The sequence below is a fragment of the Achromobacter sp. MFA1 R4 genome (assembly GCF_900156745.1).
Taxonomy (GTDB): Bacteria; Pseudomonadota; Gammaproteobacteria; order Burkholderiales; family Burkholderiaceae_B; genus Achromobacter.
The window spans coordinates 1877767-2102015 of the sequence record NZ_LT707065.1 but is presented as its reverse complement, the minus strand read 5'-3'; the positions used below and the strand labels follow the sequence as shown (position 1 = coordinate 2102015).

Annotated in this window: 215 protein-coding genes, 2 tRNA genes, 1 pseudogene and 1 riboswitch (2 of these 219 only partly in view); of the genes and pseudogenes, 93 read left to right on the top strand and 125 right to left on the bottom strand. The window is 65.4% G+C overall.

Annotated features, from left to right (window positions below):
* On the top strand, positions 1–713 hold the 3' portion of the coding sequence (locus BXA00_RS09480; RefSeq protein WP_076518295.1) for a ClcB-like voltage-gated chloride channel protein. Its footprint begins 667 nt before the window's first position; the window shows 713 of its 1380 coding nt (coding positions 668–1380); its start codon lies off the left edge, out of view; the stop codon is at positions 711–713.
* A gap of 58 nt (positions 714–771) precedes the next feature.
* Here the strand turns inward: BXA00_RS09480 and BXA00_RS09475 are convergent, their stop codons facing one another.
* Positions 772–1191 (bottom strand): N-acetyltransferase, encoded by a 420-nt coding sequence (locus BXA00_RS09475; RefSeq protein ID WP_083714420.1) that lies wholly within the window; start codon positions 1189–1191, stop codon positions 772–774.
* Between the two features lie 211 nt (positions 1192–1402).
* Between BXA00_RS09475 and BXA00_RS09470 the strand changes: the two genes are divergently transcribed.
* From BXA00_RS09470 to brxL, 15 genes are all read left to right on the top strand, one after another.
* Positions 1403–2452, top strand: a complete 1050-nt coding sequence (locus tag BXA00_RS09470; RefSeq protein WP_076518294.1) for a Fic family protein — start codon at positions 1403–1405, stop codon at positions 2450–2452.
* A 454-nt stretch (positions 2453–2906) separates the two neighbouring features.
* Positions 2907–4085 carry an STY4528 family pathogenicity island replication protein gene (locus tag BXA00_RS09465; RefSeq protein WP_076518293.1) on the top strand — a complete coding sequence of 393 codons (1179 nt, stop codon included), beginning with the start codon at positions 2907–2909 and terminating at the stop codon, positions 4083–4085.
* A gap of 584 nt (positions 4086–4669) precedes the next feature.
* The gene (locus BXA00_RS09460; protein ID WP_076518292.1) at positions 4670–5530 is read left to right on the top strand and encodes a phage integrase N-terminal domain-containing protein; all 861 of its coding nucleotides are present in this window, start codon (positions 4670–4672) and stop codon (positions 5528–5530) included.
* Positions 5531–5608: 78 nt separating this feature from the next.
* Entirely contained in the window at positions 5609–5818 is a 210-nt protein-coding gene (locus BXA00_RS09455) for a helix-turn-helix domain-containing protein (RefSeq protein ID WP_076518291.1), read from the top strand.
* Positions 5811–6422, top strand: a complete 612-nt coding sequence (locus BXA00_RS09450) for a DUF1819 family protein (protein WP_083714227.1) — start codon at positions 5811–5813, stop codon at positions 6420–6422. Before BXA00_RS09455 ends, BXA00_RS09450 begins: the two co-directional genes overlap by 8 nt.
* The gene (locus BXA00_RS09445) at positions 6419–7075 is read left to right on the top strand and encodes a DUF1788 domain-containing protein (RefSeq protein WP_076518289.1); all 657 of its coding nucleotides are present in this window, start codon (positions 6419–6421) and stop codon (positions 7073–7075) included. Before BXA00_RS09450 ends, BXA00_RS09445 begins: the two co-directional genes overlap by 4 nt.
* Before the next feature lie 11 nt (positions 7076–7086).
* The gene (brxC, locus tag BXA00_RS09440) at positions 7087–10632 is read left to right on the top strand and encodes a BREX system P-loop protein BrxC (RefSeq protein WP_076518288.1); all 3546 of its coding nucleotides are present in this window, start codon (positions 7087–7089) and stop codon (positions 10630–10632) included.
* A 19-nt stretch (positions 10633–10651) separates the two neighbouring features.
* The gene (gene dinD / locus BXA00_RS09435) at positions 10652–11512 is read left to right on the top strand and encodes a DNA damage-inducible protein D (RefSeq protein ID WP_076518287.1); all 861 of its coding nucleotides are present in this window, start codon (positions 10652–10654) and stop codon (positions 11510–11512) included.
* A complete protein-coding gene (pglX, locus tag BXA00_RS09430; protein ID WP_076518286.1) occupies positions 11512–13323 on the top strand; it encodes a BREX-1 system adenine-specific DNA-methyltransferase PglX in 1812 nt (603 codons plus the stop codon). The genes dinD and pglX (BXA00_RS09430) overlap by 1 nt, the downstream gene beginning before the upstream one ends.
* The gene (locus BXA00_RS09425) at positions 13320–14465 is read left to right on the top strand and encodes an ATP/GTP-binding protein (protein ID WP_076518285.1); all 1146 of its coding nucleotides are present in this window, start codon (positions 13320–13322) and stop codon (positions 14463–14465) included. The genes pglX (BXA00_RS09430) and BXA00_RS09425 overlap by 4 nt, the downstream gene beginning before the upstream one ends.
* Positions 14462–15016: a hypothetical protein gene (locus tag BXA00_RS09420; RefSeq protein WP_076518284.1), complete on the top strand. Its 555-nt coding sequence runs from the start codon at positions 14462–14464 to the stop codon at positions 15014–15016. The genes BXA00_RS09425 and BXA00_RS09420 overlap by 4 nt, the downstream gene beginning before the upstream one ends.
* On the top strand, positions 15009–15233 hold the full coding sequence (locus BXA00_RS09415) for a hypothetical protein (protein ID WP_076518282.1): 225 nt from the start codon (positions 15009–15011) through the stop codon (positions 15231–15233). The genes BXA00_RS09420 and BXA00_RS09415 overlap by 8 nt, the downstream gene beginning before the upstream one ends.
* A complete protein-coding gene (pglX, locus tag BXA00_RS28820; RefSeq protein ID WP_156902779.1) occupies positions 15230–16999 on the top strand; it encodes a BREX-1 system adenine-specific DNA-methyltransferase PglX in 1770 nt (589 codons plus the stop codon). Before BXA00_RS09415 ends, pglX (BXA00_RS28820) begins: the two co-directional genes overlap by 4 nt.
* A gap of 1 nt (position 17000) precedes the next feature.
* Positions 17001–19508 (top strand): BREX-1 system phosphatase PglZ type A, encoded by a 2508-nt coding sequence (gene pglZ, locus BXA00_RS09405; protein ID WP_076518279.1) that lies wholly within the window; start codon positions 17001–17003, stop codon positions 19506–19508.
* A gap of 12 nt (positions 19509–19520) precedes the next feature.
* The gene (brxL, locus tag BXA00_RS09400) at positions 19521–21599 is read left to right on the top strand and encodes a BREX system Lon protease-like protein BrxL (protein WP_076518277.1); all 2079 of its coding nucleotides are present in this window, start codon (positions 19521–19523) and stop codon (positions 21597–21599) included.
* Between the two features lie 178 nt (positions 21600–21777).
* On the opposite strand, the gene BXA00_RS09395 is transcribed toward brxL, so the two are convergent.
* Complete coding sequence (locus tag BXA00_RS09395; RefSeq protein WP_076518275.1) at positions 21778–22983, bottom strand: integrase arm-type DNA-binding domain-containing protein; 1206 nt, start codon at positions 22981–22983, stop codon at positions 21778–21780.
* Positions 22984–23166: 183 nt separating this feature from the next.
* Positions 23167–24519, bottom strand: a complete 1353-nt coding sequence (gene mnmE / locus BXA00_RS09390) for a tRNA uridine-5-carboxymethylaminomethyl(34) synthesis GTPase MnmE (RefSeq protein WP_076518274.1) — start codon at positions 24517–24519, stop codon at positions 23167–23169.
* A 116-nt stretch (positions 24520–24635) separates the two neighbouring features.
* Here mnmE and BXA00_RS09385 point away from each other — a divergent pair, with 116 nt between their 5' ends.
* The 7 genes from BXA00_RS09385 (at position 24636) to BXA00_RS28815 (ending at position 31998) form a co-directional block, all read left to right on the top strand.
* Entirely contained in the window at positions 24636–26222 is a 1587-nt protein-coding gene (locus tag BXA00_RS09385; protein WP_076518272.1) for an ABC transporter substrate-binding protein, read from the top strand.
* A gap of 21 nt (positions 26223–26243) precedes the next feature.
* A complete protein-coding gene (locus BXA00_RS09380; protein ID WP_076518271.1) occupies positions 26244–27218 on the top strand; it encodes an ABC transporter permease in 975 nt (324 codons plus the stop codon).
* Positions 27215–28141 (top strand): ABC transporter permease, encoded by a 927-nt coding sequence (locus BXA00_RS09375; RefSeq protein WP_076518269.1) that lies wholly within the window; start codon positions 27215–27217, stop codon positions 28139–28141. The genes BXA00_RS09380 and BXA00_RS09375 overlap by 4 nt, the downstream gene beginning before the upstream one ends.
* Positions 28142–28162: 21 nt before the next feature.
* Positions 28163–29158 carry an ABC transporter ATP-binding protein gene (locus BXA00_RS09370; RefSeq protein ID WP_369825602.1) on the top strand — a complete coding sequence of 332 codons (996 nt, stop codon included), beginning with the start codon at positions 28163–28165 and terminating at the stop codon, positions 29156–29158.
* Positions 29155–30171, top strand: coding sequence for an ABC transporter ATP-binding protein (locus BXA00_RS09365; protein WP_083714226.1), 1017 nt, complete (start codon positions 29155–29157; stop codon positions 30169–30171). The genes BXA00_RS09370 and BXA00_RS09365 overlap by 4 nt, the downstream gene beginning before the upstream one ends.
* A 111-nt stretch (positions 30172–30282) precedes the next feature.
* Positions 30283–31482, top strand: a complete 1200-nt coding sequence (locus tag BXA00_RS09360) for a M20 aminoacylase family protein (protein ID WP_076518265.1) — start codon at positions 30283–30285, stop codon at positions 31480–31482.
* Positions 31483–31809: 327 nt separating this feature from the next.
* On the top strand, positions 31810–31998 hold the full coding sequence (locus tag BXA00_RS28815; RefSeq protein WP_231952238.1) for a hypothetical protein: 189 nt from the start codon (positions 31810–31812) through the stop codon (positions 31996–31998).
* Positions 31999–32266: 268 nt separating this feature from the next.
* Here the strand turns inward: BXA00_RS28815 and BXA00_RS09350 are convergent, their stop codons facing one another.
* The 5 genes from BXA00_RS09350 to rpmH all read right to left on the bottom strand — a co-directional run bounded on the left by BXA00_RS09350 (position 32267) and on the right by rpmH (position 36609).
* A complete protein-coding gene (locus tag BXA00_RS09350; RefSeq protein ID WP_076518261.1) occupies positions 32267–33712 on the bottom strand; it encodes a catalase in 1446 nt (481 codons plus the stop codon).
* Between the two features lie 282 nt (positions 33713–33994).
* Positions 33995–35677 (bottom strand): membrane protein insertase YidC, encoded by a 1683-nt coding sequence (yidC, locus tag BXA00_RS09345; RefSeq protein ID WP_076518259.1) that lies wholly within the window; start codon positions 35675–35677, stop codon positions 33995–33997.
* Positions 35678–35725: 48 nt separating this feature from the next.
* Positions 35726–35998 carry a membrane protein insertion efficiency factor YidD gene (yidD, locus tag BXA00_RS09340; RefSeq protein WP_076518257.1) on the bottom strand — a complete coding sequence of 91 codons (273 nt, stop codon included), beginning with the start codon at positions 35996–35998 and terminating at the stop codon, positions 35726–35728.
* Positions 35995–36366 carry a ribonuclease P protein component gene (locus BXA00_RS09335; RefSeq protein WP_076518254.1) on the bottom strand — a complete coding sequence of 124 codons (372 nt, stop codon included), beginning with the start codon at positions 36364–36366 and terminating at the stop codon, positions 35995–35997. Before BXA00_RS09335 ends, yidD begins: the two co-directional genes overlap by 4 nt.
* A 108-nt stretch (positions 36367–36474) precedes the next feature.
* Positions 36475–36609, bottom strand: coding sequence for a 50S ribosomal protein L34 (gene rpmH, locus BXA00_RS09330; protein ID WP_006228069.1), 135 nt, complete (start codon positions 36607–36609; stop codon positions 36475–36477).
* Between the two features lie 391 nt (positions 36610–37000).
* Between rpmH and dnaA the strand changes: the two genes are divergently transcribed.
* The 3 genes from dnaA (at position 37001) to gyrB (ending at position 42115) form a co-directional block, all read left to right on the top strand.
* Complete coding sequence (gene dnaA, locus BXA00_RS09325) at positions 37001–38458, top strand: chromosomal replication initiator protein DnaA (protein ID WP_076518251.1); 1458 nt, start codon at positions 37001–37003, stop codon at positions 38456–38458.
* A gap of 2 nt (positions 38459–38460) precedes the next feature.
* Positions 38461–39570: a DNA polymerase III subunit beta gene (dnaN, locus tag BXA00_RS09320; protein ID WP_056327779.1), complete on the top strand. Its 1110-nt coding sequence runs from the start codon at positions 38461–38463 to the stop codon at positions 39568–39570.
* 97 nt (positions 39571–39667) lie between these two features.
* Positions 39668–42115, top strand: a complete 2448-nt coding sequence (gene gyrB / locus BXA00_RS09315; protein ID WP_076518248.1) for a DNA topoisomerase (ATP-hydrolyzing) subunit B — start codon at positions 39668–39670, stop codon at positions 42113–42115.
* Between the two features lie 73 nt (positions 42116–42188).
* On the opposite strand, the gene BXA00_RS09310 is transcribed toward gyrB, so the two are convergent.
* On the bottom strand, positions 42189–43121 hold the full coding sequence (locus BXA00_RS09310; RefSeq protein WP_076518246.1) for a LysR substrate-binding domain-containing protein: 933 nt from the start codon (positions 43119–43121) through the stop codon (positions 42189–42191).
* A 171-nt stretch (positions 43122–43292) separates the two neighbouring features.
* On the opposite strand from BXA00_RS09310, the gene BXA00_RS09305 reads away from it, so the two are divergent.
* The 6 genes from BXA00_RS09305 to BXA00_RS09280 all read left to right on the top strand — a co-directional run bounded on the left by BXA00_RS09305 (position 43293) and on the right by BXA00_RS09280 (position 48565).
* Positions 43293–44204 carry an amino acid ABC transporter substrate-binding protein gene (locus tag BXA00_RS09305; protein ID WP_076518243.1) on the top strand — a complete coding sequence of 304 codons (912 nt, stop codon included), beginning with the start codon at positions 43293–43295 and terminating at the stop codon, positions 44202–44204.
* A 90-nt stretch (positions 44205–44294) separates the two neighbouring features.
* Positions 44295–45062: an amino acid ABC transporter permease gene (locus BXA00_RS09300; RefSeq protein WP_076518240.1), complete on the top strand. Its 768-nt coding sequence runs from the start codon at positions 44295–44297 to the stop codon at positions 45060–45062.
* 1 nt (position 45063) lies between these two features.
* Positions 45064–45753, top strand: a complete 690-nt coding sequence (locus tag BXA00_RS09295) for an amino acid ABC transporter permease (protein ID WP_076518237.1) — start codon at positions 45064–45066, stop codon at positions 45751–45753.
* Positions 45754–45817: 64 nt separating this feature from the next.
* Positions 45818–46552: an amino acid ABC transporter ATP-binding protein gene (locus BXA00_RS09290; RefSeq protein ID WP_076518234.1), complete on the top strand. Its 735-nt coding sequence runs from the start codon at positions 45818–45820 to the stop codon at positions 46550–46552.
* 5 nt (positions 46553–46557) lie between these two features.
* Positions 46558–47619, top strand: coding sequence for a low specificity L-threonine aldolase (locus BXA00_RS09285; RefSeq protein ID WP_076518231.1), 1062 nt, complete (start codon positions 46558–46560; stop codon positions 47617–47619).
* A 40-nt stretch (positions 47620–47659) separates the two neighbouring features.
* On the top strand, positions 47660–48565 hold the full coding sequence (locus tag BXA00_RS09280; protein WP_076518229.1) for an EamA family transporter: 906 nt from the start codon (positions 47660–47662) through the stop codon (positions 48563–48565).
* Between the two features lie 71 nt (positions 48566–48636).
* On the opposite strand, the gene BXA00_RS09275 is transcribed toward BXA00_RS09280, so the two are convergent.
* Entirely contained in the window at positions 48637–48933 is a 297-nt protein-coding gene (locus BXA00_RS09275) for an acylphosphatase (RefSeq protein WP_076518226.1), read from the bottom strand.
* Between the two features lie 165 nt (positions 48934–49098).
* Here BXA00_RS09275 and BXA00_RS09270 point away from each other — a divergent pair, with 165 nt between their 5' ends.
* A complete protein-coding gene (locus BXA00_RS09270; protein WP_076518224.1) occupies positions 49099–49995 on the top strand; it encodes a phytanoyl-CoA dioxygenase family protein in 897 nt (298 codons plus the stop codon).
* Positions 49996–50199: 204 nt separating this feature from the next.
* Positions 50200–51363 carry an alpha-hydroxy acid oxidase gene (locus BXA00_RS09265; RefSeq protein ID WP_076521877.1) on the top strand — a complete coding sequence of 388 codons (1164 nt, stop codon included), beginning with the start codon at positions 50200–50202 and terminating at the stop codon, positions 51361–51363.
* A gap of 90 nt (positions 51364–51453) precedes the next feature.
* Here the strand turns inward: BXA00_RS09265 and BXA00_RS09260 are convergent, their stop codons facing one another.
* Positions 51454–52296 carry an IclR family transcriptional regulator gene (locus tag BXA00_RS09260; RefSeq protein ID WP_076518222.1) on the bottom strand — a complete coding sequence of 281 codons (843 nt, stop codon included), beginning with the start codon at positions 52294–52296 and terminating at the stop codon, positions 51454–51456.
* A gap of 211 nt (positions 52297–52507) precedes the next feature.
* Between BXA00_RS09260 and BXA00_RS09255 the strand changes: the two genes are divergently transcribed.
* The 9 genes from BXA00_RS09255 (at position 52508) to BXA00_RS09215 (ending at position 61591) form a co-directional block, all read left to right on the top strand.
* Positions 52508–53578, top strand: coding sequence for an ABC transporter ATP-binding protein (locus BXA00_RS09255; RefSeq protein ID WP_076518220.1), 1071 nt, complete (start codon positions 52508–52510; stop codon positions 53576–53578).
* A gap of 1 nt (position 53579) precedes the next feature.
* The gene (locus BXA00_RS09250) at positions 53580–54470 is read left to right on the top strand and encodes an ABC transporter permease (protein ID WP_076518219.1); all 891 of its coding nucleotides are present in this window, start codon (positions 53580–53582) and stop codon (positions 54468–54470) included.
* Positions 54471–54488: 18 nt separating this feature from the next.
* Complete coding sequence (locus BXA00_RS09245) at positions 54489–55283, top strand: ABC transporter permease (protein WP_076518217.1); 795 nt, start codon at positions 54489–54491, stop codon at positions 55281–55283.
* A gap of 37 nt (positions 55284–55320) precedes the next feature.
* The gene (locus BXA00_RS09240; protein ID WP_076518215.1) at positions 55321–55662 is read left to right on the top strand and encodes a (2Fe-2S)-binding protein; all 342 of its coding nucleotides are present in this window, start codon (positions 55321–55323) and stop codon (positions 55660–55662) included.
* Positions 55659–57044 (top strand): NAD(P)/FAD-dependent oxidoreductase, encoded by a 1386-nt coding sequence (locus BXA00_RS09235; protein ID WP_076518213.1) that lies wholly within the window; start codon positions 55659–55661, stop codon positions 57042–57044. Before BXA00_RS09240 ends, BXA00_RS09235 begins: the two co-directional genes overlap by 4 nt.
* Positions 57041–58213 (top strand): FAD-binding oxidoreductase, encoded by a 1173-nt coding sequence (locus tag BXA00_RS09230; RefSeq protein ID WP_076518211.1) that lies wholly within the window; start codon positions 57041–57043, stop codon positions 58211–58213. Before BXA00_RS09235 ends, BXA00_RS09230 begins: the two co-directional genes overlap by 4 nt.
* Positions 58210–59280: an ABC transporter substrate-binding protein gene (locus tag BXA00_RS09225; RefSeq protein ID WP_172805868.1), complete on the top strand. Its 1071-nt coding sequence runs from the start codon at positions 58210–58212 to the stop codon at positions 59278–59280. The genes BXA00_RS09230 and BXA00_RS09225 overlap by 4 nt, the downstream gene beginning before the upstream one ends.
* Before the next feature lie 94 nt (positions 59281–59374).
* A complete protein-coding gene (locus BXA00_RS09220) occupies positions 59375–60310 on the top strand; it encodes a glyoxylate/hydroxypyruvate reductase A (RefSeq protein ID WP_076518209.1) in 936 nt (311 codons plus the stop codon).
* A 447-nt stretch (positions 60311–60757) separates the two neighbouring features.
* Positions 60758–61591 (top strand): GyrI-like domain-containing protein, encoded by an 834-nt coding sequence (locus BXA00_RS09215; protein ID WP_076518207.1) that lies wholly within the window; start codon positions 60758–60760, stop codon positions 61589–61591.
* A gap of 36 nt (positions 61592–61627) precedes the next feature.
* Here BXA00_RS09215 and BXA00_RS09210 read toward each other — a convergent pair whose 3' ends face one another.
* Positions 61628–62431 (bottom strand): GntR family transcriptional regulator, encoded by an 804-nt coding sequence (locus BXA00_RS09210; RefSeq protein WP_076518205.1) that lies wholly within the window; start codon positions 62429–62431, stop codon positions 61628–61630.
* Positions 62432–62615: 184 nt separating this feature from the next.
* Here BXA00_RS09210 and BXA00_RS09205 point away from each other — a divergent pair, with 184 nt between their 5' ends.
* The 9 genes from BXA00_RS09205 to BXA00_RS09165 are packed head-to-tail and all read left to right on the top strand — an operon-like array spanning position 62616 to position 70873.
* On the top strand, positions 62616–63647 hold the full coding sequence (locus tag BXA00_RS09205; protein WP_076518203.1) for an ABC transporter substrate-binding protein: 1032 nt from the start codon (positions 62616–62618) through the stop codon (positions 63645–63647).
* A 46-nt stretch (positions 63648–63693) separates the two neighbouring features.
* A complete protein-coding gene (locus tag BXA00_RS09200; RefSeq protein ID WP_076518201.1) occupies positions 63694–64761 on the top strand; it encodes an ABC transporter ATP-binding protein in 1068 nt (355 codons plus the stop codon).
* Positions 64758–65624 (top strand): ABC transporter permease, encoded by an 867-nt coding sequence (locus BXA00_RS09195; protein ID WP_076518199.1) that lies wholly within the window; start codon positions 64758–64760, stop codon positions 65622–65624. Before BXA00_RS09200 ends, BXA00_RS09195 begins: the two co-directional genes overlap by 4 nt.
* Position 65625: 1 nt before the next feature.
* The gene (locus BXA00_RS09190) at positions 65626–66426 is read left to right on the top strand and encodes an ABC transporter permease (RefSeq protein ID WP_076518197.1); all 801 of its coding nucleotides are present in this window, start codon (positions 65626–65628) and stop codon (positions 66424–66426) included.
* Positions 66426–67583, top strand: coding sequence for an FAD-binding oxidoreductase (locus tag BXA00_RS09185; protein WP_076518195.1), 1158 nt, complete (start codon positions 66426–66428; stop codon positions 67581–67583). Before BXA00_RS09190 ends, BXA00_RS09185 begins: the two co-directional genes overlap by 1 nt.
* Positions 67567–67875, top strand: a complete 309-nt coding sequence (locus BXA00_RS09180) for a (2Fe-2S)-binding protein (RefSeq protein ID WP_076518193.1) — start codon at positions 67567–67569, stop codon at positions 67873–67875. The genes BXA00_RS09185 and BXA00_RS09180 overlap by 17 nt, the downstream gene beginning before the upstream one ends.
* Entirely contained in the window at positions 67872–69314 is a 1443-nt protein-coding gene (locus BXA00_RS09175) for an NAD(P)/FAD-dependent oxidoreductase (RefSeq protein WP_076518191.1), read from the top strand. Before BXA00_RS09180 ends, BXA00_RS09175 begins: the two co-directional genes overlap by 4 nt.
* Before the next feature lie 12 nt (positions 69315–69326).
* Complete coding sequence (locus BXA00_RS09170; protein ID WP_076521875.1) at positions 69327–70490, top strand: FAD-binding oxidoreductase; 1164 nt, start codon at positions 69327–69329, stop codon at positions 70488–70490.
* Positions 70487–70873, top strand: a complete 387-nt coding sequence (locus tag BXA00_RS09165; RefSeq protein WP_076518189.1) for a RidA family protein — start codon at positions 70487–70489, stop codon at positions 70871–70873. The genes BXA00_RS09170 and BXA00_RS09165 overlap by 4 nt, the downstream gene beginning before the upstream one ends.
* Here BXA00_RS09165 and BXA00_RS09160 read toward each other — a convergent pair.
* The 5 genes from BXA00_RS09160 to BXA00_RS09140 form a co-directional block, all read right to left on the bottom strand.
* Positions 70848–72128, bottom strand: a complete 1281-nt coding sequence (locus BXA00_RS09160) for an amidohydrolase family protein (protein ID WP_076518187.1) — start codon at positions 72126–72128, stop codon at positions 70848–70850. The genes BXA00_RS09165 and BXA00_RS09160 overlap by 26 nt on opposite strands.
* 138 nt (positions 72129–72266) lie before the next feature.
* The gene (locus BXA00_RS09155; RefSeq protein WP_076518185.1) at positions 72267–73217 is read right to left on the bottom strand and encodes an ABC transporter permease; all 951 of its coding nucleotides are present in this window, start codon (positions 73215–73217) and stop codon (positions 72267–72269) included.
* Positions 73218–73227: 10 nt separating this feature from the next.
* The gene (locus BXA00_RS09150; protein ID WP_076518183.1) at positions 73228–74301 is read right to left on the bottom strand and encodes an ABC transporter permease; all 1074 of its coding nucleotides are present in this window, start codon (positions 74299–74301) and stop codon (positions 73228–73230) included.
* Positions 74302–74350: 49 nt separating this feature from the next.
* On the bottom strand, positions 74351–75880 hold the full coding sequence (locus BXA00_RS09145) for an ABC transporter ATP-binding protein (RefSeq protein WP_076518181.1): 1530 nt from the start codon (positions 75878–75880) through the stop codon (positions 74351–74353).
* The gene (locus BXA00_RS09140; RefSeq protein WP_083714225.1) at positions 75877–76908 is read right to left on the bottom strand and encodes a BMP family protein; all 1032 of its coding nucleotides are present in this window, start codon (positions 76906–76908) and stop codon (positions 75877–75879) included. The genes BXA00_RS09145 and BXA00_RS09140 overlap by 4 nt, the downstream gene beginning before the upstream one ends.
* 464 nt (positions 76909–77372) lie before the next feature.
* Between BXA00_RS09140 and BXA00_RS09135 the strand changes: the two genes are divergently transcribed.
* From BXA00_RS09135 to BXA00_RS09110, 6 genes are all read left to right on the top strand, one after another.
* A complete protein-coding gene (locus BXA00_RS09135) occupies positions 77373–78287 on the top strand; it encodes a DedA family protein/thiosulfate sulfurtransferase GlpE (RefSeq protein ID WP_076518179.1) in 915 nt (304 codons plus the stop codon).
* A gap of 102 nt (positions 78288–78389) precedes the next feature.
* The gene (gene panE / locus BXA00_RS09130) at positions 78390–79316 is read left to right on the top strand and encodes a 2-dehydropantoate 2-reductase (protein ID WP_076518178.1); all 927 of its coding nucleotides are present in this window, start codon (positions 78390–78392) and stop codon (positions 79314–79316) included.
* A 256-nt stretch (positions 79317–79572) separates the two neighbouring features.
* Positions 79573–80184 carry an NAD(P)-dependent oxidoreductase gene (locus tag BXA00_RS09125; RefSeq protein WP_076518176.1) on the top strand — a complete coding sequence of 204 codons (612 nt, stop codon included), beginning with the start codon at positions 79573–79575 and terminating at the stop codon, positions 80182–80184.
* Between the two features lie 63 nt (positions 80185–80247).
* On the top strand, positions 80248–80706 hold the full coding sequence (locus tag BXA00_RS09120) for a nuclear transport factor 2 family protein (protein ID WP_076518175.1): 459 nt from the start codon (positions 80248–80250) through the stop codon (positions 80704–80706).
* Between the two features lie 7 nt (positions 80707–80713).
* On the top strand, positions 80714–81277 hold the full coding sequence (locus BXA00_RS09115; protein WP_076518173.1) for a flavin reductase family protein: 564 nt from the start codon (positions 80714–80716) through the stop codon (positions 81275–81277).
* Between the two features lie 5 nt (positions 81278–81282).
* Complete coding sequence (locus tag BXA00_RS09110; RefSeq protein ID WP_076518172.1) at positions 81283–81789, top strand: nucleoside 2-deoxyribosyltransferase; 507 nt, start codon at positions 81283–81285, stop codon at positions 81787–81789.
* Between the two features lie 9 nt (positions 81790–81798).
* Here the strand turns inward: BXA00_RS09110 and BXA00_RS09105 are convergent, their stop codons facing one another.
* Positions 81799–82491 carry a TetR/AcrR family transcriptional regulator gene (locus BXA00_RS09105; RefSeq protein ID WP_076518170.1) on the bottom strand — a complete coding sequence of 231 codons (693 nt, stop codon included), beginning with the start codon at positions 82489–82491 and terminating at the stop codon, positions 81799–81801.
* A 154-nt stretch (positions 82492–82645) separates the two neighbouring features.
* On the opposite strand from BXA00_RS09105, the gene BXA00_RS09100 reads away from it, so the two are divergent.
* The gene (locus BXA00_RS09100) at positions 82646–83845 is read left to right on the top strand and encodes an arabinose transporter (protein WP_076518168.1); all 1200 of its coding nucleotides are present in this window, start codon (positions 82646–82648) and stop codon (positions 83843–83845) included.
* 45 nt (positions 83846–83890) lie between these two features.
* Here the strand turns inward: BXA00_RS09100 and ribB are convergent, their stop codons facing one another.
* Both ribB and BXA00_RS09090 read right to left on the bottom strand, forming a co-directional pair.
* Complete coding sequence (gene ribB / locus BXA00_RS09095; protein WP_076518162.1) at positions 83891–84610, bottom strand: 3,4-dihydroxy-2-butanone-4-phosphate synthase; 720 nt, start codon at positions 84608–84610, stop codon at positions 83891–83893.
* Between the two features lie 113 nt (positions 84611–84723).
* Positions 84724–84877: riboswitch (FMN riboswitch) on the bottom strand.
* A gap of 111 nt (positions 84878–84988) precedes the next feature.
* Positions 84989–85600, bottom strand: coding sequence for an SET domain-containing protein (locus BXA00_RS09090; RefSeq protein ID WP_076518160.1), 612 nt, complete (start codon positions 85598–85600; stop codon positions 84989–84991).
* A gap of 107 nt (positions 85601–85707) precedes the next feature.
* Here BXA00_RS09090 and BXA00_RS09085 point away from each other — a divergent pair, with 107 nt between their 5' ends.
* Positions 85708–86628, top strand: coding sequence for a bestrophin family protein (locus BXA00_RS09085; RefSeq protein ID WP_076518158.1), 921 nt, complete (start codon positions 85708–85710; stop codon positions 86626–86628).
* Between the two features lie 23 nt (positions 86629–86651).
* Here the strand turns inward: BXA00_RS09085 and BXA00_RS09080 are convergent, their stop codons facing one another.
* A complete protein-coding gene (locus BXA00_RS09080) occupies positions 86652–87122 on the bottom strand; it encodes an Lrp/AsnC family transcriptional regulator (RefSeq protein ID WP_076518156.1) in 471 nt (156 codons plus the stop codon).
* A gap of 93 nt (positions 87123–87215) precedes the next feature.
* Here BXA00_RS09080 and ilvB point away from each other — a divergent pair, with 93 nt between their 5' ends.
* Positions 87216–89039, top strand: a complete 1824-nt coding sequence (ilvB, locus tag BXA00_RS09075) for a biosynthetic-type acetolactate synthase large subunit (protein ID WP_156902778.1) — start codon at positions 87216–87218, stop codon at positions 89037–89039.
* Positions 89040–89063: 24 nt separating this feature from the next.
* Here ilvB and BXA00_RS09070 read toward each other — a convergent pair whose 3' ends face one another.
* The 5 genes from BXA00_RS09070 to BXA00_RS09050 all read right to left on the bottom strand — a co-directional run bounded on the left by BXA00_RS09070 (position 89064) and on the right by BXA00_RS09050 (position 95377).
* Positions 89064–89843 (bottom strand): SDR family oxidoreductase, encoded by a 780-nt coding sequence (locus tag BXA00_RS09070; protein WP_076521872.1) that lies wholly within the window; start codon positions 89841–89843, stop codon positions 89064–89066.
* Between the two features lie 14 nt (positions 89844–89857).
* Positions 89858–90712: an ABC transporter permease gene (locus BXA00_RS09065; protein WP_076518154.1), complete on the bottom strand. Its 855-nt coding sequence runs from the start codon at positions 90710–90712 to the stop codon at positions 89858–89860.
* 45 nt (positions 90713–90757) lie between these two features.
* Positions 90758–91528, bottom strand: a complete 771-nt coding sequence (locus BXA00_RS09060) for an ABC transporter ATP-binding protein (protein WP_076518152.1) — start codon at positions 91526–91528, stop codon at positions 90758–90760.
* The gene (locus BXA00_RS09055) at positions 91528–92586 is read right to left on the bottom strand and encodes an ABC transporter substrate-binding protein (protein WP_076518150.1); all 1059 of its coding nucleotides are present in this window, start codon (positions 92584–92586) and stop codon (positions 91528–91530) included. Before BXA00_RS09055 ends, BXA00_RS09060 begins: the two co-directional genes overlap by 1 nt.
* 130 nt (positions 92587–92716) lie before the next feature.
* A complete protein-coding gene (locus tag BXA00_RS09050) occupies positions 92717–95377 on the bottom strand; it encodes a DNA topoisomerase III (protein WP_076518148.1) in 2661 nt (886 codons plus the stop codon).
* A gap of 62 nt (positions 95378–95439) precedes the next feature.
* Here BXA00_RS09050 and BXA00_RS09045 point away from each other — a divergent pair, with 62 nt between their 5' ends.
* Positions 95440–98064 (top strand): GDYXXLXY domain-containing protein, encoded by a 2625-nt coding sequence (locus BXA00_RS09045; protein ID WP_076518146.1) that lies wholly within the window; start codon positions 95440–95442, stop codon positions 98062–98064.
* Between the two features lie 63 nt (positions 98065–98127).
* Here the strand turns inward: BXA00_RS09045 and gluQRS are convergent, their stop codons facing one another.
* The 4 genes from gluQRS to BXA00_RS09025 form a co-directional block, all read right to left on the bottom strand.
* Positions 98128–99006, bottom strand: coding sequence for a tRNA glutamyl-Q(34) synthetase GluQRS (gene gluQRS, locus BXA00_RS09040; protein WP_076518144.1), 879 nt, complete (start codon positions 99004–99006; stop codon positions 98128–98130).
* A gap of 84 nt (positions 99007–99090) precedes the next feature.
* Positions 99091–99549 carry a DUF494 family protein gene (locus tag BXA00_RS09035; RefSeq protein ID WP_076518142.1) on the bottom strand — a complete coding sequence of 153 codons (459 nt, stop codon included), beginning with the start codon at positions 99547–99549 and terminating at the stop codon, positions 99091–99093.
* 247 nt (positions 99550–99796) lie between these two features.
* On the bottom strand, positions 99797–101821 hold the full coding sequence (locus BXA00_RS09030; RefSeq protein ID WP_076518140.1) for a TRAP transporter permease: 2025 nt from the start codon (positions 101819–101821) through the stop codon (positions 99797–99799).
* A 234-nt stretch (positions 101822–102055) separates the two neighbouring features.
* Positions 102056–103018 carry a TAXI family TRAP transporter solute-binding subunit gene (locus BXA00_RS09025; RefSeq protein ID WP_076518139.1) on the bottom strand — a complete coding sequence of 321 codons (963 nt, stop codon included), beginning with the start codon at positions 103016–103018 and terminating at the stop codon, positions 102056–102058.
* A 264-nt stretch (positions 103019–103282) separates the two neighbouring features.
* On the opposite strand from BXA00_RS09025, the gene BXA00_RS09020 reads away from it, so the two are divergent.
* Positions 103283–104422: a DSD1 family PLP-dependent enzyme gene (locus tag BXA00_RS09020; protein WP_076518137.1), complete on the top strand. Its 1140-nt coding sequence runs from the start codon at positions 103283–103285 to the stop codon at positions 104420–104422.
* Between the two features lie 80 nt (positions 104423–104502).
* Here BXA00_RS09020 and BXA00_RS09015 read toward each other — a convergent pair whose 3' ends face one another.
* The 10 genes from BXA00_RS09015 to BXA00_RS08970 form a co-directional block, all read right to left on the bottom strand.
* A complete protein-coding gene (locus BXA00_RS09015) occupies positions 104503–104631 on the bottom strand; it encodes an entericidin A/B family lipoprotein (RefSeq protein WP_076518136.1) in 129 nt (42 codons plus the stop codon).
* Between the two features lie 58 nt (positions 104632–104689).
* Positions 104690–104872 (bottom strand): CsbD family protein, encoded by a 183-nt coding sequence (locus tag BXA00_RS09010; protein WP_076518134.1) that lies wholly within the window; start codon positions 104870–104872, stop codon positions 104690–104692.
* Between the two features lie 146 nt (positions 104873–105018).
* Positions 105019–105750, bottom strand: a complete 732-nt coding sequence (locus BXA00_RS09005; RefSeq protein WP_076518132.1) for an amino acid ABC transporter ATP-binding protein — start codon at positions 105748–105750, stop codon at positions 105019–105021.
* A complete protein-coding gene (locus BXA00_RS09000; protein WP_076518131.1) occupies positions 105731–106387 on the bottom strand; it encodes an amino acid ABC transporter permease in 657 nt (218 codons plus the stop codon). Before BXA00_RS09000 ends, BXA00_RS09005 begins: the two co-directional genes overlap by 20 nt.
* Positions 106384–107052 carry an amino acid ABC transporter permease gene (locus BXA00_RS08995; RefSeq protein WP_076518129.1) on the bottom strand — a complete coding sequence of 223 codons (669 nt, stop codon included), beginning with the start codon at positions 107050–107052 and terminating at the stop codon, positions 106384–106386. The genes BXA00_RS09000 and BXA00_RS08995 overlap by 4 nt, the downstream gene beginning before the upstream one ends.
* Positions 107053–107068: 16 nt before the next feature.
* The gene (locus BXA00_RS08990) at positions 107069–107851 is read right to left on the bottom strand and encodes a transporter substrate-binding domain-containing protein (protein WP_076518128.1); all 783 of its coding nucleotides are present in this window, start codon (positions 107849–107851) and stop codon (positions 107069–107071) included.
* 210 nt (positions 107852–108061) lie between these two features.
* On the bottom strand, positions 108062–108970 hold the full coding sequence (locus tag BXA00_RS08985; protein ID WP_076521871.1) for a LysR family transcriptional regulator: 909 nt from the start codon (positions 108968–108970) through the stop codon (positions 108062–108064).
* A gap of 100 nt (positions 108971–109070) precedes the next feature.
* Positions 109071–109334 carry a hypothetical protein gene (locus tag BXA00_RS08980; RefSeq protein WP_076518126.1) on the bottom strand — a complete coding sequence of 88 codons (264 nt, stop codon included), beginning with the start codon at positions 109332–109334 and terminating at the stop codon, positions 109071–109073.
* 25 nt (positions 109335–109359) lie between these two features.
* Positions 109360–110133 carry an SDR family oxidoreductase gene (locus BXA00_RS08975; protein ID WP_076521870.1) on the bottom strand — a complete coding sequence of 258 codons (774 nt, stop codon included), beginning with the start codon at positions 110131–110133 and terminating at the stop codon, positions 109360–109362.
* A 207-nt stretch (positions 110134–110340) separates the two neighbouring features.
* Complete coding sequence (locus BXA00_RS08970) at positions 110341–111306, bottom strand: tripartite tricarboxylate transporter substrate binding protein (RefSeq protein ID WP_076518124.1); 966 nt, start codon at positions 111304–111306, stop codon at positions 110341–110343.
* A 228-nt stretch (positions 111307–111534) separates the two neighbouring features.
* Between BXA00_RS08970 and BXA00_RS08965 the strand changes: the two genes are divergently transcribed.
* The 6 genes from BXA00_RS08965 (at position 111535) to BXA00_RS08945 (ending at position 116296) form a co-directional block, all read left to right on the top strand.
* Positions 111535–112728, top strand: a complete 1194-nt coding sequence (locus BXA00_RS08965; protein WP_076518123.1) for an acetylornithine transaminase — start codon at positions 111535–111537, stop codon at positions 112726–112728.
* Positions 112729–112850: 122 nt separating this feature from the next.
* Positions 112851–113177: a hypothetical protein gene (locus tag BXA00_RS08960; RefSeq protein WP_076518121.1), complete on the top strand. Its 327-nt coding sequence runs from the start codon at positions 112851–112853 to the stop codon at positions 113175–113177.
* Between the two features lie 51 nt (positions 113178–113228).
* Positions 113229–113840 (top strand): class I SAM-dependent methyltransferase, encoded by a 612-nt coding sequence (locus BXA00_RS08955; RefSeq protein ID WP_076518120.1) that lies wholly within the window; start codon positions 113229–113231, stop codon positions 113838–113840.
* Between the two features lie 374 nt (positions 113841–114214).
* On the top strand, positions 114215–114403 hold the full coding sequence (locus BXA00_RS28810; RefSeq protein WP_156902775.1) for a hypothetical protein: 189 nt from the start codon (positions 114215–114217) through the stop codon (positions 114401–114403).
* 233 nt (positions 114404–114636) lie between these two features.
* A complete protein-coding gene (locus BXA00_RS28805; RefSeq protein ID WP_156902774.1) occupies positions 114637–115317 on the top strand; it encodes a hypothetical protein in 681 nt (226 codons plus the stop codon).
* A gap of 244 nt (positions 115318–115561) precedes the next feature.
* On the top strand, positions 115562–116296 hold the full coding sequence (locus BXA00_RS08945; protein WP_076518117.1) for a toll/interleukin-1 receptor domain-containing protein: 735 nt from the start codon (positions 115562–115564) through the stop codon (positions 116294–116296).
* A 291-nt stretch (positions 116297–116587) separates the two neighbouring features.
* Here the strand turns inward: BXA00_RS08945 and BXA00_RS08940 are convergent, their stop codons facing one another.
* On the bottom strand, positions 116588–118261 hold the full coding sequence (locus BXA00_RS08940) for an RNA-directed DNA polymerase (RefSeq protein WP_076518115.1): 1674 nt from the start codon (positions 118259–118261) through the stop codon (positions 116588–116590).
* 39 nt (positions 118262–118300) lie between these two features.
* A complete protein-coding gene (locus BXA00_RS08935; protein WP_076518114.1) occupies positions 118301–122218 on the bottom strand; it encodes an ATP-binding protein in 3918 nt (1305 codons plus the stop codon).
* 436 nt (positions 122219–122654) lie between these two features.
* On the opposite strand from BXA00_RS08935, the gene BXA00_RS08930 reads away from it, so the two are divergent.
* On the top strand, positions 122655–122987 hold the full coding sequence (locus tag BXA00_RS08930; protein WP_076518112.1) for a hypothetical protein: 333 nt from the start codon (positions 122655–122657) through the stop codon (positions 122985–122987).
* A gap of 100 nt (positions 122988–123087) precedes the next feature.
* Here BXA00_RS08930 and BXA00_RS08925 read toward each other — a convergent pair whose 3' ends face one another.
* Positions 123088–123825 carry an anti-sigma factor gene (locus tag BXA00_RS08925; RefSeq protein ID WP_076518110.1) on the bottom strand — a complete coding sequence of 246 codons (738 nt, stop codon included), beginning with the start codon at positions 123823–123825 and terminating at the stop codon, positions 123088–123090.
* Positions 123822–124337, bottom strand: coding sequence for a sigma-70 family RNA polymerase sigma factor (locus BXA00_RS08920; protein ID WP_076521869.1), 516 nt, complete (start codon positions 124335–124337; stop codon positions 123822–123824). Before BXA00_RS08920 ends, BXA00_RS08925 begins: the two co-directional genes overlap by 4 nt.
* 169 nt (positions 124338–124506) lie before the next feature.
* Here BXA00_RS08920 and BXA00_RS08915 point away from each other — a divergent pair, with 169 nt between their 5' ends.
* The gene (locus tag BXA00_RS08915) at positions 124507–125760 is read left to right on the top strand and encodes a catalase family peroxidase (protein ID WP_231952237.1); all 1254 of its coding nucleotides are present in this window, start codon (positions 124507–124509) and stop codon (positions 125758–125760) included.
* The gene (locus BXA00_RS08910; RefSeq protein WP_076518109.1) at positions 125757–126341 is read left to right on the top strand and encodes a cytochrome b; all 585 of its coding nucleotides are present in this window, start codon (positions 125757–125759) and stop codon (positions 126339–126341) included. The genes BXA00_RS08915 and BXA00_RS08910 overlap by 4 nt, the downstream gene beginning before the upstream one ends.
* A gap of 65 nt (positions 126342–126406) precedes the next feature.
* Here the strand turns inward: BXA00_RS08910 and BXA00_RS08905 are convergent, their stop codons facing one another.
* The 5 genes and pseudogenes from BXA00_RS08905 to BXA00_RS08885 all read right to left on the bottom strand — a co-directional run bounded on the left by BXA00_RS08905 (position 126407) and on the right by BXA00_RS08885 (position 129799).
* Positions 126407–127900, bottom strand: a complete 1494-nt coding sequence (locus BXA00_RS08905; protein ID WP_156902773.1) for a carotenoid oxygenase family protein — start codon at positions 127898–127900, stop codon at positions 126407–126409.
* A 148-nt stretch (positions 127901–128048) separates the two neighbouring features.
* Positions 128049–128291, bottom strand: a pseudogene (locus BXA00_RS08900) (transposase); the annotation flags it as partial.
* 107 nt (positions 128292–128398) lie between these two features.
* Entirely contained in the window at positions 128399–128872 is a 474-nt protein-coding gene (locus tag BXA00_RS08895) for a hypothetical protein (RefSeq protein WP_076518104.1), read from the bottom strand.
* Positions 128873–128989: 117 nt separating this feature from the next.
* Positions 128990–129409, bottom strand: a complete 420-nt coding sequence (locus BXA00_RS08890) for a hypothetical protein (protein WP_076518103.1) — start codon at positions 129407–129409, stop codon at positions 128990–128992.
* 15 nt (positions 129410–129424) lie between these two features.
* Positions 129425–129799: a glutaredoxin gene (locus BXA00_RS08885; protein ID WP_076518101.1), complete on the bottom strand. Its 375-nt coding sequence runs from the start codon at positions 129797–129799 to the stop codon at positions 129425–129427.
* 215 nt (positions 129800–130014) lie between these two features.
* On the opposite strand from BXA00_RS08885, the gene BXA00_RS08880 reads away from it, so the two are divergent.
* Together BXA00_RS08880 and BXA00_RS08875 are read left to right on the top strand one after the other, a co-directional pair.
* A complete protein-coding gene (locus tag BXA00_RS08880) occupies positions 130015–131076 on the top strand; it encodes a hypothetical protein (RefSeq protein ID WP_076518100.1) in 1062 nt (353 codons plus the stop codon).
* A gap of 358 nt (positions 131077–131434) precedes the next feature.
* The gene (locus BXA00_RS08875) at positions 131435–131716 is read left to right on the top strand and encodes a BrnA antitoxin family protein (protein ID WP_083714222.1); all 282 of its coding nucleotides are present in this window, start codon (positions 131435–131437) and stop codon (positions 131714–131716) included.
* A 63-nt stretch (positions 131717–131779) separates the two neighbouring features.
* Here BXA00_RS08875 and BXA00_RS08870 read toward each other — a convergent pair whose 3' ends face one another.
* Complete coding sequence (locus BXA00_RS08870) at positions 131780–132160, bottom strand: lysozyme inhibitor LprI family protein (protein ID WP_231952236.1); 381 nt, start codon at positions 132158–132160, stop codon at positions 131780–131782.
* 149 nt (positions 132161–132309) lie between these two features.
* A complete protein-coding gene (locus tag BXA00_RS08865) occupies positions 132310–133185 on the bottom strand; it encodes a LysR family transcriptional regulator (protein ID WP_076518096.1) in 876 nt (291 codons plus the stop codon).
* A gap of 76 nt (positions 133186–133261) precedes the next feature.
* On the opposite strand from BXA00_RS08865, the gene BXA00_RS08860 reads away from it, so the two are divergent.
* On the top strand, positions 133262–134233 hold the full coding sequence (locus BXA00_RS08860) for a DMT family transporter (protein WP_083714221.1): 972 nt from the start codon (positions 133262–133264) through the stop codon (positions 134231–134233).
* Between the two features lie 39 nt (positions 134234–134272).
* On the opposite strand, the gene BXA00_RS08855 is transcribed toward BXA00_RS08860, so the two are convergent.
* From BXA00_RS08855 to BXA00_RS08820, 8 genes are all read right to left on the bottom strand, one after another.
* Positions 134273–135508 carry an MFS transporter gene (locus BXA00_RS08855; protein ID WP_076518095.1) on the bottom strand — a complete coding sequence of 412 codons (1236 nt, stop codon included), beginning with the start codon at positions 135506–135508 and terminating at the stop codon, positions 134273–134275.
* A gap of 150 nt (positions 135509–135658) precedes the next feature.
* Complete coding sequence (locus BXA00_RS08850) at positions 135659–137683, bottom strand: acetyl/propionyl/methylcrotonyl-CoA carboxylase subunit alpha (protein ID WP_076518093.1); 2025 nt, start codon at positions 137681–137683, stop codon at positions 135659–135661.
* Between the two features lie 60 nt (positions 137684–137743).
* Entirely contained in the window at positions 137744–139351 is a 1608-nt protein-coding gene (locus tag BXA00_RS08845) for a carboxyl transferase domain-containing protein (protein ID WP_076518091.1), read from the bottom strand.
* A 228-nt stretch (positions 139352–139579) separates the two neighbouring features.
* Complete coding sequence (locus tag BXA00_RS08840) at positions 139580–140761, bottom strand: acetyl-CoA C-acetyltransferase (protein ID WP_076518089.1); 1182 nt, start codon at positions 140759–140761, stop codon at positions 139580–139582.
* A gap of 35 nt (positions 140762–140796) precedes the next feature.
* Positions 140797–142686: a bifunctional isocitrate dehydrogenase kinase/phosphatase gene (aceK, locus tag BXA00_RS08835; RefSeq protein WP_076518087.1), complete on the bottom strand. Its 1890-nt coding sequence runs from the start codon at positions 142684–142686 to the stop codon at positions 140797–140799.
* 26 nt (positions 142687–142712) lie between these two features.
* Positions 142713–143891 carry an isovaleryl-CoA dehydrogenase gene (locus BXA00_RS08830; RefSeq protein WP_076518085.1) on the bottom strand — a complete coding sequence of 393 codons (1179 nt, stop codon included), beginning with the start codon at positions 143889–143891 and terminating at the stop codon, positions 142713–142715.
* A gap of 281 nt (positions 143892–144172) precedes the next feature.
* Positions 144173–144505 (bottom strand): YnfA family protein, encoded by a 333-nt coding sequence (locus tag BXA00_RS08825; RefSeq protein WP_076518083.1) that lies wholly within the window; start codon positions 144503–144505, stop codon positions 144173–144175.
* A gap of 6 nt (positions 144506–144511) precedes the next feature.
* Positions 144512–144895, bottom strand: a complete 384-nt coding sequence (locus tag BXA00_RS08820) for a MerR family DNA-binding transcriptional regulator (RefSeq protein WP_076518081.1) — start codon at positions 144893–144895, stop codon at positions 144512–144514.
* 73 nt (positions 144896–144968) lie between these two features.
* Between BXA00_RS08820 and BXA00_RS08815 the strand changes: the two genes are divergently transcribed.
* Complete coding sequence (locus tag BXA00_RS08815) at positions 144969–146036, top strand: MBL fold metallo-hydrolase (protein ID WP_076518079.1); 1068 nt, start codon at positions 144969–144971, stop codon at positions 146034–146036.
* Positions 146037–146095: 59 nt separating this feature from the next.
* Here BXA00_RS08815 and BXA00_RS08810 read toward each other — a convergent pair whose 3' ends face one another.
* Positions 146096–146722, bottom strand: coding sequence for a LysE family translocator (locus BXA00_RS08810; protein WP_076518077.1), 627 nt, complete (start codon positions 146720–146722; stop codon positions 146096–146098).
* Positions 146723–146852: 130 nt separating this feature from the next.
* Here BXA00_RS08810 and BXA00_RS08805 point away from each other — a divergent pair, with 130 nt between their 5' ends.
* Together BXA00_RS08805 and metC are read left to right on the top strand one after the other, a co-directional pair.
* On the top strand, positions 146853–147560 hold the full coding sequence (locus tag BXA00_RS08805) for a nitroreductase (protein ID WP_076518075.1): 708 nt from the start codon (positions 146853–146855) through the stop codon (positions 147558–147560).
* Positions 147561–147617: 57 nt separating this feature from the next.
* On the top strand, positions 147618–148835 hold the full coding sequence (gene metC / locus BXA00_RS08800) for a cystathionine beta-lyase (RefSeq protein WP_076518073.1): 1218 nt from the start codon (positions 147618–147620) through the stop codon (positions 148833–148835).
* A 22-nt stretch (positions 148836–148857) separates the two neighbouring features.
* Here the strand turns inward: metC and BXA00_RS08795 are convergent, their stop codons facing one another.
* From BXA00_RS08795 to argS, 5 genes are all read right to left on the bottom strand, one after another.
* Complete coding sequence (locus tag BXA00_RS08795; protein WP_076518071.1) at positions 148858–149835, bottom strand: hypothetical protein; 978 nt, start codon at positions 149833–149835, stop codon at positions 148858–148860.
* Complete coding sequence (locus tag BXA00_RS08790) at positions 149814–151025, bottom strand: ABC transporter substrate-binding protein (protein ID WP_076518069.1); 1212 nt, start codon at positions 151023–151025, stop codon at positions 149814–149816. The genes BXA00_RS08795 and BXA00_RS08790 overlap by 22 nt, the downstream gene beginning before the upstream one ends.
* A 149-nt stretch (positions 151026–151174) precedes the next feature.
* Complete coding sequence (locus BXA00_RS08785; protein WP_076518067.1) at positions 151175–151807, bottom strand: thiol:disulfide interchange protein DsbA/DsbL; 633 nt, start codon at positions 151805–151807, stop codon at positions 151175–151177.
* 79 nt (positions 151808–151886) lie between these two features.
* A complete protein-coding gene (locus tag BXA00_RS08780) occupies positions 151887–152603 on the bottom strand; it encodes an SPOR domain-containing protein (protein WP_076518065.1) in 717 nt (238 codons plus the stop codon).
* 9 nt (positions 152604–152612) lie between these two features.
* A complete protein-coding gene (gene argS, locus BXA00_RS08775; protein ID WP_076518063.1) occupies positions 152613–154298 on the bottom strand; it encodes an arginine--tRNA ligase in 1686 nt (561 codons plus the stop codon).
* Positions 154299–154566: 268 nt separating this feature from the next.
* Between argS and BXA00_RS08770 the strand changes: the two genes are divergently transcribed.
* Together BXA00_RS08770 and BXA00_RS08765 are read left to right on the top strand one after the other, a co-directional pair.
* Positions 154567–154914 (top strand): DUF1840 domain-containing protein, encoded by a 348-nt coding sequence (locus BXA00_RS08770; RefSeq protein ID WP_076518062.1) that lies wholly within the window; start codon positions 154567–154569, stop codon positions 154912–154914.
* 79 nt (positions 154915–154993) lie between these two features.
* On the top strand, positions 154994–155311 hold the full coding sequence (locus BXA00_RS08765; RefSeq protein WP_076518057.1) for a hypothetical protein: 318 nt from the start codon (positions 154994–154996) through the stop codon (positions 155309–155311).
* Positions 155312–155390: 79 nt separating this feature from the next.
* Here BXA00_RS08765 and BXA00_RS08760 read toward each other — a convergent pair whose 3' ends face one another.
* From BXA00_RS08760 to BXA00_RS08735, 6 genes are all read right to left on the bottom strand, one after another.
* Entirely contained in the window at positions 155391–156191 is an 801-nt protein-coding gene (locus tag BXA00_RS08760) for a carbohydrate ABC transporter permease (RefSeq protein WP_076518055.1), read from the bottom strand.
* The gene (locus tag BXA00_RS08755) at positions 156188–157063 is read right to left on the bottom strand and encodes a carbohydrate ABC transporter permease (protein WP_076518053.1); all 876 of its coding nucleotides are present in this window, start codon (positions 157061–157063) and stop codon (positions 156188–156190) included. Before BXA00_RS08755 ends, BXA00_RS08760 begins: the two co-directional genes overlap by 4 nt.
* A gap of 16 nt (positions 157064–157079) precedes the next feature.
* Positions 157080–158375 (bottom strand): ABC transporter substrate-binding protein, encoded by a 1296-nt coding sequence (locus BXA00_RS08750; RefSeq protein WP_076518051.1) that lies wholly within the window; start codon positions 158373–158375, stop codon positions 157080–157082.
* 112 nt (positions 158376–158487) lie between these two features.
* A complete protein-coding gene (locus BXA00_RS08745; RefSeq protein WP_076518049.1) occupies positions 158488–159543 on the bottom strand; it encodes an ABC transporter ATP-binding protein in 1056 nt (351 codons plus the stop codon).
* Between the two features lie 115 nt (positions 159544–159658).
* Positions 159659–160456: a phosphodiesterase gene (locus tag BXA00_RS08740; protein ID WP_076518048.1), complete on the bottom strand. Its 798-nt coding sequence runs from the start codon at positions 160454–160456 to the stop codon at positions 159659–159661.
* A gap of 45 nt (positions 160457–160501) precedes the next feature.
* Positions 160502–161515, bottom strand: coding sequence for a LacI family DNA-binding transcriptional regulator (locus BXA00_RS08735; RefSeq protein ID WP_076518046.1), 1014 nt, complete (start codon positions 161513–161515; stop codon positions 160502–160504).
* A gap of 315 nt (positions 161516–161830) precedes the next feature.
* Between BXA00_RS08735 and BXA00_RS08730 the strand changes: the two genes are divergently transcribed.
* The gene (locus tag BXA00_RS08730) at positions 161831–163159 is read left to right on the top strand and encodes an amidase (protein ID WP_076521865.1); all 1329 of its coding nucleotides are present in this window, start codon (positions 161831–161833) and stop codon (positions 163157–163159) included.
* 89 nt (positions 163160–163248) lie between these two features.
* On the opposite strand, the gene leuA is transcribed toward BXA00_RS08730, so the two are convergent.
* Both leuA and BXA00_RS08720 read right to left on the bottom strand, forming a co-directional pair.
* Complete coding sequence (leuA, locus tag BXA00_RS08725; protein ID WP_076518043.1) at positions 163249–164961, bottom strand: 2-isopropylmalate synthase; 1713 nt, start codon at positions 164959–164961, stop codon at positions 163249–163251.
* Between the two features lie 489 nt (positions 164962–165450).
* Positions 165451–166071, bottom strand: a complete 621-nt coding sequence (locus BXA00_RS08720; RefSeq protein ID WP_076518041.1) for a hypothetical protein — start codon at positions 166069–166071, stop codon at positions 165451–165453.
* Here BXA00_RS08720 and rpoN point away from each other — a divergent pair.
* The gene (gene rpoN / locus BXA00_RS08715; protein ID WP_076518039.1) at positions 166070–167515 is read left to right on the top strand and encodes an RNA polymerase factor sigma-54; all 1446 of its coding nucleotides are present in this window, start codon (positions 166070–166072) and stop codon (positions 167513–167515) included. The genes BXA00_RS08720 and rpoN overlap by 2 nt on opposite strands.
* A 122-nt stretch (positions 167516–167637) precedes the next feature.
* Positions 167638–167919, top strand: a complete 282-nt coding sequence (locus BXA00_RS08710; RefSeq protein ID WP_076518037.1) for a bacterioferritin-associated ferredoxin — start codon at positions 167638–167640, stop codon at positions 167917–167919.
* A gap of 46 nt (positions 167920–167965) precedes the next feature.
* Here the strand turns inward: BXA00_RS08710 and BXA00_RS08705 are convergent, their stop codons facing one another.
* Positions 167966–168829, bottom strand: a complete 864-nt coding sequence (locus BXA00_RS08705; RefSeq protein ID WP_076521864.1) for a LysR family transcriptional regulator — start codon at positions 168827–168829, stop codon at positions 167966–167968.
* 130 nt (positions 168830–168959) lie between these two features.
* Here BXA00_RS08705 and BXA00_RS08700 point away from each other — a divergent pair, with 130 nt between their 5' ends.
* Both BXA00_RS08700 and bfr read left to right on the top strand, forming a co-directional pair.
* Complete coding sequence (locus BXA00_RS08700) at positions 168960–169871, top strand: DMT family transporter (protein WP_156902771.1); 912 nt, start codon at positions 168960–168962, stop codon at positions 169869–169871.
* A gap of 414 nt (positions 169872–170285) precedes the next feature.
* A complete protein-coding gene (gene bfr / locus BXA00_RS08695) occupies positions 170286–170762 on the top strand; it encodes a bacterioferritin (RefSeq protein WP_057286114.1) in 477 nt (158 codons plus the stop codon).
* An 86-nt stretch (positions 170763–170848) separates the two neighbouring features.
* On the opposite strand, the gene BXA00_RS08690 is transcribed toward bfr, so the two are convergent.
* The 4 genes from BXA00_RS08690 to BXA00_RS08675 all read right to left on the bottom strand — a co-directional run bounded on the left by BXA00_RS08690 (position 170849) and on the right by BXA00_RS08675 (position 175509).
* Positions 170849–171523 (bottom strand): hypothetical protein, encoded by a 675-nt coding sequence (locus BXA00_RS08690; protein ID WP_076518035.1) that lies wholly within the window; start codon positions 171521–171523, stop codon positions 170849–170851.
* 37 nt (positions 171524–171560) lie between these two features.
* Entirely contained in the window at positions 171561–173168 is a 1608-nt protein-coding gene (locus tag BXA00_RS08685) for a peptide chain release factor 3 (protein WP_076518033.1), read from the bottom strand.
* Between the two features lie 110 nt (positions 173169–173278).
* Positions 173279–173908 (bottom strand): LysE family translocator, encoded by a 630-nt coding sequence (locus BXA00_RS08680; RefSeq protein WP_076518031.1) that lies wholly within the window; start codon positions 173906–173908, stop codon positions 173279–173281.
* 59 nt (positions 173909–173967) lie between these two features.
* Entirely contained in the window at positions 173968–175509 is a 1542-nt protein-coding gene (locus BXA00_RS08675; protein WP_172805866.1) for a DEAD/DEAH box helicase, read from the bottom strand.
* Between the two features lie 300 nt (positions 175510–175809).
* On the opposite strand from BXA00_RS08675, the gene BXA00_RS08670 reads away from it, so the two are divergent.
* Positions 175810–177282 carry a YdgA family protein gene (locus tag BXA00_RS08670; protein WP_076518027.1) on the top strand — a complete coding sequence of 491 codons (1473 nt, stop codon included), beginning with the start codon at positions 175810–175812 and terminating at the stop codon, positions 177280–177282.
* A 92-nt stretch (positions 177283–177374) separates the two neighbouring features.
* On the opposite strand, the gene BXA00_RS08665 is transcribed toward BXA00_RS08670, so the two are convergent.
* From BXA00_RS08665 to BXA00_RS08630, 8 genes are all read right to left on the bottom strand, one after another.
* On the bottom strand, positions 177375–178583 hold the full coding sequence (locus BXA00_RS08665) for an amidohydrolase family protein (RefSeq protein ID WP_076518025.1): 1209 nt from the start codon (positions 178581–178583) through the stop codon (positions 177375–177377).
* A gap of 28 nt (positions 178584–178611) precedes the next feature.
* On the bottom strand, positions 178612–180339 hold the full coding sequence (locus tag BXA00_RS08660) for an ABC transporter ATP-binding protein (protein ID WP_076518023.1): 1728 nt from the start codon (positions 180337–180339) through the stop codon (positions 178612–178614).
* A gap of 7 nt (positions 180340–180346) precedes the next feature.
* A complete protein-coding gene (locus BXA00_RS08655; RefSeq protein ID WP_076518021.1) occupies positions 180347–181273 on the bottom strand; it encodes an ABC transporter permease in 927 nt (308 codons plus the stop codon).
* Positions 181274–181296: 23 nt separating this feature from the next.
* Positions 181297–182268, bottom strand: a complete 972-nt coding sequence (locus BXA00_RS08650) for an ABC transporter permease (protein WP_076518019.1) — start codon at positions 182266–182268, stop codon at positions 181297–181299.
* A 120-nt stretch (positions 182269–182388) separates the two neighbouring features.
* Positions 182389–183996: an ABC transporter substrate-binding protein gene (locus BXA00_RS08645; RefSeq protein WP_076518017.1), complete on the bottom strand. Its 1608-nt coding sequence runs from the start codon at positions 183994–183996 to the stop codon at positions 182389–182391.
* 261 nt (positions 183997–184257) lie between these two features.
* Positions 184258–185646, bottom strand: coding sequence for a GTPase/DUF3482 domain-containing protein (locus BXA00_RS08640; RefSeq protein ID WP_076518015.1), 1389 nt, complete (start codon positions 185644–185646; stop codon positions 184258–184260).
* Positions 185639–187072: a DUF2868 domain-containing protein gene (locus BXA00_RS08635; protein ID WP_076518013.1), complete on the bottom strand. Its 1434-nt coding sequence runs from the start codon at positions 187070–187072 to the stop codon at positions 185639–185641. The genes BXA00_RS08640 and BXA00_RS08635 overlap by 8 nt, the downstream gene beginning before the upstream one ends.
* Before the next feature lie 97 nt (positions 187073–187169).
* The gene (locus BXA00_RS08630; protein WP_076518011.1) at positions 187170–188060 is read right to left on the bottom strand and encodes a helix-turn-helix domain-containing protein; all 891 of its coding nucleotides are present in this window, start codon (positions 188058–188060) and stop codon (positions 187170–187172) included.
* Positions 188061–188231: 171 nt separating this feature from the next.
* On the opposite strand from BXA00_RS08630, the gene BXA00_RS08625 reads away from it, so the two are divergent.
* Positions 188232–189137, top strand: a complete 906-nt coding sequence (locus BXA00_RS08625; RefSeq protein ID WP_076521862.1) for a DMT family transporter — start codon at positions 188232–188234, stop codon at positions 189135–189137.
* Here the strand turns inward: BXA00_RS08625 and BXA00_RS08620 are convergent.
* The 5 genes from BXA00_RS08620 to BXA00_RS08600 form a co-directional block, all read right to left on the bottom strand.
* Positions 189134–190360: an aminotransferase class V-fold PLP-dependent enzyme gene (locus BXA00_RS08620; RefSeq protein ID WP_076518009.1), complete on the bottom strand. Its 1227-nt coding sequence runs from the start codon at positions 190358–190360 to the stop codon at positions 189134–189136. The genes BXA00_RS08625 and BXA00_RS08620 overlap by 4 nt on opposite strands.
* Positions 190361–190385: 25 nt before the next feature.
* On the bottom strand, positions 190386–190859 hold the full coding sequence (locus BXA00_RS08615) for a RidA family protein (RefSeq protein ID WP_076518007.1): 474 nt from the start codon (positions 190857–190859) through the stop codon (positions 190386–190388).
* Between the two features lie 117 nt (positions 190860–190976).
* The gene (locus BXA00_RS08610) at positions 190977–191915 is read right to left on the bottom strand and encodes a LysR substrate-binding domain-containing protein (RefSeq protein WP_076521861.1); all 939 of its coding nucleotides are present in this window, start codon (positions 191913–191915) and stop codon (positions 190977–190979) included.
* A 137-nt stretch (positions 191916–192052) separates the two neighbouring features.
* Positions 192053–192128: transfer RNA gene (locus tag BXA00_RS08605), tRNA-Asn, on the bottom strand.
* Between the two features lie 68 nt (positions 192129–192196).
* Entirely contained in the window at positions 192197–193009 is an 813-nt protein-coding gene (locus BXA00_RS08600; RefSeq protein WP_076518005.1) for an IclR family transcriptional regulator, read from the bottom strand.
* Positions 193010–193146: 137 nt separating this feature from the next.
* Between BXA00_RS08600 and BXA00_RS08595 the strand changes: the two genes are divergently transcribed.
* From BXA00_RS08595 to BXA00_RS08580, 4 genes are all read left to right on the top strand, one after another.
* Entirely contained in the window at positions 193147–194589 is a 1443-nt protein-coding gene (locus BXA00_RS08595; RefSeq protein ID WP_076518003.1) for an amidase, read from the top strand.
* Between the two features lie 31 nt (positions 194590–194620).
* Positions 194621–195586: a tripartite tricarboxylate transporter substrate binding protein gene (locus BXA00_RS08590; RefSeq protein ID WP_076518001.1), complete on the top strand. Its 966-nt coding sequence runs from the start codon at positions 194621–194623 to the stop codon at positions 195584–195586.
* A 205-nt stretch (positions 195587–195791) separates the two neighbouring features.
* Positions 195792–197180 (top strand): GntP family permease, encoded by a 1389-nt coding sequence (locus tag BXA00_RS08585; RefSeq protein ID WP_076517998.1) that lies wholly within the window; start codon positions 195792–195794, stop codon positions 197178–197180.
* 343 nt (positions 197181–197523) lie between these two features.
* On the top strand, positions 197524–197889 hold the full coding sequence (locus BXA00_RS08580; RefSeq protein ID WP_076517996.1) for a hypothetical protein: 366 nt from the start codon (positions 197524–197526) through the stop codon (positions 197887–197889).
* A gap of 203 nt (positions 197890–198092) precedes the next feature.
* On the opposite strand, the gene BXA00_RS08575 is transcribed toward BXA00_RS08580, so the two are convergent.
* The 8 genes from BXA00_RS08575 to petA form a co-directional block, all read right to left on the bottom strand.
* The gene (locus BXA00_RS08575; protein ID WP_076517994.1) at positions 198093–198305 is read right to left on the bottom strand and encodes a sulfatase; all 213 of its coding nucleotides are present in this window, start codon (positions 198303–198305) and stop codon (positions 198093–198095) included.
* A gap of 1 nt (position 198306) precedes the next feature.
* Positions 198307–199065 (bottom strand): GAF domain-containing protein, encoded by a 759-nt coding sequence (locus BXA00_RS08570; RefSeq protein ID WP_231952235.1) that lies wholly within the window; start codon positions 199063–199065, stop codon positions 198307–198309.
* Between the two features lie 204 nt (positions 199066–199269).
* Positions 199270–199345, bottom strand: a tRNA-Thr gene (locus BXA00_RS08565).
* 68 nt (positions 199346–199413) lie between these two features.
* Positions 199414–199866: a ClpXP protease specificity-enhancing factor gene (locus BXA00_RS08560; RefSeq protein WP_076517992.1), complete on the bottom strand. Its 453-nt coding sequence runs from the start codon at positions 199864–199866 to the stop codon at positions 199414–199416.
* A gap of 13 nt (positions 199867–199879) precedes the next feature.
* On the bottom strand, positions 199880–200491 hold the full coding sequence (locus tag BXA00_RS08555) for a glutathione S-transferase N-terminal domain-containing protein (protein ID WP_006388039.1): 612 nt from the start codon (positions 200489–200491) through the stop codon (positions 199880–199882).
* A gap of 155 nt (positions 200492–200646) precedes the next feature.
* On the bottom strand, positions 200647–201498 hold the full coding sequence (locus BXA00_RS08550; protein ID WP_076517990.1) for a cytochrome c1: 852 nt from the start codon (positions 201496–201498) through the stop codon (positions 200647–200649).
* 24 nt (positions 201499–201522) lie between these two features.
* Positions 201523–202911, bottom strand: a complete 1389-nt coding sequence (locus tag BXA00_RS08545) for a cytochrome bc complex cytochrome b subunit (RefSeq protein WP_076517988.1) — start codon at positions 202909–202911, stop codon at positions 201523–201525.
* A 74-nt stretch (positions 202912–202985) separates the two neighbouring features.
* Positions 202986–203627 (bottom strand): ubiquinol-cytochrome c reductase iron-sulfur subunit, encoded by a 642-nt coding sequence (gene petA / locus BXA00_RS08540; protein ID WP_076517986.1) that lies wholly within the window; start codon positions 203625–203627, stop codon positions 202986–202988.
* A gap of 139 nt (positions 203628–203766) precedes the next feature.
* Here petA and mscL point away from each other — a divergent pair, with 139 nt between their 5' ends.
* Entirely contained in the window at positions 203767–204219 is a 453-nt protein-coding gene (mscL, locus tag BXA00_RS08535) for a large conductance mechanosensitive channel protein MscL (protein WP_076517984.1), read from the top strand.
* Positions 204220–204288: 69 nt separating this feature from the next.
* Here mscL and BXA00_RS08530 read toward each other — a convergent pair whose 3' ends face one another.
* The gene (locus BXA00_RS08530) at positions 204289–205065 is read right to left on the bottom strand and encodes a Nif3-like dinuclear metal center hexameric protein (RefSeq protein WP_076517982.1); all 777 of its coding nucleotides are present in this window, start codon (positions 205063–205065) and stop codon (positions 204289–204291) included.
* 19 nt (positions 205066–205084) lie between these two features.
* On the opposite strand from BXA00_RS08530, the gene BXA00_RS08525 reads away from it, so the two are divergent.
* Positions 205085–206242, top strand: a complete 1158-nt coding sequence (locus BXA00_RS08525) for a trypsin-like peptidase domain-containing protein (RefSeq protein WP_076517980.1) — start codon at positions 205085–205087, stop codon at positions 206240–206242.
* Here BXA00_RS08525 and BXA00_RS08520 read toward each other — a convergent pair.
* From BXA00_RS08520 to BXA00_RS08400, 25 genes are all read right to left on the bottom strand, one after another.
* Positions 206239–206649 carry a helix-turn-helix domain-containing protein gene (locus BXA00_RS08520; protein ID WP_076517977.1) on the bottom strand — a complete coding sequence of 137 codons (411 nt, stop codon included), beginning with the start codon at positions 206647–206649 and terminating at the stop codon, positions 206239–206241. The two genes, BXA00_RS08525 and BXA00_RS08520, sit on opposite strands and share 4 nt — an antisense overlap.
* A gap of 96 nt (positions 206650–206745) precedes the next feature.
* Positions 206746–207540 (bottom strand): twin-arginine translocase subunit TatC, encoded by a 795-nt coding sequence (tatC, locus tag BXA00_RS08515; RefSeq protein ID WP_076517975.1) that lies wholly within the window; start codon positions 207538–207540, stop codon positions 206746–206748.
* Complete coding sequence (gene tatB, locus BXA00_RS08510) at positions 207537–208070, bottom strand: Sec-independent protein translocase protein TatB (RefSeq protein ID WP_076517972.1); 534 nt, start codon at positions 208068–208070, stop codon at positions 207537–207539. Before tatB ends, tatC begins: the two co-directional genes overlap by 4 nt.
* A 75-nt stretch (positions 208071–208145) precedes the next feature.
* Positions 208146–208373, bottom strand: coding sequence for a Sec-independent protein translocase subunit TatA (gene tatA, locus BXA00_RS08505; protein WP_076517970.1), 228 nt, complete (start codon positions 208371–208373; stop codon positions 208146–208148).
* A gap of 14 nt (positions 208374–208387) precedes the next feature.
* A complete protein-coding gene (locus tag BXA00_RS08500; protein ID WP_056320402.1) occupies positions 208388–208756 on the bottom strand; it encodes a histidine triad nucleotide-binding protein in 369 nt (122 codons plus the stop codon).
* A 17-nt stretch (positions 208757–208773) separates the two neighbouring features.
* On the bottom strand, positions 208774–209124 hold the full coding sequence (locus tag BXA00_RS08495) for a phosphoribosyl-ATP diphosphatase (protein WP_076517967.1): 351 nt from the start codon (positions 209122–209124) through the stop codon (positions 208774–208776).
* Positions 209121–209525, bottom strand: coding sequence for a phosphoribosyl-AMP cyclohydrolase (hisI, locus tag BXA00_RS08490; RefSeq protein WP_076517966.1), 405 nt, complete (start codon positions 209523–209525; stop codon positions 209121–209123). The genes BXA00_RS08495 and hisI overlap by 4 nt, the downstream gene beginning before the upstream one ends.
* Positions 209526–209527: 2 nt before the next feature.
* Entirely contained in the window at positions 209528–210349 is an 822-nt protein-coding gene (hisF, locus tag BXA00_RS08485) for an imidazole glycerol phosphate synthase subunit HisF (RefSeq protein WP_076517963.1), read from the bottom strand.
* Positions 210346–211086, bottom strand: coding sequence for a 1-(5-phosphoribosyl)-5-[(5-phosphoribosylamino)methylideneamino]imidazole-4-carboxamide isomerase (gene hisA, locus BXA00_RS08480; protein WP_076517960.1), 741 nt, complete (start codon positions 211084–211086; stop codon positions 210346–210348). The genes hisF and hisA overlap by 4 nt, the downstream gene beginning before the upstream one ends.
* 57 nt (positions 211087–211143) lie before the next feature.
* Positions 211144–211842, bottom strand: coding sequence for an imidazole glycerol phosphate synthase subunit HisH (gene hisH, locus BXA00_RS08475; protein WP_076517957.1), 699 nt, complete (start codon positions 211840–211842; stop codon positions 211144–211146).
* A 52-nt stretch (positions 211843–211894) separates the two neighbouring features.
* Entirely contained in the window at positions 211895–212482 is a 588-nt protein-coding gene (gene hisB, locus BXA00_RS08470; protein ID WP_076517955.1) for an imidazoleglycerol-phosphate dehydratase HisB, read from the bottom strand.
* Position 212483: 1 nt separating this feature from the next.
* Complete coding sequence (gene hisC, locus BXA00_RS08465) at positions 212484–213590, bottom strand: histidinol-phosphate transaminase (RefSeq protein WP_076521859.1); 1107 nt, start codon at positions 213588–213590, stop codon at positions 212484–212486.
* Positions 213591–213646: 56 nt separating this feature from the next.
* The gene (hisD, locus tag BXA00_RS08460; RefSeq protein WP_076517953.1) at positions 213647–214951 is read right to left on the bottom strand and encodes a histidinol dehydrogenase; all 1305 of its coding nucleotides are present in this window, start codon (positions 214949–214951) and stop codon (positions 213647–213649) included.
* 68 nt (positions 214952–215019) lie between these two features.
* Positions 215020–215694: an ATP phosphoribosyltransferase gene (gene hisG, locus BXA00_RS08455; protein ID WP_076517951.1), complete on the bottom strand. Its 675-nt coding sequence runs from the start codon at positions 215692–215694 to the stop codon at positions 215020–215022.
* Entirely contained in the window at positions 215691–216962 is a 1272-nt protein-coding gene (gene murA, locus BXA00_RS08450; protein WP_076521858.1) for a UDP-N-acetylglucosamine 1-carboxyvinyltransferase, read from the bottom strand. Before murA ends, hisG begins: the two co-directional genes overlap by 4 nt.
* The gene (locus BXA00_RS08445; RefSeq protein ID WP_076517949.1) at positions 216962–217207 is read right to left on the bottom strand and encodes a BolA family protein; all 246 of its coding nucleotides are present in this window, start codon (positions 217205–217207) and stop codon (positions 216962–216964) included. Before BXA00_RS08445 ends, murA begins: the two co-directional genes overlap by 1 nt.
* Positions 217208–217212: 5 nt before the next feature.
* Positions 217213–218025: an ABC transporter permease gene (locus tag BXA00_RS08440; RefSeq protein ID WP_076517947.1), complete on the bottom strand. Its 813-nt coding sequence runs from the start codon at positions 218023–218025 to the stop codon at positions 217213–217215.
* Positions 218022–218834: an ABC transporter ATP-binding protein gene (locus tag BXA00_RS08435; protein WP_076517945.1), complete on the bottom strand. Its 813-nt coding sequence runs from the start codon at positions 218832–218834 to the stop codon at positions 218022–218024. The genes BXA00_RS08440 and BXA00_RS08435 overlap by 4 nt, the downstream gene beginning before the upstream one ends.
* Before the next feature lie 174 nt (positions 218835–219008).
* The gene (locus BXA00_RS08430) at positions 219009–219638 is read right to left on the bottom strand and encodes a phospholipid-binding protein MlaC (protein WP_076517942.1); all 630 of its coding nucleotides are present in this window, start codon (positions 219636–219638) and stop codon (positions 219009–219011) included.
* A gap of 37 nt (positions 219639–219675) precedes the next feature.
* Positions 219676–220473, bottom strand: a complete 798-nt coding sequence (locus BXA00_RS08425; protein WP_076517939.1) for a VacJ family lipoprotein — start codon at positions 220471–220473, stop codon at positions 219676–219678.
* A gap of 102 nt (positions 220474–220575) precedes the next feature.
* Positions 220576–221076 carry an outer membrane lipid asymmetry maintenance protein MlaD gene (gene mlaD / locus BXA00_RS08420; protein ID WP_076517936.1) on the bottom strand — a complete coding sequence of 167 codons (501 nt, stop codon included), beginning with the start codon at positions 221074–221076 and terminating at the stop codon, positions 220576–220578.
* A 12-nt stretch (positions 221077–221088) separates the two neighbouring features.
* Entirely contained in the window at positions 221089–221877 is a 789-nt protein-coding gene (gene mlaE / locus BXA00_RS08415) for a lipid asymmetry maintenance ABC transporter permease subunit MlaE (RefSeq protein ID WP_076517933.1), read from the bottom strand.
* Positions 221874–222710: an ABC transporter ATP-binding protein gene (locus tag BXA00_RS08410; RefSeq protein WP_076517931.1), complete on the bottom strand. Its 837-nt coding sequence runs from the start codon at positions 222708–222710 to the stop codon at positions 221874–221876. The genes mlaE and BXA00_RS08410 overlap by 4 nt, the downstream gene beginning before the upstream one ends.
* Before the next feature lie 342 nt (positions 222711–223052).
* A complete protein-coding gene (locus BXA00_RS08405) occupies positions 223053–224117 on the bottom strand; it encodes a nitronate monooxygenase family protein (RefSeq protein WP_076517928.1) in 1065 nt (354 codons plus the stop codon).
* An 18-nt stretch (positions 224118–224135) separates the two neighbouring features.
* A protein-coding gene (locus BXA00_RS08400; RefSeq protein ID WP_076517925.1) for a tripartite tricarboxylate transporter substrate binding protein crosses the window boundary here: on the bottom strand, positions 224136–224249 show its 3' end. Its footprint extends 864 nt past the window's final position; only the last 114 of its 978 coding nucleotides appear in the window; its start codon lies off the right edge, out of view; its stop codon occupies positions 224136–224138.

The following is a 224249-nucleotide window of genomic DNA, read 5'->3' as shown; positions in this document are numbered from 1 at the left end:
GCCAGGTGCTGCATTACGACGCCGTCTTCCACATGCCCCATTTTGAATTCGTGTCGGGCTGGGAAGTATTCAACTATCTGGGGCTCGGCGTGATTGCGGGTCTGGCGGCCCCGCAGTTTCTGCGTTTCCTGGACGTGTCGCGGGCAGCGTTCCGCCGCCTGCCGTTTCCGCTCTGGGGGCGGATGGCGGCGGGCGGACTGGTCGTCGGGGCCCTATCCGTGCTGAACCCGGCGGTCTGGGGCAATGGCTACAGCGTCGTGAACAGCATGCTGCATACGCAATGGGCCTGGCAGGCGGTGGCCGCCATCCTGTTGCTCAAGACGCTCGCCACCGCGGCGAGCGTGGGTTCGGGGGCGCTGGGCGGGGTGTTCACGCCGACGCTGTTTGTGGGCGCCGCGCTGGGCGCCTTGTACGGGACGGCGCTGCATGGCGTGTTTCCGGCAGGCAGCCTGTCGGCGGAGTCCAGTTATGCCATCGTCGGGATGGGGGCGCTGCTGGCGGCCACCACGCATGCGCCGTTGATGTCGGTCCTGATGATTTTCGAGATGACGCTGAGCTACGAGGTCATGCTGCCCCTGATGCTTGCGTGCATGACCGGCTTTGTCATCGCGCAGCGGATACGGCCGGAGTCGGTCTATGCGAAGTCTTTGGCGCGCAATCGGATTGCGTCGTACGCCGTTGCAAAACACCGCGGCGGGGATAAATACGAGTAAAAGCTCGTATTTTTATCTGCGCTTGATGTCTGGTTTGAATTGATGAAAAAGCTATTTCTTATAGGGGTTTTTGCATGAAAATTCGATTCAATCCGATCTGCGTGGCACGGTGGGTTTCTACATAACCGCGCCGGGTGTAGATAGCGATGTTTTCTGTCATCACTTCCTGCGTATACAAACGGATGCGCGAAAAGCCACCATCCCGCGCGGCCGCTTCAGCCCATTCCAGCAGCGCGCGGCCATAGCCCATGCCTTGCGCACAGGGTGACACGGCGATGTTGTCCAGCAGCAGGCTGCCGGCGTCCGGTTCCGGTATCAGCACGATCAGGCCTTGTACGCGGCCGGCCGCTACCAGCACATGGACCACGCCCTGCGCCACGCGCGCCGGATAATCATCCAGCATGGGGCCAGGCGTGGCGCCATTGCGGGCGATGTAATGGGTGTACGCCGCCTGGATGATGCGTTCGATGGCGGGCACGTCGTCGGACGTCGCCGGGCGGATGCGACAGGGATTGGAATTTGTGGGCACGGCGATGCGCCTGGGTTGATTTCCGATGCAGCAGGGCTGAGTGAATTTACCGGCTCGTTCCTGTCATTGGCTTAGCGGAAATGGGTGTAAATGGGTCTGCAAATGGAAGAAGGACTAGAAGAACGCCTTATTGGGTGTAAATGGGCGTATTATTGGTTGCATGATTCGCTCTGACGCTCTCCAGATTACCCCCGAAATCCTCGGACTGGTCGCAGGGATCGACGAGTTCAAAGGCGCTTGGCGCGCCTTGGGAACACTCGCGCCTGACCGGCTGTCGGCATTGCGGCGGGTTGCCACCATCGAGAGCATCGGGTCTTCGACACGGATCGAGGGCAGCAGATTGTCGGACCGTGAAGTCGAACGACTACTTTCCAACTTGCAGATTGGGTCGTTCGAGACCCGCGACGAACAGGAAGTGGCTGGCTATGCCGACGTCATGGAATTGGTGTTCTCGTCTTGGCAAGACATCACACTGACCGAGAACCACATCCGGCAACTCCATCGCGATCTGCTGACCCACAGCGACAAGGACGCCTGGCATCGCGGCAATTACAAAACCACGACTAACAGCGTCGCGGCATTCGATCAGGATGGCAAGCCATTGGGCGTGGTGTTTGAGACTGCGACGCCTTTTGATACACCGCGGCTGATGGCTGAGCTCGTGGCTTGGTTCGACGAGGAGCGCAGCGCTGGGCGTCTGCATCCCCTGCTGTTGATCGGCATCTGGGTGGTGGTCTTCCTGGAAATCCATCCCTTTCAGGACGGTAACGGCCGCCTGAGTCGGGTGTTGACCACGTTGTTGCTGCTGCAGGCCGGTTATGCCTACGTGCCCTATAGCTCACTGGAAAGTGTGATCGAGCAGAACAAGGAGGCTTACTATCTGGCGCTGCGCCAGACACAAGGCAGCATCCGCACCGAAGCGCCGAACTGGCAGCCTTGGCTGGTGTTCTTCCTGCGTGCCCTATCCCAGCAAGTCCGTCGGCTGGAACGCAAAGTCGAGCGCGAGAAACTCGTGCTGGGCAAGCTTCCCGATTTGGCATTGCAGATCGTGGATTTCACGCGCGAGCATGGCAGGATCACGATGGCGCAAGCCATGCGCCTGACGGGCAGCAATCGCAACACGCTCAAACAGCACTTCCGTGCGCTGGTGGAACGGGGACACCTGGCGCAGCAGGGCGGCGGGCGTGGTACCTGGTACGAATTGAGCTAGTGGTGGGAAACTGGGGTGAGTGGCGTCGGCACCGCCTTCACTTCCCAATACAGAAGCGGAATTTTCTGCCGCAGGTTGTTGATTTTCAATGATTTTATTGAAAACAATCAACGCGCTTGGACCTATTCTTGGACCCAAAAACCAAGCGTGTCCCTTGGAAGCGGTGGATGGACCTCCTTGGACGCTCCCGACTCTTCCGTTATCGGTGCGACGCATCAGCGGACGACCCGATCAGAGGCAGCGAACTCGGCCATCGACGTTCAGTAACGTCCAACGCACTGCAGCGGACCTATTTTCCCACCTCCTGATCCGGAACACCAAGGATGTTGTGCCCTGCTTCAGCTCGAAAAAACGGGAAGCGCGCAGTTCGGATTGATGGCTGCGACAGCGGGAATATCAGGGTGAGATGACGGCTTCTTTGGCCAGTTGGCCAATACCGATAGGAGCCCTCACCATGTCACACCAAGCTTCAGACATCATCACCCCGAAAGCCCTGCTGCTCGATGAGCGGCTGACGCCGCTGGAACGCAACGCCTGGCTGACCTTCCGTTCGCTGGCCAACACTGACGGCACCGTGGTCCTCAGCTACGACGCGCTGCGCCAGTACCTGCCCAGCGCACCTGGCAGCAAGCGGGCGGCCCTTGAAACCGTGTCCAGGGCCGTGCTGTGCCTGCGGCTGTCCACGTGGATTGCGCTGGTCGAGTACCGCCGCAATCCGATGACCGGCTTCTCGATGGCCAGCCGCTACGCAGTGCGCAACCAGCCACTTGCGTTCGACGAAGCTTGCCTGGAGGACGAGGACTACCTGCCCCTGCTGGAACGGGCGCTCGGTCATGCCAGTGAGACGATTCGTCAACTGGCGCAATCCATTTTTGATGAGGCCGTGCGTCATCCGGACCGGTTGGCTAAGCTGCCTGCAACGATGCAGGAGCGGATCAAGCACTTGCAGCACTGTGACGATGACCATGATCCGGACGGTCCTGGTGATCCGACTCCGCCCGATTCTCGCGTGCCCGAAGCCAGCAGCGACATTCCGAAACCCGTACCGGCGTCTGCGACAGCAGTACGTACTGTACAAAAAGAAGTATTAAAAGAAGTACATACGTACTGCTCACCAACCGAAGTGCAGGCATCACGGTCGGATGTGCCCATCCGCTTTCGGCAGCTACCGCCGGACCAGCAGCAGATCCTCGCCGCGCGTCTCAGGAGTTTGCCTCCGGAGCAACGCTTGGCGGTGCTGGCCGAGTGGAATGTACGTTGCGAATCAGGTGGCGTGCGCAACGCCATCGCTTACCTCTACGGGCTGATCAAGAAGGCCGTGGAAGGTGTATTCAAGCTCTGGGCGGCACGCAAACAGGCTCCGCTGCAGACCGCACCCGCACGGGTCGTCAGCAATAGCCCACATGGCTCATCGGCTGTCTCTTCATCGCCACCCAGCAGCCCGCCTGCATCATCTGGGATCAGCGAGATCGGGCGGTGGCACCTGCAACAGCTCCGGCAGAAGCTGAACCTGCCACCCCGGCCCATCGGGATCGGGCAGGTCATTGCGAGCATGGCTGACAGCGGGTTGCTGCCAACGCCCCCCAAAAACATGCCCTCTGCTGCAACGCTCGGACCACTGGGCGCAACATGAAGGCGATGGGGCCGTCACTGTCTACCGCAGTGACGGCCCGGCAAACTGCAGCAGGAATGCGGGTTGGCGCAGCATCGCATTGATGGCTGCGCACATGACGATGCCCCGGCACACTGGTCCTGCAATGACCTGCCGGTGGGTATGAACACCGGAACCCAGGCGCAGGTTCCTGCAAGCGCCGACCCGGTTCACCGGACGGAACCAACCCAGGCACACCCAGGCTCGCTCTGTGTGCCGCCCTACCCATGGGCAGAGCTTTTCTCATCCTCGGCGTGGTTCGTCCCGCCATCGTCGCAACACACATCCCCGTTCCGGGCGCTCGTCGCTGCTCGCTTGAGCTTGCGCGGCCCGTCGACACCTTTTCCACACTGCACCACAGGAGGTACCCATCCCAGCACATTGCGTTGTCGTCTCTTGCCATTCCTCCGCCTGGCCTTCCCGCAGGAAGCAAGGCGGACGCCTCATTCGAGGCCACAGGTGAACTGAGCGCCTGGCCCTTGCCCTTCGGGGATCTCGCCTTGGCGAGTTGGCAAAAACACTGACCCTTGTATCTCAGACTCAATAACCGATGGAGAGATGCTCCAATGGACGACCTGACCTATACCCTGCGTCAGCTTTGCCTGCGTAACCGCGACGGCAGCCACGCCACCCAGGCAGATCGGCAACGGTCGCTGAGCCTGGCCGCCCGTCAACTACGCGAAGCAGGTTTCCGCCAGATGCGGGCCATCTCGCTCAAGGGCAAGCATGTCGAAGCTCTGTTGCAGCGTTGGCAAGCCGAAGGTCTGTCGGCTGGCACGATCAAGAACCGCATGGCGCATCTGCGCTGGTGGGCAGAGAAGATTGGCAAGGCGGGCATCCTGCCAGCGGACAACACCAAGCTAGGCATCCCTGAGTGCCGCTATGTGACTAACGAGAGCAAGGCCAAGGAACTGGGCGACGGACTGGGCAGGATCACCGATCCACACGTTCGCATGAGCCTGCGCCTGCAAGCGGCCTTCGGCCTGCGCCGCGAGGAATCCATCAAGTTCCAGCCCCGCTATGCCGATCGTAGCGATCACATCGCCATCAAAGGGTCATGGGCCAAGGGTGGGCGGGACCGGACGGTGCCGATCATGACACCGGAACAGCGTGCGGTCCTGAACGAAGCTCACCGGCTGTCAGGCTCTGGCTCGCTAATTCCAGCTCACAAGACCTACATCCAGCAGCGGCATGTCTACGATGGGCAATGCAAGGCAGCGGGTCTCAGAAACATGCACGGACTGCGGCATCGGTACGCACAGATGCGGTATGAGGCGCTTACGGGGTGGAAGGCACCTGCGGCGGGCGGACCAACTGCAGGCCAGTTGGCTCCAACTGAGCGCCATAGAGACAAATATGCACGTCTCATGATCAGCCAAGAGCTGGGCCATGATCGATTGGCGATCGTGGCCGTCTACCTCGGCTGAAGATCATGGCAAATCCTGCAAAACCAGGCTAAATCCAGTAAAATTGGCTCTTGTACAAATTGCTGCGAATCCATTGCCATGACCGACCGCTGGCTGAGCGTTGAAGAAATCACCGAACACCTGGGGGTCAGCAAGGACACTGTCTATGCCTGGATCGCTAAGCGCAACATGCCCGCTCACAAAGTGGGCAGACTCTGGAAATTCCAGAGGACGGAAGTCGATGACTGGGTGAAGGCCGGCGGAGCCAGCGACAGTGACGATGCCCGGCAGGAGCGCGATGATGGCTGAGCGCTACCGTCTATCTTTCACCACTGGCGGCCTGTTCCTGCTCGAAGCCCCGGCGATTGCCGAGCACTACCTGACCACACAGGACTGGGAGCAAACACGTTCGCATGTGCGTAGCGGGAACGTATTGCAAGTCAGGACGGCTGCCGCGTCCACCCGCATCAGCAAAGAGTTGATCGCGCGTCTTGAACTACTCGACTTTGAAGAGCTGGAAGTCCTGATCGACTCCAACTTGCGGGATCGAGCCTATCTGCTCTGGGTCGCTGCCTGCCGACGCTACGCCTTTGTCCGTGACTTTGCCAGGGAAGTGCTGCGCGAGAATTTTCTCGTTCTGCGACGGCAGTTGAGCGCGGCCGACTACGAGGCTTTCGTCAGCGCCAAAGCACTCTGGCATGACGAACTGGACGAATTGGCACCGTCCACCCAACGCAAGCTTCGGCAGAACTTGTTCCGCATGTTGCGCGAGGCTGAATTGCTCTCCGAGCAATTGCTGATCCAGCCAACGGTACTGACCCCGCAGCTCGCCCTGCTGCTGGCTCGGCGGGGTGTCGATGAGCTTCTGGTGTTCCCAGCAAGCGACCAAGAGATCAAGAGGTGGCTGAAATGAGCCAGAAGATCAGCCAACAGCCGCTGGCAAAACGCTTCGACCATTTGCGCGAGGTCATTGCCAGTTCTCGATTCCTGCAGATGCGGGGGTTGAACAACGACCTGCCCTTTTACATCTGCGAGTTCAAGGCATCAGAGGCCTTCGAGATCCAGCGCATGCGCCGCCAGTTGGTCAACACATTGGCAGGCCTGCAAGTGGAATGCCTGCAGGGCCGGGGCGTCAAGGTGCTGGAGATCAACCTCTACGACCTGACCATCGACATGCTCAAGGCGCGCGAAGGCAGCAGTGAGGGCAGCAATCTGTGGGATGAGATTCTCGCTGCCGAGCCGGAGGTCGAGAAAGAAGCCTTGCAAGAGCTGTTGCAAAACGTCCTGGACATCAAGGGGCATCTGATCCCGGAGATCGGCGAGCGGCTGGCGCAAAGTGACTACGACGTGCTGTTCCTCAGCGGGGTTGGTGAAGTGTTCCCCTATATCCGCTCGCACAACGTGCTGAACAACCTGCAGAGCACCGCCAAGGACAAGCCCACCGTGATGTTCTTTCCGGGAGAGTACCGCCACTCGCTGGAACAGGGGGCATCCCTGGAGTTATTCGGGCTGCTGCACGACGACAAGTACTACCGCGCATTCAATATTTCCGACATCCAGGCGTGAGGGAGCACCCTATGGAACTCAAAGGCATTTTCAAGCGCCCGGTCAGCCGTCCGATCGAAGGCGTCATCAAGGCAGACGATGAGGCCAGCCTGCACACGGAGCTCAGCGAGTACGTGCTGACCGACGAAGTCGCCAAGCGCCTTGAGCAATTCCTGGAAGCCTATACCGACTATCAGGTCGCCAACGGCGTGTGGGTGTCGGGCTTCTTCGGCTCGGGCAAGTCGCATTTGTTGAAGATGCTGGCCCTGCTGCTGGAAAACAGGGAAGTCGACGGCAGTACTGCGCTGGATGTTTTCTTGCCCAAGATCCATCCCGACGACGAGCTGCTGCGCGCCAAGCTGAAGCAGGCCGTTGCCATCCCATCCAAGAGCATTCTGTTCAACATTGACCAGAAGGCCGACATCATCAGCAAGACACAGGTCGACGCGCTGCTGTCGGTATTCGTCAAGGTGTTCAATGAAACCTGCGGCTACTACGGCAAGCAGGGCTATATCGCGCAGTTTGAGCGCGACCTGGACGGGCGCGGCCAGTTTCAGGCCTTCAAGGCAACCTACCAGGCCCTGGCCAACAAACCGTGGGAACGGGGCCGAGAACAAGCCCTGCTTGAATCGAGCAACATCGCCAAGGCTTACGCCGAGGTCACCGGCGAAGACGCCGCGCATGCCAAGGGCATCCTGGACAAATACCGCAGCCAGTACAGTGTGTCCATCGAAGATTTCGGCAATCAGGTCAAAGCCTGGCTGGACCAGCAACCGGCCAACTTCCGTCTGAACTTCTTCGTTGACGAAGTCGGGCAGTACATCGCCGACAACACCAAGCTCATGACCAACCTGCAGACAGTGGCCGAAAGCTTGGCCACCAAATGCCAGGGCCGCGCCTGGATCATCGTTACCGCCCAGGAGGACATGACCGACGTGCTGGGCGACATGAGCAAGCAGCAAAGCAACGACTTTTCCAAGATCCAGGCCCGCTTTGCTAACCGGCTCAAACTCACCAGTGCCGATGTGGCCGAGGTGATCCAGAAGCGCTTGCTGGCTAAAAACGATGACGGTCGCCAGTTGCTGCAGGGCGTGTATGCGCAGCAGGTCAACAACTTCAAGACCCTGTTCGAGTTTGCCGATGGCGGCCAGCGCTATCAGAACTTCCGCGATGAAGAGCACTTCATCTACGCCTATCCCTTCGTTCCCTACCAATTTCCGTTGTTCCAGGCCGCCATTCGCGGGCTGTCGCTGCACAACGGCTTCGAAGGCAAGGCCAACTCGGTCGGCGAGCGCTCCATGCTTGGGGTGTTTCGCGATGTCGCCATGGCAATCGAGAGCGAATCGGTCGGTCAGTTGGCCACTTTCGACCGCATGTTCGAAGGCATCCGCAGTGCACTGAAAGGCGGCATCCAGAGCGCCATCAACGTGGCCGAACGTAACCTCAACGATGAATACGCCGTGCGCGTGCTCAAGGCGCTGTTCCTGGTCAAGTACGTCAAGGAGTTCAAAGCCACACCACGCAACCTGAGCGTGCTGATGCTGGAGCGCTTTGGCGAGGACATTCCCGCCCAGCACAAGAAGCTCGAAGCGGCGCTCAATCTGCTGGAGCAGCAGACCTACATTCAGCGCAATGGTGATGTCTATGAATACCTGACCGACGAAGAAAAAGACGTCGAACAGGAAATCAAGAACACCGACATCGAAAACGCCGATCTGGCCAAGGAGCTTGAAAAGCTGCTGTTCGACGGTGTCATCAAACAACGCAAGATCCGCTACGGCACCGGTCAGGACTACCCCTACACCCGCAAGCTCGACGATCGGGTGCTCAGCCGCGAGCACGAACTGGCCATCCATGTCATCTCGCCGCTGACCGATGGCTTTGACGATTCCGAAGGATTCCTCACGCAGCAGCGCATGCAAAGCATGGGGCGCGATGAGTTGCGGGTGGTCCTGCCGGCCGATGTGCGCTTTATGCAAGACCTGGCCATGCATAAACGCACCGAGAAATACATCCGCCAGAACAGCAATACCCAGCAAGAAACCGTCAAACGTATTCTCGATGCCAAGGGTTCCCAGAACACCGAGCGCCTGAACGATCTACAGGTTCGCGCGCGTGCACTGCTGGGCAAGGCCAGGCTTATCATCAACGCGTCAGACGTGGACGTTGGTGGCGAAGATGGCCAGACCCGCGTGCTCAAGGGATTCGAGCAACTGGTGCAGACCGCCTACCCCAACCTGCGCATGTTGCGCGACGACGTGGTGTTTGCCGAAGCCGATATCGGCAAACACCTGCGCATGGCTAAGGACGGCTTGCTGGCCAACGACGCCGCCAGTCTGACCGAGCCGGAGCAGGAGCTGTTGGCCTTCATCCAGAGCAATGCCCGTGGCGGCGTGCGCACTACGGTCAAGAGCTTGCTTGAGCGCTTCGAGCGGAAGAACTACGGCTGGTATCACGCCGCCATCCTGTGCAACCTGGCCCTGCTGTGCGCACGCGGCAAGGTCGAGGTTCGGCAGGACAGCAATCCGCTTGAAGACGATGCGCTGGAGCGCGGCTTGCTCAATACCCATGCCCATCCCTCGCTGGTGCTGGAGCCGCAGATCGAGTTCAGCGCCTCGCAGGTGCGCACGCTCAAGGAGTTCTACGCCGAGTTCTTCGACCAGCCCGCCGCCGGCAACGAAGCCCGGGCACTGGCCCGTGAAACCGTCGATGCGCTGAAAACGCTGGAAACCGAATTGAGCGCCCTGCACGGGCAAAAAGCGCAATACCCCTTCCTGAGCGCATTGGCGCCGGTGCTGACCACCTTGAAGGACATAGCCAGCAAAAACCCGAACTGGTTCCTGACGGATCTGGCCCGGGCTGAAGATGCACTGCTGGACACCAAGGAAAACACCATCGACCCGCTGCGGCGCTTCATGTACAGCCCGCAGAAGGCCATCTTCGACCAGGCGCGTCAGTTGGTTGCCGAGCAGGAAGACAACTTCGCCTACGTAGGCGCTGCCGAAGTCGAGGCGGTGCGTGCCCTGCTTACCGACAGCCGTCCCTGGCAAGGCAACCGCCTGCAACAGCTCAAGCCGCAGTTGGACGCCCTGCAGCACGCCATTGAGCAGCATCTCGCGCAGGAAAAGGGACAAGCCAATGATCGCCTTGTGGAGCTGGAACAGCGCCTGCAAGACGCGACGGAATTTGGCCAACTGAACCCGACTGACCGCAAGCGGCTCATTCAGCCCTTCGGCGACGCTCGGCAAAGCATCCAGGCCCACAAGCGCATCGCCATGATCCGCGATCAGTTGCGCCGATTTGAAGACGAGGACTACCCTCGGCTCCTGCTGCAACTGGAACAACTTGCCCGGCCTGCACCGCCCGATCCTGCGCCACATCCCGTATCACCTGGCCCCGGTGGTGCGACGCCTCCATCCACGCCAACCCCTGAGCCCAAGCTGGTAGCCGCACGCACCATCAAGGTCAGCTATGCCAAGCCGTGGCTGGCGTCGGAGGCCGAGCTGGACGACTACCTGCGAAAGCAGCGTGAAGCCTGGCTGAAGGAAATCCAGGCCGGCAATCGGGTACAGATCTGAGGCAAAGGGAGACAGCAACATGGCCAATGAAGTCACCCAGCGCATGCAAAACCATCTCGATGCATTGGCGCAGGGGATCCCCGGTGAAAACATCGAGTTCTGGTACGCCCGCGACCTGCAGGAACCCCTCGGCTATGCCCGCTGGGAGAACTTCATGACCGCCATTCGGCGGGCTATGGAGGCTTGTGAATCAACGGGTTACAGCGTGGACGACCATTTTCGTGGCGTCACGAAAATGGTCCCTCTTGGCAGCGGTGCCGAGCGCCCGGTCGACGATTTCATGCTCACCCGCTACGCCTGCTACCTCGTGGCGATGAACGGCGACCCCCGCAAGGAAGCCATCGCGTTCGCCCAGAGTTACTTCGCCACCCAGACCCGCAAGCAGGAACTGATCGAGGAACGCATGCGTCTGCAGGCTCGCCTGGATGCACGCGACCGCCTGCGCGAATCGGAAAAAGCCCTGTCCCAGAACATCTATGAACGGGGCGTGGACGACGCTGGCTTCGGTCGCATTCGCTCCAGGGGCGATACCGCCCTGTTCGGCGGCAACAGCACTCAGGAGATGAAAGACCGTCTGGGAGTTGCCCCGGCCCGGCCGCTGGCGGACTTCCTGCCAACCCTCACCATCGCGGCCAAGAACCTGGCCACGGAGATGACCAACCACAATGTGCAACAGGCGAATCTGCACGGCGAAACCCGCATCACCGACGAACACGTGCAGAACAACCTCAGCGTGCGCGGCATGCTCGGGCAGCGCGGCATCCAACCGGAGCACCTGCCGGCGGAAGAGGACATCAAGAAGCTGGAGCGACGGGTGAAGTCTGACGAAAAGAAACTCGAAAAACGCTCGGGCAAGCTGCCGGGTAAGAAGGCCGATTGATGGACACCAGCAAACTCAAGAAATTCGCCCAGTTTGCCCGCCGCACGCTGCGTGAGCAGGTCAGCGCCAAGTTGACCCTAGTGCTGTCGCTCAACAGCGCGGCCCGGCGCGAAAGCCCGCAAGCTGTGAAGAAGTTGGAAGAAGCTATTGCGCAAAGCGGTGGCCAGGATCCGGTCATCGAGCGCGTGGCCTACACATGGTTCAACCGCTTCTGCGCCCTGCGTTTCATGGATGTGAACCGCTACACGCGCATTGGCGTGGTGTCGCCCGCCGAAGGCCAGTTCCAGCCGGAGATTCTGCTCGAAGCCAAGATGGGCCATATCGACGAAGACATGGTGCCACCCAAGGCGCGGCAGAAAATCGCCGATCTGCTGGCAGGCCGCGCCCCCAGCCATGACGGCCAGGGCGAGGCCTACCGCCTGCTGGTGGTCGCCGCCTGCAATGCCTGGCATCAGGCCATGCCCTTCCTGTTTCAGCGCATCGACGATTACACCGAGCTGCTGATGCCTGACGACCTGCTCTCGGGCAACGCCATCCTGGCCTACACCCGCGAGGCCATGACGCCCGATGCCTGCGAAAGCGTGGAAGTCATCGGTTGGCTGTACCAGTTCTACATCTCAGAAAAGAAGGACGCCGTCTTCGAAGGGCTGAAGAAGAACCAGAAGATCACACCGGAAAACATTCCCGCTGCCACCCAGCTGTTCACCCCGCACTGGATCGTGCGCTATCTGGTGGAAAACTCGCTGGGCCGACTGTGGCTGCTCAATCGCCCCGCATCCAAGCTTGCCGGGCAGATGGCCTACTACATCCCGCCGGAAAAGCCCGAGACCGATTTCCTCAAGATCAACAGCCCGCAGGACATCAAGGTGTGCGATCCGGCCTGTGGCTCCGGTCACATGCTCACTTACGCCTTCGACCTGCTCTATGCCATGTACGAAGAGGAAGGTTTCGATCCGGCTCAGATCCCGGAGCTCATCCTCACCCACAACCTGTACGGCATCGAGTTGGACGAGCGCGCTGGTGAACTGGCGGCCTTCGCGCTGAGCATGAAAGCCCGCACCCGCCAGCGCCGCTTCTTCAACAAACGGGTCAAGCCCAATATCTGCGTGCTGGAGAACGTCAGCTTTAGCAGCGAAGAGCTGGATGAGTACATGGATGCCGTGGGCCGTGACCTGTTCACCCGCGAGCTGCGTAGCACCTTGGAGCAGTTTGGCGAGGCCGACAACTTCGGATCATTGATCCAGCCCAAGCTGACCAGCGTGACCGACACATTGGTCACGCTGGAAGCAAAGGACATGGGCGGGAGCCTGTTCCTGGCCGAAACCCACCGCAAGGTACTGGCGGTGCTGCGCATGGCTGATTACCTGAGTCCGCGTTATCACGTGGTCGTTGCCAACCCACCGTACATGGGTGGCAAGGGCATGAATGGACGTTTGGGGGCTTGGGCAAAGGCGAACTACCCGAACAGCAAGTCCGACCTGTTTGCGATGTTCATCGAACGCAACCTGGACATGGCCTTGTCCGGTGGTGCGGTGGCGATGATTACCATGCAGAGTTGGATGTTCCTGTCGTCGTTCGAGGCACTGCGTAGTCGCATCCTCAATCAGCACACCATTCTTTCCATGGCACACCTGGGGGCGCGGGCCTTCGATAGCATTGGCGGCGAAGTCGTTTCCACCACGGCCTTTGTGCTGGAGAACGCACACAAGCCGGACTATCGAGGCGCGTATCTGCGACTGGTGGATGGCAACTCGGAAGCGGAGAAGATGGAAATGCTGACCAAGGCTATCGAACAAGGCAGGGTGAAATGATCAGCAAGCTGCACCTCAAAAATTTCATCGCCTTCACCGACCTGAGCATTGACTTCTCGCGAGGCATCAACATCGTCATCGGCGAAAACGGTACGGGCAAGACTCAGTTGCTCAAAGCCATACTGGCCCTGAATGGCGCGGAAGCCCATGGCGCACAGGCCGATGAGCAACTGGCCCGCAAGCTGTGCCGCCTCTACCACCCGCTCAGCGGGCAGGTAGGCGGGCTGCGCCGCGCTGGGACAAGAGGGAAGTCAGTTCTCAAAGGCACCTTTGCATCAGGGCAAGTGATCACAGCAAAGTTCTATGGCAAGGACACCGCAGCCAAGGTCACCGCTACCAGCGGTGATGTGCCGGCACCCGCCATCTTCATTCCGACCAAAGAGGTGTTGTCACTGGTGCGCGGCCTTACGGCTGAGCAGCCAGACCTGCCCACCATCGAACGCATCTTTGACGACGGCTATCTGGATCTGGCCAAACAGTTGGCCAAAGAAGGCACATCCGACCAAGACGCTAAAGTTCAACTCAATCCACGCTTTTCCAGCATCGTGCCTGGCCTGACCAATCTGATTGACGGGCAATACCTGCTGGAAAACGGCCGCTTCGTCTTCGAGGCTGGCCGCTACGTGGAGAAGGATCCTGCCACGCGCAGCAAAGCCCAGCACGCGCAGATGTACCAGGACAGCACCGAATGGAAATTCGTGCCAAGCAGCAAACAGCACCTGTCCAGCGGCATGACGGCCGAGGGATTCCGCAAAATTGGCGTGCTTCAGCGCCTCCTCAGCAATGGCAGTCTTAACCCCGGCAGCACTGGTCCACTGCTGTGGGATGAGCCCGAATCCAACCTCAATCCCAAGCTGATGAAGGATCTGGTGCAGGTGTTGTTGGAACTGGCCCGAAACGGCCAGCAGATCATCCTTGCTACCCATGACTATGTGCTGCTCAAGTGGTTTGACCTGTTGATGGACAAGGGCAAAGAGGATCAAGTGAGATTCTTCAGCCTTTATCGCGATTCATCAACAAGAAACGTAAAAATATCGACGACTGACGATTATCTTCACATTGCTCCCAACCCCATTGATGACGCTTTTGGCTATCTCATCAATCAAGAAATCGAGAATGACATGGGGGGGCTTGGGAAATGAAAGTCGTTGTTGCCGATGGCTTCGAATTTCGCTTTTCTGATGCGATAGATGCCTATGTATTCGATGAGAGGGATAGCAGCAAGCCAACATTCCACGGCGCACCGATGAAGGGTGTCGATATCGTCGCAGAATTCGATGCAGCGTATGTTTACGTCGAAATAAAGGACTATGACGATCCGTCTGCGTATGACGTGGTGAAGGCCACGAATAATGATGAACGCCAGGCGCGCCAGGATAGTTTTAAGTGGCTTAAAGGCTACCTGAAATACAAATTCAGGGATTCGCATCTTTACCGTTATGCGGAGGGGAAAGTCGATAAGCCGGTCCATTACGTCTGCTTTCTGACATTCGACAATGCCCTAAATAGCAGGATGCTCAATGAGCTAAAGCGCGAGCTGCCCGTCGGGAAGAAACCTAGGCGCTGGACTCAAGCGCTGGCGAAAAGTTGTCAAGTGGTGAATCTGGAAAAATGGAACGAAGTATTCCCAAGGTGGCCTGCAAGTCGCGTCATGCCAGCCGCACCTATACCAGCGGAAGCGGAACATGCTTAATTACATCGGTGGTTTGTCCAGGGGTAGTTGGATGCGCGATGCGATGAGCATCAAGGGTGGCGTTACCGACTATTGCGTGATCGGCCAGATCTACGTTCGGGCGCTGTGCCAGTTCCAGAGTAACCACCGCTCGCCGGACAAGTCATTTAGGCCGGTGCCGGATGGATTTGAGATTGATGTTGGCTGCAAGGTGTTGCCGGCGGGAGAAGCAGAATGAGTGAGAATGAAAACATCAGCCGCAACCCGGGAATTGAGAGATATTTTTTTCGAGCCTCCACAACAGATTTTAATAAAATCCCCGGGAGTCCAATAACCTATTCATTAGGGGTAAATATCAGAAACTCATTTTCTCAAGGAGAATTGATATCTCGTAGAATAAGTTTTCGCTCTGGACTTCTCACTGGTGATAACGATAGGTTTCAACGATACTGGCACGAGATTGGCAATCAAAAATTCGCGAAGCCCCAAGACTCATTCGTCAAAAGTGGGGGGAAGTGGTTCCCATGCCATAGCGGCGGGACTTTTAGGAAGTGGTACGGAAACCATGAAGTAGTCGTTAACTGGGAAAATGATGGCTCAGAAATAAAGGAATTTAAGGATGCCGGTGGCAGATTAAAATCACGCCCTCAAAACACACAATTTTATTTCAGGGAAGGTTTAACTTACCCAAAAATCAGCTCTGGGCTATTTAATGCTCGATATCGACCAAAGGGATTTGTATTTGACGACACTGGGCGATCCGCTTTTGGAAAGACACGCCAAGAAGAGAGGGTGGCGCTTTCTTTTTTGTGCTCAAAGGTTGCAACCAACCTGCTGGAAGTTTTGTGCCCCACGCTAAGTTTTAATACTTACGAGCTTGAGAAATTGCCATTTGATTATTCGAAATTCATCAATTCCAAATTCCCAACGGAGGACTTGATAAAGCACTCTAAGTTGGATTGGGATTCCTACGAAACTTCCTGGGACTTCACCACTCTCCCTCTGCTACACCCCGACCACTGCCAACCCACGCTCAAGGCCCGCTACCAGAAGCTGCGCACCCGCTGGCGCGAGATGTCGCAGGAAATGCAGCGCCTGGAGGAAGAGAACAACCGCATCTTCATCGACGCCTACGGCCTGCAGGACGAGCTGACGCCCGAAGTGCCGCTGGAAGAGATCACGCTCACCTGCAACCCGTACTACCGCTATGGCGGCGACAAGAGCGAGGAAGAGCTGGAAGCCCTGCTGCTGGCCGACACCATGCGCGAGCTGGTGAGCTATGCCGTGGGCTGCATGGTCGGTCGCTACAGCCTGGACAAGCCGGGGCTGATTCTGGCCAACCAAGGTGAGGCGCTGGCCGACTATCTGGCGCAGGTGCCTGACCCCAGCTTCCCGGTGGATGACGACAACGTGGTCCCGATGCTGGATGGCGACTGGTTTGCCGATGACATCACCTTGCGCGTGCGCCAGTTCCTGCGCGTGGCGTTTGGCAATCCGCATTACGAAGACAATCTGGCCTTCATCGAGCAGGCGCTGAATGTGAAGGGCAAGCGCAACTACAGCCTGCGCGACTACCTGTTGGGCGAGTTCTATGCCGATCATTTGAAGCGTTATAAGAAGCGCCCGATCTACTGGCTGTTCTCCAGCCCCAAGGGCAGCTTCAACGCACTGATCTACATGCATCGCTATCGCTCGGACACCGTGAGCGTGGTGTTGCGTTATCTGCAGGACTACCGTGAAAAGCTCACTTCTGAACGCAATCGTCAGACCGCCATCAGCATCAACCCCGACAGCAGCCAGGGCGACAAGACCCGCGCCCTGAAGGAAGCTGACCGCCTGGGCAAGGTGTTGGCCGAGCTGGAGGATTACGAGCGCGACGTGCTGTACCCGCTGGCCACCGAGCAGGTGCAGATCGACTTGGATGATGGGGTGAAGGTGAATTACCTGAAGTTCGGTACCGCGTTGAAGAAGATTCCGGGGCTGGCGGCCAAGGACGAGGACTGATATGAGTAACAGCCGAATCCACGAGGCGCTGACCAACCTGTTCGACAAGCAGCGCATCGTGTTCTGGTACGACACGCACCGTGAGTTCCGGGGCGAGTTCGAAACGCTGACACTGCCCGAGGTGGAAAAGATCGAACTGGCCAACAACGAGTTCGGCGTGAAGTACCGCGTGCTGCGTGAGCAGGCGCAGCAGAAGTTCCTGTTGTACCGGGAGGGGCCCGAGCCTGCCCATCTGGACAACTGGCTGCTGGACGTGCAGTTGGCGAGCGGCCGTACCTTCCAGACCGATCAAGTGGCCCTGTGGTTGGCGGAGTTGGGCCTGGGGCCGAACGATTATGTGCTGCTGGAGGAACACAAGGCTTTCTTCGAGTCCACCAGGCGGCGCGAAGCCCTGCTGAAGCTGTTGCAACGCGGCGATTCGCAGCCGCAGTTGCAGCGCAAGATGCTGGCCGTGTGCGCGGGCTGCGAGCCCCGCCTGGACGTTATCCTGGAAACCCTGCTGGCTGAGTTGGCGCAGGAGGGCGATGCACGCATCAAGCTGGTCGAACGTTCCAGCCTGAAGGGCTACCTCTGGGAGCAGATGAAGCGCGCCTATGGTTACGACTCGCAGCAGCCGGGCCTGCAGGATTTTGTCATCGAGCTGTTCAAGAACAGTTTCCTGACCGGGATTAATGCTTCCTACACCAGTACCTTGTCCGCCGAGTCGCTGGTGTTCCTGCGCCGCTGGAAAGACAGCCGCTCGCACAAAGCCAGTTTCGAGGCACTGTCTGAGCGATGCGCCGAGATCCTGCAAATCAACGAGAAACTGCAGGCGCTGGACTATCGCCAGTTGGCAGATCTGGATTACTTCGAGCTGATCGATCGCAAGATCCTCAGCGAGCTGGTGCATGCGGTGGTGGCGCGTACCATCACGGCCGCCGAAGTGGAGCAATGGGTGCGCCAGCGCCGGCAGAGCCATTGGTTCGAGAATTTCGAACAGGTGTATCTGGCACTGGAACACGCCGCCCAGTTCATGCATCTGCTGGACACGACGCCGCTGGAGATGAGCTCGCTGGATGACGGTGTGCGCAAGTACGCAGCCCACTGGTTTCGGCTGGATCAGCGCTATCGCAAGTTCATCTATCACTTGCGCGAATCTGGGCAGGCGTCGCTGCTTGGGCAATTGGCAACCAGCATCGAGAACCTGTACAGTACCAACTACCTGGCTCGCCTCAACAACCAGTGGCAGCAGCATGTGGACGCCGCGCAGCATTGGAAGGTGGAGTCAGCACCGCTGCAGCGTGACTTTGCCAAACGCTGTGTCCAGCCTTTTCTGGAGCGCAAGGCCAAGGTGTGCGTGCTGATTTCCGATGCCTTCCGTTACGAGGTGGGTGAAGAGCTGCAGAGTCTGATCCGGCAGGAAGACAAGTACGAGGCCAGCCTGGAGCCGATGCTGTCGATGTTGCCCAGCTACACGCAATTGGGCATGGCGGCGCTGCTGCCGAACACGCGCCTTGCACTGGCCGACGGCGACAGTGGTGACGCGCTGGTCGATGGCCAGAGCGCACAGGGTTCGGCCAACCGGCGCAGGATACTGGCCGCTGCGGCACCGGCCTCAACGGTAGCGCTGGCTAAGGACGTGCTGGCCATGGGCAAGGAAGATTCCCGCGCCTTGGTACGCGATCATGATGTCGTTTATGTCTATCACAACCTGATCGACAAGACCGGCGATACTCGGGATACCGAAGAGCGCGTGTTCGCCGCCGCGCAGGAGACGCTGGAAGAGCTGATCCGGGTGATCAAGAAGCTGTTCAACGCCAATGCCAGCAATCTGCTGCTGACGGCAGACCATGGCTTTATCTATCAGCATCACCCGCTGCAGGAAAGCGACTTCCTCAGCAGCGAACCAGAGGGTGAACAGATTCTCTATCGCGACCGGCGCTTCGTGCTGGGCAAGGGCCTGCGCGAAGGGGCAGGCTTCAAGACCTTCCAGCCCGCGCAACTGGGGCTGGACGGCAACCTGGAAGTGCAGATCCCGAAATCCGTCAACCGCTTGCGGCTCAAGGGTTCCGGTAGCCGGTTCGTGCATGGCGGAGCCACCTTGCAGGAGGTGGTGATCCCTCTGCTGCACATCAACAAGAAGCGCCAGAGCGACGTAGGCCGCGTGGAGGTGGATTTCATTGGCGATGGCGGTAAGACCATCACCACGGGGCAATTGGCCGCGGTGCTGTACCAGCGTGAAGCCATCACGGAGAAACGTCAGCCTCGGCATTTGCGAGCAGGTCTGTACACGCTCGCGGGTGAGTTGATCTCTGACCAGCATGAGCTGCGGTTCGATTTCACCTCGGACAACCCGCGCGAGCGCGAATTGCCGCTGCGCCTACTGCTCAGCCGCAAGGCCGACGAAGCGAACAATCAGCAGGTGGAGTTGCGGCTTGAGGAGCCCGTCGAGGGTACTTCGCATTACACCAAGTACAAGGCGGTGCGCTACACCATCCGCCGATCCTTTACCAGCGAATTCGATTTCTAGGCGAGACCGGCCATGACCCAGCTTGATGACAAGATCAACCAGCATTTCGCCGGCCTGGTGGTGCGCAAGGATTTGGTGAAAGCCGTCAAGGGCAACGCCATCGTGCCCACGTATGTGCTGGAGTACTTGCTGGGGCAGTACTGCGCGACCAATGACGAGGCCACCATCCAGACCGGCATTGATACGGTCCGGGAGATCCTGCGCAAGCACTATGTGCACCGCAACGAAGCGGGCTTGGTGCGCTCGACGATCAAGGAAAACGGTCGACACAAAGTGATCGACCGCATCAGTGTGTCGCTCAACGAAAAAGATGACGTCTATGAGGCCGAGTTCGCCAACCTGGGCATCAAAAAGGTATTGATCGACTCCGGCACGGTGAAATCGCATCAGAAATTGCTGGTGGGTGGCGTCTGGTGTATTGCCGATCTGGAATACGAATACACCGAAGACAAGTCAGCCTCGCCCTGGATACTGGCCTCGCTCAAGCCGATCCAGATCTCCCGTTTCGACCTGGACGGCTACCTGGAAGCCCGCCGACAGTTCAGCACCGACGAGTGGATCGACCTGCTGATCCAGAGCATCGGCTTCAACCCGCAGATGTTCGGCAAGCGCAACAAGCTGCTGCAACTGATTCGCCTGATTCCGTTCTGCGAACGCAACTACAACCTGATCGAACTGGGGCCCAAAGGCACGGGCAAGTCGCATGTGTACTCGGAATTTTCGCCGCACGGCATCTTGATCTCTGGCGGTGAAGTCACGGTTCCCAAGTTGTTCGTTCACAACGGCACCGGCAAGCTTGGGCTGGTGGGTTACTGGGACGTGGTGGCCTTCGACGAGTTCGCCGGCAAGCAAAAGCGCGTAGACAAGGCGCTGGTGGACATCATGAAGAACTACATGGCCAACAAGTCGTTTTCGCGTGGTGTGGAAACGCTCGGGGCCGAAGCGAGCATGGTGTTTGTTGGCAACACCGACCATACCGTGCCCTACATGCTCAAGCACAGTGACCTGTTCGATCCGTTGCCGGAGAAATTCCACGATTCCGCCTTCCTCGATCGTATCCACAGCTATATCCCGGGCTGGGAGGTAGACGTGATTCGTGCAGAGATGTTCTCTGCGGGCTATGGGTTCGTGGTCGACTATCTGGCCGAGATCCTGCGCTCGCTGCGCAGCCACGATTACTCGGACCGCTACAAAGCGCTATTCACGCTGGGTGACGATATCTCCACGCGAGACCGCGACGGCATCAACAAAACCTTCTCAGGGTTGATGAAGCTCTTGTTCCCTGACGGGCAGGCGAGCGATGCTGAGATCGAAGAGGTCTTGCGTTGTGCCATCGAAGGGCGAAAGCGGGTCAAGGACCAATTGCTGCGCATTGATGCGACCTATCCAGAAGTGCGTTTTGCCTATTCGGATGCGGCTGGGCAGCAACGCCTGGTGCATACGTTAGAGGAAGACGAGTACCCAAACCAGTATCACCGCCGTGTGGCGGTCGATGATTCGGCCGAGACAATAACCGGCGCACAGGACGCTTCAGCAGCGGTCGAGCCATCTCAAGGCGTGCCGGCAGTCGAGCAGCCACCTCACTCAAAGACCACTGACAACCCCCTGAAAGAGCAGCACCTGGTTTTTCAGGAGAACCAGCGTGGCGTGAGCTTTGACAGCTTGTTCGGCGCGTATCTGGCTGGAGCCAAGCGGATCGTCGTGACCGACCCTTACTTACGCATGTTCCACCAGCTTCGCAACCTGATGGAGCTGATGGAAACCGTCAGCAAACTTCATGGCCCCGAGGATGAAGTCGCTGTGCATGTCGTTACCGTCGAAGACGAATTCAACGGGGATCGCCAGACGGAAAATTTGCAGAAAATCGCGGATGCCTGTGCGACTGTCGGCATTCAGTTCACCTGGGCCTACGATACCAGCGGCACCAAACATGACCGGGACATCACCACGGACCATGGGTGGAAAATCGTTCTCAGCCGCGGCCTGGATGTATTCCAGCGCTTCGAACTCAATGATGCGTTCAACTTCGCCAACCGTTTACAGCAGCAGCGGCAATGCAAGGAATTCAACGTTACCTACGTTCGGTTATAGGGCCTCAGGTCGGACTCTCTCGGTTAGCCGTTTTCCCCTGCAAACCTTAGGAATCTGAAGTAGTTGTCAACCATTGGTTGACAACTGCCCCGACGGAAACGCTTCAAAACGCAAAGTAAAAGGCAAGGGAACGGCGTATAAGGGGCAACGGTCTTACCCAGAAAAGGAAAAGGCCCTCTCAAGCTGAAGCGGCACCGATCACTAGATTCCCCGATGGTGCCAGCCCATCGATGTAGTCCGACCACGCCTGCAACATCTCCCGCCGCTGCTCTGCGTATTCCGCCCGGTTGTAGACACCACGTACGCCGCCGATGGTGTGGTTCAGCGCCTTTTCCACCACATCCGAAGGCCAGCCCTGTTCGTGCAGCAATGTCGATGCGGTGCGTCGCAGATCGTGGATGGTGAAGGCCGGGATCTCCTGCCCCTGCAATGACACCTTCAGCGCCTGGTTCAGCGCGTTGTTGGCGAAGGGCTTGGCCAGGGTGCCACGGCCGGGCAATACCCAGACGCTGCTGGTGGCCAGCGGCTTGAGTTCCTTGAACAGCGTCTGCGCCTGCGTGGACAGGTAGACGATGTGCGGCTTGCCGGTTTTGGAGTTTTCCATCGGGATGTGCCATTCGCCTTCGTCCAGATGCACGTCCTTCCACTGCGCCAGCATCAGCTCGGACTTGCGCACCAGGGTCATCAGGATCAACTGGAAGGCGATCTTGAACTGGCGGCGGATGTTGGAGGTCTGCATCGCGCGCAGGAACTGCCGAATTTCGTCTGGCGTCAACGCACGTTCGCGGGCAGCGGCGCGGTAGACATGCCGCATCGGCAGGGCCATGACCGGGTTGGCTTGGAGCAGGCCGCAGGTCAGCGCGTAGTCAAGCATACGCTTGAGCAGACCGCGCACTTGGCCAGCGGCGGCGTCAAAACCTTGTTCCTTCTTGCGCCAGATGACGCTGCGCACGTCCTCGGCGGTGATGTCTCTGACCGGCTTGCTGCCGATGTGCGGCAGGATGTCTTTTTCCAGGTAGCGGCGGGGCATAGTTACGTCCTTGCGGTCGCGTGACTGGATGTCTTTGAAGAAGCGCTCGGCGAAGTCGGCCACGGTGGCGTCTTCTGCTCCGGCCACTTTTTCCTGCTGTTTCCTTTTTGCCGGCGACTGACCCATCGCCACTTGGTGAGCAGCCTCATCCCGCTTCAGGCGGGCGTTCTTCAGGGTAAGGGCCGGGTACTTACCGAGTGTGAGCTTTTCCCGTTTGCCATCCAGCCGATAGCGATAACGCCAGACGATGCTGCCACTCGGCAGCACTTCTACGTACAGCCCGCGATCATCGCTGACGATGTACGAGGCATCCTTTGGTTTGAGCGCCTTGAGTGCGGTATCTGTGAGAGACATGGGCCCTCCTTTGGGTCCATGAATGTCAATAGTCAGGCTATTCGGTGAATTTGGACCCATATATGGACCCGAATAGCGATGGCTTTGACTGTATCACCGAATCGCTCAGTAGACAAAAATCCCTTTATTTATAAGGATTAAAGCCACATCGGCAGACATCAGTGGATGCCCTTGGACCATATCTCACTTCCCAATACAAAAACTAGAAAAAATCTCCCCCAGCAAATCATCGCTGGTGAATTTCCCCGTGATGCTGGACAGGCTGTCATGCGCCAGCCGCAGTTCTTCCGCGAACAGGTCCAGCACCCGGTCGTCCTGGCTGGCGTGCGCCGCGGCCAGTTCCAGGTGTTCGGCCGCATCCTGCAGCGCATGAAGATGACGCTCGCGCGCGAGCCACGGGGATTCCGCCCCGGGGTTCCAGCCCGCGATCTGCAGGAGTTCCGCGCGCAACTGGTCCAGGCCGGCGCCGCGCTTGGCGGAGATGCCCAGTTCGCCGGGGCCGGCGGCAAAGGGCTCGGGCAGCAGGTCCACCTTGTTGAATACCTTCAGTACGGGCGTGCGTGCCGGCAGGCGCGCCGTGATCTGGGCGTCGAGCTCGTCGCCCGGCTGGGTGGCATCCTGCAAATGGAGGATGACGTCGGCGCGCTCGATTTCCTGCCAGGTGCGGGCGATGCCGATGCTCTCGACGGTGTCTTCGGTTTCACGCAGGCCGGCCGTGTCGACAATATGCAGGGGAACGCCGTCGATATGGATTTCCTGCACCACTTTGTCGCGCGTCGTGCCGGCGATGGGCGTGACGATGGCGATGTCGTCGCCCGCCAGGGCGTTGAGCAGGCTGGACTTGCCGACGTTGGGTTGGCCCGCCAGCACGACGTGCAGCCCCTCGCGCAGGATGACGCCCTGGCGTGCCTGGGCGATGAGCGCGGACAGGTCTGCCGCCAGCGCATCGAGGGTGGGACGCGCCTGATACTTTTCCAGGAAGTCGATTTCTTCTTCGGGAAAATCCAACGTCGCTTCGACCAGCATGCGCAGATGAATGATGCGATCCGACAGGTCGTTCACGCGTGCCGAGAATTCGCCCGACAGTGAGGCCATGGCGCCGCGCGCGGCCGCCACGGACGAGGCTTCGATCAGGTCGGCCACCGCTTCGGCCTGCGCCAGGTCCATGCGGTCGTTCAGGAAAGCGCGGCGCGTGAATTCGCCGGGCTCGGCCAATCGCAGGCCCTGTTCGCGGCCGGCGGCAAGGCAACTGTCCAGCACGCGGCGCAGCACAGCGGGACCGCCGTGGCCCTGCAGTTCCAGCACGTCTTCGCCGGTGTAGGAATGCGGCGCGCGAAAGTAGATGGCGATGCCTTCGTCGAGCAGTTCGCCTTCCACGGTTTTGAAGGGCAGATAGTGCGCGTGGCGCGGCGTGAGGTCGCGCTGGAACAGGCGACGCACCAATCCGGACAGGTCCGCACCAGAAATGCGCACGACGCCGATGCCGCCTCTTCCGGGAGCGGTGGCGATGGCGGCGATGGGGGCGTAGGCGGACATATCTGAAGGGATGGCGGTGCTAGGACAATAGGGGAATATAACTGTTGCGCGGCGCGTTGTTTGCTGGTTACTGTGGCCCCGAGGTTCAAAACCCGAAACAACTCTGGGAGATCACGATGGCATCTCGGTTTTCGCGTGTGTTGGCCTGCGGCGCAGCCGCGGTAGCGTTGGCCTTTGGCACTTTCAGTTCGGCCATGGCGCGCGATCTGGTGATCGGCTTGAAGACCGAGCCCTCATCGATGGATCCGCAGTATCACGCCCTGACGCCCAACACGCAGATTTCCCAGACCATCTTCGACACGCTGGTCGCCACGGATGCGCAGCTCAAGCCGCAGCCGTCGCTGGCGGAGTCCTGGACCGTGGACGGCAACGTATGGACCTTCAAGCTGCGGCCGAACGTCAAGTTCTCGGACGGCACGCCGTTCACCGCCGAAGACGTGGTGTTCACCTATGACCGCGTGCCGAAGGTGCCCAACAGCCCGTCGCCATTCACGCTCTACCTGGGCGCCGTCGCCAAGACCGAGGCGGTCGATCCGATGACCGTGCGCATCACCACCAAGAGCGTCGCGCCCAATCTGCTCGTCAACCTGGCGCAGTTGCCCATCATGTCCAAGAAAGCGGCGTCCGGACCCGCCGCCGAAGGCAAGACGACGACCGAACTCAACAGCGGCGACGGTCTCATCGGCACCGGCCCCTACAAGTTCGTGTCCTGGAAGCGCGGCGCCGAATTCGTGCTGGCGCGCAACGACAACTATTGGGGCAAGAAGCCCGTATGGGACCGCGTGGTCTATCGCCCCATCAGCAATGCGGCCGCGCGCGTGGCCGCGCTGCTCGCGGGCGACGTGGACATGATCGAGGATCCCCCCACCGACGACCTGCCCAAGCTCAAGTCCGACAAGAAGCTCTTTGTCGAGGAAACGCCGTCCGTCCGCGTGGTCTACGTGGCGCTGGACCAGTACGCGGAGCCTTCGCCCGGCGTGCAGGGCACCGACAAGAATCCGATGAAGGACAAGCGCGTGCGCGAGGCCCTGTCGCTGGCGATCAATCGCGATGCGCTGGTCGAGCGCGTGATGGGCGGCGTCGCGTTGCCCGCGGGCAACCTGCTGCCCTACCCCATGTTCGGGTCCAGCAAGGAACATTCGAAGGCGCCCAAGGCTGACGTCGAAAAGGCCAAGGCACTGCTCAAGGAAGCCGGTTACCCCAACGGGTTCTCGATCACGCTGGGCTCGCCTTCCGGCCGTTATGTGAATGATTCGAAGGTGGCGCAGGCCATCGCTTCGATGTGGACGCGCATCGGCGTGAAGACCAGCGTGGACGCGATGGCGCCCCCGGTGTTCTTCAAGAACCGCGACAGTTACGCGTTCTCGGCGTATCTGGCGGGCTGGTCGGTGACCAGCGGCGAAATGTCCAATGCGCTGACGTCGTTGCTGATGACCCGCAATCCCGAAGCCGGCCAGGGCACCACCAACCGCAGCCGCTATTCCAATCCCAAGATGGACGAACTGGTGAAGCAGGCCTCGTCCACGATGGACGACGCCAAGCGCGCCGAGCTGCTGGCGACGGCCAGCAATATCGCCATGGACGACTTTGCGATGCTGCCGGTGCATTTCGAACTGTCGGTGTGGGCCATGAAGAACGACATCCGTTACCAGGGCCGTCCGGACCAGGTCACGCTGGCGCAGAACGCAACGCTGAAAAAGTAAGCGCGCAGCGGGCGATATCTCGTGCTTGCAACTATCGTCAGAAGGCTGCTGCAGACCATCGTCGTCATGCTCGTCATGTCGGCGCTGGTCTTTGCCGGCATCTACATGGTGGGCGATCCGGTCTCGATGCTGGCCAGCCCGGAAGCCACCGAGGCGCAGCGCGCCGCGATCAGCGCGTCGCTGGGGCTGGACCAGCCCTTGTGGCGGCAATACCTGATCTTCATGAGCCAGGCGGTGCGCGGCGATTTTGGCAACAGCTTCCTGACCGGCGAGCCGGCCATGCACCTCATCCTGGAGCGCATGCCGGCCACGGTGGAGCTGGCCTGCGTGGCGATGCTGCTGTCGGTGCTGATCGGCGTGCCGCTGGGCATCCTGGCGGGCCTCAAGCCCGCGGCGGTGGGGTCGCGCGCGATCATGACCGGTTCCGTACTGGGGTTCTCGCTGCCTAATTTCTGGGTCGGCCTGATGCTCATCATGGTGTTTGCGGTCATGCTGGGCTGGGTGCCGGCGGGGGGGCGCGGCGACACCGTCAGCATCGGTTCGCTGCAGCTGAGCGTGCTGACGTTCGACGGCTGGCTGAGCTTGGCCCTGCCTGCCGCCACCATCGCCTTCGCCAAGTGCGCGATGATCATCCGGGTGACGCGCGCGGCCACGCGCGAAGCCCTGCCCATGGACTACATCAAGTTCGCGCGGGCCAAGGGCCTGTCCGAAAAAAGGGTGCTGGGCGTGCACCTGCTCAAGAACATCCTGATTCCGGTGGTGACGGTGGCGGGCCTGGAATTCGGCCAGGTGATGGCGTTCGCCGTCGTGACGGAAACCGTGTTTTCGTGGCCGGGCATGGGCAAGCTGCTGATCGATTCCATCATCAACCTGGATCGCCCGGTGGTGGTGGCGTACCTGCTGCTGATTGTTTTTTTCCTGGTCATGTTGAATCTGGTGGTGGACATCATCTACACGGTGCTGGACCCCCGCGTACGCCTGGATAGCCGCCGATGAATACGCCCGCCGCCGTCGCCCCGACGCCCTCCCCGACCCCCACCAAGGAGCAATCGCCCTGGCGGCGGTTCGTCGCGGATTTCTTTGCCAGCAAACTGGCCACGCTGGGCCTGGTGATGCTGGTCGTGATCGTGGGGGCGGCGGTGCTGGCGCCCTGGATCGCGCCGCAGAATCCCTATGACCTGGCCAGCCTGGACATCATGGATTCGAAGCTCAAGCCGGGCAGCGAAAGCGGCGACGGTTCGATGCGCTACTTACTGGGAACCGACGGGCAGGCGCGCGACCTCTTTTCCGCGATTCTCTACGGCATGCGCACCAGCCTCATGGTGGCGACCGTGTCGGTGCTGGCGGCCTTCGGCATCGGCGCCACCGTCGGGCTGATCGCCGCGTATTTCGGCGGGCGAATCGACGCCCTGCTGATGCGGGTTGTGGATATCCAGTTGTCGTTCCCGGCGATCCTGGTGGCGCTGATGCTGCTGGCCATCCTGGGCAAGGGTGTGGATAAGGTGATCATCGCGCTCATCGTCGTGCAGTGGGCCTATTTCGCGCGCGCGGCGCGGGGCGCCGCGCTGGTCGAGCGCGGCAAGGAATATGTCGAGGCGGCACGCTGCATGTCGCTGTCGTGGTCGCGCGTGCTGTTTCGCCATGTGCTGCCCAACTGCATGCCGCCGCTCATCGTGATCGCCACCATCGACCTGGCGCACGCGATCGCGCTGGAAGCGACCCTGTCGTTTCTGGGCGTCGGCGTGCCGGTGACCGAGCCGTCCTTGGGCATGCTGATCTATAACGGCTTCGAGTATCTGTTGTCCGGCCAGTACTGGATTTCGTTCTTTCCCGGCATCGCGCTGGCGCTGGCGATCGTGGCCATCAACCTGGTGGGCGATCACCTGCGCGATGTGCTCAATCCGCGGCACGCGAACTGAGGACGAGCGATGCAGGCACAGATGGCACAACACCCGCAGACCGCTGCCCGGCCTATCCTAGAAGTGCATGGGCTGAAGACGCATTTCTTCACGCGCAACGGCGTGGTGAAGGCCGTCGATGGCGTGGACCTGACGCTGGCCGAAGGCGAAATCCTGGGCCTGGTGGGCGAGTCCGGGTCGGGCAAAAGCATCACGGGCTTTTCATTGATGGGCTTGCTGGACGAGCCGGGGCGCATTGTCGAGGGCCAGTTGCTGCTCAATGGCGAGGACCTGCGCGCGGCGTCGCCCGCGCGCTGGCGCCAGTTGCGGGGGCAGGAGATCGCGATGATCTTCCAGGACCCGATGATGACGCTCAATCCCGTGCTGCGCGTGGATACCCAGATGATCGAAGCGGTGCAGGCGCATGGCAAGGCAACGCGCGAACAGGCGCGCCAGCGCGCGCTGCAGACGCTGGCCATGGTGGGGATTCCGTCGCCCGAGGAGCGCCTGCGGACCTATCCGCATCAGTTGTCGGGCGGCATGCGCCAGCGTGTGGCGATCGCCATCGCGCTGCTGAATTCGCCGCGTCTCATCGTGGCCGATGAGCCCACGACCGCGCTGGACGTCACGATACAGGGCCAGATCCTGTTCGAGGTGCAAAAGCTCTGCCGCGAGACCGGCACTGGCCTGATCTGGATCACGCACGACCTGGCGGTCGTCGCGGGCCTGGCTGACCGCGTGTCGGTGATGTACGCGGGACGCATCGTGGAGACGGGAAGCACCGAGGCCGTCATCAGCCATCCGATGCATCCCTATACGCACGGGCTGATCGCTTCCATTCCCACGCCGCAGTCCCGCGGCAAGCCGCTCGTGCCGATTCCGGGCATGACGCCGTCGCTGCTGAACCTGCCGCAAGGCTGTGCATTTCGCGGACGCTGTCCGCGCGCGACGGACGCCTGTCTGGTCGAGCCGCAGCCGGTGGAAGTCCGCCCGGCGCAATGGGTGCGCTGCTGGCATGCAGGACCGGACACGATATGAACGTCGCACAGCGCAACGCCACTCCCATCCTCGACTTGCGCGAGGTCGAACTTCGCTTCGTACAGCCGGTGGATCTGGCGGGCCGCATCGCGAACCTGCTGGGCGCGGGCCTGAAGACGCAGGTCGTGCATGCCGTGGCCGGCGTGGACCTGGCGGTCAGGCCCGGCGAAGTGATCGGCATCGTCGGCGAGTCGGGCTGTGGAAAATCCACGCTGGGCCGCGTCGTGTCGGGCATCCTGCCGCCCACCTCGGGGGAGGTGCACTACCAGGGCGCGCCCGTGCACGCCATGAAGGGCCCCGCGCGACGCGCCTACGAACTGGGCGTGCAGATGATCTTTCAGGATCCGTATGCGTCGCTGAACCCGCGCATGCGTGTGCGCGACATCATCGGTGAAGCGCCCGCGGCGCACGGTCTGATCCGTTCACGCGACAAGACCGAGTACGTGGCCGGCCTGATGCGCCAGGTCGGGCTGGATCCGAGTTTTGCACAGCGTTATCCGCATCAATTCTCGGGGGGCCAACGCCAGCGCATCGGCATTGCGCGGGCCCTGGCGCTCAGGCCCTCGGTGATCGTCTGCGACGAGGCCGTGGCGGCGCTGGACGTGTCGATCCAGGCGCAGGTGCTGAACCTGTTTGAGCGCCTGCGCGCAGACCTGGACCTGACCTATCTGTTCATCAGCCATAACCTGAGCGTGGTGAGCCACATTTCGGATCGCGTGGCGATCATGTATCTGGGGCGCATCGTGGAGCTGGCCGACACCGACACGGTATTCACGCGCGCCAATCATCCCTACACCCAGGCGCTGCTCAAGGAGCTGCCCACGCTGGTCCCGGGACGCCGCACGTACCAGCCCATCAAGGGCGAGCTGCCCTCGCCGCTGGATCCGCCCACGGGGTGCGCGTTTCACCCCAGATGTCCCCACGCGATGCCGCGCTGCAAGACGGAACGCCCGCTGCTGCGGGAGGTCGCGCCAGACCAGTACAGCGCCTGCCATCTGAACGATGCCGCCTGACCTGCGCCGAAAAAGGGCTGGACGCGGCACGCCGGGCGGCGCGAGAATTCCCGCAGCAGCAAGCCGTTTGCGCGTGCGCCATCCCTCAACCCACACCGCTTATCCACAGCCATGAAAACCATTGCCGAAATCGAACGCGTGCACGGGGACCTGACCGCCCTGCGACGCGATATCCATGCGCATCCGGAACTGGCGTTCCAGGAGACGCGCACGTCCAACCTGGTGGCCGAGCGCCTGCGCAGTTGGGGACTGGAAGTCCACACGGGGCTGGGGAAAACCGGTGTGGTGGGTATTTTGCGCGCCGGCAGCGGCGGCAAGACCATCGGCCTGCGTGCGGACATGGATGCGCTGCCCATGCCGGAGCACAATCGGTTTGCCCACAAGTCCACCATCAGCGGCCGCATGCACGGCTGCGGCCACGATGGGCATACGACGATGTTGCTGGGCGCGGCGCAGTACCTGTCCACGCATCGCAATTTCGACGGCACGATCGTGTTCATCTTCCAGCCCGCTGAAGAAGGCGGCAACGCCGGCGCGCGCGCCATGATGCAGGACGGACTGTTCGATAAATTTCCGTGCGATGCCGTGTTCGGCATCCACAACATGCCTGGCATGCCGGTCAACCAGTTCGGGTTCCGGTCCGGTCCGACCATGGCCTCGAGCAATCGCTGGGACATCGTGATCAAGGGCGTCGGCGGCCACGCGGCGCAGCCGCATGCGTCGGTGGACCCGATCATCGTCGCCGCGGACATGGTGCACGCGCTGCAGACGGTTATTTCGCGCAGCAAGAATCCGCTGGAGCAGGCGGTGCTGTCCATCACGCAGATCCACGCGGGCGACGCCTACAACGTGATACCTGGCGAAGCCGTGCTGCGCGGCACGGTGCGCACCTATTCGGTCGAGACGCTGGACAAGATCGAGGCCGACATGCGGCGCATCGCCACCACCTTGCCGCAGGTGTATGGCGGTACGGGCGAGCTGGATTTCGTGCGCGCGTATCCGCCGCTGGTGAACTGGGAAAAAGAAACGGCCTTCGCGGCCAAGGTGGCCGAAGACACGTTCGGCGCCGAGAACGTGCTGCGCGACATGCCGCCCTTCATGGGCGCCGAGGACTTTTCGTTCTTCCTGGAAGCCATTCCGGGCGCGTACCTGTTCCTGGGCAACGGCGACGGGGACCATCGCATGGAGACCTATCACGGCATGGGTCCGTGCCAGCTCCACAATCCCAACTACGACTTCAACGATGCGCTGCTGCCGGTGGGGGCGACGTACTGGGTGAAGCTGGTGGAAGCGTTCATGCCGGCCCGGTAAGGACCGATACGCTATTTGCTTATATGCGGTTCAACCTGAAGCCGCGGGCGCGTCCCGCGGCTTTTTGCCATATGACGTGAAGCTCTGATCAAACACCCATAACTTCGTTTGAGATACCGGACGCGCTTTCCATAATCGACTATCCCTGCGATGCCGCACGGCGAATTGGAGCGATCGATGTCCCAGAGCAATGCCTCGCGGCGCGCAACGTACGCCGCCCCACGAATCCAGGCGGTGGCGCACCCGCAGCGCGAGACCGGCCCCGGCGCATTGATCGAATTGCCTGCTGGCCCATCGCGCCCCGTCCACTTATCCACAAGGAGCGCCATGCGTTTGTCCTCCACGCGACGGGATCGGCTGGTCCAGACCGCGACGGGCGCCGGCCTGGCGCTGATACTTGCTGTGCTTGCACTGGCCTCACCCACTCCTGCCATGGCGGACGGGCACGTTCCCATCGCGCAGCAGCCCGGCATCGTCGATGGCTTTGACGGCGCCGCCGCGTCGCGCGGCGGTTGAAACGCCTGTGCGCCGCCAGCCCTGTGGATAACGGCGATAGCGCCCCGTTTTGGCGGGCTGTGGATAAGGTGCTGATCGCATCCAAGGCCGGTGAATGACGGGAATTCGCGGCCCATCAGGGCTGTGTTGACGTTCGCAATGCCGAGCGCGGCGGCCCGCCTGTGGAAAACCGGGGATTCGATACGCGGGAACGGCTGAGGGTCCGGCGCTGTGGATAAAAAAGGGGAGGCATCCATGCCTCCCCTTGTTCATGCCTGCCTGCCGACGATTACAGCTTCAGGCCCAGCGCCTTGGCGACGCCTTCGGCATAAGCCGGATCGGCTTTGCGGAAGTGTTCCAGCTGACGGCGCTGGATCGCTTCGGGCACGCCGGCCATGTGGCGGCCGATGTTGCCGAACAGCTGCTCCTGCTGGGCCGGCGTCATCAGTCGGAACAGGTCGCCCGGTTGCGAGTAGTAGTCATCGTCGACGCGATGGTTCCAGCGCGCGGCGGCCTGGCCGTCCAGCGCGAGCGGCGGTTCGGCCGCCGAGGGCGTTTCCTTCCACTCGCCCGCGCTGTTGGGCTCGTAGTTGATCGTGGCGCCGGCATTGCCGTCCACCCGGCCCGCCCCATCGCGATGGAAACTGTGGAACGGGCATTTGGGCGCGTTCACGGGAATCTGGTGGTGGTTGATGCCCAGGCGATAGCGATGCGTGTCGCCGTAGGAAAAGAGGCGGCCCTGCAGCATCTTGTCGGGAGAAAAGCCGATGCCGGGCACCACGTTCGCCGGCGTGAAGGCTGCCTGCTCGACCTCCGCGAAGTAGTTCTCGGGATTGCGGTTCAGCTCCAGCACGCCGACCTCGATCAGCGGATAGTCGCCATGGGGCCATACCTTGGTCAGGTCGAACGGGTTGATGTGGTAGGTGGCGGCTTCGGCCTCGGGCATGATCTGCACCTTCAGCGTCCACTTCGGGAAGTTGCCCTGCTCGATATTGTCGAACAGGTCGCGCTGCGAGCTTTCGCGGTCGTGCGCCACCACCTGCGCGGCTTCCTCGTCCGTCAGACAGGCGATGCCCTGCTGCGACTTGAAGTGGAATTTCACGTAGAAGCGTTCGTTGCTGGCGTTGATGAAGCTGAACGTGTGCGACCCGAACCCGTGCTGCTGGCGCAGGTTGGCGGGGATGCCGCGATCGCTCATCAGCGTGGTGACCTGATGCAGCGATTCCGGGTTGAGGGACCAGAAATCCCACGCCGCGGTGGCGTTGCGCAGATTGGTCTTGGGATCGCGCTTCTGGGTGTGGATGAAGTCGGGGAACTTCAGCGGGTCGCGGATGAAGAAGACGGGCGTGTTGTTGCCCACCAGATCCCAGTTCCCTTCCTCGGTGTAGAACTTGATGGCAAAGCCGCGCACGTCGCGTTCGGCGTCCGCCGCGCCGCGCTCGCCGGCCACGGTCGAAAAGCGCAGGAAGAGCGGCGTCTGTTTGCCGACCTGGGAAAACAGGTTGGCGCGGGTGTAGCGGGTGATGTCGTGCGTGACGGTAAAGGTGCCATAGGCGCCGGAGCCCTTGGCATGGACGACGCGTTCGGGGATGCGTTCGCGGTCGAAATGGGCAAGCTTTTCAATCAGCCAGAAGTCTTCCAGCAACGCGGGGCCACGGGGACCCGCGGTCAGCGTGTTGTTGTTGTCTGGCACCGGCGCGCCCGAGGCGGTGGTCAGAGGCTTCTTGTCGGTCATGGCTCACTCCCTAAGTCAATCTGGATGGCGCGGGCCGCTGGAGGGCCACGCGGCGTTGCAGCAAAAGCCGGGCGACAGGGCCGCCAGACGGCAAACTCGAACCCATCATAGGGGGCCAGGGCGACTGTGGGAAGTTGATTGATCTTGGTTTAGCGATTGATAATTTCTATGGGATGTGGGCCCAGGTATGAAAAATGCTGAGTCGCCCCTTCGCCTTGTTTGTTGCGCAGGCAAAAAAAACCGGCCCTGAGGCCGGTTTTTTCGGTGCGAGACGCGGCGCGATCAGCGATTGGCCGCGGCTTGCGCCTTGCGTTCGATGGCGCGGGTGATGGACCACTGCTGTGCGATCGACAGGATGTTGTTGACGCACCAGTACAGCACCAGGCCGGCCGGGAAGAAGAACATCATCCCGCCGAACACCAGCGGCATGATCATCATGACCTTGGCCTGGATGGGATCCGGCGGCGTCGGGTTCAGTTTGATCTGCAGGAACATGGTCGCCATCATGATGGCGGGCAGGATGAAGAACGGATCGCGGACCGACAGGTCATGGACCCACAGGATCCAGGGCGCGCCGCGCATTTCGACGCTGGCCAGCAGCACCCAGTACAGCGAGATGAACACCGGGATCTGCACCACCATGGGCAGGCAGCCGCCCAGCGGATTGATCTTCTCGGTGCGGTACATCTCCATCATGGCCGCGTTGAGCTTCTGCTTGTCGTCGCCGTACTTTTCCTTCAGGGCCTGCAGGCGCGGAGCGACCTGCTTCATGCGGGCCATGGAGCGGTAGCTGGCGGCGGCCAGGGGGTAGAACACGGCCTTGATCAGCACGGTCAGCGCCACGATCGTCCAACCCCAGTTGCCCAGGATGGAATGCAGCCAGGTCATCAGGGTGAACAGCGGCTTGGCGATGATGGTCAGCCAGCCGTAGTCGACCACCAGCTCCAGGCCGGGGGCGAGTGCCGCCATGGCCTTCTGGTCCTGCGGGCCGACCCACAGGTGGGAATCGACGCGCGCGGCGGAGCCCGGAGCGATCTCGCCGACGGCTTCGATGCTGCGGCCGGCGTACAGGTTCTTCTGCACTTCGAGCAGTTCGTTGGTGCGCGGCTTGCCTTGCGGGGGCACCCAGGCCGTGGCGAAGTAGTGCTGGACCACGGCGATCCAGCCGTTGTCCGCCTGCTTGACGTAGGTGGCCTTGTGCTTTTCGATGTCGCTGAACGTGCTCTTCTGGAACTTGTCCTGTTCCGAGTAGACGGCAAAGCCGGTGAACGTGTGATAGAAGCTCGACGTGTCGGCCGGGTCGTTGCCGTCGCGTTCGATCTGCAGGTACAGCGACGGCGACACCGGGGCGGCGCCGACGTTGGTCAGGTCATGGCGAACGTCGATGTCATAGCGGCCGCGGTGCAGGGTGAAGGTCTTGGTGACCTTGACGCCGCCCGATTCGCCTTCGAACGTGACGACCAGGTTGTCGCCGGTCAGTTCGCGTTCTTGCGACACCAGGCGGAACGGCGTCTGGTGCGTCGGGAAGCTCTGGCCGCTGGGCGCGCCGACCACGCCGGTCTGCACCACGTAGTTCAGGCCGGCCGAGCGGTCCAGCAGGACCGTGGGTTTGTCGGGCTGGCCGGTGGCGGGATACTTCAGCAGCTCGGCGCGCACGAGCTGCGCGCCCATCGTGTCGAAGGTCAGGCGCAGCACGTCGGTCGTGATGACGACTTCCTCGGAGCGCGCGGGCACGGGCGTCGCGGCGCCTGGCACCGTGGAGGCCGGGGCAGCGGCGGCAGACGGGGCGCTGGGCACCGAGGGCGTCGCGTTGTTGTTTGCGCCAGCCGGCGTTTCGCTCGTGCTGGCCGTGGGCGTGGGCGCCCCGAACAGCGACGGCTTGCCGTTATGGATTTGCCAGTTGTTCCAAAGGAGCAACAGCGAAAAGGAAAAAATCATCCAGAGGACGGTTCGTCGGATATCCATGGTGCCTACTGAAGTGAATACGGGCCAGCAAAGCCCGCCAGTTTAGCGTCAATCGTGCTCGATGCGGTGGCTGTGGGAGCAGCACCGGGCGTCATTGGTTCCCTTGGCCGGCGGAACCGGATCCCACCCGCCGGGCGACCACGGATGACAGCGGCCGATACGCCGGACCCCCATCCAGAAGCCGCGCCATGCACCGTGGCGCTCGATCGCTTCGATCGCGTACGCCGAGCAGGTCGGAGTAAAGCGGCACTGCCGGCCGATCCAGGGACTCAGGAAAAACCTGTAGAACCGGATCGGGGCAATGAGGAGCGTCTTGATCATCGCGCGATCCGCTCAAAGTGAGCGTCCACTTCGGCTCTGGCCGCGCGTTTCAGCGCGGTGAGCGTGGCGGGAGCGACCTTGCTATGCAGGCGCACGACGTAATCTCTTGCCGGCAGCGCCAGGCGCCGATGGCGGAAAGCTTCGCGTATGACCCGCTTCAAGGCGTTGCGCGTACTGGCATGGGCGGCGAACCGCTTGGCGATCACCAGTCCGAGGCGGGCACAGGCATCCTGGCCGACAGGCAGATCATTGGGAGCCGAGCTCACAATGAAGAATGCCCCTCGGGCCAGACGCCGGCCTTTGAGGGCGGCGGCAAACTCGGAGGGGCGATGCAGCCGCGCCTCCGGCGGAAGCGTGGAGCGCGGCATGGACTGCGGGTCAGGCGGTTGCCCGGAACCGGAACAGGATTGCGAGAGGTCTTGCAATATGGCCGGTCCGTGCAGGGGTCAGGTTTCCGGAAAACCGGAAAACAGGCCTTAGACGGCCAGACGCTTGCGGCCCTTGGCGCGACGGGCGCTCAGGATGGCGCGGCCAGCGCGGGTTTTCATGCGCACGCGAAAGCCATGGGTGCGCTTGCGGCGGGTAACGGAAGGTTGGTAGGTACGTTTCATGGACGATCCACAAAAAGAACAAAGTCAGAAGGGACCTGCCCGGAGGGTTCCAGGTCGCACCAAGCAGAAGCGGGTATCTGGCAAGCATTTTTGCAACGGGTTTTGCAACCAGTGCGAAAACAACTTGTAGACGGGGCTCTGTACCGGAGATTTCTCACCGGGCGACCTATTCAGCAAAGCTAAAAACCGGACAGATTGCTCGTGTAGGAGCGGGTCCGGGTCAGCTTTCTGCGAAACCTTCTGACAGACAGAATTCGGAAAAGCCCACCATTTCAGCAAGTTTTCCCTGTCTTGTCAAACAGTTAAGCCCGGGCCTCGTAGACACTCATGGCCCTCCCTGTGGATAACCCCAGCCCAGGCAAGGTAGAATCGAGGTTTGAATAAGAGCGACATGAAAGAATTCTGGCAGACCTGCGTCAGTCGTCTTGAGCAGGAACTCCCCCCCCAACAAATCAGCGCGTGGATACGACCGCTGGTCCCGCTTGCGTACGACGAAACGCAGGCGGTGCTGCGTGTTGCCGCGCCCAACCGCTTCAAGCTGGACTGGGTGCGCAAGAACTTTTCCCACCAGATCGAAGCGTTGGCCGCGGAGTGGTTCAAGCGTCCGGTCCAGGTGCTGTTCGAGCTGCCCTCCCACGGCGCCGCGCCCCGCATGCCGGTCGCGCCCGTGCGATCGCAGCAGCCCCAGCCCACGCACCTGTCCGCCGCACCGCCCTCGGGCGCAGCGCCGCCCGTGAACGTCACGGTGACGACCGCTCCGCCCCCGCCGGCGACGACCGTCGCGGCGCAGGCCGTGAATGCGGATGCCGCCAACATCGTGTACGAGCGTTCGCGCCTGAATACCGACCTCACGTTCGAGAACTTCGTGACCGGCAAGGCCAACCAGCTCGCGCGCGCCGCGGCGCTGCAGGTGGCCGAGAACCCGGGCACCTCGTACAACCCGTTGTTCCTGTACGGGGGCGTGGGCCTGGGCAAGACCCACCTGATTCACGCCATCGGCAACGCCATGGTCGCGGCGGGCACCGGGGTGCGCGTGCGTTACGTGCATGCCGACCAATACGTGTCCGACGTGGTCAAGGCGTACCAGCGCAAGGCATTCGACGATTTCAAGCGCTACTACCATTCGCTGGACCTGCTGCTGATCGACGACATCCAGTTCTTCTCCGGCAAGAACCGCACGCAGGAAGAATTCTTCTATGCGTTCGAGGCGATGGTCGCGCAGCGCAAGCAGATCATCATCACCAGCGATACGTACCCGAAGGAACTGTCGGGCATCGACAGCCGCCTGATCTCGCGTTTCGACTCCGGCCTGACGGTGGCCATCGAGCCGCCGGAGCTGGAGATGCGTGTGGCGATCCTGCTGCGCAAGGCCGAATCCGAAGGCGTGCCCATGCCCGAGGAAGTGGCGTTCTTCATCGCCAAGCACCTGCGCAGCAACGTGCGCGAACTGGAAGGCGCGCTGCGCAAGGTCCTGGCCTACGCGCGCTTCCATGGCCGCGACGTGCTGACGGTGGATGTCTGCAAGGAAGCGCTGAAGGACCTCTTGTCGGTGTCCAACGGACAGATCACCGTGGAAAACATCCAGAAGACGGTCGCGGACTTCTACAAGATCAAGGTCGCGGACATGTATTCGAAACGCCGGCCGGCCAATATCGCCTTGCCGCGCCAGGTCGCGATGTACCTGGCCAAGGAGCTGACCCAGAAAAGCCTGCCGGAAATCGGCGATTTATTCGGCGGCCGTGATCACACCACGGTGCTGCACGCCGTTCGCAAGATTTCCGATGCCCGCGCCAAGCAAGCGGAGCTCAACCATACCCTGCACGTGTTGGAACAAACTCTAAAAGGATGAACATGCAACTCGTACAAACCACACGCGATGCATTGCTGAAACCGCTGTCGACTGTGGCGGGCATCGTCGAAAGACGCCATACCCTGCCCATTCTTGCGAACATCCTGATGCGCAAGGAAGGCAACAAGGTTGCCTTCATTGCGACCGACCTGGAAGTGCAGATCACCACGCACGCCGACTTTGGCGTCGGCCAGGACAACGAGTCCACCACGGTGGCCGCGCGCAAGCTGCTGGACATCCTGAAGGCGCTGCCTGACACGGGCGACGTGCGCCTGGCCCTGGCAAGCAACAAGCTGTCGGTGCAATCCGCCAAGAGCCGCTTTGCGCTGCAGACGCTGGCCGCCAGCGAGTTCCCCACCGTCGCTCAGCCCGAGCAGTGGGACGTCTCGCTGACCATGCCGCAGCGCACCCTGCGTCACCTCTTCAACATGGTGCATTTCGCCATGGCCCAGCAGGACATCCGCTACTACCTGAACGGCATGCTGCTGGTGTTCGAACCGGGCCGCGTGCGCGCCGTCGCCACCGATGGCCACCGTCTGGCGCACTGCTCCACCGAAGCCGACGGCATCGCCGAGCGCCACGAAGTCATCGTGCCGCGCAAGACCGTGCTGGAAATGCAGCGCCTGCTGGAAGACTCCGACGAGACCGTCTCCATCGACGTGGCGCCGGGCCAGATCCGTTTCCGTTTCGGCGACGTCGAGCTGGTGTCCAAGCTGGTCGAAGGCAAGTTCCCCGATTTCACGCGCGTGATTCCCACGAACTACACGCGCCACTTCCTGGTCGGCCGCGAAGCGCTCCAGGGCAGCCTGCAGCGCGCCGCCATCCTGACCACTGACAAGTTCAAGGGCGTGCGCCTGCAACTGGCGCAGAACCAGATGAAGATCTCGTCTTCCAACGCCGAGCAGGAAGAGGCGCAGGAAGAAATCGACATCGACTACAGCCATGAAGCGCTGGACGTGGGCTTTAACGTCGGCTACCTGCTCGACGTGCTGTCCAACGTGAAGGTCGACAACATCCAGTGGTCGGTGATGCCCGACGCCAATGCGTCGGCGCTCATCACGCTGCCCGAAGACGACCAGTTCAAGTACGTCGTCATGCCCATGCGGATCTGATCCGCTCCCCACTCGTGGGTTTGTGCCGCTTGCGGACCGGACGGTTCGCGGGCGGTCCGGCCGCAAGGCCGTTCTTTAAAGCGTTATCGATACAGACATGTCAGATCAGCAGAACACCACTCCCGAGACCAGCGGCTACGGCGCTGACTCGATCAAGATGCTCAAGGGGCTGGAGGCCGTGCGCAAGCGCCCCGGCATGTACATCGGCGACACGTCCGACGGCACGGGTTTGCACCACATGGTGTTCGAAGTTGTCGATAACGCCATCGACGAAGCCCTGGCCGGCTACTGCGACGACATCGTCGTCACCATCCACACCGACAATTCCATTTCGGTCACGGACAACGGCCGCGGTATCCCCACCGATATCCACAAGGACGACGAATTCCACCGCAGCGCGGCGGAAATCGTCATGACCGAACTGCATGCGGGCGGCAAGTTCGACCAGAACTCGTACAAGGTGTCCGGCGGCCTGCACGGCGTGGGCGTGTCCTGCGTGAACGCGCTGTCCGAATGGCTGCGGCTGACCATCCGCCGCAACGGCCAGGTGCACCAGATGGAATTCCGCCAGGGCGAGCGCGTCGCGCCCCTGGCCGTGACCGGCACGACCGACAAGCGCGGCACCGAAGTGCGCTTCCTGGCCGACCCGATCATCTTCAACAACATCGAATACCACTACGAGATCCTCTCCAAGCGCCTGCGCGAGCTCTCGTTCCTGAACAACGGCGTCAAGATCCGCCTGATCGACCAGCGCCAGGGCAAGGAAGAGAACTTTGCCTTCTCGGGCGGCGTGAAGGGCTTTGTCGAATACATCAACCGCGCCAAGACCGTGCTGCACCCGAACGTGTTCTCGGTGTCCACCGAGTCCTCGGCCGGCGGCGTGTCGGTGGGCGTGGAAGTGGCGATGCAGTGGAACGACAGCTACAGCGAAAGCGTGCTGTGCTTCACCAACAACATCCCGCAGCGTGACGGCGGTTCGCACCTGACCGGCCTGCGCGCCGCGATGACGCGCATCATCAACAAGTACATCACGGACAACGAACTGGCCAAGAAGGCCAAGGTCGAGACGTCCGGCGACGACATGCGCGAAGGCCTGGCCTGCGTGCTGTCGGTGAAGGTGCCCGAGCCCAAGTTCAGCAGCCAGACCAAGGACAAGCTGGTGTCCAGCGAAGTGCGTCCGGCCGTCGAAGAGGCCGTGGCCCGCACGCTGGAAACCTGGCTGCTCGAACATCCCAACGACGCCAAGGCCCTGTGCAACAAGATCGTCGAAGCCGCCCGTGCCCGCGAAGCCGCGCGCAAGGCGCGCGAAATGACGCGCCGCAAGAGCGTGCTGGAAGGCGCCGGCCTGCCCGGCAAGCTGGCGGACTGCCAGGAAAAGGATCCGGCCCTGTGCGAGCTGTACATCGTCGAGGGCGACTCGGCAGGCGGCTCGGCCAAGCAGGGCCGCGACCGCAAGTTCCAGGCCATTCTGCCGCTGCGCGGCAAGGTGCTGAACGTCGAGAAGGCGCGCTTTGACCGCCTGATCGCCAGCGAGCAGATCGCCACGCTGATCACGGCGCTGGGCACCAGCATCGGCCCGGATTTCAACGTGGAAAAGCTGCGCTACCACCGCCTCATCATCATGACCGACGCGGACGTCGACGGCGCGCACATCCGCACCCTGCTGCTGACGCTGCTGTACCGCCAGATGCCCGAGCTGGTGCAGCGCGGCTACGTGTACATCGCCCAGCCGCCGCTCTACAAGGTCAAGGTCGGCCGCGAAGAGCGCTACCTGAAGGATGACCAGGAAGAAGCGCAGTTCATGCTGTCGCTGGCCCTGAAAGACGCCGAGATCATCTCGGGCGGCAACATCATCCGCGGCGAAGAACTCAACGACCTGGCCCGCCAGTACGTGGCGGCTGATGGCGTGATTGCCCGCCTGTCGCGCGTGTTCGACGTGGCTGCCCTGTCGGCCATGGCCGAAGGCGTCGAGATCAACCTGGAAACGGCCGAGACCGCCGCCGAGTCCGCGCGCCGCCTCACCGACGCCATGCGCGATCCGATCAGCGGCAACGGCGTCGAAGTCGTTCCGCAGTTCGACGAGACCACCGAGCGCCATCGCCTGTCCGTGCAGCGCATGCACCATGGCAACGTGCGCGTCAGCATCATCGACGCGGACTTCGTGAATGGCTCGGACTACGCCATCCTGGCCAAGGCGGCCAAGAGCTTCTCGGGCAAGGTCGGCTCGGGGTCGCTGGTGGCCCGCGGCGAAGGCGACAAGCGCAAGGAACAGCCGGTGTCCGACTTCCGCGAGGCCATGCAATGGCTGCGCAGCGAAGCCGAACGCAGCATTTCCAAGCAGCGCTACAAGGGCCTGGGCGAAATGAACCCGGACCAGCTGTGGGAAACCACGATGGACCCGAAGGTGCGCCGCCTGCTGCGCGTGCAGATCGAGGACGCCATCGCGGCCGACGAGGTCTTCACGACGCTGATGGGCGACGACGTGGAACCGCGCCGCAACTTCATCGAAACGCACGCGCTGTCGGCAGGCAATATCGACGCTTGATCGCAAGCCGTGTGCACCGCAAAGGCCAGCCCATCGGGCTGGCCTTTTGTTTTGCGAAGCGCGCCGCGGCGGTCTACCGCGGCGGGCGCGCCTTCAAATCCCCCATCTCTTCCAGCATGAGCTGGTGCGCGTAGCGCGAGAAGACGCTGACCAGGCGCGTACGCGTGTGGTACGGCGGATACAGCAGCGCCACCGTGACCGGCACCGCCGGGCTGAACGGCCGGACCTCGACGCCGTTGGCCTCGTATTCCTCGCGCGCGGCCAGCGGGTTGATCAGCGCCACGCCCAGGCCCGCGCCCACCAGCCCGCAGACTGACGAACCCAGCCCGGCTTCGGCCACGGTGCGGCGCTCGACCTTGGCGGACTTGAAGACGGCGTCGATGCGCTCGCGCAGCGGCGTGCCGCTGGGAAAGTCCACGAAGGGCTCGCCCGCGAAGTCGGCCGGCTTGAGCTTTCTCAGTTTGGTCAGGCGGTGTCCGCGCGGCAGCACCGCCACGCAGCTCATCGTGAGGACGGGTTCGACCTGGATGCCGGGGGTCTCCCCCGAGAGCATCGCCAGCCCGGTGTCGCAGAATCCCGAGCTGATCCAGTGGTGGACCGTGCTGGCGTTGCCGGAGTGGATCGCCACCATGACGTCCGGGTACTCCGTCTTGAAGGCCGCGACGATGCGCGCCAGCAGGCCCCCGGCCAGCCGGGGCATGGCCGCCACGCTCAGGCGGCTGGCGCTGAACGAGCGGATGCTGGCGGCGGCCGATTCCAGTCCGGCCAGCCCGATGAAGGCCTTTTCCACCTCCTGGAAGAAGCGCGATCCGTCCTGCGTGGGGCTCAGGCGGCTGCCATTGCGGTCGAACAAGGGAAACTGGGTGATGGCTTCCAATTGCGCAATTAAGCGGCTAACGTGCGGCTGCGAGGTGTGCACTCGCCGGGCCGCTGCCGTCATGGAACCGGTCATCATGACGGCGCGGAACGCCTCAATGTGCCGCAAGCCCATCCGGGGAATAGCCATATCAAATCCGTATAGAGGAATTCCTGATTGGAACTGGATAAAACCATACTGCTAGTTGATACTTTTTGCCAGCCGCGGGGCTCATCGCGGGACGCGGCGGGTTTCAGCCAGGCTGGATCCGCCGATCGTGAACATAATCATGCGCCGCATGCACGGCGCCAAGGGAATCAGATGAAAGCACTTGCCGCGATCTCCGTCGCCACCGCCCTCCTGGGCGGCGCCGCGACGGCTCATGCCGAAGCCCCCAGCCGCCTGGACAAGATCCGGGAGACCGGCGTCATCACGCTTGGCCACCCCGAGACGTCGGTGCCGTTTGCGTACCTGGACGGCAACCAGAAGCCGATCGGCTACACGGTGGAGATCTGCCAGGAAGTCGCCAAGTACGTGCAGCAGGCGCTGAAGCTGCCCAAGCTCGAGGTCCGCTACAACCCGACGACGTCGGCCACGCGCATCCCGCTGCTGGCCAACGGCACCATCGACCTGGAATGCGGCAACACCACCAACAACGAAGCGCGCCACAAGCTGGTGTCTTTCGCGCCCACGACCTTCGTGGCGCAGGTGGTGCTGGTGGCGCGCAAGGACGGCGGCGTGAACCCCAACGACCTGACCTCGTTCCGCGGCAAGACCATCGCGGCGCAGGCGGGCGGCCAGACGTTCAAGCTGATCTCGCAGCTCAATGCGCAGGGCAACCTGGGCATTTCCATGGCGCCCACCAAGGACACCGCCGAGACCATCCTGATGGTGGAATCGGGCCGCGCCGCGGGCTCGGCCAACGATGACGGCATCGCCTACGGCGCCGTGGCGTCGTCCAAGAACCCGGATGCCTTCGTGATCGGCACCAAGGGCCTGGAAATGGCGCCCTACGGCATCATGCAGCCCAAGGACGACCCGAAGTTCAAGAAGGTCATCGATGACGCGGTGCTGGACCTCATCAAGACCGGCAAGGTCGCCGCGCTGTACGACAAGTACTTCAACTCGCCGATCCCGCCCAAGCAGATCAACCTGAAGTACCCCATGAGCGACGCCCTGAAGCGCGCCCTGGCCAATCCGACCGACTCGGGCGATCCCAAGGCCTACGAGTAAGCAGTCGAGCGCGGGACGCAGCGCGTCCCGCGCCGCGAAACGCGGGCAAGGACGCTGGCTTCGGCCGGCGTCGCGATCAAGGGCGAGGGCATGAATTACAACTGGAGCTGGAGCGTATTCCTGGAGATGTCGCCAGACGGCGTGCATACCTTCCTGGAGACGATCCTGATCGGCGTGGGCTGGACGCTCGCGCTGGCACTGACGGCATGGGTCTTCTCGCTGTTGCTGGGGTCTTGCCTGGGCGTGATGCGCACGGCGAGTTCGCGCGTCATGAACATCGTCGGCACGAGCTATGTGGAGCTCTTTCGCAACATCCCGCTGCTGGTGCAGATGTTTCTCTGGTACTTCGTCCTGCCGGAGCTGCTGCCGCATGCCTGGGGCCTGGCGATGAAGCAGATGCCGCAGCCGTGGGGGCAGTTCCTGCCCGCCGTGCTGTGCCTGGGTTTCTATGGATCGGCGCGCGTGGCCGAGCAATTGCGGGCGGGCATCCAGTCGCTGCCGCGCGGCCAGTTCCAGGCCGGCACCGCGCTCGGGCTGACCGAGGCGCAGGTTTACCGCTACGTCATCCTGCCCGAGGCCTACCGCATCGTCCTGCCGCCGCTGACGTCGGAGTTCATGGGCACGATCAAGTATTCGTCGGTGGCGCTCACCATCGGCCTGCTGGAACTGACCGGACAGGCGCGATCCATGGCGGAATTCAGCTTCCACATCTTCGAGGCCTTTTCCGCCGCGACGGTGATCTACCTCATCATCAACGGCATCGTCGTGCTGGGCATGCGCACGCTGGAACGCCGCGTCGCGGTGCCGGGCCTGATCGGATCGGCGTCGCGTAGCGCCCCTGCCGGATCGGGGCGCTGACATGGGCCAATTCGATTTCGACGTCATCCGCGGCGCGCTGCCGTATCTGTTCCAGACCGGCATGACGTTCACGCTGACGCTGACCGTGCTGGCGGCGGTGATGGGGCTGGCGCTGGGCACGCTGCTGGCAATGATGCGGCTGTCGCGGTTCAAGTTGCTGTCGGTGCCGGCGGGCATCTACGTGAACGTGATGCGGTCGATCCCGCTGCTGCTGGTGATCTTCTGGTTCTACTTCCTGATGCCCTACATCGCCGCGTGGATCGTGGGGTCGCCCACGCCCTTGCGCGTGGGCGCGTTCAACTCGGCGGTGATCACCTTCACGCTGTTCGAGGCCGCGTACTTCTGCGAGATCATGCGCGCCGGCATCCAGTCGATCGCGCGCGGCCAGGTATCGGCCAGCATGGCGCTGGGGCTGAATCATTGGCAGGGCATGCGCTACGTGGTGCTGCCGCAGGCGCTGCGCAACATGGTGCCGGCGCTGCTGACGCGCGTCATCATCCTGTTCCAGGACACCTCGCTGGTCTACGTGCTGTCGCTGACCGACTTCCTGGGCGCGGCGTCCAAGATCGGCCAGCGCGACGGACGGCTGGTGGAACTTTATCTCTTCGTGGCGGTGGTGTATTTCGTGATTTGCTTCACGGCATCGCGTCTGGTCAAGCAGCTCGAAAAGCGCACGCGGGTGCTGCGCTGATCCGCGCGTGGCGACTCACACGTTATCCACAGGTTCAATGATGCAACGTTCTTCCAATCCCCCGATGATCGAGATCCGGCAGGTCAGCAAGTGGTATGGCGATTTCCAGGTGCTGGACGATTGCAGCACCACGGTGGGCCGCGGCGAGGTCGTGGTGGTGTGCGGTCCGTCCGGGTCCGGCAAGTCGACGCTGATCAAGACGGTGAATGCCCTGGAGCCCTTCCAGAAAGGCGAGATCGTGGTCAATGGCGTGTCGGTGGGCGATCCGCGCACCGACCTGCCCAAGCTGCGCGCGGTGGCCGGCATGGTGTTCCAGCACTTCGAGCTGTTCCCGCACCTGTCGGTGACCGAGAATCTGTGCCTGGGCCAGGTCAAGGTGCTCAAGCGCGGCAAGGACGAAGCGCGCCAGCGCGCCCTTGCCCTGCTCGAACGCGTGGGCCTGTCGGCGCACAAGGACAAGCACCCCGGCGAACTGTCCGGCGGCCAGCAGCAGCGCGTGGCGATTGCCCGCGCGCTGTCGATGGATCCGGTGGTGATGCTGTTCGATGAGCCCACGTCGGCCCTGGACCCCGAGATGGTCAACGAGGTGCTGGACGTGATGACGGACCTGGCCGGCGAAGGCATGACGATGATGGTGGTGACCCACGAGATGGGGTTTGCGCGCCGCGTCGCCGACCGTGTGATCTTCATGGACGGCGGCAAGATCGTCGAGGACTGCCAGAAGGAGCAGTTCTTCGGCAACGTCGAGGAGCGTGCCCCGCGCACGCGCCAGTTTCTTTCCAAAATTCTGCAGCATTGATAGCCATGACCCAGCGGAACCCCGCCGACCCTCCCCCTCCCTCCGTCGTCGACCTGCGCAGCGATACGGTCACCCATCCCACCGCGGCGATGTACGAGCGCATGCGCACGGCCCCGATCGGCGACGACGGGCTGGATGGCGACCCCACGGTGCGCGAGCTGGAAGCCTGCGTGGCGGCCAGCCTGGGCAAAGAGGCGGGCCTGTTCGTGCCGAGCTGCACGATGGCCAACCTGCTGGCCGTGCTGGCGCAGACGCAGCGCAGCGAGCAGGTGGTGCTGGAATCGACCGCGCACATGTACACGTCCGAACGGGGGGCGGCCACGTTCACGGGCCTGTTCTACCAGGGCGTGTCCGGCAGCGCCGGCGCGATGGACCTGAATCGTCTCGAAGAGGCGCTGCTGGCCGGCGGGCACCGGCTCAAGACGTCGCTGGTTGCGATGGAGACGTCGCACAACAACGCGGGCGGCACGGTGCTGCCGCTGGATCACATGCAGGCCGTGCATGGCATGGCGCAGGCGGCCGGGGTGCCGGTGCACCTGGACGGCGCGCGCCTGTTCAACGCGGCCGTGGCCCTGGGCGTGCCGGCCGCCGACATCACCCGCCATGCGGACACCGTGGCGCTGTGCCTGTCCAAGGGCCTGAGCGCGCCGGTGGGGGCGGTGCTGGCGGGCAGCCAGCCGGTGGTGGTCAAGGCGCGCACGCTGCGCCGCATGCTGGGCGGCACGCAGCGGCAGTCGGGCATCATGGCGGCCGCCGGCCTGGAAGGCGTGCAGCATATGGCGGCGCGCCTGGGCGAGGACCACGTGCGGGCGCGGCGCCTGAGCGACGGCGTCAACGGTCTGGCGCCGGCGTTGTCGGCGACGGTGCCGCAAACCAACATCGTGCAGGTCGAAACCGGCGAGACCGGCATGACCAACGCACAGTGGGTCGCGGCCCTGCAGGCCCGGGGCGTGCTGACGCGTCCGTGGGGTCGCACGCGGCTGCGCTGCGTGACGCATCGTCATATCGGCGACCAGGACATCGACGCCGCGATCGCGGCGTTTGCAGGGGTGCTGGACGCGCGCTGATTTCAGCCGGTTTTGAGGTGGGCGATGCGATAATCGCGCGATGTCCACCACCCAACTTTCCCGAAAAGACTATTTCTGCGCCCTGGCGGTGGTGGTCATCTGGGGCCTGAATTTCGTCGTCATGAAGGTCGGCATGCGGGGCTTGTCCCCCATGATGCTGGGCGCGCTGCGATTCGCGCTGGCGGCCTTCCCGCTCATTCTCTTCGTGCGCATGCCGCGATTGCCGTGGCAGTGGGTCGCGGCCTATGGCCTGGTCCAGGGACTGGGGCAGTTCGGCCTGCTCTTTACCGCGCTCAAGTTCGGCATGCCGGCGGGCATGGCTTCGCTGGTCATCCAGACGCAGGCTTTCTTCACGCTGTTGCTGGCGGCGCCGGTCCTGCACGAGCGTGCGCGCCGCCACCACTGGCTCGGCCTGGGCGTGGCCGCGGTGGGGCTGGCGGTCATTGCCGGGGGGCGCGGCGACGGGCCTGGGCAGATGGCGATGCTGGGCTTTGTCCTGACCCTGGGCGCCGCCCTCATGTGGGCGGTGTCGAATCTGATCGTGCGGCTGGCCAGCCGCAAGGCGCCCGGCTACGACCCGTTCGCGTTCATCGCCTGGAGCAGCGCCGCCCCGGTGCTGCCCTTCCTGGCGCTGGCCATCCTGATCGACGGCTGGGAGCCGGTGGTGGGCATGGTGACCGGCATGGGCTGGGGCGAGGCGCTGTCGGTGCTCTACCTGGCGGTGCTGGCGACGCTGCTTGCCTATACCCTGTGGACGCGGCTGCTGTCGCGCCACCCCGCGGCCAAGGTCGCGCCGTTCTCGCTGCTGGTTCCGGTGGTGGGATTGTGGGCCGCGTCGATGGCGTTCGGCGAACGGCTGCAGCCCCTGCAATGGCTGGGCGCCGCGTGCGTCCTGTCGGGGCTGGTCATCAACCAGGTCGGCGGACGCTGGGTGCGCTCGAACTAGGTCCGGCCAACCGATCGTAGGCGGCGTCCTCGTCCTGTCGGATTACGTCAAGCCGCCTAGGGCCGACGGCGTCAAAGCTGCTCGAAGCGGATGTAACGCTTATCGGTGTACTCCCGGCGCGTGATGATCTCCTGGACGGATGCGCCGGGCGGTCCGCGCCGCAACCATTCCAGCATGTGATCGACCTGGTCGGGCGTGCCCTGCACCAGCGCCTGCACCGTGCCGTCGAGCATGTTTTGCACCCAACCCGTCGCGCCCAGCATGTGCGCGCGCCGCACCGTGGCATGACGGTATCCCACGCCCTGCACCGTGCCGCTGACGGTGACGTGGACGGTTTCGATATGGGTATCGGCCTTAGGGTCTTGCATGGGTTTTTCCTTCGGATGATGCGCCGCCATGCGCGGGAAGCGTAGGCGTAAACGGCTACAGCGGATGGTCTATAGGCCCGTGGGGCTTCGAAGCGATACGTTAGAGCACATGTCAAAACGTGCCAGCCAAGAAATACCCATTATCAAGAGCTTGGAGAAGCCATTATGGAAGAGACCAGTTTGTTGTCGGAAGCCGAGACAGCGCTCTACAGGGAGCAGGGTTACCTCGCCCTGAAGGACGTGTGCCCGCAGGATGAGGTCGGCTACATCCGCCGGACGCTGCTGGACTTGTTCGCGAACAAGACGGGTTACAACGAGGGCGCGCAGTACGACTTTGTGAGCCGTGACGACCCCACCAAGCCCGCCAAGTTTCCGAGCCTGCATGATCCGCGCCATTATGCCCCGGGCCTGCTCAAGACGGTTTACCACGAACGCACGCTCGAGCTCGCGCGTCAGCTTCTTGGACCGCAGGCCGCCCTGTATGGCGAACACGCGCTGCTCAAGCCCGGCCCGCACGGACCCGAAACGCCCTGGCACCAGGACGAGGCGTTCCGCTCGCCGGATTTCGTCTACAACGAGCTGAGCATCTGGCTGGCGCTGCAGCCCGCCACGGTGGAGAACGGCTGCATGCAGTTCCTGCCGGGCTCGAACAAGTGGGACGTGCTGGAGCACCGCTCGCCGGGCGGCGACAAGAGCCTGCACCCGCTGGAATGCTGCGGTGACTTTCCGCGCGAGCAGGCGGTGGCCGAGCCCCTGGATCCGGGCGGCATCACGGTGCACGACGCGCGCACGCTGCACTTCACCGGGCCGAACACGTCGCAGTCGCCGCGGCTGGCGTACATCCTCATCTACAACACGCCGCCGGTGTACAAGCCCGGACGCCGGGAATTCCCGTGGCTGGAAGGCCGCTGGACCGACAGCCAGACGCGCAAGAAGCAATGGCACAAGCGCGGCGGACTGGCGGTGGACGTGATGCGCCGACTGCCGGGCGCGCGTTTGACCAGCCCGCGCTGGGTGGCGTGGGCGACCATACGCGCGGTCAGCAAAGTGTGGCCGCGCTAGGGCTGGGCGTGCAGGGGCCGTAGAGCCTTTGCGCAGGGGGGCGAACGGGGCCGGCAAGCGACGCTTGCCGGCCTCGGCGCGTATACTGGGCGGCGCCGCGCGGGGATGAACCTGGCGCGACGGCCCGGCAGCCCAAGGCTGGCGGCCAGCAGCAAGAAAAACGAGTCGCAGCTGGCGCACCCCTATCACTCCACAGACCTCTCCATGACCGCTAACCTTTCTACGATCACCTGCATCGAAGATTTGCGCGTTGTTGCGCAGAAGCGCGTGCCGCGCATGTTCTATGACTACGCCGATTCCGGCGCCTGGACCGAAGGCACCTATCGCGCGAACGAAAGCGACTTCCAGAAGATCAAGCTGCGCCAGCGCGTGGCGGTGAACATGGAAGGCCGGTCGCTGCGCACCACCATGGTGGGGCAGGACGTGGTCATGCCGCTGGCGATTTCGCCCACGGGCCTGACCGGCATGCAGCACGCCGACGGCGAGATCCTCGCGGCCAAGGCGGCGGCCGACTTCGGCGTGCCGTTCACGCTGTCCACCATGAGCATCTGCTCGCTGGAAGACGTGGCCCAGGCCACGAAGAAGCCCTTCTGGTTCCAGCTCTACGTGATGCGCGACCGCGAATTCGTGGCCAACCTGATCGACCGCGCCAAGGCGGCCGGCTGCTCGGCGCTGGTCCTGACGCTGGATTTGCAAATCCTCGGCCAGCGCCACAAGGACATCAAGAACGGGCTGTCCACCCCGCCCAAGCCCACGCTGCGCAACCTGATCAACCTGGCGACCAAGCCGCGCTGGTGCATGGGCATGCTGGGCACCAAGCGCCGCACCTTCGGCAACATCGTTGGCCACGCCAAGGGCGTGAGCGACCTGTCGTCGCTGTCGTCCTGGACCGCCGAACAGTTCGATCCCCGCCTGAGCTGGGACGACGTGGAATGGATCAAGCAGCGCTGGGGCGGCAAGCTCATCATCAAGGGCATTCTTGACGTCGAAGACGCGCAGCTTGCGGCCAACAGCGGCGCGGACGCGCTCATCGTCAGCAACCACGGCGGACGCCAGCTCGACGGCGCCATGTCCTCGATCGCGGCCCTGCCCGGCATTGCGGATGCGGTGGGCTCCAAGATCGAAGTGTGGATGGACGGCGGCATCCGCTCCGGCCAGGACATCCTGAAGGCGGTGGCGCTGGGCGCGCGCGGAACCATGATCGGCCGTGCCTTCCTGTACGGCCTGGGCGCCTACGGCCAGGCCGGCGTGACCCGCGTGCTGGAGATCCTGTACAAGGAAATGGACACGACCATGGCGCTGTGCGGCCGTCGCTCGATCGAGCCCGGCGACCGCAGCATCCTGCTGCCGGGCACGTATCCGACCTGAGCGCCCGCGCGCAGGCACGAAGGGAACAAGGCACGAAGGCCCGGGCAAGCGCTGCCCGGGCCTTTTCGTTTCTACGGGCGACGTGCCGGTCTATGCCCCGTTGCCGGTGCCCAGGAACTGGCTGGGCCGGCGCAGGGCCGGGTCGAAGGGGTTGATCTGCGCGCCCACCGCATCGGCCTCGCGCCGCAGCATTTCCAGGATCAGCGGCAGCCGCTCGTCGCTGATGCGTTCGATGGGCGCCGCCACGCTCAGCGCCGCCACCGTGACGCCGTTGGGGTCGTAGACCGGCACCGCCAGCCCCGCGATGTTGGGAAACACGCCCTGGCCCTGGCTGCGCGCATAGCGGCGTTCCAGGCATTCCTTGATGCGCACGCGCATCGAGATCTCGTCCACGAAGCCCAGATGATGCAGGCGCGGGATGTTGAAGCGGATGACCTCTTCGCGCTCGGCTTCCGGCAGGCTGGCCAGCAGCACCAGGCCGCCCTGCCCCATGCCCAGCGGCACGCGGCCGCCGATGTCGCCTGTGTGCGAGCGCACCGGGAATGCGCCATCCACGCGATCGACGCAGACGGCGTCAAAGCCGCTGCGGACCAGCAGGAAGATGGTGTCGTTGAGCATGCCCGACAGGCGCAGCATGGCCGGCCGGTACAGGCTGCGCAGGCTGGACTGGTGATTGCCGGCGGCGGCGGCCAGCGAGAAAAAGGCGACGCTCAACTGGTATCCCTTGCTTTGCGCCGGCTGCTCCACCACGCCTTCCTGCATCAGGCCCTGCAGCACCCGGTGCACCGTGGCCTGCGCCTGTCCCGTGCGGGCGGCGATATCGGTCAGGCGCAGTTTTTCTCCCTTGGCGTCGGCCAGCACGCGCAGCACGGCGAACGCCCGCTGCAACACCCCCTGGCCTGCGGAATCGTCCGGCGTTTCTGATTTCTTCATTTTGATATTCCGGCAAATAAAATAGTCAGACGTATTTTTATCAAAAAATTCAGTCTAACGGAAATAACAGATAGAAAATTCGATTCTTCGGAAAACCCTAATTGCCCTGTGTTTTGGCGCCTCCTAGACTGCGTCATCAGATAAGCAGCCTGGGCGGTCATTGAAGCCCGCCGGGCGGCGCAAGGCCCGAAGGGGCCACGGGGTTTGAAAAATGGCATTTCTGCGGCTGGACAACGTCTCCAAGAACTACGGCAATCTTCGGGTCGTCTCGGACCTGAGCCTGGCGGTCGAAAAGGGCGAGTTCGTCTCCCTGCTCGGCCCCTCGGGCTGCGGCAAGACCACCACGCTGCAGATGATCGCGGGCTTTGCCGAGGTGACCTGCGGGTCCATCACGCTGGACGGACGCGACATCACGCACGCCAAACCGAACACGCGTGGCCTGGGCATCGTGTTCCAGAGCTATGCGCTGTTTCCGCACCTGACCGTGGCGGACAACGTCGCCTTCGGCCTGAAGATGCGCAAGGTCGAGCGCGCGGAGCGCCAGGACCGCGTGCGCGAGGCGCTGGCGCTGGTCAAGCTGGACAAGCACGCCGACCGCTTCCCGCGGGAGCTGTCGGGCGGCCAGCGGCAGCGCGTGGCGCTGGCCCGCGCGCTGGTGATCCGCCCGCCCGTGCTGCTGCTGGACGAGCCGCTGTCCAACCTGGACGCCAAGCTGCGCGAAGAAATGCAGTTTGAGCTGCGCAGCATCCAGCGCAAGATCGGCACCACCACGGTCATGGTCACGCACGACCAGGCCGAGGCCCTGTCCATCAGCGACCGCGTCGTCGTCATGCAGGACGGCCGGGCCACGCAGGTGGATCCGCCCTATCGCATGTACGAGCATCCGCAGACCGAGTTCATCTCGCGCTTCGTGGGCAAGACCAACCTGATGGCGGGCCGCGTCACGCGCTGCGGCGAGCGGGCCGAAGTCCAGGCCGGCGCGCTGCACTTGCTGGTTGACGGCGAAGGCCTGCGCCACGGCGACGACGTGCAGTTGTCGCTGCGGCCGGAAAAACTGGTGCCCGTGCCGGCCGGCCAGGGCAAGCTTGCCTGTGTCGTCAACACGCGCTATTTCCTGGGCAGCCAGTGGATGTACGACCTGGATTCGCCCGTGGGGGCGCTGACCGTCCTCACGCCCAACGACGGCCGCCGCCCGCACGACGACGGCGAGCAGATCGGGCTGGACTGGGCGGACGGCGTGCTGCGCGTCCTGCGCGCGCCCGCTGCGGCCACGGCGGGCTGACATGGCGACCCTGACGCAACGCGGCGCCGCCGCCAGCCTGCCCAAGCCGCGCAACGACGGCCTGCTCGCCATCCTGGGGTCGATCCCCCTGGCCATCGTGTTCCTCACGCTGGTGCTGACCCCGCTGGCGCTCACGTTCGTGCTGTCGTTCCGGCCGTTCGATTACGCCACGGGCATCCTGCCCGGCCACACGTTCGAGCATTACCTGGCGGTGGTCACCGACAGCTACTTCATCGAAATCTTCTGGCGCACCTTCTGGATCGCCGGCGTCACCACGCTGATCTGCGTGCTGATCGGCGCACCGGAAGCCTACATCCTGTCGCGCATGGGCAAACCCTGGCGCTCGATCTTCCTTCTGGTGGTGCTGTCGCCGCTGCTGATTTCGCTGGTGGTGCGCGCGTTCGGGTGGAGCATGCTGCTGGGTCCGGCCGGGCCGATCGGCAAGGCGGCCGCGGCGCTGGGGCTGGGATCGCTGCTGTATACGCCCACCGCCGTCATCATCGGGCTCGTCCACGTCATGTTGCCCTTCATGGTGATTCCCGTGTGGACCTCGCTGCAGAAGCTGGACCCCACCGTCGAACATGCCGCGCTGTCGCTCAACGCCTCGCGCTTCCAGACGCTGACGCGCATCGTCCTGCCGCAGGCCATGCCGGGCATCCTGTCCGGCAGCCTCATCGTGTTCGGCCTGTCGGCCAGTTCCTTCGCCATCCCCGCGCTGCTGGGCGGGCGGCGCCTGAAGATGGTGGCCACGGTCGTGTACGACGAGTTCCTCACGGAGCTCAACTGGCCGCTGGGCGCGGCCATCGCGATCGTGCTGCTGATCGTGAACGTGATCATCATGATGGCGTACAACCGCGTCGTCGAACGTTCTTACCGTCGCAGCCTCGGCTGACCCGCGCAAGGAATCGAAATGCAGAAAAACGGTCCTTTCGCGCTGGCGTTCAACTTCCTGGTGGTGGCGTTCGTGCTGGCGCCGCTGGTCATCGTGTGCCTGGTGGCGTTCACGCCCGAATCGACGCTCACCATGCCCACCACAAGCTTTTCGCTGCGTTGGTTCTACGCGGTGTTCGAGCATCCCAACTTCATGCAGGCGTTCAAGAACAGCCTGTGGCTCGCCTTCCTGTCGGCCAGCATCGCCGTGTGCCTGGCGGTGCCCGCCGCCATCGCCATCACGCGCTATCGCTTCCCCGGCCGCGATGTGCTGAACGGCCTGTTCCTGTCGCCCCTGATGATTCCGCATCTGGTGCTGGGCGTGGCGCTGCTGCGCTTCTTCGCGCTGATGGGCATGGCCGGCAGCTTCCCCTGGCTGGTGGCCAGCCACGTGGTCGTCATCACGCCTTACGTGATGCGTCTGGTGATCGGCGCGCTCGTCGGCTTTGACCGGTCCATCGAGCACGCGGCGCTGTCGCTGGGCGCCAGCCGCGCCAAGGTGTTCTTCCTGGTCACCCTGCCGCTCATCATTCCCGGCGTGTCGGGCGGCTGGCTGCTGGCCTTCATCAACAGCTTCGACGAACTGACCATGTCGGTATTCATCACCGCGCCGTCCACGATCACCCTGCCGGTGCGGATGTACATGTACGCCACGGAATCCATCGACCCGATGATGGCCGCCGTGTCCGCGCTGGTCATCGCGCTGACGGCCGTGACCATGCTGCTGCTGGATCGCGTGTATGGACTGGACCGCGTCCTGGTGGGACAGAAATGAAGTCGCTGCCGACAGCCGTAAAGGAGACGCGGGCAACATGGAAATCCTGAAACGCCTGGCCGAAACCGGCCGCCCCGCCTTGACGTTCACCTTCGACGGACAGGCCTGCACGGCGCTGGCCGGCGACACGGTGCTGACCGCCGTGCTGACGCAGGCCGAGCGCCTGCGCGTGTCGGAATTCGGGGGCGGCCCGCGCGCGGGCTTCTGCATGATGGGCGCCTGCCAGGACTGCTGGGTGCAGCGCGAGGACGGCGAGCGCGTGCGCGCCTGCTCCACCTACATCGAACCCGGCATGCGGCTGCAAAGCGTGGCGGTGGCGCCCGCCGCGGCGCCCGGCGCCCTGTCGTCCGCGGCCTGGCCCGAGGACGACGCGCCATGAGCATCGTGATGCCTGTGATCGTCGGCGCCGGCCCGGCCGGCATCCGCGCGGCCCAGACGCTGGCCGCGCAGGGCCTGCGCCCCGTCATCCTGGACGAAGGGCTGCGGCCCGGCGGCCAGATCTACCGGCATCCGCCGCCAGGCTTCAAGCGGCCCAAATCCGCGCTCTACGGTTTCGAGCACCGCAAGGCCGACGCCGTGCACCGGGTCATGGACGCGCTGCAGGCCCAGGTGGAATGCCGCCCCGGGTGCCTGGTGTGGAACGCCGAAGGCAAGACGCTGGACGTGCTGCGCGATGGGGTCAGCACCTCGGTGCCCTACACCCACCTGATTCTTGCCACCGGCGCCACGGACCGCGTGCTGCCGTTTCCCGGCTGGCTGACGCCGGGCGTCTACACGCTGGGCGGATCGCAGGTCGCGCTCAAGCACCAGGGCTGCGCCATCGGCGAGCGCGTCGCGTTCATGGGCACCGGGCCGCTGCTTTACCTGGTGGCGTACCAGTACGCCAAGGCAGGCGCGAAGGTCGCGGCGGTGCTGGACACGTCGCGCCTTGCCGACCGCGCGGCTGCGTTGCCGGGCATGCTGCGCGCGCCCGCGCTGCTGGCCAAGGGCCTCTACTACATGGCATGGCTGCGCGCGCACGGCGTGCCCCTGCGCAGCGGCGTGCGCCCCGTCGCGGTGACAGGCAAGGACCGCGTTTCGGGCCTTGCGTATCGCCAGGGCGGTCGCACGCACACGGTGGAATGCGACGCGGTCGGCTTCGGCCTGTCGCTGCGATCCGAAACGCAGCTCGCCAGTCTGGTCGGCTGCGAATTCGCCTACGACGAGCGCGACCGCAACTGGGTGCCGCGCCGCGACGCCGCCGGCCGCAGCAGCGTGGCCGGCGTCTATGTGGCCGGAGACGGCGCGGCCATCGGCGGCGCCGACGCGGCCGAACTCGCGGGCGAACGCGCGGCCCTTGCGCTGCTGGAAGACACGGGGCATCCGCACGACACGCGGCGCGCGCGGGCGCTGGAAGCCCGCCTTGCGGCGAACGGCCGCGTGCGCGACGCGCTGGAACGCGCCTTCCCGTTTCCGCAGGACTGGGCCGCGGCCATCGCCGACGACACGGTCGTCTGCCGTTGCGAGGAAGTCACCGCCGGCACCATCCGCCAAGCCGTGCGGGAGAACGGCGTGCGCGAAGTGAACCGCCTGAAGGCGCTGACGCGCGTGGGCATGGGCCGTTGCCAGGGCCGCATGTGCGGCGTCGCGGGGGCCGAGGTCCTGGCGCATGCCGCGGGCTGCGCGCCGCAGGCGGTCGGCCGCCTGCGCAACCAGCCGCCGGTCAAGCCCATCCCCGTCAGCGTGGTGTGCCTGGAACGACCCGGGAAGAAGGCGGCATGATGCAGCGCATCGATACCGAAGTGACCATCATCGGCGGCGGCATCGTCGGCGGCAGTGCCGCGCTCTTCCTGCGGCGCCAGGGCGTGCCCGTGGTGCTGCTGGAGGCCGCGCTGTGCGGCGCCAAGGCCAGCGGCGTGAACTACGGCGGCGTGCGCCGCCAGGGCCGCGGACTGGAACAGATGCCGCTGGCGCGGCGCGCCCACGAATTGTGGGGCAAGCTGCCCGAACTGATCGGCAGCGACGGCGAGTACGTGCGCTCCGGCCACCTCAAGCTGGCCTGCTCCGAATCGGACCTGGCGCTGCTGCACGCGTATCGCGACAGCACGCGCGGCTTCGGGATGGACCTTGAACTCCTGGACCGCCGCGCGCTGGCGCGGCGCTTCGGCTGGCTGGGGCAGGACGTGGTGGGCGGATCATTCTGTCCCGAAGACGGCCACGCCAATCCGCGCCTCGTATCGCCGGCCTTCGCGCGCGCGGCCCGCGCGCTGGGCGCCGACGTGCGCGAAGGCGTGCGCGTCACCTCTGCCGTGCACGACGGTTCGCGCTTCATCGTGCGGGCCGGCGACGCGCTCGAAGTGCGCTCGCGCTTCCTGCTCAATTGCGCGGGGGCCTGGGCCGGCCGCTTTGCCGAAGGCTTTGGCGAGGCCGTCCCCGAGACCGCCATCCACCCCTTGATGATGGTGACCGAGCCCCTGCCGGTATTCATGGACGTGAGCCTGGGCATGCAGGGCGGCGGCATCTACGCGCGCCAGGTCGCGCGCGGCAACTGCGTCATCGGCGGCGGGCGCGGGGTCTCGGTGGGCCCCGACTACGCCCGCCCGGGGCGCGCCAACCTGGGCGCGCTGATGGCCAACGCCGCCAAGCTGCTGCCGGCGCTGCGCGGCGCCCAGGTCATCCGCTTCTGGACCGGCGTCGAAGGCAACATGCCCGACCACAATCCCGTACTGGGCCCGAGCGCCACCGTGCCGGGCCTCTTCCATGCCTTCGGCCTGTCCGGCGCGGGCTTTCAGATCGGCCCCGCCGTGGGCGAAGTGCTGTCCGAGCTGGTCGTGCACGGCCGATCCTCCATTCCTATCGATGCCTTCCGCATTGAACGGTACGCGTCCGCCGCTCACGGCGCCGCGGCCCGGCCTGAGAGTGTTCGTGAGCAAACGCTGGAGTCACCATGATGCACAAGAAACAGGGCGCGCTGCGCCTGACCAAGGGGAAGCGGCTGTTGGGCGCGGCGGTGCTGGCATTGCTGTCTGCCGGGGCCATGGCGCAACAGAAGACGCTGTACGTTGGCATGAACGGCGGCGACATGGAACGCGCCTTCACGCAGCACGTGTTCCCGGACTTCGAAAAAGCCAACAACGTGAAGATCGTCGTGGTGCCCGGCACCTCGACCGACGTGCTGGCCAAGGCGCAGGCCTACAAGGACAACCCGCAGATGCACGTCATGTTCCTGGACGACGGCATCATGGCCCGCGCGATCTCCATGGGCCTGTGCGCGCAGCTCAATGACGACCCCGTCCTCAAAGAGCTGTACCCCACCGCCCTGATGAAAGACCGCATGGCCGCCGGCATCGACATCGGCATGACCGGCCTGGGCTACAACACGCGCCTCTTCCAGAAGAACGGCTGGGCGCCGCCCATCTCGTGGCTGGACCTGGCGGACCCCAAGTACAAGGGCAAGGTCGTGTTCCAGTCCGCGTCGGGCAGCACCTTCGGCCTGCACGGCTTCCTGATGTTCAACCGCATCGAAGGCGGCAACGACCAGAACTACGATCCCGGCTTCAAGAAGTGGCCCTCCACCATCGGCCCCAACGTGCTGGAATACATTCCCAACTCGGCCAAGCTCGCGGAAATGATCCAGTCCGACGAAGCCGCGATCTTCCCGCTCACGCCCACCGCCATCGCGCGCCTCAAGAAGCGCGACATCCCGGTGGAATACGCCCAGCCCAAGGAAGGCTCCGTCATCCTGATGGTCGGCGAATGCGTCATCGCCAAGAACAGCGAGCCGGAGCTGGCGCAGAAACTCGCGCTGTACCTGCTGTCCGCCAAGGCCCAGGCCAAGGCCCTGGAAATGGGCGGACACTTCCCGTCCAACAAGAACGTCCAGGCGCCCGCCAACAACGCCGACGCCCTCAAGCGTTTCCAAGGCTACATGGCGAACGCCAAGATCCTGGATTGGGACCAGATCAACGCGGCCCGGCCGGCCTTCAACGCCCGCTGGAACCGCACGGTCGAACGTTGACGACATTGCGGGCGGCGCACCTGTGGACAACCCGCAGGCGCGCCGCCCGCGTCACTGCCAGGGCGAACGCGCCCGTACCCCTGCAAGGACCCGCATGCGGCTCATCATCAACTCCGGCGGCCCCCACGCGATCGACGAATGGCGCGCGCAGTTCCGCGCCTTTGCGCCGGAACTGGAGGTCGTGGGCTGGCACGAAGACACCGACCCCGCCAGCATCGACTACGCCCTCGTCTGGGCGCCCGACGCAGGCCGCCTGGCCACCTTCCAGAACCTCAAGCTCATCATCAGCGCCGGCGCCGGCGTTGACCACATCCTCGCCGACCCCGCGCTGCCCCGGCACCTGCCCATCGCGCGCATGGTCACCGCCCGCACGCAGACGGAAATGGCGGAGTTCGTGCTGACCAGCGCCCTCATGATCACGCGCAACGTCAAGACCATCGTCCACAACCAGTCGCGCAGCCACTGGGAAACCTTCGACTCCCTGCGCGTTGCCGCCGACGTGCGCGTCGGCATCATGGGCCTGGGCCACCTGGGCGTCGCATCAGCCCAACTGCTGTCGCGCGTGGGCTTTCCCGTGAGCGGCTGGTCCCGCGGCGCCAGCACGCTGCCGGGCATGCCGTCGTACGCGGGCCAGGAACAGTTCGGGGACTTTCTCGCCAACACCGACCTCCTGGTCTGCCTGCTCCCCGCCACGGACGCCACCCGCGGCATCCTCAACCGCGCCACGCTGTCCCAACTGCCCAAGGGCGCCAGCCTCATCAACGCCGGCCGCGGTTCGCACATGGTCACGCAGGACATCCTGGACGCGCTGGACAGCGGCCACCTGGACCAGGCCGTCCTGGACGTCTTCGAGCAAGAACCGCTGCCCAAAGACTTCCCGCTGTGGACGCACCCCCGCATCACCATCACCCCCCACTGCGCCGCGATCCCCGACCGCAAGGAACGCGCGCGTCACACCGCCCTGCTGATCGCCGCCAATGAGCGCGGAGAACCCCTCCCCAACATCTACGACGCGCAACGCGGCTACTGACACCCCCGCAAGCGCGAAGCGTCATCGCCAGACGCAAGACACCGCGTAAGCTTCACCAGGCCGCCCGCGCGGCCGCCGTGAAGCGGCCCCCGCAAGACCTTCCCCCTTCCCCCACCGCCTGCAAAAACGCCAAGCACCCCGCCCCCCCCAGCAATGCAGAAACCCGGACCACCAGAGCACGGCGTGGCGGCGGCCTCGGGGCGCGGGGCGTGTAGATGCGCCCGAGGGAATCGGAAGGCAGGCGCCGAAGGGCGCCAACGACGATGACGACGGGGCAGTCCGGAGCGAAGGCTCCGGACCGCAATCGTAGCCCCGCGCCCCGAGGCCGCCGCCGCGCCGTGCGCCTAAAGAACCCAATCCCCCAAGCAAGGAAAAACCCCACCCACCCAACAAAAACCGCAAAATCTGCAAACGAACAAAAGCTACATTGCCCTCCAAGGAGCAAGCATGAAGCCCGCAACGCGATCCCTCTACGCCCAACGCCTGGACCCGGTCCTGCGCTGGCTCGCCGCCAACCCCGACGCCGATCCCGACCTGCACCGGCTCGCCGACCTGGCCTGCCTGTCGCCGTACCACTTCCATCGCGTCTACCGCGCCATGATGGGAGAAACGGTCAACGCCACCGTCCAGCGCATCCGCATGCATCGCGCGGCCGTGGCCCTGGCCGGCACGCAGACGGCACTACGGGACGTTGCGCAACGCGCCGGCTATGAATCCGATGCCGCGTTCAACCGGGCTTTCGGCGCAGTGTTCGGCATCTCGCCAGGCCGGTATCGCGCCGCCCGCTCCCAACCTTCCACCACCAAGGAGTCAGCCATGTACCCTGTTGTCATCGAAAACTTCCCCGGCGCCACCCTCGCCGTCCTGACGCATCGCGGCAGCTACCAGGACATCGGCCCCGTCTTCTCAAGAGCCTTCATGCTCGCCATCGGCCGAGGCATCGCCACACCCGACACCACCGGTTTCGGCATCTATTTCGACGATCCCGAGCAGGTCCCGGAAAGCCAGCTGCGGTCCCTCGCCGGCATGCCCGTCGCGCCCGACGCCGACCTCGGCCAGGAGCTCGAACGCTTCGAAATCCCCGCCGGCCGCTGCGCCATCCTCACCTACACCGGCCCCTACAACGAGATGAAAAAGCCCTACGACTGGCTCTTCTCCGAATGGCTGCCCGCCAGCGGCCAGGCCCCCGCCGATTTCCCCATGTTCGAGCAATACCTGAACGACCCGCGCACTACGCCGCCCGCCCAGCTGCAGACCCGCATCTGCCTGCCGCTCAGATAGCGGCCGCGACGCTCCCCGCGCGGGCCGTCGCGCGCATCAACTCACGTTGAGCGTCATCGAGTACTTCATCTTGTCGTGCGGGAACGTGGTGATGGTGGCAAGCAGCAGCACGCCGCCGTCGCCGTAGTACCGGCGCGTGATGACAAAGCCCGCGGTGCCGGCGTCGACCTGGAGTTGCCTTGCCATGGCCGCACCGATGGGCGTGGCCGAGAACTCCTGGTTCACCTCCGTGATGCGGTCGCCGAAATGGTCTTCGATCAGCCGCAACAGCGATATCCGCGACTTCACTTCCACCCGCACGTCCGAATGCGCCGGATCCGCATAGATCAGCGTGCAGGCCGCGGCCGTGTCGGGATCGTCGAGGGTCTTGATGGAGTTGATGTGCAGCCAGGGCTGGCCGGCCTCGCAGCCCAGCGTTTCCGCGAGCCGCTTGGTGAGCTTGACGGTGCGCACGTCCTGCACCAGCAGCGCCGCATTGCGCGCGTACTGCAGCAGGTCGGGAAACTGCGAGATGCGCTGCGTGAAACGCGTGGTCGCGCGCGCCGTTTCCACGCGCGTGCCCACGCCGGGGCGGCGCGACACCACGCCCGCCACCGTCAGCATGCGGATGGCTTCGCGGATGGTGTGGCGGCTGGCGCCGAACTGTTCGCACAGCTCGTGCTCGGTGGGAAGCAGGGTCATGACGGGATAGCGCCCGGCGCTGATGTCCTGGGAAAGCGTCTGATAAATGCTCTTGTAGCGCGGGCCGCCCGCGTCGGCTGCAGGGCGCGCCGCGCCGGGCCGGCCGCGCGCTTCCCGCTCCCCGCCTGGGCTGGCGGCGCGCTCGGAGGATCGGGTCATGAGGTTGGCTCCTAGATTGGTTTTATAGGGTTTGTCCGGACAATAACCGATTGACAAGGCAGTCTCGCTGGATCCATTATTTGTCCGGACATTCATGTACGGACAAATTGTACGGCGGACATGAGGTTGCCGGGCAACAAATCAGGTAGTTCTTGCAGTTCTCTTCCAATATTCGGGGGTTCTCATGAGCAAGGTATTTGCAGTGCTCGCAGCGGCGGCGGTGGCCGTCGGGCTGGGCGCCAATGCACAGGCGCAGCAGAAACTGGTGGTGGCCGGCTACGGCGGCTCGTTCGAAGACATCATGCGCAAGGAAATCTTCCCGCCCTTCGCCAAGCAGCATGGCGTCGAGCTGGACTACGTGGCCGGCAATTCCACCAACACGGTGGCGCGCCTGCAGGCGCAAAAGAGCAACCAGCAGATCGACGTCGCCATCATCGACGACGGTCCCATGTACCAGGCCATTGCGCTGGGCTTTTGCGAGCCCATCAAGAACCTGCCCGCCGACGACATCTACACTACGGCGCGCTACAAGGACGACAAGGCCGTCGCCATCGGCATCGTCGCCACGGGCATCATGTACAACAAGAAGGCCTTCGAAGAAAAGAAGTGGGCGCCGCCCACCTCGTGGAAGGACCTGAAGGACCCCAAGTACAAAAAGCAGCTCGTCATTCCGCCCCTGAACAACACCTACGGCCTGCACACGCTGGTGGAATACGCCCGTGAAGGCGGCGGCGGCGAAAAGAAGATCGACCCGGGTTTCGCCACGTTCAAGAACGAGGTCGGCCCCAACGTGCTGGTCTATGAACCGTCGCCCGGCAAGATGACCGAACTGTTCTCCAGCGGCCAGGCCACCATCGCGGTCTGGGGCAGCGGCCGCGTCAAGGCCTTTGCCGACACCGGCTTCCCGGTGGGCTTCGTGTATCCGCAGGAAGGCGCCTATGCGCTGCTGTCGTCGGTGTGTCCCGTCGCCAAGCCCAACGCCAATCCCAAGGCCCAGGCCTTCGTCGAATACCTGGTGTCGCCCGAGGTCCAGGAAAAGCTGGCGTCCGCGTACGGCTACGGCCCGGTCAACAAGAAGGCCAAGGTCACGGACGATCCGCGCGTGCCGCTGCCTATCGGCAAGCGCGCTGCCGACCTCATCGTGATCGACTGGGACACCGTCAACCAGAACCGGGACGACTGGAACAAGCGCTGGACGCGGGAAATCGAGCGCTGACCGCCTGCGCATACGGGCGGCGCGCGCGCCGCCACCGGGAGCATTCATGACTTATCTTGTGCTGGACCGCCTGAGCAAGCGCTACGGCGAGACCACCGCCGTCGAGAACCTGAGCCTGTCGGTCAGGCAGGGCGAGTTCATTTCCCTGCTGGGGCCCTCGGGCTGCGGCAAGACCACCACCCTGCAGATGATCGCGGGGTTTGTCGAACCCAGCGGCGGCCGCATCGTGCTGAACGGCAAGGACGTCAGCAAGGTGCCCGCCAACAAGCGCGGGCTGGGCATGGTGTTCCAGAACTATGCGCTGTTTCCGCACATGACGGCGGCCGAGAACGTGTCCTTCGGCCTGGAAATGCAGCGGGTGAAAAAGGACGAGCGCGAGGCCCGCGTGGCGGATGCGCTCAAGCTCGTGGGCCTGTCGCACCTGGCCGACCGGCATCCCGCTCGCATGTCCGGCGGACAGCAGCAGCGCGTGGCGCTGGCCCGCGCGCTGGTCATCCGGCCCAGCGTGCTGCTGCTGGACGAACCGCTCTCAAACCTGGACGCCAAGCTGCGCGAGGAAATGCAGCTTGAACTGCGCAGCATCCAGCGCACCGTCGGCACCACCACCATCCTGGTCACGCACGACCAGTCCGAGGCGCTGGCGCTGTCGGACCGCATCGTGGTGATGAACCAGGGCCGCGTCGAGCAGGTGGCTGAACCCTTCGCGGCATACGAAGGCCCGGCCAGCCATTTCGTGGGCGGCTTTCTGGGCAAGGCCAATGTGTTCACGCCGCAGGCCGAGCAATACGAAGGACAGACCCGGGCGCGCATCGGCGAGGCCCATGTCGCCATGGAGGGCGCGCCCGTGCCGCAGGGCGCGGTCATCGTGCGGCCCGAGAAGATCCTGTTCTCGGAGCCGGCCGCCTGTGCCCTGCCCGGCCGCATGAAGACGCGCGTGTTCCAGGGCAACCACTGGCTGTGCCAGGTGGAAACGTCCGTGGGCGAGGTCATGGTGATTCGCCAGAACGACGGCGTGCCGGTGCCCGCCGAAGGCGAGCCGGTGCATCTGCGCTGGCGCGCGCAGGACATGTGCGAAGTCAACCCGGCCGGCGCGCCGCAAGGCCGCGCGTCATGACCGCCCGCACCAATCCGTGGGTGCTGAGCGCCCCGGCGCTGGCGGTGTATGCCACGTTCCTCGTGGTGCCGATGGCGCTGGTGTTCCTGATCAGCTTCTTCGACTTCCAGTTCTACGGCGGCATGCAGGCCACCTTCACCTGGAAGAACTACATCGAGATTTTCTCGGACGGCTACTACTACGAGATCTACGCGCGCACCTTCGGCGTGGCGGCGGCCGTGACACTGGCCTGCCTGGTGCTGGGCACGGCCGAAGCCTATGTGCTGTCGCGCATGGCCAATCCCTGGAAGGGGCTTTTCCTGATGGTCGTGCTGGGCCCGCTGCTGATCTCGGTGGTGGTGCGCACGCTGGGATGGGCGCTGCTGTTCGGGTCCACGGGCCTCATCAACAAGGCGCTGATGGGCATCGGGATCATCTCCACGCCGATCGACCTGATGTACAGCAATCTGGGCGTGGCCATCGCGCTGACGCACGTGCTGGTGCCCTTCATGGTGATCTCGGTGTGGGCCTCGCTGCAGCGGATCAATCCGGCCACCGAGGCGGCGGCGCTGTCGCTGGGCGCCAGTCAGTTCACCGTGATCCGTCGCGTGATCGTGCCGCAGGTGATGCCGGGCATCCTGTCCGGCGCGATCATGGTGTTCGCGATGGCGGCCAGTTCGTTCGCCACGCCCGCCATCATCGGCGGACGGCGCCTGAAGAACGTGGCCACGGCCGCCTACGACGAGTTCCTGAACACGCTGAACTGGCCGCTGGGCGCGGCGCTGGCGGTGGTGTTGCTGGTGGCGACCGTGGTGGTGCTGCTGTCCGCCAACCGCATCATCGAGCGCCGTTATGGCGCGGTGTTCAACCAGGCCGGAGGCTGACATGCAATTTCGCAACGGCCCCATCGGCCTCGTGTTCCACACGCTTTTCATTCTCTTCATCCTGGCGCCCATCGTGATGGTGTGCGCGGTGGCGTTCACGTCCGAAGGCTTCATCTCGCTGCCCTCGGGCGGGCTGTCGCTGCGCTGGTTCCGCGCCATCCTGGACAATCCGCGCTTCGTGGACGCGTTCTGGTTCAGCCTGGGCCTGGGTACGCTATCGGCCACGCTGGCGATCGGGCTTGCCGTTCCCAGCGCGCTGGCCATCGCGCGCAACCGCTTTCGCGGCCGCGAGGCCCTCGTGGCGTTTTTTCTGTCGCCGCTGATGATTCCGCACGTCGTGCTGGGCCTGGCCTTCCTGAAGTTCTTCACGACCGTGGACCTGGCGGGCACGTACTTCGGCCTGGTGGTGGCGCACGTAATCCTGGTCATGCCTTACGCGCTGCGGCTGGTGCTGGCGTCGGCGGCGGGCATCGATCCGGCGCTGGAGCGCGCCGCGCAATCGCTGGGCGCGTCCAACTGGACGGCGTTTCGCCGGGTGGTGCTGCCGCTGCTGCTTCCCGGCGTGGTGAGCGGTTGGGTGATCGCGTTCATCACCAGCTTCGATGAACTGACGATGTCGATCTTCATCGCCTCGCCGTCCACGACGACCCTGCCAGTGCGCATCTTCCTGCACATCGAAGACACCATCGACCCGCTGGTGACGGCGGTGTCGGCGGTGCTGATCTACGTGACGATCATTGCCATTTTCATCCTGGACCGCGTCGTCGGCCTGGAAAAGCTGTTTGTAGGAAAGGGACGCTAATGACCGACGAGAAAGAACTGGCGCCGCGCGCGCCCGCGCACCGCGGCATCTACGATGCGGTGGTGATCGGGGGCGGCCTGGTCGGATCGGCCGTGGCCTACGGGCTGCGGCGCGAACTGGACCACGTGGCCGTGCTGGACGAGGGCGACGTGGCCTATCGCGCCTCGCGCGGGAATTTCGGGCTGGTGTGGGTGCAGAGCAAGGGCATGGGCCTGCCGCGCTACGGGGTGTGGACCATGACGTCCGCGCAGGGCTGGCCGACGCTGGCGGCGCAGCTGCTTGCGGAAACCGGCGTGGACGTGCACCTGGAGCAGCGCGGCGGACTGCATGCGCTCTTGAGCGACGAAGAGGTCGAGGCGCGCACGCGCTTCATGAGCACGCTGCTGGCGCAGCCCGGCATGGCGCAGTACGAATGGAAGATGCTGGACCGCGCCGAAGTCGCGGACCTGGTGCCCGGCATCGGTCCCGAGGTGCGCGGCGCGACGTGGACGCCGGTGGACGGCATCGCCAATCCGCTGAAGCTGCTGCGCGCGCTGCACACGAGTTTTGCACAGCGGGTTGTGGATTACCTGCCGCGCCGTCCGGCGCAGGCCATCAAGCGGCGCGACGGCGTGTTCGAGATCGCCACGCCCGGCGGCACGGTGCGTGCGCACAAGGTGGTGCTGGCCTCGGGGCTGTCGAACAAGCAGTTGGGGGAACAGGTCGGCCTGGACGTGCCGGTGCGGCCGCAGCGCGGTCAGATCGTGGTGCTGGAGCGCACGCGCCGCATGCTGGAGATCCCGTTGTCCACGCTGCGCCAGACCGATGAAGGCACCTGGCTGATCGGCGATTCGCAGGAAGAGGCCGGTTATGTGGACAACCTGGTGGGGTTGCCCATCCTGGGCACGCTGGCCGATCGCGCCGTGCGCACGCTGCCCGCGCTGCGCGAGGTGCGCGTGGTGCGTAGCTGGGCGGCGCTGCGCGTCATGTCGCAGGACGGCTTTCCGATCTACCAGCAATCCGAAACGTGTCCGGGGGCGTTCGTCGCCACCTGTCACAGCGGCGTGACGCTTGCCGCCGCGCATGCGCTCAATCTGGCGCCCATGATCGCCGCCGGCCAGCTGGCCGACGACATGGCGCCTTTCTCGACCCGGAGGTTTCATGTTCAAGCGGCTTGACGAGGCGCAGCGGCAGGCGCAGGGCGCGCCGGTGCGGATCACGGTCAATGGCGCCGAAATGCTGTGCCGTCAGGGCGACAGCGTGGCGGCGGCGCTCTTTGCGGGCGGCGTGCAGGCCTGTCGCGATACGGCGGTCAACGAGGTGCCGCGCGGGCCGTACTGCATGATGGGCGTCTGCTACGACTGCCTGGTCACCATCGATGGGCAAGCGAACCAGCAGGGCTGCATGACGCCCGTGCGGGAAGGTATGAAGATCGAGCGCCAGTTGGGCGCGCGCAAGGTGCAGGCATGATCGACACGACGCAATGCGATTTGCTGGTGGTGGGCGCGGGCCCGGCCGGCCTGGCGGCCGCGACCCTGGCGGCGAACCTGGGCGTGGACACGGTGCTGCTCGATGAACAGCCCGCGCCGGGCGGGCAGATCTATCGGGCCATCACCACCACGCCGGTCACCGACCGCGGCATCCTGGGCGAGGACTACTGGCATGGCGCGACGCTGGTGCCGCCGTTCCAGCAGTCCGGCGCGCGCTACGTGCCGGGCGCGACCGTGTGGGCGGTGGCCCAGCGCACGGCGCCGCAGCCGGCGGAGGGCTTCGAGGTGGCGTACTCGGTGAACGGCGAGGCGCGCATCGTGCATGCGCGCCGCCTGCTGCTGGCCACGGGCGCGCAGGAGCGGCCTTTCCCGATCCCGGGTTGGACGCTGCCCGGCGTCATCACCGCGGGGGCGGCGCAGATCCTGCTGAAGTCTTCCGGCGTGGTGCCGTCCGACCGCACGGTGCTGGCCGGCTGCGGTCCGCTGCTGTATCTGGTGGCCTGGCAATACCTGAACGCCGGGGTCAAGGTCGACGCGCTGCTGGAGACCACGCCGCCCGGACGCATGGGGCAGGCGCTGCCCAAGGTGTGGGGCTTCCTGCGCTCGCCGTACCTGGGCAAAGGCCTCAAGCTGCTGCGCGCGGTCAAGGCCGCCGTGCCCATCGTCAAGGGCGTGACGGCGCTGGAGGCGCTGGGCGACGGCAAGCTGCAAAGCGTGCGCTACACCGCTGGCGGCATCACCAAGACGCTGCCCGCCGACCAGCTCATGCTGCACCAGGGCGTGGTGCCGAACGTGAACCTGTCGCGCGCGGTGGGCGCGGCGCATCGCTGGAACGAGGCGCTGGACTGTTGGGAGCCGCAGGTCGACGACTGGGGCACGACCTCCGTGGACGGCATCGGCATGGCCGGGGACGGCGCGGGCATCGCCGGCGCGTTGGCAGCCGAACACCGCGGACGGCTGGCCGCCCTGCAGGCCGCGCATCTGCTGGGCCGCATCGACGCCCGCCAGCGCGACAGCGAAGCCGCGGCGCCGCGCGAGGCGCTGGCGCGGGCCGTGCGCGGCCGCGAGTTCTTCGACACGCTGTACAAGGCGCCCGAGGCCTTCCGGCGGCCCACTGGCGACACCATCGTCTGCCGCTGCGAGGAAGTGACCGCCGCGCAGGTGCGCGAGACGGTCAAGCTGGGCTGCAGCGGCCCGAACCAGATGAAGGCCTTCCTGCGCTGCGGCATGGGACCGTGCCAGGGCCGCTTCTGCGGGCTGACGGTATCGGAGATCATCGCCGAAGAGCGCGGCGTGCCGACACAGGAAGTGGGCTATTACCGGCTGCGCTTCCCGACCAAGCCGCTGACGCTGGGCGAGCTGGCGTCATTGCCGCAGACCGACGAATCGCGCCAGGCCGTGGTCCGCCTGAAGAAATGACGGATGGACACCATGACCGTTCAAGGGCGGGCGGCTGAAGTCATCATCATCGGCGGCGGGCTGCACGGCAGTTCCGCCGCGCTGCACCTGGCGCGCGCCGGCGTGCGCGCGCTGGTCATCGAGAAGAACTACGTCGGACGCCACGCGTCGGGCGTGAATGCGGGCGGCGTGCGCACGCTGTCCCGCCATCTGGCCGAGGTGCCGCTGGCGCTGGCCTCGCGCGAGCTCTGGTATCGCATCGGCGAGCTGGTGGACGACGACTGCGGCTTCGAGCAGCACGGGCAGGTGCGCGTGGCCGAGAATGCCGCCGACGTGCAGACGCTGCGCGCACGGCTCCAGACCATGACAGACCACGGCTACACGCACGAGCAGTGGATAAGCCGCGAAGACCTGCTGGACCTGATCCCGGCCATCGCGCCCACGGTGCAGGGCGGCCTGATCGCGCGCGAGGACGCCGCCGCCGACCCCTACCGCACGACCCTCGCCTTTCGCACGAAGGCCGCGAGCCTTGGCGCGCGCTTTATCGAAGGCGTGCGCGTGCAGGGCGTGGCGTGGCGGGACGGACAGTGGCGCGTGGACACCGATGCGGGCGTGTACACGGCGCCGCAGGTGCTCAATTGCGCGGGCGCCTGGGCCGACCGCATCGCCGCGCAGTGGGGCGAGCCGGTGCCGCTGTTGCCCATCAGTCCCATGATGCTGGTGACGCTGCGCATGGACCACTTCCTGGATCCCGTGGTGCTGGGCACCGGCCGCGCGCTGTCGTTCAAGCAGCGCGCGAACGGTACCGTGCTGATCGGCGGCGGCCGGCGCGCGTGGGTGGACCGCGACGCCGAATGGACCGAGCTGGATTTCCGTTCCCTGGCCGAAGGCGCGCGCACGGTGGTCGACCTGTTTCCGCACATGCGCGATGCGATCGTGAATCGCGGCTGGGCGGGCATCGAAGGGGCCATGCCCGACGAGATACCCGTTATCGGCCGCAGCAGCCGGCATGAGACGGCCTTTCACGCTTTCGGCTTTTCGGCGCACGGCTTTGAGCTGGGCCCCATCGTCGGCCGCATCATGGCCGACCTGATCACCACGGGCGCGACGGACCTGCCGATCGCGCCATTCCGGATCGACCGCTTTCCGGCTGCCGCGCAGGCGCGCAGCCCATCCGCCAAGGAGCAAGACGAATGAACGACATCGTGCGCATGGATTCCAACGAACGCCTGTCCCGCATCGTGATCCACGGGGACACCGTGTATGTGGCCGGCGTGACCTCGACGGCAGCGGGCGGCATCGCCGCGCAGACGCGCGACGTGCTGGACAAGATCGACGGCTATCTGGCGCGGGCCAATACCGACAAGTCCCGGCTGCTGTCCGTGCAGATCTGGCTCAAGGACATCGAGCGCGATTTTGCCGGCATGAACGAGGTGTGGGCGCAATGGGCGCCGCCCCGCGCGATGCCCACCCGCGCCACCTGCGAGGCCAGGCTGGCCGGGCCGGAGATGCTGGTGGAGATCATCGTGACCGCCGCCGCGCGGCCCGGGTACGTCAGCGGGCCGGTGTCTGAAAGCTGACTTCGCCAGGGCGGCCCGGCAGGTGCAGCGTGGCGGTGGCAGGCGGCGTGGTCGCCACCACCTTGCCCGCGCGCAGCACCATCAGGCGCGTGGCGCGCAGGCGCAGCGCCTCGACCGCGTCGCGCGCCTGCAGCAGCACCAGGTCGGCGCGCTTGCCCACCGCCAGGCCCGTCTCGTCCAGGCCCAGGATTTTTGCGGGCGTGGTGGTGACGGCCTCGAAACAGGCGCGCATGGCGTCCTGGCCGGTCATCTGGCCCACATGCAGGCCCATGTGCGCGACTTCCAGCATGTCGCCGGAACCCAGGCTGTACCAGGGGTCCATCACGCAGTCGTGGCCGAAGGCGACGGGCACGCCGGCCGCCATCAGCTCGGGCACGCGCGTCATGCCGCGGCGCTTGGGATAGGTGTCGTGGCGGCCCTGCAGCGTGATGTTGATCAGCGGGTTCGCAATGGCCGACACGCCGGCCTCGCGGATCAGGGGGATCAGCTTGGACACGTAGTAGTTGTCCATCGAATGCATGGACGTCAGGTGCGAACCCGTCACGCGGCCCTGCAGTCCGAGGCGCTGCGTGTGATAGGCCAGCGTCTCGATGTGGCGTGACAGCGGGTCGTCGCTTTCGTCGCAGTGCATGTCCACGCGCAGGCCGCGTTCGGCGGCCAGCTCGCACAGGATGCGCACGGACTCGGCGCCGTCCTGCATGGTGCGCTCGAAGTGCGGAATGCCGCCCACCACGTCCACGCCCATGTCCAGCGCGCGCTTCAGGTTGTCCAGCGCACCGGGGGCGCGCAGCACGCCGTCCTGCGGGAAGGCGACGAGCTGCAGGTCCAGGTAGGGTTTGACCTTTTCGCGCACGTGCAGCAGCGCTTCGGTGGCCAGCAGGCGCGGATCGCACACGTCCACGTGCGAGCGGATGGCCAGCAGGCCGCGCGCCACGGCCCAGTCGCAATAGGCCAGCGCGCGTTCGACCAGCGCTTCCTGCGTCAGCAGCGGCTTCAATTCGCCCCACAGCGCGATGCCTTCGAGCAGCGTGCCCGACTGGTTCACGCGCGGCAGTCCGAAGGACAGCGTGGAGTCCATGTGGAAGTGCGCGTCGACGAAGGGCGAGGTCACCAGTTGCCCGGCGGCATCCACGGTCTGCGCGGCCTCGGCTTTCAGCGCGGGTTCCATGGCCACGATGCGGCCGTCGGCCACGCCGATGTCGATATTCTTGCGGCCGTCGGGCAGCGTGCAGTTCTTCAGAATCAGGTCGAACATGCGAATTCCTTGCAAAAATTTCAGTTGCCGCATCCCTGCCCCGTTGCATGAGCCGCCGCCGCCGCGTCGGGTCGCACGGAGCCGGCTCTGCCGGTCCGTCGCGACGCCCCTGGGGGAAGCGCGTAGCGCTCGGGGGGGCTACCTTTCGCCTTTGCGATACGGTTTCATCAGGGCTTGCGGGTAGGCGGCGCGGCGCGCCATGAACACCAGGGCCAGGATGGACAGGATATAGGGCAGCATCAGGTACACCTGGTACGGCAGTTCCGGCAGGCCCGGCAGCGCCGCCCCGCCCTGCTGCAGGCGCAGCTGCAGCGCGTCGAAGAAGGCGAAGATCAGCGCGCCCAAGAGCGCCTTGCCGGGCCGCCACGACGCAAACACCACCAGCGCCACGCAGACCCAGCCGCGGCCGTTGACCATATTGAAGAAGAACGCGTTGAACGCCGCCAGCGTAAGGAAGCTGCCTGCCACGCCCATCAGCGCCGATCCGGCCACGATAGCGCCAATGCGCAGGCGCGTCACGGACAGGCCCTGGCCTTCGGCGGCGGCGGGGTTTTCGCCCACCATGCGGATCGCCAGGCCGACCGGCGTGCGGTTCAGCACCCACGCAAGCACGGGCACCGCGGCCAGCGCGATCAGTGTCATGGGCGTCTGTCCGGCCAGCACGGGTCCGATGAGCGGAATGCCGTCCAGGAACTTCATTTCGGCGAACGGCGTGATCGTGGGCGGCGTGTTGACGCTGGGGAAGGTGACGCGGTACGCAAAATAGCTCAGGCTGGTGGCCAGCATGGTCACGCCCAGTCCCGAGACGTGCTGCGACAGCCCCAGCGGCACGGTCAGCACCGCGTGCAGCAGGCCGAACGCGGCGCCGGCCAGCGCCGCCGCCAGCACGCCCACGTAGAGCGGCGCGCCCAGGTAGACGACCAGCCAGCCCGTGAAGGCCCCGGCGACCATGATGCCTTCGATGCCCAGGTTCAGCACGCCGGCGCGTTCGCACAGCAGCACACCCAGCGTGCCCAGGATCAGCGGCGTGGCCAGGCGCAGCACGGCGACCCAGAAGGCCGCGGAACTCATCAAATCCATCCATTCCATGGCGTGCTCCTCAAGCCTTGTTGCGGCGCAGGCGGTACTGCGCGAATAGCGTCGCGACCAGCATGGCGAGCAACGAGGTGGCGACGATGACGTCGGCGATGTAGTTGGGCACGGCGATGGCGCGGCTCATGCTGTCGGCGCCCACCAGCATGCCGGCCACGAAGATGCTGGCCAGGATCACGCCCAGCGGATGCAGGCCGGCCAGCATGGCGACCACCACGCCCGTGTAGCCATAGCCCGGCGACATGTCGAGCGTGACGTAGCTGGTGCGCCCCGCCACTTCGATGGCGCCGGCCAGGCCCGCCAGTGCGCCCGACAGCATGGCGGTGCCCAGCATCACGCGGTTCACCGGCAGGCCCAGGAAGCGCGAGGCGTGGGCGTTGGCGCCCACCGCGCGCATCTGGAAGCCGAACACCGTGTAGCGGTTGAGCAGCCACAGGCCCAGCGCCAGGCCCGCGGCCCAGAGCAGGCCGGTGTGGGCGCGCGTGCGTTCGATCAGCTTGCCCAGCTCCAGGTCGCCGTTCAGCGCCACGGACTGCGGCCAGCCCATGGCCATGGGATCCTTCATCGGGCCGTCCAGCATCATGGACACGAACAGCAGCACGATGAAGTTGCCCAGCAGCGTGGTCACCACTTCGTCCACGCCCAGGCGTGTCTTCAGCACGGCCGGGATCAGCAGCAGCAAGGCGCCGGCCAGCGCGGCCGCCAGCATCATGCCGGCAAACAGCACGGGCACGGGCAGGTCGAAGCCGGTGCCGCCATGCAGGCCGCCCACCGCCACGGCCGCCAGCGCGCCCAGATAGAGCTGGCCTTCGGCGCCGATGTTGTAGAAACGGGCCCGGAAGGCCACGGCGCAGGCCAGGCCGGTCAGCATCAGCGGCGTGGCGCGCGTCAGCGTTTCGGACAGCGCGAAGCGCGTGCCGAACGCGCCTTCGAACAACAGCGCATAGGCGCGGCCGACGGGGGCGCCGGCCCAGGCCACCAGCAGCGTGCAGACCGCCAGGGTGAAGAGGATGGCCGCGATCGGGGCCAGGGCCAGCGCAAGGCGGCTGGGCTCGGGGCGGCGTTCCAGGATCAGTTTCATGCGAGTGATGCTCAGTTGTGGAGACAGCCGGACAGGACGGTGCGAGCCGTCACGCCCGGGTTCCCGTCATGGCCAGGCCGACGGTGGCGGGCGTCCAGTCGGCCACCGGCTTGATCGCGACCAGCTTGCCGCCGCACAGCACGGCGATGCGGTCGGCCAGGGCGAAGATTTCTTCCAGGTCTTCGGACACCAGCAGCACGCCCGCGCCGCGCGCGCGCGCCGCCAGCAGCTGCTCGCGCACGTAGGCGACCGCGCCGATGTCCAGGCCCCAGGTAGGCTGGTCGGCCACGATGAGGCGCGGCTCGCGCGCCAGCGTGCGGCCCAGGATCAGTTTCTGCATGTTGCCGCCGGACAGACTGCGCGTGCGCACGTCGAGCGAGGCGGCGCGCACGTCGAACTGCTTGGCGAGCGACGCCGCATACGCCTTGCCCGCGCGGGCGCGGATCAGGCCGTGGCGGGCGAAGCGCTTGTCTTTCAGGTCTTCCACGATGGCGTTTTCCCACAGGGGGCTGTCGCCGATCATGCCTTCGCCGTGCCGGTCTTCCGGGATGCGGCCCACGCGCGCGGCGGTCCAGCCCGCGGGGGTGGTCGGCGCGGCGGCGTGTTCCGGGCCCAGCCGGATCGTGCCGTCCGAGGGCTGGCGCAGGCCGGTCAGCACCGACACCAGCGCCTGTTGGCCGTTGCCGGCCACGCCGGCGATGGCCACGATTTCATGGGTGTGGACAACCAGGTCCAGGCTGTCGAGCCGGGGCGCGCCGTCGCGGCTGTCGCGCACGGTCACCTGGGACAGGGTCACCACGGGCGCGGCCTGCTCGGCGGCCGAGGCCGCTTGCGCGCGCGGCATGACGACCTTGCGGCCCACCATCAGTTCGGCCAGTTCCGCCGGGCTGGTGTCCGCGGTGTCGCGCTCGGCCACCAGCCGGCCCTGCCGCAGCACGGCGACGCGGCGCGACACGGCCATCACTTCGTCCAGCTTGTGCGAAATGAAGATCACGGCCAGGCCTTCGTCGACAAAGCCGCGCAGCGTGGCGAACAGGTCCTGCACTTCCTGCGGCGTCAGCACCGCGGTGGGCTCGTCCAGGATCAGCACGCGGGCGCCGCGGTACAGCGCCTTCAGGATCTCGACGCGCTGCTTTTCGCCGACGGACAGCGTGCCCACGCGCGCGTCCGGGTCCACGCCCAGGCCGAAGCGCTGGCCCAGTTCAACCAGGCGTTTGCGGGCCTGGCCGCGGCCCGATGCCAGCTTCCAGAGCGATTCCGTGCCCACCATGATGTTGTCCAGCACGGTGAGGTTGTCGGCCAGCGTGAAATGCTGGTGCACCATGCCCACGCCCGCCGCCAGCGCGGCGTCGGGCCGGCCGGCGGGCAAGGGCTTGCCGAAGACGTCGATACGGCCGGCGTCGGCCACGTAGTGGCCGAACAGGATCGACACCAGGGTCGATTTGCCGGCGCCGTTCTCGCCCAGCAAGGCCAACACTTCGCCCTGCCGGAGCGTGAGCGAGACATCGTCGTTGGCCGTGAGGCTGCCAAAGCGTTTGGTGATCCCCGTCAGTTGCAGGGCGAGAGGCGCTTGGTTCATCGTGCCGTGGACTTGGGTTCTTTGTCGTTGACCTTCACGGTGAAGCTGCCGTCCAGGATGGCTTTTTCCTTGGCCTGGACCTTGGCGACCAGGTCGGCCGGGATCTTCTGCGCGAAGGTGCCCAGCGGCGCGAGCGACGAGCCCTTGTGCTTCATCAGCGAATACTCGCCGAAGTCAGCGGCCTTGAACGTGCCGGCCTTCACTTGCTTGAGCGCTTCGTCGATGGTGGGTTCCATGCTCCACAGCGCCGAGGCGACGACCGTCTCGGGGTACTGCGGCTGGGTGTCGATCACGTTGCCGATGGCCAGCTTGCCGCGTTCCTTGGCGGCGTCCGACACGCCGAAGCGTTCGGCATACAGCACGTCCGCGCCCTTGTCGATCATGGCGAAGGCGGCTTCCTTGGCCTTGGGGGGATCGAACCACGAGCCGATGAAGGTCACGGTGAACTCGGCCTTCGGGTTCGTTTCCTTGGCGCCTTCCATGAAAGCCTGCATCAGGCGGTTCACTTCGGGGATGGGGTAGCCGCCGACCAGGCCGATCTTGCCGGTCTTGCTCATGCCGCCGGCGATCATGCCGGTCAGGTACGCGGGTTCCTGGATGTAGTTGTCGAACACCGAGAAGTTGGGCTGCTGGGGCTTGCCCGACGAACCCATCAGGAAGGCGGTCTGCGGATAGTCCTTGGCGACCTTGCGGGCCGCGGCTTCAACGGCGAACGCCTCGCCCACGATCAGCTTGTTGCCCTGCTCGGCGTACTGGCGCAGCACGCGCTCGTAGTCGGCGTTGGTGACGTTTTCCGAGAACGTGTACTCGATGTCGCCGCGGTCGCGGGCGGCCGACAGGGCCTTGTGGATGCGCGAGACCCATTGCTGTTCGACCGGCACGGTGTAGACGGCGGCGACCTTGGTCTTGGCGGGCGCCTGGGCCAGGGCCGCGCCCGAGAACATCAGCGCGCCGGCAGCCGCTGCGGCCAGCTTGAGCAGGCCGCGGCGGGCGATGCCGCCAGCGGAAGAAAGGGAAAGGGATTTCATGCAGGTGACTCCTACGCGGGGAAGGACAGGTAATGGAGATGAGGGGAGGCGCCGCCCGCTGCAAGGAGGCCGCTGCCGCTGGCGGGCATGATGCCGGGGCGAACGTGCGGAAACGGGGGCGTGGGATCGGTCATCGGATGGGAGCGCCAGGAGGCGCACCCGTCCGAATGGTCGAGTTCGCCGCCTGTCCTGGCGAAGCAATTTGTATGCCACGGGGCATTCCTGCGACAAGTCGGGGAAACCTGATGGCCGGGCAGGATTATAGGCACCCTCGCGGGGATTGGTGGCACCGCAGTGGTGCGCGGTGTCCCAATAGGTGGACACTGCGCCGGGATGACGCCGGTGTCCATGGCAAGGGAACAGTCTGTTGCCGCGCGGGGCGCAGGGTCTATGGTCCGTCCGCGAGGGCGCGCGCCTAAAATTCCGCGCAGGAGCCGCGACGTGCGCGGCAAGCAGGAAGATCCATGCAAGACATTCAATTGCTGCTCGAGCAGTACGGCGGGTGGCTGGTGTTCGCCAACGTCCTGATCGAGCAGGCCGGGCTGCCGGTGCCCGCCTACCCCATGATCATCGCGGCCGGCGCGCTGGCGGGCGCGGCCGGATGGCTCGTGCCCCTGCTGGCCGCCACGGCCGCATGCCTCATCGCCGACAGCCTCTGGTATTGGGCCGGACGGCGCTACGGGTCGCGGCTGCTGGGCGTGGTCTGCAAGCTGTCCTTGTCGCAGGACTCGTGCATCCGGCAGACGCAGCGCCTGTACCTGCGCATCGGCGTGCGCGCGCTGCTGGTGTGCAAGTTCCTGCCGGGCGCGGGCGCCCTGTCCACCGTCATGGCGGGCCTGACCCGCACGCCCTATCGCCGCTTCTTCGTCTATGACCTGGCCGGCGCGCTGGTCTGGGTGGGCTCGGCGCTGCTGCTGGGCGGCCTCTTCCACAGCGTGGTCAACGACGTGCTGGACGTCCTGGGCACCTATGGCCCGGTGGGACTGGCGGTGCTGGCGGCAGTGCTGGCGCTCTACATCGTGGCGCGCTTTCTGCGGCGCCGGCTGCTGCTGCGCAGCCTGCGCGTCATTCCGCGGCTGTCGGTCGACGAGTTGATGCAATGGCGCCAGGACGGGCGCGATGCGCTGGTCTTCGACGTGCGGCCCGAGGCCCAGCGCGACGCGGCGCGCATCCCCGGCGCCGTGGCCGTGGATCTGAAGCAGCCGCTGCCGGCGCTGGACCCGGGCGCGCTCGACGCCGACATCGTGGTCTATTGCGCATGCCCGAACGAAGTCTCGGCCGCGCTGCTCGCCTCGCGCCTGCGCGCCGCCGGCTACCGCAAGATCTGGGCCTTGCGCGGCGGATACGAGGCCTGGACCGAACGCCAGCAGCAGGCCTGAACCGTCCGGCGCGTGGGCGCGGCCGATGGGCCGCGCGGCGGTCCGGGCGCATAATTCTTTCATCGGCCCGCGTCCGACGCGGGCAGCCAACAGGAGACAGGCATGCGGTTGTTGTTCTTGGGCGCCGGCGGTACCGGCGGATACTTCGGCGGGCGCGCGGCGCAAGCGGGCGCGGACGTGACGTTCCTGGTGCGCGAGCCGCGCGCCGCGCGGATCCGCGAGCAGGGATTGCGCATCCAGAGTCCGCTGGGAGATGCCACGCTGCATCCCAAGCTGGTCACGCAGCAGACGCTGCAGGACAGCTACGACGTGGTGGTGCTGTCCTGCAAGGCTTACGACCTGGACAGCGCCATCGAGGCCATCCGCCCCGCGGTGGGCCCCGATACGGCGGTGCTGCCCATCATGAACGGCGTGCTGCAGTATGACGTGCTGGACCGCGAATTCGAACCGCATCGCGTGCTGGGCGGCCTGTGCCAGATCAATGCCACGCTCGGCCCCGACGGCGAAGTCGTCCACCTGGGCAAGCATGCCAACCTCGTGTTCGGCGAACGCGCCGGCCCCGCCCGCAGCGAGCGCTGCATCGCGCTGGAGCAGGCGCTGGCGGGCGGCGAATACGTCAGCCGGCTCAGCGAGAACATCTACCAGGACATCTGGGAAAAGTACGTCATGCTGACCACCTTGGCCGCGGCCACCTGCCTGATGCGCGGTTCGGTGGGTCAGATCGCGTCCACCGACGACGGCGTGGACTTCCTGCTCAGCCTGCTGCAGGAATCGCAGGCGGTCGCGGCCGCCTCCGGCCATGCGGTGCGGCCCGAGGCCGACGCCGCCGTGCAGAAGCTGTTGTCCGACCGCAGCCAGCCCATGACCGCTTCCATGTTCCGCGACCTGCGCCAGGGCCTGCCGGTCGAGGCCGACCACATCGTGGGCGACATGGTCCGCCGCGCCCGCACGCTGGGCGTGGACGCCACCTATCTGCGCGTGGCGTATTCGCATCTGCAGGTGTACCAGGCGCAGCGCGCCGCGCGCTGACCGGGGCGGGCGGCCCTGTTCAATCGGGGCCGCCGGGCGCACACTGGATTGCGGGGAGCGCCCGGTGCGCGCCGCCCCGCCCGCGCCGACGGCCGATCCTCCCGGGTTATTGGTGCATGAAATGCAAAAAACTCTTCCCGGTTTGTGGGTTTTTTGATCGGATTGCGCCGAATAGTATGGCTTTGCCTGCGCCGGCGCCTGTTCCGCCCCATCCCGTGGCGGCCGCGACCGGCCCATTCCTGCAAGGAGCAAGACCATGAAAATCGCATTGATCGGAATTACCGGCCGCGTGGGTTCGCGCGTGGCGGACGAACTGCTCAAGCGCGGCCACCAGGTGACGGGCATCGCCCGCAATCCCGCCGAGGTCAACGAACAACCGGGCCTCACCGTCCGCCAGGGCGATGCCACCGACCCCGAAGGCCTGACGCCGATCCTGGCGGGTCACGATGCCGTCATCAGCGCCACGCGCTTTGTGTCCACCGACGCCAAGCCGCTGCTGGCCGCCGTCAAGAACGCGGGCGTGCCGCGCCTGCTGGTGGTGGGCGGCGCGGGCAGCCTGCTGGTGGCGCCCGGCAAGATGCTGATCGACACCCCGGAATTCCCGGACGCCTACAAGCCCGAAGCGCGCGCCGGCGTGGTGTTCCTGGATGCGTTGCGCCAGGAAAAGGTGCTGAACTGGACGTTCCTGTCGCCGTCCGCGATCTTTGAACCGGGCGAGCGCACCGCCACCTTCCGCGTGGGCGACGACCACCTGCTCGCGGACGAGGAAGGCAAGAGCTGGATTTCGATGGAAGACTACGCGATCGCCCTGGCCGACGAAGTCGAGACGCCCCGGCATTCGCGCCGCCGTTACACCGTCGGATACTGATGATCGGCCGCGTTTGTTTGTAAACTGGCAGGCCGCCAGTCGGCGTCACCTGAGTAGTCCTGTATGCGTATGAAGTGGAAATCGTTGGCCGCCTGCCTGCTGGTCGCCTCCAGTTGCGTGGCGGCCGCGCCGGCGCTTGCGGCCGAGCCGCAGTCGAACAAGGACATCGCCGTCGCGTTCTTCCGCATGATGTTCCAGGACCGCGACATCGACGAAGCCGTGCGCCGGTACGTCGGCCCGACCTACACCCAGCACAATCCGTACATGCAGGACGGCGTCGGGCCGATGGTGGATTTTTTTCCGCGCTATTTCGAACAGCACCCGCAAGCCATCGTCGAGATCAAGCGCGTCATCGCCGAAGGCGATCTCGTCATGATCCACAACCTGTGGCGCGATTCGCCGGAAGACCGCGGCCAGGCCGTGGTCGACATCTTCCGCGTCCAGGACGGCAAGATCGTCGAGCACTGGGACGTGAGCCAGGAGATCCCCGAAAATCCCGCCAACAAGAACGGCATGTTCTAGGCCGCCCATGATCGAATCCGTCGACCTGCCCCGCGCCTACCTCCTCCTGAACCACGGCCCGACCGTGCTGGTCACCAGCGCGCACGGCGATGCGCGCAACGTGATGGCCGCCGCATGGGCCATGCCGCTGGATTTCAGCCCGCCCAAGATGCTGGTCGTGGTCGACAAAAGCACCTACACCCGCGAACTGATCGAGGCCTCGGGCGAATTTGCGCTGTGCATCCCGTCGCGGGCGCAGGCAAGCGCCACGCTGCGGGTGGGCTCGCAGTCGGGCCGCGACGAAGACAAGTTCCTGGCCAGCGGCCTGACGACTTTCGCGGCCAGCAAGATCGGCGCGCCGCTCATCAGCGACTGCCTCGGATGGCTGGAATGCAAGGTCATCCCCGAGCCGCACAACCAGCAGGCCTATGACCTCTTCATCGGCGAGGTCGTGGCCGCGTGGGCGGCGCCGGAAGCGTTCTCGGGCAACCGCTGGCATTTTCCGGACGACGCGCGCCGTTCGGTGCACTACGTGGCCGGCGGCTCGTTCTTCGCCACCGGCGAAGCCTTCAACGTCGCCGAACCGGAGTAAGGGCCATGCGCAGCGTTTATCTGGCGGGTTTCGATGTCTTTCTGCCCGATGCCGTGGCGCACGGCGAACGCCTGAAGACCCTGTGTGCGACCTACGGTTTCGAGGGCCTCTTCCCGCTGGACAACGCCGCGCCGGCCGGGCTGTCGGGCCAGGCGCTGGCGCAGTGGATCTACCAGGCGAATATCGCGCTGATACGCCGCGCCGACATGGTGATGGCGAACCTCAATCCCTTTCGCGGCGCCGAGCCCGATTCGGGCACGGCCTTCGAGGTCGGCTACGCCATCGCCTGCGGCAAGCCCGTCTGGGGCTATACCAGCCAGTCCGGCACGCTGATCGACCAGGTGGCCGTGGGCGCGGCGGCCGACGACGGCGTCTCGCGCATGGTCGACGCCCAGGGCCACACCGTCGAGGACTTCGGCCTGAACCTGAATCTGATGCTGGCGTGCAGCGCGCACGTCGTGACGGGCGGCCCCGCCGACTGCCTGGCCAGCATGGCCCGCGCGCGCGCTTGAACCCGCGCCCTAGCCGCGGGGACGGGTTGCCTTCTTGGCCGGGCTCGCGGCCCGCGGCGCCCTGGCGGCCTTGCGCGGCGCCGCAGCGACCGGCGCGCCCAGGTATCCCATCACCGCATCCACCACGGCGCCTTCCAGCTGCCTGGGCGTGAAGCCCGCCGGCGGCTCCAGCGCCGCCGCGTGCACCAGCGATTCCATGATGCGCAGCACCACATAGGTCGCCAGATCGCGGTCCGATTGCGCGATTTCGGCGCGGTGCAGCTCCAGCAGGTGCCGCATGCGGCGGTGGATGTCCTGGTCGGCGCGGCTGTGCTCGCGCGGCTGATCAAAGAGCGGGAACTCCCGTTCCAGCACCCGGTGCAGCGCCGGCTCCAGCAGATGCGCATGCAGCATGGCCTGGACGATCGCGCCCACGCGTTCGCGCAGCGTGGCCGCGGGGTTGCCATTCAGCACGTCGTCGATCACGTCCAGCATCTGGTTGTCGTGGCGGTCGTGCAGCGCGGCGATCAGCGCGTTCTTGTTGGGAAAGTACTGGTAGAGCGAGCCCACGCTGACGCCCGCCGTTTCCGCGATCAGGTTGGTATTGGTGCCGGCATAGCCGTGCGCGGCCAAAACGCGAGCCGTGGCCTGCAGGATGGTGTCGACGGTGTGCTGGGATCTGAGCTGGCGCGGCGATTTCCGGGGCTGGGGGATGGCGGTCATGGGTGCGGCGAAAGGCGAGTATCAAACGTGAGCAATGGCTCATAAACTTTGCGGCAGGCAATCCGTATCGTTTTCCCGCCGCGTCTGGCGGATTATGCCATCGCCCGCCTGCGCGACGGCGCCGGATTGCGCAACCCTTTCTCAAGGACACTTCATGTCGGATTCTTCGACGGCCGCGGCCATGCCTGCGGCTCGCGGAGCCTCGCGCTCCGTATTCATCGCCACGCTGCCTTTGACGCTGGCCGTGTTCATCGGCTTTTTCATGGTCGGCCTGCCGATGCCGGTGCTGCCGCTGTATGTGGACGGGACGTTGGCGATGGGCGCGCTCGCGGTCGGCATCGTGGCGGGACTGCAGTTTGCCGCCGCGCTGTTGTCACGGGCCGCGGCCGGTGCGCTGGCCGACCGCCGCGGGCCCAAGCGCGCCGTGACCTGCGGCCTGCTGCTGGGATGCGTCGCGGGCCTGTTTTATCTGCTGGCCAGCAGTCTGTCGGAACGGCCTTCGGCGGCATTCGCCGCCCTGCTGGCGGGCCGCGCAGTGATGGGCTGCGCCGAAAGCCTGATCGTCACGGGCGCGCTGAGCTGGGGCGTCGCGCGGGTGGGTCCGCCGCACGCGGGCCGCGTCATGGCGTGGGTGGGCGTGGCGATCTACGCCGCCTTCGCGCTGGGCGCGCCGGCCGGCATGCGGGTGCACGACTGGGCCGGGTTCGCGGGTGTCGCATGGGCCACCGTGCTGATTCCGCTGGGGGCGCTGGCGCTGGTGCTGCCGCAACGCGCGCCGCAGGCGCTGGGCGGTGTTCGTCCGCCCTTCTACCGCGTTCTGGGCATGGTGTGGCTGCCCGGGCTGGGGCTGGCCTTGTCCAGCGTGGGCTTTGGCATGATCACCGGCTTTGTGAGCCTGTTGTTCGCGGGGCGCGGTTGGGACGGCGCGGCGTGGATGTTCACGGCGTTCGGGGCGGGCTTCATCCTGGCGCGCGTGTTCTTTGCGGGCCTGCCCGACCGGCTGGGCGGCGCGCGCGTCGCGTCGGCATGCGTCCTGGTCGAGGCCGCCGGCCTATGGCTGATATGGGGCGGCGGCGCGCCGGTGTGGGCCTACGCCGGCGCCGTGCTGACGGGCGCCGGTTACTCGCTCGCCTTTCCGGCCTTCGGGGTGGAAGCGGTGCGCCGCGTGCCGCCCGCCAGCCGCGGCATGGCCATGGGCGCCTACGTCGCCTTCCTGGATGTCGCGTTGGGATTAGGCAGCCCCGCCGCGGGATGGCTGGCGGGTGTGCGGGGATACGCCGCGGTCTTTGCGTTGGGCGGCGTGTGCGCGATGGCCGCCCTGGCGGTCGGCGTCGCGCTGCGCAACAAGCCTTGAAGGCCACGCCTGCGAGCAACGCGGGCGCGGGCCGGCCGCTGCCGGTCAGACGGTGGCGGCCATCTCCAGGATCTCGTCTTCGATGGACTCGGCCTGGCCGTCCTTGAGCTTCTGCAGATGGTCGGCGAGCTCGGCGATGGTCAGCGCGACCAGGCCGTGCTGCGCGGCGTAGCGCTCCAGCGCCGCGCCGCGCATCATCGTGCCGTCGGCGTTCATCAGCTCGCACAGCACGCCGGCCGGGCGCAGGCCGGCCAGCACGGCCAGGTCGACCGACCCTTCGGTGTGGCCGCGGCGCGTCAGCACGCCGCCCGGCTGCGCGCGCAGCGGGAACACGTGGCCGGGGCTGACGATGTCGTCGGCCTGTGCCGTCGGCGCGATGGCGGCGCGGATGGTCGTGACGCGGTCCGCGGCCGACACGCCGGTGCTCACGCCTTCGCGGGCTTCGATCGACACGGTGAACGCCGTGGCAAAGCGGCTCTGGTTGCGCGGGACCATTGGCGGCAACGCCAGGCGGTCCAGCGTGTCGCCGGGCAGGCAGAGGCAGACGATGCCGCTGCCGTCGCGGATGAGCTGGGCCATGACGGGCACGGTCAGTTTGTCGGCCGCGACGATCAGGTCGGCCTCGTTTTCGCGGTCGAAGTCGTCCATGAGGATGACGGGACGGCCCAGGCGCAGATGGTGCAGCGCGCGCTGCAAACGGGCGGCAAAGGGCTGCGACGCAAGACTGGGGAGGGGAGACTGCTGGGTAAAGGCAACGTGGGACATTGAAACGCTCTCGCAAAAGGATGGGGCGAAAAACGTTTCAGGGCTAATCGACAGCCGAACGCAATACGGCCAGGCGGACGCGAGACGCGCCCGGGGCAGCCGAGTGTGTGCCGGCACATCTTCTCTCATCCGGACTATGACCGTCGGCCCTGGCATCTCACCAGGTCTGCTGACCCCGGCCGCTTGAAGCAGGCCGGGCGCTCGCGGGCTCGCCACATTGCATGGCATACCGCCGGTGGGGAATTGCACCCCGCCCTGAAGACGTACTGCATGTCGTGTTAACGACCGGTCGATTGTACGCCTGTCCGCGCAGCGGGATTGAATATGCTTATTGCAGTTGTGGTCTTCGGAAAACGGGAGACTGGCCCCGCGCGCCGTTCAGGCGGACGCGGGCGCGGACGGCTTGGCCTTCGTGGCCGGTTTCTTGCCCGTCTTCTCAGCTGCCTTCTTGCCCGTCTGTTCCGCCGTCTTTTCGGCCGTCTTCTTGGTCGTCCGTTTGGCGGCTTTGCCGGCCTTCTTGGCCGGCAGGGCCAGCATCGTGCCGCGGCACGGGGGCGCGCCGCACAGGCAGCGGTAGCCTTCCTTCAGCGCCTTGGTGATGCGCCCGTCCAGCACCAGGCCATAGTCATAGGACAGCTCCGTGCCGCGAGGGATGTCGTCCAGCGCCACGATGTAGACGCGCTTGCCGTGCTTGCCTTCCTGCGCCTCACAGTTGGGCTGGCAGGAATGGTTGATCCAGCGGGCGTCGTTGCCGTTGTCCCCGCCGTCGATGACGCGGCCGGAGCTGAGCGCGAAGAAGAACGTGTGGAAGGGATCGTCCGGATTGGTGGGGTGGCGGCGGTCGGCTTCCTTGGCGCTGATGCGCTCGCCGCCGTATTCGATGATGCGGGTGCCTGCGGGAATCTTGCGGGCGGCGAAGACGCCGTTGCCGTGCAGCTTGGAGCGGCGGACCACGTACCAGGGCTTGATCGGGGTGTCTTCGTTGGTCATTGGATTGGGCGGGGGGCGGTGAGACGAAACAGAATTATATCGGCGGCATTCTTGCGCGAGGACAGGCGTATAGTGAGCGCCGCCTTGTCCCTTGCTTGATATTCATCATGATCGTCCGTCCGCGGCCTTCCGCGCTGGCCTTGTTCTTTGTGTTGCGCGGTTCCATCATCCCCCGCATTCTCAGCAGGATCATCGTCATCACGTTGCTCTCCTGCGTGGTGGTGTGGATGTATCACCGCCAGTTCTTCTCTCCGGCGCACCTGACCGCGGTGCCCTTTTCGCTCTTCGGGCTGGCGCTGTCGGTCTTCATGGGCTTTCGCAACAACGTCTGCTACGACCGCTGGTGGGAAGCCCGCAAGCAATGGGGCGACCTCGTCGTGCAGGCGCGCAGCCTGGCGCGCGAAAGCGCGGTGTTGCTGGCGGCCAGCACCGCCAATCCCGTGCAGGAGCGGAGGGTGCGGCGCTGCATCGGATTCGGCTACGGACTGGCGGCGCGGCTGCGCGGCCAGGACATGGTCGAGGCGGTGCGCCCGTGGGTGCAGCAGGACGAGCTGGACACGCTGGCCGGATGCCGCAACGTGCCCGACGCCCTGCTCATGTCGATCAACCGCGACCTCGCGGCCTGCCTGCGGCGGGGCGAACTCACCGACATCCTGTACCAGGCCCTGACCCAGCGCGTGGCGCAATGCGCCGCGATCCAGGCGGCCTGCGAGCGCATCAAGTTCACGCCCTGTCCGTTCGCCTATTCCCTGCTGCTGCATCGCACGGCGTGGCTCTTTTGCCTGCTGCTGCCTTTCGGCCTGGTGGGCACGCTGGAATTCCTGACGCCGCTCGCGGTCACCATCGTCGCCTACACCTTCTTCGGCCTGGACGCGCTGGGCGACGAGCTGGAAGACCCCTTCGGCTCGGACGAAAACGACCTGCCGCTGTCGGCGCTGGCCCGCGTGATCGAGATCGACCTGCTCGAAGGCCTGGGCGTGCGGCCCCTGCCCGAGCCAGCCGTGCCGGTGGACTACGTGCTGCGCTAGGGACGTCGTGCCGGGGGGGCGGCCTACGCCGCCGGCCCGGTCAGCGGCAGCTTGGTTTCCTTGAGCCGGCGCAGCACGAAGCAGGACTTGCTGTGCCGGATGCCCGGGATGCGGTAGAGCTGTTCGCGCAGCAGGCGCTCGTAGTCGCGGGTGTCGCGCACGGCGATGCGGATGTAATAGTCGTAGTCGCCCGACACCAAAAACGCTTCCAGCACCTCTGGTATCTGCGCCAGCGCCCGGCCGAATTCGTACAGGGTCTCTTCGCTGTGGCTTTCGAGGGTGACGTGGACGATGACGGTGTCCATGAAGCCCAGGCTGGCCGGATCGATGTCCACCGTGTAGCCGCGGATCACCCCGGCGCTCTCCATGCGCTTGATGCGGTTCCAGCAGGGCGTGGATGACAGGCCCACCGCCGCGCCGATGTCGTTCAGGCTGGCGCGCGCGTTGTCCTGCAGCACCTTCAAAATGGCCAGATCGAACTTGTCCAGGTTCATTTTCTTTGATTCCTCCAAATCAAAGATGAATTTACTCCGTCCGGCGGTTATCCGTGGAAAAGAAGATAAAAATTCTTCGGGTCTACGAATAAGATGGATAGCATGAACGATCGCCTGCATCCCACCGCCGCCGCCGCGCTTGCCGCCACCGAAACCGCCCCTGCCAATGGGGCGAAGATTCTGCTCGACACGCTGATTGCGCACGGCGTCGATACGGTCTTCGGTTATCCCGGCGGGGCGGTCCTTCCCCTTTACGACGCCCTGTACGCCGAACCGCGCCTGCGCCATGTGCTGGTGCGCCACGAGCAGGCCGCCGTGCATGCCGCGGAGGGCTACGCCCGCACCACCGGCCGCCCCGGCGTGGTGTTCGTCACCTCGGGCCCCGGCATGGCCAACACCACCTCCGGCCTGCTGGATGCCATGTGCGATTCGATCCCGGTGCTGTGCATCAGCGGGCAGGTTGCCACGGCGGCGATCGGCACCGACGCCTTCCAGGAATGCGATGCCATCGGCATCTCGCGTTCCGTCACCAAGTGGAACACCCAGATCCGCGCCGTCGACGATGTGGCGAACGTGGTGGCCCGCGCCTTTGAACTGACCCGCCAGGGCCGGCCCGGCCCGGTGCTGGTGGATTTTCCCAAGGACGTGCAGCTTGCCGTGCCGCGCGACGCGGATGACGGCCTGGATCTGCCCTCGCAGCACAAGCTGGCCGCGCTGCGCGCGCGCCGCCAGTCCGGCAAGCTGGCGCCCAAGCTGCCGCAGTCGGCCGTGCGCCGCGCCGCCGCGCTGATCGCGCAGGCCAAGCGTCCCATCTTCTATGGCGGCGGCGGGCTGGTGAACGCCGGCCCCGAGGCCTGCGCCGCGTTCACGGACCTGGTGCGCCACACCGGCGCGCCCTGCACGCTGACGCTGATGGGCCTGGGCGCCTTTCCCGCGTCCGATCCGCAGTTCGTGGGCATGCTGGGCATGCACGGCACGGTCGAGGCCAACCTCGCCATGCACAACGCCGATCTCGTGGTTTGCATCGGCGCGCGGTTCGATGACCGCATCACCGGCAAGCTGTCCGAGTTCTGCCCGCACGCCCGCAAGATCCATATCGACATCGATCCCGCCTCGATCAACAAGGTGGTGCGCGTGGACGTGGCGCTGGTGGGCGATTGCCTGCCGCTGGTGCGCGCGCTGCGCGCCGAGCTGGGCGATGCGCCGCTGGAGCCCGCGCGCCTGGCGCCCTGGTTCAAGCGCATCGACGCCTGGCGCGCGCAGGACTGCCTGGGCTATGAACCCGCGCCCGACGCCATCCTGCCGCAGCACCTGATGTCGCGCCTGAACGCCGCGCTGTCGGGCCGCGATGCCATCGTCTCCACGGACGTGGGCCAGCACCAGATGTGGGCCGCGCAGTATCTGCGCTTTGACCGCCCCAACCGCTGGCTGACCTCGGGCGGCGCGGGCACCATGGGCTACGGCGTGCCCGCCGCTATCGGCGCGCAGGTCGCGCATCCCGACAAGACGGTGGTCTGCGTCAGCGGCGATGCGTCGGTGCTGATGAACATCCAGGAGCTGTCGACCGCCATGCAGCACGAGACGCCCGTGAAGGTCGTGCTGTGCAACAACGGCTACATGGGCATGGTGCGCCAGTGGCAGGAGCTGATCCACGGCGGGCGCTACAGCCACAGCTACAACGCGTCGCTGCCGGATTTCGTGGCGCTGGCGCGTGCCTTCGGCTGGGGCGCGGCGCGCGTGGAAGACCCCGCCCAGCTCGACGCCGCGCTGGCCGAATGCCTGGCGCATGACGGTCCGTATTTCCTGGACGTCGCGGTCACGGCGCAGGAAAACTGCTTCCCGATGATGCCGGCCGGGCATGGCCATCAGAAGATGATGCTGGCCGAAGGCGTCTGGTATCAGGACGAGACGACCTGAGCGGGTGCCCCGCTTTCGCGGCCCTCAGAACTGGATCGACAGCCCGCCGTCCACCACCAGCACGTGACCGTTCACATAGGAGGCCGCGGGCGACGCCAGGAACACGGCGGCGCCCGCGATTTCTTCGGGCTCGCCCCAGCGCCCCGTCGGATTGCGCGCGGCGATGCGCGGGCCGAACTTCGGGTCGGCGACCATGTCTGCATTGGTCTCGGTGGCGAAGGTGCCCGGCGCGATGGCGTTGCTGGTGATGTAGTGCCCGCCGAACTCGGCCGCCAGCGCGCGCACCATGCCCGTCAGGCCCTGCTTGGCGGCGGGATACACCGCGTCGCCCGAACGCGCCAGCTCACCCACCACCGACGTAATGGCGATCAGCCGTCCGCCGCCCTGGCGCATCATGCGTTCGGCCGCGTACTTGGCCAGCAGCATGCCGGCCACCAGATCGGTGTCGATGAGTTCGCGGATTTCAGCGGGGCTGGTGTCGCGCAGCGTCTTGCGGTTGCGCGCGCCCACGTTGTTCACCAGGATGTCCAGGCGTGCGTGCTCGCTGTCGATGCGCTGGAAGGCCTGCGCCATCGCCGCATCGTCGGCCACGTCGAAGGGGAGCGGGTGCGCGTCCAGGCCGGCGCCGGTCAGCTCCGCCACCGCGGCGTCGACCGCCTCGACGTTGCGGCCGTTGATCAGCACGCGCGCGCCGCAGCCGGCCAGCGCCCGCGCGATGCAAAAGCCCAGCCCGCGGGCCGAGCCGGTCACCAGCGCGACTTGTCCCGTCAGGTCGAAATTGCGCAGATAAGGCAGTGTCTTCATCGTTCGGGTCTCGTTCATTCCCTGAACTCCGGCGCCCAGTGCAAGAGCCGGCGTTCGATCCAGGTCACACAATAAACCAGCGCAATGCCGACGATGGACAGCAGCGTCACCGCCGCGAACATGTCGGTGGCGTTCAGGGTGGCCAGCGCGGTGATCATCAGATAGCCCATGCCCGTGGTGGAGCCGACGAACTCGGCCAGCACCACGCCGATCAGCGCGAAGCTGATGGCGTTGGGCAGCGCCGCGAAGGTCCACGCCGCGGCCGTGGGGATGCGCACGCGCCACAGGATCTGGCGGGGCGAGCCGCCCAGCGTGCGGCAGAAGTCGACGAGTTCCCGTTCCACGCTGCGTCCGCCCTTGTAGGTGTTGAAGAACACCAGGAAGAACACCACGAACCACGACGTGACCACCTTGGACGCCAGGCCTAGCCCGAAGAACATGGTGATGAGCGGCACGAAGGCGATCCGCGGCATGGAGTTGAACGCCACGATGAACGGGTTGAACACGTCGGCCAGGAACCGGCTGCGGCTGAGCGTCATGCCCACCACGAAGCCGCTGCCCACGCCCACCACCAGCCCCACCAGCGTGGCCTGCAGCGTCAGCCACAGATGCGGCCAGACCGAGCGCGGGCCGGGCTGCAGCCATTCCCACAGACGAACGGCCACGCGCGAGGGCTGGCTGATGAAGAAGGGGTCAAAGAGCGTGTTCTGGGTGAACCAGGGGATGCGCGTGAGCGTTTCCCAGGAGCCCAGGATGACGGCCAGGATGAGAACCTGCCACAGGGTGATGCGCACCCGGCGCGCGGCGCTGGCGCGGCGGTCCAGGCGTAGCTGGTCCTGCAGGGTGTCGGCGGAGTCTATCGAATTCATGGCGCGTATCGGCGTGTGGGCGTATCGGCGTATCGGCGTATCGGGTCAGGCGGCGGCGCGGAACTGCTGGCCCAGCACGCTCCAGAGGCTTTGCACGTGGGAGACGAACTGCGGCGTTTCGCGCAGCGTGAAGACGTCGCGCGGATGCGGAATCCGGATGCGCTCGTCCAGCAGCACGCGGCTGGGCGGCCCGGACAGCACCACCACGCGGTCGGACAGCAGGATGGCTTCGTCCAGGTCGTGCGTGACCATCACGATGGTCTGGCCCAGCTTGCGCCAGATCTCCATCAGCTCGCGGTGCAGGTGCGTCTTGGTGTGCGTGTCCAGCGCGCCGAAGGGCTCGTCCAGCAGCAGGATGCGCGGCTCGACCGCCAGGCTCATCAACAGCGCCACGCGCCGGCGCATGCCGCCGGAGAGCTGGTGCGGATACGCGTCGGCAAAGGCGGAGAGGTGGCCGAGCTCCAGCAGTTCCGCGACACGGTGTTCGATCCGGTCGGCGGACACGCCCTGGAACTTCAGGCCCAGCGCCACGTTCTTCCTGACGCTGAACCACGGCAGCAGCGTGTCCTTCTGGAAGATGTAGCCCAGCGCGGGCGGCACCTGCCCGTCCACCAGGCGCCCGTCCACCCGGATGGCGCCCGTGGTGGGACGCAGAAAGCCCGCGATCATGTTCAGCAGCGTGCTCTTGCCGCAGCCCGAGGGGCCCACGATGGAGACGAATTCGCCTTGCTCGATGGTCAGGCTGACCTCGCCGACGGCGTGCGTGGTGCCCTGGCGCGACTGGTACGCCTTGCCCACCTTGTCCAGCGTGATCATCAGAGGCCCCGGGCCTTTCGCACGAAGCTCATGTTCACGCAGCGGGAATACGGCACGGTCTTGATCTCATCGTTCGAGAACTGGCGTCCGTCGCCCATGATGGCCGTCATGCGGTTGTACGCGTCTTCGGTGATGATGTTGTCCTTGAGGAACACCGTTTCCTTGTAGACGCCCAGCGTTTTCTCGATGGCGGCGCGCGGGAAGGCGCTCAAGAAATCGTCGTAGATGGCGTCCGTGATGGCGGCCGCGCTGTTGGCCGTGATGAAGTCCTGCGCCTTGACCATTGCGGTGACGAAGGCCTGCACGACCTCGGGCCGCTTCTGGATGGTGCTTTCAAGCGTCAGGGCCGCGATGCCGGGCACGTCCCCGCCCATGAACTCGTTCCATGAGGCTTCGGTGGTGGCGTCGAAGATGGGCACGCCCCAGCCTTCCTGGCGGGCCTGCTCCATCATCGACATGGTGGCCATGCTGGCGGCGACCGATCCGGTCTTGAGCGCGCCCAGCATCGTCGCCAGGTCGCCCAGGGGGCGGATGTCGACCTTGTCGGCCACGCCGGCCTTCTGCATCAGGTACAGCGCCATCAGCCAGGTGCTGGACTGCGGCTGCGTCGCGCCGACGCGCTTGCCCGCCAGGTCCTTCATCGACGTGATCTTGCCGCTTTCGAAGTCTTCGCGGCGCACGATGACGTTGGCGTAGGTGAGCTTGCGGTCAAAGCCGAACACCAGCGCCGCGGGCTTGCCCGCGATGGTCAGCGCCGGCGCGGCGGTGGCGGCGGTGGCGCCGAAGGCGATCTGTCCGGCGGCCAGGAGCTGGTTCGTGCGCGGGCCGCTCTGCGAATTCAGGTACTCGACGTCCAGGCCGCCCTCGCCAAAGAAGCCCTGCTTCAGCGCGACGTAGCCGGCCGCGAAAAATGGGTCGATGCTGCCCTGGCCATACACGACCTTGCCCAGCTTGGGCTGGGCAAGCACGACGCGTCCATGGAGCAGGCCGATGCCGGCCAGGGCGGACGCCGCGGCCAGTACGCGGCGGCGGGAAGTGAAGGCGGAACTACGGGTCATGTCGTCCTCGGATGTGTCTGGGATGCAGCTGTTTGGCGTCAACAATACCTTAGCGATTGCTGCCCAACAATGGAAAACGCCCGGTTTCCCGGGCGTTGAGCATGGCGGCGAGCAGGCCGCGGCAATCAGGCTAGGCCGCGGTCTTCTTGGGCGCGGCTTTTTTCACGGCCTTCTTGGCGGCGGTTTTCGTCGCCGTTTTGGTTGCCGTCTTGGTTGCGGTTTTGGTGGCTGTCTTGGTGGCCGTCTTCTTCACGGCCGCCTTCTTGGCCGGCGCTTTCTTCGCGGCGGTCTTGGTCGCGGTCTTTGCCGCCGTCTTGGCCGGCGCGCGGCCCGGCTTTTCAGGACGGGGCTCGAATTCGAAACCGATCTTGCCGTCGGGCTGGCGCACCAGGAAGGCCTTGAACTTGCGGTTCGTGCGGCTGGAGACAAAGCCGTCGAGCAGGTCGGTGCGGCCGTCGGTCAACAGCTTTTCCATCTGCTCGCGCGAGATTTCCTGCTGCAGGATGACCTTGCCCGACCGGAAATCGCAGGTCTTTTCGGGACCGACCGATTTTTCGCAGACGTAGCTCATGCCGTGCTCGAACACGCGCGACTGGCACTTCGGGCAGGCGCCGACCGGCGTGTGGCCGGAGAAGTCCACGGCTTCGCTGTCGTCCTCGTCGTTCTGGCCGAAGTCGAATTCCAGCTTGTATTCGTCGCTGATGCGAAGGATGGCGGCGAACGGCCGGCCCATCTTGCTGATGAAGCCCTGCAGCGGACCGATCTCGCGCTTGGCCAGCAGTTCCTCGACTTCCGGCAGCTCGAACGTGCGGCCGCCCGGATGCTTGCCGATGGAAAAGTCGCAGGCCGTGCAGGCGAAGCGGCGGTAGTTTTCCTTGACCACCGCGCCGCACTTGGGGCACGGCGTCTGCAGCGTGGCGTAGTCGCCCGGCACCGTGTCGCGCTCGTACTCCTTGGCGCGCTTGACGATGACCTGGGTCATCTGCGCGATCTCGCGCATGAAGGCCTCGCGGCCCAGGCCGCCCTGCTCGATCTGCTTGAGCTTGTGCTCCCATTCGCCGGTGAGTTCGGGCGAGGTCAGTTCGGCGACGTCCAGGCCCGACAGCAGCGTCATGAGCTGGCGCGCCTTGGCGGTAGGCACCAGGTCGCGGCCTTCGCGACGCAGGTAGCTTTCGTTGAGCAGGCCTTCGATGATGGCCGCGCGCGTGGCCGGCGTGCCCAGCCCGCGCTCGGACATGGCTTCGCGCAGCTCTTCGTCGTCCACCAGCTTGCCGGCGCCTTCCATGGCCGACAGCAGCGTGCCTTCGTTGAAACGCGCGGGCGGCTTGGTCGATAGGCCGACGGCTTCGACTTCCTCGGTGCGCACGGTCTCGCCGTCGCCGACGGGCACGAGGTTGGCGTCTTCGCCCTGGGCTTCCTTGCCGTACACGGCGAGCCAGCCCGGGTTGACCAGCACCTTGCCGTCCGTGCGGAAGCGGTGTCCCTGCACTTCGGTCAGGCGCGTCGTGACGCGGTACTCGGCGGCCGGGAAGAACACCGCCAGGAAGCGCTTGAGCACCAGGTCGTAGAGCTTGGCCTCGGCTTCGCTCAGGTCGTGCGGGATCTGCAGCGTGGGGATGATGGCAAAGTGATCCGACACCTTCTTGTTGTCGAAGATGCGGCGGTTCGGCTTGACCCACTGCTGGCTGACGACGGTCTGCGCATGGCGCGACAGGCCGCCCACGGCGTTGGAGCCGCCTTGCGCCAGCGCGCGCATCGTTTCCTGCACCGTGGCGATGTAGTCCTCGGGCAGGTAGCGCGAATCGGTACGCGGATACGTCAGCGCCTTGTGGCGTTCGTACAGGGTCTGCGCCAGCGCCAGCGTGGTCTTGGCCGAAAAGCCGAAGCGGCCGTTGGCCTCGCGCTGCAGCGACGTCAGGTCGTACAGGGCCGGCGACGCCTGGCTCGACGGCTTGGATTCCTCGGTCACGCTGCCGGGCTGCTCGCGGCACGCGGCCACCACGCTTTGCGCGGCGGCGGCCGACCACAGGCGCGATTCGCGCTTTTCGGGGTCGCGTTCGTCTTTCTTGAATTGCGGATCGATCCAGCGGCCTTCATAGAGGCCGGCGGCGGCGACGAAGGTGGCGCGCACTTCCCAGTAGTCGCGCGGCACGAAGCGGCGGATGCGTTCTTCGCGCTCGGCCACGATGGCCAGCGTGGGCGTCTGCACCCGGCCGACCGGCGTCTTGAAGAAGCCGCCATCCTTGCTGTTGAAGGCGGTCATGGCGCGCGTGCCGTTGATGCCCACCAGCCAGTCGGCTTCGGCGCGCGAACGCGCGGCCGCTTCCAGGGGCTTGAGCTGCGAATCGTCGCGCAGGTTGGCAAAGGCTTCGCGGATCGCGGCCTGCGTCATCGACTGGAGCCACAGGCGCTGGATGGGCTTTTTCACGCCCGCGTACTGGATGATGTAGCGGAAGATCAGTTCGCCTTCGCGCCCCGCGTCACAGGCGTTGATGATGGCGTCCACGTCCTTGCGCTTGGCCAGGCGGACCAGCAGCTTAAGGCGTTCGGCGGACTTCTTGTCGGTCGGGCCCAATTCGAATGCCGGCGGAATCACGGGCAGGTGCGTGAAGCTCCACTTCCCCTTGACCGGATCGTTGGGCGCGACCAAGCTGAGCAAATGGCCGATGCTGGAAGCGAGAACGTAACGTTCGCTTTCAAAATAGTCGCCCTCGCGCGCAAAGCCTCCCAAGGCGCGTGATATATCAAGGGCCACCGAGGGCTTCTCGGCAATAATCAGCGTTTTATTCATGTGTATCCAGTGGCGGTAGTCCCGCCGTATCAGCGCGGATAATAAGATCGGAGATTCGCCAGATGCAAGTCGGCACTGAAAGGCAAGCGGGATCCGAACTGCACGCTTGGCGTCATTTTCTGGCGCAAAGCACCTTGTGGCTGGGCGTTTTGCTGCTGGGCAGCGCAGCGGTTTGCTGGGTTGCCGCGAATTGGCAGGACATGACAAAAATGCAGCGTTTCGCCGGCGCGCAAGGCCTTCTGGCCGTTAGCGCACTGGCCGCGGCGTGGTCCGGATTGCGCCTGCGCGCCCGGCCCGGCGTGCGTCGCAGCATACCTGGTGCGCTGCTGGCGTTGGCCGGCATCCTGCTCGGCGCCCTGCTTGCGCTGCTAGGCCAAACTTACCAGACCGGGGCCGACACCTGGGAACTGTTCGCGTGGTGGGCGGTGTTGCTGCTGCCCTGGGCGCTTGCCGCGGGCAGCCAGTCCGTGTGGCTGCTGTGGGCCCTGGTGCTCAATCTGGCGGCGGCGCTGTGGCTGGGCGAACGGGTGTTCACCTGGCTGATGATCTTCGGCGGGCCGGGCCTGCCCAGCCTTTTCATGGCCGGCCTGAACATGTTGCTGCTGCTGGGCTGGGAAATGGCCGCGCGCCGCTGGCGCGCGAGCACGTTCTTCGGGCCGCGCATCCTGGCCGCAATCGCCATCGGCGTACTGGTGCTGGCCCTGATGTTCGGCGACGCCATCGTCGACGGGCTCGGCACCTACAACGGAATCGCCTGGGTCGCCGCCACCCTGGGACTGGGCCTGTACTATCAGCGCGGCAGGCGCGACCTCGTCATCCTGGCCATGCTGGCCGCCGGCGTCATCTGTGTGTCGCTGCGGGTGGTGGGCGAATGGCTGTGGCGGCTGGAGCCGGGCGTGTGGGCGGCGCTGCCGCTTGCCGCGCTGCTCATGGCCGAGGCCGTCGTGGCCGCGCGCTGGCTGCGCGGCCTGAGCAACGAACCGGCGGCCGTCCTGCCCGCCGCCGATGCCGAGCCCTCGGCCGCCTCGGCGGGCAATGCCGTGGACCCCGCCGATTCCAGCGCGCCGGTGGCGCAGCTTGCGCCGGCCGCCGTGCCGCGCGCGGAGCCGCCTTGGTACGTGCAATGCCTGCTGGGCCTGAGCGCCTGGCTCGCCACCTGGCTGCTGCTGCTCTTCGTGGCCTTCTCCGGCCTGATCACCTCCGAAGGCGGCGCCCTGGTGGCCGGACTGGTCCTGTGCGCGGGGGGCGTGGCGGTGCTGCGCAGCGAGGCCGGTCCCTTCTGGCGGCAGTGCGGCACGGCCATGGCCTTCGCGGGGCAGATCCTCATCATCTTCGGCCTTTCCAGTTCCACGTCATTCGGCAGCGCCAGCTTCTTCGTGCTGCTGATGGCGGCCGCGGTCTATGCGCTGGGTCCCGATGTGATCCTGCGCTTCCTGAGCGGCCTGCTGATCGCCCTGGCCAGCGCGGCCCTCATCTGGCGCGGGCTGGCGCCCGACCTCATGCATGAGGACCTGACCGACGCCTGGATCCACTTCGAGGCGGCCGGCGCCACCTTTCTGTGGCTGCCCATCGGCGTGATCGGCGCGTGGGCCACGGCCGTCATCATCACCATCAGCCACCGCGTGGGCGCCCGGCGCGGCCATGCGCTGCAGCCGCTGGCCTGGGCCTTTCTGCTGTCGGTGCAGGGCATGGTCTGGCTGGCAAGCGGCGTTGCCGTCACCGAGCTGCCGGCCATCTGGCACCTGGCCCCGCGAACCGCCATCCTGATCGTCGCGGGCGCGCTGCTGCCGATGGCCGCCGCGCTGGCCGTGCTGTGGCCGCGCCGTCATCTCCTGACCAAAGGCGTCACCTGGGGCGTTCCGATCGGCCTGTTGCTGCTGGCGCTGTTCTGGCTGCCCAGTCCCGGCGTGGGATTCGCGCTGGCGTGGCTGCTGCTGGGCTTTGGCCTGAACCAGTCGCGCGTCATGATCTTCGGCGCCGCCAGCCTGCTGGTCTACCTGGGCGTCTATTACTACCAATTGGAGCTGCCGCTGCTGCAGAAGGCGCTGTGGCTCGGCGGCGCGGCGCTGCTGCTCTTCGTGCTGCGCGTCGCGGTGTGGCTGGTGCCGCGCCTGATGCGCACGCAGCAGCCGGCCCAGCCCCGCCAGATGCCGCCCGTGTCCCGCGCGCTGCGCTGGCGCACGGCAGGCATCCTGGGGGGGCTCGCCCTGGTGCTCCTGGCGGCCAACCTCGGCATCTGGCAGCGGGAAAAGCTGCTGTCGTCCGGCAAGGTCGTCATCCTGGAACTGGTCCCGGTGGATCCGCGCTCGCTCATGCAGGGCGACTACATGGCCCTCAATTTTGCGGCGGGGCGCGAGGTGACGCGGCTGCGGCTGGGGGGGAAACAGGAGGACTCGGACACCGTCATGGGCTATGAGCCGGACGGCTATGTGATGCTGACGCCCGACGCGCGCGGCGTGGCGCAGGCGGTGCGCATCCAGCCCGAGGTTCATCCGCACGCGGAGACCGAAGTGCCGCTGCGCTACCGGGTGCGCGACAACGGCGTGCGCATCGTCACCAACGCGTACTTCTTCCCCGAAGGCCAGGCCGCGCGCTATGAGGTCGCCCGCTACGGCGAGCTTCGCGTGGCCGACGATGGGGAAGCCTTGCTGGTGAGGATGCTGGGCGCTGACCTGCAGCCCTTGTAGACGGGGCCGGCGCGGCTCGTTCCGGTACGGGCTTTCGCACCCGACTTGGCGCGGTCCGGCCGTTCAGCCCGGAAATCTCGCGGCCCAGCGCGCCGTGGCCTCTTGCAGGAACGGCGCAACGCCCGCGGCCGGCAGCGGGGCAAAGCCCAAGGCCCGCCAGGCGTCCTGCAAGGCCGCCAGCGGCGCGCTGACGTCGATGGCCGGGGCGCCATTCTGCTTGGACAGCTTGAGGCCGCTGACGGGGTCGAGGATCAGCGGCACATGCAGGTGGCGCAGGGCAGGCAGGCCCAGCAGACGCCCCAGCACGCGCTGGCGCGCGGTGGAGCTGAGCAGATCCGCGCCGCGCACCACGTCCGTCACGCCCTGCGCGCCGTCGTCCACCACCACCGCCAGTTGATACGCCCACAATCCGTCCGCCCGCCGCAGCGCGAAGTCTCCGACCGCTTGCGCGACGTCCTGCTCCTGCGGGCCGAGCCAGCGGTCCTCGAAGCGTTCCACGCCGTCCGGCGCCCGCAGCCGCCAGGCGCGGGCCTGCCGTCCTTGCGGCAGGCCGTGGCGGCAGGTGCCCGGATAGGGTCGCTCGCCGTCGGCGCCGGGCGCGGTCTGGCCGCGCAACGCCGAATCGGCGATTTCGCGGCGCGTGCAACCGCAGCCATAGATGAGCCCTTGCGCGGCCAGCGCGTCGAAAGCGGCCTGATAGGCGTCGCCCCGGCGGGACTGCCACATGATGTCGCCATCCCAGTCCAGGCCCAGCGCGTGAAGCTGGGCCATGATGACCTCTGCCGCGCCCGGCACCGTGCGCGGGGTATCCACGTCTTCGATCCGCAGCAGCCAGCGCCCGCCGTGTGCGCGCGCGTCCAGCCAGCTTGCCAGCGCGGTCGCCAGCGAACCCGCGTGCAGCGGGCCGCTGGGGCTGGGAGCGAAGCGGCCGACGTAATTCAAGGGAATGGGTACAAGGCTAAGCCCGCGCGGCCAGGCGCGCGGGGAGAGAATACGAAACGCGGGGCCCGGGCAGCCGGGGCGCGTTCAATGCAGCAGACGCCCGCCGTCTTCGTCGAGCAGTTCTTCCAGGACAAGATTGTCGATCTCGGCTTCCTGGCTCCAGAGAACCATGAGGGCGATGATCTTGATCTTGGAGAGCGGCACGGGCGTCTCCGGCGATGCCAGGCCCCGGTCGATGACGATTTCGCGCAGCGGCGCGGGCAGCACGCCAGCCGATTCCAGGAAGGCGATGAAGCCGATGGATTCGGTGCCGAGCTGCTGGTATTCGTTGTCGGTGTAGATCCGGGTGCCGGACGAGGGCGCTTGGGCCAGGTCGACGCACCGTTCGGTGGTCTCGGCAAGCCCGTACAGCCAACCGAGCGCGTCGTCGATGTCTTCGTGCTCGAATCCGGCGGCAGCAAGCCGCTTGGCGAGCACATCGGCAGCAGGACAGGCCTGGGGCGTGTAGTAATTCTCGAACAGATAGACCAGGATATCGAACATATGGCGCAGTTTGTGCCTGTTTGCACAGTCGGCCCGCATATCGGCAGACCAGCAAACATGAATTTTACTTTACGCCGATTTAATTTGCCGGGCAACCGGGCAAAAGGCGGAATGTTGTAGGACGTCACCTTGCCACAAAGCGGGCGCATTTTCCCGCCAAATGCTGACAAAATAGTCAATTCAGCAGACAGGGGCGGCACCGCAAGGGTCCGCCCCTTTTTTTATTCCACGGCGTGTAGCCGCGACCTCAGGCCGACTTGGGGGCGTTCTCCAGTTTGTGTTCCGCCAGTTGCCGGATGAACACCGGAATGCAGATCGCCAGACCGATCAGGCCGCTGAACAGTCCCGGCAGAATCGACAGGAGCGCGCCCATGGTGCACAGCCACCGCTCCCAGCTTTTCATGGTCACCAGCATGTAGCGCGAGAAGGCCGCCGACAGCAGCACCAGACCGATCATGCAGCCAAACAGGGTCACGAAGAAGTCGTACCACGTGAAGCCCTGCACCGAGATCAGCAGCGACGGCGAGAACACGAAGACGAACGGCACGATGAGCTTGGTGATGCCCAGCCTGAACGCCGTGTTGCCGGTCTTGAAGGGATCGCTGCCCGCCATGCCCGCCGCCGCGTAGGCCGCCAGCGCCACTGGCGGCGTGATGTCCGCGAGGATGCCGAAATAGAACACGAAGAAGTGCGCGGCGATGGGCTGCACCCCCAGCTGCACCAGCGTGGGCGCGGCAACGGCCACCATGATGAGGTAGTTGGCGGTGGTGGGAATGCCGCAACCCATCAGGATGCACACCAGGCCCGTCATGACGAGGGCGGCGATCAGGGTCAGCGTCTGCACGTTGGCCAGCGCGTCGGGAATCACCATGGCCGCGCCGCCGGCGATCGCCTGGGCCGCGGAAATCACGATGTAGGAAATCTTGAATCCCACGCCGGTCAGGGTTACCACGCCGATCACGATGCCGACCGTGCCGGCGGCCGCGCCCACGGCCAGGGCGTATTTCGCGCCCGTTTCGAAGGCTTCGTACAGGTCGCGCAGGCGCAGGCGCTGGGACGGGTTCAAGAGGCCCACCACGATGCAGCCCGTGATGCCTGCGAACGCGGCCAGATACGGCGTGCGTCCGCTGGCCAGCACGCCGATCAGCAGGGCAAGCGGGATCAGCGTCGGCCAGCGCATCTTGAAAGACTGCTTGAGCTTGGGCATTTCCTCGGGGGTCAGGCCGCGCAGGCCTTCGCGCTTGGCCTCGAAATGCACCTGCATGAACATGCCGAAGAAATACAGGAACGCCGGGAAGATGCCCGCGATCGCGATCTGCTGGTAGGGAATGCCCAGGAACTCGATCATCAGGAAGGCTGCCGCGCCCATGATCGGGGGCGTGATCTGGCCGCCGGTGCTGCTGGCGGCTTCGACGCCCGCGGCGAAGTGCCGCGGATAACCGATGCGGATCATGGCGGGGATGGTCAGCGAGCCGACCGTGACGGCATTGGCCACCGACGAACCGGACAGCATGCCGAACATGGCCGAGCCGAACACCGACACCTTGGCGGGACCGCCGGCGTAGCGTCCCGCGATCGTGGAGGCCACATCCAGGAACAGCTGCCCCAGGCCGATGCGGGCCGCAAGCACCCCGAACAGCACGAAATGGAACACGTAGGTCGCCACCACGCCTACCGCCACCCCGTACACGCCCTGGCTCGTCAGGTACATGTGGTTGACGATCTGGGACCAGTTGTTGCCCGCATGCTGCAGCAGGCCGGGGAAGTACGGACCGAACATGGCATAGGCCATGAAGACCAGCGCGATGATGGGCAGCGGCCAACCCATGGCGCGGCGCGTGGCCTCCAGCAGGCCGATCAGCAGGATCGATCCCATGAAGACGTCGATGGGTAGCGGGTTGCCCACGCGAAACGCCAGGTCTTCGAAGATGTACGGGATGTACATCACCGACAGCGCCAGCGCGATGGCGATGATCCAGTCGTACAGCGGAATGCCGCCCGGCGCATACCAGGTCGACTTGGGCTCGCGCTGGTAGTGCGATTTGGAAAAGCCGAACACCAGGAAGATCAGGCTCAGCACGAAAGCCAGGTGCACGCCGCGGTGCGTGGCTTCACGCAGCAGGCCGAATCCGGCGGTGTAGTAATGAAAGATCGAAAGCGTGACCAGCAGGCCCGACACGATCCAGGTGGCGGTCTTGTCCAGCGGCCGGAAGCGGATTTCCGAATCGTACTTCTCCGCCAGTTGCTGGGTTTTTTCGTGGTCGATTTGCATCGCGGTGATTCTCAAGATGACTCAACAAGCAGGGCCGCGCATCGGCGGCCCTGCTCAAAGGCGGCGCAAAAGCCAACGCCGCCACATAAAGACTTGCAACGATCCGTCCACCCCACAAAGGCAGCCACCACGCAAAAAGCACGTTGGCCGCCCAAGCCAGGCCGCGCGGATCCGGCTCCGCCGGTCCGCTGCGGCGCCCCCTGGGGGGAAGCGCCGCAGGCGCTCGGGGGGGGCTTACTTCATCAGGCCGATTTCCTTGTAGAACTTCTCGGCGCCCGGGTGGAACGGGATGCCCGCGCCCTTGATGGCGTTTTCGCGCGTGATCAGCTTGCCCTTGGCGTGGCCGTTGTCCAGCGTCTTGCGCGTGGCGTCGCTGTACAGCGCCTTGGTCACGTCATACACGACCTGTTCCGGCAGCTTGGCCGACGTCACCATCTGCGCGTTGACCGAGATGGTCTTCACTTCGCCGACGTTCTGGTAGGTGTTGGCGGCGATGGTGTCGGGCGTGAAGAACTCCTGCTTGGCGCGCAGGGCGTCGATTTCCGGGCCGACCAGCGGCACGATCTCGATGCCGGCGCCGCTGGACGCCAGTTCCGCGATGGCGCCGGCGGGGGCGCCGCCCACGAAGAAGAACGCGTCCAGGCCGCCGTCCTTGAGCTTGTCGCCAGCCTGGTTGGGCTTGAGGTATTCGGCCTTGATGTCCTTGTCGGTCATGCCATAGGCGCCCAGGATCAGGCGCACGTCGACCAGCGTGCCGGAGCCCGGCTCGTCCATGGACACGCGCTTGCCCTTCAGGTCGGCCACGCTCTTGATGCCCGCGCCCTTGCGCGTCACCAGGTGGATGCTTTCCGGATACAGGGTGGCGATCAGGCGCAGGTCCTGGGCCTTGGGCTTGCCTTCGAAGGTGCCCGTGCCGCTATAGGCCCAGTACGCCACGTCCGATTGCGTGAAGCCCGCTTCGAACGAGCCGCCCAGGATGCCGTTGATATTGGCCACCGAGCCGTTGGAGGCGACAGCGGTCGCCACGAGCTTGCCGGGCTGCGACACGGCGTTGGCGATGATGCCGCCGATGGGGTAGTACGTGCCGGCGGTGCCGCCCGTGCCGATGCGGAAGAACTGCTGGGCCTGCGCGGCGCCCGTGGCGCCCACGGCGGCGACCGCGACGGTCAGGGCGGTGATCCATTGCTTGAGTTTCATGCGTGCTTCTCCGGAATTTGTTGACAGTTCAATCAGGTGACGAGGTTCGTCTTGTCATCGCCGGCGCACCTGGCTGGCGCGCCGGAAATGGGCCTCCCCTTGGGGGCCGTTTTCATGATGAAATTCTGTCATGTAGCCCACTGGTAGCCAATGGTTACGGGGCTATCGTTTACCTGGGGGTGCATCGCCCGTTTGGTTATGGGTGGTCCCGCTTTGGTTATGCGTGCGTTACATCTCAAGCAGTCAGACTACGGAGTCATCAGGATGTCCCAGGAAGTCATACGCGGCATTGCGCTGCCCCCACCCGCGCAGCCGGGCGATCCGCTGGACCGCGTCGACACGCCCAGCCTGGTGCTGGACCTGGCCCCGTTCGAGGCCAACCTGCGCGCCATGCAGGCCTGGGCCGACCGCCATGACGTGGCGCTGCGGCCGCATGCCAAGGCGCACAAGTGCCCGGAAATCGCACTGCGCCAGCTTGCGCTGGGCGCGCGCGGCATCTGCTGCCAGAAGGTCAGCGAAGCCCTGCCCTTCGTCGCGGCGGGCGTGCGCGACATCCACATCAGCAATGAAGTCGTCGGCGCGGCCAAGCTGGCGCTGCTGGGGCAGCTTGCGCGCGTGGCCAAGATCAGCGTGTGCGTGGACAACGCGCAGAACCTGGCGCAGGTGTCGCAGGCGGTGTCCCAGGCAGGCGCCCAGGTCGATGTGCTGGTCGAAGTGGACGTTGGCCAGGGCCGTTGCGGGGTGTCGGACGACGCCCTCGTGCTGGCGCTGGCGCAGCAGGCGCGCGACCTGCCGGGCGTGAACTTCGCGGGCCTGCAGGCCTATCACGGCTCGGTCCAGCACCTGCGCACGCGCGAAGCGCGCGCCCAAGTGTGCCGCCAGGCGGCCCGCATCGCGGCGTCCTACGCGCAACTGCTGCGTGAAAGCGGCATCGCGTGCGACACGATCACCGGCGGCGGCACCGGCAGCGTGGAGTTCGATGCGGCCAGCGGCGTCTACACCGAATTGCAGGCGGGCTCCTATGCCTTCATGGACGGCGACTACGGCGCCAACGAATGGGACGGCCCGCTGGCGTTCCAGAACAGCCTGTTCGTGCTGTCCACGGTCATGAGCGTGCCCGCGCCGGACCGGGTGATCCTGGATGCCGGCCTGAAGTCGACCACGGCCGAATGCGGGCCGCCCGCCATCTTTGGCGAACCGGGCCTGACGTACACCGCCATCAACGACGAGCACGGCGTCGTGCGGGTCGAGCCGGGGGCGCAGGCGCCCGCGCTGGGAGCCGTGCTGCGCCTGGTGCCCTCGCACGTCGATCCGACCTTCAACCTGCATGACGGGTTGGTGGTCGTGCGCGACGGCGTGGTCGAGGACATCTGGGAGATCGCGGCGCGCGGCTTTTCGCGCTGAGGCGCCGCGTCCCCTTTTTTACAGACGAGAAAAAGCCGGCGCGAATGCATCGCGCCGGCCTCGTGTGCAGCTGGCCGCGCCTACTTGGCCTGCTCCTGGATCTTCTCCCCGCCTCGTTCGATGTCTTTGCCGGCACCTTCCATCGTGTTGCAGCCGGCCGTCACGGCGGTGATCGCCAGCATCAGTGCAAGCCAAATTCGGTGGGTCATGTTCTTCTCCTTCGGGCGTTCATTGGACAGTGCGGTTCATGCCGACTGGCAGCCGCAATTATTTGTCCAGCAAGTCCCGTGCCTGATCCTTGGCCTCGCCCACATTCCGCTGCACCTTGCCCTCGGCTTTTTCCACTTTGCCCTCGGCCTCGGTGCGGGTGCTGCCCGTCACTTTGCCCGCCGTTTCCTTGATCGCGCCCTTGACTTCCTTGGCGGCGCCCTTGATGCGGTCCTTGTCCATGTCATCGCTCCTCAGGTCTCAGGTGGGGTGAACCCGCGCCGGGGAAACCCGAAGTCCGGCGGCGGACAACCTGAATATAGAAACCGCGCCGCACCCGCGATAGAGCCATGCGCACCAGGACATGTGGTGCATTTTTACCTGCCGGCTTAAAGATTCGTCATTCCGAGGAATTGGCGCAATTCGGGCGTGGCGGGCGCGGTAAAGAGCGTTTCCGGGGGACCGATCTCATGGACCCGTCCCTGGTGCATGAACACCACGCGGTCGCAGACCTCGCGCGCAAACCGCATTTCGTGCGTCACCATCAGCAGCGTCATCCCGTCGGCCGCCAGCTCGCGCACCACCGCCAGCACCTCGTTGACCAGCTCCGGGTCCAGCGCCGACGTGATTTCATCGCACAGCAGCGCCAGCGGCTGCATCGCCAGCGCGCGGGCGATCGCCACCCGCTGCTGCTGCCCGCCGGAAAGCTCGTCCGGCCAGGCGTCGAACTTATGGTCCAGCCCCACCCGGGTCAGCATGGCGCGGGCCATGTCCGCGGCCTCGCGCTCCGGCATGCGCTTGGCCACCATGGGCGACAGCATCACGTTGCGTCCCACGGTCAGGTGCGGAAACAGGTTGAACTGCTGGAAGATCATGCCGACCTTCAGCCGCAGCGCGCGCAGCCGCAGCTCGTCATTGCCCAGTTGCGCATCGGCCACCATGATCGCCCCGCCGTCGATCTGCTCAAGCCCGTTGATGCATCGCAACAGCGTGCTCTTGCCCGACCCGCTCTTGCCGATGATGGCGATGACCTCGCCGGGATCGACGCGCAGGGTCACCCCTTTCAGGACTTCGTTGTCGCCGAATTTCTTGCGGACGTCTTCAAGGGCGATGAGGGGCATGCAACTTCCTTTCCAGCCGGAGGCTAAGGCGCGACAGGGGCCAGCACAGCGCGAAGTAGATCAGCGCCGCGCAGGCATAGACGGTGAAGGGACTGAAGGTGGCGTTGGTGATCACCGTGGCCGCCTTCGACAGTTCGGTGAAGCCGATGATGGAGGTGAGCGCGGTGCTCTTGACGATCTGCACCGCAAAGCCCACGGTCGGCGCGACCGCGATGCGCAGCGCCTGCGGCAGCACCACGTAGCGCATCTGCTGGACGTAGCCCAGCGCCAGGCTCGCCGACGCCTCCCACTGCCCCTTGGGCACGGCTTCCACGCAGCCGCGCCAGATCTCCGCCAGGAAAGCGCCCGACCACAACGTCAGCGCCGCGCCCGCAGCCAGCCACGGCGGCACCTCCACGCCGATCAGCGACAGCCCGAAAAACGCCAGGAACAGCTGCATGAGCAGCGGCGTGCCCTGGAAGAGTTCGATATAGGCCCAGCTTGCGCGGCGCATCAGCGCCACGCGCGAGGTACGCATCATCAGGGCCAGCAAGCCCATCAGCGCCCCGCCCGCAAAGGCTGCCAGCGACAGCACGATGGTCCAGCGCGCCGCCAGCAGCAGATTGCGCACGATGTCCCAGGTAGAGAACTCGATCATCTTGCCGCCCTGCGGAAAAGGCGCCGGCCGGTCATGCGCAGCACCTGGCGCAGCAGCACCGCCAGCGCCAGATAGATTCCGGTGGTCACGAAATAGACTTCGAACGCGCGGAAGTTGCGCGACTGGATGAAGTTCGCGGCAAACGTCAGGTCCTCCGCCGCGATCTGCGAACACACCGCCGACCCCAGCATCACGATGACGATCTGCGAGGACAGCGCGGGCCAGATGCGCATCAGCGCCGGCTTGAGCACGATGTGCCGGAACACCTGCAGGCGCGACAGCGCGAGGCTGGCGCCGGCCTCGTACTGCCCGCGCGGCGTGGCGTCGATCCCGGCGCGGATGATCTCGGCGCTGTAGGCGCCCAGGTTCAGCGCCATCGCCAGGCAGGCGGCCTGCATTTCCCCAAGCTGGATACCCAGCGACGGCAGGCCGAAGAACACGAAGAAAAGCTGGATCAGGAACGGCGTGTTCCGGATCAGCTCGATATAGGCGGTGACCGGCGCGCGCAGCCACACGGGGCCTTGCGTGCGCACCCATGCGCAGGCGATGCCGAGCGCCACGCCCGCCACCGCGCCGAACGCGATCAGTTCGATCGTCACGCCGATGCCTTTCAGCAGCACCGGCGTGTACTCGAACACCGAGGAAAAGTCGTACTGGTAAGCCATGACGGCCGCGCCCAGCCTACAGGTCCTTGGGCAGCGCCGCGCCCAGCCACTTCTGCGAGATCGTCGACAGCGAACCGTCGCGCTTGGCGGCGGCCAGGATGTCGTTCACGCGGGCGCGCAGCTTGGGCTCGTCCTTGTTCAGGCCGATGTAGCACGGCGAATTCTTGATCAGGAACTTCGTCTCCGGCTTCTTGGGCGGATTGCGCGCCAGGATGGCGGCGGCGACCACGTTGCCGGTCGCGATCAGCGGCACCTGGCCCGACAGGAAGGCGGTGATGGTGCCGTTGTTGTCCTCATACCGCTTGAGCGTGGCGGACTCGGGCGCGATCTTGGTCAGCTCGATGTCTTCCACCGCGCCGCGCGTGACGCCAATGGTCTTGCCCGCCAGGTCGGCGGCCGACGCCACCTTCAGGTCGGCCGGGCCGAACACGCCATTGAAGAACGGCGCGTAGGCGTCCGAGAAATCGATGGCCTTCTCGCGCTCGGCGTTCTTGCCCAGGCTGGAGATCACCAGGTCCACCTTCTTGGTCTGCAGATAGGGGATCCGGTTGGCGCTGGTAACCGGCACCAGTTCCAGCTTCACGCCCAGCTGCTTGGCAATGAGCTGCGCGGTGTCGATGTCATAGCCCAGCGGCTTCATGTCGGCGCCCACCGAACCGAACGGCGGGAAGTCCTGCGGCACGGCGATCTTGATCACGCCCGCCTTGACGATATCGTCCAGCGCGTCGGCGTGCGACAGGGGCGCGGCCAGGATGCTGGCGGCGGCGCAAAGGGACAGCAACAGGGTTCTGCGTTTCATGAGGAACTCTCCAGGGCCCGCAATGCCCGGGCGGGCACTGCGTTGCACACCAAGTCGGTATACAAAGAGAGTCAATGCAAGTTCCATGCCATGTTCAAACGTGGGGAGGCGATGGCAGGCGATGCCTTGAGTGCCCACTTTTGGTGCAACTAATGCGCCGCGGACGGGCGTCTTCGCACCGGTTTGGACCGGCGCTGCCGTCCGCGCTGCTCAGGCGTCCACGTAAGCCGCCATCAAGCCTTCAAACCACTCCTGAAACGCGGTCAGACGCCGCGACCGCTGGCGGCGATGGGGATACAGCAACGACACCGGCATGGACGCCGCGCGCGCCGTGGGCATGACCTCCACCAGTTCGCCCGCATCCAGCAGATGCTGCACGTCGAAGCGCGGAATCTGGATCAGCCCCAGCCCCGATAGGCAGCACGCGATATAGCTTTCGGCATTGTTCACGATCACCCGGCTGCGCACCGGGTCCTCGCGCACGCCGCCGTCGGGCAGCTGGGTTTCCCAGGGCAGCTCGCGTCCGGTCTTGGGCGACGCATAGCCCACCGCCCAGTGACCATCGAGCAGGTCTTCCGGCCGCTGCGGTTCGCCGTGCTCGCGCAGGTACCCCGGACTGGCGCAATTGATCAGCGAAATGCTGCCCAACGGCCGCACCACCAGGCTGCTGTCATGCAGGGCGCCGATACGCACCGCGCAATCCACGCCTTCCTGCACCAGATCGATGGCCCGGTCGGTGGCGCTGAGAACCACCTGCAGGCGCGGATGGCGGCGCAGCAGCCCGGGCAACTGCGGCGCGATCAGCCGCCGCGCCACCCGGCTGGGCACGTCGATGGTCAGCCGGCCGGACGCCTGGCGCTCGCTGGCCTGGAACAATTGATCGATGTCTTCAACGTCGGCCAGCAGCGGCAGCACCCGTTCCAGCAGTTGTTCGCCATCGGCCGTCAGCCGCACCTGCCGGGTCGTCCGATGCAGCAGCCGCACGCCCAGCTGGGATTCCAGTTGCTGGATCGCGGCGGACACCGAGGCGCGAGGCGCGTCCAGCGCGTGGGCCGCCTTGATGAAACTGCCCATCGCGGCAACCTGCGCGAACACGCGGTACTGATCGAATCGGTCCATGGGCGGCCTGTGCAAATGCAAAAGGAAAGCGTGCGCCATCCCATTGCATGGGCGCGCACGCAAGGCATCAAAAGCATAGCCGCATTCACATCGGCCCTTGTCAGGCGTTGCGCCAGATCGCCCATGCGGCCAGCGCCGCCGGAACCAGGAACACGATCACCAGGATCGGCAATTCCTCGCGCACGCTATAGCCGGCGTGCGTAACGCCCACCCACATATTGATGAGCGCCACCACCAGCCATACGGGAATGAACGCCTTCGCGGCGAGGGCCAGCGCCGCCGCGTCGCTGCCCCACAGCTTGCCGAAGAGCAGAAACACGCCCAGCAGCACCACGCCGCCTCCGATGACCATCGCCACATGCATGCCGTTCTCCTTCGTCCTATGCCGCCTACTTGGTCGTATAGCCGCCGTTGATGAGGATAGTCTGCCCCGTAATCCACCAGCCGTCGCTCACCAGATGCCGGATGAACGGCACCACGTCCTCGATATCCGTCAGCCCCGTCTTGCTGAACGGCGACAGCGCCGCCGCGGTCTTGTGATACGCCACGGCATCATCGCCCTCGGCCGGGTAGAAGAACGGCGTATCCATCGGACCCGGCCCCACCGCCGTCACCGAAATCCCCCGCACACCAAACTCCTTGGCCGCCGCGCGCGTGTAATGCTCCACCGGCGCCTTGGTGCCCGCATACGCCGCATAGAACGGCGTAAACGCGCCCAGCAGCGACGTCACCAGCGTGCACACCTTGCCGTTGTCATTCACGTGCCGGCCCGCCTCGCGCAGAAAGAAAAACGCCGTCTTGGAATTTACCGCCGTCATCTCGTCGTATTCGTCTTCGCTGATCTCGGTGAAGGGCTTCTTGAGCACCTTGCCCACCGTATTGATCGCGATATCCGGCCGGCCCACCGCGGCCACCGCGTCGGCAAACAGCTTCTCCACCGCCGCGGCCGTCGTCAGATCACCCTGCAGCGCCACGGCCTTCGCACCCGCCGCCTGCACCGCCGCCACCGTCGCGTCGGCATCGGCCTTGGACGCCGCGCTGTTGTAGTGGATCGCCACCGCGCGGGCGCCCTGCTCGGCCAGGTCGCGCGCAATCAGCCCGCCCAGATTCTTCGCCCCGCCCGCAATGATCGCGACCTTGCCCTTGATCGTATGGTCCGCCATGGAAATCTCCTTCATGTGTTTCACGTGTCGATGGAGATTCGAGCTTAGGCAAGCGTGGCGGGGCGATAAACCGGCTAGGGCTGGATGGATCATCCAGAAAAACCGCCCAATCGCGGCGCGCGGGGTGGGCGGTGTCCAGTAACCGGCAATAAAAAAGCCGTCCCCTATCCAGGGACGGCTTCCAGCAACGTCAATCGCAACCTGCGCTCAATCCACCTGCGCGCCCGACTGCTTGACCGCCTTGCCCCACTTATCCACTTCCAAGGCAATAAACTTCCCCGTCGCCTCGGGCGTCTGCGGCATCGGTTCCGCACCACGATCCCGGAAGAACTTCTGCATCTCCGGCGTATTCAACACCTGCCCGATCTGCTTGCTGAGAGTCCCGGTAACCTCGGCCGGCGTATCCTTCGGCGCCAGCACCGCCGCCCAGCCAATCGCCTCAAACCCCGGATAGCCGGACTCCGCCACGGTCGGCACATCGGGCAGTTGCGGCAGCCGCTTGGCCGTCGTCACCGCCAGCGCCACGGCCTTCTTGCTCTGCACGTGCGGCAGGCCCGCCGTCACCGAATCCACCATCAGCGGCACCTGGTGCCCCAGGAAATCCGCCTGCGCCGGACCGCTGCCCTTGTACGGAATGTGGCGAATGTCGATACCCGCCGCCGCCTTGAACATCTCGGCCGACAGATGCTGCGTGCCGCCGATGCCCGCGCTGGCATAGGCCAGCTCGCCCGGATTGGCGCGCGCCTGCTTCACCAGTTCCTGCAGCGACGTAATGCCCGACGCCGGCGTCGCCAGGAACATCAGCGGCACCGAGAACACGCCCGACACCGGCGCGAAATCCTTGGTCAGGCTGTAATTGATGTTCTTGTACAGCGTCTGATTCACCGCCGCGGCGCTGCCCGCGATCACCAGCGTGTAGCCATCGGGCGCCGCGCGCGACGCCTGCTCCATGCCGATATTGCTGCCCGCACCCGCGCGGTTCTCCACCACGATAGGCTGCTTGACCGCCGCGCCCAGCTTCTCGGCCAGCGCGCGGGCGAAGATGTCGGTCGCCTGCCCGGGCGGGAACGGCACGATCAGACGAATGGGACGGTCGGGAAACTCCGCGTGGGCGGGGGCCATGGCGGCGGCCAACGCCAGGCCAGCGGCAAGACTGGAAAGAATACGTTTCATGATTGGTCAGTAAAAAGCGACGGCGAACTGCGCGCGAGGGGCGCATCGCCTGCATAAAATAGAGCGCCCGCGCTGGCAGCCCTTGTGAGGCCGGCCCGGGGCAGATCGGAGGGGTAGCGTCACGATAGCATCCCCCCGTCGGTGCTACATTTGCCTTTTCGCGCTTCCCCCGGGGAAGTTCCCCGAAATTTCCCTCATCCCCTGTCCTTACATCCCGCAGGAACCGCCATGGAATTCAGCCAGTTCAACGTCGACACCCTCATGGAGATCACCTCCCGCCCGGACCTCGTGTTCGTCAGCGGCAAGGGATCCTGGCTGGAGGATCACGCGGGCAAGCGATACCTGGACTTCGTGCAGGGCTGGGCGGTGAACACCCTGGGCCACTCCGCGCCCGAAATGCAGCGCGCGCTGGTCGAACAGTCGCAAAAGCTGATGAACCCGTCGCCGGCGTTCTACAACATCCCCTCGATCGAGCTGGCCCAGCGCCTGACCGGCGCGTCCGACTTTGACCGCGTCTTCTTCGCCAACAGCGGCGGCGAAGCCAACGAAGGCGCCATCAAGCTGGCGCGCAAATGGGGCCAGGTCAAGAAGAACGGCGCCTACAAGATCATCACCATGAACCACGGCTTCCACGGCCGCACCCTGGCCACCATGTCCGCGTCGGGCAAGCCGGGTTGGGACAAGATGTTCGCCCCGCAGGTCGAAGGCTTCCCCAAGGCCGAACTGAACGACCTGGAATCCGTGCCCAAGCTGATCGACGACAAGACCGTCGCCATCATGCTGGAACCCGTCCAAGGCGAAGGCGGCGTGCTGCCCGCCACCAAGGAATTCATGCAAGGCCTGCGCAAGCTGGCCGATGAAAACCAACTGCTGCTGATCGTCGACGAAGTGCAGACCGGCATGGGCCGCACGGGCAAGATGTTCGCCTACCAGCACTTTGACGTCGTGCCCGACATCATGACGCTGGCCAAGGGCATCGGCGGCGGCGTGCCGCTGGCCGCGCTGCTGGCCCGTCAGGAAGTCAGCGTGTTCCAGCACGGCGACCAAGGCGGCACCTACAACGGCAACCCCCTGACCACCGCCGTCGGCGTCGCCGTCTTCGACGCGCTGGTCGCGCCGGGGTTCATGGACGCGGTCAATGCCCGCGCCAAGCAACTGTCCGAAGGCCTGCTGGCCATCTCGGCCAAGTACGGCATGAAGGGCGAACGCGGCATGGGTCTGCTGCGCGCGCTGGTGATGGATCGTGATGACGGTCCGGCGATTGTCGAGGCCGCGCGTAATCAGGCGCCCGAGGGTCTGCTGCTGAACGCCCCGCGTCCGAACCTGCTGCGCTTCATGCCCGCGCTGAATGTGACGGCAGAGGAAGTGGATTCGATGCTGAAGCAACTGGATGCGCTGATTGCGCAGGTGCGTAAGGCTTGATGAGGGTTAGAAGTTAGTGAATGCAGGGGCCGCGATTATGCGGCCCTTGTTTTTTTTGGTTGATTGGATCGCGGTTGGAGGTGGGTATGCGGCCGTGGGTTGGGACACGTTAAGGGAATCGAATGGACGCGAAGGAATTTGTCGGCAACTGGAATGCGCTGCGGGGTGAGCTGTTGGGGACGTTCATGGCGGCGGATGGCGGGAGTGCCGTCGCGGCCAAGGTGCGGGAGCTGGGGTTGTCGGCGGCGCAGCTTGAGGGCTTGCGTGGCGTTTTGGATTTGGCGCTTCGGGACACGATGTATGCGTTGCTGCTGGGGTTGGATGGGGCGGGGAGTATTGGGGATAGTCAGGAGCAGTTCACCATCGCGGGTGAGGATGGGGTGGTGATTGAGGATATTGAGTCGGAGGCTTGGGAGTGCTTCCATGGGGATGCGGGCGTTTGCGGGTGATTCGTCCGCCAAGGGTCTGGGTGTTCTGGTCGCCGCTACGGGAGTTTGAAGATGTCCAAGTCGCCTGCTGATGACGTGGTGTCGATCTATCGGGAGCATGCCGACGCGTTTGTGCGGCAGCGTGGGACGGAGCTAATCGAGCGCGAGTGGCTGGATGCGTTTCTGGCGCTGCTGCGGGGGGCGAGTCCGCGAGTGCTGGATATTGGGTGCGGGTTTGGGGTGCCGATTGCTCAGTATTTGATTGAGCGTGGCTGCCGGGTTACGGGTGTGGATACGTCGGTGCCCTTATTGAATCGGGCGAAGGCGGCGTTTCCTGAGCATGAGTGGATTGCTGCGGATATGCGCAAGATGCCGGTTGCGGGGCCGTTCGATGGGTTGATCGCTTGGCACAGCTTTTTTCATTTGTCGCCAGAGGATCAGCGGGGGGTGTTTGGGGAGTTTGGGCGGCTGGCTGCGCCGGGGGCGGTGTTGATGTTTACGAGTGGGACGGGGTTGGGTGAGGCGATTGGGGAGTTTGAAGGGAGGCCGCTGTATCACGGGAGTTTGGAGGGGGCGGAGTATCGGGAGTTGTTGGCGGGGAATGGGTTTGAGGTGGTTCGGCATGTGGTGGAGGATGCCAGGTGTGGAGGAGCGACGGTGTGGTTGGTGAAACTGGAGCAATGACTCGCCGGCAACTCTTAAGGGCAAGGTCTGAGTGGAACGTGCGGCGGTGTTGTCAGTCTGATATTGGGTCTACAGAATTTATGAATGACGAGGGGCCCATTACCCGGCTATATGATCGATTCGCTTCCGGCGGCGGGAGTGGTTAAGGATGCAGGCGACACGAAATGAAGGTCCAACGGTGATAGAGGGTGCGCATCAAAACGGACGCGTTGATGACCGGGCAGTACTGTTACGTTGTCTGATATTGGGCCTACAGAATTCATCGTTGAGGAGTGACTCACCATAATGAGCGACACTTTGAGCCGCTGAATGAACGATTTATTTCGCAGAACGAAGTTTAGGGGCATGGGCGAACGCGCAAAGAAGGTTCGACGATGAAGACAAGGAATTTGTATGCCGAGATTGCGGAAGGCTTTGCTGCACTATCGGATGCGCGGGATGGCAACCTGAATCTGCGCACTGTATATGTCTCAATCCACGAGATGGGGGAAGTGGGGCCTCAGGCTGTTGAATCCGAACCCGAGGATGAACCTGTGGATTTAACAGCGGGAGCGATTTCCTGATGGGGCGCAGTTGCAGGCCGGGCATCGGTGCTCGAGGCGTCATCGGGATCGTGGCTGCGGTTGTAGATGAATGTTCAGTGTCGAAAGCGGTTATGCATAAATGTCAGCTTTCGGCCATGATCGGAAGTTTGCACATAACCGTTTTCGAGTAGTCTTCATGTGGTGTCTACTAGTCAAATACTGCGCATCGTCTGCATATGCAACCCGAATACCTTTCCCGTCTTAGTGAGCCAGTGCAACAGTTCGTCCTTGAGGTGGAGGAAGGTGCGCGTCTGGAAATTAACGTAATTCTCCACCCGAATCAGAATAAAGGCGGGACTACTGGTCAGGGCAAACTCGCAGTTGACATCGACGCCCAAAGTATTCGACTTTTTGCTCCGACCAATGGATACTTTCCCGATGGAGCAGTTCGACATGAAGTGCTGCATGTGCGGCGGTTTCATATTGACGGGGTTCCAAAGCTTGCTCTAGCCGATAGCGAAGAATGGGACAGACGTTTTTCGGATGCGCTAGGCGACCTCGACAATGCCATCGAGCACATAGTTATCGTTCCTGAGGAACTTCAATTTCATCCAGATCGCCGCAAACATTGGGAGGCAGTGATGCGGGATGTCTGTCTGGCGCTTCCCGATGTGCCTGAGGGCGAGCGGCGCCTCGCGGTCTGTATGCACTGGACATTCTTGCGTCATGTGCTGCCTGACTCGCCCGTAGTTGAGATCGCAAGAAGTTTTGCGAAAAAGCATGCATGTTTAGACTTGGCCGACTATTTTGCCGATCGGTTCAAAGATGTAGCGGCTAGCAAGGAGGAACTTGTGCACCTCCTTTTTCACACCTTTCCCGAAATTCCGAAGAACCGTGCAGCTTTGGAATACATAAACAGCACGGCCGGTGTTCGTCAGACACCAATTCCATAGATCGACAACAGAAAGAGAGTTGTCGCCAGAAGCCATGGGATTCCAGTTAGCTCATATCGTCAACTTCGGTAAACGAAGTGAGCAGCGATTGACTGCTGACAGGATGGATTGAGTTAGCATCTCCTAGCGGCCAGGAGCGGAAACCTACTCTTGAACCGCGAAAGACTGCCACAGCAGGTCATTGCTGCGGACGAATTCGCCGCCCGCTGGATTTACCGTTAGCTCTCACCCAAGCACCTACGCCATGCAATCTAACCACGATTACGATGTCGCACTCTCTTTCGCCGGAGAAGACCGATCCGTTGCAGACGAACTTAGCGACGTTCTCGCAAAGTACAACGTGAGGGTTTTCTATGACATGAAGGAGCAATCAAAGCTCTGGGGCAAAGACTTGTATCAGCACCTTCAGAGCGTCTACAAGGACAAGGCGACTTATTGTGTTGTCTTCGTCTCGAAGCACTACAGCGAAAAGCTGTGGACGAAACACGAGCTCAAGCAAGCTCAAGCTCGCGCATTCGAGCAAGACCGCGAATACATCCTTCCTATCAGACTTGATGACACCGATATCCCGGGGGTGAATCACACCGTTGGATATATCGATCTGAGAAACACGACAATCGCCAAAATTGCTGGCTTACTGCTCGAGAAGCTTGGAATCGAACCGGAGGCTACAGAACAGTCAGCCGAGCTCGAATGGAACGGTGAGATGACAGAGTACAACGGTCACATGGTGGCTTCATACTGGCCCCGGCGAATCGAGAAAGCGCAGTACATCCGGTACTACGAGGTTATCAAGAAAGTGCCGCGAATTCGTTACGGTGACGAACCTGGTGAGACACTTTCGCAATACGGCCCCTGCGGAGACTGCGGTGTACTCAGGGGGCAGTTTCACGTGCCAAGCTGCGATATCGAGCGCTGCCCTTCCTGTGGAGGTCAGGCTTTGTCCTGTGAGTGCGAGCGACTTGAAGCTGAGACCTAACTTTTCGATTCTCAACAGTCCGCTTTGGGTCGAAACTGCCCGTCGTCGCTGACCGCGCCCGGCCGAAGCGGTCATCTGGAAAGTTTGCCTGAATGCCCGCTTCAGGCTGGATGGTCCTGTTCAGAATCCCTCTGATGGTCTGCTTCGGAAATCAAGCCGTGGCTCTCGAAGAACAATGGTTGCTACCCCAAATGGCTGGACATTTCGCGTCAATTTAAACGATCAATGAGCAGGGACTCTAACGAAGATGACCTCCGATTTCCAAATGCTGGTCACTAGGGCCAAGCCGGTTCAGAAATCGTCTTCATCCTCCTTTTCGATTGGGCTTCCATATGCATCTTCTTCGTCCTCATACTCGAACACGTCGTCAAGATCTTCGAGGTCTAACAGCTGGGCGATCGAATTGAAATTGTGGCGCTCCAGTGCATTCGACTTAGGGGTAATGAGCGGAGTTATCAATGCACCCGTATCGTAGAAGCGAACCTGAAGCTTGCGCAGCTCATCAAAATACGGGTCCGCCTTGATATGCGTGTCGGACATGCCTCCCCAGCCTCTCACCCCCGCCTCATAGCTGAGCATCCACTGCTCCTCCCAGAGTGCGCTCGATGTCTCGAATGGCCTCCAGCGAGAGTGCGCAAGCGTTTTAGGTAGAGCCCCAGCTGCGTCAAGGTCCAGCAAGATCAGCGCGCAGATCGAAGATTCCATTGCCGCGACCGAGTCGACGTTCGCACCTGTGATTTCCAAGCTAAGCTCCTTGCAGATCCACAGGCACCATGCGACCTCGCTATGGTGCTCAAGTGGGGCATGCTCTGCTATGAGCGAGTTGATGAGGCGCGACACGCGTTGCTTGCTGATTGGGAATCCCAACCTTGAATATGTGGAAAGGAGTCTTGCGATCGACTGGAGAGTAACAGGATGGGCAGCAGCAACCAGACAAAGTTGCGCTTCAAAAGCGTCCCAATTCTCCAACCGAAGAATCACTGAGCCGACGCGGCGCAGAGCGTAGACCATGACGCCATCGGTTGCATGTCGCTTCGCGAGATCACGCGCCAGTTCAAAGTAGTGGTTGATGTCCGAACGCTGCCGCTGACCGCTGGACGAGATGGCGATGCTGCGAAGTGCGTGTGTCCAGGAATCCTCTTCCAGTTCGTCGATGCGGCATATACGGGTCTTTTCGAAGTTTATTTGCAGTTCGAAATCCCTAAGGCACCGTACCAAGGCAGCGAGTGCCTTCTCTGCATCGTCCTGCGTTTCAAAAAATAGGTAGTAGTCGTCGACGTAACGAAAACCGGCGAGTTTGCCCTTCAGCTTGCGTTCTAGGTCGACGTCGATCGACGTGGCGATGCATTCGGCAATGATGTGCGAAGTATCCGGACCGATCGATAGCCCGAATGTCTGACCATCCTGGCTTTGACGAGTGGCGAGGTCCAACAGGTTGCCGAAAAATTTCGGAGTAGGTCCAGTATTCCTTTTGCTTGCTGCCTTTCCATGCAACGCCCAAGGAATCGAGTGCGTGTAGATAGTGGGAAAGAATCGTGAGATGTCAGTTCGAAGGACGTAGCGATATCCGGCGCCTTGTAACAAACGTCTCTCGTACAGAGTTTGCATGGGCGGCAAGCTTGCTGCTCGATTGGAGTCGCGTCGAAATCGGGGATGGCTTGCACTAATTTTGGAACGGCGAAAATTCAAAACGATGCTGGCCCAGTTGTCGACGACGGCCTTGCTCAGGAAGGTCTGAGCAATCGGGTTTGGTAAGCCCGTCGCCCGGCGTTGATGGCCAGCGCGCGCGACACTGAACAGTTCTGACTTTGATCTTGGAGACGCCGGAACACGAGACTTAGAAGGCATAGCGGCCCATGCAGCGTACAAATTTGCATGGTGTAACGCCAGGTCGCCCGACTTGAACGCCGGCGGCAACTGGGACGGCAGGTAGCCCAACCTCAGGAGTCTTTCGATTCGGTCCATTTCATTCTGTCCAGTTCATTTGATACCACTCATCGGTCTTTATGCTTGTTCATAGAGCACTCCCAGAATCCGTCGGGCGGAAACCATCACGGGGACGTTGGTGGCCGTGTCCAACACCTCCGTTGCGACTACCATCGAGGCCCCAAGACCACCGATGGTCTCGAACTGGCGAATGTGCGCAAGGCCACCGGGAAGGCGCGCGCCAACACGCTTAAAGATGCTGCTCCCATCCGCAAGCGAAACGGCGACGAGTTTGCCTTCCCACGTATCGAGTTCGCTTGGCGTCAGTTCGGCACCGCCAAGAATGATCTGACCAGGTAGTGCGAGAGGCACCGCACTTTCCTCACGCACACGATATGCGACCTCGATCCGGCCAAGTTCCTGTACTGTGTCAATCGCTGTCGCTTCGCCACCACCCGATGGCGGTGCCATATCGGTGAATATGGCACCGACGATGCGGAACAGCCGAACTTTGCTTTCGTCGTAAGTCAACGTCGGGCGCGGAGTTCGAGGATCAGGCGCTTGCGCGGCGAGTGATATTCCCTGTGCCCCCGACGCCTTAAGTAGCCGACGCGCAAGCACGTTACCTTGATGCCGTGCAATTACCAGATTTCTGTCGCGACCGGGATAGGGCTCAGCCTCCACAATAGCAACGGAGCCCGACGGAATTGCAAAACCCAGTGTCTCACCGCGAACGTAAAATAGCGCCTTTCCGTCGAACCATTCTCCGCTGACCTGTTCGGCGGCAAAGTCCTGCGAACCGGCTGACGAGACTGAGCGAGAGAAGGCCGCAATGTCAGGACAGATCGGCACCGAAAATGTCGGCCGCATCATCATCGACAGCCCAACGACATTAGATTCAGAGGCGTTCATAGGCGCCTGCGGTTCCCGCCAACGGTGCAGCCGGAATTGCTCATGAACTTTCTCGATCCCAATTCGTAGACGAACGAAGTCTGATTCGACGTCCTTGACATCGACATATGTTATGGATGCCCGTTCATTGTGATGGGCTTTATTGAGAATACGCCTCGGCGCCGCACCATTGACTAGCCCAGGGTCGTCAACGAAACGCCGCAATATCGGATTGGAGAATAATTCCCCCTTCCCGTCGCTTATGAGCGCGCGCAGTCGATCAAGCAATGGGAATAGTGTGAGCGCCTGTGTCGATGTCGCGTGGGCCGGCTCTGCCAAATCATCGAACAAATCGCTCAGTCGTCCCTCAATAAATATGCGGAGGTCTGATGCATAATCCTGCGCTGCGGCCGCTGAATCAACGTCGCCGACGAAGGCTTGCCGGCGCCGGTCAACTTCCTCTACAGTTGGCGACAGGCTCAGGGTTGGATGGACGCTATTGACCGCATGAACCGAAAGATGTTGAACACGATCAGACGCGCGGTTCTCCGCAACGAGCGAACGGGCGAAACGACGATCGTGCGTGGTGACGAGCAATTGAGCGCCGGCCTGGGCGACTGCAGCAAGCCCATGCGCCAGCCTTTGGCGGTTGTCGTGATCGAGAAGTTCCTGGGGATCATCGAGAATGAGCAGTGAAAGTCCGCCGCGCTTTGATAGCACGTGCTCCCTAAACGCAAGAAAGAAGCCGAACAGGGCGCCACGCAGGGCTGAAGCGTTAGAGATGTGCTGTGCTGACGCCGTGACCCCATCCCGGCCAACCTTGAGGTCCAGCACACCGCGCGCGTTCATATCCGTGCCCGTAAGGTCGGGCGCAAAAGTCGTGGCATTGCGATAGATCGCGCGGCGCCAATACTCTGACCTGCTATGAAGCTTGCGGCGTAGCGTGTCGACCTGCACCTGTGCTAAATGACCGAGCGGAACCAGAAGATTGAGCGCGATTACCGCTCGCCCACATGCGGCAATACGTTCTGTCTTTGCCTCATGCTCTTTGCGTGCCACCTCCATACGGCGAATCTGTTCGCTCGCCAAGTTCAGCGGTGCGACACCTTCCACGATTGTAAGAAGCGCGCTCAACCGTCTGCCGATTGCACGCCCTACCTCTGCATCTCCGTCGTCGCCGCGTCGCACCGAATGCACAACGGCTGTCAGCGCGCTTCCGTTCCGCTCCCGCCACTCGGCAAAGGCTAACGCCCGCGCAGTGCGACCGATCATTTGTTGCAGTTGAACGGAGGCGGCCTGCAATGCAGACGGCAGAGATGGCGCCGACGGCTCTACAAACTCCGGAAGTGAGAGGAGTCTTGCATCAATCAGGGCGACAGCATCTGTGCGCAACGCTGCCAAGGTGCCGCGGAATGGTTCTGTTGCGAAAAGATCATCAGCCAAACCTGTTCGGAGCAGCGCGGCAGGAGAACTGGGCAGATCCTTGCGCACTTCGGCACTTATCGCCGGAGGAAGTTCCTGAAGGAGACGCCCGCACCAATACGCCGACCATTCCGCAATGGTCCGGGAAATCACCCCACGGTCACGTGCTGCTGCCGTGAGATGGTCGGTAACGAGCGCACCCGTCACTGGATCGCACACGCCCCCCAGTTGGCCGATGCAAACGGGGCAAATGCCGTCGTCAACATGACCATGGTCATGCATCCACTCGGACACCTTGGCATAGAGTTGCGCACGACGCGCACGATCGGGATCGGCAGCGAGCGTCGACAAAGTCTCCGCTTCAGCCTCAATCTGCGCCAGCAATGCGACGACGGTGGCGGCCTCGACAGCGTCCACTTTTAGCGCGGAGAGGCGGCCAATCGATGGTAGGCCGCCCATCGTTTTTAGTCCTTCGATTGCCGGGCGAGTGCTCGCCTCCAAATCGTCGCGAGCCTGCTTATTTTCCGGATCGAACCCTGTTCCAAGCACCTCTTGCGCTTCGCTAAGCGCCTTCGCTTTAACTTCAACAAAATGCTGCGCTATTTCGGCGACTCGCTTTTTAGCCCCTTCAGCGTCTACTGCCGGCGGTTCGCCTTCGAACGCGATAATTGGTGTTTCGGAGAGAATTGCTGCGAGGTCGTCGACTGTTTGTTGATAGCGGCCCGCGATCTCCAGCCTTTGTTTCTCAAGCGTGGCGGCCTCGATTTTTCCAAGACGGGCTGCCATCTTTTCCGCGTGTCGGGCCAGATCTACAAGATCTGCTAAGCCGGTTAGCCGCGCTACTGCCTCGCCCAACTGTGAGGTTGAACCGATCGAAAGGAATGGAAGCAACGCCGGCATAGTCGTGGCGATTCGCCATCCAATCGGATCAATCCCTGTAGCTTCTAAATCCGGAGGGGTTTCGTTGATCTTGCCGCGAGCTGTACGGGTCTGTGAGCGACGCAATGGCGGCAATAATGTGCCGCTCAAATCGCAGAGTGTCACTTCGACCCAGCTATCTGCGGGGATCGGCTGGCCTGCCGCAGGTAGCTCGGCCGATTTGGTCGGTAATGGTGTGACCGCCGAAATGGGATGTGATGTGTCTGTTCCATCGTCTCGAGCAATTTCGCAGACAAACTCCGCTGGCCCTTCCTCCGGCGGCCGCTGAGACCGGATAAGGTGACCAGTTAAACACCAGACAATTGCATTGGCGATCGATGTCTTACCCGAACCATTCACGCCTTCCAGCAGCGTTACGGGCTTTTCCGGTTTGAAGACGAAAGACGCTGGCGGCGCACTCGCTTCGCCATAAGCATGTAACCCCGCGAAACGGTGCGCCTCCACCTTCACGAGGCGTAATACCTTGACAGCGCGGGCGCCGACTGGCTCGGCCGTTGCTTCCGTCGTTGGCGGCGGAGTGCCAATTCTATCTATGACTGCCTCGGCATCACTGGCCGACAAATTCGCCTGCCACTTGCCGCGATTCTGCCGGTACCAGTCGAGGACTGCGCGGGCGTCATCGGAGGACATCGCGAGTGTGTCACCGCCACCAATACCCACTGCGCGGCCGCAAATGAGATCAGCAAGCAAGGTGTCAATAGTTAGCAAATGAATGTCCCGCGACGATGGCTCGATATCGGTCATATGCCTCCCTGGTTCAGCCATACTGTTCGCCGATTTGCTTGCGCTCAAAGCAAATGGTTTCCAAATATTACACGAGCAGCGTTGCTGGGTCTTTCACCGGTCGCTTTGGGTCGAAAGCCGGCAGTGGAGTGGGTCATCGCGGTGAGCTAAAACGGTCATTCTCGTTGTTTTCCTCTTAATTCCCTGCCGTATACTCCCCCCACTACCGCAACAACGGTAGTCCGGTTTGGAAGCCGGTCAGCTATAGGCGGGCAGCCGCCGCTAAGGCGGCTTATTTGTGCCCGCGAGTCTCTGCACGTCCCTATGGACGGGCCTTGGCGGGGGTGCGCTTGCGCACGCCGGGTCCTATAGCTCCGGTCTTCCAACCTCGACTCGTGCCCGTCCTCCCCATTTGGAAGTGGGGTGCGGGTTTGTTCGCCGCTATAGGAGATTGTCCATGACGCAGCACTCCCTAACCCAAGACCCCTGGTTCGTCGACACCAATCCCGAACTTGGCCTGGTTCCCCTCTCTCACCTCTACAACATCGACCGCGCCCGCTACGCCATCGCGTCGATCGCTCGCCTCGTCGGCAACAGCGCCTCGGAACCAGACGCAACCGGCGCGCAGCCGCTGGACGCATGGACCGTTGCCGCGTTGTTGGGCGGCGTGGAAGGATTGTGTGAGCATATGGGCGTCATGACTGAGGCCATGCTAGAAACGGCACGAGCGTGCGGACAAGATGCCGATTGCGCCGATCCCACGCATGACGCGCCCGCGTCGATTCAATAGGCGCAAAAGCGGCTCGGGCCTGCCGCGATGTGCGACAGGCCCGAGCCGTTAGATTTCGACGAAAACGTGCACGATCTGTGGCGGCACACTCTCCGAGGCGTCACGATTCACCCATCTGCACGTTCTGACCGCGCCCATCCCCCGCCGTCACCAACGCATAGTTGTACCCCTGCCCCGACCAATACCGCGCCACCAGCTCCCCATCCCTCCGGCTCCCTTGCGCCAGAAACTGCCCGCCCGGCCCAGGCGGCCGGATATAAAACGTAGCGCGCTGCCCCGCGTTCTCGTAGATAACAAGCGCCGCCGGCCCCTGATCAGTAGCCAACAAACGCGCAGCAACCGGCCTAAACCCGCTATCGCTCAAATTAGGCAACCGCTCCGCATGCGCAAAATACGCATCCAACCACCCCTGCAAATCCCCAGCATCCGCACGCACATCCGGCTGCGGCGCATCCGCTGACGCAAACAACCGATAAGCCTGCATCGCATCCTGCATCGGCAACACCCGATTCGCCATGGCCGTATCGCGAACACTCCACCCCGTAACGCCGCCAATCGCCACCGCCACAACCAGGCTCGCCGCCATCACCATCCGCCGCCGCGTACGAACTCTAAGCCCCGCGCGCACCGCAGCAGGATCCAACGCAGGATTACCCGCCAAACTATCCCCGCTAGCCCCTTCCCGCAGCCGCTGCGCATCCCGCCGCCACGCCTCCAGCTCCTGCGCCTCATCAGGATGTGCCCGCAAATACGCCTGCAGCTCCTGCAACTGCGACGGATCCAACTGTCCATCCACATACGCATTACGCGTCAGATCATCGATAGAGCGTTCTTTCATTTCAATATCCTCAGTCGAGCCTCGCCAGCCTGCCCCTCATGCAATTCGCGCAAGGCACTCCGCGCGCGGGACAGGCGCGACATGACGGTGCCTAGCGGCACGTCTAAAACATCGGCGACGGCCTTGTAGCTCATGCCTTCCACGCTGACCAGCCACAGCAGCGTGCGCTGCGCCTCGGGCAGGCGTTCGAAGACATCCAGGGAAGATCGCGCGATGACCTCGCGCTCGGCCGACGGCGCGGCGGCGTCGGACCCGGCAAACCATGACAGCAGCCGCGCATAGCGGCGCGAGCGGCGTCGGGCGTCCAGGAATTGACGGTACAGGATGGTGAAGAGCCACGCGCGCACGTCGCCTTGGGGACGGCGGCCGCGCCAGCGGGTGAGCGCTCTTTCCAGGGTGGATTGCACCAGGTCGTCGGCCGCGACCGGATCGCGCGTGAGGCGCAGCGCAAAACGCCGCAGGCGCGGCAGTAGTTGGCGCAGCACGGCGTCGGAGAGTTCTTCCGCTGGCATCTCGTCGTCGGGGGATGCCGGCGCGTCGGGCGGCACGCGGACCGGTTGAATCATGGCGGGTTCCTGGGACAGGCCTGCGCAACCAGCTTACAGGTCAATGCAGTAAGACGCCGCTCTGGCGGGTTTATTCCATCGCGGAATAACTTTTTTCGCACGGCGTCCTACAGGGGTGTTCATCGCCCCATGGGCAAGGAGCCTTATGCAACAAGGATCTGATCGCAACGGCCCGCCGCCGGGTCAAACGCCACCGGGAAGCCAGCCGCCGGGCCGCCTGCCGCCGAATCGTCAACCGCCGGGTGCACGGCGCCAAGACGGCCAGTCGCCCGAAGACCGGCCCCAGAAGGCCCGGCCGCTCACCACCCCTCAAACCCTCCTTCGCCTCACCGCAATCGGCGCCATCGTGCTCGCCTCCGGCGCCGCGTTCGCCTACGTCGGCGGCTGGCTCGACCCTCAACGCCTGACCCCAGACCGCGTGGTGAACGCGCTGGAAGCCAACAGCGGCGTCCACGAGGGCTTTCGCCGCAACCATGCCAAAGGCGTCTGTGTCGTCGGCCGCTTTGAAAGCAGCGGCGCCGCCCACGACTTATCCACTGCCTCGGTGTTCGCGCCGGGCAGCACACCGGTGGTGGGACGGCTGGCGCTGCCCGGCGGCAATCCTTACGCGTCGGACTCCAGCGTCCCGATCCGCAGCTTTGCCTTGATGTTCACGTCGGCCAATGGCGAACAGTGGCGTACCGGCCTGAACAGCATGCCGGTGTTTCCGCTGGCAACACCGCAGGCGTTCTACGATCAGCAGCTTGCCGGCCGGCTCGACCCCAAGACGGGCAAGCCCGATCCACAGCGCATGCAGGCCTTCTTCGCGGCGCATCCTGAGACGGCGGCGTTCCGCGCGTGGGCCAAGAACGCCAAGCCTTCGGCCAGCTACGCCACCGAAGACTATTACGGCCTGAACGCGTTCTACCTGATCGATGGGAACGGAAAGCGCCAGCCGGTGCGCTGGCAGTTGGCGCCGTTGGACGCCGCGGCGGCACCTGTGGCGCAGCCGGGACACGACGCCGACTATCTGCAAACGGACTTGAAACAGCGCCTGACCCAAGGGCCGTTGCGCTGGCGCCTGCTGCTCACGTTGGGTCAACCCGGCGATCCCACCAGCGACGCAACCCGACAGTGGCCCGCAGACCGGCCGACCGTCGACGCCGGCACCGTGGTGATAACCAGCAGCGCCCCGCAAAGCGACGGCCCTTGCCGCGACGTGAACTACGACCCGACCGTGTTGCCGCAAGGCATCGCAGTTTCCGACGATCCGCTGCTGGCGGCGCGTTCCGCAGCCTATGCGGCCTCTTATGAACGCCGCACGGGCGAAGGGCCGCCTCAAGCCGCCGCTGCGTCATCCCATTCGACCCAACCGGAGCGCGCCAAATGATCCCATCGCCCAATCAAACCCGCCGGCCGCCCCCCACGTTCAGCCTGTTCGCACGCGTGCTGCATTGGTCGATGGCGGCCGGCATACTCGCAATGCTGTTCATCGGCGTGGGCATGGTGGCGTCGGTGTCCGAGCGGCATCAGTGGCTGGTGCAGATTCATAAGCCGTTGGGCCTGGCGCTGCTGGCGCTGGTGTGCATACGGCTGGCCAGGCGTGTGTTCAAGGGCGCGCCTGCGTTGCCGGCAGATCTGCCAGCCTGGCAACGTCATGCGGCGTTGGCCTCGCACGTTCTGCTGTATGCGCTGATGTTCGCGATGCCGCTGATCGGCTGGGCGATGCTGTCGGCGGGTGGCTATCCCGTCGTGGCGGGCGGTTGGCAGTTGCCGCCGATTGCGCCTGCGGATGCGGGGTTGTTCAGTTGGCTACGGGGTGCGCATCGCTATCTGGCCTTTCTGCTGTTCGCGACGGTGCTGCTGCATCTGGCCGCGGCGTTGTTTCATGGCTGGGTGCGGCGGGATGGCGTGCTGGAATCGATGACGGGTGGCCGTTCGCAGCCTGCCAAGCATGTTCCGCACGATTGATCCCTCAAAGGGCCGGTGTCGAAAGGCAATCAGCCGCGACTTTCGTGCGCGTCGCGCGACGCCAATCAGCTGCGCACGATCCAATTCCCGTGCAGCCCCTGAGGCACGCGCTGGGGCATCTCGATCACCGCCACAGGCGCCTCTTCGATGTGCCGCGCATCCAGCAACACCAGATTGCTGCCCCTGCGCGCCGGATCGTAAGTGAACGCCGCCAGATACCCATCGTCCTCCGCAAGTCCGCCCGGCTTTGGCACGTAGGCCGCCTCGCCCACGATCTGCTTGCCCAGGTCATGGCGGGTGTACCGCCCGGTTTCGGTATCCAGTTTGAGTACCGCGTTGAACACCGCCGATGGCGGATTGGCCTGCCCGAATGACGACGTCAACGTAGGCATGTAGACGAAGCGCGTGGGCATGGCTTCGCGCAGATGATTGACGCGCGGAAACTCGGTGATGTCGTTGGAGAAGCCGGAAATCTGGAAGCTGCGGCGCGCCGGATCGATGTGCATGCGCTTGAATGTGGGCGTCGGGCCGTTCGCCAGTGCGAATTTGTCGTGCTGCACGTAGTCCACGACGATCTGCTCGCCGCGTTCGAAGCCGTTGGCAAAGTGGAAGACGAAAAAGGGATCGCCTTCGATCCAAGCAGGATCTCCGCCGTCCAGCGGCAGCAGCGCGATGCGCATGCCCAGGTCGGGACGCCATTGCAGCATGGACTGCCCGGCCTTGGCTGCCTGGACATCGAACACCGCCGGTCCGGCGATCAGGACAACGTAGTGCTCGGTCAGGATGAAGTCATGAATCATCGTGGGCATCGGAAGTTCGACTGACCGCGTGTTCACCAATACCCCCGACGCGTCGATGCGATGAAACTTCACCGTGGGCGTGCGCCAGCTGTATTCAAGCGCATAGAGATCGCCCGTGCGTGGATGACGCCGGTTGTGAGCGCCCAGCCGCAGCGGCTCGGCGCCGCCAGCGGTCCACTGGCCAAGCGTGTCCAGCTCGGCGCTTACCTCGTAGCTGGTCGTGGCCTCGTTCAAGGCAATGAACCGGCCGCCATGCTGGATGATGTTGACGAAAGCGCCGTTCTTGATGGGTGACGGAACTTCACCCGGGAGGAAGACGTCGGGATTCACGCGCACGGGATGCGCGAAGCTGCCGAAGACCGCCCGGCCGGCGCGGCGCTCGACCGCCAGGCTTTGCGTATTCACGAAGCGGTTGCGGTAGCGGGCCTTGCCGTCTTCGATGGTCACGGCGTGGATCATGCCGTCGCCGTCCAGCGGATAGGTGTAGCCGATGGGCTTGAACTCCGGGTTGGGGCCGTTGCGCATGTAGACCCCGCGCAAGTCGGCGGGAATTTTTCCGGAAATCACCCGAAGGTCGCGAACGTCGACCTCGCGCTGCACGGGAAGGAAGTTGCCGCTCAGGTGCGGATCATCGTCGACCCAAGGCACGTCTACCGGCTCGGCGGCCAACGCCAGCGGCCACAGGGCCTGGCTGCCAATGAGCGCCGCGCCACTGGCGGTCAGGCGGTTGAACGAGCGGCGGGTGAGCTGAAGCGACATGATGGGCACCTCGATAGAGGGGTACGGCGCGCTGCGGGCAGCGTAACCGCCTCACGGTACGGCGCGATCAGACAATTGCCGTACTCAATATTGGGTATTCCCAGACTGCCTTTGGGGGAAGGCAACGCGTCTTTGCATGTCTTGCGCTTAGCTCCAGGCACACCGCCTTGTTGCCGACTCCGCCGTCGTCATGGTTCTTGACCTGCAGCATGTCGAAGATCACCACGGGGCACATCGTCTCCAGCGGCCGGTTCCCACAGGCAATCGCCTCGGCCACGAATGCCCGAATCTCGCGCACGCTCATGCCTCGGGCGTACATGGGGATGATCCGGTCATCGAGCTCGGTGAAACGCCGCTCGTGCTTGGAAATCAGGGTCGGCGTGAAGGGGCCGATCTCCTGGTCATCCACGTCCTGGTGCTGATGCCGCACTCGCGGGGCAGCGCGGCAGAACATTGTCTTGAGCGCGTCAGCGTTCGGGACCGCCAAGCCCGCCCGCTTCAATAGCGACCCGCCGGCAAGACATCATGCAGCCAAGCCGCGGGCTCGGGCTTGGCCGTCAGCATATGTCGCACCCAAGCATCGCGCTCATGCGCCGTCACCACCAGCTCCCACACGCACGCCAGCGCGGGCTGCGTCACGGGCGTGAAGGTATCCGGCTGCGCGAGCGGCGCGGACAGCATGCGCTGGCACACAATGCCGCCGGTGATCCACCAGTCCACCAGCAGCCAGATGGCCTCGTCGCCAACGTGCACGATGCAGAAGCCCAAACCATGGCAGCGGTCGTTGGCGGCTTCGCCTTCAAGCACCGCGCGCGCCGCAGCGCGGGCGGAAGCGGTGATCGCGTCTGACAGCATGGGACCGGCCAGATCCGGATCGCGATGGATGCCATAGACCTTGATTGCGTGACCGGCTTCGCGCCATGTATCGATGGGGGCGATGCGGCGTGCAAGATATGGTTCAGGTGGCTTCATGGGAAAGGGATCGTGGAGGGCAGTCGTTGGATTCTAGGCGGGAGCGCGGCCGACGGTAACCGGGGCTCGGGGTTGATTGCCGGTTTCCGTTCGGCCGTGATCAACGCCTGGCTGACGTCACTGCGGGGTCCAGTTCAGCCCGTCCGTCGACCGGTACTCGGGCCGGCCCGTGCAGCATCCTCCTGCCCCGAACGCCTGCCGGCCGATGAACGCGGTCACATGGCCTTTGCCCTCGGTAAGCGTCTGGCGTACGCATGAGGTGGGCAGCGGATAGGGGTCGCCCTCCAGCACCAGCGTCCAGCTGACGTTTCCGCCTTCCGCCTCATCGACCCGATAGACCTTGCAGTTGTGGACAAGCAGGTGAATAGGCTTGCCCGCCAGCACGCCTTTGAATTGCTGTTCCGGCGGTGTGTCGCGCGTGGCGAGGGTTTCGGCGGTGAGCGTCGAGCCGGCCGGTGGCGTGGGAAGCGCGGGATCGCAGCCCGTCAGCAGGCTGCCGGCGCATAGCGCCAGCGTCAGGCGCGCAACATGCATCATGTGCGCTCGGCCCGGTCAGGCGACGTTGGCGAAGCGCTTTTCCAGGTACGCGATGATGTCGTTGGACTCGTACATCCATCGCGTGCCGCCCGCCTCTTCGATCCTCAGGCAAGGCACCTTCACCTTGCCGCCGCCCGCCTGCAATGCGGCGCGCGCTTCGGGGTCGCCCTTGGCATCCTTCAACGCGACCGGAACGTTGAGCCGATGCATGGCGCGCCGCGTCTTGACGCAGAACGGGCAGGCCTGGAATTGATACAGCGAGAGCGCGGCCGCATCGGCGTTGACGGCGGCCTGGCCTTGCGGCGAGCGCTTCTGCGGACGCGGACGGGTCAGTGCGTCGCCCAGGACAATGATTTGACCCAGGCCGACACGCAGGGCTTTGACGAGCATGGATGTGGACTCGGAAGGTTGAGAGAGGCTGCCAGTCTACTCTGTGCGGCGGCATTGGCGCTTGCGGGGCGCGGCCAGGAAGCAGAGGCGTCTGGCGCATGCCATGACGCTTGCCGCGATATCATGCCCTGGCGCCCCGCCCGCATCCCGCTGGCAGGATTCAGTGGCAGGCGCAGATTTTCTCAACATCCGAACTCATAAAGGAACGAAGACCGATGACGCTGTCTCGCCGCGTGCTTGCCCTTGTATGCGTGTCCGCCCTGCTCGCCCCGGCCGCGGTTTGGGCACAGTCGCCAAATGATGGAAAGCTGGCGGCCGACGCGGCAGCGGTGCGGGAGCGGCATCGCGGGACCACCGACAAGTTGCTTAGTGAAGCGCTCGAGGACATGGCGCTGGTGGTGGTCCCGACCGTCAATTTCGATGCGCAGCCGCCGCGCGATTTCGATGATGCGGCGACGCGGGATCAATTTACCCGCCAGAGCAGCACGTTCCTGCACTGGCAACATAAGACCGAGAAGGGATTCGCGATCACGGTGGGGCAAGGCAAGCACAAGTTTGTTTTCTCCGATACGGGACCGATGTTCCAGACGACGCACGGCGCGGTCGCGTATCAGGTGATTCCGGTGTGGCCCGGCGAATACCGGCTCAATCGCATCACCTATCACCAGCCGCGCACGGCGTTGCCGGACTCGACGGTGCGCGCGAAATCGATGGATTATCTGAAGGATCTCGGCATGGCGACGCTGACCGAGACGGCGGATATCGACTTCAAGAAGGACGGACCCTGGACGCCGCTTTCGCCGAGCGAGGATGGGCTGGGCTCCGGCTGCGAGGTCACGTTGCGCTTCGGGGACGGCTGCAATGAGGCCGCCCGGGAGTATCGCTGGGTGGAGGGGGCCAGGCGCGCCTTCCACAATCGCGAGGCAGAGATGTTGCCGGTTGCGGGCGTTGACATTGAGCTGCTGTTTACGCCGTTGGCGACGATCACGCTGAAGGCGGGCGACGTGGTCCTGACGGATGGGTTCAAGTTGCCGGACGACCAGCCCAAGATGGTCAAGGATTCGTGCGGCGTGTTGGCGCGGGAATGGGTGTGCGTGGTGGAGTCGATGACATTGGAGCGTCTGCCCGCAAGCCTTGAGGATTTTCGGAAGGCGCGTAGTGCTGCCAGTTTCCAGCTGCCGAAGTTGGATGCTGCATTGCAGGATCTGGTTTATCGGGAATCTAAGTATTACTTTGAACCGGCGGCTGGGGCGGCGAATCGGTTTGAGATGAGGTAGTAGCGGCTCGGCTTCAGAACGAGGCCAGGGCCGCCGGCGTCAGTTGTAGCCTCCGTCACTGAGACGGCAACTGTTATGTTGCAGATTCGCTCATGCAATCGGAAGTCGTCACATTGGCGAAGAGTCTCTCTGTGCGCTCTTCGTCTGATTTCAGGTTCCGCTACGGGGAAGGCCGGATCAGCAGCGCCACAATAGATCTCCTAGCGAGCAGGGGTGATCTCATTCAAGAATCTGGGTGTGCGTAGACGCCCAGCTCGCATTCTCACGCTTGAGCGGGACGGGGAGACTGGTTAGTGGCAGGCAGCCAAGGTCGACAATCTTCCCGCCTCGTTCCCCGTCAAAATCAAGGAGTGCTTTGATGGCCAGGAAACCTGATGCCGAGATGGCCGAATTTGAGGCCTCACTGCTGCGTAGCGCGAAGCAGGCCGCACGAGGCGAATATGCTCGCGTGCACGAACCTGCCGATATCGTGCGATGGCGCAGGCGTCCTGTAGGTAGCACTACCGCAAGCCGAAAGTCCGCCACCACCATTCGCCTCGATGAGGATATCCTGGTTGCTTTCAAGGCGACAGGACGGGGCTGGCAGACGCGCATCAATAATGCGCTGAAAGACTGGCTGACGTCGCATCAGTTGACCTAAGAGCGTACTTACACGCGTCCTTGCGGTCAGCCTTGTCATGCGCTCGTAGCGCGAGGGCGCAGGCTATTTCAACGGCAGATCCTCCACCGCCTCGCGTAATTGCCTGGCCCTGCGTTGATTGAGCTCGGCGACACAGGCCAGCTTGCCCATTTCGTGCGCGTTGCCCGCCGCGCCGCCACTCATCGATGCGGACCACTCGCATTGCGCCGAACGGTATTCCGCGAATGCCCGATTCGATGCCGCGAGCCGCGCCTTGGCCTGGTCAACGTATTGTCTTTCCTCGTCCCACTTGTCCAGGGCTGCGGCAGCTTGCCGTTGCGCTGCCACCAGCGCCTTGCCGCTCTCCTCGGCGGCGCGGGCCAGGCAATCTCGCATTCCGGCCTGCGAATCCGCGGAGCATATCGCGTAAAGCTCCTGTTCGGTCTGCACACCGTCGGCAGCCATGGTGTCGGTTAGCGGTGCTAGAGCCAGCATGGCTTGAAGTATTACGGAACCTGGACGCATAAAGTAAGAGTTTCGAGCCATTGGCAGCGCGTCGCCATCAGATCCGTCCGATACATAGTCGCCAGGGATGCGATCAGTCCATACCGGGTTCAAACCCCGTCAACCAGCCTCAACGTGTTGACCAGCAACCCATGCAGGCTATCCACCGCCTTCGACCCGCGCGACGCCTTGCTCCGATAAACCGCAACCTGCATAGGCTCCAACGGCCCAAGCCCATGCTGGCTGCCCAGTATCTGCAAGTGCGGGGGAACGCTGCACTGCGTGAGCACCGCAACCGCCAGGCCGCTTTCGACCGCGGCGATCTGTCCCGCGAGGCTTGAGCTGTTGTACACGAGCCGGTGCTTGCGCCCCTGCAGCGCCAGCGCGTTCAGCGCGCTGCGGCGTGCGAGGCTGGATTCTTCGTACATGGCGATGGGTAGCGGATCGCGGCGCCACAGCGCGAATTCTTCCGAGCCGATCCACACCATGGGTTCATGGAACAGCAAGGTGCCGCGGCGCGCGTGGTCGCGCGACACCAGGGCCAAGTCCAGGTCGCCCGAGGCCACGCGCGGGATCAGCGAGGTCGATTGCTCGCAGCTCAAGACGATTTCCACGCCGCTGTGACGCGGGGCAAAGCGCTTTAGCACGGGCGTCAGGTATTTGGCCGCGTAGTCGTCGGGAACGCCCAGGCGCACCACGCCGCGCAGTGCTTCCGCGCCCAGGGCGACGTGGGCTTCGGCTTGCAGGTCCAGGATGCGGCGCGCATAGCCCAGCAGCTTTTGGCCTTCGGTGGTGAGTTCCAGCGTTCGGGTGTCGCGCTCGATCAGTCTGTGCCCGAGCGCGGCTTCGAGTTTCTTGAGCTGCATGCTGACGGCGGACTGGGATCGGTGCACTTCGCCTGCCGCGCGAGACAGGGAGCCCGCGTCGATGACGGCGACGAAAGAGCGCAGCCAGTCCATCTGGAGATCGCGTGCCGAGAGGCTCATGGTGTTTCGATTTTCGAATGGAAGATAGAAGAATTATGCGCTTTTCGGCCGTGGCGGTGCGCGGCAAACTGGCTGCATGAATACGGATCAGCTCTTGCACACCGACTTTTCCCCCAAAGCGCCTGCCACCTCGCGCGGGGGCGCAGTCACAAGCGCCCTGCCATTTTTGCTGGGGTCGGGGCTGCTGGGAACGATAGGCGTGTTTGTACACTTGGCGGACGCGGGTGCGCTGACGACGGCGTGGTTCCGGTGCGCCTTCGGTCTTGCCGGGCTGACGGTATGGATGACGGTTCGTGGGCAGGCGCGCGCGTTGCGGCTGACTAAGTCCAGCGCGCCGCTGGTGCTGGGGGCCGGTACGCTGATGGTGTTGAGCTGGGTGCTGTTCTTCGCGGCGATCGAGCGCACGTCGGCGGGAATGGCGGTGGTGCTGTTCCACATTCAGCCGATGTGGGTGCTGTTGCTGGGTGCAGTGTGGCTGCACGAGCGTAGCAGCCGGCAGCGCATGGTCTCGGTGTTCGTGGCGACGATCGGCCTGGTGCTGGCGACCGGCGTGCTGGAGCACGATGCGTCGGCGCTGTCGGCGGCGTCGCGGGCCGGCTATTGGTGGGGCATTGCGTTCTGCGTGATCGGTTCGATATGCATGGCTTTTGCGACCGTCATGACGCGGCGCCTGGGCGACAGGCCGGCAGGCGTCCTGGCATGGTGGCAATGCGCGTTGGGGACGGCGGTGTTGTGGGTCTGGCCGATGCAGCAGGGTTGGCCGGCTTGGGGCGTTTCATGGATCTGGCTCGCGGGCCTGGGGTTGATCCACACTGCCGCGGCCTACACGTTGATCTACAAGGGAATGGCGCGCCTGACGACGGGCCGGATCGCTGTGTTCCAGTTTGTCTATCCGGCCGTGGCGATCCTGATCGACTGGCTGTATTTCGACCGGCGCTTCGACGCGCTGCAACTGGCGGGGATCGCGATCATGGGCGTGGCGATCTGGAGCGCGGAGCGTTGCGGAAAATCTGGGCGTGCGGCGGTCGGCCCGCAAGAGGGCGGGTGACCAAGAGGCATCTACCGCGCCGACCTGGCCCGCCACGATCTACGATTGCGCGACCTCGTTCCCCTGCAGCGTCCGCAACCGCCTCAGTTCCGGAAACCACCGCATCCACAACCCCGCCACCGCGATCGTCCCGACTCCGCCGATCACCACCGCCGGCACCGCACCGAATAGCTGCGCCGTCAAGCCGGATTCGAATTCTCCGAGCTGGTTGGACGCGCCGATAAACAAGGTGTTCACCGCGCTGACCCGGCCCAGCATGTGATCGGGCGTATTCAACTGCACCAGCGACGACCGCACGACAACGCTGACCGCGTCTGCTGCGCCCAGCACGACGAGGGCGGCAATCGACAGCGGAATCGACGTCGACAGCCCGAACACCGTGGTCGCTAATCCGAAGACGATGAGCGAGCCGAACAGCAGCCGCCCGACGTTCTCACCCAGGCTCAGGCGCGCCAGCGTCAACGACATCAACGCCGCGCCGCAGGCGGGCGCCGCACGCAAGGCGCCAAGCGCCCACGGCCCCGCGTTGAGAATGTCTTTGGCAAAGATCGGCAGCAACGCCGTCGCCCCGCCCAGCAGCACGGCAAAGAGATCCAGCGACAACGTGCCCAGCAGCAAACGGCGCTGGAAGATGAAGGTGATGCCGCCGAACAGCGTGCGCCACGTGGTCGGCTCTTTGCGCGGCGGCGCGCGGTCGATGACGAGGGTGGCGATGGCGATGAAGGCCGTCAGATACAACGCCGCGGCGACGCAGTAGATCCACCCTGCTCCGAGGCTGTATCCGACCCCACCCAGCGCCGGTCCGGCGATCTGCGCGATCTGCCCGCCCGATGAGGACAGCGCGGTGGCGCGCGGCAGCCATTCGCGCGGGACGACGGCGGGGATCAGCGTGGACAGGGTCGGCGCTTCGAAGGCGCGGGCCGAGCTCATGATGATGATGGTGGCGTAGATGAGCGTCTTGCCGCCGACGCCGTGCAGCGCGGCAATCGCGAGCACCAGCGTGGCCAGGGCTTCGAGCGCCATGCATAGGGCGACGATCTTGCGGCGGTCGTAGCGGTCGGCGACGTGGCCGACGACGAGCGTCAGCGCGGCCATGGGCAGGAATTGGGCGAGGCCGATGAGGCCGAGGTCCAGCGCGCTGCCGGACAGTGCGTAGATTTGCCAGCCCACCGCGACGGAGACGATCTGAAACGCCAGCGAGGCGGCGACGCGTCCGCAGAGGAAATGCAGGAAGGGCGGACAGGAAAGCGGACTGGGCGTGTCGGCGGCAGACATGGTGGGCGTGGCGCGGGGGGAAGCGCCGATTCTAGGCGCGGGGCGCTGACGGACAGCTAAACCCGGGTCGGGACGGCCGGCGCTGCCCGCCCAAAACAAAACGGCCCCCGACGAAGCCGCCGAGAGCCGCCATGCAAGCGCGAACCGTCGCTACGCGATCGACACCAACTCCGCGCCCTCGGTCACCTGATCGCCTACGCCATAGAACACTTCTCCCACGGTGCCGTCCGTGGTCGCGGAGATGGTGTGTTCCATCTTCATCGCTTCCATCACGAGCAGCGGCTGGCCCTTTTCCACCTTGTCGCCCTGCTTGACCGAGATCGAGATGATCTTGCCCGGCATAGGCGCGGCCAGGCCCGCGCCGTGTTCGCCCTGCGTGTCCTGCGAGTGCGTCAGCGCGTCATACAGCTCCAGGACGTGCGAGCCGTCCTCGCGGAAGACGTAGGCGCGGTCGCCGTGCAGGACGACCGTGCCGGCGCTTTCATGCCCTTGCAGAGTGATGCGCAGGCCATAGGCCAGGTTCGGGTTGGCGCTGGCGTGCGAGCGCCACAGGAAGGGCCGCGCGCCCTCGCCGGTGTCCAGCGTCCAGGCGCCGCCCTGGCGGGCCACGGTAACGTGGCGGGCTTCGCCGTTGTCGGTCCATTGCAATTGACGGCGGTACTGGCCGCCCAGCCGCCAGCCGTCGCGCGCGTCCCACGGGTCGGTGGGGCCTTTGCCCGCGCCCTGTGCGCCCGGCTGTGCCAGCCCTTGGCGCACCAGCACGGCGGCGGTGGCCAGCGACAGGGTGTCGGCATCGGCGGGTTGCGGGTCGGGCAGCAGCGTGGCGCGCTGGCGTTCGATGAGGCCGGTGTCCAGATCAGCGGCCGCAAAGGCGCTGTCCTTCATCAACCGCGCCAGGAAGGCGACGTTGGTCTGCACACCGACGGCTTGCGTCTGCGCCAGCGCTTGCAGCATGCGGGCGCGGGCCTGGTCGCGGTCGGCGCCGTGCACGATGAGCTTGGCGATCATCGGGTCGTAGAACGGGGTGATGGTGTCGCCCATGCGCACGCCGCCGTCGACGCGGACGTCGCCGTTGGCAAACGCCGTGTGCGGCGGCAGGCCCAGGTAGGCGAGCGTGCCGATGGACGGCAGAAAGCCCTTTTCGGGGTTCTCGGCGTAGATGCGGGCTTCGATGGCGTGGCCGTTGATGCGCAGGTCTTCCTGGCGCGCGGGCAGCGGCTGGCCGGCGGCGACGCGCAACTGCCATTCGACGAGGTCGTGGCCGGTGATCATTTCGGTGACCGGGTGCTCGACCTGCAGGCGCGTGTTCATTTCCATGAAGTAGAAGCGGCCGTCGGGTTCGGCGATGAATTCGACGGTGCCGGCGCCGACGTAGCCGACGGCGCGCGCGGCGGCGACGGCGGCTTCGCCCATGGCGCGGCGTCGTTCTTCGGTCATGCCGGGAGCCGGGGCTTCTTCGATGACTTTCTGGTGGCGGCGCTGCACGGAGCAGTCGCGTTCGAAGAGGTACACGCAGTTGCCGTGCGTGTCGGCGAATACCTGGATTTCGATGTGGCGCGGCTTTTGCAGGTAGCGTTCGATCAGGACGCGGTCGTCGCCAAAGCTGGACGCGGCTTCGCGTTGGCACGAGGCCAATGCGTCCAGGAAGGCGCCGGACGATTCGACGATGCGCATGCCCTTGCCGCCGCCGCCCGCGCTGGCCTTGATGAGCACGGGATAGCCGATGCTGTCGGCCTGCGACTTGAGGAACTGCGGGTCCTGGTTGTCGCCGTGGTAGCCGGGCACGAGCGGCACGCCGGCTTTTTCCATGAGGGACTTGGCGGCGGATTTGCTGCCCATGGCGGCGATGGCGGATGCGGGCGGGCCGACGAAGGCGATGCCGGCGTCTTGCGCGGCCTGGGCGAAGGCTTCGTTCTCGGAGAGGAAGCCGTAGCCGGGATGGATGGCGCCCGCGCCGGTGTCGCGCGCGGCCTGCAGGATGGCGTCGGCGCGCAGGTAGCTGGCGCGCGGCTCGGAGCCGCCGATGTAGACGGCCTGGTCGCACGCGGCGACGTGGCGGGCGTTGGCGTCCGCGTCGGAATAGACGGCGACGGTGCGCAGGCCCATGCGGCGCGCGGTGGCGGCGACGCGGCAGGCGATTTCGCCGCGGTTGGCAATCAGCACAGTATCGAACATTGCGTTATCCAAGCTGAAGTGTTCGGAAGGGGCGCGAAGCGCGTAGAAGTTGTGGGCGACCTACATTCGGAAGACACCGAACTTGGTGTCTTCGATCGGCGCGTTCAACGCCGCGGATAGCGCCAGTCCCAGCACGCGGCGCGTGTCGGCCGGGGCGATGATGCCGTCGTCCCACAACCGCGCCGTCGCGTAGTACGGATGGCCTTCGCGTTCGTACTGTTCGCGGATGGGCGCCTTGAAGGCGTTTTCCTCATCCGCCGACCACTGCCCGCCGCGCGCCTCGATGCCGTCGCGCTTGACGGTGGCCAGCACGCTGGCGGCCTGCTCGCCGCCCATCACCGAAATGCGGGCGTTGGGCCACATGAAGAGCATGCGCGGGGAATAGGCGCGGCCGCACATGCCGTAGTTGCCGGCGCCGAACGAGCCGCCGATCAGGACGGTGAACTTGGGCACGTTCGCGGTGGCGACGGCCGTCACCATCTTGGCGCCATGGCGCGCGATGCCTTCGTTTTCGTATTTGCGGCCGACCATGAAGCCGGTGATGTTCTGCAGGAACACCAGCGGAATCTTGCGCTGCGCGCACAGTTCGATGAAGTGCGCGCCCTTTTGCGCGGATTCGGAAAACAGGATGCCGTTGTTGGCGACGATGCCGACAGGCATGCCATGGATATGCGCAAAGCCCGTGACCAGCGTGGGTCCGAAGCGCGACTTGAATTCGTCGAATTCGGAGCCGTCGACGATGCGCGCGATGACTTCGCGCACGTCATAGGGCTTGCGGGTGTCGGCGGGGATGATGCCGTTCAGTTCGCTGGGATCGTAGCGCGGCTCGCGCACGGGGATCGTGGCCAGCGGCTGCGGCTTCTTGCGGTTCAGGCGCGCGACGGCGTTGCGCGCCAGTTGCAGCGCATGCATGTCGTTGGCGGCCAGGTGGTCCGCGACGCCGGAGAGGCGCGTGTGCACGTCGCCGCCGCCCAGATCTTCGGCGCTGACTTCTTCGCCGGTGGCGGCTTTGACGAGCGGGGGGCCGCCCAGGAAGATGGTGCCCTGGTTGCGGACGATGATGGACTCGTCGCTCATGGCGGGCACGTAGGCGCCGCCGGCGGTGCACGATCCCATCACCACGGCGATCTGCGAGATGCCTTGCGCGGACATCTGCGCCTGGTTGTAGAAGATGCGGCCGAAGTGTTCGCGGTCCGGGAAGACTTCGTCCTGCTGCGGCAGGTTGGCGCCGCCGGAGTCCACCAGGTACACGCAGGGCAGATGGTTCTGCGCGGCGATCTCCTGCGCGCGCAGGTGCTTCTTGACCGTCATCGGATAGTAGGTGCCGCCCTTGACCGTGGCGTCGTTGCAGACGATCACGCACTCGGTGCCGGACACGCGGCCGATGCCGGTGATGACGCCCGCGCCGGGCGCGTCGCCGCCATACATGCCGTGCGCCGCCATCGGCGACAGTTCCAGGAACGGGGTGCCCGGATCGATCAGGTTTTCCACGCGGTCGCGCGGCAGGAGCTTGCCGCGCGCGGTGTGCTTGGCGCGGGCGGACTCGCTGCCGCCCAGGGCCGTCTGCGCCAGCTGCTGGTTCAGGTCGTCCAGTTGAGCCTGCATGGCGCTCGCGTTGTCGATGTAGTCCTGCGACCGCGGATTGATGCGGGATTCGATGATGGGCATGGGGTACCACCCGTCCTGCTTGATTGGAATTTGAAGGCGCTCGAAAAGAGAGCGGGTTGTCTCGCTGCCCGGTGGGCCGGGCATTCTTGTCGATTTGGATTCAAGGATTTCGTTGCGCCTTTCCTGCATGGCCCGCGACCGACCCGTCGCGGTGATTGCAATGCCAGAAAGGCGCAGCGAAATCCTGCTCGGGGGAGGGACGAAACCCGCCCCGAAGCAGGCAACTGCTTAGACCATTTCGATGGCCATTGCGACGGCTTCGCCGCCGCCGATGCACAGCGTGGCCACGCCGCGCTTGCCGCCGGTCTTGCGCAGCGCGCCGATCAGGGTGGCCATCAGGCGTGCGCCCGAGGCGCCGATCGGGTGGCCCAGCGCGGTGGCGCCGCCGTGGATGTTGACCTTTTCATGCGGGAGCTTGAAGTCGGTCATGGCGGCCATGGTGACCACCGCGAAGGCTTCGTTGATCTCGTACAGGTCCACGTCCTCGGCCTTCCAGCCGGTCTTGTTGAACAGGTTCTTCAGCGCGCCGACGGGGGCGGTGGTGAACCAGTTGGGTTCCTGCGAGTGCTGCGAGTGCGCGACGATGCGGGCCAGCGGTTTGACGCCGAGTTTTTCGGCGGTGGACGCGCGCATCAGCACCATGGCGGCGGCGCCGTCGGAGATGGACGAGGAGTTCGCGGCGGTGACGGTGCCGTCCTTCTTGAAGGCGGGCTTCAAGGTCGGGATTTTTTCCGGCATGGCCTTGGTGGGCGCTTCGTCGGTGTCGATCACGGTGTCACCCTTGCGGCCGGCGACGGTGACGGGCGCGATTTCCCACTTGAAGCTGCCGTCCTCCGACGCGGCGCGGGCGCGGCGCAGCGATTCCAGCGAGAAGGCGTCCTGCTGTTCGCGCGTGAACGAATACTTGGAGGCGCAGTCTTCGGCGAACACGCCCATGGCCTTGCCCTTGTCGTAGGCGTCTTCCAGGCCGTCCAGCGCCATGTGGTCGTACACGGTGTTGTGGCCGTAGCGGTAGCCCTGGCGGCCCTTGAGCAGCAGGTAGGGCGCGTTGCTCATGCTTTCCTGGCCGCCGGCGACGACGATCTCGGCGCTGCCCGAGGCCAGCAGGTCGTGGCCGAACATCGCGGCCTTCAGGCCCGAGCCGCAGACCTTGTGGATCGTGGTGCACGCGACGCCCAGCGGCAGGCCGGCACCCAGCGCGGCCTGGCGGGCGGGCGCCTGGCCCTGGCCGGCCTGCAGCACGTTGCCCATGATGACTTCGTCGACCTGTTCGGGCTTGATGCCGGCGCGTTCGACGGCGGCCTTGATGGCCACCGAGCCCAGCTCGTGCGCGGCCAGGCCGGACAGGTTGCCCAGCATGCCGCCCATGGGCGTGCGGGCGACGGAAACGATAACGATGGGATCTGACATGACTAGCTCCTGTGAGGGTCGGGACAGCGTTTCGGTTACAACACCGCGTTGCCGCTTGAACGGCGTTCAGCGCGCAGGCGTCTGTCCGTATCGTAAGGGAAAAATTCTTCGATCCGGCCCTGCGCCACGTGGGCGCGGCAGGCCTGCCACCAGTCCGGTTCCAGGAGGTCGGAATGGTGACGCATGAAGGCGGCGCGCACGCGCGCATCGCCCAGCAGGAAGCGGCCGAATTCCTCGGGGAAGACGTCGTTCGGGCCGATGGCATACCAGGGCTCGGAGGCCATCTCCGCTTCTTCGTTGGGGGCCGGCGGAATGCGCCGGAAGTTCATCTCGGTCATGCGCTGGATTTCGTCGTAGTCATAAAAGACGACGCGGCCCAGTCGCGTGACGCCGAAGTTCTTGTAGAGCATGTCGCCGGGGAAGATGTTGGCCGCGGCAAGCTGCCGGATGGCGTCCCCGTATTCGCGCACCGCCGGCTCCAGCAGCGCGTCCGGCGCCTGCTGCAGATAGATATTCAACGGGGTCATCCGGCGTTCGATGTAGACGTGGCGGATGACGACCGTGTCGCCGGTTTCCTCGATGAGGCTGGGCACCAGCCGGCGCAGTTCGTCCAGCAGCGCGGGCGCGAACCGGGCGCGCGGCAGGGCGACCTGTGAATACTCCCAGGTGTCGGCCATGCGGCCCACGCGGTCGTGCAGCTTGACCATCTGGTACTTGCGCCGCACGGTGGCGTGGTCCATGCCGTCCTTGTCGATGCGGTCCTTGATCAGCTTGAACACGTAGGGATAGGACGGCAGCGTGAACACGCACATCACCATGCCCTTGATGCCGGGCGCGATGTCGAAGGCGTCGCGCGAATGGGCGAGGTGGTGCAGGAAGTCGCGGTAGAACAGCGTCTTGCCCTGCTTCTGCAGGCCGATCATGGTGTAGAGCTCGGCCTTGGGCTTGCGCGGCAAGAGGCTCGACAGGAAGTTCACCACCGCGGCGGGCGTTTCCATGTCCACCAGGAAATACGCGCGCGTGAAGCTGAACAGCGTGCTCAGGTCGTCCGCGCCCAAGAGCAGCGCGTCCAGCGCCACCTGTCCCGCCGGGTTGCGCGTGAGCGCCACGGCAAAGGGATAGACGGTGGTCTGGTTGATGAGGCGGCCGACGATGTAGGCGCCCTTGTTGCGGAAGAACAGCGAGCCCAGCGCGTGGATCTGGCAGTCGGTGGCGATGCGCCGGCCGACGTGGCGCGGCAGCACCGCGCGCAGCTTGGCCACCGCGGCGCGGGCCAGCAACCGCGTGTCGCGCGGCAGGTCCTCGAACGGCAGGGCCAGGCCAAAGTCGGCCACCATGCGGATCAGGCTTTTTTCCAGGCCGTCGGTTACCGGGTAGTACACGCGGTAGGAGGGGATGCTGCTGTCCAGGTAGTCGGTGGCCACTGCCGGCCGCACGAACAGGAAATCGTTGTGGAAGTAATCCCGGTGCAGCAGCCGGCACGACACCGAGTTGAAGAAGGTTTCCGCGCATTCCGGCTGGCGGTGTTCGCCCAGGAGCCCGACGAATTCCTGCTTGATTTGTTGCCAGTAGGCCGTCTGCGCGTCGGTCAGGGAGGGGGCGGCGGCGCCGTTGCCGCTGCCGTTGCTGCCGCCATTGGCGCCCGAAGCGCCCACCGCTCCTTCCGGCCGCCCGCGTAGTACGCCTTCAAGCTGCGTGGCGCATTCGCGCACGCGCATGTCGTAGTACTCGATGCGCTCGCGCGACAGGTGCTGGATGCCGTGCCAGTCGCCGGATTCGAACAGGGCCTTGGCGCGCTGCGCGCTGTAGCGGAACAGCGCGTAGTGGCGGTCAAAGCCCGCCAGGATCAGGCGCGCAACGTCCAGCGGCGACGGTCCCGGCGCGGGAGCCTGCTCGATGTGCTGGAGGTCGGACGTGCGGATCATGGCGGCGCGGCCTGTGGATAAGACGGTCAGGCGGTTTCGTTGAAGAGTTCGCGGCCGATCAGCATGCGGCGGATTTCGCTGGTGCCCGCGCCAATCTCATACAGCTTGGCGTCGCGCCACAGGCGACCCACCGGGTATTCGTTGATGTAGCCGTTGCCGCCCAGGATCTGCACGCCCTCGCCCGCCATCCACGTGGCCTTCTCGGCCGTGTACAGGATCAGTGCGGCGCAGTCCTTGCGCACCTGGCGCACGTGCTCGGCGCCCAGCTTGTCCAGGTTCTTGCCCACTTGATAGCAGAAGGCGCGGCTGGCCTGCAGCGTGGTGTACAGGTCGGCGACCTTGCCCTGGATGAGCTGGAATTCGCCGATGGCCTGGCCGAACTGCTTGCGGTCGTGGATGTACGGCACCACCACGTCCATCACGGCCTGCATGATGCCCAGCGGGCCGCCGGACAGCACGGCGCGTTCGTAGTCCAGGCCGCTCATCAGCACCTTGACGCCGCCGTTGACCTGGCCCAGCACGTTCTCTTCGGGGATTTCGCAGTCCTGGAACACCAGTTCGCCGGTGTGGCTGCCGCGCATGCCCAGCTTGTCCAGCTTCTGCGCCACGGAAAATCCCTTGAAGCCCTTTTCGACCAGGAAGGCGGTGATGCCGCGCTGGTGGGCCTCGGGGTCGGTCTTGGCGTAGACGACGAGCGTGTCGGCGTCCGGGCCGTTGGTGATCCACATCTTGGTGCCGTTCAGCACGTAGCGATCGCCCTTCTTGTCGGCGCGCAGCTTCATGCTGACGACGTCGGAGCCCGCGCCCGGTTCGCTCATGGCCAGCGCGCCCACGTGTTCGCCCGAGATCAGCTTGGGCAGGTACTTGGCCTTCTGGGCCGCCGTGCCGTTGCGGTTGATCTGGTTCACGCACAGGTTGGAGTGCGCGCCGTACGACAGGCCGATGGAGGCGCTGGCGCGGGAGATTTCCTCCATCACGACCATGTGGGCCAGGTAGCCCATGTTGGCGCCGCCGTATTCCTCGTCGGCGGTCATGCCCAGCACGCCGAGGTCACCGAATTTGCGCCAGAGGTCCATGGGGAACTGGTCGCTGCGATCGACTTCCGCGGCGCGCGGCGCGATCTCGGCCTGCGCGAAATTGCGTACGGCGTCGCGCAGCATGTCCAGGTCTTCGCCCAGGTCGAAGTTCAGGCCGGGAAGATTCATCGATGTCTCCGTGATAGTAGGTACTTACATTCATAGGCCCGCACGAGGGGGCGTGGGCGCAGGCTCGGGGTGATCCATGATGCGCCGATCGACCAGCGCCGCGCAATGATGCAGTGCAAATATTACGTTTACGTAAACGTAAATTGGATTCGGGTTATCCCTAGCTGATTGAAGCGTCTACGGTCTGTGATGAAGCGCATCGGTCGGCGCGGGGCCGGCGCGAAAGCTTGCTTGCGTTGTGGCGTTGTTGCGTCGTGGTGATGGCGGCCCGGCGGGTCGCGTCATGTGCCCCGCGGGCCGAACATGATCACCAGCATCCCGGCCAGGCATAGCCCCACGCCGATGAAATCGCTGGCGCTGGGGCGCACGCCGTCCACCGCCCACAGCCACAAGAGCGCCATGCTGATATAGACACCGCCGTAGGCGGCATAGACGCGTCCCGACGCGGTGGGATGCAGGGTCAGCAGCCACGCGAACAACGCGAGGCTGACTGCGGCGGGCGCCAGCAACCAAATGGAGTGGCCCTTGCGCAGCCACAGATACGGCAGGTAGCAGCCGATGATTTCGGCCAGGGCGGTCAGGATGAAAAGCCCGACGGTGTGCAGGACTGCCATGCGCGCCTAGGACTTTTGCTGCGCCAGCAGGACGCGGCACTGGCGCTCCTGTTCGCTGATTTCCTGGAGCGTGTCGTCGATGTCGCGGCGCTGCTGCTCCAGCGTGACGCGGTGTTGTTCCAGCACGGAAAGGTATTGGCGCAACTGCACCTCGGTGTCGCCGGGCCCGTCGTACATGTCAATGAGCGTCAGGATCTCGGAGAGCTGCAGGCCCAGGCGTTTGCCGCGCAACGCCAGTTTCAGGCGCGTGCGGTCGCGCGGCCCGAAGATGCGGTTGCGGCCCTCGCGCGCCGGGCTGACGATCCCCTGGTCTTCGTAGAAGCGGATCGTGCGGGGCGTGACGTCGAACTCGCGCGCGAGTTCAGAGATGGTCCAGGTTGACGGGGGCATGCGACGTGTGGCAGTTTACGTAAACGTAAATTATGATGACTTGACCAGATCGTCAAGCGTGGAGCGAGAGGCAATGAACCCCAACGAACAGAAGCTGCAGTATCCCTGGGCCGATTTCCAGCCCGAAGCCGGGCGCGCGCATGCGGTGGCGGAAGGCGTCAAGTGGATCCGGATGCCGCTGCCGTTCGCGCTGGATCATATCAACCTCTGGCTGCTGCGCGACCGCATCGACGGCAAGGACGGCTGGACCATCGTCGACTGCGGCATCTCGCGCGACGAAGTGAAGACGCTGTGGGAAGACGTGTTCAGGAACGAGCTGGACGGCCTGCCCGTGCTGCGCGTGATCGTCACCCACATGCACCCGGACCACATCGGCCTGGCCCATTGGCTGTGCGAACGCTGGAACGCCCGGTTGTGGATGACGATGACTGATTTCATGGTGGCCTCGCTGTGGTCGTCGCGCCGCAATGACGCCGGCGCGGGCCCGGGCGGGCAATCGGCGGTCGAGCATTTCGCCCGCCACGGCCTGACGGACCCCGACGCGCAGGAGCAGATCCGCCAGCGCGCCAACTACTACCCCAACCTGGTGCCCGCCGTGCCATCGCGCTACACGCGCATCATGGACGGCGATCAGGTGCGCATCGGCGGACGCGACTGGCGCATCATCGTGGGCTATGGCCACGCGCCGGAACATGCGTCGCTGTTTTCGCCCGACCTGGGCGTGCTGATTTCGGGCGACATGGTGCTGCCGCGCATTTCCACCAACGTCAGCGTGTTCGACTACGAACCCGACGCCAATCCCCTGCCCCTGTACCTGCGTTCGCTGGATGGCTACGACGGCCTGCCGGACGACACGCTGGTGTTGCCGTCGCACGGCCGTCCGTTCACGGGGCTGCACGAGCGCATCGCGCAGCAGCACGAGCATCACCGCGACCGGCTGGCCGAGGTGCTGGAAGCCTGTGCGGTCCAGCCCCAGTCCACCTCCGACATCGTGCCCGTGCTGTTCAAGCGCAAGCTGGACCTGCACCAGCTCACGTTCGCCATGGGCGAAGCGCTGGCGCATCTGCATGCGCTGTATTTCGAAGGCAAGTTGACGCGCGCGCAGGACGCGGACGGCATCGTGCGGTTCAAGGCCGCCTGAGCGCCAGCAGGCTGGGCCCCGGCCCCTTGGCCACGGCCTTGATGCCGGGGCGCCGCGCTTTAGCGCGAGGCCGTCGCCAGCCGCACGGCCAGGCCCACGAACACCAGCGCCGCGATGCGGTTCAGCCAGCGCTTGGCCGTCACCGAGCGTTGCAGCAGTTCGCCGAACGCACCCGAGAAGAACGCGATGGCCCCGAACACCAGCAGCGTCGACACGATGAACACCGCGCCCAGCTGCATGGTCTGCAGGCCCACCGGGCCCAGCCGGGGCGAGGTGAACTGCGGCAGGAAGGCAAAGAAGAACAGCAGCACCTTTGGATTGGTCAGGTTCATGACGATGCCGCGCCGGTACAGCGCGCCGGGCCGCATGGGCTCGGGGCGCTTGCCGGTTTCGGATTCGACGGGGGCGCGCAGGATCTGCCAGGCCAGCCATGCGAGATACGCCGCGCCCGCCAGCTTGAGCACCGTAAACGCCACGGGCGATGCGGCGAAGACGGCGGCCAATCCCACCGCGACGGCCGCCGTGTGCCCCAGCAGTCCGGTGCACAGGCCCAGCACCACGAACATGCCCGCCTTGCGTCCCCAGATGGCCGACTGCATCAGCACGAAGAGGTTGTCCGGCCCTGGCGTCAGCGCCAGCAGCACGGCAATGCCAAAAAATGCGATCAGGGTGTCCAGGGGCAGCATGAGTTCTTTTCCGTAACGGACCCGCCAGGCGGCGGGTCGGACAAGGGCGCGGCCGGCGGTGTGCGGACAGACGCGCGCGGCTAGTGGCATCATAAGGTCAAAGCCGAACATGACAGGAGACATACCGACCATGACCGTTGCCGCCCACTCCTTTGACGCCGCCAGGGCGCCTGCCGACGCCGCGCTCGAAGACTGGCTGCTTGCGCGCCACAGCTGCCGCGCCTTCCAGCCGCAGCCCGTGCCGCGCGTCACCATCGAACGCATCCTGAGCCTGGCCCAGCGCACGGCGTCCTGGTGCAACTGCCAGCCCTGGCAGGTGGCCATCACCGAGGGCGCGGGCACGCAGCGGCTGCGCGACGCGCTGCAGCAGCGCGCAAAGGTCCCGGGATCCACGCCCGACTTTCCCTTCCCGCGCGAATACCGCGGCGATTACCTTGCCCGCCGCCGCGAATCGGGTTTTCAGCTCTACGGCGCCGTCGGCGTGCCGCGCGGCGACCGCGAGGCCTACCGGCGCCAGGAGATGCGCAACTTTGCGCTGTTCGACGCGCCGCACGTCGCCATCGTCACCACCGATGAGGCGCTCGGCGAATACGGCGCAATGGACTGCGGCGGGTACGTCGCCAATTTCCTGCTGGCGGCCCAGGCCAATGGCGTGGCCACCGTGGCGCAGGCGTCATTGGCGATGTATCCGGAAGTGCTGCGCGAGGTCCTGGGCATCGGAGCGGACCGGCGCGTGGTCTGCGGCATCTCGTTCGGCTTTGAAGACAGGGCGCATCCGGCCAACAGCTACCGCACCCGGCGCGCGGAGTTGTCCGAGACCGTGCGCTGGATAGGCTGAAATTCCCGCCGCCACCTGATATGGTTTGACTTTCCCGAATTCGTCGCGCCCCACAAGATGCCTACCAAACACATCGATACGGTCCTCCAGCACGCCGGCACCGCCCCGTTCAACCCCGAGACCGGCACGGCCCCGGTGCCGCTGCCGCCCATGCGGGCCAGCACGGTGCGCTTTGCCAACATCGCCGCCCTGGAGAACGCCCAGCGCAGCAAGGCGGCGGGCGGTCGCGCCACGACCTATGGCCGCATGGGCATGGACACGCACGCGGCGCTCGAAGAAGTGTTCACGCAGCTGGAAGGCGGCACGCACTGCTACCTGGCGCCCTCGGGCCTGTCGGCCATGACCATGGTCATGATGGCGTTGTGTTCGGCGGGCGACCACGCGCTGATCTCCGACTGCGTGTATGGCCCGATGCGCGAACTGGACGACGCCGTCCTCAAGCGCATGAACATCTCCATCACGTATTTCTCCGCGGACGACGACCTGCAGGCGCTGGTGCAGCCGAACACCACGCTGCTGTACGTGGAATCGCCGGGTTCGCTGCTCTTTGAAATGCTGGACATGGGCGCGATGGCCGCGTTTGCCCAGGAACACGGGCTGGTGCTGGCCACCGACAACACGTGGGGGTCGGGCTATATCTACCGTCCGCTCACGCTCGGCGCGCAGGTCTCGGTCATTGCGGGCACCAAGTACGTGGGCGGCCATTCCGACCTGATGCTGGGCGCGGTGGTCACCAACGACGAAGCCATCGCCCGCAAGCTCAACCGCACGCAGTATGCGATGGGCTATTCCATCAGCGCGGACGACGCGTGGCTGGCGCTGCGCGGCGTGCGCACCATGCCGATCCGCATGGCCCAGCACGCGCGCCATGCCATGCAGGTGTGCGAATTCTTCAAGAACCGTCCCGAAACCGTGCGCCTGTTCCATCCCGCGTGGCCGGCGGACCCGGGCCATGCGCTGTGGCAGCGCGACTGCACCGGCTCGAACGGCATGCTGTCCGTGGAGCTGCGCCTGTCGCCGGATGCGGCGCGCACGTTCGTCGATGCGCTGACCCTGTTCGGCATCGGCTTTTCGTGGGGTGGCTATGAAAGCCTGGTGCAGCTCGTGTCGCCCAAGGACCTGTCCAAGCACCGGTATTGGGGCGAAGGCGACAACGCGGTGGTGCGCCTGCACATCGGACTGGAATCACCCGAAGACATCATCGCCGACCTGACCCAGGCGCTGGAAAAGGCCGCGGCATTCCAGGCGCAGGCCCAGGTCCAGGCCCAGCCCTGAGGTCCGCGCGGCGCGGGGGCGTTCAAGGTTCCGCGCCGGCCGCCGCGCCGCGTATCCAGGCGCCGATGCGCGCGGCGATGTCGTCGCTGTTGTCGTCCATCATGGGCATGTGCGAATTGCCGGCGATCCCCATGTCGGCCAGCCGCCACGTCTGCACCCGCCCGCCGTGCCGCGCCAGTTCATCGGCATAGGCCGCGCCGCTTGCGCACAGCTTTTCCCACAGCGGCGTGGCGTCCAGGTAATCGCCATAGACAAACAGGAACGGCTTGTCCGACACGCTGGCCGCGTCGACCTCGGCGGAGAATCCGGAGGGTTCTATCCCGATGACCCCGCGCACCAGGTCCGGACGTGCGTGCAGCGCCCTGTAGGCCACTTCGCCGCCATGGCTGTGCGCCAGCACCAGGCATGGTCCGACACGGTCCAGCACGGCGCAAAAGCCCTGCAGGGCGGCATCGTTGTTGCCCAGCCAGCGCGGCACGGCGTGGCGGATGAAGGTGTCGAAGTGGGCCACCGGAAAGCGCTGTCCCCCGAAGGCGCGCCGCGACGCGAAATCCTCGGCGCGCCCGAGCCGAAACAGCGACCAGCTTTCCTCGGCGCTGCGGATGATGGGCGGCTCCGGCCAGACCTGCGCGAACGGCGCCCACCCGGCGCGCCCGCGCTCCACGTTGTCCACCACATACACCGCGTGTCCCTGGCGCAGGAAATGCTGCATCCAGCCTGGCCGGCCGTCGGGCGTCTGCTCCCACATCGCGCCCGTCATCCCGCCGCCGTGCAGCAGCACGATGGGCAGGGGATGCGACAGGCGCGCGGGGATGAAGTACTGCACGTAGGCCTGCTCGAAGTGATACAGGCCGTTCGGGTCATATGCCAGCGACGCGGTCCGCGTGAAGGCGATGTCGCGCGTGGGCTGCCCCTCGATGCGCACGGGCCTGCCGCCCGCATAGAAACTGCCGACGTCGGCCAGGACCAGCGCGTCCGTCATGGCTTGACCAGGGGGCATTGGCTGTCCGCCAGCGGCCAGGCGAGCGATTCGCCGGGAATGGTGCGCACGACGTTGTAGTAATCCCAGGGCGCCTTGGATTGATCAGGCGTTTTCACCTGCGCCAGCATCATGTCGCGCACCACCAGGCCGTCGGCGCGGATGTGCGCGTTCAGGCTGAAGGGATCGTCGATGGGCATGGACTTCATTTTGGCCATCACGGCGTCGGCATCCACCGAGCCGGCTGCCTTCACCGCCTGCAGGTAATGGCGTACCGAGCTGTAGACGCCGGCCTGCAGGAAGGTTGGCGGGCGGCCTACGCGCGCCTCGAACTTCTTGGTGAAGGCGCGCGTGCCGTCATTCATGTCCCAATACGACGGCACGGTCAGGTAGGTCTTCTGCGCGTCGGCCAGGCCCAGGCTGTGCACGTCGGTCAGGAGCAGCAGCATCGCCGCCAATTGCTGTGTGCGGCCGATGCCGAATTCCGCCGCCTGCTTGATGGCCGAAATGGTGTCGCCGCCCGCGTTGGCGATGGCGATGATCTGCGCCTTGGAGCCCTGCGCCTGCAGCAGGAAGGACGCAAAATCGGAGGCGTTGAGCGGATGGAAGACCGTGCCGACGATTTCGCCGCCATTCGCCTTCACCACCGCTTCAGTATCCGCGGCAAGCTGTTTCCCAAAGGCATAGTCCGACGCCAGGATGAACCAGCGCTTGCCGCCTTCCTTCACGACGGCCGTCGCGGTGCCGCGCGACAGTGCATAGGTGGTGTAGGTCCATTGCACGCCGTAGGGCGAGCATTGCGCCTGGGTCAGCGCGGTGGTGCCGGGGCTGGAGAACAGCACCAGCTTCTTCTTTTCCCGCGCGATGCCCTGCACGGCCAGCGCGACGGACGAGTTGGGCACGTCCACCACCACGTCCACGCCTTCGGTGTCATACCACTTGCGCACCATGCTGCTGCCGATGTCGGGGCGGTGCTGGTGATCGCCGGACACCAGCGTGATGGGCTTGCCGAGCAACGTGCCGCCCATCTCCTCGATGGCCAGCCGGGCCGCTTCCACGGACCCCTTGCCGGTCGCGTCGGCCGTGACGCCCGCCATGTCCGTCAGCACCCCGATCTTGACGCCCTCGGCGGCGCTGGCGTGGGCAAGGCCCGATGCGAGCGACAGGCACAGGCCCATCGCCGCGCTGCTGCGCAGGAAATGCTTTTTCATTTGTCTTCCACCCGTTTGATGCCGTCGATGCGGCGATTTTTATGGGGGAAGTGTAGCCCGACCTTCTGGCTGAACAGCTGAATGACGCCTGAAAACAAACGCCCCGGCCTGTAAGGCTCGGGGCGTTCGGCATGCGGGGGTCGCGCGGATTACTTGGCGCGCGCCATCGGGATCAGCTTGTCCACTTCCTTCAAGGCGCCTTCGTAGCTGTTGCCCGCCATGACCGGCGAGGTCATGAACTTGCCGCCCACGGCGAAGGACGGGGTGCCTTCGATGCGGTAGGCGTCGGCCAGCTGGTTGGCGCGCTGCACCTGGGTCTGCACGCTGAACGAGTCGAACACGGAGTCGAACTTGGCGCGGTCCACGCCTTGGGTTGCGATCCATTCGCCCATGGCCTTCTTGTCGAAGAGGCGCTTGTGCTCGCCGTGGATGGCCGTGAAGACCTTGGGGTGCAGGTCCGGACGGTCCAGGGCCAGCAGCGTGTAGTAGAGCTGTTGCAGCGGCTTCATGCCGGCATTGAAGGCGATCGGCACCTGCTTGAGCACCACGTCGGACGGGGCGGTCTTGGCCCAGTCTTCGACCATGGGTTCCATGGCGGCGCAGTGCGGGCAGGTGTAGGCGAAGAATTCCAGGACCTCGACCTTGCCCGGGGTGTCCGACGGCAGCGGCGGATTGATCGGCACGTACTGCTGGGCGCCTTGCGCGTGGCTGGCCGGGCTGAAGAACGCCGTGGCGGTCAGCGCGGCGGCTGCCAGGATGCGGATGAGCTTGGGGGACAGCATGGATGAGGTTCCTGAATAAAAGGCTACAGACAGGGCCGGGGCCGGATTAGTTCAATGCAACACCATCCGCCGGACGCGCCTACTGGCGCACCACGGCGGTTTCGATCTTGTTCTCGCCCAGGCGGCCGCGGGCCCGGTTCATGTCGTCCAGGCGGGCAAACGGACCCACGCGCACGCGGTTGATGGGCTTGCCGTTGAGTTCGGCCTTTTGCACCGCCACCGGCAGGCCCAGCAGGATGATGCGGGCCTTGAGCGATTCGGCGTCGCTTTCGCCGCGGAAGGCGCCTGCCTGCAGGTAGTACGTGCCCGTTGCCGCGGGGGCGGGCTTGCTGGCTGCGGGGGCGGGGGCGGCCTTCGAGATGGGCGTGGGCGACGAGCCGGAGGCGTTGGCTGGCGGTGCGGACGGGGCGGCGGCTGGCGCCCGGGAGGTGGGCAGGGTGGCGATCAGCGCGCCCAGGTCGTCCAGCTTGGCGGGTGTCTCGTCGCCCTTGGCCGGGGTGCCTGCGCCCGGCAGGGGCGCCGGCGCGGTGGCCGTGGGGCCGGTGGGCGGTGCGCCCGCCGCCCCGTCGCGGCCGTACAGGCCGGCGTTGGGGTCCGGCGCGTTGCGCGGATCGGGCAGCTTGCCCGTATCGCCCTGGCGGCTGGCCCGGTCCACGAAGGGGACGGGGGCCTTGGTGACGTAGAACGCGACGACGGCGGCGACGATCAGGCCGATCAGCAGGCCGGCCAGCGCCCCGTACAGGGTGCTGCCGCTTTCGCCGGAGGAACGGCGGGTAGGTTTGCGCTTGGTTGCCATGAACCGATGTTACATCCGCTCGGGCGCGGAAACGCCCAACAGGGCCAGGCCGTTGGCCAGCACCTGGCGGGTGGTGGCGGCCAGGCGCAGGCGGGCCAGCTTCAACGCGGTGTCGTCGACCAGCACGCGCTCGGCGTTGTACCAGGCGTGGAAGTCCGACGCGCAGTCGCGCAGCCAGAACGCGATGTGGTGCGGCGACAGGTCCTGGGCGGCCAGCGCCACCACCTGGGGAAACTCGGCCAGGCGCTGCATCAGCGCGAATTCCGTCGGGGCGGTCAAGAGCGCGGCGTCGGCCTGGGCCACGTCGGCGGCCGGCATGCCGGCATTGTTGATGACCGAGCAGATGCGCGCGTGGGCGTACTGGATGTAGTAGACGGGGTTCTCGTCGCTCTTGGACAGGGCCAGGTCGACGTCGAACACGAATTCCGTGTCGGCGCGGCGCTGGATCAGGAAGTAGCGCACGGCGTCGCGGCCGACCCAGTCGATCAGGTCGCGCATGGTGACGTAGCTGCCGGCGCGCTTGGAGATCTTGACCTCTTCGCCGCCGCGCATGACCTTGACCATCTTGTGCAGCACGTAGGACGGGTAGTCCTTGGGAATGCCCTCTTCCAGCGCCTGCAGGCCGGCGCGCACGCGCGCCACGGTGCCGTGATGGTCGCTGCCCTGGATGTTCACGGCGCGGTGAAAGCCGCGTTCCCATTTGGCCTTGTGATAGGCCACGTCCGGCACGAAGTAGGTGTAGCCGCCTTCGCTTTTGCGCATGACGCGGTCTTTGTCGTCGCCCGTGCCCAGTTCGGTGGTGCGCAGCCACAGCGCGCCGCCTTCCTCGTAGGTGTGGCCGCCGGCGATCAGCGCCTTGACCGTCTCTTCGACGCGGCCGGACGTGTAGAGCGAGCTTTCCAGGTAATAGTTGTCGAACGCCAGGCCGAAAGCCTGCAGGTCCAGGTCCTGCTCGCGGCGCAGATAGGCCACGGCAAACGCGCGGATGTCGTCCAGGTTGTCGATGTTGCCGGTGGCGGTGACGGGCTCGCCGTCGGACGCCTGGATGGTCTTGCCTTCCTGGAAGTCGCGGGCGATGTCGACGATGTAGTCGCCCTTGTAGCCGTCTTCGGGCCATTCGGGGGAATCGGTGCTCAGGCCGCGGGCGCGGGCCTGCACGCTGATGGCCAGATTGTTGATCTGGTTGCCGGCGTCGTTGTAATAGAACTCGCGGGTGACGTCCCAGCCGACGGCGTCGTACAGGCGGCACAGGGCGTCGCCCAAGGCCGCCTGGCGGGCATGGCCCACGTGCAGCGGGCCGGTGGGGTTGGCCGAGACGAACTCGACCAGGATCTTGTCGCCCAGGCGCGGGGCGCGGCCGAAGGCATCGCCCTGCTCGGCCACCGCGGCGATCACCGCCTGGCGTGCCGCCGGGGTGACGCGCAGGTTGATGAAGCCGGGACCGGCCACTTCGGCGCTCTCGACCAGCGCGGCGGCGTCCGGGTTGGCCATCACGGCGTCGACGATGGCCTGGGCCAGTTCGCGGGGATTGCGGCGCGCGGGCTTGGCAAGCTGCATGGCCACGTTGGTGGCGACGTCGCCGTGGGCGGCAACCTTGGGGCGCTCCAGCAGCACGTTGGGCTGGGCGTCAGGCAGGCTTTGCAGGACGGCGGCCTGGATCAGGGAGATAAGCTGTTTTTGTTGCTCGAGGAGCATGGGCGTCTGGCGTGGTTCTTGAGTGAGTGACGAAGGCGGCACGGCGCTTGCGGCTTGCCGGCATTACGCGCCGCGCCCGCAGGCTGGCGCTGGGTCCGGGCCGAAGGCGGCCGGCAAACCGGCGCGCTCATGCCGGATTCAGGCCCGGCGCGGGTCCTGCTGTCACGGGAATCCCCTGAATCATAGTTGATTTGAGGGCGCCAGTTGGCATCACGGGGGCGTTGCGGTAGTGTATGTAAGTAAGGTAATCAATGTGGGAGACTGAAATATGCTGATCACTTTTCACTCCAAGGTCGTGGCCGAAGTCCTGATGCTGACCGACCACGCCGGCGCGCTGCTGCAGGCGGCCGGCAAGCCGGTCGGCGACAAGATCCCGGAGCGCGGCGTGTTCACCGTGGAGCAGCTCGGGCCGGCCATCAGCGGCATCGAACGCGCGATCGACGAGTACCAGCACGCCCATGAAGGCGCCGACGAGGACAACGACGACAAGGCCCCCGTCGCCCCGATGGCGCGCATGGTGGGCTTGAAGGAACGGGCCTTTCCCCTGCTGGACATGATGCGCCAGTCGCAGGCCGCGGGGGCCGAGGTCACCTGGGAAGTGTCGCGGGGCTGGTAGGGATATGTCGCCGGACGGACAATCTGTCCGGCGTTTTTTGCCTACCCTACTGGCCTGACGCCATCTGACGGAGCTTTCCATGCGCAGCGACATCACCATCGTTTTCGACGCCCGGCGTTCGCTGGACCTTTCAGCGAACGTCGAGCCCTCTCCCCAACGCCAGGCCGAGGCGCGCGACTGGTTCGACGGCGCCTGGGAAACCCTGGGCTGCGAGCCGCTGCGTCCCAGCGGCAAGGTCCTGCTGCTGGACAAGGTGCTGGGCGTGGCCGATGCGCTGGGCTACGACACCCTGTCCACCGACGAAAAGGAAGCCGGAGAGTTCGCCGAGAACCTCGCGTTGGCGCTGGAGCGGCCGCGCATCACCGTGGACCTGCCCGGACTCACCGTGGGGTACTGAGCCCCGCCCCGCCCGATACACGCAAAAAACCCGCCTCGGCGGGTTTTTTTGTGCGGTGCGACGGCGCGAGGCGGCTGGCCTACCGGATCCCCGCCCGCATGAATGACTGCACGAACTGGCGCTGGAACAACAGGAACGCGATCAGGAGCGGCGCGGCCGACATCAGGGTGGCGGCCGTGATCACAGACCAGTCGATGCCCTGATCCGTGGAAGAAAACACCTGCAGCCCCACCGTCAGCGGCCGGGACTCGACGGAGTTGGTGATGATCAGCGGCCACAGGAAGTTGTTCCAGTGGTGGCTCACCGACACCAGCCCGTAGGCCACGTAGATCGGCTTGGCGAGCGGCACGTACACCTTCCAGAGCACCTGCAGCGCGTTCGCGCCCTCCATGCGGGCCGCTTCTTCCAGTTCACGCGGGACCGTCTTGAAGGTCTGGCGCAACAGGAAGATGCCGAAGGCCGACGCAAAGTACGGCAGGCCGATGGCGAACACCGTGTCGCGCACGCCCAGCAGGCTCATCGACCGGTAGTTCTCCACCAGCAGCACGTCCGGCATGATCATGAGCTGCAGCAGCACCAGCATGAAGACGAAGTCGCGGCCCCGGAATTCGAAGCGCGCGAACGCGTAGCCCGCCAGGGTGGACAACACCAGCTGCGCGGCCAGCACCATCGTCACCAGCACGAAGGTGTTCAGGAAGTAGCGCGGGAACGGCGCCGCATTCCAGGCGCGCACGAAGTTGTCCAGCGTCAGCGGGGCGAAGAGGTCGAAGCGGGTCGCGTAGGCAGGCGGATGGAAGGCCGCCCACATTGCATAGGCCAGCGGCAGGATCCACAGAAGGCCCAGCGCCCACGCGCCCAGGGTATCGAGCTTGTCTTTCATTGATAGTGCGTCCTGCGGTCCAGCCAGCGGAACTTGACCAGCGCCGTCAGCGCCAGCACCACCAGCAACACGACGGTCAGGGTCGCGGCGTAGGCCGTGTCCCAGAAACTGAATCCCACCTGGTAGATGTAGTAGAGCAGCAAGGTGCTGGCGTTGTCGGGCCCGCCGCGCGTCATGACGACCACGTGGTCGACCAGCCGGAACGCGTTGATCAGGGCATTGATCAGCACGAACAGCGTGGTGGGCATCAGGAGCGGCCACAGGATGCGGCGGAAATACTGCCAGCGCGATGCGCCTTCCAGCATGGCTGCTTCACGCAGGGACGGCGATACCGTCTGCAGCGCCGCCAGGTAGAAGATCATGAAGAACCCGGCCTCTTTCCACACGGTCACCAGCATCAGCGCGGGCAGCGCCGTCTCGCGGTTGCCCAGCCAGTTGGGGCCCGGCGCGCCGAACCAGCCCATCACCTGCGCGATCAGTCCGTACTGCGGCGTGTAGAAGAACAACCAGATGTTGGCCACCGCCACCATGGGCAGCACCGTCGGCGTGAAGTACGCCATGCGCAGGAACCCGCGCCCGGCCAGGTTGCGGTTCACCCACAACGCCATGACCAGCGCGATCCCGATCGAGGTGGGAATGGTGCCCAGGGCGAACCACAGGTTGTTCCACAACGACTGCCAGAACACCGGGTCGTCGCGCATGACCGCATAGTTCTCCAGCCCGACGAAGCGGGCCGGGCGCGCGCCCTTGGGCGTGGAGAAAAAGCTGTGCCATAGCGTCGCCACCGCCGGGTAATGCGTGAAGGCGGCGAGCAGCACGATGGCTGGCAGCAACAGCAGCCAGCCATAAAGCGCATTCAAAGAGCGGCTCATCGTGCGTGCGGTCGGTTTACTTGTAGGAACGCAGGATGCGGTCGGATTCGCGCTGCGCGTCGGTCAGGGCCTGCTGCGGCGTCTTGGAACCCGTCAGCGCCGCCTGCAGCGCGTCGTTCAGGGTCTTGGTGACGCGCTGGTTCTCATGCGTCGAGAATTCCGCCACGCTGACTTCCAGCTGGTCGCGCGCGACGGTGGCCGCCGGCACTTCCTGCGCGTACTTCTTCATCTTCTCGGTTTGCCAGGCGGCCGGCGTCACGGCCACATAGCCCGTGGCGATGCTCCAGTCGGCCGCGCGTTCGGGCGTGGTGGCCCACTGCGCAAACTTCAGCGCCGCCTGCTGCTGCTCCGGCGTGCCGCTCTTGAAGATGTAGAAGTTGCCGCCGCCGGTGGGGCTGCCGCCGCGCTTTTGCTTGGGCATCATGGCCACGCCGAACGGGAAGTCCGCGTTCTTGCGGATGTTGGTCAGGTTGCCGGTGGTGGTCCACACCATGGCCGCCTTCTTTTCCAGGAAGTCCTTGGGCGTGGTGCCCCAGTCGATCGTGCCGGTGGGCATGATCTTGTGCTTGGCCGACAGGTCGCGCCAGAACTGCGCGGCTTCCACCACTTCCGGCTTGTCCAGGTAGACCTCGTTGCCGGCTTCGTTCATCAGGATGGCGCCGTTGGGCGTGGTCAGGGCCTGGAACAGCCAGTAGGCGAACGCGCCGCCCGACGGGATCTCGATGCCCCACTGGGTGGTGTTGCCCGAGGCGTCCTGCTTGGTCAGCTTCTTGCCGTACTCGACCAGCTCGGCCCAGGTCTTGGGCGGCTGCTCGGGATCCAGGCCGGCGGCCTTGAACAGGTCCTTGTTGTAGTACATGACGATCGTCGAACGCTGGAACGGCACGCCCCAGGTGTGGCCGCCGGAGCGGCTGTTCTGCATGAAGGCGTCATAGAAGCCGCCCAGCCACTTCTTGTCGGCGTCGCTCTTGGCCAGGCTGTCAATGGGAACGATGGCGTCCTCGTCGATCAGCGTGAACATGTCGGTCGACAGCAGCACCGCGAGCTGCGGCGGGGTGCCGCCCTTCAGCGCGGTCAGCGCCTTGGCGATGGAGTCCTGGTACGAGCCGGCGTAGATCGGCTTGATCTTGATGTTCGGATTTTCCTTCTGGAACTCCGTCACCATGTCGTCCACGATCTTGGTGATCGGGCCGCCGACGGCGACCGGGTAATAGAACTCCACCTCGACGGGCTTGTTCTGCGCCTGCACAGGCAGAGAAAGGCAGGCGGCGGCCAGGCTGGCGGCCAGGGTCTTCAGTACGATGCGTCGCATGTTGTGTTTCCTTTTCTGTGTAATGGGCGTTTTTACCGCCGGGCCGTTCCAAGGTAAAAACCGCCTCCTCGGGGGGCAGCAAGCCGAAGGCGCAGCGTGGAGGCCATTTTTCTTAGCGCCCGTCGGTGTTGATGACCGCCGAATCGGCGGCAAAGAAATGCTGTTGCCCGTCCGGCCAGGACAGGCGCAGCGACTCGCCGGCGCTGGCGCGCAGATGGCCGCCGACCCGAACGGCCACGCCGCTTGTGTCGCCGATCCGGCACACCACGATGGAGTCCGCGCCGAAGTACTCCACGCTTTCGACGGTGGCCGCGATGCCGTCGCCGTCGATGCGGATGTGTTCCGGACGCACGCCCAGCTTCACGGCGCCCGCAGGCGCGTTCGCGATGGCGGGGCCCTGCGTGCCGGCGATCACCGTGGCGCCCGCCTGCGGCGCCAGATTGATCAGGTTCATGGGCGGCGTGCCGATGAAGCGCGCCGCGAATTCGCTGGCGGGCCGCGCATACAGCCCATCGGGCGTGTCGTGCTGTTCGATCTGCCCGCCGCGCAGCAGCACCACCTGGTCGGCCATGCTCATGGCTTCGGTCTGGTCGTGCGTGACGTAGACCATGGTGATGCCCAGGCTCTGCTGCAGCGCGCGGATTTCGCGGCGCATCTCGTGGCGCAGTTGCGCGTCAAGATTGGAAAGGGGTTCATCCATCAGGCAGACCGGCGCTTCGGAAATCACGGCGCGGCCCAGCGCGACGCGCTGTTGCTGGCCGCCGGACAATTGCGACGGCTTGCGGTCCAGCAGGTGGGACAGGCCCAGCAGCTCAGCCACGCGCTTCAGGCGCCGGTCGTAGTCCTTTGCGGGTTCCTTGCGCACCTTCAGGCCGAACAGGATGTTCTCGCGCACCGACAGGTGCGGAAACAGCGCATACGACTGGAACACCATGGAGATGCGGCGCTTGGCCGGCGGTAGCTGCGTGACGTCGCGATCGCCGATGCGGATGGTGCCGGACGTCGGCGTGTCCAGCCCGGCGATCATGCGCAGCGTGGTCGACTTGCCGCAGCCGGAAGGCCCCAGCAGGACCGTGAAGCTGCCGGCCGGGACCGTGAAGCTCACGCCTTGGATCGCGGCCGCGCCTGCGTACTGTTTGGTGAGGTTATCCAGAACGATGGATGACATGCTGTCTCGTAGATCTAATTGTTAGATCCGCATTGTTGCCTGTTATGAAAACCTTTTCATTGTGCAGCGCAAACATGACGGATTCGTGGCAATGCGGGGTTTCGTCTTCCAGGGTTCAGCCGAACGGATATGGGCCGGGGTAATCCCCAATGACGGCGTGATGCGTGACCAGGCTGCCGCCCTGCCACCAATGCAACTGGTAGCCGGGCGGTTCCATGATGTACTGCAGCGTCGGACGCGGGCCGAGTTCCAGCGCGAGCTGGTGGGCCGTGCCGGGACAGGTCGAGGCGATCGTGCCGCCGAAGCGCTGGAAGATCGTGCGGTGCAGGTGGCCGCACAGCACGCGCTCCACGTTGGGATACCGCGCGATGATGCGCTCCAGTTCCGGCCCGCCGGCCAGCAGGCCGATGTCATCCATGTGTTCGATGCCGGTCAGGAACGGCGGATGGTGCATCAGCACGAGCGTGGGGCGGCCGGGCTGCTCGGCCAGGCGCTCGGCCAGCCAGTCCAGGCGTTCCTGGCAGAGCTCGCCGTGGCTCTTCATCGGCACCACGGTGTCCAGCGCCAGGATGCGCAAGGGGTAGGTCTCGATCGCGTACTGGATGAACTGTCCGCCTTCCTGCAGGTAGGCATGGTCGGGGAAGGCGGCGCGCAGCTCGGCGCGGTCGTCGTGGTTGCCGGGCAGCAGAAAATATGGGATCTGCAGCGCCTGCAGGTGATCGCGCAGCGCCTGGTATTCCACCGGCTTGCCCAGGTCGGTCAGGTCGCCCGTGATCAGCACGCAGTCGGGACGCGGCGTCAGGGCATTGAGCGCCTGCACCGCCGGAGTCATGAAGGCCGCCGGGTCGATGATGCCGTAGGCTTTGTCGCCAGGGCTGCGCATATGCAGGTCGGTGATTTGTGCGATGAGCATGACGCGAAAGAATCGAGGAGTGGTCGGATGGATGAGAGGCGCTGGCTAGCGGCGCACGGACGCCGCGGTGCCGCCCACGACGATGCAATGCGGCAGGCGGTTCGATTGCGGCGGCTGTCCGTGGATCTGCGCCAGCAGGTTGGAACATGCCGTCTGGCCGATGCCGTCGCTGGGCTGCGCGACGGTGGTGAGCGGTGGGGTCAGCAAGGCGCCAAAGCGCATGCCGTCGAACCCGCAGACCGAGATGTCGGCCGGCACGGACAGGCCGAGGCCCACCAGGTCGGCGATGACGGCGGTGGCCAGCAGGTCGTTGGAGCAAAAGAGCGCCGTGGGCGCCTGCTTGCCCCGCAGCGCGGCCTTCAGCGCGTCCACGTCGCTGCCGGTGTGCGAGCCCATGGCGATGTGCTGGATGGCGTCCAGGCCCAGCTTCTTGGCGCAGGCGCGCGCGCCCATCAGGCGCCGGCGGGCCCGGTCGGACGCGGTCAGCGGGCCGGTCACCAGCGCGATGCGCTTGTGCCCCATCGCGGCCAGGTGGGCGACCATGTCGCTGGCGGCCGCGCGATTGTCGACCGACGCGAACGGGTGATCGGCGGACTCGTTGTAGACCAGCACATAGGGAATGCCGCTGCGGTCCAGGTCGTCCAGCGTGGCGCTCTTGCTTACGTCGGCCACCGTCAGGATCAGGCCGTCGACCTGATGATCGATCAGCCCCTGCACGGCGGCCGATTCCACGGCCGGGTCGTAGCCCGTGGCGGTCAGCATGACGCTGTAGCCCGATTCGCGGGCGCGGCGTTCCGCGCCTTCAAAGCACTCCGCGAATACGGGATTGGACAGCGTGGGCAGGATCAGCCCGATGGTGCGCGTGCTGCCCGAACGCAGGCTGCGGCCGACGCGGTTGGGCCGAAAGCCCGCGCGCTTGGCGACGTTGCGTATGTGCGCCAGCGTATCCGGGTGCACGATCTCCGGCTGGTTGAACGCGCGCGACACCGTCGCCGGCGATACGCCGGCCTTGCGAGCCACTTCAATAATGGAAAAGCGGGACGAGGGGCGCGTAGCCATTGGTGAGCCGCTGCAAATTTGCTGAAAACGATTTCATCTTACTTGAGGAATATGACCTTTGTATTGCACGGGTTTGCGCTATGCTGGTGGCGAAGCAACAACACAAAGCCACGGCGTACTGCGCTTTCCGTGGAAAAACCCGGCAATTTCGGTGTTTTTCCCAATTGACGCGATGCGTACAGTGGCAAGGGTCGGCTCATTCCGGCGCGCCAGGCGGGCCACGCCATGCAGCGCCGGACGGGCCCTCGGTCAAGGGGACCGGGTGCGAATATGTTCCCGCGCATTGCGCGCGGCTCCGGCAAAGAGGAAAGCTACATGTCTACTGCCTTGAACAGACTTGGCGCGGTCGAAGCCGCGCACAAGCTGCAACGGCGCGAATTGACCGCAGTGCAACTGGTGCGGGCCTGCTTCGCGCGCATCGAGCAGCGCGAAAATGCCGTTCACGCCTGGACCGCCCTGCAGAAGCAGGCCGCGATCGAACGGGCCGAAGAACTCGACCGCGGCCCGGTGCGCGGCCCGTTGCATGGCCTGCCCATCGGCGTGAAAGACCTGTTCGACACCGTCGACCTTCCCACCCGTTACGGATCGCCCATCTACGACCGCCATCGTCCCGGCCTGGACGCCGCCTCGGTGGCGCTGTGCCGCGGCGCGGGCGCCATCGTCATCGGCAAGACCGTCACCACCGAATTCGCGACCTACCAGGCGGGCCCCACCCGCAACCCGCGCAACGAGGCCTACACGCCTGGCGGCTCGTCCAGCGGCTCCGCGGCCGCGGTGGCCGACGACATGGTGCCCTTCGCGCTGGGCTCGCAGACCGCAGGCTCCATCATCCGGCCGGCCTCGTATTGCGGCATCGTGGGCTACAAGCCCACCTTCGGCGGGATTTCCCGCGCCGGCGTCAAAAGCCTCGCCGAATCCCTGGACACCGTGGGCGGCTTCACCCGATCGGTGCCGGACATGGCGTTGTTCGCCTCGGTCCTGATGCGCGATCCGCGCATGCTCGACCTGTCCTACGACGACAAGCCGCGCGTCGGCATGTATCGCAGCCTGCAGTGGCGCCATGCGCAGCCCGAAACCAAGGAAGCCTTCGCGCAGGCCGCCGCGATCCTGTCGCGCGCGGGCGCCAAAGTCGAAGAGGTGCCGCTGCCGCCCGAGCATTGCGTGCTGGTGCAGCTCCATTCGGACATCATGGCGTTCGAGGCCTCGCAGGCGCTCGCCTATGAACGCTTCGAGCACGCCGCGCATCTCAGTCCCAAGCTGCAGGCCATTCTTGAAGCCGGCGCGCAGATCAGCGCCGAGCAGCACATCAAGAACCTCGCCCGCGCCGCCGAGGCGCGCGCGCGCGTGGACGGGTGGTTCCAGAATTACGACGTGCTGCTCGCACCCAGCGCCAGCGGCGAAGCGCCCTTTGCCGACCTGGGCACGGGCGATCCGCAGTTCTCGCGCGCCTGGACGATGTTCGGCGTGCCGTGCCTGAACCTGCCGTTTGCCACCGGCCCGCAAGGCTTGCCGGTGGGCCTGCAACTGGTCGGTGCGCGCCATGAAGACCATCGCGTGCTTGCCATCGGCGCGTGGATCCACGCGCGCCTGCTGGACGCGCATGCGCCGGACATCGGCGCCTCTGATATGTGGCCGCGCGGCTGAATCCACGGCTGCAATGAAAAAGCCCGCCAGGGTAAGGCGGGCTTTGTCGTTGGCCCCCCTTTGTCGGGGGGCTCCGGCCTTGCCGTGGATCACACGGTTTCGGCGGCTTCCTGTTCGGTGGTGGCGATGGCGCCCGAATTGATGTGGCGGTTCACGGCGCTCAGCACGGCCTGGAACGAGGCCGTCACGATGTCACGGTCGATGCCCACGCCAAAGCCCGTGCTGGACTCGCCCACGCGCAGCTCGACATACGAAGCGGCGCGCGTGCCAGTGCCGGTGCCGATGGCGTGCTCGTGGTAGTCCATGATGCGCACGGGCACGTCCAGCGCGGCCACGAAGGCGGAAATCGCGCCGTCGCCCTTGCCGCGCACGATGCGCCGTTCGCCGTTGAATTCGAGCTCGGCTTCGATGCTGAAGTGCTGGCCTTCGCCGGCCGACGGATCGCCGTCGATACGATGGCGGATGAGCGTCCAGGGCGACTTCTGTTCGAGGTATTCGCTGCTGAAGATCGTGTGCACGTCGTCCGCGGTGACTTCGCGGCCCGTCTCGTCGGTGACGCGCTGGATGGCGCGGCTGAACTCGATCTGCAGGCGGCGCGGCAACACCAGGCCGTGTTCCTGTTCAAGCAGGTACGACACGCCGCCCTTGCCCGACTGGCTGTTCACGCGGATCACGGCGTCGTAGCTGCGGCCGAGGTCGGCCGGGTCGATCGGCAGGTAAGGCACTTCCCAGACGGCGTCCGGCTGTTGCAGCGCAAAGCCCTTCTTGATCGCGTCCTGGTGCGAACCCGAAAACGCCGTGAAGACCAGGTCGCCCGCGTACGGATGGCGCGGATGCACCGGCAATTGGTTGCAGTATTCAGCGCAGCGGCGCACTTCGTCGATGTCCGAGAAGTCCAGGCCCGGATGCACGCCCTGCGTGTAGAGGTTCAGGGCCAGCGTGACGAGGTCGACGTTGCCGGTGCGCTCGCCGCTGCCGAAGAGGCAGCCTTCGATGCGGTCGGCGCCGGCCATCACCGCGAATTCGGCGGCGGCGACGGCGGTGCCGCGGTCATTGTGCGGGTGGACGCTGAGCACGATGCTGTCGCGGCGGGCCAGGTTCTTGTGCATCCACTCGATCTGGTCGGCGTACAGGTTGGGGGTGGTGGCCTCGATGGTGGCGGGCAGGTTCAACACCATCTTGTTGTCGGGCGTGGGCTGCCAGACGTCCGCCACGGCGTCCGAGACTTCCAGCGCAAACTCGGGTTCGGTCGTGCTGAAGACTTCGGGCGAGTATTCGTAGCGCCACTGGGTCTCGGGGCGCTGCGAGGTGTATTGCTTGATCAGGCGCGTGCCGGTGGTGGCGATGTTCTTGATCTCGTCCTTGGACATGTTGAACACGACCTTGCGGAAGGCCGGCGCGCAGGCGTTGTACATGTGGACGATGGCCTGTTTGGCGCCCGCGGCTGCTTCCACCGTGCGGCTGATCAGGTCTTCGCGCGACTGCGTCAGCACGATGATGGTCACGTCGTCGGGGATGCGCTTTTCGTCGATGAGCTTGCGCACGAAGTCGAAGTCGGTCTGCGACGCCGACGGGAAGCCGACCTCGATTTCCTTGAAGCCGATCTTCACGAGCTGTTCGAAGAAGCGGACCTTGCGCTCCACGCTCATCGGCTCGATCAACGCCTGGTTGCCATCGCGCAGGTCCGTGCTCATCCAGATCGGCGCCTTCGTGATGCGGCGGCTGGGCCAGGTGCGTTCGGAGAAATCGCGGGCAAAGGGCGCGAAGGGGACGTATTTGGTGGCGGGGTTGGCAAGCATCATCACTACACCTCGATCGGTTTCTTATGAATCCCGGCGCCTTGGGCGCTCGACGGCATCGCGACCGGATGGCGGTCTTGTGCCAGGGTTTGCCGGGGTTGTCCGGCTGGATTCAGGAATAAAAGGGGAAAATCGCGTGTGGCAAGCGTGGCTGCCGAGCTACCACGGGGACACTAGGCCCGGCAACCGATCGGTAGCAGTAGCGATAGCGCGATGAAGGAGGAACGAGCGCGCAGGCCGGCGACCGGGGCGTCGAAGCGTCCGGTGTCAATCGCGGAGAAGGTGCGGTAGGCGGCCATAGGTTGCTAGTCAAACATACTTTCTTGGAAAGCGCAAACGTAATGTGCCGGGGACGGATCGAGGACTGGGGCGCTGAGAAAGCCGGCCAATGGGAGCAGGCCAGGCAAGCAGGCCGGGCAAGTCTGGCCCAGGAAGCTGGCCCAGGAAGCAGCAAGGCCGCCTTGCGGCGGCCTTGTGCGGGCGTGGGTTGATCTAGCGGGCCGGGCCGATGCGGGGTTCGATGTAGCGGTCCGCTCGGGGTTCGCGGCGGCCATCGTCGCGCGGATCGCGGGTGGGGCGATTGGCGTTTCCTTCCAGGATCCTGGCTTGCTCGGCGACCATGTCGATCTTGCCGACGCGGTTGTGGCGCAATTCGGACAGGGAGCGGCGCAGGTCGCCCACCGTGAAGGGCTCCTGGCGGTCGCCCCAGGTCCAGCGCAGGACGCCCAGCGATTCCTCGGACAGGTTCGGCGCCAGTTCAGCGAGCACGTCCGTGCCGACGGGCGTTGCGGCGCCGGCGGCCAGGCTGGCGTAGAACCAGGCGCGCACCAGGAAAAACACGATCAGGGACCAGATGCCGGCGACCACCCACCAGAGGTAGGGGTTGATCCGCTGCGCCATGTCCATGGTCGGCTGGCCCAGGGTGTGCAGGAAGTCGTAGTTCATGCGCTTGCCGAAATCCAGTATCCAGGTGGCAACGAGATACCAGACAACGAGGGCGACGGCGATGACAATCGCGCGCAAAACGAGTCGGGGAAGCGCCAGTTTGAGCAGGGTCTGGCCGATCAGTCGGCAGTCCTGGCGAACGCTTGCGGGCGAAGTCAGATTCATCATGCAAAATATTGTACCTATGACCCGTCCAATTTTAGAACTGCGGCCTGGCCAGCACCTGACGCTGACCCCACAACTCCAGCAATCGATCCGATTGTTGCAGTTGTCTACGCTCGATCTTGAAGCGGAGATCTCGCAAGTGCTGGCCGAGAATCCGCTGCTGGACCGCGAGGATGAGCCGTCGACGGCGGAGGCGCGGGCCGAATCCGAGCGCGAGTCCTCCGTGCAGGACGACGAGCCGGCGGCTGAACGCGAGTCCCCGGTCGATGAGATGCCGGGCTCTGGCGGCGTCTACCCCGACGATGACTCCAGCCTGCCCGAGGCGGCCCGGCCGGATACCTTGCGCGAGCACCTGCTGGGTCAGCTGGCCCTGACCCGCGCGGCGCCGCGCGACGCGGCATTGACGTCCCTGCTGATCGACGAACTGGACGAAAACGGCTACCTGGGATCGCCGCTGGATGAGATCCTGGGCTGGCTTCCGGCCGAGATGGAGCCCGACATCGACGAGCTGCGCGCCGCGCTGTCGCTGCTGCAGTCGTTCGACCCGGTCGGCATCGGGGCGCGCGACATGGCCGAATGCCTGCAGCTTCAATTGCGCAATCCCGACCTCACGCGGCAGCCGGAAGCCGCAGACCCGGTCGTGCTGGCATGCGCCCGGCGGATCTGCGCCGAACACCTGCCGCTGCTGGCCACCGGCAACGCCGCGCGCCTGTGCGCGGCGGCCGGATGCGACGAGCCGACGTTCCGCGCGGCCCATTCCCTGATCCTGCGCCTGGAGCCCCGCCCGGGGCGCGCCTGGACCGTGCCGGCCGCCGAATATGCCGTGCCGGACGTCATCGTGCGCAAGACCCGGCGCGGCTGGCAGGCCACCCTCAACAGCGCCGCGGTGCCTCGCCTGCAGATCAACGGGCTGTACGCGCAGATGCTGGGCAACCAGAAAGAGTCCGCGCACGCGGGGCTGCAGGCCCAGCTCCAGCAGGCCAAATGGATGATCCGCAACGTCGAGCAGCGTTTCGACACCATCCTGCGCGTGTCGCAGGCCATCGTCGAACGCCAGACCGCCTTTTTCAGCCAAGGCCCCGCGGCCATGCGGCCGCTCATCCTGAAGGACATCGCCGGGGAACTCGGTCTGCACGAATCGACGATTTCGCGCGCCACGACACAGAAGTACATGCTCACTCCGTTTGGCACGCTGGAACTCAAACGCTTCTTTGGAACGGGGGTGTCGACCGAAGGCGGCGATGCGACGTCGGCCACGGCGGTGCAGACGTACATCCGCCAGATGGTGGCTGACGAGAACCGCGCCAAGCCCTTGTCGGATAGCCAGATCATGCAAAAACTGGCCGATCAGGGGATAGTGATCGCCCGCCGGACGGTGGCAAAGTACCGTGAAGCGCTGCGGATTGCCCCCGCGGCGCTGCGCAAGGCGCAGGCATCGGCGCGCTGAAAATAAGGGACGCGTTTGCGGCAAATTCGTCCCTGTTTTCAACAGCTTGCGTGACATTTCGGTTGCAATTTATTTGTGGGCGGGGCTTGCCACGGCCTGAATATTTTTCGATAATCATTCGCATGTACATTTGCGTATGTAATGCCATCACCGAACGCCAAGTCCGCGCCACCGTGGACGCCGGCGCGACGACGCTTTCCGACCTGCAGTTCGAGCTGGGCGTGGCCACGTGCTGCGGCTGCTGCGCGGCAACCGCCGCCGAATACCTGCCGGGCGGCCGCTGCTCCAGCGTTTGCGACGTGCGCTCCATCGCCGTTCCGGTCAATGCGCCCGCCGCCCTGGTGGAATCGGACACGCCGGCTGCCAACAGCAGCTTCCCGATCCCCCTGGTTGCCATCGCCTGAGCGTTGGCCGGCCTGAGCATTGGCCTACGTTACCGGCTCGCTGCCTTCATGCGGCGAGCCGCGTCATTTCCTTCTCGCAAAAATCCCTGATATTCATCGCAAGCTGACGCGCGGGTTCGCGCGCGGACCCGGCCACGCATAACGCCAGTTCAGATGGCGGCACGGCCGGCAGGCCCACGTCCAGGATCCGGTGGCCCGCCGCGACGCAGCGCCGCTCCAGCAGGGCGATACCCAGGCCGCCCGCCAGCGCGGCCTGCACGCCGGACAGGTTCGGGCTTTCGTAGGCGATGCGCCAGCGCCGTCCGGCGGACTCCAGGGCATGGATCGCGCGGTTGCGGTAGATGCAGCCCTGCGGAAAGGCCACCAGCGGCACGGGCGCGTCCGGCGGCAGCGGCACCGGGACCGACGCGCTGCCCAGCCAGTGCAGCCGTTCCGGCCAGGCGGCCAGGGACGCCCCGGTGCCCGGCTCGCGCTTGAGCAGCGCCACGTCCAGGTCCCCGCGCTCCAGGCTGCGGGTGAGCACGGCGGTCAGGTCGCAGCGCACCGACAACTGCACCGCTGGCCTGGCCCGGGCGAAGGCGGCCACCACGCCCGTCAGCGCGTCCACCGCAAAATCGTCCGGAATGCCCAGGCGGATCACGTCCACGCGCTTGCGGCCGCTGACGGCTTCGCGCACTTCGGTGGACAGCGCGAGCATCCTGCGCGCGTAGCCAAGCAGGCGCTCGCCCTCTTCGGTGAGCTGGACCTGGCGCCCTTCGCGCACGAAGAGCGGGCACTCCAGCGTCTCCTCGAGCTTGCGGATCTGCTGGCTGACGGTGGACTGGCTGCGGTGCACGCGTTCGCCCGCAGCGGTAAAGCCGCCGGTTTCCACTACCGACACAAAGCTGTGCAAAAGATCGAGATCGAGCATGGCGGCCTCTACATCCATTTGATTTTCAAATACTTTCGATCTGAATAAAGAGTTTGTCAATGGATCGGGCGGCGCGGAGAATGCCATCAACCCGCCGCGCCTGCGGCTTAAGACTCTTGCCGGATCTTGCATGAAGGCTCTTTCAACCCCTGCCTGCGCCCTGCCCGCGACCGGCGGTCCAGGCGTCAGCCTGGCGCCCATCGCCGCGTTCTGCTTCCTGTGGAGTTCGGCCTTCGCGGCCGCCAAGATCGCGGTGCGCGACTGCCCGCCGCTCACGCTTCTGACGGTCCGCTTTCTGATAGCCGGCGCGCTGATGCTGGGCCTGGCGGCGGCCAGCGGACGCTGGAAGCTGCCCGCCGGCCGCGACCTTGCCTCCCTCATCCTGCTGGGCGTCTTGAACAACGCGCTGTACCTGGGCTTGAGCTGGTCGGGCATGATTACCGTGTCGTCCGCTTTCACGGCGGTGCTGATCAGCACCAATCCGCTGCTCATCGGGGTGCTGGCCGGTCCGCTGCTGGGCGAGCGCCTGGGCTGGCGCAAGCTGCTGGGGTTGAGCCTGGGGCTGGCGGGCGTGGCGCTGGTGCTGCGATCGCGGCTGACCGGCATGCAGGAAGACGTGCACGGCACGTTGCTCGTGACGGGCGGGCTGGTGGCGCTGGTGGCGGGCACTTTGCTCTACAAACGTCTCAAGCCGACGTCGGGACTGTGGACCTCGACCGGCATCCAGTCCTTGGCCGGCGCCGCGGCGCTGCTGCCGTTTGCGCTGGCCAGCGAGAACATCGGCGATGCGCGGCTGACCGCGAGCCTCGTCTGGAGCATGGCCTACATGATCGTCGCCGTGTCGATGGGGGGCTATTACCTGTGGTTCATGATTCTTGGCCGCGCCAGCGCCACGTCGGCCAGCGCGCTGCATTTCCTGATGCCGCCGCTGGGCCTGTTGTTCGGCTGGCTGGTGCTGAGCGAACCGGTCTCGTGGCTGGACCTGCTGGGCATCATTCCCATCGCGTTCGGCATCTGGCTCGCCACGCGGCGCGCGCCGTGAGCCTGACGGGCGAGGGGGATGGGCGAGCGTGTTGGGGGAACGCGAGACGCGAGGGGTCCTGATCCGGTTGCCGATATGCAACGCGCGGCCCGTCTGCGTTCCATGCTCATGGCGGCGTTGTCAGGGACCGCGGGCGGCGCGCGCAAACGGCGCATGGGGCGGCGCTTTTGGCGCAGGACGTCCGGCGCAGCCCGCTTGAATGCGTCGCCGAGTGTGCAAGGCATCAAGCATGCATACTCATTCTCATTGGCGTGTCGCTTTCTTGTTGCGCTCGTAAAGCCGTTTACCAAATGCAGCCCAAAGCTAGTCGCGGGACCGCGCCAAATGGTAGTCTGCACGGGTTGCGTACGCGCGGCATCGTGCGCTCCTTTGTCGCGATGCGCTCGCGTCGCGCCTGACTGCAAGGAGTCCATCATGAAAGGCGACAAAACCGTCATCCAGTTTCTCAACAAGCAACTGACCAACGAGCTGACGGCCATCAACCAGTATTTCCTGCATGCCCGCATGCTGAACCATTGGGGCTTCGACAAGCTGGGCAAGCACGAGTACGAAGAATCCATCGGCGAAATGAAGCATGCCGATCGTCTGATCGCCCGCATTTTCATGCTGGACGGCCTGCCCAACCTGCAGGACCTGCACAAGCTGCTGATCGGCGAAGACGTGCCCGAGCTGCTGGCCTGTGACCTCAAGCTCGAGCAAGGCGCCCAGGCGACCGTCAAGGAAGCCATCGCCTACTGCGAATCGGTGCGCGACTACGTTTCGCGCGATCTGTTCCAGGACATCCTGGACGACACCGAAGAACACATCGATTACCTGGAAACGCAGATCGACCTGATCGACAAGGTCGGCATCCAGAACTACCTGCAAAGCCAGATGTCCGTGCCCGAATAAGGCGGCTGGCTGCAAAAAGAATGGCGCCCCGTGGGGCGCCATTTTTCATGCCGCGCGCCTGCGCCTGCAGGCTGCGAGCGTCGGGACTACTGCGGACGGGCCGGGCATTCGGCCATGGTGCCCCAGGCGCGGTTGGGCGCGCAGTACTTGTTGCGCGCGTTCCAGGAGCACGAGGGGCGCTCAAAGAAGCCTTGCGTGGCGCAGTGGGCCAGCTCGCGCTTGAGCGCATCCTGCCAGCCTTGCGCGCCGGCCGCCGGGGCGGTGTTGGGCGGCGGCGGAGGTGCTTGCACCATCTGCGGCGTGCCGTAGCTGCCGCCGGCGGCCACGCCGCCGTTGATGGCGGTGGAGGTGCCGGGAACCAGCAGATCCATCGTGCTGACGTCCGACGTGCCCGAAGGCAGCGGCACTTGCGACGCGGCCGCGATTTCGCGCGCCTGTTCGGGGCTGATGCGTTCGCGGGAGATCTGGACGGCGGGATCGCTGACCGTGTCGAACAGCGACACGGTGTTGACCTGCCATTCGCGGTCGGCCGGTTTGTCCGGCACACCCAGCGTGCCGTCGATGCGCGGCTGCGGCGGCTGCGCGACATACGGGCGACCGTTGGCATCCAGCACCGGTTGCTGGGAGGCGGACGCATCCTGCCCGGGAGCGGGTGACGCCGCGGGCGCATGCGCCACAAGCCAATCACCCAGTTGAAGCCCGCCCCAAGCCGACGCGCCGAGCGCGATCAGGAGCGTTGCAAATAAAAAACGCCAAGACATTGCTACCCTCAATCTGCCGTGCGGAACCCGAACGGGTTTACGCTTTTTCTCCGAAAACCTTGCCGCCGTGCTCGCGCATGGCGTGGAATTTCACATCGGGATACAGTTCCTCGGCGACGCGCAACTGCGCGGGAGAACCGATCAAAAACGCCGCAGCATCCACCACATCATAGGCGATATGGGCGGCATTGGCATCCATGAACTTGCGCAGCGCCTTGGGGTTTTCAGACGTAATCCAACGTGCCATTGTGTAGCGCGACGGCAGCATCCGGGCATCCACGCCGTACTCCGTCTTGAGACGGTGGGCGACGACTTCGAACTGCAGTTGGCCGACCGCGCCCAGCAGCAGCGAGCCGCCGGCCGCCTCGGGACGGAACACCTGGATCGCGCCTTCCTCGCCCAGCTGGGTCAGTCCGGTGCGCAGTTGCTTCGTGCGCAGCGGGTCTTTCACTTCGACCGCCTGGAACAGTTCGGGCGCGAAGAACGGCAGGCCGGTGAACTGCAGGGTTTCCCCCTCGGTCAGCACGTCGCCCAGTTGCAGCACGCCGTGGTTGGGAATGCCGATCACGTCGCCGGCATACGCCTCGTCCAGCAATTCGCGGCGCTGCGACAGAAAGGACACGACGTTGTTCGGGCGCATTTCCTTGTTGGTGCGCGCCACCTTCAGGCGCATGCCGCGCTCGAAGCGGCCGGAGCTCACGCGCACGAACGCGACGCGGTCGCGGTGCGCGGGGTCCATGTTGGCTTGCACCTTGAACACCACGCCGGTGAACTTGGGCTCTTCGGGCTGCACCTCGCGTTGCAGGGCGACGCGGGCGCCGGGAGGCGGGGCCTGGTCAACCAGGGCGTCCAGCACTTCCTGCACGCCGAAGTTGTTGATGGCCGATCCGAAGAACACGGGCGTCTGCTTGCCGGCCAGGAATTGGTCGCGATCAAAGGCGGGGGCGGCCTCGTTGATGAGTTCGATCTCGCCGCTGGCCTGGTCGAATGCCGAGCCGAAGCGCTTGGCGATTTCGGGGTTGGTCAGGCCTTCGATGAAGTCGTCGTTGTCGGAACGGCGCTCCTGGCCGGGGCGGAAGACGCGCATGCGGTCGCGGCGGATGTCGAACACGCCGCCGAACGACTTGCCCATGCCCACCGGCCACGAGAACGGCACCGCGTCCATGCCCAGATGGCCTTCGATCTCGGACAGCAGTTCCAGGGGTTCGCGCACTTCACGGTCCATCTTGTTGATGAACGTGATGATGGGCGTGTTGCGCGCGCGGCAGACCTGCAGCAGGCGGATGGTCTGCGGCTCGACGCCGTTGGCGGCGTCGATGACCATCAGCGCGGCATCGACCGCCGTCAGCACCCGATAGGTGTCTTCGGAGAAGTCCTGGTGGCCCGGGGTGTCGAGCAGGTTGATGACGCAGTCGCGGTACTCCATCTGCATCACCGAGGACGCCACGGAAATGCCGCGCTGCTTTTCGATCTCCATCCAGTCGGACGAGGCGTGGCGCGACGCCTTGCGCGCCTTGACGCTGCCCGCGATCTGGATCGCGCCTGCGAACAGCAGCAGCTTTTCCGTCAGCGTGGTCTTGCCCGCGTCGGGGTGGGAAATGATGGCGAACGTACGGCGCCGTGCGACTTCGTTGGAAATGCTCATGATCGGAGGATTCTACTTAACGCGGCATTTTCAGGCCGGCGCGGTCCGGTGTCGTGCATGAAAACATGTGGGGCACGCGCCGCTGCCGGCGCGTGCCCCACGCTTCAAATTCAGGAATGGCGGCGGAACGTCGCCAGAAACACGCCGGCCAGGATGAAGAGCGACCCGAAGGTCCGGTTCATCCAGCGGATGTGCTTGGCGTCGCGCAAGAGGCGCAGCACGCGCGCCGCCAGCAGCGTGTACACGCCCATCGCCACCAGGTCAGTGAAGGCCAGCGTGGCCGCCAGCGCCGCGTACTGCGGGGTCAGCGAAAGCGCGGGGTCCACGAATTGCGGCACCACGGCCAGCAGGAACACCGTGCCCTTGGGGTTCATGGTGTTGATCAGGAACCCGCGCATGACCAGTTCGCGGATGGACGCCTTCTTGGGATCGCCCGCGTCCACCGCGACCGGCGCGGCGTCCGTGCGGATCTGGCGCACGCCCAAGTAGATCAGGTAGGCCACGCCCAGGTACTTGACCACGTTGAAGGCCATTTCGGACGTGGCCAGCACGGCGCCCAATCCCACGGCCACCACGACGAACTGGAACAGGATGCCCAGGATCAGGCCCGCCGTGTTCCAGTAGCCGCGCGCAAAGCCGTATTTCAGGCCGGACGACATGGCCGAGATCGCGCCCGCGCCCGGTGAGAACGAAATGGCCCAGGAGGCCAGGAAGAACGTCAACCAGGTGGATAAGGGCATGATGGCGCGGGGTCGTGGATCGCAGGATTGGGATTGCCGGTGATATTACCTGCTTGCTGTTACTTGCTCAGCAGCGCGGCGCGGGGAGCGCCGGAACGCCCCTGCGCCGGACGTCCTTCGGACGGGCGGCCTGCCGCGGCATTGCCGGCCGGACGCGCCGAGCCTTCTGGGCGGCGGTGGTTCTGCTGCGGACGGGCCTCAGCGCGGCCGGCGTGCGCCGGACGGTCGGTGGGCTTGCCGTCACGCGGACCGGCGTTGGCGCGGCCTTCGCCGGCGCGGGCCGGCGCGGGCGCGCGGCCGCCAGCCGCTGCGCGCGGCTGACCCTGGCCGGGACGCGAACGCCCCGCCCCGCCGTTGCCGCCGCGGCCGCCGCCGCCATTGCGCGGACCGCCGCGCTGGTTGCGGGAGTCCTCGTCGCGTTCCTGGCGTTCGAAGGCGGCCGCGCTGGTGGCCGGCGGCGTCCAGCCTTCGACCGGCTTGCGTTCGATCGTCTTCTTGATCAGGCGCTCGATATCCTTGAGCAGCTTGATCTCGCTGTTGTCGACCAGCGAGACCGCGGCGCCCGTGGCGCCGGCGCGGCCCGTGCGGCCGATGCGGTGCACGTAGTCTTCCGGCACGTTGGGCAGCTCGAAGTTCACCACCTGGGGCAACTGGTCGATGTCCAGGCCGCGGGCCGCGATGTCGGTCGCGACCAGCACGGTCACGGTGCTGTCCTTGAAGCCGGCCAGCGCGCGCGTGCGGGCCGATTGGCTCTTGTTGCCGTGGATGGCCGCGGCGGTCAGGCCGTCCTTGACCAGCTTTTCGGCCAGGCGGTTGGCGCCGTGCTTGGTGCGCGTGAACACCAGGACCTGGTGCCAACCGCTTTCACGGATGATGTGGCTGATCAGGTCGCGCTTGTGGTGCTGTTCCACCATGTGCACCGTCTGGGTGACCAGCTCGGTGGCGGTGTTGCGCGGGGTGACGGACACTTCGCCCGGATTGTTCAGGACGCCGCGCGCCAGCGTGCGGATCTCGTCCGAGAACGTGGCCGAGAACAGCAGGTTCTGGCGCTGCTTGGGCAGCAGCGCGAGAATCTTGCGGATGTCGCGGATGAAGCCCATGTCCAGCATGCGGTCGGCTTCGTCCAGCACCAGGATTTCCACGCCCGACAGGTCGACCGTCTTCTGGCCGCAGTGATCCAGCAGGCGGCCCGGGGTGGCCACCAGGATGTCCAGCGGCTTGCGCAGTGCGGAAATCTGGGGGTTGATGTTGACGCCGCCGAACATCACCATGGAGGTCAGCGCGGTGTACTTGCCATAGGTCTGCACCGATTCGGCGACCTGCGCGGTCAATTCACGCGTGGGGGTCAGGATCAGGCAGCGGGGGCGGCCGGGCTTACGGGCCTCAGGCTTTTTCTGCGACAGCAGATGCAAAATGGGCAAGGTGAAGCCGGCGGTCTTGCCGGTGCCGGTCTGGGCGGCCGCGAGCAGGTCGCCGCCTTTGAGCACTTGCGGAATGGCCTGGGCCTGAATGGGCGTGGGCGCGGTGTAGCCGGTGTCGGCGATGGCGCGCAATAGCGAATCAGCCAGCCCGAGGTCGGCGAAAGGGGAAGAGGTAGTCAAAACAACTCCAGCGGCAGCCTGTCGCTCTAGTCGAGAGACTCCAATCCAGGCGGTCGAATAAGGAGAAAAGGGAAGCGCCCGGTTGGGCGAAGCTTGGCAGCGAAGGGCCTAGCGGACGTGCGCAGATTGGCATAGCGCACGAAAGGATTGTAGCTGATGTGGCGGTGCGGCATACGGCGCGGGGTGTTGTTCGTATTGTTCAGCAACAATTCGCATCAAATCAGAACGAAATAAGTGTTTTCCCTAGGCGACCCTCCCTATAATCCGTCCGCTTTCACCTATCGAATCTAAAGGGATGCAATGAAGAAATCGGCAATAGTTGGCATCGTCGTCGCGCTTGGCGCGGTCTGGACCGGCACGGCCTGGTACACGGGCCAAAAGGCCGAAGCCTTCGTCAAGCAGGCCATCGAGGACTCGAACGTCGAGCTCAAGAAGGCGGGCGACAAGTGGGGCATCAATGCGGTCGCCGAGCTGGCGTCGTTCGAGCGCGGCGTGTTCTCCTCCGTGGCGCGCTACCGCATCAAGTTCACCGATCCCGCGACCGGCGGTGCGCCCGCGAAGGAACATGAGGTCCTGTTCGTCGAACACCTGAGCCACGGCCCCCTGCCGCTGTCCAACCTGAAGTCGGGCAAGTTCGTGCCGGCCATGGTCGCCAGCGACTTCGCCCTGGAAGAGACGCCGACCGTCAAGGAATGGTTCGCCGCCGCCAAGGGCGCGGTGCCGCTGTCGGGCCACTACAGCGTCAGCTACGGCAAAGACATCACCGGCAACTTCGACATGGCGCCCGTGGAAATCGCCAAGGACGCCTCGAAGCTCGCCTTCTCGGGCATGAAGGGCGACTTCGAGTACGCCACGTCCACCAAGCGCGGCGTGTTCAACGTGGCCGCCGACAGCCTGGCGTTGTCCGGTCCGTCCGAGGACAGCGACATCACCGCCATGGCGGTCAAGGGCATCACCCTGACCAGCGACATGAAGCCGGCTGCCAACGACATGTACGTGGGCAGCCAGAAGGTGACGTTCAAGGATTGGACAATCACATCCAAGGAGAAGCCTCCGGTCCAGTTCAAGGACACTAGCATCGCCGTGGACCTGACGGAAGCCGGCCCGGCCATGGGCGCCAAGATGGCCGTTGATTTCGGCATGATCAACGTGCAGGCCAAGGACATGGCCGGCATGAAGCTCGTCATCGACGCGCAGAACCTGGATTCCAAGGCGCTGAAGGCGTTGAACGACGTCTACGAGGCCGCCTCGCGCCGCATGCTGCAAAGCCAGGGCGAACAGACGACGCCGGAATTCACGGACGAAGAGCGCGCCGTGCTCAAGACCAACCTGGAGCAACTGCTGGCCGGCAATCCGACGCTGGCCGTGGCGCCGCTTGAAGTGCGCACCGCCAACGGCACGTCCACGTTCAACCTGAACCTGGCGCTGGCCAAGCCGGCCGCGCTGGACGGCGAGTTTTCCGACATGCTGGTGCAGGCCCTGCGCAAGCTGGACGCCAAGCTGGTGCTGTCCAAGGCCAACCTGGCCGACCTGATGGCCATCGAGCCGCAGACGCGCGGCGTGCCGGCCGACCAGGCCGCGCAGACCGCCAAGGGTCAGGCTGAAATGGTGGGCACCATGGCCATCGCGATGGGCCTGGGCAAGCTGGAGAACGACAGCATCGTGACCTACCTGAACTACGCTGACGGCCAGGTGGACTTCAACGGCAAGAAGATGCCGCTGGAACAGTTCATGATGATGGTCATGGGCGGCGTCCTGGGCGGCGCGCGCTAAACCGGCTGGAACTTCGTACCGGTGCGCCGCAAGACTGGGCGCACCCGCGGCGGGCTGTCATGACGACAGCCCGTTTTCATTTCCCGCCGTGCTCAGGACGGCAGGGCCCCCGCCGCGAGTTCGCCATTGCGCAGCACGGCCACATGGAAGCGCTTGTCGGCTGCCTGCATGATGTCTTCGGTGGGATCGCCCTTCACCAGCAGCAGGTCGGCCACCTTGCCGTCGGCGATGACGCCGTGGTCAACCAGGCCCATCAGGTCGTGTCCGCGCGACGTGCCGGCGATCAGGGCGTCCACCGGCGTCATGCCGAACTCCACCATGTAAGCCAGTTCCATGGCGTTTTCGCCATGCAGGTTGAAGGGCGTGCCCGCGTCCGTGCCCAGCGCGATGCGCCCGCCGGCCTTGTAGTACATCTGGAACGACTCGCGATGGCGCTGTTCCACCGCGCGGGCCTTTTCCACCGCGTAGGCGGGAATGCCGTTGTCGGCGTTGGCGATGATGTTGCGCACGGCGGCGATGGTGGGCACCAGGTAGGTCTCGGCTTCCAGCATCTCGCGCAGGCAGTCGTCGTCCATGAAGATGCCGTGCTCGATGGAATCGATGCCGGCGCGCACGGCGTTCAGGATGCCCTGCGTGCCCTGCGCGTGGCTGGCCGTGCTTTTGCGAAAGCGCTTGGCCTCGTGCACGCCCGCCTTCATTTCGTCAAAGCTGTAATGCGCGTCCATCGGGCTGACGCCGGGCGTCATGACCCCGCCCGTCGCCATGATCTTCACGAGGTCGCAGCCCGCGTGAACCTGTTCGCGCACCGCCTTGACCACTTCCTCGCAGCCATCGGCCACGCGGCCGATGCGGTTGCCGTGGCCGCCCGTCATGCAGATGATGCGGCCCGACGCCTTGATGGTGGGGCCGGGGAAAACGCCGCGCGCGATGGCGTCGCGCACGCCGAATTCCAGGTAGTCCTTGCCGCCGCAGTCGCGCAGCGCGGTGACGCCGCCGCGCAGGCTGGCCTGCGCGTTTTCCAGCGCGGTCAGCGTGATCTGCGCCGGGCCCTGCTTGCTCAATTGCGCGTTGGGATCCGCGCCGCCGGTGTAGACCAGGTGCACGTGGCAGTCCGCCAGGCTGGGCGTGAGCGTCATGCCCGTGGTGTCCACCCGCGCGCCCGCGTAGCCCGAGAACTCGCCGGCGGGCGCCACCCGCGCCACGCGGGCGCCCTCGACCAGCACGCCGTGTCCGGGCAGCATCCGCCCCATTCCGTCGAATACCTTGCCGCCGATGAAGAGGGTCTGTCGTGTCGCGGTCATGTCAGGAGGGCTCCGGTTGCGCGGGGTCTCAGCCCACCACGTCCAGCCCTTCGCGGGACATGGACTGCAGGCGGGGCATGAGGCCAAGCAGATGTTGGCTGTAGGGGTGCTGCGGGTGTTCGAACAGGGCTTCCGTTTCGGCCACTTCCAGCAGCTCGCCATGGCGCATGACGCCGACGCGATCGCACATCTGGCGGATCACCGGCAGGTCGTGGCTGATGAAGAGCATGGTCAGGCCCAGCTCTTCCTGCAGGTCCTTGAGCAGGTTCAGGATCTGCGCCTGGATGGACACGTCCAGCGCCGACGTGGGCTCGTCGCAGATCAGGAAGCGCGGCCGCGTGGCCAGCGCGCGCGCGATGCAGATGCGCTGGCGCTGGCCGCCTGAGAATTCGTGCGGGAAGCGTTCCGCGGCGCGGTCGGCCAGGCCCACCACGTCCAGCAGGTCGGCCACGATGCGGCGCGTTTCCGCCTCGCTGGGCGCGAGCTTGTGGAAGCGGATGGGCTCGGCCACGATGTCCAGCACGCGCATGCGCGGGTTCAGCGACGAAAAGGGATCCTGGAAGATCATCTGGATCTGCCGGCGGAAGGGATTGAGTTCCTTCTCGCCCTTGAGCGCAGTGAGGTCGGTCCCGCCGAACGTGACCGAGCCTTCGCTGGGCGTGTAGAGGCCCGAGATCAGCCGCGCGACGGTGGATTTGCCCGATCCCGATTCGCCGACCAGGCCAAAGACCTCGCCCTCGCCGATCGACAGATTGACGCGCTTGACCGCGTCCAGCGTGCGTTGGTTGCGCTTGAAAAAGGCGCTCTTGAGCACGAAGCGCATGGAAAGGTCGCGCACCTGGACCAGCGGGCCGTCCGTGCGCTTGCCGAAGTCGCGGCGCTGGCCCAGCCAGTGCGTGGCCAGGTCCAGCGGCTGCGCGGGCGTCCTCACGGATTCGATGTAGGTCACCAGCGGAAAACGCTTGAGCTTGATGTCGGGCCGCGGCACGGCCGAGATGAGGCTGCGCGTGTAGGCATGGTCCGGGTCGCCCAGGATCTTGGCGGTGGGACCCTGCTCCACCAGCTTGCCGCGGTACAGCACCGCCACGCGGTCCGTCACGTCCGCGATCACGCCCATGTCGTGCGTGATGATGATCATGCCGACCTGCTCTTCGCGGCACAGCTTCTTGAGCAGGTCCAGGATCTGCGCCTGGATCGACACGTCCAGCGCGGTGGTGGGCTCGTCGGCGATGATGACCTCGGGCTTGCAACATAGCGCCAGCGCGATCACCACGCGCTGCCGCATGCCGCCCGAGAATTGATGCGGGTACTGCTGGACGCGCAGCTCGGGCTGGTCGATGCCGACCTGTGCCAGGAGCTGCACGGCGCGCTGCATTGCCGCGTCGTGCGACAGGTCCAGGTGGACCAGCATCGTTTCGACCAGCTGGCTTTCCACGGTCTGCAGCGGGTCGAGCGAGGTCAGCGGATCCTGGAAGATCATGCCGATGCGCCGGCCCCGGACCTTGCGCTGTTGCGCCGGCGTGAGCGTGTCGATGCGTTCGCCGTTCAGCAGCACCGACCCGCCGGCCAGGCGTCCCGGCGCTTCGAGCAGGCCGATGACGGCGTTGCCGATGGTGGACTTGCCCGCGCCGGACTCGCCCACCACGCCCAGGATCTCGCCTTTTTCCAGGGACAGCGATACGCCGTCCACCGCCACCATCGTGCCGCGGCGGCTGGGAAATTCGATACGGATGTCTTCGATGTTCAACAAGGCCATGGCAATCTCAGCGCAGCTTGGGGTTGAGCGCGTCGCGCAGCCAGTCGCCCAGCAGGTTGACCGACAGCACCAGCGCAACCAGCGCGATGCCGGGGAAGATGGAGATCCACCACATGCCCGAGAACAGGTAGCTGTTGCCGATGCGGATCAACGTGCCCAGCGACGGCGCGGTGGGCGGCACGCCCACGCCCAGGAACGACAGGGTGGCTTCGGTGATGATGGCGATCGCGAGGTGGATGGTGGCGATCACCAGCACCGGTCCCATGACGTTGGGCAGGATGTGGCGGCGCAGGATGGTGATGGGGCCGATGCCGATCAGCTTGGCCGCCTGGACGTATTCCTTGTTGCGCTCGACCAGCGTGGAGCCGCGCACGGTGCGCGCGTACTGCACCCAGCCCGAAATCCCGATGGCGAAGATCAGCACGTAGAGCGCAAGCTGGTCGTGCATGTCGCGCGGCAGCAGTCCGCGCGCCACGCCGTCGATCAGCAGCGCGACCAGGATCGCGGGAAACGAGAGCTGCACGTCGGCGATGCGCATGATGAAGCTGTCGACGCGCCCGCCCGCGTAGCCGCTGATGAGGCCGAGCGTCACGCCCAGCACCATCGAGAACAGCACCGAGGCAAACCCGACCAGCAGCGATACGCGCGAGCCGTACATGACTGCCGACAGGATGTCGCGGCCCTGGTCGTCCGTGCCCAGCAGGAAGTCGGGGCTGCCGCCCTCTTCCCAGGCCGGGGGCGTGTTGGCGTCCATGATGCTGAGGGACGCGAGATCGAACGGATTGTGGGGCGCCACGACCGGCGCGAACAACGCGCCGAGCACGATGACCAGCGTGACGATCGCGGCGACGATGGCGCCCGGCGAACGTTTGAAGCTGTGCCACAGGTCGCTGTCGGCGGCGCGCGTGAAGAAGGGGGCGATGCGAGCAATCATGCGATTTCCTTTTTTACCGCCATTCACTTGCTCTGCACGCGCAGGCGCGGGTCGACGACGAAGTACAGCAGGTCGACGACCAGGTTGATGACCACGAACATGAAGGCGATCAGCACCAGATAGGCGGCCATGACCGGGATGTCCACCATGCTGATGGCCTGGATGAACAGGAGCCCCATGCCGGGCCACTGGAACACCGTCTCGGTGATGATGGCGAAGGCGATGATGGAACCCAGCTGAAGGCCGGTGATGGTGATGACGGGCACCATCGTGTTCTTGAGCGCGTGGCGGAAGTTGATCAGCCTTTCGGGCAGGCCGCGCGCCCGCGCGAACTTGATGAAGTCGGCGCGCAGCACCTCCAGCATCTCGGCGCGCACCAGGCGCATGATGAGCGTCATCTGGAAGAGCGCCAGCGTGATGGCGGGCATGATGAGCGCCAGCCAGCCGGACTTGGTGAGAAAGCCGGTGGTCCACCATCCCAGGCTCACGACGTCGCCCCGCCCGAAACTGGGCAGCCAGCGCAACTGCACGCCGAAGAACAGGATGAGCAGGATGCCGATCAGAAAGGTGGGCAGGGAAATGCCCGCCAGCGAGATCGCCATGAAGGCCTTGGACAGCACGCCGTGGCGCTTGAGCGCGGTGTAGATGCCCATGGGAATGCCCAGCGCCAGCGCCATGACGGCGGACACGAATGACAATTCCAGTGTGGCGGGCATGCGCTCTTCGAGCAGTTCGCTGACCGGCCGGCGATGGCGGTAGGACATGCCGAAGTCGCCCTGCACCGCATTGGCGACGAAGTGGGCGTACTGCACGATGAAGGGATCGTCCAGGCCGAGCTGTTCGCGCAACTGGGCGCGCTGCTCGGGCGTCGTGTCCTGGCCGACCATGCTGGCGACCGGGTCGCCCACGTAGCGGAACATGGCGAACGCGATCAGCGCCACCGTCAGCATCACCAGCACCGACTGGAACAGCCGCTGCGCAATAAAGGAAAGCATCTCAGGAAGCCCTCTTGTTCGGATGGCGCCGGGCCGGGTTCCGCGCGCAGGGCGGGAATGGGGGCTGGGCCGGGCGCATCCGGGCGGCACGCGCCGCCCGGGGTTGCATCAAGCGCCGCGCTACGGCAGCACGACGTTGCGCAGATCGAGCACGTCGTCGGCACGCTGGGTGACGGTGACGTTTTCCTTCACGCCCCAGGACATGGGTTGCTGGTGCAGCGGCAGGTAGCCGAAGTCGCTGCGCACGATGCCGAAGGCTTCCTTGATCATCGCGTTGCGCTTGGCCTGGTCGGTTTCGACGCCGATCTTGTTGGTCAGCTCGTCGACCTTCTTGTTGCAGTAGCCGCCCAGGTTGAACTGGCCCGCGGCCGTCTTGGCGTCGCGGCACGAGGTCAGGTTGAGCAGCGTGTTGTGCGCGTCGGTCGAGCTGGGCGTCCATCCCAGCATGTACATGCTGGTCTGGTTGCCGGCCTGCAGCAGGATCTTGCCGAAGTACTTGGACTTGGTCTGCGCCAGCAGGTTGATCTTGATGCCGACGCGCGCCAGCATGCCGGCCACGGCCTGGCAGACCTTTTCGTCATTGACGTATCGGTCGTTCGGGCAGTCCATGGTGACGGTGAAGCCCTTGGGATAGCCGGCTTCGGCCAGCAGCTTCTTGGCGCGTTCCGGATCGGGCTTGTACGGCGCGCCGAAGGATTCGTCGTAGCCGTTGATGGACGTGGCGATGAGCGAGCCCAGCGGCTTGGCCGCGCCGCGCATGATCTTTTCGTTGATGGCCTTGGTGTCGACGGCCAGCACGACGGCCTCGCGCACGCGGATATCCTTGAACGGGTTCTTGCCCTTCACGTCGGAGAACAGGAGCTCGTCGCGGTCCTGGTCCATGCCGATGAAGATGGCGCGGGCTTCGGGCGCGGTCAGCGGCTTGACGCCCTTGGCGTCTTCCAGGCGCTTCCAGTCCTGTACCGGCACAGGCTGCACGACGTCCATTTCACCCGAGATCAGCGCGGCCACGCGCGTGGCTTCCTGCGTGATCGGCTGGAAGATGACCTCGTCGATGTTGGTCTTGATGTTCTTGTTCCAGTAGCCGTCGTAGCGCTTGAGCACGGTCTTCACGTCGGGCTGGCGTTCGGTCAGCATGAACGGGCCGGTGCCGTTGGCGTGCAGGTTGGCGTAGTTGCCCTGGTTGTCGCCCTTGACGTTGGTCGCCTCGGTGGTCTTGTTCTTCTCCGCCCAGTTCTTGCTCATGATGTACAGGAACACCCATTCGCGCGGCAGGATGGGGTTGGGCGTGGGCGTGGTGACTTCGATGGTGTAGTCGTCCACCTTCTTGATGTCGGTGGCCTTGGCGCCGTAGCCCTTCATGTCGGAGCCGGGCGTCAGGCTGCGCTTCCACGAGAAGATCACGTCGTCGGCGGTGAAGGGCGAGCCGTCATGGAACTTCACGCCCTTGCGCAGCTTGAAGACCCACTTGGTGGGTTCCGGGTTTTCCCAGCTTTCGGCCAGCAGCGGCGTGAGTTTCAGGTCGCCGTCGTAGCCGGCCAGCGTTTCGTAGATGTTGCCCTGGAAGCCCAGCGTGAAGGTTTCGTTCAGGGCCATCGGATCCATCGACGTGGCGTCGCCCTGGTACGACCAATGCAGGGTCTTGGCGGCCGCGCCGGCGCTGAATGCCAGCGAGGCGGCCACGGCAGCGGCAAGCGCCGCCTGCTTGAAGTGGTGAAAAGTACGCATAGCCCTCATGCTCCGTGTGGTGCGCGGATAGCGCGACAGAAGTGACAGGGCCCCGGCCCCATGGGGTTCCGGGGCATGGCGTTGCTGCTGGAGTCGATAGACCCAACCCCTTGTGATTGACATGACGGGGACGGACCCGCGTCGATGCAGATCGAATCTTATCGACGCATTCGTTTAAGCGTCAATCGGTTTGGATTGGGGTTATTACGCGCTTGCCGTACGCGTTGAATGGTGCGTTTGGCGGGGCATGCGGGCTGCCGGTCAATCGGCTGGCAGCGGCGTGGATGCGAGGGTTTTCGCCAATTCATGCAGCACGCGCTTGCGGCGGTCGCTGTCTTCATAGTGTTTACCCAGGGCCGACCATTCAGGCCGGCTGCGCGCTTCCTTCAGGGCTTCGGGCAAAGGGCCCTTGCGCCATGCATCATCGGCCGGGAGGTCTAGCCGCAATGGCTCGCGCGCGGCATGGCCGCGTCGTTCCAGCGCTTCGATCAACTGCCGCTGGCGCAACGCAAGCAGGCGCAACACGGCATCGTCCACGCTGATCTCGCGCCAGCCGCGCAGCTTGCCCGCGACGCGCTTGCCGAGCTTTTCCACACCCTGCCACAGCCCGCCCGCGGCGGCGCCGATCAGCATGCCGGTTCCCAGGCTCAGGCCCGCGCTCATCAGATCGACCGCGGCGCCGGCCATGGCGCCCGCGGCGGCGCCCATGCCGACCTGCACACCCATGTCCTTGAGCGCCTGCGGATGGAACAGATCCATGCCCCAGCGTTCGCCTTGCAGCGGCAGCGCGTCGTCGGCGTAATCCGCCGCGCGGAAGTTGTAGAGCGCCAGCAGCGCGTTCACGCAGGTCTGTTCGCGCTGGCGCACCTGGTCGCGCAGCAGGCCGGAAGCGGCGGCGAGCGCGCCGTCGTCGCTGGGGCTGGACAGATGCAGCGCGGCGACGTCGATCAGCAGGTCCGCGAGCAGTTCGTAGGCCGCGGCGTGGCGCTCGCGTCGCTGCGCGGCCAGGCTGCCGGACAGCCGCGCCAGCGCGCCGGCGTGGCGGTCCAGCAGCACGCCGAGCTTGGCGTACAACTGCTGTTCGCCATCGAGCGGCGGCGCCACGGTGTCGAATTCCACCACCGCGTGCAGGCCCAGCCGCGCCATGGCGTCGCGCCATTCGTCGGCGCGGTGCGCCGGCGCGTTCACGAAGTTGAGCACCGGGAGCAGGGGCCGTCCGCAAGCGGCCAGGATGGCGAGTTCATCGCGATGCTTGCCCAGCACCGGATCGCGCGCGTCGATGACGTACAGCGCCGCATCGCAGTCCAGCATCTTGGTCAGGACGCGCGCTTCCTGCTCGTAGCGGCCGTGCGCTTCGGGCGTGTCCAGAAAGCGGCGGATGCGCGCGGGACCGTCGAGCCGTTCGCCGGGACGGTCCAGGCGCTCCAGGTACTCCAGCAAGGCAATGCTGTCTTCCATGCCCGGCGTATCGAACCATTCCAGCACGGGCCGTCCATCCAGGCGCAGGCGCGCGCCTTCGACGTGGCGCGTGGTGCCGGGGCGGTCGGCCACTTCGCCGAAGCTGGTGTCGCGCGTCAGCGTGCGCAGGAGCGAGGTCTTGCCGGTGTTGGTGTGGCCGACGAGGGCGATCTTGATGAGGGGGTCAGCCATGGCCGGTCTCCAGCCAGTCCAGCGGCGCGACCGGCGTCTGCAGGACGGCGGCGGCGGGCAGGCCCAGCGCCAGCAGCCGGTCGCGCCAGAGGTCGGCGCGCGTGTCGGCGCCGGCGTGAGGCAGGATCAGCCAGACGCGGGTCTGCCCCGCATGCGCGGACAGGTCCGCAATGAGCGACAGGGTGCCGCGGTCGGGCGTCTGGCGCGCGTCGCAGGCGATCAGGAGGCGCGAGGCGGCGGACCGGGCCAGCGCATCGAGCACCCGGTTGCGCTCGACGCGCGTATCCAGGTTGCCTGCCTGGCGGATGCCGTCGGGCAGGTCCGCGGGAGGCCAGGCCAGGTCCGCGGGCAATTCCAGTCCCAGCAGCACGGGCTGGCCACCCAGCCCCTCCAGCGCCGGCGCGTGCACGCGCGGTTCGTGCAGGGGATCGACCGGACGGTCGATGCCGGTGGACAGGGCGGGCGGTTCGAGCCTGTCGCGCAGCGTGGAGAAGCCGGCGAGTGCGGGATCGATGCGCACGCGCCGCAGCGCGCGCAGCGTGGCCGCCGCGCACAGCGCGCCGGCGATCAGGCGCGGCACGATGCCGTAGACCACCACGACGCCGATCAGCCACAGCGACCATTGCGCCTGCGCGGCGGCCGGCAGGACTTGCGTGCCGTCGCTGGCGCGGATGGTGGCGGCGTCGGGCATGGGAAAGCCCAGATGGGCCGGCAGCCAGCCGATGGCCTGCGTGATCCAGACGAAGGTGTCGGGCGCCAGCAGCGTGGTGGCCCAGACGAAGCGGTAGCTGGCGGTGGACAGCACCACGAGCAGGGTCGCCAGCGCGGCGCACAGCGCCGTCAGCCACAGCAGATGGCTGATGCTGCCGAAGAGGCCGCGCAAGGCGCCCGCGCGCGTCAGCAGATTCAGGAAGGCCTGCGGCACCAGCGCGCCGTCCGGGCCGCGCGCCAGCTTGCGCGTGGCCCAGAGCCAGAGGCGGCCAAGCCCGGTGACGGCCGAGGGCCGCAGCAGGAAGCTCGCCAGCCAGACCAGGAAGGTCAGCGCATGCAGGCCCAGGAGCGCGCCCATGGCCCAGAGCACATTGACCGGGCGCGTGCCGTCGCCCAGCGCGCCCAGGGCGGCGCCCGCGCCGGAGACCAGCGCCAGCAGGAAGAGAACGACCAGCATGGCCGTGGCGCTGCGGCGCCAGGCCTCGACGAGGGGGATCAGGTTTTCCCGTTGGGCCAGCAGCGTGGCGCGGGCCAGGATGCGCGATGGCAGGTCGGCATCGAGCTGTCGCACCTGCCGCACCGCCTGCGCGTCCTCCAGCGGGCCCCAGTGCGCTTCGCGCAACCGGATCAGTTCGGCCAGCCAGTGCGCGCCCAGGCGGCGCTGGCTGGCGCTATCGGCGAGGGGGGAAGGTTCGCGAGAGGTCGGGGACGGCATCGCGTCGGTGCAGGCAGGATCAGGCCGAGTGAGGCCGCTAGGGCGATGCGCCATTGTAGACCGCACGGTGCGGAACACCGCCCGCCAGCGCGCCGTGTCAGTGGCTGGCGCGCGCGCTGCGGTACTGGCCAGGGGTGACGCCGATGGCGTCGCGAAAGACGCGCGCGAGGTGGCTGGCGCTGCCGAAGCCGCAGGCTTGCGCGATGCCTGCCAGGTCGCCCTTGCCCGTCGCCAGCAGGCTTCTGGCGCGGGCGAGGCGCCGGCCGCGCACCCAGGCGTGAGGCGGCTCGCCGAACGAGGCGTGGAACATGCGGGCGAAATGATAGGTGGACAGCGCCGCGACGCCGGCGAGTTCGTCCAGCGTCAGGGGATCGGCCAGATGGGTGTCCACGTAGTCCATGACGCGGCGGCGCACGCCGGGGGCGAGCCCGCCGCGGGCGGGCTGCGGCGTCTTGCGCGCAACGCCCTGGACCAGCAGGTGTTGCAGCACGGTCTCGGCCGCGCTGCTCGCGGCCAGGCGGTCGGCCGGCTGGCTCCAGTCGGTGCCCAGCAGCCGGCGGCAGACGTCGATCAGCGAGTCGTCGTGGATGTAGGTGCGGTCGCGCAGCTCCAGCGTGCGCGGTTCGCAGTCCAGCCGCATGACGGCTTCGCGCGCCAGGCGCTGCGGCGCGATGTACAGGTGCAGGAAATGCACGTTGTCGTTCATGCACCAGCGGGAATGGTGCTCGGCGGGCAGCACGCAGAACTTGTCCGCGCCGCCATGCAGCGCGTCCTGGCCGACCCGGAACGACTTGTCGCCGCCTTGCAGGTAGAGCGACAGCGTGTGATGGCCGGGCGTGTCGTAGGCCAGCGTTTCGCGGGCGGTGCGCGACCATTGCGAGATCGCCATGCCTTCGCCCAGCGACGCGGCGCGCTGCAGCGTCGCGGTGGAGCGCGACAGGGTGCGGAAGACGGAGAAATCGGCCGGGGCCGTAGCGGTGTTGCCCATGGGAAGGAATGCTACTGCGATCCCGCGCGCGCGACGCGCCCGATTCGGACAAAAGCGCAAGAACCGGCAATCGCGGCGCGGCAGCCCGGCGCACACTGGATGCCCGGCGACCGGGGCGGCCGCCGGCGTCCGTATTCGATCTTTGCGCAGCAGCCCGGCGCACGCCGCATCATGAATCTTTCCCTCTACCTGCTTACCGTCCTGATCTGGGGCACGACCTGGATCGCCATCAAGCTGCAGCTCGGCGTGGTCGCCATTCCCGTGTCGATCTTCTACCGCTTCGCGCTGGCGGGGCTGCTGTTGTTCGCGGCGCTGCGGCTGATGCGCAAACTGCAGAAGCTGGACCGGCGCGGCCATTGGCTGTGCGTGGGCCAGGGCCTGTGCCTGTTCTGCCTGAATTTCCTGTGCTTCTATTCGGCCACGCAGTGGATTCCCAGCGGCCTGGTGTCGGTGGTGTTTTCCGCCGCGACGCTCTGGAACGCCGTCAATGCGCGGTTGTGGTTCGGCACCCGCATCACGGCGCGCGTCATGGCGGCGGGGGCGCTGGGCTTTTGCGGCCTGGCGCTGCTGTTCTGGCCGGAGCTGGCGAGCCAGGAGGCCAGCCATGAAACCCTGCTGGGCCTGGGGTTTGCGCTGCTTGGCACGCTGTGCTTTTCGACGGGCAACATGCTGTCGTCGCTGCAGCAGCGCGCCGGCATCCGGCCGCTCACCGGCAATGCCTACAGCATGCTCTACGGCGCGGCGATCCTGCTGGCCGGCTGCGTGGCCACGGGGCTGCCGTTCGACTTCGATCCCTCGCCGCCCTACGTGGGCGCGCTGCTGTACCTGGCCGTGGCGGGGTCCATCGTCGGTTTCACCGCCTATCTGACGCTGGTGGGCCGCATGGGCCCCGCCCGGGCGGCGTACTGCACGGTGTTGTTCCCGGTCGTCGCGCTGAGCGTGTCTACCGTCGTCGAGGGATACCGGTGGACGCCCCAGGCGCTGTCGGGGCTGGCATTGGTGATGCTGGGCAACCTGCTCGTCTTCACGAAGTGGTCGCCGTTTGCCAGGCGCGGCGCGATGGCGGGGCGGGCCTAGCCCGCTGCTCCGCGCCCACCGCGGGTTTGGCCGGCCAGCGCGCGCAAGGCTTCCAGCAGGCGGTCGATCTCGGCGCTGCTCGTCAGGTAACTGACCGACGCGCGCGCGATCCGGTCCAGGCCGCGGGCCTGCATGTCCAGCGGCGTGTAGGGCACGCCGTTGCTGCCGATCGTGATGCCCTGCGCCGACAGCCTGCGCTGCACGTCCGCGGCGTCCTGGCCTGCCACGTTGAACGCAACCAGCCCGGATTTTTCGCGGCCCTGGTCCAGCACGGTGACGCCGGGAATCGCCGCCAGTTCGGCGCGCAGCGCCTGGGCGTTGGCGTCGATGCTGGCTCGGATCGTGTCCAGCCCCAGATCCAGCGCCTCGCGCAAGGCATTGGCGAGGCCACAGCGCAGCGCCAGCGAGTTCTCGGCGGACTCCAGGCGCGCGGCGTCCGGGCGCAGGACGGGCTGGCCATCCGCATCGAGCGGCGCGGAATGCGTATCGACGAAGGCGGGCGTGAGGCGGTCCAGGAAGGCGCGCCGCACGTACAGGATTCCGGTTCCGCGCGGCCCGCGCAAGGCCTTGCGGCCCGGGCCGCTGAGCACGTCGCAGCCGACCTGCTCCACATCGATGGGGATCTGTCCGATTGCCTGCGCGGCGTCGACGAAATAGGGAATGCCATGCCGGCGCGCGACCTGTCCGATGGCGGCGGCCGGGTTGATGAGACCGCCGTTGGCGGGCAGCCAGGTCAGCGCGATCAGCCGCACGCGCTCGTCCAACATGGCTTCCAGCGCCTGCGCGTCCACGCATCCGCTGTCGTCCGACGCAATGGTCTCCAGCGTGGCGCCGGCGCGCGCCGCATGGAGCCGCATGGTGGCCAGGTTGCCGCCCCATTCGTGGCGGCCGACCAGGATGCGGTCGCCGGGCCGCCACCCCGGCAGCGCCGCGAAAGCCGCGCCCCACCCGGCTGAATTGCCTCCCGTCAGCGCGATTTCATCGACCTGGGCGTTGAGCAGTTGCGCCGCCAGCGTGCGCGCCGCTTCGGTCAGATCGCGCGCCGCGACGCCGGCCTCCATCGGACCTTGCGCCGCTTCGCGCTTCAGATGCGCATGGATCGCCTGCAGCGTGGCGGTGGACGGCAACGACGCGCCGGCATGGTTGAAGTGCACCGAGCTTTGCGTGCCGGGCGCCATGGCGCGCAGCGCCTGCACGGTGCTCGGCGGGAGGGGGGCAGTCATGGCGGCTCCTTTCAGGCGGCCGGGATCAGGCCTGGGTCAGCGCGATGACGGCTTCGACCTCCACCGCCACGCCTTGCGGCAGGGACGCCACGCCGACGGCGCTGCGCGCATGGCGGCCGGCGTCGCCGAACACGTCGACCATCAGGTCCGAGGCGCCGTTCGCGATCGCGCTCTGGCGGTTGAAGTCGGGGGCGCTGGCCACGAACACGCCCAACCGGACCACGCGGGCCACGCGGTCCAGGCGGTCGCCCGTGGCGGCGGCGATCTGCGCCAGGATGCCCAGCGCCGAGGCGCGCGCGGCCGCCACGCCGTCGGCATCCGACACCTGGTCGCCCAGCCGGCCCAGGTAGGCCGCCTTGCCGTCCTTGCGGGAAATCTGGCCGGAGATATAAAGCAGGTTGCCTTCCAGGACGAAGGGCACGTAATTGGCGGCCGGCGCGGCGGCGGCGTCCAGGGTCAAGCCAAGTTCGGCAACGCGGGCGGAAATGCTGCGGGTCATATCGGATCACCTGAGAGTTGATGAGAAGCGATTCGGGAAGCTACCCCGATGCTATCGATGCTATCGGTCGCCGCGTCGCGTGACCAATCAATTCTTGCATTGCACGTATGAGTAAAACTAATGCGTGCCGACGGGGCAGCGGGTCGCCTGGGCTGCCGTTTCCGCCAGCCAGTCGCGCAAGGCCTGGACAGGCTCGCTGGACACGCCGCGCGGCGTGACGAACCACCAGCCGATGCGTGGATCCTCCAGCACGGCGCCCGGCAGCGCCTGCACCAGCGCGCCGCTGGCCAGATGCGCGGCGATCAGGCGCTCGCGGCCCATGGCAAGCCCCTGCCCCGCGAGCGCGGCTTCCACGACGATGTTGTAGTCGTGCAGACGCACCGTCCCTGCGCGGCTCAAGTCCAGGCCCTGCAGGCGCGCCCACGCGTCCCATTCAAAGGGTTGCCTGGCGTGCGAGACCAGGAGCGGGTGACGCAGCAGATCGGCCGCCGACTTCGGCCGCTTCCGGCCGGCGACCAGCGCGGGCGCGCATACGACGGACAGGCGCTCGGTCATCAGCAGCGTGGACCGCACGCCGGGCCAGCCGCCGCGCCCATAGCGAATCGCGGCGTCGACCTCGCCGCCCGCCACGTCCGCCAACGCGATATCGGGCTGCAGCTGCAGATCGATGCCGGGATGCGCGGCGGCAAAGGCCGGCAGGCGCGGCGCGAGCCAACGCGTGGCAAACGACGCCAGCAATCCGATCCGCAGCGGTTTCTGAAACGTTTTGCGGGCCGGATCATGCGCGCGGGCCTCGTCCGTGCCTAGGCGCAGCAGTTCGAACGCCGCATGCACGCGTTCGTAATAGGCCTGGCCCTGGGCGGTGAGCGCAATGGCGCGCGTGCGCCGCTCAAAGAGCGCGATGCCCAGTTCCGATTCCAGGCGCTGGATGTGATGGCTGACGGCGCTCTGCGTGACGTAGAGCTCCTCAGCGGCCTGCGAGAAGCTCAGGCGCCGCGCGGTCGCCTCGAAGGCGCGCAGGGAGATCAGGGGCGGCAGGGATCGGGTGGAACGCATGGCGGGCATCGGGTTGAAGCGGACCTGGCCATGCTACGCCATGCGGGTGAACGCCCACCCGGCTGCGCGGCCCCAATGCAAAAAGCCCGCAAACACGTTGCGGGCTTTTTTAAGGGTACTGCGGTACTGCAAATTCTTGGCTCCCCGAGCTGGGCTCGAACCAGCGACCTGCGGATTAACAGTCCGTCGCTCTACCGACTGAGCTATCGGGGAACAGGTAGAGGGGCCGAATTATGCACAAAAAATCGAAAGAATGCAAAACGGGTCGATAAATTGCGTGGTCACCCGTGCTGGATCGCATGCGCGGTGCGGAACAGCTGCGGCACGATGTCGCGCAGCAGGCGGTCGGCGGGATAGTCGTGGCGGGGGGCGCTGACGCTGATGGCGGCCAGGGGCACGTCCCGCGCGTCGCGCAGCAGCACGGCGGCGCCGACCTGGTTCTGCAGCACCTGGTCCTCGGTCAGCGCGTAGCCCTCGTCCCGAGCCTGCTGAATCAGGGCCAGCAGCGCCTGTGGCTCGATCACGGTGCGCGGGGTGAAGGCGCGCGGGGGCGCGCGCAACAGCGTCTGGCGAATCGCGTCGTCGTCGAGCTGGCTCAGCAGCATGCGGCCGCCGCTGTTGCACCAGGCCGGCATGCGGCGACCCGGCAGCATTTCGGCCAGCGTGAGCTGCCGGCTGGGCAGGCGCAGCAGGTAGATCATGTCGCCGCCCGCCAGCACGCTCATGTGCACCGCCAGGCCGCAGCGGTCGCGCAGCGCGACCAGATGCGGGGCGGCCATGGACACCAGGCGGTCGGTGCGCAGGAAGAAGTAACCCAGCTCGACGACGCGCGGACCAAGCCGGTAGCGGCGCGAGGCGGTGTCCTTGCTCAGGTAGCCCAGCCGTTCCCAGGTGTGCACGAAGCGCTGCGCGGCGCTCTTGCCCAGGCGGGTCAGCGCGGCGATCTCCGTCAACCCGAGCGTGTCGGTGGCGTCGCGGAACGCCTCCAGCACGCGCATGCCCTTCTCCAGCGATGCGACGAACAGCGGGTCGTCCGCGGGGTCGGGGGCGTCCTGCGCTGAGGCGGCTGGATTGTCTGGCGAGGGCTTTGTCATGGCGGCTCGTGGCGAGGAATCGGGCAGCCGGCGATGCCCACCGGCCCAGGGATGCGCTAGTTTCCCCGGATTGTTGGCGCGGGGAATACCAACTATAAAGTTGATTATTCAATACTTTGTATCGTATAGCAATACATATGGAATTTTCGACCCCCACCCGGCCCGCGACGTCGACGCTCTGCGACCTTAGCGCTGTCGCGCTGCGCGATGACATCGCTGCAGGCCGCGTCAGTGCTCGCGACGTGATGGCCGCGCACCTGGACCGCATCGCAGCCTGGAATCCCGCGGTGAACGCCGTGGTCACGCTGGACGCCGAAGGCGCCATGGCGCGCGCCGCGCAGGCCGATGCGCACCAGGCCGCCGGCCGTCCGCTGGGCCTGCTGCACGGCCTGCCCATCGTCCACAAGGATTCGTTCCTGACCGCCGGCATGCGCACCACCTATGGATCGCCGCTCTACCGCGATTTCGTGCCGGACCGCGACAGCCTCATCGTGAGCCGTGAGCGCGCGGCTGGCGCGATCACGCTGGGCAAGACCAACCTGCCGGAATTCGGGGCCGGTTCGCAAACCTTCAACACGGTCTTCGGACCCACGCGCAACCCCTACGATCCGCGCATGACCGCCGGCGGCAGCAGCGGCGGCGCGGCTGCCGCCCTGGCTGCACGCATGGCGCCGCTGGCCGACGGAACGGACATGGGCGGGTCCCTGCGCAATCCGGCCTCGTTCTGCAACGTGGTGGGCCTGCGCCCGTCTCCGGGACGCGTGCCGCAATGGCCCACCGCCAGCCCGTACAACACCCTGACGGTCGCCGGGCCGATGGCGCGCACCGTTGCCGATGTGGCGCTCCTGCTCGCCGCCACGGCCGGTGTCGACGCGCGCGATCCGCTGGCCATCGACCAGGACCCCAATCGATTCCTGGACAGCCTGGCGCGCGATTTCAAGGGCGTGCGCATCGCCTATGCGCCGACATGGGGTGGCCTGCCCGTCGAGCCGGCCGTCGAGCGCGCATTGGAGCGCCATCTGCCGGTCTTTGCCGACCTGGGCGCGGTGGTGGAACCCGCCTGCCCCGACTTCAGCGGCGCGGACGCGTCGTTCCAGGCGCTGCGCGCGCAGACCTTCGCCGTGGGCTACGAGGCCGCACTGCGCGAGCATCGTCATCTGCTCAAGGACTCGGTGATCTGGAACATCGAACTGGGGCTCACGCAGCCGGCAACCGCCGTCGTGCAGGCCGAGCGCGACCGCGCCGCCCTGTTCGCCCGCATGCATGCGTTCATGCAGACGTATGAGTTCATGATCGGGCCGGTCAGCCAGGTGCTGCCGTTTCCGGTAGAGCAGGAAACCGTGCATCGCATCGAAGACACGCCGATGCAGAACTACATCGACTGGATGCGCTCGGGCTATTACCTGTCGTTGACGGGCCACCCCGCGATCTCGGTGCCCTGTGGGTTTACCGAGACCGGCCTGCCCGTCGGCATCCAGATCGTGGGCCGCTATCGGCAAGAGCGCGCCCTGCTGCAACTGGCCCACGCATTCGAACAGGCCACGCAGTACTGGCGCCAGGCGCCCGTGCTGCCCAACTGAACACCTGACAAACCACACAAGGGGAATTTCAATGAGCAAACCCATCGCTCGCGCGATCGCGCTGTGCGCACTGGCCGCCGCGCCGGTGCTGGCCCTGGCGCAGGACTATCCCAGCAAGCCGATCACCATGGTCGTGCCCTTTCCGCCGGGCGGATCGACGGACGTCATCGGCCGCCTGTTCGCCGCCAAGCTGGGCGCGCGAATGGGCCAGACCGTGGTGGTCGAGAACAAGCCGGGCGCCAACACCAGCATCGGCGCAACGGCCGTCGCCCGCGCCGCACCCGATGGCTATACCTTCATGATCACGGGCGCGCCCACCTTCACGCTGAACCCGCTGCTCTATTCCAACCTCAACTACAACCCGCTCAAGAGCTACGAGTACGTCGCGATCGCGGGCAGTACGCCGTTCGTGATCCTGACCAATCCGCAGACCGGCATCGGCACCGTGGCCGACATCACCAGCAAATCGGCGTCGCAGCCGCTCAGCTTCGGGTCCTTCGGCAACGGCTCCACGCCGCACATCGCGGGCGAGTCCCTGGCCCAGCGCACGGGCGCCAAGCTGCTGCACGTGCCCTACCGCGGCAGCGCACCCGCCATGACGGACCTGATCGGCAACCAGATTCCCTTGTCGATCGACACGCTGGTGGCCAGTCTTCCGCAGATCAAGGCAGGCAAGGCGCGCGCGGTGGCGCTGACGGGCAACGCGCGTTCGTCCCTGGTGCCGGACGTGCCCACGGTCGCCGAAAGCGGCTTCTCGGGCTACGACTTCGAGACGTGGTTCGGGGTGGTCATGCCGCACGGCACGCCGGCGCCCGTCGTGGCGCGGCTGTCCAAGGAGATCGAAGCGGTCATGGCCGAACCCGATACGCGCGCCAAGCTGCAGGAGCTGGGCTTTGACGCCACCTTTTCCGACCCGGCGACGTTCCGCCGCAAGGTGGAATCCGAGCTCGAGCGCAACGTGGCGATCATCAAGGCCGCCGGGATCAAGCCGGACTGAGGCACGCGACTAGGCAAGCCGCGCACGCGACGAAGCGCGAACGACGGCGTCGCGTTCAGTTGTCTGTAGGGAACAGGCGCGATGCGCCTGCGCCGACCCCGCTCCGATGCTTCGGCACCCGCGCCTGCCAGCCGGGCGTCAAGCTGATCCCGTATCATGGCCCCGGAAAGGCTCGCGACCTCTCTCGATTTTTCTGGGTTCAACCATGTCTTCGTTCGACATTCAATTGCTGCTCACCGCCCTGGTGAGCGTTCTGGTCCTGGTCGCGCTGATCGTCTCCCGTATCCGCATGCATCCTTTGCTGGCGCTGCTGATCGTGTCCATCGGCGTCGGCTTCGCAACCGGCATGGCTCCGGTTGCCATCGTCAAGAATCTGACGGACGGCGCCGGTAAGACGCTGGGCGCCGTCGGCGTGGTGATTGCGCTGGGCGCCATGCTGGGCAAGATCCTCGCGGACTCCGGCACCACCGAGCGCCTGGCCAATGCGATCCTGCGCCACACCTCGCCCCGCATGATTCCCTGGGCGATGACGCTGGTGGCATTCGTCATCGGCATTCCGATGTTCTTCGAAGTGGGCCTGGTGGTGATGCTGCCGCTGATCTTCAGCGTGGCGCGCAAGCTGGAAAGCCAGGAACGCTTCAAGGGGTCCGCCTATGTCTACGTGGGCGTGCCGGTGATCTCGGCCTTGGCCGCGATGCACGGCATGGTGCCGCCGCATCCCGGTCCGCTGACCGCGATCGCCACGCTGAAGACCACGGTCGGGCCGACCATGATCTACGGCTTCATCGCCGCCCTGCCCGCCATGATCTTCGGCGGACCGCTGTATGGCGCGTTCATCGCGCCGCGCATGACGACGCGCCCGGATGAGGCGCTGCTGGAACAGTTCACTTCCGGCACCGAAGGCGGCGCGAGCCAGGACGCGCCCAGCGTGGGCCTGGGCGTCCTGGCGGCCCTGCTGCCTGCCTTGCTGATGCTGGTGCACGCGCTGGCCGAGATGCTGCTGCCCAAGGATTCCAGCGTGACGCACGTGGCCGCCTTCCTGGGCAACCCGGTGGTCGCGATGCTGCTCGGCGTGCTGTTCGCGGCCGTGACGCTGGTCTTCATGCGCGGCGGCGATCCCGAAAAGCTGCGCGGCGCGCTAGGGCAAAGCCTCAAGCCGATCGCCGGCATCATGCTCATCATCGCGGGCGGCGGCGCATTCCAGCAGGTGCTGACCAGTGCCAAGGTCGGCGACGCCATCGTGCACCTGACCCATCAGTTTGCGTTCCCGCCGCTGATCCTGGGCTGGCTGATCGCGATGCTGCTGTCCGTGTCCACCGGCTCGGCCACCGTCGGCATCGTCGGCGCCGCGGGCCTGCTGGCGCCGCTGGCGGGCGCCGACCCCAGCCTGAACCTGCCGCTGCTCGCCCTGTCGATCGGCTGCGGATCGCTCTTCTTCAACTACGCCAACCACGCGGGCTTCTGGATGGTGAAGGAATCGTTCGGCATGACCATGGGCGAGGCCACGAAGACGATCTCGGTGGTGCAGTCGATCGTGTCGGTGGTGGGGCTGTTGATGGTGCTGGGGTTTGATAGGTTGCCGCCGCTGGGGTGATGGACCAGCAGCACGGGCGTCGGACGCCGCTGATAGACCAGTGACGATGGTGCTTGGACTATGTGTGAGCTCTCTTGCTTCATGAGCGGGAATACAGCATCGCCTACTTCTGGTACGAAACACGATGACTATAGTTGCAGTCGTCCCTAAACCCACTGTGGATCCGGCGCGCGTGGAAGTCCTTTGGGACGCAGACATTCAGGGCCTGTATTGCAGGATTGCGTATCCAGAGAAAACGCGCGTCCAAGACAAGTCCACGGCGCTTCGTGACATGCTGGATGCGCAATGGCCACTCCCACAGCCACGTCGCATGATCGTTGCGCGCGGACCCGGTGGAATTTCGATGGCCCTGGACGCAGAAGAGCGTCTTCGTGACTTCGACATCCGTACTGACCTGACAGAGCGCGTTCTTCCTCCTATTGCCTCTGCCGATGCCGATTACATGGAGCCATATATTCAGGCGAGCTTTGACGAGGGCGGCGACGCGGAGTGTCCCGCGATCGAAGAAGCTATTTATGATTCTGCGCAAGGCATTGTCTGCCTCAGTTGGGGGGCGGCCGACCTTTGGTGCATCGTGGCACCCACGCTGGCGCTCGGGCTCGCGGCGGATGGGGCGCTCATGAAGATTCAATTGAGCGAGTTCTCGATTCCTGCGCCAAAGCCTCGGCAGGAGAGCGCGTGGGAACGCCTGAAGCGCAAGTTTAGCTAGGCGCCCGAGCGCGATCTCTCAGGTCTAAGCGGGCGTCCTCGGCGCTTCGTCGTAACCTGACCAGGGCCAATGCCGGGTTAGGCCCTTGGGAGCTTATGGTTTTTCTGCGTTGCAGTCGCGTCAGCATGCTCTTCAGACGGGCATATGCACGCCTGATTCTCTCGGCGCAGAACAACAAAGGGAAGTCCGAGGACGTCCCTTTTTCAATTTCCCGCCGGAACCATTCTGTTCAGCGGTGAAGGCGGACCCGCATCTTCGCGCGCCCCTTGCCTGATGCCGGCGCTACCGGTAGTAATTGCCTGCAGGCCGAATTCGGTAAGCGTAAGCTCCCTGACCTTCATAAACGCGCCCGGTTTGGATACGAGCTTGGACTCTTTGACGAAGGCGTCGGCGGGGCGCTTGGTGACAGTCTTCATATCAATACCTTTTCGTGACGAAGTCGCTGATAGCTTTGGTGCCCGCACCAACAATTTCCACCACATCGTCGCGTTCAAACAGCGCGCGGTCACTTGAGTCCAAGTAAATCACGCCGATTGGATGCTGTCCAGATCGGTCCAGGACGGGAACAGCCATTGCGGAATAGCGTCCGGGTCCCAGCCTGCGAGCCTCGGACTCTGTGTAGCCCCACTCCTGTACGAGTTCACCGCGAAGTTGCTCCTCCGTCCCGTTTTGGCTGGACATGACGAGCGGCTTCTTATTACGAATGGCTCGACCCGTAATGCCCGTGTGGATGGAAAAGATTCTGCCCACACCTTCTCCGCGGGAGCCCGCGTAGTTCACGATTTGCTCGATCTCGAGCGGCTCCTGGATGGGCGGCACAACGCGGTGGAATGTGGCACGGATGTCGCCTCCGCATTTTCGCTTTGAGCACCATTCGGAAAGCATGATCTGCACGGTGGAGATAGCGGCGTATAGACCTTCATGGACGACGTCTGGGGCTTCGTTCAAGTCCTCGGCGCGTGCGGTCACCACCCGGACTGTGGTTGCGACGAGCAACCAGAGGCAGGCTGCGGTGGCGAGGCCGAAAATCCAGGGATCAAATGCGGGATCGCGCCAACTCTTTATTGCGGCTGAGCCTGCGACGATTATCGGGGGACCATTGAATAGCATTTCGCGCGGCCATTTCTTTTGCCAGAAGCGCTTTCGTTGTGCGCCAGGAAGATGAGAGGAATTCATGCCGCCCGGCCTCCACAGGTCTGAGAGAAGGCAGGATTCTAGCTCGCGGCCGTGCAAACGAAGCCGGCTCGAACGCTTGGTGATCTCCAAATCAGACGGCGGAGCGCCCCGTTGCCACCTGTCCATCGCGGCACTGAAAGGCGCGATGCGGCAGTGATGAAAAGGCCGATTCACGCGGAATCGGCCTTTTCATGGGTGTTTCATTGGTGCCGGTGAAAGGAATCGAACCCTCGACCTTCTCATTACAAGTGAGCTGCTCTACCAACTGAGCTACACCGGCGCGGCGTGCCGGGGCACGCGCAGGAACTGCATTGTAATGAAAAAAATGCAGGCCCTCTTGTGGGGGCGTTATTTGACGATGGTCAGGCGCGGACGCTTGGGTTCGTCGTCGTCGCCGTCGTCGCCACCCGGGGCGGGATTGGCGTCGGAGCCCTCGGGGGCGGCGGTGTCCGGCGTGACGCCCTGGGCGCCTGCTTCCGGGGGCTCGTAGGGCTGGACCTCGAAGCCCATGCCGGCGCCGGTTTCGCGCGCGTAGATGGCGCTGACGGCGCCCACGGGAACGTAGACGTTTTCGGTCACGCCGCTGAAGCGGGCCTGGAATTCGATGAATTCGTTGCCCAGCACCAGGCGGTTGGTGGCCAGCGTGCCCACGTTCAGCGTGATCTGGCCGTCGCGCACGTGGGCGACGGGCACCATGGTGTGCTCGTCGACCTGCACGGTGATGTACGGCGTGTAGCCGTTATCGGTGCACCATTCGTGCAGTGCGCGGATCAGATACGGTTTGGTCGAAGTTTCACCCATCACACAGCCAGCCTCAACGACGCATCACTTTTTCCGAAGGCGTCAGCGCTTCGATGTAGGCCGGGCGCGAGAAGATGCGTTCGGCGTACTTTTGCAGCGGGGCCGCATTCTTGGGCAGTTCGATGCCGTAGTGGTCCAGGCGCCAGAGCAGCGGGGCGACGGCCACGTCGAGCATGGAGAATTCCTCGCCCAGCATGTACTTGTTCTTGAGCAGCATGGGCGCCAGCTGGGCCAGGCGGTCACGGATGTTCTGGCGGGCGTTGGCGAGCTTCTTTTCGTCCGGCTTGGCGCTGCGGTCTTCCAGCGTCGAGACGTGGACGAAGAGTTCCTTCTCGAAGTTGTAGAGGAACAGGCGCGTGCGGGCGCGCATGACCGGGTCGGCGGGCATGAGCTGCGGGTGCGGGAAGCGTTCGTCGATGTACTCGTTGATGATGTTCGACTCGTACAGCACCAGGTCGCGTTCGACCAGAATGGGCACTTGACCGTACGGGTTCATCACCGAGATGTCTTCGGGCTTGTTGTACAGGTCGATGTCGCGGATCTCGAAATCCATACCCTTTTCGAACAACACGAAGCGGCAGCGTTGCGAAAACGGACACGTGGTTCCGGAATAGAGCACCATCATGGCGGTAAGTCCTTTATGAAAAACGAAAGGCCAGCGCCTAAATCTAGCAGGCGCTGGCCCCAATTGCCAGGCGGGATAGGCGTACAGCCCTATCCGCCTCTTCCGTCCCCGATATAAAAAGGGAGGCGGCTGGGGAACCTGGCGGGGCGTTGCGGTTAGCGCACGTGTTTCCAGTACGAGGCGTTCAAGCGCCACGTTACAAAGAAGAACAGGAGCAGGAACAACATGACGCCGACGCCGATGCGGACACGCAGTGTCTGGACGGGTTCAGCCATCCAGGACATGAATGCGGTCAGGTCAGCGACGTCGTTGTCGTATGTTGCGGTTTGGGCCGGGTTGGCGGCCTTGAATTTGGCATCGAAGGTGGCATGGCCGTGGTAGTTGGCTACCGGTTCGGCCTTGACCGTGGCAAAACCTTGCGAATCGTACACCGTCGTGACGCGTTCCCAGGTTTTGGGGGCGCCGTTCTTGCCTTCGACCTCGTGCATGGCGACGGTGGTCAGCTCGCGCGGACCTTGTTCCTGCCAGAGGGCGTGGGGCATGCCGACGGACGGGAAAACCAGGTTGTTCCAGCCCGTGGCGCGCGAGGTGTCGCGATAAAAGGTGCGCAGGTACGTGTACAGGTAGTCCGAGCCCGAGGGACCGGCGTTCACGGACTTGGCGCGGGCGATCACGGACAGGTCCGGCGGCGTCGTGCCGAACCAGGCCTTGGCGTCCTTGGGCGTCATGGCGACGTGCATCATGTCGCCGATCTTGTCGCCCGTGAACAGCAGGCTTTCCTTGATTTGCTGGTCGGTCAGCCCGATGTCCTTGAGCTTGTTGTAGCGCATCGAGGATGCGCTATGGCAGTTCAGGCAGTAGTTGACGAACAGCTTGGCGCCGTTTTGCAGCGATGCCATGTCGTTGACGCGGTAAGGCGCCTTGTCCAGCGGGAATCCGCCTCCGGCGGCAAATGTAGCGGTACACGTGAGCATCAAGGCCACGGCACCAATCAGCTTCTTGATCATGGTTAGTCCGTTATTCTCGTGGGCTCAGTGGGCGTGGAACGTGACGCGGTCGGGCACTTGCTTGAAGGTGCCCAGGCGGCTCCATACCGGCATCAGGAAGAAGAAGGCCAGGTACAGCAGCGTGCCGATCTGCGAGGTCAGGTTCAACGGCGGACTGGGCGGCTGCGTACCGATGTAGCCGAGCACCAGGAAGTTGACCATGAAGATGCCGTAGATCCACTTGTGCCACGTGGGGCGGTAGCGGATCGACTTGACCGGCGAATGGTCGAGCCAGGGCAGGAAGAACAGGATCACGACCGTGCCGCCCATGGCCACCACGCCCCAGAACTTGGCGTCGATGACGCGCAGCAGCACGGCGACGACGATCAGGATGCCGGGGACGGCGACGCGCAGGAAGCCCTTGAGGTTGCTCTTGGCGAACAGCACGATGGCGCCCAGCACCGCCGCGCCCGCCAGCACCCAGGTGAATTCGTCGGTGGTGGCGCGCAGCATCGAGTAGAACGGCGTGAAGTACCAGACCGGCGCGATGTGCGGAGGCGTCTTCAGCGAGTCGGCGGGAATGAAGTTGTTGAACTCCAGGAAGTAGCCGCCCATTTCCGGCGCGAAGAACACGATGGCCGCGAACACCAGCAGGAAGCCCGCCACGCCCACCAGGTCATGCACCGAGTAGAAAGGATGGAACGGGATGCCGTCTTTGGGGCGGCCATACTTGTCCTTGGGGCCCTGCTTGATCTCGATGCCGTCCGGGTTGTTCGAGCCGACTTCGTGCAGCGCCACCAGGTGCGCCGCCACCAGGCCGATCAGCACCAGCGGAATGGCGATGACGTGGAAGGCGAAGAAGCGGTTCAGGGTGGCGTCGGACACGACGTAGTCGCCGCGGATCCAGATCGACAGTTCAGGGCCGATGAACGGGATGGCCGCGAACAGGTTCACGATCACCTGGGCGCCCCAGTACGACATCTGGCCCCAGGGAAGCAGGTAGCCGAAGAACGCTTCGGCCATCAGACAGAGGAAGATCGCCACGCCGAAGATCCACACCAGTTCGCGCGGCTTGCGGTAGGAACCGTAAAGCAGGCCGCGCAGCATGTGCAGGTACACGACGACGAAGAACATGGACGCGCCGGTCGAGTGCATGTAGCGCACCAGCCAGCCCCACGGGACCTCGCGCATGATGTATTCGACCGATTGGAACGCGCGCTCGGCGTCCGGCTTGTAGTGCATGACCAGGAAGATGCCGGTCACGATCTGCAGCACCAGCACCAGTAGCGCCAGCGAGCCAAAGAAATACCAGAAGTTGAAATTCTTGGGTGCGTAGTACTCGGACAGGTGGGCTTTCCAGGTGGAGGTCACCGGAAAGCGCCGGTCCAGCCAGCCCAACAGGCCTGTCGTCTCGACGGTTTTCTCGCCAGCCATGTAACGGCTCCTTCTCTAATACGTGGCGTATTGTTTTTACTTACGTAGATCGGGAAAAAAGCGCGACGCGAGCGTCAGGCCTTGTTGTCTTCATCGACGCCCACGATGATGCGGGTATCGGTGAGGTACTGGTACGGCGGGACTTCGAGATTATCGGGAGCGGGCTTGTTCTTGAAGACCCGGCCAGCCAGGTCGAACGTGGAGCCGTGGCAGGGACAGAGGAATCCGCCTTGCCAATCCGCGCCCAGGCCGCCGCCGCCACCCGTTTCGAAGTGCGCGGTGGGCGAGCAGCCCAGGTGGGTGCAGATGCCGACGCAGACGAAGAGCTCGGGCTTGCGCGAGCGGCCTTCGTTTTCGGCATAGGGAGGAGTGAAGCCGGGCCGCTTGGATTGCGGGTCGGCGAGCAGGGGGTCCAGCGTCTTCAGGCCGGCGAGCTGCTCGGGAGAGCGGTGCATGATCCACACCGGCTTGCCGCGCCATTCGACCGTTTTCATGGTGCCGACAGGAATGTCGCCGATATCCACTTCAACGGGCGCCCCGGCCGCGCGGGCTTTTTCGGAGGGGGAAAACGTGCTCACAAGCGGTACTGCGGTTGCGACTCCTGCTACGCCACCCACAGCACAGGCGGTGGTAACCCAGAAACGTCGCGAAGGATCAGGTGGCAGGTTGGGATCAACCGCACCGTCATCATCATGCACCAGCGTATCCTGACTCATCTTCCTATCCTTGTTGATGCGCCCGCTCTACGAGTAGCATCACTTCTGCGGCATCGGGTTCGCGGGAATATGTAACAACATAGCAACCGCGTATTATAGGCCAGCCTACCCTCAGGCGTATCACGAATGGAGTGCTTTTATGAGCAAAGCGACTGGTTTCGTCAAAGAATTTCGAGATTTCGCCGTCAAGGGCAACGCGGTTGATCTGGCCGTCGGCGTCATCATTGGCGCCGCTTTCGGCAGGATAGTCGACTCGCTGGTCCGCGACATCATCATGCCTCTCGTCAATTTCCTGCTTGGCGGATCGGTCGACTTTTCAAACAAGTTCCTCGTGCTGTCGATGCCCGAGGGCTATGCCGGACCGATGACCTACGCGGATCTGACCAAGGCCGGCGCCAATGTGTTCGCCTGGGGCAACTTCGTCACCATCATCATCAATTTCGTGCTGCTGGCCTTTGTGATCTTCTGGATGGTCAAGGCCATCTACAAGGCCCGCAACAAGGCGGAGGAAGCGCCGGCGCCGGCCAAGACGCCGGAAGACGTGGCCCTGCTGCGTGAGATCCGCGACCTGCTCAAGCGGCCGCAGCCGTAAAACAGCAAAGCGCCCGTCGGGCGCTTTGTTTATTGCGTGGGCCGGATTTGGGCCGGGTCCACGCCCGCTTCAGGCCGGATTGTCGATATCCACGAATTCGACCTTGATGCCGAACTGTTCGGCCACCGCCTGCCCCAAGGCTTGCACGCCGTAGCGCTCGGTGGCGTGGTGGCCGGCCGCGATGAAGCCCACGCCCGTCTCGCGCGCCAGATGCACGGTGGATTCCGAGACTTCGCCGGTGATGTAGGCGCTGGCGCCCGCGTCGACGGCGTCTCCCATCATGCCCTGCGCACCGCCGGTGCACCAGGCGACCTGCCCCAGCGGCAGGTCCGGGTCTCCCACGACGAGCGGCTGGCGGCCCAGGGACTGCGCGACGCGCTCGCCAAGCTGGCCCAGCGTCTGCACGCCGGTTGCGTGGCCCAGCCAGATCAGTCCATCCTGCCCGCAGGTCAGCGGCGCGCCGTCGTCGCGCCGCGCGGGCGCCAGGCCCAGCACGCGCGCGAGCTGGGCATTGTTGCCCAGGGTGGGATGCGCATCCAGGGGCAGATGGTAGGCGTACAGGTTCAGGTCGTTCTTCAGGGTCAGGGCCATGCGCGTGCGGCGCGTTCCGATGACGCGGCGGTCTTCGTTGCGCCACATCCAGCCATGGTGCACCAGCACCGCATCCGCGCCGCGCTCGACGGCGGCGCGCAGCAATGCTTCGCTGGCCGTGACACCGGTGATAATGTGTCCGACCTCGGATCGGCCTTCCACCTGCATCCCGTTGGAACAGTAGTCCTTGAAACGGGCCGCCTGCAGGGTGTCGTCCAGCCAGCTGGCCAGGACGCGGGAGTCCACTTTATTCATTGCTAGTCCTATCAGAATCATGCGCCGATATTGGCTGATCTTTGCTCAGGCCGTCACGGTCTGCCTGGCTATTCTATTCGTGGTGACGACGTTGCGGCCCGACCTGCTGCGGGTGAACGGACCGGGCGCGGTCCAGCAGGCCGCGGCGGCGGGCGGGCGGCCGCCCGCGGGCGAGGTGGGCGCGGTGTCCTACGCCGACGGCGTGGCGAAGGCGGCGCCCTCGGTCGTCAATGTCTTTACCACCAAGCATGTGAACGTGCCGCTGATTCCGCTGCCCGACGATCCGGTGCTGCGCCAGCTTTTCGGGCAGGTGCCGGGGGTAAGCCGCCGCGAGGCCTCGACCAGCCTGGGTTCCGGCGTGATCGTGAACCAGGACGGCTACGTGCTGACCAACTACCACGTGGTGCAGGCCGCGGACGCCATCGAGGTGGCGCTGCGCGACGGGCGGCGCGACACCGCCAAGGTGGTGGGCGCGGACCCGGACACCGACCTGGCGGTTCTCAAGCTGGAAAAGCTGCGGTCCCTGCCGGCGGCGACGCTGGCGCCGGACAAGGGGTTGCGCGTGGGCGACGTGGTGTTGGCGATCGGCAATCCGTTCGGCGTCGGACAGACCACCACGCAGGGCATCGTCTCGGCGCTGGGCCGCAATGGCCTGGGCCTGAACACGTACGAGAACTTCATCCAGACCGACGCGGCGATCAATCCCGGCAACTCGGGCGGCGCGCTGGTCGATGCCTACGGCAACCTGGTGGGGATCAACACGGCGATCTATTCGGAGTCGGGCGGATCGATGGGCATCGGCTTTGCAACGCCCATTGAGATCGCTCGCAAGGTCATGGATGACATCGTCAAGACCGGCTCGGTCAAGCGCGGGTGGCTCGGCGTCGAGCCGCAGGACGTGACGCCGGAACTGGCGCGGGCCTTTGAGCTGTCGCGCGACACCACGGGCGTGATCATTGCCGGCGTCATGCGCGACGGTCCGGCCGCGCGCGCCGGCTTGCGGGTGGGCGATATCGTCCAGTCGGTCAATGGCAAGCGGGTAACGGACACCACGGCGCTGTTGTCGGAAATTGCGCAATTGCCGCCGGGGCAGCGCGCCACGCTGGGCGTGCTGCGGGCCGGCAAGCCGGCGGAGCTGGCGGTCGTGGTGGGCACGCGGCCGGGCAAGCCGCGCTAGAGACGCTTGCGCAGCGGCGGGGGCGCGGCGCGGCCGTCCTGCTTGTCGGAGATTTCGCGCACCAGGGCCAGGATCAGCTTTTTGGTGCTGTCGGGCTGCGGGCCCAGCCGCGCGCAGATTTCGGCGCAATAGCCGTCGAGGCGGGCGGTGGCGGCGTCCTGCAGCCGGGGCGTGGAAGCGGACCCGGGCGCGGCGGCGGGCACGACGCCGTCCGTCAGCCAGGGCACGCTGGTGTCCAGGGCCTGCGCCAGTCGTACGACCGTGTGACGGGACGGCGAATAGCGGTCTTCTCGGGTGAGGATGCGATGGATGCAGGACTGCGGCACGCCGGATAGGCGGGCGAGCTGGTTCTGGCTATGGATGCCGCGCCACCGCATGAGGGTGCGCAGTCTTTGGGAGAGCGACATGACTGCAATGTAGGATTGCAGCCATGGGTCGACAAGGGTGAAACGGTCTGATTTTGCGCAGACCGTCCAGGCCGTCCAACCGCTTCCCGGGTGGCGTCAGTGACGTTCGGTCAGGGAGCCGGAGGCGGCGTCTTCTTCGGGCGCGCCCGCTTTCGGGGTGACCATGCGGGCGCAGATCAGCCCGACCTCATACAGCAGGCACAGCGGCACCGCCAGCATGAACTGGCTGACCACGTCCGGCGGCGTGACCACGGCGGCGATGACGAAGGCGCCCACCACCACGTAGCCGCGCGCGGACTTGAGCTTGGAGAGTTCGACCACGCCCATCTTCACCAGCAGCACCACGGCCACGGGGACTTCAAACGTGATGCCGAAGGCCAGGAACATCGTCATGACGAAGCTCAGGTAGGCCTCGATGTCCGGCGCCGGGGTGATGGACTGCGGCGCGAACGTCGCGATGAAGTGGAACACCGTGCGGAACACCACGAAATAGCAGAACGCCATGCCCGCGATGAAGAGGAAGGTGCTGGAAACGATGAGCGGCAGCGCGAGGCGCTTTTCATGCCGGTACAGACCGGGCGCCACGAAGGCCCAGGCCTGGTACAGCACCACGGGCAGCGCCAGGATGAACGCGGCCATCATCGTGACTTTGACCGGCACCATGAACGGCGTGATGACGCCCGTGGCGATCATGCGCGTGCCTTCCGGCAGCGAGGCCAGCATGGGCGCGGCCAGCACGTCATAGATGGCGGAGGCGCCGGGATAGATGAAGAGCACGATGAACACGGCCACCACCGCGCCGACGGCGCGCAGCAGGCGGGTGCGCAGCTCGACCAGATGGGAGATGAACGTCTCCTGCTGGCCTTCTTCTTGGGATGCGTCCTGGGTCACGACGGGGTTCCGGAGGGCGAGACGGGCTTGGCGGCGGGCGCGGCGTCGTCAGCCTTGGGCGCCAGGGGCGCCGGGGCGGGTTGTTGGGCGGCGGCTGCCGGAACGGGCGCGGGTTCCGTGGCGGGCAGGTCCAGATCCAGATTCTGGTTCTGGCCCGGCGGGGCGATGGTGCGCGTGGCGTCGGCGGGCGTGGCGGTCGCGGCGGCCGGCGCGGCCTTGCCGCTGGCTTCACGGGCGACTTCGTCGAGTTCCGCGCGGAACTGCTGCACGGGTTCCTGCAGCGAGGCCTGCGTTTCGTTCAGCGATTGCTGCACGCCTTGGGCGGCGTCTTCCATCTCGGACTTGAACTTGCGAAGTTCGTCGATCTCGATTTCGCGCTGGATATCGGATTTGACGTCATTGACGTAACGCTGCGCGCGCCCCAGCAGATGGCCGACAGTGCGGGCCACCTTGGGCAGGCGTTCGGGGCCGATGACGATCAGGGCGACGACGCCGACCACCATCAGTTCAGTGAGGCTGACATCAAACATTCGACGGCCGCTCGGGAATTGAAGCAATGAGGGCCGGCCCGTTCAGGGCTGGCCCGGAGGGAGGCTGGCTGGCGCTCAGGAGTTGGATTTTTCCTTGGCCTGCACGTCGATGGTGTCGCCGCTCACGCGCTGTTGCGCGATGGGTTCGGAGGGCTTGTCGCTGTTGGCGTCCTTCATGCCTTCCTTGAAGCCCTTGACCGCGCCGCCCAGGTCGCCGCCGATGTTGCGCAGCTTCTTGGTGCCGAAAATCAGCGCAACGATGACCAGAACGACCAACCAGTGCCAAATGCTGAAACTACCCATGATGTTTCTCCGAATTACGCAGTGGGAGCCACGCGCCCTTTCCAGGGACGCGAGCCGCCGATGATGTGGAAATGCAGATGCGGGACTTCCTGGCCGCCTTCGACGCCAGAATTGATCATGATGCGAAATCCGCCATCAGGGCCCGGACGGCAACCGTTCTCGGCGGCAAGCCGCGGCGCCAACGACATCATTCTACCCAACCAATCTGCGTCCTCGCCCGTAATATCCTGCATGGATGTGACATGACGTCGAGGGATCAGCAGTAAATGTACCGGCGCGGCGGGATTGATATCGTGAAATGCAACAAAGTCCTCGTCTTCATAGACCTTCTTGGACGGGATGTCGCCAGCGGCGATCTTGCAAAACAGGCAGTTGTCGCTCATGAGTTCGGGGTCCGTGGTCAGTCTTGCGGGCGGCTGGCCTTTTCGGCCAGGCCCGACAGGCCTTCGCGGCGTGCCAGTTCGGCCAGCACGTCTTCGGGTCGCAGGTTGAAATGCGTCAGCGCCACCAGGCAATGGAACCACAGATCGGCGGTTTCGCTGACGATGCGTTCGGGCACGCCGTCCTTGGCGGCCATCACCAGTTCCGTGGCTTCTTCGCCGATTTTCTTCAGGAAGGCATCGGGGCCCTTGGCCAGCAGCTTGGCCGTGTAGGAGGCCTGGGGGTCGCCGCCGTTCTGGGGGCGGCGGGATTCCAGGGTGTCTGCAATGCGGGCCAGCACCTCGGCCGCGCTCAGGGTTTGATCGGTCATTTGTAGATGAGTTCCGGGTCTTTGAGCACCGGATCCACCGTGACCCAGGAAGCGTGGTCCGTCTGCCCTTCCAGGCGGCGGAAGAAGCAGCTCGCGCGGCCGGTGTGGCAGGCGATGCCGCCTTCCTGGTGGACCTTCAGCAGGACCACATCGCCGTCGCAATCCAGGCGCAGTTCATGCACTTCCTGGACGTGGCCGGACTCTTCGCCCTTGCGCCACAGGCGCTGGCGCGAGCGCGACCAGTAGACCGCGCGGCCGGTGGCGGCCGTCTCGGCGAGGGATTCGCGATTCATCCAGGCCACCATCATGATCTGGCCGTTTTCGGCGTCTTGGGCGATGGCGGGGATCAGGCCGTTTTCGTCGAAGACGACATCGGCCATCCAGGCGGGTTCGTTGCTCATAATCAGTCCAATCGTACTTCGATGCCTTGTTCGGCCATGAAGCGCTTGCACTCGCCGACGGTATGCTGGCCGAAGTGGAAGATGCTGGCGGCCAGCACCGCGCTGGCGCGGCCGGTGGTGACGCCGTCGGCCAGATGCTGCAGGTTGCCCACGCCGCCGGAGGCGATGACGGGCACCGGCACGGCGTCCGAGACGGTGCGGGTCAGTTCCAGGTCGAAGCCGGACTTGGTGCCGTCGCGGTCCATGCTGGTGAGCAGGATTTCGCCCGCGCCGTAGGCGGCCATGCGGCGCGCCCAGGCCACGGCATCCAGGCCGGTGGCCTTGCGGCCGCCATGGGTGAAGACTTCCCAGCGGGCCGGTTCGCCGGGCGCGGAGACGCGGCGCGCGTCGATGGCCACGACCACGCATTGCGAGCCGTGGTAGTCGGACGCGGCGCGCACGAGTTCCGGATTGGCCACCGCGGCGCTGTTGATGCTGATCTTGTCGGCGCCGGCATTGAGCAGGCGCTGGATGTCGGACACCTGGCGCACGCCGCCGCCCACCGTCAGCGGAATGAAGACCTGCGAGGCGACCTGCTCGATGATGGGCAGGATCAGGTCGCGGCCGTCGCTGGTGGCTGTGATGTCCAGGAACGTGAGTTCGTCGGCGCCCTGCTCGTTGTAGCGGCGGGCGATTTCGACCGGATCGCCCGCGTCGAGCAGGTTGACGAAGTTCACGCCCTTGACGACGCGGCCGGCCGTGACGTCCAGGCAGGGAATGATGCGGCGGGTCAGCGCGTTCTGCACAGGTGCGCCGGCCCCGGGGGTGCTGCTTGATGTGGTCATTTTGCCAGTTCGTCGGCGCGCGCCTGCGCGGCCTGGAAGTCGAGCGTGCCTTCGTAGATGCTGCGGCCCAGGATGGCGCCTTCGACGCCTTCTTCTTCGACGGCGCACAGGGCTTCGATGTCCTGGATGCCGGCGATGCCGCCCGATGCGTACACGGGGATGCGCACGTGCTGGGCCAGGCGGACCGTGGCTTCGACGTTGACGCCCGACAGCATGCCATCGCGGCCGATGTCGGTGTAGATGATGGCTTCGCAGCCGTAGTCTTCGAACTTCTTGGCCAGATCCAGCACGTCGTGGCGGGTGAGTTTGCTCCAGCCGTCGGTGGCGATCTTGCCGTCGCGCGCGTCCAGGCCGACGATGATCTGGCCGGGGAAGGCGCCGCAGGCGTCCTGCAGGAAGCCCGGGTTCTTGACCGCGGCGGTGCCGATGATCACGTAGGAGATGCCGGCGTCGAGATAGCGTTCGATGGTGTCGAGGTCGCGGATGCCGCCGCCGATCTGGACGGGGATGTCGTCGCCGACGGCCTCCAGGATCGCCTTGATGGGGGCTTCGTTCTTGGGTTTGCCGGCGACGGCGCCGTTCAGGTCGACCAGGTGCAGGCGGCGCGCGCCCTGGTCCAGCCAGCGGTTGGCCATGGCGGCGGGGTCTTCGGAGAACACCGTTGCATCGTCCAGGTCACCCTGGCGCAGGCGCACGCAACGCCCGTCTTTGAGATCGATGGCGGGGATCAGCAGCATGGTTGGCAGCAAGAAAAATAATGGGGTTGAACGGGCTGGCGCACGCGGGCTCGGGGCCTACGGCTGCCAGTCTACAAAATTGCGATACAGGCGCAAACCGTGCTCGGCGCTCTTTTCGGGGTGGAACTGCACCGCGAAAATGTTAGCTGCCGCCACCGCGCAGGTAAAGGTGACGCCGTAATCGGTTTCACCAACTGTCAGGCCGGAATCGGCCGGATCGGCGTAATAACTATGGACGAAGTAGAAGTGCGAGTCGTCCGGAATGCCGTCCCAGATGGGATGAGAACGCGTGTGGCGGACTTTGTTCCAGCCCATGTGCGGCACCTTCAGGCGCTCGGGGCGGGTGTCGGCCAGGCCCGCGGCGCCGGTGTCGGCCAGGCAGGCCTCGTCGTCGGCGGGGATCAGGTCCGCGAAGCGCGGACCGGAAAAGCGGCGCACGACGCCCGGGAAAATGCCCAGGCACGTCGTGGCGCCTTCTTCGCTGGACTCGAACAGCATCTGTTCGCCGACGCAGACGCCCAGGAGGGGCTTTTCGCGGGCGGCGCGCACGACGGCGTCGCGCAGGCCGGATTCGTTCAGCGTGCGCATGCAGTCGGCCATGGCGCCCTGGCCCGGGAACACCACGCGGTCGGCCGCGGCGATCTCCTGGGGCTGGTTGCAGATGCGGATGTCGGCGTCAGGCGCGGCGTATTTCAGGGCGCGTGCGACGGAGTGGAAATTGCCCATTCCGTAATCGACGATGGCGATAGTGGTCACTTCGGTCTGCCTGGTGCGGTGCGGAGTTGATTGCGTACCTGGGGGGCGTACCTTACAGCACGCCCTTGGTGGAGGGCACGACGTCGCCCATGCGGGGGTCGACTTCCAGGGCCATGCGCAGCGCGCGGCCACAGGCCTTGAAGACGGTTTCCGCCTGGTGGTGGGCGTTGAACCCGCGCAGGTTGTCGATGTGCAGCGTGATGAGCGCGTGGTTGACCAGGCCCTGGAAGAATTCGCGGGTGAGATCCACGTCGAAGCTGCCGATGTGCGAGCGCGTGAAGGGGATGTGGTATTCCAGGCCGGGACGGCCGGAAAAGTCCACCACGACGCGCGACAGCGCTTCGTCCAGCGGCACGTAGGCGTGGCCGTAGCGGCGCAGGCCGGCCTTGGTGCCCGCCGCCTTGGCGATGGCCATGCCCAGCGTGATGCCCACGTCTTCCACCGTGTGATGCGCGTCGATGTGCAGGTCGCCCTCGGCCTTGATGTCCAGGTCGATCAGGCCGTGGCGCGCGATCTGGTCCAGCATGTGGTCCAGGAAGGGCACGCCCGTGTCGATCGTCTGCTTGCCGGTGCCATCCAGATTGATGGCCACGCGGATGCGGGTTTCGTTGGTGTTGCGGGTGATTTCTGCGGTACGCATGTTAAGCACTCAAGATCTCTTGCAGGGCGGATAGCAAGGCGGCGTTCTCGGCCGGGGCGCCCACCGAGATGCGCAGGCAGTCAGCCAGCAGCGGGTGGGCGTTGGAGAAGTTGCGAATCAATATTTTGCGCGCTTTCAGCGCCAGATGCACGGCGTTGCCGTCCAGCTTGCCGGAAAAGCGAACAAGTATGAAGTTGGCGGCGGAAGGGAATACCCTGACGCCGGGCAGTTGCGCGAGGGCCGCGGCCAGCGGTTCGCGGTCGGCGCGCAGCCGGGCGGCCTGGTCGTCCAGCACCGGCTTGTGGCGCAGCACGGCATGCAGCGTGGCCTGGGTCAGCACGTTCAGGTTGTAGGGCGGGCGCACCTTGTTCAGCTCGGCGATCCAGGCGGGATGGCCGGCCAGGTAGCCGAACCGCAGGCCCGCCAGGCCGATCTTGGACACGGTGCGCATGACCACCACGTTGGGCGCGTCCAGCACCTGCGGCATCCAGGTGTAGCCGGCGAACGGCTGGTAGGCCTCGTCGATCACCACCAGCCCCGGCGCGGCGTCGATGATGGCGTCCACGTCCTCGGGCGACCACAGGCCGCCGGTGGGATTGTTGGGCGTGGCCAGGAACACGAGCTTGGGCTGGTGTTCGCGGATGGCCGCCAGCATGGCCGGCAGATCCAGGGTCAGATCATCGGTCAGCGGGACGCCCACGAAGCGGGCGTGGTCGAAGCGCGCCGCCATGTCGAAATACACGAACGACGGCCAGGGCGACAGGACCACATCCCCGGGGTTGCAGCAGGCCTGCACCATGATGTGGATGAGCTCGTCCGAGCCGTTGCCGAAGAGCACGTCCGCCGCATCGGGTATGCCGAAGGCCGTCTTGACGGCGGCCTGCAGCCCGGACAGGTCGGCGGACGGATAGCGGTTCAGCGGGGTGTCGCGGACGGCGCGCGCGATCTCGTCGCGCACGGCCTCGGGCAGCTCGTACGGGCATTCCATCGCGTCCAGCTTGATGCAGCCTTCGGCGTGGGCGACGGGATAGGCCGCCAGTTCGAGGATGTCGGCCCGGACGGTGCCTTGGACGCGGCCGGCGACGCCCGCCGCCGGAACTGCGCGCACTGGACCGCCTTCGTGCTGCGCACTCCGGTATTCGCCCTTGGGGCGGCCCGGCAGGCTCATGGCTTGTCGACCCGGTACTGGGCGCTGGCGGCGTGCGCCTGCAGGCCCTCGCCCAGCGCCAGTTCGGCGGCGATGCGGCCCAGCGTCTGGGCGCCGGCGTGCGAGACCTGGATCAGGCTGGAACGCTTCTGGAAGTCATAGACCCCCAGCGGCGACGAGAAGCGCGCCGTGCGCGAGGTGGGCAGCACGTGGTTCGGGCCGGCGCAGTAGTCGCCCAGGGCTTCGGAGCTGAAGCGGCCCATGAAGATGGCGCCGGCGTGGCGGATGCGGGCGGTCCAGACTTCGGGCTGCTCGGTGGAGATCTCCAGGTGCTCGGGGGCGATGTCGTTGGCGATCTGGCAGGCCTCGTCCAGGTCGCGGACCTGGATCAGCGCGCCGCGGTTGGCCAGGCTGACGCGCAGGATGTCGGCGCGCGGCATGGTGGGCAGGAGGCGCGCGATGGACGCTTCGACCTCTTCGATGAAGGCGGCGTCGGGGCACAGCAGGATGGATTGCGCGAGTTCGTCGTGCTCGGCCTGCGAGAACAGGTCCATGGCGATCCAGTCGGCCGGCGTCTTGCCGTCGCAGATGACCAGGATTTCGCTGGGACCGGCGATCATGTCGATGCCGACCACGCCGAAGACGCGGCGCTTGGCGGCGGCGACATAAGCGTTGCCCGGTCCGACGATCTTGTCCACGGCCGGCACGGTGTCGGTGCCGTAGGCCAGCGCGCCCACGGCCTGCGCGCCGCCGATGGCGAACACGCGGTCCACGCCGCTGATGGCGGCGGCGGCCAGCACGATGGGGTTGCGCACGCCGTCGGGCGTGGGCGTGACCATGATCAGTTCCTGCACGCCCGCGACCTTGGCCGGGATGGCGTTCATCAGCACCGATGACGGGTAGGCCGCCTTGCCGCCGGGCACGTAAAGGCCCACGCGGTCCAGGGGCGTGACCTGCTGGCCCAGCAGGGTGCCGTCGGCTTCGGTGTAGGTCCAGGTCTCGGCGCGCTGGCGCTCGTGGTAGGCGCGCACGCGGTCGGCGGCGGCTTCCAGCGCGTTGCGCTGGGCGGCCGGCAGCGCGGCCAGGGCCGCATGCCAGTCGGCCTTGGGGATTTCCAGCGTATGGGCCGTCGCGTCCGGCATGCGGTCAAAGCGCTGCGTGTATTCCACCAGCGCGGCGTCGCCGCGCGCGCGCACGTCGGCCAGGATGCTGGCGGCGGCGCGGTCGATGGATTCGTCCTCGGTGGCCTCGAAGGCCAGCAGCTTGGACAGGGCGGATTTGAATCCGGGATCGCGGGAGTCGAGACGATTGATCAGGGCCATGGCGTCATGGAGCAAAGCAGGTAACGGTAACTGGTAACGGCCGCCGCGCCGGGCGCGGCGGGCGGGAGTCAGACGTTGCGGGAGGCGGCTCTTGCGAAGGCGTCCAGCAGCGGTTGCAGGCGGTCGCCGCGGGTCTTCAGGGCAGCCTGGTTGACGATCAGGCGCGAGGAGATCGGCATGACGTCTTCCACGGCGACCAGGTCGTTCGCGCGCAGCGTGCCGCCCGTGGACACCAGATCGACGATGCAGTCGGCCAGCCCGACCAGCGGCGCCAGTTCCATCGAACCATACAGCTTGATGATGTCGACGTACACACCCTTGGCCGCGAAGTGTTCACGGGCTGATTGCACGTACTTGGTGGCCACGCGCAGACGCGCGCCCTGGTGGACGGCCGCCTCGTAGTCGAAACCGTTGCGCACGGCCACGGCCAGCCGGCACTTGGCGATGTTCAGGTCGATGGGCTGGTACAGGCCGCCGGGCTGCTCCTTGGCGTGCTCGATGAGCACGTCCTTGCCCGCGATGCCCAGGTCCGCCGCGCCGTACTGCACGTACGTGGGCACGTCGGAGGCGCGCACGATGATCAGGCGCAGGCCGGGATCGCTGGTGGGCAGGATGAGCTTGCGCGAGCTTTCCGGATTCTCGGGGACCTCGATGCCGGCTTCCGCCAGCAGCGGCATGGTTTCTTCGAAGATGCGGCCCTTGGACAGCGCCAGGGTCAGGGGGGTGACGGGGGCATTGCTCATCGAGCCTGTTCCTTGCCGGTAACGCGTTGGATATCCGCGCCCAGGGCGCGCAGTTTCACTTCCATCTGGTCGTAGCCGCGATCCAGGTGGTAGATGCGGTCGATCAGCGTGTCGCCGTCGGCGGCCAGGCCGGCGATGACCAGGCTGGCCGACGCGCGCAGGTCGGTGGCCATGACGCTGGCGCCCGACAGGCGCGGCACGCCGCGCACGATGGCGGTGTGGCCGTCGATGTCGATCTGGGCGCCCATGCGGCGCAGTTCCTGCACGTGCATGTAGCGGTTTTCGAAGATGGTTTCGACGATGACCGACGTGCCCTCGGCCACGGCGTCCAGCGCCATCAGCTGGGCCTGCATGTCGGTGGCGAAACCCGGGTACTCGTGCGTGCGAAAGCCCACGGCCTTGGGACGCTTGTCCATGGCGCCGCGGATCCAGTCGGGGCCGGTCTCGATGGTCAGGCCGGCTTCGGCCAGCTTGTCCAGGGTGGCGCCCAGGATGCCGGCGTCGGCGTTCTTGAGCAGGATGTCGCCGCCCGCCGCGCCGACCGCGCACAGGAAGGTGCCGGCCTCGATGCGGTCCGAGATGACGCGGTGCTCGGCGCCATGCAGACGGTCCACGCCGTCGATGACGATGCGGTCGGTGCCGTGGCCCTGGATGCGGGCGCCCATCTTGATGAGCAGCTCGGCCAGGTCGACGACTTCAGGTTCGCGCGCCGCATTTTCCAGGACGGTGCGGCCTTCGGCCAGCACGGCGGCCATCAGCAGGTTTTCTGTGCCGGTGACGGTGACCATGTCGGTGCGGATCGAGGCGCCCTTCAGGCGCTTGGCGCGCGCCACGACGAAGCCGTGTTCGATGCTGATTTCCGCGCCCAGCGCGGCCAGTCCCTTGATGTGCTGGTCGACCGGCCGCTGGCCGATGGTGCAGCCGCCCGGCAGGCTGACGCGGGCCTCGCCGAAGCGCGCGACCAGCGGGCCCAGCACCAGGATGGAGGCGCGCATCGTCTTGACCAGGTCGTAGGGCGCTTCCAGGTTGTCGACGTTGCCCGCCTGCAGCGTGACCACGCCGTCGTCGCCGCGCTCGGCGCGCACGCCCATGCGGGCGAGCAGGCGCAGCATGGTGCCGGTGTCGTTCAGGCGCGGCACGTTGGACAGGACCAGCGTGTCGGCGGTGAGCAGGCCCGCGCACAGGATCGGCAGGGCCGAGTTCTTGGCGCCGGAAATCGAGATCTCGCCGTGCAGCCGCGCGCCGCCGGTGATGCGTAGCTTGTCCATCATTCGCCCGCTTTCTGGTATTCGGCGGGGGTCAGGGTGCGCATCGACAGGGCGTGGATCTCGGCTTTCATGCGGTCGCCCAGCGCGGCGTAGACGAGCTGGTGGCGCTGGATCAGGCGTTTGCCTTCGAAGGCCGTGCTGACGATGATGGCGTCAAAGTGCGATCCGTCGCCCTGCACGTCGAGATGTTCACAGGGCAGGCCGTCCGCGATGTATTGGCGGACTTGCGCGGGAGTGGGAAGCATGGACGTCAGTTCCTGAGTTTGTAGCCGCTGGCCAGGAGCCGCAGCGCGTAAGTCGAGAGCGCAAGGAACACCCCCGTCACCACCGCCAGGCTGTGCCAGGGCGAGACGTCCGACACCGAGAAGAAGCCGTAGCGGAATCCGTCGATGGTGTAGAAGATGGGGTTCCAGTGCGAGACGCTTTGCCAGAACGGCGGCAGCGTATGGATGGAATAGAACACGCCGGACAGGAAGGTGGCCGGCATGATCAGGAAGTTCTGGAAGGCCGCGAGCTGGTCGAATTTTTCGGACCACAGGCCCGCGATCAGGCCCAGCGCGCCCATGATGCCGCAGGCCAGCACGGCAAAGACCAGGACCCACTGCGGATGGGCGGGCGCAAGCGGCACGAAGAACAGCGCCACGGCCCACACGCACAGCCCGACCGCCAGGCCGCGCGCGATGGCGGCCAGCACGTAGGCGCCGAAAATGTCCCGGTGCGACAGCGGCGGCAGCAGCATGAAGACGAGGTTGCCGGTGATGCGGCTCTGGATGAGCGACGAGGACGGGTTGGCGAACGCGTTCTGCAGCATGCTCATCATCATGAGCCCGGGGATCAGGAAGGACGTGTAGGGCACGGTGCCGTACACCGTGACGCGCCCTTCCAGGACGTGTGCGAAGACCAGCAGGTACAGCAGCGCCGTGATGACGGGCGCGGCGATGGTCTGGAAGCTGACCTTCCAGAAGCGCAGCAGTTCCTTGCGCAGCAGGGTCGGAAAGCCGGAACCGGCGTCCAGGCGGGGCTGCACCAGCGGCTGGCCGGCGGGCGTGGCGGGCTGGGTCATGAGGAGATCTCTTCGGGTTGCAGGGCGCGGGGGGCGGCATCGTCGTCCTGGTGCATGATGCGCACGAAGGCGTCTTCCAGGTCCACCCCGCCCACGCGCGCCAGCAGGGCCTGGGTGGTGTCCAGCGCCACGATGCGCCCGCCTTTGAGCATGGCGATGCGGTTGCAGAGGGCCTCCGCCTCTTCCAGGTAGTGGGTGGTGAGCATGATGGTGTGGCCGGCCTTGTTCAGGCGCGAGATGAACTCCCACAGCGTGCGGCGCAGGTCTACGTCCACGCCCGCGGTGGGCTCGTCCAGGACGATGACCGGCGGCCGGTGCACCAGCGCCTGCGCCACCAGCACGCGCCGCTTCATGCCGCCGGACAGCGCGCGCATGTTGGAATTGGCCTTGTCGGCCAGGCCCAGGTTGAACAGGATTTCGTCGATCCAGTCGTCGTTCTTGCGCAGGCCGAAATAGCCGGACTGGATGCGCAGCGTCTCGCGGACCGTGAAGAACGGGTCGTAGACCAGTTCCTGCGGCACCACGCCCAATGCGCGCCGCGCCAACTTGTAGTCGGCCACGACGTCGTAGCCACAGACCGTGGCGCGGCCTGCGGTGGCATGGGCCAGGCCGGCCAGGATGGAGATGAGCGTGGTCTTGCCTGCGCCGTTGGGCCCGAGCAGGCCGAAGAATTCGCCGTGCTCGATATTCAGGCTGACGTTGTCCAGCGCCTGGAAGCCGGGACGGGGCGTGCGCCCGAGCAGCTTCTGCCAGCCGCGCTGGCGCGGCGAGTAGATCTTTGAGACGTTTTCTAGGCTGACGGCGGACATGACGGGGGTAAGGGGCCCGAAAAGAGCGAATTGACCATTATATAAGCGCGAGGTGACAGCCACCCCGTAAGGCCCCAGGGCCGGTGGGGGCGGCGCATTGTTGCGTCCCCAAAACAATCGGCCCGGCGGCCCCCCGAAGGGGCGCGCCGGGCCGATGCAAGGCGGGAGCAGTCTTTACTTGTTGCGCTGGTTCAGCGCCTGGATCAGGCCGTCGATGCCGTTCTGGTTGATCTGCTGGGCGAACTGGTTGCGGTAGTTCTCGATCAGCCAGATGCCCTCGACGTTCATGTCATAAATCTTCCAGCCCTGGGGCGTCCTTTCCAGACGGTAGTCCACGCCGACGGGCTGGCTGTTGGACTGGCTGATCAGCGTGCGCACCACGACGTCGTCGGCCTTGGGGTCGCCCCGGAACGGCAGGCCGGTGATGCTGGTGCTGGACGTGACGCGGGTCAGCGCGCCGCTGTAGGTGCGGATCAGCGTGCCGCGGAAGGCCTCGGCCAGCGCCGTCTTCTGCTGGTCGCTGGCCTGGCGCCAGTAGCGGCCGGCGGCCAGGCGCGTGGTCTTCTGGAAGTTGACGTACGGCAGGATGTACTGGTCGACGACCTCGTTGACGCGGGCGATGTTGCCGGCACGCACCGCGCCGTCGGCCTTCAGGACATCCAGGGCCTGGGTGGCGGCGGCCAGCACGAACTGTTCGGGCGGGCCGTTGGGGTCCGGCTGGGCCTGCGCGGCCGTGGCGGCCGCCAGGCCGAGCAGGCCCGTGAACACCAGTCGCTGCAGCAGGGAGGGAACGGAAAATCGCATCAAAACTCCTTCAGTACCGTAAGCGCAATCCGACAGCTTACTTGGTCGCGGGGACCGGCGCAGGCGCTGGCGCGGCCGGCGCGGCGTCCTCGCCGTCGTCTTCGTAGTTGGGCAGGGCCGATTCTTCGTCCACGCGGTGGCCCAGCACCATTGCGGCGCGGCGCTGCAGGAAGGCGTCGCGCACGAAGCTGTACGGGTCCAGCGCCACGCGGTCGATCGTATCGGTGGTGTCGAGCAGGTTGGCGCGCGTATCGACGATGCGCAGGCCCCACAGCGAGTTGCGCAGGCGCACGTTGTCGATGGCGTCCACGCCCATGTAGCCGTAGGTCGTGCCGTAGAGGTCGCCCACCAGGCCGACGCCGTCGCGCACGCTGGACGCGCCGAAGAACGGCAGCACCAGGTAAGGACCCTGGCTGAAGCCCCAGACGCCCAGCGTGGTGCCGAAGTCGTTGGGGATCTTGCGCGCGCCATTGGCCGAGGCGACGTCAAAGCAGCCGCCCACGCCCATGGTGGTGTTGAAGAGGAACCGGCCCAGCGTGTTGACGAAGTCGTGGCCGCGGCCCTGCAGGAAGCTGTTGGTGCCGGACCAGAGGTCGCCGACGTTGCTGAAGATGTTGTGGATGCAGCTGCGAACCGGCTGCGGCGTCACGAACGTGTAGGCCTGGGCGACCGGCTTGAACACCGCGCGGTCCACCGTGTCGTTGAACTGGTAGACGCCGCGGTTGAAGCCTTCCCAGGGGTCGCGCGGATCCGGATTCTTCGGGGCGGCGCAACCGGCCATCAGCGCGCCCGCCGCTGCGATGGTGGCAATGCGGGAAATTGCTTTCGTGTTCATGATCCGGGTATCCCTATCAACATTTCTTATGTTATTGCGACGGCAAGGCACAGCGTTGTCGTTGTAACGGCCTGCGTTGTAACGGCCTGAATAAGCCCCGCCTTAATCCTGCGCCTTGGGGGCAGGTTCCGGCGCGGCGGTCGAGCCTTGCTTTTCCGCCGACCCGTACAGGAACTGGCTGATCAGTTGTTCCAGGACCACGGCGCTTTGTGTATAGCGGATTTTTCCGCCGTCGGTAAAGTTCTCTTCTTCGCTGCCGGCGGTCAGGCCCAGATACTGCTCGCCCAGCAGGCCCGAGGTCAGGATGGCGGCCGAGGAGTCCTTCGGGAACTGGTAGGCCGTCTCCAGGTTGACCGAGACGATCGCCTGGAAGGTCTTGTCGTCAAAGGAGATGCCCGCGACCCGTCCCACCACCACGCCGGCGCTCTTGACCGGCGCGCGCACCTTGAGGCCGCCTACGTTATCGAAGTTGGCTGTCACCGTATAGGTCGGGGCAAAGGAAAACGTGCTCAAGTTGCCGGCGCGCAACGCCAGGAATGCCAGCGCGATCGCGCCCAGCAATACGAACAGGCCTACCCAGAAGTCGGTTTTTTCGCGAGACATGATCGATCCGTATCAATTTCCAAACATCAGGGCGGTGAGCAGGAAGTCCAGCCCGAGCACCGCCAGCGAGCCCATGACCACGGTGCGCGTGGTGGCGCGGGCGACGCCTTCGGGGGTGGGCTTGGCCTGCCAGCCCTCGTAGAGCGCGACCAGCGTCACCGTGACGCCGAAGACCACGCTCTTGATGACGCCATTGGCGACGTCTTTCCAGACGTCGACGCCGTTTTGCATTTGCGACCAGAAGGCGCCGGCGTCCACGCCGATGAGCAGCACGCCCACGACCCAGCCGCCCAGGATGCCCACCATGGAGAACACCGCCGCCAGGATGGGCATGGCGATGATGCCGCCCCACAGGCGCGGCACCAGCACGCGGCGGATGGGGTCCACGGCCATGACTTCCATGGCCGACAATTGTTCGCCCGCCTTCATCAGGCCGATTTCGGCCGTGAGCGAGGTGCCGGCGCGGCCCGCAAAGAGCAGCGCGGTCACCACCGGCCCCAGCTCGCGCACCAGCGACAGGGCGACCAGCAGGCCCAGCGCCTCTTCGGAGCCGTAGCGGTTCAGCGTGTAATAGCCCTGCAGGCCCAGCACGAAGCCGACGAACATGCCGGAAACGGCAATGATCAGCAGCGAATAATTGCCGATGAAATGGACCTGCTGCGACACCAGGCGCGGCCGCGACAGCGCGATGCCGCTGCGCGCCAGCATGGCGCCGAAGAACCGGGTGAAATAGCCGATGGCCGCGACGCGGGAGCGTACCCAGTGGCCCAGCACGGCGATGGCGTTGTTGGAGCCGCTCATGCTTTGCGCCCTTTCTGTTGGGACAGCCACTTCTGGAAGGCGGGCGTCTCGGGATACTGGAACGCGACGGGACCGTCGGGTTGGCCCTTGAGGAATTGCTGCACGTAGGGGTCCTGCGAGGCCGCCAGCGTCTGCGGCGTGCCGGCGGCGGCGAGCGTGCCGCGGCCCACCAGATAGACCTGGTCCGCGATGGCGAAGGATTCCTGCACGTCGTGCGTGATCAGCACCGAGGCGCAGCCCAGGCGGTCGGCCAGGTTGCGGATCAGGCGGGCGGTGATGCCCAGCGAGATCGGGTCCAGCCCGGCGAAGGGCTCGTCGTACAGGATGAGTTCGGGCTCGAGCACCACGGCGCGCGCCAGCGCCACGCGCCGGGCCATGCCGCCGGAAATCTCGGACACTTTCAGGTGGGCGGCGGCGCGCAGGCCGACGGCGTCCAGCTTGTCCAGCACACGGTCGGTGAGCTCGGCTTCGTCGATCTTGGTGTGCTCACGCAGCGGGAAGGCCACGTTTTCAAATACGTTCAGGTCGGTGAACAGCGCGCCCTGCTGGAACAGCACGCCCATGCGCTTGCGCAGGGACTGCAGGCCGGTGCGCGAGGTCTGGCCGATGTCCTGGTCGAATGCCAGCACCCGGCCTTGCTGGGCGGTGATCTGGCCGGTCGCCGCGCGCAGCAGCGTGGTCTTGCCGGAACCCGAACCGCCCATGACCGCCACCACCTGGCCTGCCCGGACGTCCATGGAAATGTCGCGCAAGACGGTGAAATCACCGTAGCCTAGCGCCACACCTTCCAGGCGCAGGGCGAATTCCGGGGTGCTGCTTGATTGAGCGGGCATGGGCAACGAAAGGGAGTTTCGGCGGCGGAGCTTGCCCCGCTGTCCTGTCGACACGCTGGACAGAGAACCTGGCCGGCGCGGGCAAGACAGGCTGCGTCGGGAAGCGCCCTGTTACTCAGATGCCGGGGACGAGCTCGAGCATCGGCTCCCGGCGGCGAGGCGCCATTGTAGCCCGACGCTGTGCAATCACAATCCGAGTGGCTGTGCGTGGAACAGTGTTTTCGGTTCCAGGAACAATCCCCGGACCGCTCCCTGTGCGATGCCGCCGCCGGTCCGGTGTCTGACACCCTCCGGAACACTGGCGCATGCATAGGCGACCTCACACGGGTATCAGACACCCATTCAGTTGCGCCGCGTCCGCGCGGCCTCGGTTTCCCGGGCCAGGCGCTGGATCAGGTTGGCCGTGGTTTCCCGCCGCGCCAGCGGCGCGCCCTGGCCGGCCCACAGGGACAGGACGTTGATGTTGCCGCTTTTGCCGCCCGCGGTCCGCATGGGCCGCGTCAGCGCGTTTTGCAGCGGATACGGCAGGATGTCCGCGGCGATCGCATCCGCGTCCCGCATGAAGGCGTTGGCGATGCCGCGGGCCGGGCGGCCGGAAAAGGCCCGGGTCACGCGGGACTGTTCGGAGCGGGAGGCGGGCAGGACTGCCTTGTAGGCGTCGCTGATGCCGCATTCGTCCGTGGTCAGGAAGGCCGTCCCCATTTGCGCCAGGTCGGCGCCCAGCGCCAGGGCGGCGGCAATGCCGCGCCCGTCCATGATGCCGCCCGACGCGATGACCGGGATCGAGACGGCATCCGCCACCTGCGGCACCAGGGCCAGGGTCCCGATCATGGACGTCTCGAAGGCGTCGAGGAACGTGCTGCGGTGGCCGCCGGCCTCGGCGCCCTGCGCGACGACCGCGTCCACGCCGTCCTGCTCCAGCACCTGGGCCTCGCGGACGGTGGTGGCCGTGCCGATGGTCAGGATGCCCAGTTCACGGCAGCGGGCCAGCGTCGCGGCCGGCAGGCGGCCGAAGGCGAAGCTCAGGACGGCTGGCCGCGCCCGCAGCGTGGCCTCCAGTTGTTCCGGCAGCGGATCGGCCTGCGGCCCGGGGGCTTGCGGCGCGGGCAGGCCCAGTTGCGCGTGGTAGCGCGCCATCAGGGCGAGCATCCGCGCGCCGTCGCCGGTCGCGGCTTCCTGCGGCACGGGGGCGAACAGATTGATGGCAAACGGGCGGTCCGTGCGCGCGCGGATCGCGCTGGCCGCCGCCTCGATCTGTTCGCCACTCAGGTAGGCCGCGCCCAGCGATCCCAGGGCGCCCGCCTTCGATGCCTCGGACACCAGTTCCACCGTGGTCGCGCCGCCCGCCATGGGCGCCTGGATGATGGGGTGGTCCAGCTTGAGCAATTCAATCAAAGGGGTAGCCATGGGAAAACTCCTGGGAGGTTATTGAAGCTGGATGTTTCCAGCCTTGATGACGTGCGCCCACTTTTCGCTTTCGTTCTTGATGAACGCGGCGAACTCCTCGGGCGTGCCGCCGCCGGCCTGGCTGCCCGTATC

Excerpts from the sequence above, each read along its gene's own strand:
- BXA00_RS09470 (WP_076518294.1), top strand. The coding sequence starts at position 1,403 with ATGATTCGCTCTGACGCTCTCCAGATTACCCCCGAAATCCTCGGACTG.
- BXA00_RS09465 (WP_076518293.1), top strand. The coding sequence starts at position 2,907 with ATGTCACACCAAGCTTCAGACATCATCACCCCGAAAGCCCTGCTGCTC.
- BXA00_RS09460 (WP_076518292.1), top strand. The coding sequence starts at position 4,670 with ATGGACGACCTGACCTATACCCTGCGTCAGCTTTGCCTGCGTAACCGC.
- BXA00_RS09455 (WP_076518291.1), top strand. The coding sequence starts at position 5,609 with ATGACCGACCGCTGGCTGAGCGTTGAAGAAATCACCGAACACCTGGGG.
- BXA00_RS09450 (WP_083714227.1), top strand. The coding sequence starts at position 5,811 with ATGGCTGAGCGCTACCGTCTATCTTTCACCACTGGCGGCCTGTTCCTG.
- BXA00_RS09445 (WP_076518289.1), top strand. The coding sequence starts at position 6,419 with ATGAGCCAGAAGATCAGCCAACAGCCGCTGGCAAAACGCTTCGACCAT.
- brxC (WP_076518288.1), top strand. The coding sequence starts at position 7,087 with ATGGAACTCAAAGGCATTTTCAAGCGCCCGGTCAGCCGTCCGATCGAA.
- dinD (WP_076518287.1), top strand. The coding sequence starts at position 10,652 with ATGGCCAATGAAGTCACCCAGCGCATGCAAAACCATCTCGATGCATTG.
- pglX (WP_076518286.1), top strand. The coding sequence starts at position 11,512 with ATGGACACCAGCAAACTCAAGAAATTCGCCCAGTTTGCCCGCCGCACG.
- BXA00_RS09425 (WP_076518285.1), top strand. The coding sequence starts at position 13,320 with ATGATCAGCAAGCTGCACCTCAAAAATTTCATCGCCTTCACCGACCTG.
- BXA00_RS09420 (WP_076518284.1), top strand. The coding sequence starts at position 14,462 with ATGAAAGTCGTTGTTGCCGATGGCTTCGAATTTCGCTTTTCTGATGCG.
- BXA00_RS09415 (WP_076518282.1), top strand. The coding sequence starts at position 15,009 with ATGCTTAATTACATCGGTGGTTTGTCCAGGGGTAGTTGGATGCGCGAT.
- pglX (WP_156902779.1), top strand. The coding sequence starts at position 15,230 with ATGAGTGAGAATGAAAACATCAGCCGCAACCCGGGAATTGAGAGATAT.
- pglZ (WP_076518279.1), top strand. The coding sequence starts at position 17,001 with ATGAGTAACAGCCGAATCCACGAGGCGCTGACCAACCTGTTCGACAAG.
- brxL (WP_076518277.1), top strand. The coding sequence starts at position 19,521 with ATGACCCAGCTTGATGACAAGATCAACCAGCATTTCGCCGGCCTGGTG.
- BXA00_RS09395 (WP_076518275.1), bottom strand. The coding sequence starts at position 22,983 with ATGTCTCTCACAGATACCGCACTCAAGGCGCTCAAACCAAAGGATGCC.
- mnmE (WP_076518274.1), bottom strand. The coding sequence starts at position 24,519 with ATGTCCGCCTACGCCCCCATCGCCGCCATCGCCACCGCTCCCGGAAGA.
- BXA00_RS09385 (WP_076518272.1), top strand. The coding sequence starts at position 24,636 with ATGGCATCTCGGTTTTCGCGTGTGTTGGCCTGCGGCGCAGCCGCGGTA.
- BXA00_RS09375 (WP_076518269.1), top strand. The coding sequence starts at position 27,215 with ATGAATACGCCCGCCGCCGTCGCCCCGACGCCCTCCCCGACCCCCACC.
- BXA00_RS09370 (WP_369825602.1), top strand. The coding sequence starts at position 28,163 with ATGGCACAACACCCGCAGACCGCTGCCCGGCCTATCCTAGAAGTGCAT.
- BXA00_RS09365 (WP_083714226.1), top strand. The coding sequence starts at position 29,155 with ATGAACGTCGCACAGCGCAACGCCACTCCCATCCTCGACTTGCGCGAG.
- BXA00_RS09360 (WP_076518265.1), top strand. The coding sequence starts at position 30,283 with ATGAAAACCATTGCCGAAATCGAACGCGTGCACGGGGACCTGACCGCC.
- BXA00_RS28815 (WP_231952238.1), top strand. The coding sequence starts at position 31,810 with ATGCGTTTGTCCTCCACGCGACGGGATCGGCTGGTCCAGACCGCGACG.
- BXA00_RS09350 (WP_076518261.1), bottom strand. The coding sequence starts at position 33,712 with ATGACCGACAAGAAGCCTCTGACCACCGCCTCGGGCGCGCCGGTGCCA.
- yidC (WP_076518259.1), bottom strand. The coding sequence starts at position 35,677 with ATGGATATCCGACGAACCGTCCTCTGGATGATTTTTTCCTTTTCGCTG.
- yidD (WP_076518257.1), bottom strand. The coding sequence starts at position 35,998 with ATGATCAAGACGCTCCTCATTGCCCCGATCCGGTTCTACAGGTTTTTC.
- BXA00_RS09335 (WP_076518254.1), bottom strand. The coding sequence starts at position 36,366 with ATGCCGCGCTCCACGCTTCCGCCGGAGGCGCGGCTGCATCGCCCCTCC.
- rpmH (WP_006228069.1), bottom strand. The coding sequence starts at position 36,609 with ATGAAACGTACCTACCAACCTTCCGTTACCCGCCGCAAGCGCACCCAT.
- dnaA (WP_076518251.1), top strand. The coding sequence starts at position 37,001 with ATGAAAGAATTCTGGCAGACCTGCGTCAGTCGTCTTGAGCAGGAACTC.
- dnaN (WP_056327779.1), top strand. The coding sequence starts at position 38,461 with ATGCAACTCGTACAAACCACACGCGATGCATTGCTGAAACCGCTGTCG.
- gyrB (WP_076518248.1), top strand. The coding sequence starts at position 39,668 with ATGTCAGATCAGCAGAACACCACTCCCGAGACCAGCGGCTACGGCGCT.
- BXA00_RS09310 (WP_076518246.1), bottom strand. The coding sequence starts at position 43,121 with ATGGCTATTCCCCGGATGGGCTTGCGGCACATTGAGGCGTTCCGCGCC.
- BXA00_RS09305 (WP_076518243.1), top strand. The coding sequence starts at position 43,293 with ATGAAAGCACTTGCCGCGATCTCCGTCGCCACCGCCCTCCTGGGCGGC.
- BXA00_RS09300 (WP_076518240.1), top strand. The coding sequence starts at position 44,295 with ATGAATTACAACTGGAGCTGGAGCGTATTCCTGGAGATGTCGCCAGAC.
- BXA00_RS09295 (WP_076518237.1), top strand. The coding sequence starts at position 45,064 with ATGGGCCAATTCGATTTCGACGTCATCCGCGGCGCGCTGCCGTATCTG.
- BXA00_RS09290 (WP_076518234.1), top strand. The coding sequence starts at position 45,818 with ATGATCGAGATCCGGCAGGTCAGCAAGTGGTATGGCGATTTCCAGGTG.
- BXA00_RS09285 (WP_076518231.1), top strand. The coding sequence starts at position 46,558 with ATGACCCAGCGGAACCCCGCCGACCCTCCCCCTCCCTCCGTCGTCGAC.
- BXA00_RS09280 (WP_076518229.1), top strand. The coding sequence starts at position 47,660 with ATGTCCACCACCCAACTTTCCCGAAAAGACTATTTCTGCGCCCTGGCG.
- BXA00_RS09275 (WP_076518226.1), bottom strand. The coding sequence starts at position 48,933 with ATGCAAGACCCTAAGGCCGATACCCATATCGAAACCGTCCACGTCACC.
- BXA00_RS09270 (WP_076518224.1), top strand. The coding sequence starts at position 49,099 with ATGGAAGAGACCAGTTTGTTGTCGGAAGCCGAGACAGCGCTCTACAGG.
- BXA00_RS09265 (WP_076521877.1), top strand. The coding sequence starts at position 50,200 with ATGACCGCTAACCTTTCTACGATCACCTGCATCGAAGATTTGCGCGTT.
- BXA00_RS09260 (WP_076518222.1), bottom strand. The coding sequence starts at position 52,296 with ATGAAGAAATCAGAAACGCCGGACGATTCCGCAGGCCAGGGGGTGTTG.
- BXA00_RS09255 (WP_076518220.1), top strand. The coding sequence starts at position 52,508 with ATGGCATTTCTGCGGCTGGACAACGTCTCCAAGAACTACGGCAATCTT.
- BXA00_RS09250 (WP_076518219.1), top strand. The coding sequence starts at position 53,580 with ATGGCGACCCTGACGCAACGCGGCGCCGCCGCCAGCCTGCCCAAGCCG.
- BXA00_RS09245 (WP_076518217.1), top strand. The coding sequence starts at position 54,489 with ATGCAGAAAAACGGTCCTTTCGCGCTGGCGTTCAACTTCCTGGTGGTG.
- BXA00_RS09240 (WP_076518215.1), top strand. The coding sequence starts at position 55,321 with ATGGAAATCCTGAAACGCCTGGCCGAAACCGGCCGCCCCGCCTTGACG.
- BXA00_RS09235 (WP_076518213.1), top strand. The coding sequence starts at position 55,659 with ATGAGCATCGTGATGCCTGTGATCGTCGGCGCCGGCCCGGCCGGCATC.
- BXA00_RS09230 (WP_076518211.1), top strand. The coding sequence starts at position 57,041 with ATGATGCAGCGCATCGATACCGAAGTGACCATCATCGGCGGCGGCATC.
- BXA00_RS09225 (WP_172805868.1), top strand. The coding sequence starts at position 58,210 with ATGATGCACAAGAAACAGGGCGCGCTGCGCCTGACCAAGGGGAAGCGG.
- BXA00_RS09220 (WP_076518209.1), top strand. The coding sequence starts at position 59,375 with ATGCGGCTCATCATCAACTCCGGCGGCCCCCACGCGATCGACGAATGG.
- BXA00_RS09215 (WP_076518207.1), top strand. The coding sequence starts at position 60,758 with ATGAAGCCCGCAACGCGATCCCTCTACGCCCAACGCCTGGACCCGGTC.
- BXA00_RS09210 (WP_076518205.1), bottom strand. The coding sequence starts at position 62,431 with ATGACCCGATCCTCCGAGCGCGCCGCCAGCCCAGGCGGGGAGCGGGAA.
- BXA00_RS09205 (WP_076518203.1), top strand. The coding sequence starts at position 62,616 with ATGAGCAAGGTATTTGCAGTGCTCGCAGCGGCGGCGGTGGCCGTCGGG.
- BXA00_RS09200 (WP_076518201.1), top strand. The coding sequence starts at position 63,694 with ATGACTTATCTTGTGCTGGACCGCCTGAGCAAGCGCTACGGCGAGACC.
- BXA00_RS09195 (WP_076518199.1), top strand. The coding sequence starts at position 64,758 with ATGACCGCCCGCACCAATCCGTGGGTGCTGAGCGCCCCGGCGCTGGCG.
- BXA00_RS09190 (WP_076518197.1), top strand. The coding sequence starts at position 65,626 with ATGCAATTTCGCAACGGCCCCATCGGCCTCGTGTTCCACACGCTTTTC.
- BXA00_RS09185 (WP_076518195.1), top strand. The coding sequence starts at position 66,426 with ATGACCGACGAGAAAGAACTGGCGCCGCGCGCGCCCGCGCACCGCGGC.
- BXA00_RS09180 (WP_076518193.1), top strand. The coding sequence starts at position 67,567 with ATGTTCAAGCGGCTTGACGAGGCGCAGCGGCAGGCGCAGGGCGCGCCG.
- BXA00_RS09175 (WP_076518191.1), top strand. The coding sequence starts at position 67,872 with ATGATCGACACGACGCAATGCGATTTGCTGGTGGTGGGCGCGGGCCCG.
- BXA00_RS09170 (WP_076521875.1), top strand. The coding sequence starts at position 69,327 with ATGACCGTTCAAGGGCGGGCGGCTGAAGTCATCATCATCGGCGGCGGG.
- BXA00_RS09165 (WP_076518189.1), top strand. The coding sequence starts at position 70,487 with ATGAACGACATCGTGCGCATGGATTCCAACGAACGCCTGTCCCGCATC.
- BXA00_RS09160 (WP_076518187.1), bottom strand. The coding sequence starts at position 72,128 with ATGTTCGACCTGATTCTGAAGAACTGCACGCTGCCCGACGGCCGCAAG.
- BXA00_RS09155 (WP_076518185.1), bottom strand. The coding sequence starts at position 73,217 with ATGGAATGGATGGATTTGATGAGTTCCGCGGCCTTCTGGGTCGCCGTG.
- BXA00_RS09150 (WP_076518183.1), bottom strand. The coding sequence starts at position 74,301 with ATGAAACTGATCCTGGAACGCCGCCCCGAGCCCAGCCGCCTTGCGCTG.
- BXA00_RS09145 (WP_076518181.1), bottom strand. The coding sequence starts at position 75,880 with ATGAACCAAGCGCCTCTCGCCCTGCAACTGACGGGGATCACCAAACGC.
- BXA00_RS09140 (WP_083714225.1), bottom strand. The coding sequence starts at position 76,908 with ATGAAATCCCTTTCCCTTTCTTCCGCTGGCGGCATCGCCCGCCGCGGC.
- BXA00_RS09135 (WP_076518179.1), top strand. The coding sequence starts at position 77,373 with ATGCAAGACATTCAATTGCTGCTCGAGCAGTACGGCGGGTGGCTGGTG.
- panE (WP_076518178.1), top strand. The coding sequence starts at position 78,390 with ATGCGGTTGTTGTTCTTGGGCGCCGGCGGTACCGGCGGATACTTCGGC.
- BXA00_RS09125 (WP_076518176.1), top strand. The coding sequence starts at position 79,573 with ATGAAAATCGCATTGATCGGAATTACCGGCCGCGTGGGTTCGCGCGTG.
- BXA00_RS09120 (WP_076518175.1), top strand. The coding sequence starts at position 80,248 with ATGCGTATGAAGTGGAAATCGTTGGCCGCCTGCCTGCTGGTCGCCTCC.
- BXA00_RS09115 (WP_076518173.1), top strand. The coding sequence starts at position 80,714 with ATGATCGAATCCGTCGACCTGCCCCGCGCCTACCTCCTCCTGAACCAC.
- BXA00_RS09110 (WP_076518172.1), top strand. The coding sequence starts at position 81,283 with ATGCGCAGCGTTTATCTGGCGGGTTTCGATGTCTTTCTGCCCGATGCC.
- BXA00_RS09105 (WP_076518170.1), bottom strand. The coding sequence starts at position 82,491 with ATGACCGCCATCCCCCAGCCCCGGAAATCGCCGCGCCAGCTCAGATCC.
- BXA00_RS09100 (WP_076518168.1), top strand. The coding sequence starts at position 82,646 with ATGTCGGATTCTTCGACGGCCGCGGCCATGCCTGCGGCTCGCGGAGCC.
- ribB (WP_076518162.1), bottom strand. The coding sequence starts at position 84,610 with ATGTCCCACGTTGCCTTTACCCAGCAGTCTCCCCTCCCCAGTCTTGCG.
- BXA00_RS09090 (WP_076518160.1), bottom strand. The coding sequence starts at position 85,600 with ATGACCAACGAAGACACCCCGATCAAGCCCTGGTACGTGGTCCGCCGC.
- BXA00_RS09085 (WP_076518158.1), top strand. The coding sequence starts at position 85,708 with ATGATCGTCCGTCCGCGGCCTTCCGCGCTGGCCTTGTTCTTTGTGTTG.
- BXA00_RS09080 (WP_076518156.1), bottom strand. The coding sequence starts at position 87,122 with ATGAACCTGGACAAGTTCGATCTGGCCATTTTGAAGGTGCTGCAGGAC.
- ilvB (WP_156902778.1), top strand. The coding sequence starts at position 87,216 with ATGGATAGCATGAACGATCGCCTGCATCCCACCGCCGCCGCCGCGCTT.
- BXA00_RS09070 (WP_076521872.1), bottom strand. The coding sequence starts at position 89,843 with ATGAAGACACTGCCTTATCTGCGCAATTTCGACCTGACGGGACAAGTC.
- BXA00_RS09065 (WP_076518154.1), bottom strand. The coding sequence starts at position 90,712 with ATGAATTCGATAGACTCCGCCGACACCCTGCAGGACCAGCTACGCCTG.
- BXA00_RS09060 (WP_076518152.1), bottom strand. The coding sequence starts at position 91,528 with ATGATCACGCTGGACAAGGTGGGCAAGGCGTACCAGTCGCGCCAGGGC.
- BXA00_RS09055 (WP_076518150.1), bottom strand. The coding sequence starts at position 92,586 with ATGACCCGTAGTTCCGCCTTCACTTCCCGCCGCCGCGTACTGGCCGCG.
- BXA00_RS09050 (WP_076518148.1), bottom strand. The coding sequence starts at position 95,377 with ATGAATAAAACGCTGATTATTGCCGAGAAGCCCTCGGTGGCCCTTGAT.
- BXA00_RS09045 (WP_076518146.1), top strand. The coding sequence starts at position 95,440 with ATGCAAGTCGGCACTGAAAGGCAAGCGGGATCCGAACTGCACGCTTGG.
- BXA00_RS09035 (WP_076518142.1), bottom strand. The coding sequence starts at position 99,549 with ATGTTCGATATCCTGGTCTATCTGTTCGAGAATTACTACACGCCCCAG.
- BXA00_RS09030 (WP_076518140.1), bottom strand. The coding sequence starts at position 101,821 with ATGCAAATCGACCACGAAAAAACCCAGCAACTGGCGGAGAAGTACGAT.
- BXA00_RS09025 (WP_076518139.1), bottom strand. The coding sequence starts at position 103,018 with ATGAAACTCAAGCAATGGATCACCGCCCTGACCGTCGCGGTCGCCGCC.
- BXA00_RS09020 (WP_076518137.1), top strand. The coding sequence starts at position 103,283 with ATGTCCCAGGAAGTCATACGCGGCATTGCGCTGCCCCCACCCGCGCAG.
- BXA00_RS09015 (WP_076518136.1), bottom strand. The coding sequence starts at position 104,631 with ATGACCCACCGAATTTGGCTTGCACTGATGCTGGCGATCACCGCCGTG.
- BXA00_RS09010 (WP_076518134.1), bottom strand. The coding sequence starts at position 104,872 with ATGGACAAGGACCGCATCAAGGGCGCCGCCAAGGAAGTCAAGGGCGCG.
- BXA00_RS09005 (WP_076518132.1), bottom strand. The coding sequence starts at position 105,750 with ATGCCCCTCATCGCCCTTGAAGACGTCCGCAAGAAATTCGGCGACAAC.
- BXA00_RS09000 (WP_076518131.1), bottom strand. The coding sequence starts at position 106,387 with ATGATCGAGTTCTCTACCTGGGACATCGTGCGCAATCTGCTGCTGGCG.
- BXA00_RS08995 (WP_076518129.1), bottom strand. The coding sequence starts at position 107,052 with ATGGCTTACCAGTACGACTTTTCCTCGGTGTTCGAGTACACGCCGGTG.
- BXA00_RS08990 (WP_076518128.1), bottom strand. The coding sequence starts at position 107,851 with ATGAAACGCAGAACCCTGTTGCTGTCCCTTTGCGCCGCCGCCAGCATC.
- BXA00_RS08985 (WP_076521871.1), bottom strand. The coding sequence starts at position 108,970 with ATGGACCGATTCGATCAGTACCGCGTGTTCGCGCAGGTTGCCGCGATG.
- BXA00_RS08980 (WP_076518126.1), bottom strand. The coding sequence starts at position 109,334 with ATGCATGTGGCGATGGTCATCGGAGGCGGCGTGGTGCTGCTGGGCGTG.
- BXA00_RS08975 (WP_076521870.1), bottom strand. The coding sequence starts at position 110,133 with ATGGCGGACCATACGATCAAGGGCAAGGTCGCGATCATTGCGGGCGGG.
- BXA00_RS08970 (WP_076518124.1), bottom strand. The coding sequence starts at position 111,306 with ATGAAACGTATTCTTTCCAGTCTTGCCGCTGGCCTGGCGTTGGCCGCC.
- BXA00_RS08965 (WP_076518123.1), top strand. The coding sequence starts at position 111,535 with ATGGAATTCAGCCAGTTCAACGTCGACACCCTCATGGAGATCACCTCC.
- BXA00_RS08960 (WP_076518121.1), top strand. The coding sequence starts at position 112,851 with ATGGACGCGAAGGAATTTGTCGGCAACTGGAATGCGCTGCGGGGTGAG.
- BXA00_RS08955 (WP_076518120.1), top strand. The coding sequence starts at position 113,229 with ATGTCCAAGTCGCCTGCTGATGACGTGGTGTCGATCTATCGGGAGCAT.
- BXA00_RS28810 (WP_156902775.1), top strand. The coding sequence starts at position 114,215 with ATGAAGACAAGGAATTTGTATGCCGAGATTGCGGAAGGCTTTGCTGCA.
- BXA00_RS08945 (WP_076518117.1), top strand. The coding sequence starts at position 115,562 with ATGCAATCTAACCACGATTACGATGTCGCACTCTCTTTCGCCGGAGAA.
- BXA00_RS08940 (WP_076518115.1), bottom strand. The coding sequence starts at position 118,261 with ATGGACCGAATCGAAAGACTCCTGAGGTTGGGCTACCTGCCGTCCCAG.
- BXA00_RS08935 (WP_076518114.1), bottom strand. The coding sequence starts at position 122,218 with ATGACCGATATCGAGCCATCGTCGCGGGACATTCATTTGCTAACTATT.
- BXA00_RS08930 (WP_076518112.1), top strand. The coding sequence starts at position 122,655 with ATGACGCAGCACTCCCTAACCCAAGACCCCTGGTTCGTCGACACCAAT.
- BXA00_RS08925 (WP_076518110.1), bottom strand. The coding sequence starts at position 123,825 with ATGAAAGAACGCTCTATCGATGATCTGACGCGTAATGCGTATGTGGAT.
- BXA00_RS08920 (WP_076521869.1), bottom strand. The coding sequence starts at position 124,337 with ATGCCAGCGGAAGAACTCTCCGACGCCGTGCTGCGCCAACTACTGCCG.
- BXA00_RS08910 (WP_076518109.1), top strand. The coding sequence starts at position 125,757 with ATGATCCCATCGCCCAATCAAACCCGCCGGCCGCCCCCCACGTTCAGC.
- BXA00_RS08905 (WP_156902773.1), bottom strand. The coding sequence starts at position 127,900 with ATGTCGCTTCAGCTCACCCGCCGCTCGTTCAACCGCCTGACCGCCAGT.
- BXA00_RS08895 (WP_076518104.1), bottom strand. The coding sequence starts at position 128,872 with ATGAAGCCACCTGAACCATATCTTGCACGCCGCATCGCCCCCATCGAT.
- BXA00_RS08890 (WP_076518103.1), bottom strand. The coding sequence starts at position 129,409 with ATGATGCATGTTGCGCGCCTGACGCTGGCGCTATGCGCCGGCAGCCTG.
- BXA00_RS08885 (WP_076518101.1), bottom strand. The coding sequence starts at position 129,799 with ATGCTCGTCAAAGCCCTGCGTGTCGGCCTGGGTCAAATCATTGTCCTG.
- BXA00_RS08880 (WP_076518100.1), top strand. The coding sequence starts at position 130,015 with ATGACGCTGTCTCGCCGCGTGCTTGCCCTTGTATGCGTGTCCGCCCTG.
- BXA00_RS08875 (WP_083714222.1), top strand. The coding sequence starts at position 131,435 with ATGGCCAGGAAACCTGATGCCGAGATGGCCGAATTTGAGGCCTCACTG.
- BXA00_RS08870 (WP_231952236.1), bottom strand. The coding sequence starts at position 132,160 with ATGGCTGCCGACGGTGTGCAGACCGAACAGGAGCTTTACGCGATATGC.
- BXA00_RS08865 (WP_076518096.1), bottom strand. The coding sequence starts at position 133,185 with ATGAGCCTCTCGGCACGCGATCTCCAGATGGACTGGCTGCGCTCTTTC.
- BXA00_RS08860 (WP_083714221.1), top strand. The coding sequence starts at position 133,262 with ATGAATACGGATCAGCTCTTGCACACCGACTTTTCCCCCAAAGCGCCT.
- BXA00_RS08855 (WP_076518095.1), bottom strand. The coding sequence starts at position 135,508 with ATGTCTGCCGCCGACACGCCCAGTCCGCTTTCCTGTCCGCCCTTCCTG.
- BXA00_RS08850 (WP_076518093.1), bottom strand. The coding sequence starts at position 137,683 with ATGTTCGATACTGTGCTGATTGCCAACCGCGGCGAAATCGCCTGCCGC.
- BXA00_RS08845 (WP_076518091.1), bottom strand. The coding sequence starts at position 139,351 with ATGCCCATCATCGAATCCCGCATCAATCCGCGGTCGCAGGACTACATC.
- BXA00_RS08840 (WP_076518089.1), bottom strand. The coding sequence starts at position 140,761 with ATGTCAGATCCCATCGTTATCGTTTCCGTCGCCCGCACGCCCATGGGC.
- aceK (WP_076518087.1), bottom strand. The coding sequence starts at position 142,686 with ATGATCCGCACGTCCGACCTCCAGCACATCGAGCAGGCTCCCGCGCCG.
- BXA00_RS08830 (WP_076518085.1), bottom strand. The coding sequence starts at position 143,891 with ATGAATCTTCCCGGCCTGAACTTCGACCTGGGCGAAGACCTGGACATG.
- BXA00_RS08825 (WP_076518083.1), bottom strand. The coding sequence starts at position 144,505 with ATGGCAGTCCTGCACACCGTCGGGCTTTTCATCCTGACCGCCCTGGCC.
- BXA00_RS08820 (WP_076518081.1), bottom strand. The coding sequence starts at position 144,895 with ATGCCCCCGTCAACCTGGACCATCTCTGAACTCGCGCGCGAGTTCGAC.
- BXA00_RS08815 (WP_076518079.1), top strand. The coding sequence starts at position 144,969 with ATGAACCCCAACGAACAGAAGCTGCAGTATCCCTGGGCCGATTTCCAG.
- BXA00_RS08810 (WP_076518077.1), bottom strand. The coding sequence starts at position 146,722 with ATGCTGCCCCTGGACACCCTGATCGCATTTTTTGGCATTGCCGTGCTG.
- BXA00_RS08805 (WP_076518075.1), top strand. The coding sequence starts at position 146,853 with ATGACCGTTGCCGCCCACTCCTTTGACGCCGCCAGGGCGCCTGCCGAC.
- metC (WP_076518073.1), top strand. The coding sequence starts at position 147,618 with ATGCCTACCAAACACATCGATACGGTCCTCCAGCACGCCGGCACCGCC.
- BXA00_RS08795 (WP_076518071.1), bottom strand. The coding sequence starts at position 149,835 with ATGCCCCCTGGTCAAGCCATGACGGACGCGCTGGTCCTGGCCGACGTC.
- BXA00_RS08790 (WP_076518069.1), bottom strand. The coding sequence starts at position 151,025 with ATGAAAAAGCATTTCCTGCGCAGCAGCGCGGCGATGGGCCTGTGCCTG.
- BXA00_RS08785 (WP_076518067.1), bottom strand. The coding sequence starts at position 151,807 with ATGCTGTCCCCCAAGCTCATCCGCATCCTGGCAGCCGCCGCGCTGACC.
- BXA00_RS08780 (WP_076518065.1), bottom strand. The coding sequence starts at position 152,603 with ATGGCAACCAAGCGCAAACCTACCCGCCGTTCCTCCGGCGAAAGCGGC.
- argS (WP_076518063.1), bottom strand. The coding sequence starts at position 154,298 with ATGCTCCTCGAGCAACAAAAACAGCTTATCTCCCTGATCCAGGCCGCC.
- BXA00_RS08770 (WP_076518062.1), top strand. The coding sequence starts at position 154,567 with ATGCTGATCACTTTTCACTCCAAGGTCGTGGCCGAAGTCCTGATGCTG.
- BXA00_RS08765 (WP_076518057.1), top strand. The coding sequence starts at position 154,994 with ATGCGCAGCGACATCACCATCGTTTTCGACGCCCGGCGTTCGCTGGAC.
- BXA00_RS08760 (WP_076518055.1), bottom strand. The coding sequence starts at position 156,191 with ATGAAAGACAAGCTCGATACCCTGGGCGCGTGGGCGCTGGGCCTTCTG.
- BXA00_RS08755 (WP_076518053.1), bottom strand. The coding sequence starts at position 157,063 with ATGAGCCGCTCTTTGAATGCGCTTTATGGCTGGCTGCTGTTGCTGCCA.
- BXA00_RS08750 (WP_076518051.1), bottom strand. The coding sequence starts at position 158,375 with ATGCGACGCATCGTACTGAAGACCCTGGCCGCCAGCCTGGCCGCCGCC.
- BXA00_RS08745 (WP_076518049.1), bottom strand. The coding sequence starts at position 159,543 with ATGTCATCCATCGTTCTGGATAACCTCACCAAACAGTACGCAGGCGCG.
- BXA00_RS08740 (WP_076518048.1), bottom strand. The coding sequence starts at position 160,456 with ATGCTCATCGCACAAATCACCGACCTGCATATGCGCAGCCCTGGCGAC.
- BXA00_RS08735 (WP_076518046.1), bottom strand. The coding sequence starts at position 161,515 with ATGGCTACGCGCCCCTCGTCCCGCTTTTCCATTATTGAAGTGGCTCGC.
- BXA00_RS08730 (WP_076521865.1), top strand. The coding sequence starts at position 161,831 with ATGTCTACTGCCTTGAACAGACTTGGCGCGGTCGAAGCCGCGCACAAG.
- leuA (WP_076518043.1), bottom strand. The coding sequence starts at position 164,961 with ATGATGCTTGCCAACCCCGCCACCAAATACGTCCCCTTCGCGCCCTTT.
- rpoN (WP_076518039.1), top strand. The coding sequence starts at position 166,070 with ATGCAAAATATTGTACCTATGACCCGTCCAATTTTAGAACTGCGGCCT.
- BXA00_RS08720 (WP_076518041.1), bottom strand. The coding sequence starts at position 166,071 with ATGATGAATCTGACTTCGCCCGCAAGCGTTCGCCAGGACTGCCGACTG.
- BXA00_RS08710 (WP_076518037.1), top strand. The coding sequence starts at position 167,638 with ATGTACATTTGCGTATGTAATGCCATCACCGAACGCCAAGTCCGCGCC.
- BXA00_RS08705 (WP_076521864.1), bottom strand. The coding sequence starts at position 168,829 with ATGCTCGATCTCGATCTTTTGCACAGCTTTGTGTCGGTAGTGGAAACC.
- BXA00_RS08700 (WP_156902771.1), top strand. The coding sequence starts at position 168,960 with ATGAAGGCTCTTTCAACCCCTGCCTGCGCCCTGCCCGCGACCGGCGGT.
- bfr (WP_057286114.1), top strand. The coding sequence starts at position 170,286 with ATGAAAGGCGACAAAACCGTCATCCAGTTTCTCAACAAGCAACTGACC.
- BXA00_RS08690 (WP_076518035.1), bottom strand. The coding sequence starts at position 171,523 with ATGTCTTGGCGTTTTTTATTTGCAACGCTCCTGATCGCGCTCGGCGCG.
- BXA00_RS08685 (WP_076518033.1), bottom strand. The coding sequence starts at position 173,168 with ATGAGCATTTCCAACGAAGTCGCACGGCGCCGTACGTTCGCCATCATT.
- BXA00_RS08680 (WP_076518031.1), bottom strand. The coding sequence starts at position 173,908 with ATGCCCTTATCCACCTGGTTGACGTTCTTCCTGGCCTCCTGGGCCATT.
- BXA00_RS08670 (WP_076518027.1), top strand. The coding sequence starts at position 175,810 with ATGAAGAAATCGGCAATAGTTGGCATCGTCGTCGCGCTTGGCGCGGTC.
- BXA00_RS08665 (WP_076518025.1), bottom strand. The coding sequence starts at position 178,583 with ATGACCGCGACACGACAGACCCTCTTCATCGGCGGCAAGGTATTCGAC.
- BXA00_RS08660 (WP_076518023.1), bottom strand. The coding sequence starts at position 180,339 with ATGGCCTTGTTGAACATCGAAGACATCCGTATCGAATTTCCCAGCCGC.
- BXA00_RS08655 (WP_076518021.1), bottom strand. The coding sequence starts at position 181,273 with ATGATTGCTCGCATCGCCCCCTTCTTCACGCGCGCCGCCGACAGCGAC.
- BXA00_RS08650 (WP_076518019.1), bottom strand. The coding sequence starts at position 182,268 with ATGCTTTCCTTTATTGCGCAGCGGCTGTTCCAGTCGGTGCTGGTGATG.
- BXA00_RS08645 (WP_076518017.1), bottom strand. The coding sequence starts at position 183,996 with ATGCGTACTTTTCACCACTTCAAGCAGGCGGCGCTTGCCGCTGCCGTG.
- BXA00_RS08640 (WP_076518015.1), bottom strand. The coding sequence starts at position 185,646 with ATGGCTGACCCCCTCATCAAGATCGCCCTCGTCGGCCACACCAACACC.
- BXA00_RS08635 (WP_076518013.1), bottom strand. The coding sequence starts at position 187,072 with ATGCCGTCCCCGACCTCTCGCGAACCTTCCCCCCTCGCCGATAGCGCC.
- BXA00_RS08630 (WP_076518011.1), bottom strand. The coding sequence starts at position 188,060 with ATGGGCAACACCGCTACGGCCCCGGCCGATTTCTCCGTCTTCCGCACC.
- BXA00_RS08625 (WP_076521862.1), top strand. The coding sequence starts at position 188,232 with ATGAATCTTTCCCTCTACCTGCTTACCGTCCTGATCTGGGGCACGACC.
- BXA00_RS08620 (WP_076518009.1), bottom strand. The coding sequence starts at position 190,360 with ATGACTGCCCCCCTCCCGCCGAGCACCGTGCAGGCGCTGCGCGCCATG.
- BXA00_RS08615 (WP_076518007.1), bottom strand. The coding sequence starts at position 190,859 with ATGACCCGCAGCATTTCCGCCCGCGTTGCCGAACTTGGCTTGACCCTG.
- BXA00_RS08610 (WP_076521861.1), bottom strand. The coding sequence starts at position 191,915 with ATGCGTTCCACCCGATCCCTGCCGCCCCTGATCTCCCTGCGCGCCTTC.
- BXA00_RS08600 (WP_076518005.1), bottom strand. The coding sequence starts at position 193,009 with ATGACAAAGCCCTCGCCAGACAATCCAGCCGCCTCAGCGCAGGACGCC.
- BXA00_RS08595 (WP_076518003.1), top strand. The coding sequence starts at position 193,147 with ATGGAATTTTCGACCCCCACCCGGCCCGCGACGTCGACGCTCTGCGAC.
- BXA00_RS08590 (WP_076518001.1), top strand. The coding sequence starts at position 194,621 with ATGAGCAAACCCATCGCTCGCGCGATCGCGCTGTGCGCACTGGCCGCC.
- BXA00_RS08585 (WP_076517998.1), top strand. The coding sequence starts at position 195,792 with ATGTCTTCGTTCGACATTCAATTGCTGCTCACCGCCCTGGTGAGCGTT.
- BXA00_RS08580 (WP_076517996.1), top strand. The coding sequence starts at position 197,524 with ATGGCCCTGGACGCAGAAGAGCGTCTTCGTGACTTCGACATCCGTACT.
- BXA00_RS08575 (WP_076517994.1), bottom strand. The coding sequence starts at position 198,305 with ATGAAGACTGTCACCAAGCGCCCCGCCGACGCCTTCGTCAAAGAGTCC.
- BXA00_RS08570 (WP_231952235.1), bottom strand. The coding sequence starts at position 199,065 with ATGAATTCCTCTCATCTTCCTGGCGCACAACGAAAGCGCTTCTGGCAA.
- BXA00_RS08560 (WP_076517992.1), bottom strand. The coding sequence starts at position 199,866 with ATGGGTGAAACTTCGACCAAACCGTATCTGATCCGCGCACTGCACGAA.
- BXA00_RS08555 (WP_006388039.1), bottom strand. The coding sequence starts at position 200,491 with ATGATGGTGCTCTATTCCGGAACCACGTGTCCGTTTTCGCAACGCTGC.
- BXA00_RS08550 (WP_076517990.1), bottom strand. The coding sequence starts at position 201,498 with ATGATCAAGAAGCTGATTGGTGCCGTGGCCTTGATGCTCACGTGTACC.
- BXA00_RS08545 (WP_076517988.1), bottom strand. The coding sequence starts at position 202,911 with ATGGCTGGCGAGAAAACCGTCGAGACGACAGGCCTGTTGGGCTGGCTG.
- petA (WP_076517986.1), bottom strand. The coding sequence starts at position 203,627 with ATGAGTCAGGATACGCTGGTGCATGATGATGACGGTGCGGTTGATCCC.
- mscL (WP_076517984.1), top strand. The coding sequence starts at position 203,767 with ATGAGCAAAGCGACTGGTTTCGTCAAAGAATTTCGAGATTTCGCCGTC.
- BXA00_RS08530 (WP_076517982.1), bottom strand. The coding sequence starts at position 205,065 with ATGAATAAAGTGGACTCCCGCGTCCTGGCCAGCTGGCTGGACGACACC.
- BXA00_RS08525 (WP_076517980.1), top strand. The coding sequence starts at position 205,085 with ATGCGCCGATATTGGCTGATCTTTGCTCAGGCCGTCACGGTCTGCCTG.
- BXA00_RS08520 (WP_076517977.1), bottom strand. The coding sequence starts at position 206,649 with ATGTCGCTCTCCCAAAGACTGCGCACCCTCATGCGGTGGCGCGGCATC.
- tatB (WP_076517972.1), bottom strand. The coding sequence starts at position 208,070 with ATGTTTGATGTCAGCCTCACTGAACTGATGGTGGTCGGCGTCGTCGCC.
- tatA (WP_076517970.1), bottom strand. The coding sequence starts at position 208,373 with ATGGGTAGTTTCAGCATTTGGCACTGGTTGGTCGTTCTGGTCATCGTT.
- BXA00_RS08500 (WP_056320402.1), bottom strand. The coding sequence starts at position 208,756 with ATGAGCGACAACTGCCTGTTTTGCAAGATCGCCGCTGGCGACATCCCG.
- BXA00_RS08495 (WP_076517967.1), bottom strand. The coding sequence starts at position 209,124 with ATGACCGATCAAACCCTGAGCGCGGCCGAGGTGCTGGCCCGCATTGCA.
- hisI (WP_076517966.1), bottom strand. The coding sequence starts at position 209,525 with ATGAGCAACGAACCCGCCTGGATGGCCGATGTCGTCTTCGACGAAAAC.
- hisF (WP_076517963.1), bottom strand. The coding sequence starts at position 210,349 with ATGACCACATCAAGCAGCACCCCCGGGGCCGGCGCACCTGTGCAGAAC.
- hisA (WP_076517960.1), bottom strand. The coding sequence starts at position 211,086 with ATGCTGCTGATCCCCGCCATCGATCTCAAAGACGGGCGTTGCGTGCGC.
- hisB (WP_076517955.1), bottom strand. The coding sequence starts at position 212,482 with ATGCGTACCGCAGAAATCACCCGCAACACCAACGAAACCCGCATCCGC.
- hisD (WP_076517953.1), bottom strand. The coding sequence starts at position 214,951 with ATGGCCCTGATCAATCGTCTCGACTCCCGCGATCCCGGATTCAAATCC.
- hisG (WP_076517951.1), bottom strand. The coding sequence starts at position 215,694 with ATGAGCAATGCCCCCGTCACCCCCCTGACCCTGGCGCTGTCCAAGGGC.
- murA (WP_076521858.1), bottom strand. The coding sequence starts at position 216,962 with ATGGACAAGCTACGCATCACCGGCGGCGCGCGGCTGCACGGCGAGATC.
- BXA00_RS08445 (WP_076517949.1), bottom strand. The coding sequence starts at position 217,207 with ATGCTTCCCACTCCCGCGCAAGTCCGCCAATACATCGCGGACGGCCTG.
- BXA00_RS08440 (WP_076517947.1), bottom strand. The coding sequence starts at position 218,025 with ATGACCCAGCCCGCCACGCCCGCCGGCCAGCCGCTGGTGCAGCCCCGC.
- BXA00_RS08435 (WP_076517945.1), bottom strand. The coding sequence starts at position 218,834 with ATGTCCGCCGTCAGCCTAGAAAACGTCTCAAAGATCTACTCGCCGCGC.
- BXA00_RS08430 (WP_076517942.1), bottom strand. The coding sequence starts at position 219,638 with ATGCGATTTTCCGTTCCCTCCCTGCTGCAGCGACTGGTGTTCACGGGC.
- BXA00_RS08425 (WP_076517939.1), bottom strand. The coding sequence starts at position 220,473 with ATGAACACGAAAGCAATTTCCCGCATTGCCACCATCGCAGCGGCGGGC.
- mlaD (WP_076517936.1), bottom strand. The coding sequence starts at position 221,076 with ATGTCTCGCGAAAAAACCGACTTCTGGGTAGGCCTGTTCGTATTGCTG.
- mlaE (WP_076517933.1), bottom strand. The coding sequence starts at position 221,877 with ATGAGCGGCTCCAACAACGCCATCGCCGTGCTGGGCCACTGGGTACGC.
- BXA00_RS08410 (WP_076517931.1), bottom strand. The coding sequence starts at position 222,710 with ATGCCCGCTCAATCAAGCAGCACCCCGGAATTCGCCCTGCGCCTGGAA.
- BXA00_RS08405 (WP_076517928.1), bottom strand. The coding sequence starts at position 224,117 with ATGGCTACCCCTTTGATTGAATTGCTCAAGCTGGACCACCCCATCATC.